Annotated in this window: 214 protein-coding genes, 3 tRNA genes, 1 other RNA gene, 5 pseudogenes and 1 riboswitch (2 of these 224 cut by a window edge); of the genes and pseudogenes, 80 read left to right on the top strand and 143 right to left on the bottom strand. The window is 66.8% G+C overall.

Going from position 1 to position 228,872, the window contains the following annotated elements:
* From AC1DGE_RS07460 to AC1DGE_RS07450, 3 genes are all read right to left on the bottom strand, one after another.
* Window positions 1–992, bottom strand: partial view of an acetolactate synthase large subunit gene (locus tag AC1DGE_RS07460; RefSeq protein WP_441417430.1) — the 5' portion only. The gene continues 907 nt to the left of window position 1, outside the view; only the first 992 of its 1,899 coding nucleotides appear in the window; it begins with the start codon at window positions 990–992; its stop codon lies off the left edge, out of view.
* 352 nt (window positions 993–1,344) lie between these two features.
* Window positions 1,345–3,066, bottom strand: a complete 1,722-nt coding sequence (gene ilvD, locus AC1DGE_RS07455) for a dihydroxy-acid dehydratase (RefSeq protein WP_441417429.1) — start codon at window positions 3,064–3,066, stop codon at window positions 1,345–1,347.
* A 128-nt stretch (window positions 3,067–3,194) separates the two neighbouring features.
* Window positions 3,195–4,133 carry a LysR family transcriptional regulator gene (locus tag AC1DGE_RS07450; protein WP_441417428.1) on the bottom strand — a complete coding sequence of 313 codons (939 nt, stop codon included), beginning with the start codon at window positions 4,131–4,133 and terminating at the stop codon, window positions 3,195–3,197.
* A gap of 105 nt (window positions 4,134–4,238) precedes the next feature.
* On the opposite strand from AC1DGE_RS07450, the gene AC1DGE_RS07445 reads away from it, so the two are divergent.
* The 3 genes from AC1DGE_RS07445 to AC1DGE_RS07435 all read left to right on the top strand — a co-directional run bounded on the left by AC1DGE_RS07445 (window position 4,239) and on the right by AC1DGE_RS07435 (window position 6,504).
* Complete coding sequence (locus AC1DGE_RS07445; RefSeq protein WP_476917197.1) at window positions 4,239–5,156, top strand: sunset domain-containing protein; 918 nt, start codon at window positions 4,239–4,241, stop codon at window positions 5,154–5,156.
* 2 nt (window positions 5,157–5,158) lie between these two features.
* On the top strand, window positions 5,159–6,313 hold the full coding sequence (locus tag AC1DGE_RS07440; RefSeq protein WP_441417426.1) for a PQQ-dependent sugar dehydrogenase: 1,155 nt from the start codon (window positions 5,159–5,161) through the stop codon (window positions 6,311–6,313).
* A 118-nt stretch (window positions 6,314–6,431) separates the two neighbouring features.
* Window positions 6,432–6,504, top strand: a tRNA-Lys gene (locus AC1DGE_RS07435).
* A 150-nt stretch (window positions 6,505–6,654) separates the two neighbouring features.
* Here the strand turns inward: AC1DGE_RS07435 and AC1DGE_RS07430 are convergent.
* The 6 genes from AC1DGE_RS07430 to AC1DGE_RS07405 all read right to left on the bottom strand — a co-directional run bounded on the left by AC1DGE_RS07430 (window position 6,655) and on the right by AC1DGE_RS07405 (window position 12,956).
* Entirely contained in the window at window positions 6,655–7,536 is an 882-nt protein-coding gene (locus tag AC1DGE_RS07430) for an ABC transporter permease (RefSeq protein WP_441417425.1), read from the bottom strand.
* The gene (locus AC1DGE_RS07425) at window positions 7,533–8,462 is read right to left on the bottom strand and encodes an ABC transporter ATP-binding protein (RefSeq protein WP_441417424.1); all 930 of its coding nucleotides are present in this window, start codon (window positions 8,460–8,462) and stop codon (window positions 7,533–7,535) included. Before AC1DGE_RS07425 ends, AC1DGE_RS07430 begins: the two co-directional genes overlap by 4 nt.
* 166 nt (window positions 8,463–8,628) lie before the next feature.
* A complete protein-coding gene (locus AC1DGE_RS07420) occupies window positions 8,629–11,094 on the bottom strand; it encodes a S8 family serine peptidase (RefSeq protein WP_476917196.1) in 2,466 nt (821 codons plus the stop codon).
* 317 nt (window positions 11,095–11,411) lie between these two features.
* Window positions 11,412–11,744 carry a hypothetical protein gene (locus AC1DGE_RS07415; RefSeq protein ID WP_476908623.1) on the bottom strand — a complete coding sequence of 111 codons (333 nt, stop codon included), beginning with the start codon at window positions 11,742–11,744 and terminating at the stop codon, window positions 11,412–11,414.
* A 214-nt stretch (window positions 11,745–11,958) separates the two neighbouring features.
* Complete coding sequence (locus tag AC1DGE_RS07410) at window positions 11,959–12,093, bottom strand: hypothetical protein (RefSeq protein WP_441417421.1); 135 nt, start codon at window positions 12,091–12,093, stop codon at window positions 11,959–11,961.
* Window positions 12,094–12,482: 389 nt separating this feature from the next.
* The gene (locus AC1DGE_RS07405; protein WP_476917221.1) at window positions 12,483–12,956 is read right to left on the bottom strand and encodes a MarR family winged helix-turn-helix transcriptional regulator; all 474 of its coding nucleotides are present in this window, start codon (window positions 12,954–12,956) and stop codon (window positions 12,483–12,485) included.
* Window positions 12,957–13,051: 95 nt separating this feature from the next.
* Here AC1DGE_RS07405 and bcp point away from each other — a divergent pair, with 95 nt between their 5' ends.
* From bcp to AC1DGE_RS07370, 7 genes are all read left to right on the top strand, one after another.
* Complete coding sequence (gene bcp / locus AC1DGE_RS07400) at window positions 13,052–13,525, top strand: thioredoxin-dependent thiol peroxidase (RefSeq protein WP_441417420.1); 474 nt, start codon at window positions 13,052–13,054, stop codon at window positions 13,523–13,525.
* A gap of 110 nt (window positions 13,526–13,635) precedes the next feature.
* Window positions 13,636–13,717 (top strand) — tRNA-Leu (locus AC1DGE_RS07395).
* Between the two features lie 298 nt (window positions 13,718–14,015).
* Entirely contained in the window at window positions 14,016–14,702 is a 687-nt protein-coding gene (locus AC1DGE_RS07390) for a fasciclin domain-containing protein (RefSeq protein ID WP_441417419.1), read from the top strand.
* 217 nt (window positions 14,703–14,919) lie between these two features.
* Window positions 14,920–16,572, top strand: a complete 1,653-nt coding sequence (locus AC1DGE_RS07385) for an ABC transporter substrate-binding protein (protein WP_476893374.1) — start codon at window positions 14,920–14,922, stop codon at window positions 16,570–16,572.
* Window positions 16,573–16,651: 79 nt separating this feature from the next.
* The gene (locus AC1DGE_RS07380) at window positions 16,652–18,154 is read left to right on the top strand and encodes a malate:quinone oxidoreductase (protein WP_476893353.1); all 1,503 of its coding nucleotides are present in this window, start codon (window positions 16,652–16,654) and stop codon (window positions 18,152–18,154) included.
* An 82-nt stretch (window positions 18,155–18,236) separates the two neighbouring features.
* Window positions 18,237–21,482, top strand: a complete 3,246-nt coding sequence (locus tag AC1DGE_RS07375) for an efflux RND transporter permease subunit (RefSeq protein ID WP_476917195.1) — start codon at window positions 18,237–18,239, stop codon at window positions 21,480–21,482.
* Window positions 21,483–21,634: 152 nt separating this feature from the next.
* Entirely contained in the window at window positions 21,635–22,573 is a 939-nt protein-coding gene (locus AC1DGE_RS07370) for a hypothetical protein (RefSeq protein WP_476917194.1), read from the top strand.
* A 61-nt stretch (window positions 22,574–22,634) separates the two neighbouring features.
* Here the strand turns inward: AC1DGE_RS07370 and AC1DGE_RS07365 are convergent, their stop codons facing one another.
* Window positions 22,635–24,092: an MFS transporter gene (locus AC1DGE_RS07365; RefSeq protein WP_476917193.1), complete on the bottom strand. Its 1,458-nt coding sequence runs from the start codon at window positions 24,090–24,092 to the stop codon at window positions 22,635–22,637.
* Window positions 24,093–24,290: 198 nt separating this feature from the next.
* On the opposite strand from AC1DGE_RS07365, the gene AC1DGE_RS07360 reads away from it, so the two are divergent.
* Window positions 24,291–25,394, top strand: coding sequence for an LLM class flavin-dependent oxidoreductase (locus AC1DGE_RS07360; protein ID WP_175322930.1), 1,104 nt, complete (start codon window positions 24,291–24,293; stop codon window positions 25,392–25,394).
* Window positions 25,394–25,906, top strand: coding sequence for a MarR family winged helix-turn-helix transcriptional regulator (locus AC1DGE_RS07355; RefSeq protein ID WP_476917192.1), 513 nt, complete (start codon window positions 25,394–25,396; stop codon window positions 25,904–25,906). The genes AC1DGE_RS07360 and AC1DGE_RS07355 overlap by 1 nt, the downstream gene beginning before the upstream one ends.
* Window positions 25,907–25,954: 48 nt before the next feature.
* Here AC1DGE_RS07355 and AC1DGE_RS07350 read toward each other — a convergent pair whose 3' ends face one another.
* From AC1DGE_RS07350 to AC1DGE_RS07340, 3 genes are all read right to left on the bottom strand, one after another.
* The gene (locus AC1DGE_RS07350) at window positions 25,955–26,761 is read right to left on the bottom strand and encodes a transglutaminase-like domain-containing protein (protein WP_476917191.1); all 807 of its coding nucleotides are present in this window, start codon (window positions 26,759–26,761) and stop codon (window positions 25,955–25,957) included.
* 84 nt (window positions 26,762–26,845) lie between these two features.
* Window positions 26,846–27,664 (bottom strand): hypothetical protein, encoded by an 819-nt coding sequence (locus tag AC1DGE_RS07345; RefSeq protein ID WP_441417411.1) that lies wholly within the window; start codon window positions 27,662–27,664, stop codon window positions 26,846–26,848.
* A 30-nt stretch (window positions 27,665–27,694) separates the two neighbouring features.
* Window positions 27,695–29,047 carry a M20/M25/M40 family metallo-hydrolase gene (locus AC1DGE_RS07340; RefSeq protein ID WP_476917190.1) on the bottom strand — a complete coding sequence of 451 codons (1,353 nt, stop codon included), beginning with the start codon at window positions 29,045–29,047 and terminating at the stop codon, window positions 27,695–27,697.
* Between the two features lie 84 nt (window positions 29,048–29,131).
* Here AC1DGE_RS07340 and AC1DGE_RS07335 point away from each other — a divergent pair, with 84 nt between their 5' ends.
* Window positions 29,132–29,806: a DUF1684 domain-containing protein gene (locus tag AC1DGE_RS07335; protein WP_441417409.1), complete on the top strand. Its 675-nt coding sequence runs from the start codon at window positions 29,132–29,134 to the stop codon at window positions 29,804–29,806.
* A gap of 4 nt (window positions 29,807–29,810) precedes the next feature.
* Window positions 29,811–30,332, top strand: coding sequence for a GtrA family protein (locus AC1DGE_RS07330; protein WP_476917189.1), 522 nt, complete (start codon window positions 29,811–29,813; stop codon window positions 30,330–30,332).
* Between the two features lie 15 nt (window positions 30,333–30,347).
* Here the strand turns inward: AC1DGE_RS07330 and AC1DGE_RS07325 are convergent, their stop codons facing one another.
* The 6 genes from AC1DGE_RS07325 to AC1DGE_RS07300 all read right to left on the bottom strand — a co-directional run bounded on the left by AC1DGE_RS07325 (window position 30,348) and on the right by AC1DGE_RS07300 (window position 36,863).
* A complete protein-coding gene (locus tag AC1DGE_RS07325) occupies window positions 30,348–31,499 on the bottom strand; it encodes a cysteine desulfurase family protein (protein ID WP_476917188.1) in 1,152 nt (383 codons plus the stop codon).
* Between the two features lie 8 nt (window positions 31,500–31,507).
* Window positions 31,508–32,464, bottom strand: coding sequence for a carboxylating nicotinate-nucleotide diphosphorylase (gene nadC / locus AC1DGE_RS07320; RefSeq protein ID WP_476917187.1), 957 nt, complete (start codon window positions 32,462–32,464; stop codon window positions 31,508–31,510).
* Window positions 32,461–34,224, bottom strand: a complete 1,764-nt coding sequence (locus AC1DGE_RS07315) for an L-aspartate oxidase (protein WP_476917186.1) — start codon at window positions 34,222–34,224, stop codon at window positions 32,461–32,463. Before AC1DGE_RS07315 ends, nadC begins: the two co-directional genes overlap by 4 nt.
* Window positions 34,221–35,519, bottom strand: a complete 1,299-nt coding sequence (gene nadA, locus AC1DGE_RS07310; RefSeq protein ID WP_476917185.1) for a quinolinate synthase NadA — start codon at window positions 35,517–35,519, stop codon at window positions 34,221–34,223. The genes AC1DGE_RS07315 and nadA overlap by 4 nt, the downstream gene beginning before the upstream one ends.
* Window positions 35,516–36,244, bottom strand: a complete 729-nt coding sequence (locus tag AC1DGE_RS07305) for an NUDIX hydrolase (RefSeq protein WP_441417403.1) — start codon at window positions 36,242–36,244, stop codon at window positions 35,516–35,518. The genes nadA and AC1DGE_RS07305 overlap by 4 nt, the downstream gene beginning before the upstream one ends.
* Before the next feature lie 145 nt (window positions 36,245–36,389).
* Window positions 36,390–36,863 (bottom strand): Lrp/AsnC family transcriptional regulator, encoded by a 474-nt coding sequence (locus AC1DGE_RS07300; protein WP_441417402.1) that lies wholly within the window; start codon window positions 36,861–36,863, stop codon window positions 36,390–36,392.
* 173 nt (window positions 36,864–37,036) lie between these two features.
* On the opposite strand from AC1DGE_RS07300, the gene AC1DGE_RS07295 reads away from it, so the two are divergent.
* The 7 genes from AC1DGE_RS07295 to AC1DGE_RS07265 all read left to right on the top strand — a co-directional run bounded on the left by AC1DGE_RS07295 (window position 37,037) and on the right by AC1DGE_RS07265 (window position 43,494).
* Window positions 37,037–38,413, top strand: coding sequence for an amino acid permease (locus tag AC1DGE_RS07295; protein ID WP_476917184.1), 1,377 nt, complete (start codon window positions 37,037–37,039; stop codon window positions 38,411–38,413).
* 118 nt (window positions 38,414–38,531) lie between these two features.
* Window positions 38,532–38,942 (top strand): YciI family protein, encoded by a 411-nt coding sequence (locus AC1DGE_RS07290; protein WP_476917183.1) that lies wholly within the window; start codon window positions 38,532–38,534, stop codon window positions 38,940–38,942.
* Window positions 38,943–38,948: 6 nt separating this feature from the next.
* A complete protein-coding gene (locus tag AC1DGE_RS07285; protein WP_476917182.1) occupies window positions 38,949–40,139 on the top strand; it encodes an RNA polymerase sigma factor in 1,191 nt (396 codons plus the stop codon).
* A gap of 115 nt (window positions 40,140–40,254) precedes the next feature.
* Entirely contained in the window at window positions 40,255–41,292 is a 1,038-nt protein-coding gene (locus AC1DGE_RS07280) for a thiamine pyrophosphate-dependent enzyme (protein ID WP_476917181.1), read from the top strand.
* Entirely contained in the window at window positions 41,285–42,340 is a 1,056-nt protein-coding gene (locus AC1DGE_RS07275; RefSeq protein WP_476917180.1) for an alpha-ketoacid dehydrogenase subunit beta, read from the top strand. The genes AC1DGE_RS07280 and AC1DGE_RS07275 overlap by 8 nt, the downstream gene beginning before the upstream one ends.
* Complete coding sequence (locus tag AC1DGE_RS07270) at window positions 42,333–42,662, top strand: biotin/lipoyl-containing protein (protein ID WP_018775751.1); 330 nt, start codon at window positions 42,333–42,335, stop codon at window positions 42,660–42,662. Before AC1DGE_RS07275 ends, AC1DGE_RS07270 begins: the two co-directional genes overlap by 8 nt.
* Before the next feature lie 4 nt (window positions 42,663–42,666).
* A complete protein-coding gene (locus tag AC1DGE_RS07265) occupies window positions 42,667–43,494 on the top strand; it encodes an alpha/beta fold hydrolase (protein ID WP_441417396.1) in 828 nt (275 codons plus the stop codon).
* Between the two features lie 90 nt (window positions 43,495–43,584).
* On the opposite strand, the gene AC1DGE_RS07260 is transcribed toward AC1DGE_RS07265, so the two are convergent.
* A complete protein-coding gene (locus AC1DGE_RS07260) occupies window positions 43,585–44,919 on the bottom strand; it encodes an MFS transporter (protein WP_441417395.1) in 1,335 nt (444 codons plus the stop codon).
* A 352-nt stretch (window positions 44,920–45,271) separates the two neighbouring features.
* On the opposite strand from AC1DGE_RS07260, the gene AC1DGE_RS07255 reads away from it, so the two are divergent.
* The 6 genes from AC1DGE_RS07255 (at window position 45,272) to hpaD (ending at window position 51,931) form a co-directional block, all read left to right on the top strand.
* Entirely contained in the window at window positions 45,272–45,988 is a 717-nt protein-coding gene (locus tag AC1DGE_RS07255) for an IclR family transcriptional regulator (RefSeq protein ID WP_441417394.1), read from the top strand.
* A gap of 88 nt (window positions 45,989–46,076) precedes the next feature.
* Window positions 46,077–47,573, top strand: a complete 1,497-nt coding sequence (locus AC1DGE_RS07250) for a fumarylacetoacetate hydrolase family protein (RefSeq protein WP_476917179.1) — start codon at window positions 46,077–46,079, stop codon at window positions 47,571–47,573.
* On the top strand, window positions 47,570–48,256 hold the full coding sequence (locus AC1DGE_RS07245; protein WP_476917178.1) for a GntR family transcriptional regulator: 687 nt from the start codon (window positions 47,570–47,572) through the stop codon (window positions 48,254–48,256). The genes AC1DGE_RS07250 and AC1DGE_RS07245 overlap by 4 nt, the downstream gene beginning before the upstream one ends.
* Before the next feature lie 52 nt (window positions 48,257–48,308).
* Complete coding sequence (gene dapA, locus AC1DGE_RS07240; protein ID WP_476917177.1) at window positions 48,309–49,253, top strand: 4-hydroxy-tetrahydrodipicolinate synthase; 945 nt, start codon at window positions 48,309–48,311, stop codon at window positions 49,251–49,253.
* A gap of 41 nt (window positions 49,254–49,294) precedes the next feature.
* The gene (gene hpaE / locus AC1DGE_RS07235; protein WP_476917176.1) at window positions 49,295–50,797 is read left to right on the top strand and encodes a 5-carboxymethyl-2-hydroxymuconate semialdehyde dehydrogenase; all 1,503 of its coding nucleotides are present in this window, start codon (window positions 49,295–49,297) and stop codon (window positions 50,795–50,797) included.
* A gap of 60 nt (window positions 50,798–50,857) precedes the next feature.
* Window positions 50,858–51,931, top strand: coding sequence for a 3,4-dihydroxyphenylacetate 2,3-dioxygenase (gene hpaD / locus AC1DGE_RS07230; protein ID WP_476893330.1), 1,074 nt, complete (start codon window positions 50,858–50,860; stop codon window positions 51,929–51,931).
* A gap of 70 nt (window positions 51,932–52,001) precedes the next feature.
* On the opposite strand, the gene AC1DGE_RS07225 is transcribed toward hpaD, so the two are convergent.
* The 6 genes from AC1DGE_RS07225 to AC1DGE_RS07200 all read right to left on the bottom strand — a co-directional run bounded on the left by AC1DGE_RS07225 (window position 52,002) and on the right by AC1DGE_RS07200 (window position 59,490).
* A complete protein-coding gene (locus tag AC1DGE_RS07225) occupies window positions 52,002–53,327 on the bottom strand; it encodes an MFS transporter (protein ID WP_476917175.1) in 1,326 nt (441 codons plus the stop codon).
* A gap of 90 nt (window positions 53,328–53,417) precedes the next feature.
* A complete protein-coding gene (locus AC1DGE_RS07220; RefSeq protein ID WP_476917174.1) occupies window positions 53,418–56,486 on the bottom strand; it encodes an AAA family ATPase in 3,069 nt (1,022 codons plus the stop codon).
* Window positions 56,483–57,685 carry an exonuclease SbcCD subunit D gene (locus tag AC1DGE_RS07215; RefSeq protein WP_476917173.1) on the bottom strand — a complete coding sequence of 401 codons (1,203 nt, stop codon included), beginning with the start codon at window positions 57,683–57,685 and terminating at the stop codon, window positions 56,483–56,485. Before AC1DGE_RS07215 ends, AC1DGE_RS07220 begins: the two co-directional genes overlap by 4 nt.
* A 65-nt stretch (window positions 57,686–57,750) precedes the next feature.
* Entirely contained in the window at window positions 57,751–58,704 is a 954-nt protein-coding gene (locus tag AC1DGE_RS07210) for an MIP/aquaporin family protein (protein ID WP_476917172.1), read from the bottom strand.
* Between the two features lie 94 nt (window positions 58,705–58,798).
* On the bottom strand, window positions 58,799–59,137 hold the full coding sequence (locus tag AC1DGE_RS07205; RefSeq protein WP_476893325.1) for a DUF202 domain-containing protein: 339 nt from the start codon (window positions 59,135–59,137) through the stop codon (window positions 58,799–58,801).
* On the bottom strand, window positions 59,134–59,490 hold the full coding sequence (locus AC1DGE_RS07200; protein WP_441417383.1) for a YidH family protein: 357 nt from the start codon (window positions 59,488–59,490) through the stop codon (window positions 59,134–59,136). The genes AC1DGE_RS07205 and AC1DGE_RS07200 overlap by 4 nt, the downstream gene beginning before the upstream one ends.
* 127 nt (window positions 59,491–59,617) lie before the next feature.
* Between AC1DGE_RS07200 and AC1DGE_RS07195 the strand changes: the two genes are divergently transcribed.
* Window positions 59,618–60,763, top strand: a complete 1,146-nt coding sequence (locus AC1DGE_RS07195; RefSeq protein ID WP_476917171.1) for an ADP-ribosylglycohydrolase family protein — start codon at window positions 59,618–59,620, stop codon at window positions 60,761–60,763.
* On the opposite strand, the gene AC1DGE_RS07190 is transcribed toward AC1DGE_RS07195, so the two are convergent.
* Both AC1DGE_RS07190 and AC1DGE_RS07185 read right to left on the bottom strand, forming a co-directional pair.
* Window positions 60,750–61,301: a DUF4395 domain-containing protein gene (locus tag AC1DGE_RS07190; protein WP_476908595.1), complete on the bottom strand. Its 552-nt coding sequence runs from the start codon at window positions 61,299–61,301 to the stop codon at window positions 60,750–60,752. The genes AC1DGE_RS07195 and AC1DGE_RS07190 overlap by 14 nt on opposite strands.
* A gap of 63 nt (window positions 61,302–61,364) precedes the next feature.
* Window positions 61,365–62,378, bottom strand: a complete 1,014-nt coding sequence (locus AC1DGE_RS07185; protein ID WP_441417380.1) for a 3'-5' exonuclease — start codon at window positions 62,376–62,378, stop codon at window positions 61,365–61,367.
* A gap of 67 nt (window positions 62,379–62,445) precedes the next feature.
* On the opposite strand from AC1DGE_RS07185, the gene AC1DGE_RS07180 reads away from it, so the two are divergent.
* Window positions 62,446–63,213 (top strand): VTT domain-containing protein, encoded by a 768-nt coding sequence (locus AC1DGE_RS07180; RefSeq protein ID WP_476908841.1) that lies wholly within the window; start codon window positions 62,446–62,448, stop codon window positions 63,211–63,213.
* A gap of 117 nt (window positions 63,214–63,330) precedes the next feature.
* On the opposite strand, the gene rdgB is transcribed toward AC1DGE_RS07180, so the two are convergent.
* The 6 genes from rdgB to clpS are packed head-to-tail and all read right to left on the bottom strand — an operon-like array spanning window position 63,331 to window position 67,643.
* Complete coding sequence (rdgB, locus tag AC1DGE_RS07175; RefSeq protein ID WP_441417379.1) at window positions 63,331–63,996, bottom strand: RdgB/HAM1 family non-canonical purine NTP pyrophosphatase; 666 nt, start codon at window positions 63,994–63,996, stop codon at window positions 63,331–63,333.
* Window positions 63,993–64,751 (bottom strand): ribonuclease PH, encoded by a 759-nt coding sequence (gene rph, locus AC1DGE_RS07170; protein WP_138768925.1) that lies wholly within the window; start codon window positions 64,749–64,751, stop codon window positions 63,993–63,995. The genes rdgB and rph overlap by 4 nt, the downstream gene beginning before the upstream one ends.
* Before the next feature lie 48 nt (window positions 64,752–64,799).
* Window positions 64,800–65,597, bottom strand: a complete 798-nt coding sequence (locus tag AC1DGE_RS07165) for an MBL fold metallo-hydrolase (protein ID WP_441417378.1) — start codon at window positions 65,595–65,597, stop codon at window positions 64,800–64,802.
* Complete coding sequence (murI, locus tag AC1DGE_RS07160; RefSeq protein WP_441417377.1) at window positions 65,594–66,679, bottom strand: glutamate racemase; 1,086 nt, start codon at window positions 66,677–66,679, stop codon at window positions 65,594–65,596. The genes AC1DGE_RS07165 and murI overlap by 4 nt, the downstream gene beginning before the upstream one ends.
* Before the next feature lie 42 nt (window positions 66,680–66,721).
* Window positions 66,722–67,282: a DUF2017 domain-containing protein gene (locus tag AC1DGE_RS07155; protein WP_476917170.1), complete on the bottom strand. Its 561-nt coding sequence runs from the start codon at window positions 67,280–67,282 to the stop codon at window positions 66,722–66,724.
* Window positions 67,275–67,643 (bottom strand): ATP-dependent Clp protease adapter ClpS, encoded by a 369-nt coding sequence (gene clpS, locus AC1DGE_RS07150; RefSeq protein ID WP_175322893.1) that lies wholly within the window; start codon window positions 67,641–67,643, stop codon window positions 67,275–67,277. Before clpS ends, AC1DGE_RS07155 begins: the two co-directional genes overlap by 8 nt.
* 95 nt (window positions 67,644–67,738) lie before the next feature.
* Between clpS and AC1DGE_RS07145 the strand changes: the two genes are divergently transcribed.
* From AC1DGE_RS07145 to AC1DGE_RS07135, 3 genes are all read left to right on the top strand, one after another.
* The gene (locus AC1DGE_RS07145) at window positions 67,739–69,067 is read left to right on the top strand and encodes a nicotinate phosphoribosyltransferase (protein WP_441417375.1); all 1,329 of its coding nucleotides are present in this window, start codon (window positions 67,739–67,741) and stop codon (window positions 69,065–69,067) included.
* Window positions 69,068–69,727, top strand: coding sequence for an isochorismatase family protein (locus AC1DGE_RS07140; RefSeq protein ID WP_476893321.1), 660 nt, complete (start codon window positions 69,068–69,070; stop codon window positions 69,725–69,727).
* An 80-nt stretch (window positions 69,728–69,807) separates the two neighbouring features.
* On the top strand, window positions 69,808–70,155 hold the full coding sequence (locus AC1DGE_RS07135) for a hypothetical protein (RefSeq protein WP_441417373.1): 348 nt from the start codon (window positions 69,808–69,810) through the stop codon (window positions 70,153–70,155).
* A gap of 96 nt (window positions 70,156–70,251) precedes the next feature.
* Here the strand turns inward: AC1DGE_RS07135 and AC1DGE_RS07130 are convergent, their stop codons facing one another.
* From AC1DGE_RS07130 to AC1DGE_RS07095, 8 genes are all read right to left on the bottom strand, one after another.
* Window positions 70,252–72,033, bottom strand: a complete 1,782-nt coding sequence (locus AC1DGE_RS07130) for a DEAD/DEAH box helicase (RefSeq protein ID WP_476893320.1) — start codon at window positions 72,031–72,033, stop codon at window positions 70,252–70,254.
* A 191-nt stretch (window positions 72,034–72,224) separates the two neighbouring features.
* Complete coding sequence (locus AC1DGE_RS07125) at window positions 72,225–72,548, bottom strand: DUF3039 domain-containing protein (protein ID WP_476893319.1); 324 nt, start codon at window positions 72,546–72,548, stop codon at window positions 72,225–72,227.
* A 71-nt stretch (window positions 72,549–72,619) separates the two neighbouring features.
* Entirely contained in the window at window positions 72,620–73,402 is a 783-nt protein-coding gene (gene nagB / locus AC1DGE_RS07120; RefSeq protein WP_476893318.1) for a glucosamine-6-phosphate deaminase, read from the bottom strand.
* Window positions 73,403–73,454: 52 nt separating this feature from the next.
* On the bottom strand, window positions 73,455–75,026 hold the full coding sequence (locus tag AC1DGE_RS07115) for a transporter (protein ID WP_476893317.1): 1,572 nt from the start codon (window positions 75,024–75,026) through the stop codon (window positions 73,455–73,457).
* Window positions 75,008–75,781: an ABC transporter ATP-binding protein gene (locus tag AC1DGE_RS07110; protein ID WP_441417368.1), complete on the bottom strand. Its 774-nt coding sequence runs from the start codon at window positions 75,779–75,781 to the stop codon at window positions 75,008–75,010. Before AC1DGE_RS07110 ends, AC1DGE_RS07115 begins: the two co-directional genes overlap by 19 nt.
* A gap of 26 nt (window positions 75,782–75,807) precedes the next feature.
* Entirely contained in the window at window positions 75,808–76,908 is a 1,101-nt protein-coding gene (locus tag AC1DGE_RS07105; protein ID WP_476917169.1) for an NADH:flavin oxidoreductase/NADH oxidase, read from the bottom strand.
* Entirely contained in the window at window positions 76,908–77,918 is a 1,011-nt protein-coding gene (locus tag AC1DGE_RS07100; RefSeq protein ID WP_441417366.1) for a co-chaperone YbbN, read from the bottom strand. Before AC1DGE_RS07100 ends, AC1DGE_RS07105 begins: the two co-directional genes overlap by 1 nt.
* A 113-nt stretch (window positions 77,919–78,031) precedes the next feature.
* Window positions 78,032–79,855, bottom strand: a complete 1,824-nt coding sequence (locus tag AC1DGE_RS07095; protein ID WP_476917168.1) for a DUF8094 domain-containing protein — start codon at window positions 79,853–79,855, stop codon at window positions 78,032–78,034.
* A gap of 337 nt (window positions 79,856–80,192) precedes the next feature.
* On the opposite strand from AC1DGE_RS07095, the gene AC1DGE_RS07090 reads away from it, so the two are divergent.
* On the top strand, window positions 80,193–81,368 hold the full coding sequence (locus AC1DGE_RS07090; protein WP_476917220.1) for an AI-2E family transporter: 1,176 nt from the start codon (window positions 80,193–80,195) through the stop codon (window positions 81,366–81,368).
* Window positions 81,369–81,379: 11 nt separating this feature from the next.
* Here the strand turns inward: AC1DGE_RS07090 and AC1DGE_RS07085 are convergent, their stop codons facing one another.
* Together AC1DGE_RS07085 and AC1DGE_RS07080 are read right to left on the bottom strand one after the other, a co-directional pair.
* Window positions 81,380–82,174: an alpha/beta hydrolase gene (locus AC1DGE_RS07085; protein WP_476917167.1), complete on the bottom strand. Its 795-nt coding sequence runs from the start codon at window positions 82,172–82,174 to the stop codon at window positions 81,380–81,382.
* 62 nt (window positions 82,175–82,236) lie between these two features.
* A complete protein-coding gene (locus tag AC1DGE_RS07080; protein ID WP_476917166.1) occupies window positions 82,237–82,635 on the bottom strand; it encodes an ATP/GTP-binding protein in 399 nt (132 codons plus the stop codon).
* Between the two features lie 92 nt (window positions 82,636–82,727).
* Between AC1DGE_RS07080 and nucS the strand changes: the two genes are divergently transcribed.
* The 3 genes from nucS to AC1DGE_RS07065 all read left to right on the top strand — a co-directional run bounded on the left by nucS (window position 82,728) and on the right by AC1DGE_RS07065 (window position 85,194).
* Window positions 82,728–83,423, top strand: coding sequence for an endonuclease NucS (gene nucS / locus AC1DGE_RS07075; protein ID WP_175322880.1), 696 nt, complete (start codon window positions 82,728–82,730; stop codon window positions 83,421–83,423).
* 34 nt (window positions 83,424–83,457) lie between these two features.
* On the top strand, window positions 83,458–84,687 hold the full coding sequence (locus AC1DGE_RS07070) for an N-acetylglucosamine-6-phosphate deacetylase (protein ID WP_476917165.1): 1,230 nt from the start codon (window positions 83,458–83,460) through the stop codon (window positions 84,685–84,687).
* Between the two features lie 303 nt (window positions 84,688–84,990).
* A complete protein-coding gene (locus AC1DGE_RS07065; protein ID WP_011692441.1) occupies window positions 84,991–85,194 on the top strand; it encodes a cold-shock protein in 204 nt (67 codons plus the stop codon).
* Window positions 85,195–85,348: 154 nt separating this feature from the next.
* Here AC1DGE_RS07065 and AC1DGE_RS07060 read toward each other — a convergent pair whose 3' ends face one another.
* The 26 genes from AC1DGE_RS07060 to argS all read right to left on the bottom strand — a co-directional run bounded on the left by AC1DGE_RS07060 (window position 85,349) and on the right by argS (window position 114,459).
* Window positions 85,349–87,856 carry a bifunctional lysylphosphatidylglycerol flippase/synthetase MprF gene (locus AC1DGE_RS07060; RefSeq protein ID WP_476917164.1) on the bottom strand — a complete coding sequence of 836 codons (2,508 nt, stop codon included), beginning with the start codon at window positions 87,854–87,856 and terminating at the stop codon, window positions 85,349–85,351.
* The gene (locus AC1DGE_RS07055; RefSeq protein ID WP_476917163.1) at window positions 87,838–89,187 is read right to left on the bottom strand and encodes an alpha/beta hydrolase; all 1,350 of its coding nucleotides are present in this window, start codon (window positions 89,185–89,187) and stop codon (window positions 87,838–87,840) included. The genes AC1DGE_RS07060 and AC1DGE_RS07055 overlap by 19 nt, the downstream gene beginning before the upstream one ends.
* Window positions 89,188–89,192: 5 nt before the next feature.
* Window positions 89,193–89,624, bottom strand: a complete 432-nt coding sequence (locus AC1DGE_RS07050) for a DUF2550 domain-containing protein (protein ID WP_441417359.1) — start codon at window positions 89,622–89,624, stop codon at window positions 89,193–89,195.
* Window positions 89,625–89,634: 10 nt separating this feature from the next.
* Entirely contained in the window at window positions 89,635–89,919 is a 285-nt protein-coding gene (locus tag AC1DGE_RS07045; protein ID WP_104172348.1) for a F0F1 ATP synthase subunit epsilon, read from the bottom strand.
* Between the two features lies 1 nt (window position 89,920).
* Window positions 89,921–91,375, bottom strand: coding sequence for a F0F1 ATP synthase subunit beta (atpD, locus tag AC1DGE_RS07040; RefSeq protein ID WP_476917162.1), 1,455 nt, complete (start codon window positions 91,373–91,375; stop codon window positions 89,921–89,923).
* An 82-nt stretch (window positions 91,376–91,457) separates the two neighbouring features.
* Window positions 91,458–92,351 carry a F0F1 ATP synthase subunit gamma gene (locus tag AC1DGE_RS07035; RefSeq protein ID WP_441417358.1) on the bottom strand — a complete coding sequence of 298 codons (894 nt, stop codon included), beginning with the start codon at window positions 92,349–92,351 and terminating at the stop codon, window positions 91,458–91,460.
* A 76-nt stretch (window positions 92,352–92,427) separates the two neighbouring features.
* A complete protein-coding gene (atpA, locus tag AC1DGE_RS07030; protein ID WP_441417357.1) occupies window positions 92,428–94,065 on the bottom strand; it encodes a F0F1 ATP synthase subunit alpha in 1,638 nt (545 codons plus the stop codon).
* A gap of 87 nt (window positions 94,066–94,152) precedes the next feature.
* Window positions 94,153–94,977, bottom strand: a complete 825-nt coding sequence (locus tag AC1DGE_RS07025; RefSeq protein WP_441417356.1) for a F0F1 ATP synthase subunit delta — start codon at window positions 94,975–94,977, stop codon at window positions 94,153–94,155.
* A complete protein-coding gene (locus AC1DGE_RS07020) occupies window positions 94,977–95,528 on the bottom strand; it encodes a F0F1 ATP synthase subunit B (protein ID WP_175322873.1) in 552 nt (183 codons plus the stop codon). Before AC1DGE_RS07020 ends, AC1DGE_RS07025 begins: the two co-directional genes overlap by 1 nt.
* A gap of 53 nt (window positions 95,529–95,581) precedes the next feature.
* Window positions 95,582–95,800, bottom strand: a complete 219-nt coding sequence (atpE, locus tag AC1DGE_RS07015) for an ATP synthase F0 subunit C (protein ID WP_003804776.1) — start codon at window positions 95,798–95,800, stop codon at window positions 95,582–95,584.
* Between the two features lie 80 nt (window positions 95,801–95,880).
* Entirely contained in the window at window positions 95,881–96,681 is an 801-nt protein-coding gene (gene atpB / locus AC1DGE_RS07010; protein WP_175322872.1) for a F0F1 ATP synthase subunit A, read from the bottom strand.
* A 91-nt stretch (window positions 96,682–96,772) separates the two neighbouring features.
* The gene (locus AC1DGE_RS07005; RefSeq protein ID WP_476908585.1) at window positions 96,773–97,126 is read right to left on the bottom strand and encodes a hypothetical protein; all 354 of its coding nucleotides are present in this window, start codon (window positions 97,124–97,126) and stop codon (window positions 96,773–96,775) included.
* Window positions 97,110–97,604 carry a Cg1360 family ATP-synthase-associated protein gene (locus AC1DGE_RS07000; RefSeq protein ID WP_441417354.1) on the bottom strand — a complete coding sequence of 165 codons (495 nt, stop codon included), beginning with the start codon at window positions 97,602–97,604 and terminating at the stop codon, window positions 97,110–97,112. The genes AC1DGE_RS07005 and AC1DGE_RS07000 overlap by 17 nt, the downstream gene beginning before the upstream one ends.
* 80 nt (window positions 97,605–97,684) lie before the next feature.
* Window positions 97,685–98,710, bottom strand: a complete 1,026-nt coding sequence (locus AC1DGE_RS06995) for an MraY family glycosyltransferase (protein WP_441417353.1) — start codon at window positions 98,708–98,710, stop codon at window positions 97,685–97,687.
* A complete protein-coding gene (locus tag AC1DGE_RS06990) occupies window positions 98,707–100,575 on the bottom strand; it encodes a polysaccharide biosynthesis protein (protein ID WP_476917161.1) in 1,869 nt (622 codons plus the stop codon). The genes AC1DGE_RS06995 and AC1DGE_RS06990 overlap by 4 nt, the downstream gene beginning before the upstream one ends.
* 101 nt (window positions 100,576–100,676) lie before the next feature.
* Entirely contained in the window at window positions 100,677–101,651 is a 975-nt protein-coding gene (locus tag AC1DGE_RS06985; RefSeq protein WP_476908583.1) for a glycosyltransferase, read from the bottom strand.
* Between the two features lie 6 nt (window positions 101,652–101,657).
* Window positions 101,658–102,566 (bottom strand): glycosyltransferase, encoded by a 909-nt coding sequence (locus AC1DGE_RS06980; RefSeq protein ID WP_441417350.1) that lies wholly within the window; start codon window positions 102,564–102,566, stop codon window positions 101,658–101,660.
* 1 nt (window position 102,567) lies between these two features.
* The gene (locus AC1DGE_RS06975) at window positions 102,568–103,353 is read right to left on the bottom strand and encodes an L-threonylcarbamoyladenylate synthase (RefSeq protein WP_476908582.1); all 786 of its coding nucleotides are present in this window, start codon (window positions 103,351–103,353) and stop codon (window positions 102,568–102,570) included.
* Complete coding sequence (gene prmC / locus AC1DGE_RS06970; RefSeq protein ID WP_476908581.1) at window positions 103,350–104,261, bottom strand: peptide chain release factor N(5)-glutamine methyltransferase; 912 nt, start codon at window positions 104,259–104,261, stop codon at window positions 103,350–103,352. Before prmC ends, AC1DGE_RS06975 begins: the two co-directional genes overlap by 4 nt.
* Window positions 104,262–104,295: 34 nt before the next feature.
* Window positions 104,296–105,369 carry a peptide chain release factor 1 gene (prfA, locus tag AC1DGE_RS06965; RefSeq protein ID WP_441417347.1) on the bottom strand — a complete coding sequence of 358 codons (1,074 nt, stop codon included), beginning with the start codon at window positions 105,367–105,369 and terminating at the stop codon, window positions 104,296–104,298.
* A gap of 119 nt (window positions 105,370–105,488) precedes the next feature.
* Window positions 105,489–107,600, bottom strand: coding sequence for a transcription termination factor Rho (gene rho / locus AC1DGE_RS06960; protein ID WP_476917160.1), 2,112 nt, complete (start codon window positions 107,598–107,600; stop codon window positions 105,489–105,491).
* Between the two features lie 309 nt (window positions 107,601–107,909).
* On the bottom strand, window positions 107,910–108,896 hold the full coding sequence (gene thrB / locus AC1DGE_RS06955; RefSeq protein ID WP_476917159.1) for a homoserine kinase: 987 nt from the start codon (window positions 108,894–108,896) through the stop codon (window positions 107,910–107,912).
* Window positions 108,897–108,898: 2 nt separating this feature from the next.
* Window positions 108,899–110,005: a threonine synthase gene (thrC, locus tag AC1DGE_RS06950; protein WP_441417344.1), complete on the bottom strand. Its 1,107-nt coding sequence runs from the start codon at window positions 110,003–110,005 to the stop codon at window positions 108,899–108,901.
* Window positions 110,006–111,322 (bottom strand): homoserine dehydrogenase, encoded by a 1,317-nt coding sequence (locus tag AC1DGE_RS06945; RefSeq protein WP_476908578.1) that lies wholly within the window; start codon window positions 111,320–111,322, stop codon window positions 110,006–110,008. It abuts the gene before it with no gap.
* Window positions 111,323–112,789: a diaminopimelate decarboxylase gene (gene lysA, locus AC1DGE_RS06940; RefSeq protein WP_476893301.1), complete on the bottom strand. Its 1,467-nt coding sequence runs from the start codon at window positions 112,787–112,789 to the stop codon at window positions 111,323–111,325.
* Window positions 112,790–112,794: 5 nt separating this feature from the next.
* Window positions 112,795–114,459, bottom strand: coding sequence for an arginine--tRNA ligase (gene argS, locus AC1DGE_RS06935; protein ID WP_476893300.1), 1,665 nt, complete (start codon window positions 114,457–114,459; stop codon window positions 112,795–112,797).
* Between the two features lie 170 nt (window positions 114,460–114,629).
* Between argS and AC1DGE_RS06930 the strand changes: the two genes are divergently transcribed.
* Window positions 114,630–114,702, top strand: a tRNA-Arg gene (locus AC1DGE_RS06930).
* A gap of 58 nt (window positions 114,703–114,760) precedes the next feature.
* Here the strand turns inward: AC1DGE_RS06930 and AC1DGE_RS06925 are convergent.
* Window positions 114,761–115,366, bottom strand: coding sequence for a cysteine hydrolase family protein (locus tag AC1DGE_RS06925; RefSeq protein WP_476893299.1), 606 nt, complete (start codon window positions 115,364–115,366; stop codon window positions 114,761–114,763).
* Between the two features lie 111 nt (window positions 115,367–115,477).
* On the bottom strand, window positions 115,478–116,455 hold the full coding sequence (locus AC1DGE_RS06920) for a cation diffusion facilitator family transporter (protein ID WP_441417339.1): 978 nt from the start codon (window positions 116,453–116,455) through the stop codon (window positions 115,478–115,480).
* A gap of 138 nt (window positions 116,456–116,593) precedes the next feature.
* Here AC1DGE_RS06920 and AC1DGE_RS06915 point away from each other — a divergent pair, with 138 nt between their 5' ends.
* Together AC1DGE_RS06915 and AC1DGE_RS06910 are read left to right on the top strand one after the other, a co-directional pair.
* Window positions 116,594–117,640, top strand: a complete 1,047-nt coding sequence (locus AC1DGE_RS06915) for a M4 family metallopeptidase (RefSeq protein WP_441417338.1) — start codon at window positions 116,594–116,596, stop codon at window positions 117,638–117,640.
* A gap of 39 nt (window positions 117,641–117,679) precedes the next feature.
* Window positions 117,680–118,033: a protealysin inhibitor emfourin gene (locus AC1DGE_RS06910; RefSeq protein ID WP_441417337.1), complete on the top strand. Its 354-nt coding sequence runs from the start codon at window positions 117,680–117,682 to the stop codon at window positions 118,031–118,033.
* Here AC1DGE_RS06910 and AC1DGE_RS06905 read toward each other — a convergent pair.
* A complete protein-coding gene (locus AC1DGE_RS06905) occupies window positions 118,030–118,995 on the bottom strand; it encodes a GlxA family transcriptional regulator (protein WP_441417336.1) in 966 nt (321 codons plus the stop codon). The two genes, AC1DGE_RS06910 and AC1DGE_RS06905, sit on opposite strands and share 4 nt — an antisense overlap.
* 81 nt (window positions 118,996–119,076) lie before the next feature.
* Here AC1DGE_RS06905 and AC1DGE_RS06900 point away from each other — a divergent pair, with 81 nt between their 5' ends.
* A complete protein-coding gene (locus AC1DGE_RS06900) occupies window positions 119,077–119,244 on the top strand; it encodes a hypothetical protein (protein WP_175322851.1) in 168 nt (55 codons plus the stop codon).
* 88 nt (window positions 119,245–119,332) lie between these two features.
* Window positions 119,333–123,337 carry an ATP-dependent RNA helicase HrpA gene (hrpA, locus tag AC1DGE_RS06895; RefSeq protein ID WP_476917158.1) on the top strand — a complete coding sequence of 1,335 codons (4,005 nt, stop codon included), beginning with the start codon at window positions 119,333–119,335 and terminating at the stop codon, window positions 123,335–123,337.
* A 40-nt stretch (window positions 123,338–123,377) separates the two neighbouring features.
* Here hrpA and AC1DGE_RS06890 read toward each other — a convergent pair whose 3' ends face one another.
* The 3 genes from AC1DGE_RS06890 to AC1DGE_RS06880 all read right to left on the bottom strand — a co-directional run bounded on the left by AC1DGE_RS06890 (window position 123,378) and on the right by AC1DGE_RS06880 (window position 125,366).
* Window positions 123,378–123,806, bottom strand: coding sequence for an HIT family protein (locus AC1DGE_RS06890; protein WP_441417334.1), 429 nt, complete (start codon window positions 123,804–123,806; stop codon window positions 123,378–123,380).
* Window positions 123,803–124,963 carry an NAD(P)-dependent alcohol dehydrogenase gene (locus tag AC1DGE_RS06885; RefSeq protein ID WP_476917157.1) on the bottom strand — a complete coding sequence of 387 codons (1,161 nt, stop codon included), beginning with the start codon at window positions 124,961–124,963 and terminating at the stop codon, window positions 123,803–123,805. The genes AC1DGE_RS06890 and AC1DGE_RS06885 overlap by 4 nt, the downstream gene beginning before the upstream one ends.
* A gap of 70 nt (window positions 124,964–125,033) precedes the next feature.
* A complete protein-coding gene (locus tag AC1DGE_RS06880) occupies window positions 125,034–125,366 on the bottom strand; it encodes a hypothetical protein (protein WP_476893296.1) in 333 nt (110 codons plus the stop codon).
* A gap of 189 nt (window positions 125,367–125,555) precedes the next feature.
* On the opposite strand from AC1DGE_RS06880, the pseudogene AC1DGE_RS06875 reads away from it, so the two are divergent.
* Window positions 125,556–127,020, top strand: a pseudogene (locus tag AC1DGE_RS06875) (HNH endonuclease).
* Between the two features lie 5 nt (window positions 127,021–127,025).
* Here the strand turns inward: AC1DGE_RS06875 and AC1DGE_RS06870 are convergent.
* Window positions 127,026–127,901 carry a sulfurtransferase gene (locus AC1DGE_RS06870; protein WP_476892278.1) on the bottom strand — a complete coding sequence of 292 codons (876 nt, stop codon included), beginning with the start codon at window positions 127,899–127,901 and terminating at the stop codon, window positions 127,026–127,028.
* Window positions 127,902–127,949: 48 nt separating this feature from the next.
* Here AC1DGE_RS06870 and cds1 point away from each other — a divergent pair, with 48 nt between their 5' ends.
* Window positions 127,950–129,044: an L-cysteine desulfhydrase Cds1 gene (cds1, locus tag AC1DGE_RS06865; RefSeq protein ID WP_476892277.1), complete on the top strand. Its 1,095-nt coding sequence runs from the start codon at window positions 127,950–127,952 to the stop codon at window positions 129,042–129,044.
* A 13-nt stretch (window positions 129,045–129,057) separates the two neighbouring features.
* Here the strand turns inward: cds1 and AC1DGE_RS06860 are convergent, their stop codons facing one another.
* Entirely contained in the window at window positions 129,058–129,714 is a 657-nt protein-coding gene (locus tag AC1DGE_RS06860) for an MBL fold metallo-hydrolase (protein WP_476892276.1), read from the bottom strand.
* A 106-nt stretch (window positions 129,715–129,820) separates the two neighbouring features.
* Between AC1DGE_RS06860 and AC1DGE_RS06855 the strand changes: the two genes are divergently transcribed.
* Window positions 129,821–130,318 (top strand): Fur family transcriptional regulator, encoded by a 498-nt coding sequence (locus AC1DGE_RS06855; RefSeq protein ID WP_441417858.1) that lies wholly within the window; start codon window positions 129,821–129,823, stop codon window positions 130,316–130,318.
* Between the two features lie 70 nt (window positions 130,319–130,388).
* Here AC1DGE_RS06855 and AC1DGE_RS06850 read toward each other — a convergent pair whose 3' ends face one another.
* From AC1DGE_RS06850 to AC1DGE_RS06825, 6 genes are all read right to left on the bottom strand, one after another.
* Window positions 130,389–131,267 carry a metal ABC transporter permease gene (locus tag AC1DGE_RS06850; protein WP_441417322.1) on the bottom strand — a complete coding sequence of 293 codons (879 nt, stop codon included), beginning with the start codon at window positions 131,265–131,267 and terminating at the stop codon, window positions 130,389–130,391.
* Window positions 131,268–132,083: a metal ABC transporter ATP-binding protein gene (locus tag AC1DGE_RS06845; RefSeq protein WP_441417321.1), complete on the bottom strand. Its 816-nt coding sequence runs from the start codon at window positions 132,081–132,083 to the stop codon at window positions 131,268–131,270.
* Window positions 132,084–132,147: 64 nt separating this feature from the next.
* Window positions 132,148–133,065, bottom strand: a complete 918-nt coding sequence (locus tag AC1DGE_RS06840) for a metal ABC transporter solute-binding protein, Zn/Mn family (protein ID WP_476917156.1) — start codon at window positions 133,063–133,065, stop codon at window positions 132,148–132,150.
* 105 nt (window positions 133,066–133,170) lie between these two features.
* Window positions 133,171–134,232, bottom strand: coding sequence for a hemolysin family protein (locus tag AC1DGE_RS06835; RefSeq protein ID WP_441417319.1), 1,062 nt, complete (start codon window positions 134,230–134,232; stop codon window positions 133,171–133,173).
* A complete protein-coding gene (locus tag AC1DGE_RS06830; RefSeq protein ID WP_441417318.1) occupies window positions 134,229–135,590 on the bottom strand; it encodes a hemolysin family protein in 1,362 nt (453 codons plus the stop codon). Before AC1DGE_RS06830 ends, AC1DGE_RS06835 begins: the two co-directional genes overlap by 4 nt.
* Window positions 135,591–135,856: 266 nt before the next feature.
* Entirely contained in the window at window positions 135,857–137,329 is a 1,473-nt protein-coding gene (locus AC1DGE_RS06825) for a GuaB1 family IMP dehydrogenase-related protein (protein WP_476908573.1), read from the bottom strand.
* Between the two features lie 268 nt (window positions 137,330–137,597).
* Between AC1DGE_RS06825 and AC1DGE_RS06820 the strand changes: the two genes are divergently transcribed.
* The 5 genes from AC1DGE_RS06820 (at window position 137,598) to AC1DGE_RS06800 (ending at window position 143,867) form a co-directional block, all read left to right on the top strand.
* Window positions 137,598–141,407 (top strand): multifunctional oxoglutarate decarboxylase/oxoglutarate dehydrogenase thiamine pyrophosphate-binding subunit/dihydrolipoyllysine-residue succinyltransferase subunit, encoded by a 3,810-nt coding sequence (locus AC1DGE_RS06820; RefSeq protein ID WP_476917155.1) that lies wholly within the window; start codon window positions 137,598–137,600, stop codon window positions 141,405–141,407.
* 94 nt (window positions 141,408–141,501) lie between these two features.
* Window positions 141,502–142,101 carry a GDSL-type esterase/lipase family protein gene (locus tag AC1DGE_RS06815; RefSeq protein WP_441417315.1) on the top strand — a complete coding sequence of 200 codons (600 nt, stop codon included), beginning with the start codon at window positions 141,502–141,504 and terminating at the stop codon, window positions 142,099–142,101.
* Window positions 142,102–142,258: 157 nt separating this feature from the next.
* On the top strand, window positions 142,259–143,086 hold the full coding sequence (locus AC1DGE_RS06810; protein ID WP_441417314.1) for a DUF4097 family beta strand repeat-containing protein: 828 nt from the start codon (window positions 142,259–142,261) through the stop codon (window positions 143,084–143,086).
* Window positions 143,086–143,697: a PadR family transcriptional regulator gene (locus tag AC1DGE_RS06805; RefSeq protein WP_441417857.1), complete on the top strand. Its 612-nt coding sequence runs from the start codon at window positions 143,086–143,088 to the stop codon at window positions 143,695–143,697. Before AC1DGE_RS06810 ends, AC1DGE_RS06805 begins: the two co-directional genes overlap by 1 nt.
* Before the next feature lie 95 nt (window positions 143,698–143,792).
* Window positions 143,793–143,867, top strand: coding sequence for a 50S ribosomal protein bL37 (locus AC1DGE_RS06800; protein WP_104061284.1), 75 nt, complete (start codon window positions 143,793–143,795; stop codon window positions 143,865–143,867).
* 101 nt (window positions 143,868–143,968) lie between these two features.
* Here AC1DGE_RS06800 and rsrA read toward each other — a convergent pair whose 3' ends face one another.
* Both rsrA and AC1DGE_RS06790 read right to left on the bottom strand, forming a co-directional pair.
* The gene (rsrA, locus tag AC1DGE_RS06795; protein WP_441417313.1) at window positions 143,969–144,241 is read right to left on the bottom strand and encodes a mycothiol system anti-sigma-R factor; all 273 of its coding nucleotides are present in this window, start codon (window positions 144,239–144,241) and stop codon (window positions 143,969–143,971) included.
* Window positions 144,238–145,155 carry a sigma-70 family RNA polymerase sigma factor gene (locus tag AC1DGE_RS06790; protein WP_441417312.1) on the bottom strand — a complete coding sequence of 306 codons (918 nt, stop codon included), beginning with the start codon at window positions 145,153–145,155 and terminating at the stop codon, window positions 144,238–144,240. Before AC1DGE_RS06790 ends, rsrA begins: the two co-directional genes overlap by 4 nt.
* A gap of 190 nt (window positions 145,156–145,345) precedes the next feature.
* On the opposite strand from AC1DGE_RS06790, the gene AC1DGE_RS06785 reads away from it, so the two are divergent.
* From AC1DGE_RS06785 to AC1DGE_RS06740, 10 genes are all read left to right on the top strand, one after another.
* Window positions 145,346–145,894 carry a DoxX family protein gene (locus AC1DGE_RS06785; RefSeq protein ID WP_441417311.1) on the top strand — a complete coding sequence of 183 codons (549 nt, stop codon included), beginning with the start codon at window positions 145,346–145,348 and terminating at the stop codon, window positions 145,892–145,894.
* 7 nt (window positions 145,895–145,901) lie between these two features.
* Window positions 145,902–147,290: a 3-phosphoshikimate 1-carboxyvinyltransferase gene (aroA, locus tag AC1DGE_RS06780; RefSeq protein ID WP_441417310.1), complete on the top strand. Its 1,389-nt coding sequence runs from the start codon at window positions 145,902–145,904 to the stop codon at window positions 147,288–147,290.
* Window positions 147,274–148,389, top strand: a complete 1,116-nt coding sequence (gene rsgA, locus AC1DGE_RS06775) for a ribosome small subunit-dependent GTPase A (RefSeq protein ID WP_441417309.1) — start codon at window positions 147,274–147,276, stop codon at window positions 148,387–148,389. The genes aroA and rsgA overlap by 17 nt, the downstream gene beginning before the upstream one ends.
* Window positions 148,390–148,457: 68 nt before the next feature.
* Window positions 148,458–149,270, top strand: coding sequence for a histidinol-phosphatase (hisN, locus tag AC1DGE_RS06770; protein WP_175321887.1), 813 nt, complete (start codon window positions 148,458–148,460; stop codon window positions 149,268–149,270).
* Window positions 149,271–149,359: 89 nt separating this feature from the next.
* Window positions 149,360–149,473: riboswitch (SAM riboswitch) on the top strand.
* 34 nt (window positions 149,474–149,507) lie between these two features.
* Window positions 149,508–150,935 carry an aminotransferase class V-fold PLP-dependent enzyme gene (locus tag AC1DGE_RS06765; protein ID WP_441417308.1) on the top strand — a complete coding sequence of 476 codons (1,428 nt, stop codon included), beginning with the start codon at window positions 149,508–149,510 and terminating at the stop codon, window positions 150,933–150,935.
* A 72-nt stretch (window positions 150,936–151,007) separates the two neighbouring features.
* Window positions 151,008–151,799, top strand: a complete 792-nt coding sequence (locus AC1DGE_RS06760) for a class I SAM-dependent methyltransferase (RefSeq protein WP_441417307.1) — start codon at window positions 151,008–151,010, stop codon at window positions 151,797–151,799.
* A 95-nt stretch (window positions 151,800–151,894) separates the two neighbouring features.
* The gene (locus AC1DGE_RS06755) at window positions 151,895–153,190 is read left to right on the top strand and encodes an Nramp family divalent metal transporter (protein WP_441417306.1); all 1,296 of its coding nucleotides are present in this window, start codon (window positions 151,895–151,897) and stop codon (window positions 153,188–153,190) included.
* A 10-nt stretch (window positions 153,191–153,200) separates the two neighbouring features.
* Window positions 153,201–153,914, top strand: coding sequence for a metal-dependent transcriptional regulator (locus AC1DGE_RS06750; RefSeq protein ID WP_476892272.1), 714 nt, complete (start codon window positions 153,201–153,203; stop codon window positions 153,912–153,914).
* Window positions 153,915–154,364 (top strand): fluoride efflux transporter FluC, encoded by a 450-nt coding sequence (locus AC1DGE_RS06745; protein ID WP_441417305.1) that lies wholly within the window; start codon window positions 153,915–153,917, stop codon window positions 154,362–154,364.
* Entirely contained in the window at window positions 154,361–154,732 is a 372-nt protein-coding gene (locus AC1DGE_RS06740) for a fluoride efflux transporter FluC (RefSeq protein WP_476892271.1), read from the top strand. The genes AC1DGE_RS06745 and AC1DGE_RS06740 overlap by 4 nt, the downstream gene beginning before the upstream one ends.
* Here AC1DGE_RS06740 and AC1DGE_RS06735 read toward each other — a convergent pair.
* Entirely contained in the window at window positions 154,729–156,147 is a 1,419-nt protein-coding gene (locus AC1DGE_RS06735; RefSeq protein WP_476892270.1) for an MFS transporter, read from the bottom strand. The two genes, AC1DGE_RS06740 and AC1DGE_RS06735, sit on opposite strands and share 4 nt — an antisense overlap.
* Before the next feature lie 110 nt (window positions 156,148–156,257).
* Here AC1DGE_RS06735 and AC1DGE_RS06730 point away from each other — a divergent pair, with 110 nt between their 5' ends.
* Window positions 156,258–156,629, top strand: coding sequence for a hypothetical protein (locus AC1DGE_RS06730; protein ID WP_476892269.1), 372 nt, complete (start codon window positions 156,258–156,260; stop codon window positions 156,627–156,629).
* Window positions 156,630–156,680: 51 nt separating this feature from the next.
* Window positions 156,681–156,815: a hypothetical protein gene (locus AC1DGE_RS06725; RefSeq protein ID WP_261375082.1), complete on the top strand. Its 135-nt coding sequence runs from the start codon at window positions 156,681–156,683 to the stop codon at window positions 156,813–156,815.
* 100 nt (window positions 156,816–156,915) lie between these two features.
* Here AC1DGE_RS06725 and ssrA read toward each other — a convergent pair.
* The 13 genes and pseudogenes from ssrA to AC1DGE_RS06660 form a co-directional block, all read right to left on the bottom strand.
* Window positions 156,916–157,284: a transfer-messenger RNA gene (gene ssrA / locus AC1DGE_RS06720) on the bottom strand.
* A 128-nt stretch (window positions 157,285–157,412) separates the two neighbouring features.
* Complete coding sequence (smpB, locus tag AC1DGE_RS06715; protein WP_441417300.1) at window positions 157,413–157,883, bottom strand: SsrA-binding protein SmpB; 471 nt, start codon at window positions 157,881–157,883, stop codon at window positions 157,413–157,415.
* A gap of 39 nt (window positions 157,884–157,922) precedes the next feature.
* On the bottom strand, window positions 157,923–159,329 hold the full coding sequence (locus tag AC1DGE_RS06710; RefSeq protein WP_476908569.1) for a peptidoglycan DD-metalloendopeptidase family protein: 1,407 nt from the start codon (window positions 159,327–159,329) through the stop codon (window positions 157,923–157,925).
* A gap of 25 nt (window positions 159,330–159,354) precedes the next feature.
* Window positions 159,355–160,269 (bottom strand): permease-like cell division protein FtsX, encoded by a 915-nt coding sequence (gene ftsX, locus AC1DGE_RS06705; protein WP_441417298.1) that lies wholly within the window; start codon window positions 160,267–160,269, stop codon window positions 159,355–159,357.
* Window positions 160,266–161,060 (bottom strand): cell division ATP-binding protein FtsE, encoded by a 795-nt coding sequence (gene ftsE / locus AC1DGE_RS06700; protein WP_476917154.1) that lies wholly within the window; start codon window positions 161,058–161,060, stop codon window positions 160,266–160,268. Before ftsE ends, ftsX begins: the two co-directional genes overlap by 4 nt.
* 197 nt (window positions 161,061–161,257) lie before the next feature.
* Window positions 161,258–162,373, bottom strand: a complete 1,116-nt coding sequence (gene prfB, locus AC1DGE_RS06695; protein ID WP_441417296.1) for a peptide chain release factor 2 — start codon at window positions 162,371–162,373, stop codon at window positions 161,258–161,260.
* An 89-nt stretch (window positions 162,374–162,462) separates the two neighbouring features.
* Window positions 162,463–162,873 (bottom strand): pilus assembly protein TadG-related protein, encoded by a 411-nt coding sequence (locus AC1DGE_RS06690; protein ID WP_476917219.1) that lies wholly within the window; start codon window positions 162,871–162,873, stop codon window positions 162,463–162,465.
* 56 nt (window positions 162,874–162,929) lie between these two features.
* Window positions 162,930–163,367, bottom strand: a complete 438-nt coding sequence (locus AC1DGE_RS06685) for a hypothetical protein (protein ID WP_441417295.1) — start codon at window positions 163,365–163,367, stop codon at window positions 162,930–162,932.
* Window positions 163,348–163,740 carry a TadE family protein gene (locus AC1DGE_RS06680; protein ID WP_441417855.1) on the bottom strand — a complete coding sequence of 131 codons (393 nt, stop codon included), beginning with the start codon at window positions 163,738–163,740 and terminating at the stop codon, window positions 163,348–163,350. Before AC1DGE_RS06680 ends, AC1DGE_RS06685 begins: the two co-directional genes overlap by 20 nt.
* Before the next feature lie 124 nt (window positions 163,741–163,864).
* A complete protein-coding gene (locus AC1DGE_RS06675) occupies window positions 163,865–164,113 on the bottom strand; it encodes a hypothetical protein (RefSeq protein WP_441417854.1) in 249 nt (82 codons plus the stop codon).
* A gap of 169 nt (window positions 164,114–164,282) precedes the next feature.
* Window positions 164,283–165,215, bottom strand: a complete 933-nt coding sequence (locus AC1DGE_RS06670) for a type II secretion system F family protein (protein WP_441417853.1) — start codon at window positions 165,213–165,215, stop codon at window positions 164,283–164,285.
* A 5-nt stretch (window positions 165,216–165,220) separates the two neighbouring features.
* Complete coding sequence (locus AC1DGE_RS06665; RefSeq protein WP_441417294.1) at window positions 165,221–166,075, bottom strand: type II secretion system F family protein; 855 nt, start codon at window positions 166,073–166,075, stop codon at window positions 165,221–165,223.
* Window positions 166,075–166,380 (bottom strand): annotated as a pseudogene (locus AC1DGE_RS06660) (CpaF family protein); the annotation flags it as partial. The pseudogene AC1DGE_RS06660 and the gene AC1DGE_RS06665, both read right to left, overlap by 1 nt.
* 332 nt (window positions 166,381–166,712) lie before the next feature.
* On the opposite strand from AC1DGE_RS06660, the gene AC1DGE_RS06655 reads away from it, so the two are divergent.
* On the top strand, window positions 166,713–168,083 hold the full coding sequence (locus AC1DGE_RS06655) for a recombinase family protein (RefSeq protein WP_476917153.1): 1,371 nt from the start codon (window positions 166,713–166,715) through the stop codon (window positions 168,081–168,083).
* Between the two features lie 430 nt (window positions 168,084–168,513).
* Here the strand turns inward: AC1DGE_RS06655 and AC1DGE_RS06650 are convergent, their stop codons facing one another.
* Both AC1DGE_RS06650 and AC1DGE_RS06645 read right to left on the bottom strand, forming a co-directional pair.
* Window positions 168,514–170,337, bottom strand: coding sequence for a DNA polymerase (locus tag AC1DGE_RS06650; protein WP_476917152.1), 1,824 nt, complete (start codon window positions 170,335–170,337; stop codon window positions 168,514–168,516).
* Entirely contained in the window at window positions 170,334–173,819 is a 3,486-nt protein-coding gene (locus tag AC1DGE_RS06645; RefSeq protein ID WP_476917151.1) for a DNA primase family protein, read from the bottom strand. The genes AC1DGE_RS06650 and AC1DGE_RS06645 overlap by 4 nt, the downstream gene beginning before the upstream one ends.
* Window positions 173,820–174,040: 221 nt before the next feature.
* Between AC1DGE_RS06645 and AC1DGE_RS06640 the strand changes: the two genes are divergently transcribed.
* Window positions 174,041–175,093: a DNA methyltransferase gene (locus AC1DGE_RS06640; protein WP_476917150.1), complete on the top strand. Its 1,053-nt coding sequence runs from the start codon at window positions 174,041–174,043 to the stop codon at window positions 175,091–175,093.
* 1,429 nt (window positions 175,094–176,522) lie between these two features.
* On the opposite strand, the gene AC1DGE_RS06635 is transcribed toward AC1DGE_RS06640, so the two are convergent.
* Window positions 176,523–176,999, bottom strand: coding sequence for a hypothetical protein (locus AC1DGE_RS06635; protein WP_476917149.1), 477 nt, complete (start codon window positions 176,997–176,999; stop codon window positions 176,523–176,525).
* Between the two features lie 157 nt (window positions 177,000–177,156).
* On the opposite strand from AC1DGE_RS06635, the gene AC1DGE_RS06630 reads away from it, so the two are divergent.
* From AC1DGE_RS06630 to AC1DGE_RS06615, 4 genes are all read left to right on the top strand, one after another.
* Window positions 177,157–177,651, top strand: a complete 495-nt coding sequence (locus AC1DGE_RS06630) for a hypothetical protein (RefSeq protein ID WP_476917148.1) — start codon at window positions 177,157–177,159, stop codon at window positions 177,649–177,651.
* 88 nt (window positions 177,652–177,739) lie between these two features.
* Window positions 177,740–177,925 carry a YegP family protein gene (locus AC1DGE_RS06625; protein WP_476917147.1) on the top strand — a complete coding sequence of 62 codons (186 nt, stop codon included), beginning with the start codon at window positions 177,740–177,742 and terminating at the stop codon, window positions 177,923–177,925.
* Between the two features lie 458 nt (window positions 177,926–178,383).
* Window positions 178,384–179,166 (top strand): metallophosphoesterase family protein, encoded by a 783-nt coding sequence (locus AC1DGE_RS06620; RefSeq protein WP_476917146.1) that lies wholly within the window; start codon window positions 178,384–178,386, stop codon window positions 179,164–179,166.
* A 116-nt stretch (window positions 179,167–179,282) separates the two neighbouring features.
* Window positions 179,283–180,428, top strand: coding sequence for a hypothetical protein (locus AC1DGE_RS06615; RefSeq protein ID WP_476917145.1), 1,146 nt, complete (start codon window positions 179,283–179,285; stop codon window positions 180,426–180,428).
* Between the two features lie 105 nt (window positions 180,429–180,533).
* Here the strand turns inward: AC1DGE_RS06615 and AC1DGE_RS06610 are convergent, their stop codons facing one another.
* The 10 genes and pseudogenes from AC1DGE_RS06610 to AC1DGE_RS06565 all read right to left on the bottom strand — a co-directional run bounded on the left by AC1DGE_RS06610 (window position 180,534) and on the right by AC1DGE_RS06565 (window position 189,459).
* Window positions 180,534–181,727 carry a GIY-YIG nuclease family protein gene (locus AC1DGE_RS06610; RefSeq protein WP_476917144.1) on the bottom strand — a complete coding sequence of 398 codons (1,194 nt, stop codon included), beginning with the start codon at window positions 181,725–181,727 and terminating at the stop codon, window positions 180,534–180,536.
* A complete protein-coding gene (locus tag AC1DGE_RS06605) occupies window positions 181,724–183,709 on the bottom strand; it encodes a DEAD/DEAH box helicase (protein WP_476917143.1) in 1,986 nt (661 codons plus the stop codon). The genes AC1DGE_RS06610 and AC1DGE_RS06605 overlap by 4 nt, the downstream gene beginning before the upstream one ends.
* Complete coding sequence (locus AC1DGE_RS06600; protein WP_476917142.1) at window positions 183,706–186,423, bottom strand: DNA methyltransferase; 2,718 nt, start codon at window positions 186,421–186,423, stop codon at window positions 183,706–183,708. Before AC1DGE_RS06600 ends, AC1DGE_RS06605 begins: the two co-directional genes overlap by 4 nt.
* 302 nt (window positions 186,424–186,725) lie before the next feature.
* Window positions 186,726–186,857: pseudogene (locus tag AC1DGE_RS06595) on the bottom strand (IS481 family transposase); the annotation flags it as partial.
* Window positions 186,858–186,947: 90 nt separating this feature from the next.
* Entirely contained in the window at window positions 186,948–187,616 is a 669-nt protein-coding gene (locus AC1DGE_RS06590) for a recombinase family protein (protein WP_476917141.1), read from the bottom strand.
* 174 nt (window positions 187,617–187,790) lie between these two features.
* On the bottom strand, window positions 187,791–188,594 hold the full coding sequence (locus AC1DGE_RS06585) for a tetratricopeptide repeat protein (protein ID WP_476917140.1): 804 nt from the start codon (window positions 188,592–188,594) through the stop codon (window positions 187,791–187,793).
* Window positions 188,595–188,877: 283 nt separating this feature from the next.
* Complete coding sequence (locus AC1DGE_RS06580) at window positions 188,878–189,003, bottom strand: hypothetical protein (RefSeq protein ID WP_476917139.1); 126 nt, start codon at window positions 189,001–189,003, stop codon at window positions 188,878–188,880.
* 28 nt (window positions 189,004–189,031) lie between these two features.
* Window positions 189,032–189,154 (bottom strand): hypothetical protein, encoded by a 123-nt coding sequence (locus tag AC1DGE_RS06575; RefSeq protein WP_476917138.1) that lies wholly within the window; start codon window positions 189,152–189,154, stop codon window positions 189,032–189,034.
* A 27-nt stretch (window positions 189,155–189,181) separates the two neighbouring features.
* The gene (locus AC1DGE_RS06570) at window positions 189,182–189,307 is read right to left on the bottom strand and encodes a hypothetical protein (protein WP_476917137.1); all 126 of its coding nucleotides are present in this window, start codon (window positions 189,305–189,307) and stop codon (window positions 189,182–189,184) included.
* Between the two features lie 26 nt (window positions 189,308–189,333).
* A complete protein-coding gene (locus AC1DGE_RS06565) occupies window positions 189,334–189,459 on the bottom strand; it encodes a hypothetical protein (protein WP_476917136.1) in 126 nt (41 codons plus the stop codon).
* A gap of 681 nt (window positions 189,460–190,140) precedes the next feature.
* Here AC1DGE_RS06565 and AC1DGE_RS06560 point away from each other — a divergent pair.
* Window positions 190,141–191,028 carry a response regulator transcription factor gene (locus tag AC1DGE_RS06560; RefSeq protein WP_476917135.1) on the top strand — a complete coding sequence of 296 codons (888 nt, stop codon included), beginning with the start codon at window positions 190,141–190,143 and terminating at the stop codon, window positions 191,026–191,028.
* Here AC1DGE_RS06560 and AC1DGE_RS06555 read toward each other — a convergent pair.
* The 3 genes from AC1DGE_RS06555 to AC1DGE_RS06545 all read right to left on the bottom strand — a co-directional run bounded on the left by AC1DGE_RS06555 (window position 191,025) and on the right by AC1DGE_RS06545 (window position 192,836).
* Window positions 191,025–191,672 carry a PIN domain-containing protein gene (locus tag AC1DGE_RS06555; RefSeq protein ID WP_476917134.1) on the bottom strand — a complete coding sequence of 216 codons (648 nt, stop codon included), beginning with the start codon at window positions 191,670–191,672 and terminating at the stop codon, window positions 191,025–191,027. The two genes, AC1DGE_RS06560 and AC1DGE_RS06555, sit on opposite strands and share 4 nt — an antisense overlap.
* Window positions 191,673–191,676: 4 nt before the next feature.
* Entirely contained in the window at window positions 191,677–192,438 is a 762-nt protein-coding gene (locus tag AC1DGE_RS06550; protein ID WP_476917133.1) for an ImmA/IrrE family metallo-endopeptidase, read from the bottom strand.
* Between the two features lie 65 nt (window positions 192,439–192,503).
* Entirely contained in the window at window positions 192,504–192,836 is a 333-nt protein-coding gene (locus AC1DGE_RS06545; protein WP_476917132.1) for a helix-turn-helix transcriptional regulator, read from the bottom strand.
* Between the two features lie 119 nt (window positions 192,837–192,955).
* On the opposite strand from AC1DGE_RS06545, the gene AC1DGE_RS06540 reads away from it, so the two are divergent.
* Window positions 192,956–193,264, top strand: coding sequence for a hypothetical protein (locus AC1DGE_RS06540; protein WP_476917131.1), 309 nt, complete (start codon window positions 192,956–192,958; stop codon window positions 193,262–193,264).
* On the opposite strand, the gene AC1DGE_RS06535 is transcribed toward AC1DGE_RS06540, so the two are convergent.
* The 7 genes from AC1DGE_RS06535 to AC1DGE_RS06505 form a co-directional block, all read right to left on the bottom strand.
* A complete protein-coding gene (locus tag AC1DGE_RS06535; RefSeq protein WP_476917130.1) occupies window positions 193,261–193,743 on the bottom strand; it encodes a hypothetical protein in 483 nt (160 codons plus the stop codon). The genes AC1DGE_RS06540 and AC1DGE_RS06535 overlap by 4 nt on opposite strands.
* Window positions 193,744–193,912: 169 nt before the next feature.
* Window positions 193,913–194,356, bottom strand: a complete 444-nt coding sequence (locus AC1DGE_RS06530) for a hypothetical protein (protein WP_476917129.1) — start codon at window positions 194,354–194,356, stop codon at window positions 193,913–193,915.
* A complete protein-coding gene (locus AC1DGE_RS06525) occupies window positions 194,329–194,865 on the bottom strand; it encodes a DUF6884 domain-containing protein (RefSeq protein WP_476917128.1) in 537 nt (178 codons plus the stop codon). Before AC1DGE_RS06525 ends, AC1DGE_RS06530 begins: the two co-directional genes overlap by 28 nt.
* Before the next feature lie 122 nt (window positions 194,866–194,987).
* On the bottom strand, window positions 194,988–195,401 hold the full coding sequence (locus tag AC1DGE_RS06520; RefSeq protein ID WP_476917127.1) for a hypothetical protein: 414 nt from the start codon (window positions 195,399–195,401) through the stop codon (window positions 194,988–194,990).
* Window positions 195,402–195,590: 189 nt separating this feature from the next.
* On the bottom strand, window positions 195,591–196,319 hold the full coding sequence (locus tag AC1DGE_RS06515) for a hypothetical protein (RefSeq protein WP_476917126.1): 729 nt from the start codon (window positions 196,317–196,319) through the stop codon (window positions 195,591–195,593).
* A gap of 75 nt (window positions 196,320–196,394) precedes the next feature.
* Window positions 196,395–196,793, bottom strand: coding sequence for an RNase H family protein (locus AC1DGE_RS06510; RefSeq protein ID WP_476917218.1), 399 nt, complete (start codon window positions 196,791–196,793; stop codon window positions 196,395–196,397).
* 624 nt (window positions 196,794–197,417) lie between these two features.
* Window positions 197,418–197,615 (bottom strand): hypothetical protein, encoded by a 198-nt coding sequence (locus tag AC1DGE_RS06505; protein WP_476917125.1) that lies wholly within the window; start codon window positions 197,613–197,615, stop codon window positions 197,418–197,420.
* 21 nt (window positions 197,616–197,636) lie between these two features.
* Here AC1DGE_RS06505 and AC1DGE_RS06500 point away from each other — a divergent pair, with 21 nt between their 5' ends.
* Both AC1DGE_RS06500 and AC1DGE_RS06495 read left to right on the top strand, forming a co-directional pair.
* A complete protein-coding gene (locus tag AC1DGE_RS06500; protein ID WP_476917124.1) occupies window positions 197,637–198,233 on the top strand; it encodes a hypothetical protein in 597 nt (198 codons plus the stop codon).
* Between the two features lie 1,017 nt (window positions 198,234–199,250).
* A complete protein-coding gene (locus AC1DGE_RS06495; RefSeq protein WP_476917123.1) occupies window positions 199,251–199,673 on the top strand; it encodes a hypothetical protein in 423 nt (140 codons plus the stop codon).
* Between the two features lie 106 nt (window positions 199,674–199,779).
* On the opposite strand, the gene AC1DGE_RS06490 is transcribed toward AC1DGE_RS06495, so the two are convergent.
* Together AC1DGE_RS06490 and AC1DGE_RS06485 are read right to left on the bottom strand one after the other, a co-directional pair.
* Window positions 199,780–200,253: a hypothetical protein gene (locus AC1DGE_RS06490; RefSeq protein ID WP_476917122.1), complete on the bottom strand. Its 474-nt coding sequence runs from the start codon at window positions 200,251–200,253 to the stop codon at window positions 199,780–199,782.
* Window positions 200,254–200,269: 16 nt separating this feature from the next.
* Window positions 200,270–201,259, bottom strand: a complete 990-nt coding sequence (locus AC1DGE_RS06485; protein ID WP_476917121.1) for a DUF2971 domain-containing protein — start codon at window positions 201,257–201,259, stop codon at window positions 200,270–200,272.
* Window positions 201,260–201,985: 726 nt separating this feature from the next.
* Between AC1DGE_RS06485 and AC1DGE_RS06480 the strand changes: the two genes are divergently transcribed.
* From AC1DGE_RS06480 to AC1DGE_RS06455, 6 genes are all read left to right on the top strand, one after another.
* The gene (locus AC1DGE_RS06480; protein ID WP_476917120.1) at window positions 201,986–202,315 is read left to right on the top strand and encodes a hypothetical protein; all 330 of its coding nucleotides are present in this window, start codon (window positions 201,986–201,988) and stop codon (window positions 202,313–202,315) included.
* A gap of 7 nt (window positions 202,316–202,322) precedes the next feature.
* Entirely contained in the window at window positions 202,323–202,838 is a 516-nt protein-coding gene (locus AC1DGE_RS06475) for an HNH endonuclease signature motif containing protein (protein WP_476917119.1), read from the top strand.
* 347 nt (window positions 202,839–203,185) lie between these two features.
* Window positions 203,186–203,413, top strand: coding sequence for a hypothetical protein (locus AC1DGE_RS06470; protein ID WP_476917118.1), 228 nt, complete (start codon window positions 203,186–203,188; stop codon window positions 203,411–203,413).
* A gap of 18 nt (window positions 203,414–203,431) precedes the next feature.
* A complete protein-coding gene (locus AC1DGE_RS06465) occupies window positions 203,432–203,593 on the top strand; it encodes a hypothetical protein (protein WP_476917117.1) in 162 nt (53 codons plus the stop codon).
* A 1,315-nt stretch (window positions 203,594–204,908) separates the two neighbouring features.
* On the top strand, window positions 204,909–206,306 hold the full coding sequence (locus AC1DGE_RS06460) for a hypothetical protein (RefSeq protein WP_476917116.1): 1,398 nt from the start codon (window positions 204,909–204,911) through the stop codon (window positions 206,304–206,306).
* 61 nt (window positions 206,307–206,367) lie between these two features.
* Window positions 206,368–207,249, top strand: a complete 882-nt coding sequence (locus AC1DGE_RS06455) for a hypothetical protein (protein WP_476917115.1) — start codon at window positions 206,368–206,370, stop codon at window positions 207,247–207,249.
* 79 nt (window positions 207,250–207,328) lie between these two features.
* On the opposite strand, the gene AC1DGE_RS06450 is transcribed toward AC1DGE_RS06455, so the two are convergent.
* Window positions 207,329–208,180 (bottom strand): S1 family peptidase, encoded by an 852-nt coding sequence (locus AC1DGE_RS06450; protein WP_476917114.1) that lies wholly within the window; start codon window positions 208,178–208,180, stop codon window positions 207,329–207,331.
* A gap of 203 nt (window positions 208,181–208,383) precedes the next feature.
* Window positions 208,384–208,548 (bottom strand): hypothetical protein, encoded by a 165-nt coding sequence (locus AC1DGE_RS06445; protein ID WP_476917113.1) that lies wholly within the window; start codon window positions 208,546–208,548, stop codon window positions 208,384–208,386.
* A 162-nt stretch (window positions 208,549–208,710) separates the two neighbouring features.
* Here AC1DGE_RS06445 and AC1DGE_RS06440 point away from each other — a divergent pair, with 162 nt between their 5' ends.
* Both AC1DGE_RS06440 and AC1DGE_RS06435 read left to right on the top strand, forming a co-directional pair.
* The gene (locus AC1DGE_RS06440) at window positions 208,711–209,199 is read left to right on the top strand and encodes a hypothetical protein (RefSeq protein WP_476917112.1); all 489 of its coding nucleotides are present in this window, start codon (window positions 208,711–208,713) and stop codon (window positions 209,197–209,199) included.
* 1,088 nt (window positions 209,200–210,287) lie between these two features.
* Window positions 210,288–210,596 (top strand): SHOCT domain-containing protein, encoded by a 309-nt coding sequence (locus tag AC1DGE_RS06435; RefSeq protein ID WP_476917111.1) that lies wholly within the window; start codon window positions 210,288–210,290, stop codon window positions 210,594–210,596.
* Between the two features lie 154 nt (window positions 210,597–210,750).
* Here the strand turns inward: AC1DGE_RS06435 and AC1DGE_RS06430 are convergent, their stop codons facing one another.
* From AC1DGE_RS06430 to AC1DGE_RS06400, 7 genes and pseudogenes are all read right to left on the bottom strand, one after another.
* Window positions 210,751–211,569 carry a hypothetical protein gene (locus AC1DGE_RS06430; protein ID WP_476917110.1) on the bottom strand — a complete coding sequence of 273 codons (819 nt, stop codon included), beginning with the start codon at window positions 211,567–211,569 and terminating at the stop codon, window positions 210,751–210,753.
* A 552-nt stretch (window positions 211,570–212,121) separates the two neighbouring features.
* Window positions 212,122–212,607, bottom strand: coding sequence for a hypothetical protein (locus AC1DGE_RS06425; RefSeq protein ID WP_476917109.1), 486 nt, complete (start codon window positions 212,605–212,607; stop codon window positions 212,122–212,124).
* Between the two features lie 171 nt (window positions 212,608–212,778).
* A pseudogene (locus AC1DGE_RS06420) lies at window positions 212,779–213,047 on the bottom strand (PspA/IM30 family protein); the annotation flags it as partial.
* A gap of 109 nt (window positions 213,048–213,156) precedes the next feature.
* A complete protein-coding gene (locus AC1DGE_RS06415) occupies window positions 213,157–213,537 on the bottom strand; it encodes a hypothetical protein (protein WP_476917108.1) in 381 nt (126 codons plus the stop codon).
* Window positions 213,538–213,619: 82 nt separating this feature from the next.
* Window positions 213,620–213,946: pseudogene (locus AC1DGE_RS06410) on the bottom strand (HNH endonuclease family protein); the annotation flags it as partial.
* A gap of 258 nt (window positions 213,947–214,204) precedes the next feature.
* The gene (locus tag AC1DGE_RS06405) at window positions 214,205–215,023 is read right to left on the bottom strand and encodes a PH domain-containing protein (protein ID WP_476917107.1); all 819 of its coding nucleotides are present in this window, start codon (window positions 215,021–215,023) and stop codon (window positions 214,205–214,207) included.
* Window positions 215,024–215,059: 36 nt separating this feature from the next.
* Entirely contained in the window at window positions 215,060–216,085 is a 1,026-nt protein-coding gene (locus AC1DGE_RS06400; RefSeq protein WP_476917106.1) for a CpaF family protein, read from the bottom strand.
* 544 nt (window positions 216,086–216,629) lie between these two features.
* Between AC1DGE_RS06400 and AC1DGE_RS06395 the strand changes: the two genes are divergently transcribed.
* Window positions 216,630–218,768 carry a GH25 family lysozyme gene (locus tag AC1DGE_RS06395; protein ID WP_476917105.1) on the top strand — a complete coding sequence of 713 codons (2,139 nt, stop codon included), beginning with the start codon at window positions 216,630–216,632 and terminating at the stop codon, window positions 218,766–218,768.
* 89 nt (window positions 218,769–218,857) lie between these two features.
* On the opposite strand, the gene AC1DGE_RS06390 is transcribed toward AC1DGE_RS06395, so the two are convergent.
* The 9 genes from AC1DGE_RS06390 to AC1DGE_RS06350 form a co-directional block, all read right to left on the bottom strand.
* Window positions 218,858–220,099: a hypothetical protein gene (locus AC1DGE_RS06390; protein WP_476917104.1), complete on the bottom strand. Its 1,242-nt coding sequence runs from the start codon at window positions 220,097–220,099 to the stop codon at window positions 218,858–218,860.
* A gap of 133 nt (window positions 220,100–220,232) precedes the next feature.
* Window positions 220,233–221,414 carry an acyltransferase family protein gene (locus AC1DGE_RS06385; RefSeq protein WP_476917103.1) on the bottom strand — a complete coding sequence of 394 codons (1,182 nt, stop codon included), beginning with the start codon at window positions 221,412–221,414 and terminating at the stop codon, window positions 220,233–220,235.
* Window positions 221,407–222,858, bottom strand: a complete 1,452-nt coding sequence (locus AC1DGE_RS06380) for a polysaccharide biosynthesis protein (protein WP_476917102.1) — start codon at window positions 222,856–222,858, stop codon at window positions 221,407–221,409. Before AC1DGE_RS06380 ends, AC1DGE_RS06385 begins: the two co-directional genes overlap by 8 nt.
* Window positions 222,851–224,002, bottom strand: a complete 1,152-nt coding sequence (locus AC1DGE_RS06375; RefSeq protein ID WP_441417288.1) for an aminotransferase class I/II-fold pyridoxal phosphate-dependent enzyme — start codon at window positions 224,000–224,002, stop codon at window positions 222,851–222,853. The genes AC1DGE_RS06380 and AC1DGE_RS06375 overlap by 8 nt, the downstream gene beginning before the upstream one ends.
* A gap of 22 nt (window positions 224,003–224,024) precedes the next feature.
* On the bottom strand, window positions 224,025–225,032 hold the full coding sequence (locus tag AC1DGE_RS06370) for an SDR family NAD(P)-dependent oxidoreductase (protein WP_441417287.1): 1,008 nt from the start codon (window positions 225,030–225,032) through the stop codon (window positions 224,025–224,027).
* Between the two features lie 5 nt (window positions 225,033–225,037).
* Window positions 225,038–226,093, bottom strand: coding sequence for a sugar phosphate nucleotidyltransferase (locus AC1DGE_RS06365; RefSeq protein WP_476917101.1), 1,056 nt, complete (start codon window positions 226,091–226,093; stop codon window positions 225,038–225,040).
* A gap of 4 nt (window positions 226,094–226,097) precedes the next feature.
* Window positions 226,098–227,258 (bottom strand): UDP-N-acetylglucosamine 2-epimerase, encoded by a 1,161-nt coding sequence (neuC, locus tag AC1DGE_RS06360; protein WP_476892257.1) that lies wholly within the window; start codon window positions 227,256–227,258, stop codon window positions 226,098–226,100.
* 1 nt (window position 227,259) lies between these two features.
* Complete coding sequence (locus tag AC1DGE_RS06355) at window positions 227,260–228,312, bottom strand: N-acetylneuraminate synthase family protein (protein WP_441417284.1); 1,053 nt, start codon at window positions 228,310–228,312, stop codon at window positions 227,260–227,262.
* Window positions 228,309–228,872, bottom strand: partial view of an LbetaH domain-containing protein gene (locus AC1DGE_RS06350; protein ID WP_476917100.1) — the 3' portion only. Its footprint extends 159 nt past the window's final position; only the last 564 of its 723 coding nucleotides appear in the window; its start codon lies beyond the right edge, outside the window; it ends in the stop codon at window positions 228,309–228,311. The genes AC1DGE_RS06355 and AC1DGE_RS06350 overlap by 4 nt, the downstream gene beginning before the upstream one ends.

Genomic DNA, 228,872 nt, shown 5'->3' with positions numbered 1-228,872 from the left:
TCGAAGCGCGCACCGAGCGTGATCAGCAGATCGGATTGCTGCAGCGCGGTCACGGCGGACACCGTGCCGTGCATGCCTGGCATGCCGACGTGCTGCGGGTGTGAGTCCGGGAAGACGCCTCTGGCCATCAGCGTCGTAACCACGGGGGCGCCGGAGAGTTCGGCGAGTTCCCGCAGTTCCGCGGACGCGTGGGCCTTGACCACGCCGCCGCCAACGTACAGCACCGGCTTTTTGGCGGCCGCGATCAGCCTGGCCGCTTCACGGACCTGCTTGCTGTGGCCGCGGACCACCGGCCGGTAGCCGGGCAGGTCGATCTTGGGCGGCCAGGAGAAGGTCATCTGGCCCTGCTGGGCGTCCTTGGCCACGTCCACGAGGACGGGGCCGGGACGGCCGGTCGAGGCGAGGTGGAACGCCTCGGCCATCACGTGCGGGATGTCGTTGGGGTCGGTCACCAGGAAGGAGTGCTTGGTGATCGGCATGGTGATGCCGACGATGTCCGCCTCCTGGAAGGCATCGGTGCCGATGACTCCGCTGGAGACCTGCCCGGTGATGGCCACCATCGGCACGGAGTCCATGTGGGCGTCCATGATGGCGGTAACGAGGTTGGTGGCACCGGGGCCCGAGGTGGCGATGCAGACGCCAACCCGCCCGGTGACCATGGCATAGCCTTGCGCGGCGTGGCCGGCTCCCTGTTCGTGACGGACCAGAATGTGGTTCATTTTGGAGGCCATCAAGGGGTCATAGGTGGGCAGGATCGCGCCACCGGGCAAACCGAAAATGTCCTGGACGCCGAGTTCTTCGAGCGAGCGGACGATAGCTTGCGAGCCGGTCATCACCGTCGGGGGTACGACGTTGTTCGGCCCAAGGACGGGAGAGGCAGCAGCATGCTCGACGCCGGCGTCTGCCGGGCGTTCGATGCGTTCCGGAGCCTTGTGGGCTCCAGCGGACTTTGTGGCCATCAGCGAGGGGCTGATCGGCGATCCTTTGCTCATCGGACTCTTCCTTTGGTGGATCTACTGTGATCGTGGAACTACGGGTAATAAAAAAACCCCTCAGCCTTGGCGGCTCTTCGAGGGGTTTGCGCGTGACGGTTCGTTACCAGTCGGGCTATGGAGCCACGCGCTTGGTAAGTACGACGGAGACACCTGAAGTGACGCCCGCGGTAACGATCTCGATCATGAGTTCAGTTTTCCCTCTGAGCAAGACAGGTGTCAACGAGCCAAGCCCCTGTCTCACGATGTGGACTCCATTGTCCACTTTTTGAACGCCTCTCCCAAGTAGCTCGCATTAGTTGTCGTTATGGGGCCCCATAACGACAACTAATGCGAGCCAGTTGGGCAGGTATTACCCGCAGTAGGCGCCCGTGGAGGCGCTGTGGACGAGCTTGGCGTACTTGGCAAGCACGCCCTTGGTGAACTTGGCCGGCAGCGGCTCCCAGCCCACCTTGCGCGCTTCGAGCTCGGCGTCGTCCACCAGGAGGTCGAACGTCCGGGCCCCGATGTCCACCCGGATCCGGTCGCCGTCCTTGACGAAGGCGATGGGGCCGCCGTCGACCGCTTCCGGTGCGACGTGGCCGATGCACAGGCCCGTGGTTCCGCCGGAGAAGCGGCCGTCCGTGAGCAGCAGGACATCCTTGCCGAGGCCTGCGCCCTTGATCGCGCCCGTGATGGCGAGCATCTCGCGCATGCCCGGGCCGCCCTTGGGGCCCTCGTAGCGGATCACGACGACGTCGCCGGCCTTGATCTGGCCCTTGTCCAGTGCGTCCAGGGCGCCCTGTTCGCGCTCGAAAACGCGGGCGGTGCCTTCGAAGACGTCGGCGTCGAAGCCGGCGCTCTTCACGACGGCGCCTTCCGGAGCCATCGAACCGTGCAGGATGGTGATGCCGCCGGTCTTGTGGATCGGGTTGTCCATGGCGCGGAGCACCTTGCCGTCCGGGTCCGGCGGGTTGATCGAGGCGAGGTTCTCGGCGACGGTCTTGCCGGTCACGGTGAGGCAGTCGCCGTGCAGCAGGCCGGCGTCGAGCAGGGCCTTCATGATGACCGGGACGCCGCCGATCTTGTCGACGTCGGTCATCACGTAGCGGCCAAAGGGCTTGAGGTCGCCCAGGTGCGGGATCCTGTCGCCGATCCGGTTGAAGTCCTCAAGGCTCAGCTCGACCTCGGCCTCGCGGGCGATGGCCAGCAGGTGCAGCACCGCGTTTGTGGAGCCGCCGAAGGCCATGGTCACGGCGATCGCGTTCTCGAACGCCTTCTTGGTCATGATGTCGCGGGCGGTGATGCCAAGGCGCAACAGGTTGACGACGGCCTCGCCGGACTTGTGCGCGAAGACGTCGCGGCGGCGGTCGGCCGAGGGCGGGGCGGCGGAACCCGGAAGAGACATGCCCAGGGCCTCGCCGATGCAGGCCATGGTGTTGGCGGTGTACATGCCGCCACAGGCGCCTTCGCCCGGGCAGATGGCCCTTTCGATGCGGTCGAGGTCCTCGCGGCTCATCTTGCCCGCGGCGCAGGCGCCCACAGCCTCGAAGGCGTCAATCAGCGTGACTTCCTTCTCGGAGCCGTCTTCGAGCTTGACCCAGCCGGGCATGATCGAGCCTGCGTACAGGAAGACGCTGGACAGGTCCAGGCGGGCGGCCGCCATCAGCATGCCCGGCAGGGACTTGTCGCAGCCGGCCAGCAGTACCGAGCCGTCGATCCGTTCGGCCTGCATGACGGTCTCGACCGAGTCCGCAATGACTTCGCGGGACACCAAGGAGAAGTGCATGCCCTCATGGCCCATGGAGATGCCGTCGGAGACGGAGATGGTGCCGAACTGCATCGGGAACCCGCCGCCAGCGAAGACGCCTTCCTTGGCGCCCTGGGCGAGCCGGTTCAGAGAAAGGTTGCAGGGAGTGATTTCGTTCCACGAACTCGCCACGCCCACCTGGGGCTTTGCGAAGTCGTCGTCGCCCATGCCGACCGCCCGGAACATGCCGCGCGCGGGCGCGGCGTGGATTCCGTCGGTAACGACCCGGCTGCGGGGCTTGATGTCCGGCTTGGTCTCTGTCGCTGTTTGGCTGTCCTCACTCATGGCTCAAAGTCTAGGGCTCCGCCGTCGGCAGCAACGAGCCGGACTGGCTCATTAAGCGTAAAACCGGGAATATTTCGCCCAAATAGTGGACGGTTGTCTCACCCCTTGGACTCCGCGGCTCGTTCGGCTCAGATGCTGTGAGCCGCGTCACGCAGCTCGGGGGCTTCGGCGACCGCCTGGGCCTCCGCCTTCAGCAGCATAAGTACCTGCTGGATGGTGGTCCGGGCGGCGGCCTCGGGACGAGCCAGGGCCACGATGCTTCGGCTGGCCTTGACGCCGCGGAGCGGGCGGAGCACAAAGCCTCGCCCCTGGTTCTTCAGGGCGGTGTAGCGCGGCAGGAGGCTCAGCCCGTGCCCGGCACTGACCAGCGCCTCCAGCACCCGCAGGTCCGGGAAGAGCTGCGCCCGCAGGGCCGGGGAATCGGCCTGCATCTCGATTTGCCGCAGGACGGTATCAAAGGGGAAACCGTCGGGCACGCCCATCCAGGGGAACCCGACGACGTCCTCGGCGCTGAGCGTCGCCTTGCCGGCCAGTTCGTGGTCCGCCGGCACCGCCACGTCCAGCGGTTCCTCTATCAGGGGGATCACCTGGAGGCCCTGGCGGGCGAAGACCTCGGGTCCGTCCACGCTGTGGGCCAGGACAATGTCGTAGTCCGCGGCCAGCGCGGCGAAGCCGGCGACGCCGGGGTCCTCGAAATGCGCCTCGAAGCGCAGTCCGTCGATCTCCTTCACGCGGTGCAACAGTCCCGGCAGGAACATTTCCGCGGCACTCGGAAAGAACGCCGCCTTGATGTGCGTCTGCCAGCCGAGGCGGTAGGTGTCTATGGTTGCCTCGGCGCGGGCCATGGCCGTGGAGACCTCCGCAGCGGCGCCGGCCATGGCCAGCCCTGCCTCAGTCAGCCGCACTCCCCTGCCGGACTTCTCCACAAGCACTACACCGAGTTCGTCCTGCAGGGTCTTGAGCTGTTGTGAGACTGCGGAAGGCGTTACCCGCATGGCCTCGGCGGTGGCCCCCACGGTGCCGCGGTCCGCCAGCTCGCGAAGAATCCGCAGTCGCTTGAAGTCCATGATGCGAGGCTACACGGGGCCGGTCCGGAACGCTGGACAGCCGCGTCGGGCCGGACGTAACGTCAAACAGCGGCAACCTTGCCGCCTGGACAGAAGGATTCGGCTATGGATTGGATTATCTGGCTCATCGTCATCGTGGTGATTGTCGGCGTCGTGTGGTGGCAGCTGAACCGCAACAATGCCCGCAGTGGCGCTGGAACCCCGACGCCCACCGGGTCCGGAGCCTCGTCGAGGGCTGCCGGGGACCGGGCAAGCCACGACGGCGCCCTGTCCGGCGKGACCGCCGCCGCGTCGGCCGCCGCGGCCGCGACCACGGGGATGCCTTCCTCCGCCGGATTTGGCAACGCCGAGCCGCAGCCGCCAACCACCGCCGACGACGACGCGGCGGGTGCACAGGCGGGGAGCACCACAGCCGAGGGAGCTCCCAAGGAGGACGCGCCCGCCGAGGGCGGCACCGCAGCGGGCGTCGCTGCAACGGCCAGCACCGCAACGGGCGGCACCGCAGCGGGCGGCTCCGAGTGGGAGACCCAGTGGTCGGAGACGCCGCCGGCCGAGGCACATGCCGCCACGCACCACGACCTTCCGCACGGGGGCCACGGCGAACACCTGGCCCACGGCGCCCACGCCGAAGCGCCGGAAGCACACACCCCCGTGCACCACGCCGAATACACCGAGCCACACGCCCCCACCCTCCCCGGCGCGGAGTCCGCCGCGGCCGAGGCTGCGGAACTGGAGACGGCGCAGGCAGCATCATCGGCCGCACTCACCGAAGGCTCAGCCAGCCACACCGCGGCGCCCTCCGGGCATCTGGCCGTTGAGCAGCCGTACGGCGAGGGATCTGCCGCGCCGGCCGCGGATGGAAGCGGCCCGGAGGGCTTCACCGTCAAGGGCAACGCCTCCTCGATGATCTACCACGACGAGACCAGCCCCTCCTACGAGGAGACCCGGGCAGAAGTCTGGTTCCTTTCCGCCGCCCATGCGGAAGCAGCGGGCTTCCGGCCGCCCCGCCGCTCCCGGCTGTAGCAATGCAGCGGCGGTCGCCGCGGCGAGCGGCGCGGGCAGCGGCGCGGGCAGCGGCGGTGGCGGTACTGGCTGCGTCCCTGGCCGCGGCCGGCTGCACCGGCAGTCCACCCGCTCCCCCGCCGCCCGCCAGCAGCCCGCCCGCCAGCAGCGAGCCGGCTGCCAGCAGCCCACCCGCCAGCAGCGAGCCGGCTGCGGGCGTCCTGAGAGTTGCCGGCCGCATCGACGCCGGGCTGACGCTGCCCTGGTCTGTGGTCTTCCTGCCGGACGGCACTGCCCTTATCTCGGAACGGGACAGCGCGCTGCTAAAGTCCGTGCCGCCAGGCGGCGGTCCCGCAGCGACGGTCGGCAAAGTGCCCGGCGTCATCCCCGGCGGCGAGGGCGGACTGCTGGGGCTGGCCCTTTCTCCTCAGCTTGCGGCCGGCCGGTATCTATACGCGTATTTCACGGCCGGGCCGGACAACCGGATCGCCCGCTTCCGGCTCGCTGGGAACGGCCTCCCGGATCTGGGCGCCCCCGAAACCATCTTCACTGGAATTCCCAAGGCCTCCACACACAACGGAGGCCGCATCCGGTTCGGCCCCGACGGGTACCTCTACGTCGGAACCGGCGACTCCCAGCGCCGCGACCAACCCCAGGACCGCAACGCCCTCGGCGGCAAGATCCTGCGCCTCACCCCGGACGGGAGACCCGCTCCCGGCAACCCCTTCGGCTCGAACCCCGTCTACAGCCTCGGGCACCGGAACGTCCAAGGGCTCGACTGGGACAGCGCGGGCCGGCTGTGGGCGAGCGAATTCGGTCCGGACAGAGACGACGAACTGAACCTGATCGTCCCCGGCGGCAACTACGGCTGGCCCGAGGTGACGGGAGCCCCGCACCGCGAAGGGTTCCTTGACGCCAAAGTGGTGTGGCCCTCGACGGCGGATTCCTCGCCCAGCGGGCTCGAAATCGTTGGCGACACGGCCTACCTCGGCGCCCTGCGTGGCCAGCGGCTTTGGGCGGTACCGCTGCGCGGTGAATTTGCCGGCGATCCTGTGGCCTATTTCACAGGCAAATATGGTCGGATCCGCGACGTTTCGCTCGCCCCGGACGGACGCCTCTGGGCGCTCAGCAACGGCCAAAACCCTGATTTTGTGCTGGTTTTGGGGCTATCCAACTAGCCGGGGAGCCCCGTCGGCCGCTCGATTTCACACTGCACTAAAACTCGTGTAGAGTTTCATGTCGTTGCGGAGAACACCGCGGGAAATAAAAAGCCCGGGGCGAACGAAAACAACAGCTGCACCTCTAGCTCAACTGGCAGAGCAATTGACTCTTAATCAATGGGTTCCGGGTTCGAGTCCCGGGGGGTGCACAAGCCAAAACCCCGTCTTTTCGGTCTGACCGGAAAGACGGGGTTTTTTGTTTTGCATGGATCGGCGGCCCTGGATCCAGGGCCGCCGGGAGCGTACACACATGCGACGCCGGCGGCGACCCGGTCAGGCGTTGCTGTCAGACGTTGCTGTCAGGCATCGCGGTACTTCACCGACGCGAGTCCGCCGCCCACTGCGGCTGCCGTCCAGGCAAGCACAACAAGGCCGCCCTGGACCGGGGTTAGCCGCTCGGGCGAGGTCCGGATGGCGACCATGTCGCCCCCGGCGGACGCGGGCAGGAACAAGCCGACGTCCTGGAAGGCGTCCCCCAGGCCCGACAAGATGGCAACGATGACCGGAAGAATCATGAGGATGCCCAGCGTGGCGACAAGGCCGCCGGCGCTGTTGCGCAGCATGGCACCAATGCCAAGGCCCAGGACGGCGATCAGAGCCAGGAAGACGGCGGCGTTGAGAATGCTCCGGACCACACCGTCGGCGGTAAGTGCGTAGCCCAGACCCTGCGGCTGCAGTATCGGCTGGGCCACAGCGTACGAGATGAGAGCTCCGAGGATGCCGGTGGCGAAGGCGGTTGCGGCGATGACGAGCGTTTTCGACAGCACGGCGGTCATCCGGCGTGGCACGGCGGTGAGCGTCGTGGTGATCATGCCGGTGCTGTATTCGGAGCCGATCTGGATGACGGCCAAGGAGGCGATCAGGAACTGGGCGACCATGATCCCGGTTGCGGGGACCTCGCGGGCAAATATGCTGAATTCCTTCAGGATGCCCTCCCGCTCAGCTCCAGCGGGCCCGCCGTAGACGGCGAACGAGGCAGCCATGTCTGCCACCGAGAACGCTTTGAGCATGCCGACCCCGACCATGCCGAGCAGCGCGACGGCGAGGATGACGTAGCTGGAACGCAGCGAGGTCAGCTTGATCCACTCGGCGTGCACGGCCCGGAGGAAGGTGAGCCTGGTCCCGCTGTCCCGGCGAGGGACGGCAGTGGCACCGTTGCTCGAGGTTACTGTGGTGCTCATCGGTTTCCCTCTCCGGCCCCGGCCAATGCGGCGGAGCGGTATTCGACGTCGTCGCGGGTCAGTTCCATGAAGGCCTCTTCGAGCGTCGCCCGGACCGGGGTCAACTCGTGAATCAGTGCATCGCATTCCCGCGCTATCCAGGCGATCTTCCGCGGTTCGGCACCGGAGACTTCCAGGAGGCCCGGTTCAAGTTCGCGAAAGAGGATCCCGCTGGCTGCCAGCCCCGCCTGCAACCGGGTTGATTGGTCGCTGCGCACCAGCGCCCTGTCCTGCCCCTGGGCAAGGATCTCGGCTACGGGCGCGTCCGCGATGATCCGGCCCCGTCCGATGACGATCAGGTGGTCGGCAGTCTGCGCCATCTCGCTCATCAGGTGCGAGGAAAGGAAGACCGTCCGGCCCTCGGCGGCGAGGCCTTTGGCCAGGTTGCGGACCCACTGGACGCCTTCCGGATCGAGTCCGTTGACAGGCTCGTCGAAGATGACCGTCCGGGGATCCCCCAGCAGTGCGGCAGCAATGCCGAGGCGCTGGCCCATGCCGAGCGAGAACCCTTTGACGCGCTTGCGGGCCGTCTCCGAGATCCCGGTCATCGCCATGATTTCCTCGACGCGGCTGCGGCTTATGCCGTGTGTGGCTGCCAGAACGGACAGGTGTTTGAAAGCGCTGCGGGCCGGGTGAACAGACTTGGCATCCAGGAGGGCACCGACTTCGTGCAGCGGCGCCGCGTGCCCGGCATACGGCCGTCCGTTCACCAGCACCCGCCCCGCGGTGGGCCGGTCCAGTCCCAGGATCATGCGCATGGTGGTGGTCTTGCCGGCCCCGTTCGGGCCCAGGAAGCCGGTCACCTGCCCTGGCCGGACGGTGAACGTGACGCCGTCAACGGCGGTGCGCTTCCCGTAGGTCTTGGTAAGGCCGAATGCCTCGATCATGGTCCAGCTTTCTTCTCGGCGAGTCTGGCGGCTGACGTTCCGTTCGGAGCCAGCACACAACTCACCGCCCCCGCTACCAGTAAACATGCGGGGGTGCCGCCTGCGCGGGATTCAGGCGCCGTTTTCTGCATTTCTTCTGCCGCGGGTTCTTGCGGCACGCGGGGGTTTACGGGACGCGGGCGCTGTACCCCGAGTACCGGGCCAGGCTGGTGTAGCCGGCCTTCGAGCCCACAACGCGCACACTCATGACGTCGTAGCGGTCGGCCCAGATGATCCGGTAGTAGCGGCCGGTGGCACCGGAGATTGCCGCGCCGGACCGGTACCACTGGTAGCGGAAAGCAGTGCCGGCGGTCCAAGTGCCGGTGTTGGCGGTCAGCGTGTACCCGTAGCGGGCGGAACCGGAGATCCATGGCCGCGTGGAAACAAGTGTTCCCGCCGCGATGGCACTGGTCGTGGCGGAATCCTTCACGATGGTGGTGTACCCCGCCTTGATCCCGCCGACCCGCAGCCGCATGATTTTCCCCTGATCGGCGCCCCCGAGGGTGTACTTGGGCCCGGTGGCCCGGCTGATGGGAAGACCGGAGCGGTACCACTGGTACTTCAGGAACGTGCCGGCAGTCCAGGTGCCCGGTACCGCTGTGAGCGTGTAGCCCACCTTGCGGGTGCCGCTGATCATTGGTGTCGGGCCGGTAAGGGTACCGCGCGCCACGGCAGCCGACGAAGGCGAGTCAAGGGTAGCCGATCTCTGGTCGGGCCACGATGCCGTCACCCGGACCTTCAGGGTCTGGCCAAGGTCGCCGGCTCCGAGGGTGTAATGGGTCCCGGTAGCCCCGCTGACCGCTACGCCGGACCGGACCCATTGGTACTGGCGTGCCACGTCGGCCGGCCAGTCCTGGGGGCCGGCCGCCAGCGTCGAGCCGACCCTGGCCGTCCCCGAGAGGGAGGGCTGCGGGACCACTGCGACGGGACTGGTGGTGGCCGCACTCGGGTTGTAGCCGTCGGCGGAGCCGGTCACCGTGACGCTCAACAGGGCGCCTGCGTCCGTGGTCGCGGCCGGGTAGGTCACGGCCGTGGCGCCGGGGATCGCGACGCCGTCGCGCCTCCACTGGTAGCTCAGTGAGGCTCCTTCGGGCGACCACGTTCCCGCCGAAACCGTAAGCGCGTGTCCGACGACGGCGTCCCCGTCGATCCGCGGCACGCCGGCCGTGATGTAGGGGACGGCACTTGGCAGTACGGAGCCGACGGCGGCGGCCGCGTCCACTAGACCGTTGCCGCAGCCTCCTGTGCTGCAGGTGCCCGGCAGCGGCCTGGCCGTCTCCTTGAGGATTGTCTCGACCTGGGCCGGGGTGAGGGCCGGGTCCGCGGACAGCATGAGGGCCGCGACGCCGGCAACGTGTGGGGCGGCCATCGACGTGCCCTGCATGTAGCCGTACGTTTCGGAGCCCTGCACGGTGGTGCCATTGTTCCAGGTCGAGAGGATGGTGTTGGCCCGGCCGGTGGAGCTGTCGCCGCCGGGGGCGCTGACGTCGACCTCGGGACCGTAGTTGGAGTAGTAGGCCTTGTTGCCTTCACGTCCGGTCGCGCCGACGGTGATGATGTTGTTGCAGTTGGCCGGGGTGGAGCCGGAGGCGGGTGAATTCTCGTTGCCGGCGGCGGCGACGACGGTGACGCCCTGCGCGGCGGCGTAGTCGAGTGCGGACTGGAAGTAGCTGCCGCACTGGCCGGATCCGCCCAGGGACATGTTGATGACCCTGGCGGGGTTCGCGTTGGCCGGGACTCCCGTAACGGTTCCCCCGGCGGCCCAGACGACGGCGTCGGCGATGTCGCTAAGGTAGCCGCCACAAGTGCCGAGGGCCCGGACCGGGAGGATCTTGGCGGAGTAGGCGACGCCGGCGATGCCGATGCCGTTGTTGGCCGCCGCGCCGATCGTCCCGGCGACGTGGGTTCCGTGCCAGGACGACGATGAGCCGTTGCAGGAGTCCCCTGCGTCGCTGGCATCGCCGTCGCGGCCGTCCCCGTCGTTCGACTTAGTGCTGTCGGAGATGAAGTCGTAGCCCGGGAGGACGCTCGTCAGGTCGCTGTGGGGCGTGATGCCGGTATCGATGACGGCCACAACGGCGCCCAGGCCGGAAGTGGTGTCCCAGGCCGCGGGCACGCGCATCCCTGCAGTGTCTTCGGACAGGTCCCATTGCTGCGGGTACAGCGGATCGTTCGGGGTTGATGCCGGGCGGACGAAGGTGTCTGGCTCGGCGTATTCGACGTTGGACTGGACGCGCAGGGAGGCAAGGACTTTGTCGCTCCCCCGAGGGGTCAGCGCGCCGTCGGCCTGGACGACGGCCGCCCCGCGTGCCGTGGCGTGCAGCTCCTTGACGGAGACGCCCGAGCTCCTGGCCGCCTGGCCGTAAGCCTTGGCCCGGGCGTGGGCCGTACCGGCGGTTCCGGTCTTGAACTTCACGACGAAGCGGCCGCTGGCCCCCGCGGGGGGCGCCGAGGCAGTCGAGGGGGAAGCGACCGGGCGTGAATCGATGGCTGGATCCGTAGCCGCTGCGGCCGGGAAGGCGAAGAGGGTGCCAAGCAGGACAGCGCCCGTGCCCAGTGATGCGACGGCCGTGGAAAGACGCCTTGTGGTCATGCGGGTCCTCAGGGCATGGCCGGCGTCGGCCGGCGGACGGGCGAGAGCGGGAAACGTACGCGCTCAACCAGCCCCGGGTCTCCGAAAGAACTTTAACCCAGAAGCATCGGGTCTCGCCGCAAATTGCGGGAGCCCTTGGTCTTTCCTGCGCGTTTCCTGCCGGTGCAGACAGCAACGTCCTAACCTGTGAGCGGGGCGCGCGACGCTGTCCGGGGCCTTCTTAGGGAGCCCGGTCCCCGCGGCGCCTGAGCCCCAAAACTGCCCAGGCTGACAGGAGCAGGCCTCCGGCCGCCAGCAGGAACGCCCCCGCGCGCAGTTCAGGACCGCGGCCCTGTGAAACCTGCGCAACGACCGCGGGGGCCTCCGAAACGGCGGATTGCGGCGACGACGGCGTTCCCTCCGCCGCAGAGGGCGTAGCAGTGGCCCCGGCCGGGACCGAGGCCGCGCCCGATCCCTGGACCGGGGCCTTGGAGGGCGCCGCCCGGACGGCGGTTTTCGCGGAGGGGGCCGGTGCCGGGCTGGAGGGTGCGGCGGACGATGGTGCCGGAGCGGCCGGAGCGGCCGGCGGTGCCGACGGTGCTGCCGGAGCCGTAGCCGGGGGCTTGACGGTGCTCGACGGCGTCGGGGTGGGGGTGGCCGAGGGCTCGCATCGGCCCAGGGGGATCAACACGACCGGACCGCAGGGTTCGGCGTCGGCCGGGGCGGCGATAGCGAGGGTAGTGGAGGCAACCAAGGCAAGGACGGCCAGGGCCGTGACAGCCCAAGAGGCACTCTTACGCGTTCGCATCCTAGACATCCTACGTTCCACGGATCGGCGCCTCGGGATTTCCGGACAGCTCGCGCCCTTACGGCGCTGGCCCGGGCCTAGCGCCGACCGGCTGCCGCCAGCTGGAAATGGATGGGCAACGCGAGCTGGATCGGTTCAGTGCCCAGCGGCTCGTCGAGCAGCTCGTTGATCGAGGTCTGCCCTTCCAGCTCAGGCGGTGGCACCGTTTCCATAGGAAAACCTTATGCGAGCCTCCACCCGGGGAGGGGTCAGGACACGGGGTGGGCTGGATCAGGGAACAGCCCTATGCAGCCCCGCGTCAAACGCGGGACTCACGTTGCGACGGGACCGGCTGCCGGCGAACAGCGGCTAGGATTTCGCCGGCGCCTCTTCGTGAGGGTCGCAGCCCTCACAGAAAACAGTTGTGGCGTATTCGCCGCAGCACTGGCAGTGATGTTCCAGGGACCTGGCTTCGAGGACGTACCTTGTCATGACCTCATGCTCGCCCAGCAGGGCTGGCTTGAACCCAGTAGTAGCTACTTGTTTCCCGCGCCGGGCTATCGGGGTCCGGAGCAAGCGCCGGCAGTGCCCTAACTTGTCGGCGCCAGTGGGCGACCGCGGCCTAGTTGGCTTCGGCGGACACAGTAGGCTCCACCGCTGTGACGATCGCCTTCGCTTCCGTCGTGGACATGCGGTTGGCCAGTTCCCGGACCACGGACTGCAGCTCGTGCCGCAGGGAGTCGGGATCGATCGAAGCGGCGGCGAGCACCGAGCGCTCCATGTCCGCGGCCGCAACGACGGCTTCGCGGCMGCGGTCCGTCAGGGTGACGACGTGGCTGCGGCGGTCCGAGGCGCTGCGCTCCCTGGAGATGTGACCGTGGGCTTCAAGCCGGCTCAGGGTTTTGCCCATGGTCTGGGCTTGGACGCGGACCAATTGCGCCAATTGCGCTTGGGTCATGGGTCCTTGAGCGGAGAGCACTTCCATCGCAATGACCCCGGCATGGGTCAGGCCAATGGCCCCCAGCTTCTCGTTCCAGGAGTGTTCTACAAGGCGTGCTGCCGTGGACAATAGGCGGCCCGTGGGCCAGCGATCCATATCAGGCATACCAAAGAGTATAGCGATTGTGCGATTCGTGGGCCGCGCCCGGGCTCACTAGGCTGGAATTCCCTAAAATTGTCAAGGAGATAAACATGCCTGAACGACTCGTTCCCGGAGACGACGCGCCGGACTTCCAGCTGTTGGACTCGGCCGGACGCGAGGTCGGCCTGCAGGACTTCCGCGGCCGGAACACGGTGGTCTACTTCTATCCGGCGGCTGCCACGCCGGGCTGCACCAAGCAGGCCTGCGACTTCCGAGACTCACTGGCGGCCCTGCAGGGTGCGGGCTATGACGTCGTCGGCATCTCCCCCGATCCGGTCGCGAAGCTCGCGGGCTTCGCGGCGGCCGAAGGACTCAGCTTCCCGCTGCTCTCCGATCCGGACCACGCGGTGGCCGAGGCGTACGCGGCATGGGGTGAGAAGAAAAACTACGGCCGCACCTATGAGGGCCTGATCCGTTCCACCGTGGTGGTCGGTCCGGACGGCAAAGTCACCCTGGCGCAGTACAACGTGCGCGCTACCGGCCACGTCGCCAAGCTGCTCCGCGACCTGAAGCTGGACGCCTAGCTGCCCTGCCCCGCAGTTCGGCCCCGGCGCCGGGCTGCGGGGCAAAACTGTAGACTGGTGCCTGGCATCCGCCGTCGAGGGTCTTTCGGGCCCGCGAACGAAGGCGCCGCGCGCGAGTGGTGAAATTGGCAGACACGCAGGATTTAGGTTCCTGTGCCTTCGGGCGTGGGGGTTCAAGTCCCCCCTTGCGCACAATGCAAAACCCCGGTCTTCGGACCGGGGTTTTGCTGTTTAACTCTGGAACTAAACCGGGGACCGCCCCTCCCGCACCCGCCAAAAAGCCCGGAATCCCGGCGAAGCCGCCCGCCCGCCCCGCCGCCCTGAACCGGTTCCGAAAAAGAATTTCGATTCCCACCCATCTCTTTCCGCCAAGCCCGCGAATACCCATTGAGACACCAACCAAGGGTCGGTGCCCGACAGTCGGAGAAAGGCCACAGCGGCAAAAACGTCGCTGCAGGCAATGAAATCGGCACAACAAAGGAGAATCGAAATGCAGACCATCAAGCGCACGACTTTCGCCGTTGCAGGTATCGCTGCTGCAGCCATGCTCAGCCTCACTGCCTGCGGCGGTTCCAGCACGGGATCCAGCTCCTCGGCTCCCGCTTCCACGCCGTCGGAGTCCGCCATGTCTTCCAGCATGGCCCCGTCACCGTCCATGAGCTCCTCCGCCGCAGCGATGGACCCGGCAGCGGACCTCGTCGGCTCCGGTTGCGCCGCCTACGCCTCGCAGGTTCCCGACGGTAAGGGTTCCGTCGCCGGCATGGCGCTGGACCCGGTGGCCGTAGCCGCCTCCAACAACCCGATTCTGACCACCCTGACGGCCGCCGTCTCGGGCAAGCTCAACCCCAAGGTCAACCTGGTGGACACCCTGAACGGCAGCGAATTCACTGTCTTCGCTCCGACGGATGACGCGTTCAAGAAGATCGACGCCGCCACCATCAACAAGCTCAAGACGGACGATGCCCTGCTGAGCAAGATCCTCACCTACCACGTAGTTCCCGGCAAGATCAGCCCGTCTGAAATCGTGGGCACCCACAAGACCGTCCAGGGCGGTTCCGTGACCGTCACCGGCAGCAAGGACGCTCTCAAGGTCGACGGCGCCAACGTGGTCTGCGGTGGCGTCAAGACCGCCAACGCCACGGTCTACATGGTCGACTCGGTCCTGATGCCCAAGTAGGCATCACCAAGACCTCCTGACCCGGATCCAGCCTGACTCCCTGGATCCACCTGGAGAAACGAAGGCCCGCACCGGACGGTGCGGGCCTTCGCCTGTTCCCTCCGGGCGGGTCAACTAGACTGGGGCTGTTCCGCAGCCGGCGGCCAACAAGTTCCCAGAGGTGATTCCTTCAGTGCCCAGCAGTACCGCGCCCATCAGTACCGGCCCCCGCAGGGCGTTGCGCCGCATCGCGGCCGGCTTCGGCGCGGTCCTGCTCCTGCTGCCGCTGGCCTCGTGCACCGGAGCGCCCGGCCCCGCACCCTCGCCCACCTCCGCCAGCGCGTCCGACGCCGGGCCCACCGCCACTTTCACCTTTGGCACCGCCTCGCGCCCGCTCGGCCTGGATCCGGCCCTGGTGTCCGACGTCGACTCCTACCGCATCACCCGCCAGATCCTCGAGGGCCTGATCGGCGTCGACCAGACCAGCGGCAAGCCAACACCCCTGCTGGCTACCGAATGGACGACCAGCGACGACGGCCGCGCCTACACCTTCAAGCTCCGCGAGAACGTGAAGTTCCAGGACGGCACGGCCTTTAATGCGGCGGCCGTGTGCACAAATTTCAAGCGCTGGTTCAACTTCCCCGCCGCCCTCCGCAAGCAGGCACCCGGCAGCACCTTCAAGGGTGTGTTTATGGCGCACGCGGACCAGGCGTCGCTGTCCATCTACAAGGGCTGCACCGCGCTGGCGGCAAACAGCGTCCGGATCGATCTCACCCAGCCCTTCACCGGGTTCCTCCAGGCGCTCACCCTGCCCGCCTTCGCGATCTCCTCGCCGCACGCCCTGGCCGCACAGTCGGCCGACGTGCTGAACCAAAAGCGCGAAGGCCAGCCGGTGTCCGCCTACGCCCTGCACCCTGTAGGCACCGGCCCCTACGTCTTCGACTCCTGGGACAACAACACCGTCACCCTGAACAGCAACAGGCGCTACTGGGGCGACAAGGGCCAGATCGGGACCATCAACTTCGTCACCTACGACCACCCGCAGGCCCGGCTTCAGGCCCTGCTTGACGGGAAAATCGATGCCTACGATTCCGTGACCGTGGGCAACTTCGACCAGCTGGTCAAGCGCGGCAAACAGATCATCCAGCGCGATCCCTTCTCCGTCATGTACCTGGGCATGAACCAGGAAGTCCCGGTGCTGCGGAAGCTCAAGGTCCGCCAGGCGATCGAGATGGCCCTGGACAAGGACACCTTGATCCGGAAGTTCTTCATTGACAACACCGCCGCGGCCTCGCAATTCGTCCCGCCGAAGCTGAGCGGCTTCAACAACAACGCACCCTCCCTGGGCTACGACCAGAACAAGGCCAAGGAGCTCCTCGCCGAGTCCGGCTACAAGGGTGAGGAACTGAAGTTCTACTACCCGCTCAACGTCACCCGGCCCTACCTGCCGACCCCGGAAAAGGTCTACGCGGAGATCAGCCGCCAGCTCACCGCCGTCGGGCTCAACATCAAACCCGTTCCGGTCGAATGGTCCGACGGCTACCTCCAGAAGGTGACCTCCCCCGGCGACCACGCACTGCATCTGCTCGGCTGGAACGGGTCCTACGCGGATCCCGATAACTTCGTGGGCCCGCTTTTTGGTGAAAATACCGGTGAGTTCGGCTACCAGGACCCCCAGGTGTTCTCGAAAATCTCCCGCGCCCGGGGCCTGCCGGACGGCAAGGACCGGACAGAGCAGTACCAGACCATCAATGCGCAGATTGCCGCGACCGTGCCCGCCGTGCCGATTGCGTTCCCAATCTCGGCACTGGCTCTGTCAGACCGGGTGCTGAAGTACCCAGCGTCGCCGGTCCTGAACGAAGTTTTCACGAACGTCGAACTAAAGCCTTGACGGGACGGCCCAATTTCAGTTAGTGGGCCGTGCGGGGATATTCTGTGACAGCCAGAGCCGCTGCTATCGGAGACTGATTGTGACTTTCATTTCCAAGACCCAACATGCCGACGTCGTCCTGATTGGCGGCGGCATCATGAGCGCCACGCTGGGCGCCTTCCTGAAGCAGCTTGAGCCGAACTGGACCATTTCGCTCTTCGAGCGCCTGGACCAGCCGGGGCTTGAAAGCTCCGATCCGTGGAACAACGCCGGCACCGGCCACGCCGCCCTGTGTGAGCTTAACTACTCCCCCGCAGCCAAAGACGGCTCGGTGGACCCAGCGAAGGCCCTGCACATCAACGAGCAGTTCCAGCTTTCCCGCCAGTTCTGGTCCCACCTGGTCACCAACAACCTGATCGGTTCCCCCAAGGGCTTCATCAACACCGTGCCGCACATGAGCTTCGTGGTCGGCGACGCCAACGTCAAGTTCCTGCGCACCCGCTACGAGGCGCTCAAGCCGAACCCCCTGTTCCGCTCGATGGAGTACTCCGAGGACCACGCCCAGATCGCCAAGTGGGCACCGTTGATCGTCAAGGGCCGCGATCCGAAGCAGCACATCGCCGCCACCCGCGCCGCCGAAGGCACCGACGTCGACTTCGGCGCCCTGACCCGCGAACTGACCGGCTACCTCGCCAACAACGGTGTGGAAACCAACTACGGCCACGACGTCACCGGCATCAAGCGTGCCTCCGACGGCGGCTGGGACCTTGCACTCAAGCACCCGCGCTCCGGCGAGCACGGCTCGATCCACGCGAAGTTCGTCTTTGTCGGCGCCGGCGGCGGTGCGCTGCACCTGTTGCAGGCCTCCGGCATCCCGGAAAGCAAGGGCTTCGGCGGCTTCCCGGTCTCGGGCCAGTTCTTCCGCTGCACGGACGAGACCCTCGCCGGCCAGCACAGCGCCAAGGTTTACGGCCAGGCCTCCGTCGGCGCCCCGCCCATGTCCGTCCCGCACTTGGACACCCGGTTCGTCAACGGCAAGCGCTCACTGCTGTTCGGCCCGTACGCCGGTTTCTCCACGAACTTCCTGAAGAACGGCTCCTACATGGACCTGCCGCTGTCCATCCGGCCCTCCAACATCATTCCGATGCTTGCCGTGGCCAAGGACAACATGGATCTCACCGCATACCTGGTTAAGGAAGTCGCCAAGCGGCACGGAGCCAAGGTCGAGGCCCTGCGGGAGTACTACCCGGAGGCCAAGGACGGCGACTGGGAGCTCATCACCGCCGGCCAGCGGGTGCAGATCATCAAGAAGGATCCGAAGAAGGGCGGCGTGCTGCAGTTCGGCACCGAGGTCATCGCCGGCCGCGACGGCACCATCGGCGCCCTGCTTGGCGCCTCCCCGGGTGCCTCCACGGCCGTGCCGATCATGATCGAGCTGCTCCAGAAGTCCTTCCCCAAGAACTTCAAGGGCTGGCAGTCCAAGCTCAAGGAGATGATGCCGGGCTACGGCATCAAGCTCAACGAGAACCCGGACCTCGCCGCCAAGCTCGAGGCCGAGACGGCCGCGGCACTCCAGCTGGAGCCGATCAGCGCCACCCGCTGAAACTCTTCCGGGTTGCGGCACGTTCAATCCCTGTGACGTCACGCTGTGACGTACCTCCGTCGACCCATCAGGAGACCATGAGATGTTCCGGCTGGCCAAGCTTTCGCTAGGAAACCGGGCGCTGATCGCGCTGATCACCGTCTTCGCGTCGGTCTTCGGCGTAATCACGATGACCTCGCTCAAGCAGGAGCTCATCCCGTCCATCGAGTTCCCGCAGATCACGGTCATCACCTCGATGCCCGGGGTCTCTCCGGAAGTCGTAGACAAGCAGGTCAGCGGGCCGCTGGAGACGGCGCTCAACGGCGTCGAGGGGCTGGAGTCGACGTCGTCGACGTCGCGCAACGGCGTTTCGCAGATCACCCTGGCGTTCACCTACGGCTCCAACCTGGACCGTGCCCGGAACCAGATCGACCGCGCCATCTCCAACGCGAAGCAGGCGCTGCCGAAGGACGTCCAGCCGCAGGCGATCGCCGGCAGCATCAGCGACTTCCCGATCGTCTATCTTGCGGTCTCCTCGGACAAGCCGTTGAGCGAACTCAACGCGGACCTGGCCCGCCTGAGTGTGCCGCGGCTGCAGAAGCTCGACGGCGTGCGCGGCGCCGAAGTAACCGGCGGGGCCACCCAGCACATCAAGATCCTGCCGCGGCCGGCGGCCATGGCCGCCTCCGGCACCACCATCGCGTCCATCTCCGAGGCGCTGAAGAACAACGGCAGCCTGGTTCCGGCCGGCAGTATCGAGGAGCAGGGCAAGACGCTCTCGCTGCAGATCGGCAGCCCGGTGGATTCCCTTGACGCGATCAAGGCCCTGCCGCTGGGGGGCGCCCGCGACGCCGCGACAATCGGCAGCGTGGCGGACGTCAGCATCACCGAGGACGCCCGCACCTCGATCACCCGCACCAACGGCAAGGAAACGCTGGCCGTCTCGGTCACCAAGAAGCCCGAGGGCGACACGGTGGGCATCTCCCACGCGGTCAAGGACGCCATCCCGCAGCTTGAGGCCGAACTGGGGTCCAACGCCAAGTTCACCCCGGTGTTCGACCAGGCGCCGTTCATCGAGAAGTCCATCAAGGACCTCACCACGGAGGGCCTGCTGGGTCTGGGCTTCGCCGTCGCCGTCATCTTGCTGTTCCTGCTCTCGGTGCGCTCCACGCTGGTCACGGCCGTGTCCATCCCGCTGTCCCTCCTGATCACCTTCATCGGGCTCTCCGCGACCGGCTACTCGCTGAACATCCTGACCCTCGGCGCGCTGACGATCGCGATTGGCCGCGTGGTGGACGACTCGATCGTGGTGATCGAGAACATCAAGCGCCACCTCAGTTACGGCGAGCAGAAAATCACCGCCATCCTGACCTCCATCCGCGAGGTCGCCGGCGCAATCACCGCGTCCACGCTTACCACGGTGGCGGTCTTCCTGCCGATCGCGTTCGTCGCCGGACTCGCCGGTGAGCTGTTCCGGCCCTTCGCCCTCACCGTCACGATTGCTTTGGTCTCCTCGCTGCTGGTCTCGCTGACCATCGTTCCGGTGCTGGCGTACTGGTTCCTGCGGACCCCGGCGGACAAGGCCGGCGCCTACGTTTCCGAAGCCTCAGCCCGCGAGACCGCCGCGAAGGCCCACGAGGCCGAGCAGCGCAGCTTCCTGCAGCGCGGCTACCTCCCGATCCTGACCAAGACCCAGCGGCACCCCGTCATCACCCTGGTAGCGGCCGTTTTGGTCCTCGGCGGCACCGCAGCGATGTCGCCGCTGCTCGCAACCGACCTGCTGGGCCGTTCCGGCGAAAACAGCATGAGCGTGCGGCAGGCCCTTCCGGCCGGCACCAGCCTGGCGGAGGGCAGCGCCGCGGCCGTCAAGGTCGAGAAGGCCCTGCGCGGCATCGACGGAATCAAGGACGTCCAGGTCACCACCGGCAACGCCCAGTCCGGCTTCTCAGCCCTGCAGTCCACCGGGGCGGCGAATTCCAGCTTCACCGTCGTGACCGAGGAGAAAGCCAACCAGGGCAAGCTGCAGGACACTGTCCGCAAGGAGCTCGCCAAGATCTCCGACGCCGGCAAGATCACGGTGGGTTCGCAGCAGGGCGGATTCGGCACGACGTCGACTGTCGACATCACGCTCAAGGCCGCCAGTTCCGCCGACCTCAAGACCGCCAGCGACGCCATGGTCAAGGCCATGGACGGGGTTCCCGGCTCGTCCGAGGTCAGCACCAACCTGGCCGCGAGCCAGCCCGTGGTCCAGGTCAAGGTGGACCGCGCCAAGGCCGTTGCGGCGGGCCTGAACGAACAGCAGGTCGCCGGCGTCCTGGCCGCCACGATCAGTCCGGTCCCGGCCGGCACCGTCCGCATCGGCACAAACGACTTCCCGGTCCGGATCGGCGAAGGCACCCGTTTCACCAGCATCGGCGCCGTGCGCGACCTCCCGCTGCCGACGGCGCGGGGCCCGGTCCCGCTGTCCTCGATCGCTTCCGTGGAACAGGTGGAGGTTCCGGTCTCGATTACGGCCAGCAACGGCCAGCGGACCGCTCGCGTCTCCGTCACGCCGTCGGGCGGAAACCTGGGTGCGGTAAGCACCGAGGTGCAGGACCGGCTCAAGTCGGTCCAGCTGCCGCCGGGCGTCACGGCAGAGATCGGCGGCGCCACCACGCAGCAGGCCGAGTCCTTCGGCCAACTGGGGCTGGCACTGCTGGCCGCCATCGCGATCGTTTACGTGATCATGGTCGCCGCGTTCAAATCCCTCGTGCAGCCGCTGATCCTGCTGGTCTCCATCCCGTTCGCAGCCACCGGCGCCATCGCGCTGCTGCTGGTGACGGGCGTCCCGCTGGGGCTGCCTTCGCTGATCGGCATGCTGATGCTGGTGGGAATTGTGGTGACCAACGCGATTGTGCTGATCGACCTGATCAACCAGTACCGCCAGCCGCGCAACGGCGAGCCCGGCATGAGCGTGGCGGACGCGATCACGCACGGCGCACGCCAGCGCCTCCGGCCGATCCTGATGACCGCGCTGGCCACCGTGTTCGCGCTGACCCCGATGGCTCTGGGACTGACCGGCGGCGGGGGCTTCATCTCGCAGCCGCTGGCCATCGTGGTGATCGGCGGCCTCATTTCCTCCACCGCCCTGACGCTGGTCCTGGTGCCCGTGCTGTACCGCTTGGTGGAGGGCCGGCGCGAACGGAAGGCGCTGCAGAAGGCCAACGGCGGCAAGGCCACCCACGGGCGCCGGGCCCAGCCCGCGCCGTCGGACGCCGCGGACGCCGTCGACCGGCTCGATGAGCAGGACGAGGCGGACGAGCCGAACGAGGCCGACGAACCGGACGAGGCACCGGCGCTCCGCAACTAAACTCCGCCCCCGCCCCTCCCCTCCCCAACTAGCTCGCAATAGTTGTCGTTTTGCCCGCTCAAAACGACAACTACTGCGAGCTAGTTGGGTTCGTGCGGCCCGGGCCTGTGGATAACCGCCTGGGCGCCGCCGGAATTTGCCCGCATGGGGCCATGAAGACGCCGCAGCCCCTGCCGGACCCGGTTGCCCGTGCGCCCTTCACCTTCCAGGAGGCGCTCGACGCCGGGGTCAGCTACCGCCGGCTCCGGCACCGCGGGCTAGCATCGCCGAGCCGTGGCATCCGGATTCCTTGCGCCGCGGAAACGCCGCCCGACCTGGAGCCGCTGGTACGGCCCTTCACCCGGATTACGGAATTCACGGCCGCCTCGCACGCCACGGCATTCCGGCTCTGGGAGATGCCTGGATTCCTACCGGGGGCGGATGAACCGGGCATCCACCTGTCGCGGCCTGACTCCATGGCCATCCCCCGGCGGACTGGCGTAATCGGCCACGTCGGTCAGTTCTTCCCCGATGAGATCGTGAGTATCGGCGGCCTCCTCGTGACGACGCGGGTCCGTACCTGGCTCGATGTGTCCCGGTTGATGGGGGTGGACGAACTCACCGTGGTGGCCGACCATCTGATCCGTGTGCCGCGGGCTGACCTGGAGGGCCGCAGTGATCCCCACGCCAGCATCGCGGACCTGGCCGAGATGCTGGACCGGCACAAGGGCACTCCCGGAATCCGGAAGGCCCGGCTCGCCTTGGAGCAGGCCCGGGTCGGCGCGGACTCGGCTCCAGAGACTCGGCTGCGGCTTGCACTGACGCGGGCCGGTCTGCCCGAACCCGAGGTGAACCTGCGCACGGAGTTGCTCAACGGCGTCGTGCGTCAACCCGATCTGGCGTATCCGGAATTTCTGGTGGCGGTGGAATACGAAGGCGACGGGCACTCCGAGGCCGGGCAGGTGATCCGGGACATCACCCGCGAGGAAGACTTCAGCCGGGGCGGCTGGACGCTGGTCCGGTTGTCCAAACGCCACATGGCCAACGACGCCCGCTCTGCGGTGTCGAAGGTCCGCGCCGCGCTCCTGGACCGGGGCTGGAGGCCGCGTTGACCTTCCCAACTGGCTGGCAGTTGTTGTCGTTTTGGGCCCTCAAAACGACAACAACTGCGAGCTAGTTGGGGGCGGAAGCCGATTCGGCGGTGTGTGCGGGGGCGGGGTCCGGGTCGGAGAATGCCAGCTTGGGTACCAGCATCAGGGCTGCGGCCGCAGCCAGTCCGGTGACCCCGCAGATGGTCCACACCGTGAGGTAGCCCGCCAGCGGCGCTGCGGTCTGCCCGGCGGCGGCAGAACCAGCGTCGGCCAGGACGTGGTTGAGCAGGGCAATGCCGAACACCGCCGACGCGAAGGCCCCGCCGATGGTCTTGGTCGTGTTGGTCAGGCCCGTGGCCATCGCCGTCCGGTTCAGCGGCGCCGCAGCGGCCGCCGCCGAGGGCAGCGCCGCCACGAGCGCCCCGGAGCCGACGCCGGCCACCGCCATGTTGACCAGGGCCTCGGCCAGGCTGCCGTGGAAGGGCAGGAAGAGCAGGTAGCCCAGCCCCACCAAGGTCGCCGCGCCCACCAGGGTCCAGCGCGGAGTCAGCCGGCGCGTCACCACGGGGTACAGCAAAGCCCCCACCAGCAACGCCAGCACGTACACGCCGATGATGATCGAGACCTGGCCGGCGCGCAGCCCCAGCCCGTAGCCGTGTAGTGCAGGATCGGTCCGGGCGAAGGTGGAAAGCGGGGCCTGGGCGCCCAGCACGGATACCCCGAACAGCCCCGCGGTCAGCTGCACCGGCCACATGGACTTGGACCGCAGCATCCGGATGTCCACCAGCGGATCCCCGCGGCCCAGCTCGACGCGGGTGAACGGAACGAAGACCAGCAGGCCGGCCGCGACCAGCGCCCAGGCCCACCAGGCCCCGGGGCCGCCCAGCCGCATGAAGGTCAGTCCGGACGTGATCAGCAGGAGCCCGACGGCGAGCAACGCGAAGCCGCGGGTATCCACCCGGCCGCCGCTGCGCTCGGTGGATTCCGGCACCCCGAAGCGGATCGCGAACCAGCACGCCGTCACTGCCAGGGCAGGAAGCATCAGCACCAACTGCAGTTGCCCTGCGAAGGCTTCCACGAGGGCACCGGCCGCGAGGGCACCGGCGATGACGCCGAATTCCAGCGCGCCGACAAGGGCCCCGGCCGCGCGGCGGGTGCGGGCGGCGCCGTCGGGCAGCCCGTGCACCCGGCTGAAGACGAGGGCGATTTCCAGCGGCAGCCAGACCACATAGAAGCCCTGCAGCGACCACGCCGCGAGGAACGTCCAGGAATCCGGCGCCAGCGCAACGCCCCAAGAAGCGGCGGCGGTGAGCACGGTGGAGACGAGCAGGATCCTGCGATGTCCGTACAGGTCTCCCAGTTTCGCGAGCACCGGCACGGCCAGGGCACTGACCGTCAGCTGGGCGGCCTCGAACCAGTTGACGTCGGCGTCGTGGATCCCCAGGTGCCGGGCGATGTCGGTGAGGATGGGGGTGTAGTAGCCCTGCAGGATCCCGCTGGTGAGTTCCACCAGGCACAGAAAAGCGACAACGCGGCGCATGGCGCGACCTTCCGGGCGGGCTGGGCATCTGGCGGCCAGCCGATTGATTGCATCCTAGGGCCGGGCCCCGCGCGCTCCCCGCAGGACGTGGAATATCCCGGCGTGGCGGACGTTATAAAGGGTGATAGATGCAAATGCATGTAAATCGGTTATAGTAGAAACAGCTCCCGGAAGTCTCCGGTCACGGAAAGGCACATCATGCAGATCGGCGTATTCAGCGTCAGCGATATCACCACCGACCCCACCACGGGGCGCACCCCCACGGAACACGAGCGCATCAAGGCCTCGGTTGCGATCGCCAAGAAGGTCGAAGAAATCGGCATGGATGTCTACGCCATCGGCGAGCACCACAACCGGCCGTTCTTCTCCTCCTCCCCCACCACCACGCTCGCCTACATCGCGGCGCAGACCGAGCGGATCATCCTCTCCACGGCCACCACGCTGATCACCACCAATGACCCGGTGAAGATCGCCGAGGACTTCGCGATGCTCCAGCACCTCGCCGACGGCCGGGTGGACCTGGTCCTGGGCCGCGGCAACACCGCCCCGGTCTACCCCTGGTTCGGCAAGAACATCCAGGACGGGATCGAACTCGCGATCGAGAACTACTCGCTGCTGCGCCGGCTCTGGGACGAGGACACGGTCAACTGGTCCGGCAAGCACCGCACCCCGCTGCAGAACTTCACGTCCACGCCGCGCCCGCTCGACGGCGTTGCCCCCTTCGTCTGGCACGGCTCCATCCGCACGCCGCAGATCGCTGAGGTGGCGGCGTACTACGGCGACGGCTTCTTCGCCAACAACATCTTCTGGCCCAAGGAGCACTACCAGCAGCTGATCGGCCTCTACCGCGAACGCTACGAGCACTACGGCCACGGCAAGGCGGACCAGGCGATTGTGGGCCTCGGCGGACAGTTCTTCATGCGGAAGAACTCGCAGGACGCCGTGAAGGAGTTCCGCCCGTACTTCGACAACGCCCCCGTCTACGGCCACGGCCCCTCGCTCGAAGACTTCACCTCGCAGACCCCGCTGACGGTCGGCAGCCCGCAGGAAGTCATCGAGAAGACCCTGACCTTCCGCGAGTACTTCGGCGACTACCAGCGCCAGCTGTTCCTGATCGACCACGCCGGCCTGCCGCTGAAGACCGTCCTGGAGCAACTGGACCTGTTCGGCGAGGAAGTCCTGCCGGTGCTCCGCAAGGAATACGCCGAGAAGACTCCGGCCCACGTTCCCGAGCCGCCCACCCACGCCGGTCGCGTGGCCGCCTCGCTGGCGGCCCGTGAGGCCGCCCCGCAGGACGCCTGATGTCCGCCAAGGCTGCGCCGGCGGAAGCTGGCCGGGCGGGGGTACCGGCGGAACCGGGCACCAGCCCGGCCTCCCCGGTGCGGCTCGCCGCGCAGACCTGGGAGTCCCTGTTCCGGGCCCAGGTCGCGGTGATGCGCCGGCTGCAGGCAGGACCTGCCTTCAAGTCCCTGGCCCTCAACGAGTACGACGTGCTGTTCACGCTCTCACGCTGCCCGTCCGGCTGGCTCCGCCAGAATGAGCTCAACGACCATGTGCTGCTGAGCCAGTCGAGCCTGAGCCGGCTGGTGGAGCGGCTGGAAAAGCGCGGCCTCGTGGAGCGCAGGCCCGCCCCCGACGACGGCCGCGGCGTCCTTATCCGGCTCACCGAAGCCGGGCGGGAACTGCAAAAGACGATCGGGCGGGAGCATGTCCGCGACATCGCTTCCCTGGTGGGCCCGGCGCTCACCACCGAGGAACAGCGCGAGCTGCTGCGCCTGACGGAGAAGCTGCGGGCCTCGGTGGCGTCGCGCTAGCTGTCCTGCTCCGCCGTCGGCCCCTGGGCGAGCCCAGCGGAACGGCTGCTAGCGGATGGCGAGCAGCGCCGCCGGGTCCTCAACCGGCAGCTCGCCGGTGACGGTGGCGGTGACCTTCAGTTCCTTCAGCAGGAGGCTGCCGCCCACCGTGGACAGGAAGGCCGTGTCCGAGGAGTCCCGGCCGGCCGTAATCCGGAGCATGCTCTCGCGCGGCGCCAGGCCGGTCGGATCGATGACGTGCCAGGCGCCGTTGACGTGGGCTTCGGCCACGGCATGGAAATCCATCGGGCTCAGCCCCGGAGCATAGACCGCGGCCAGCCGCGCCGGGACGTTCTTGGACCGCAGCAGCGAGATGGCCAGGTGGGCGAAGTCCCGGCAAACACCGCGCCGGTGCAGCAGGGTCTCGACGGCGCCGTCCGTCCCGCGCGAGGACCCGCTGACATAGCGCAGTTCGCTGAAGACCCAGTTCCGCACGGCGTGCAGGAGCTCCCCGCCGTCGAGGCCGCCAAACTCGGCGTACGCCGTCGGGAGGAGCCGGTCGGATTCGGCGTAGCGGCTGGGCCGGACGTAGCGGATGAGCTCCATCAGTCCGGGTTCCTCCGGAACGGCGGATCCGGTGACGGTGGCGCCGTACTCCACCAGCACCTCGGTGGGTTCGGCGAACTCCATGTAGTGGAAGCGACCGCCGTGGTGGTCCGAGAGCTCGGTCAGGGGCACGTCTTCGCCTCCGGCCGTCACGGACAGCGACTCCTCGAATCCGCTGTAGCCGGGGTTGCGGGCTACAGCGACCGCCAGCGCGACCTTGGTATCGGCCACGGTCTTGAAGGCCAGGCGTGCGGACACGATGCGTTCCATGAATCTCCGGAGGGTGCGAGCGAAGCCGCTGGATTGTCAGCGGGAGGGCAATGTCCCCGGGCCGCCATGGTGCCGGCGGGGGGACTAGTTTTTGATCTTCAGCGACATTAGCATCCGCTGGACATTGGCGAATTCCGAGCCCTCGTTGACGTATTTGTCCGCCTCGCCCAGAGTGTCAAAGGACTGGGCCGGGGCGACTTTCTGGTCCGGAGCGAACGCCTTGAGCTCAAGCAGGTCGCCGAAGGAGTAATCGCCCTTGCCTTCGGGGCCGCGCACGACGTTCCGCAGGGCGCAGGCTTTGCCGCCCGCCCCGCCGACCACGTTGGTGATGCCGTACGAGCCGAAGTACTTGTAGCCCTGGATCACGCGGAACACCACATGCGGGTCGATGGTTCCTTCCCCGCCGAGGTGCGGCAGTTCCACCGGAACGCTGCTGACCACCACGTACGGCTTGGCCGTGCCCGGCTTGCAGACGGCCGCCGCCTGCGGCCGGAGTCCGGTCTGCAGCGTGGCCAGGTACCGGCCGTCCGCGTCCTTGACCTCGATCTTGAGCGCCCCCGGCAGTGAGCCCTGCGCCGGGGTGACGGACTGGGCAATCCACTCCTGCGGCAGGTCGAAACTCACGTTCTTGCCGGGATCGGAGTACGTTTTCCAGGCCGCCGCCGTGGCACCAGCCGTCGCGGAGGCGGTTGCGGAACCAGAGGCGCCCGCGGAGGCCGAGCCGCCTGACGCGGCGGCCGGGGACGACGCACCGGTGGAGGAAGCCGTCGAGCCGGCACCCGGACTCCCTGCCGTCCAGGCCGGCGTGCCCTTGCCTTCGCTGCTGCAGCCGGCGAGCGCCCCGGCGGTGAGCGCCAGCGCGGCGGCAATCCGGAGTCCGCGGGTAAGAACCGTGCCAGTCATGCTGCCAGCGTAGCCGGGCACCCGCGCGGTTCAGAGCCTCCGGAGCAGCGTTTCGTAGAAGCGGACGCCGTGGCCCAGGGTCGCGAGCGAGATTTTTTCGTCGACGGCGTGGATCGAGCCGCGGTCCGCGGCGTCCATGGCGAAGGGCGCGAACCGGTACACGGAGTCGCAGATCCGGGTGAAGCGGCGCGAGTCCGTGCCACCCATCATGATGTACGGCGTGATGATCGCCTCCGGGAAGGTCTCTGAGATGCAGTCCTCCAGCAGCTGCCACTGCGGACCGGTGGAGGCGGACACCGGCGTGGGCTCGTTGCCCTCCACCACCCGCAGTTCCACCTTTGGATCCCGGATGACTTTCCGCAGCCGCTCCACGGTTCCGGCCACGGTATCTCCCACGGCCACCCGGATGTTGGCGTTCGCCTTGGCCGTGGCGGCGAGCACGTTGGCGCCCGCGCTACCTTCCAGGGTGGTGATGGCCACGGTGGTCCGGGTCATCGCGTTGGCTTCGTTCCCCAGCCGGCCGAAGAGCCACGTCATCGGGACCCTGAGCAGGGACAGGTTCGCGAAAGCTACCCGCAGCGGGGCCGGGGCGTGCGGTCCGAAGCGCCGGAGCATCTCCGAGGTCACCTCCGGGAGTCGCTGCGGGAAGGGATTTTGCTCGATCCGGGTGATCGCCCGCGCCAGCCGCGCCGTCGCTCCCATCCGGGGCGGCGTCGAGGCGTGTCCCCCCGGATCCCGGGTCAGCAGCTCCACGTCCAGGATCCCCTTTTCGGCCACGCCGACGACGGCGGCCGGCCGGCTCACGCCGGGGAACGCCCCGCCCGCCACGGCTCCGCCCTCGTCCAGCACCAGCCAGGGCCGCACCCCACGGCCGGCCAGCAGCTCCACGGCCGCTGCGGCACTGTCTCCGGCAGTCTCCTCGTTGTTGCCGAAGGAGAAGTAGACGTCGTGCGCCGGGGCAAAACCCTCGCCCAGCATGGCCTCCGCGGCCTCCAGGATGGCGACCAGCTGGCCCTTGTCGTCCAGCGTGCCGCGGCCCCAGAGATGGGTTGCGTCGCTGTGGCCGGAGAACGGCGGATGGGTCCACGCCTGTTCGTCCCCCGCCGGCACGACGTCGTAGTGGGCCATCAGCACCGTAGGGCGGCTGCCGGGATCCTCCGAGGTACCTGGCCAGCGGAACAGCAGGGCCGCCCCGTTGACGCGTTCCACCTCGAGGGCTGCGTGGACCGAGGGGTAGAGCCGGGGCAGGGCCGCCAGGAAGGCCTCGAACTCTTCGGCGTCCACCTCGGCCGGAACCCGGGAGGAGACGGTGCGGAACCGGACGAGTTCGGCCAGCGAGGCGGCGGCGCGGTTGGCGGACCCGGCGGGGGCGGAGTTGTGCATGCGCGAAGTCTACGGGCCCCCAGCGGCGCTCCGAGGGCACGGCCCGCCGCGTTTCCGGCGGCGAAACAAGGCTAGGCTGGGGGGATGGCTGAACAGCATTTTGATGGAGCGGACGTTGACGGCCCGGACGGCGTCTCGCGAATGTCCGCCGTCGACATCGCGGACTGGCGGCTTCGGACCTTTGCGCTCTACGCCGCCGTGCGTAAGATCGCCGCGGATAACCCGGCCGAAGCCCACTCCTACTGGCGGCAGGAGCGCGACCGGATGTTCGGCACGCACCCCGCCTCGCCGCTGACCGACGACGCCAAGGCGAACTTCGGCGGCCTGAAGACCGCGGACTACGATCCGATCTATCGCTTCCACGTACCCATCACGAAAGAAGGCGCCGGACGGGAGATGAACGTCGAAACCGGTACCGACGGCCTCGTTCGTTTTGTCCGGCTGGGTACCTTCGACCTGCCGGAGATGGGCCAGCTCGCCGTCTGGAAGCTCAACGGCTACGGCGGCGGCATCTTCGTGCCGTTCCGCGACGCCACCGCCGGCCAGCCCGGCGGCAGCTACGGCGCGGGCCGCTACCTGCTGGACACCATCAAGGGCGCCTTCCACGGCGTGACGGGCTCGGGGCCGGACGCCGAGTTCGTGCTGGACTTCAACTTCGCTTACAACCCGTCCTGCGCCTACAACGAGGCGTGGGCCTGCCCGCTGGCCGGGCCGTCGAACCGCCTCGCCGTGGACATCCCGGTCGGCGAGCTGTACTAGACGGATGGAGTCGCAGCTACAACAAGCGCAGCCCTCCCGGCAGTACCCGCCGGACACCACCGCGGCCTCCCCAACTTCTTCCCCCTCTGCTTCACCGCGCCGCCGCCACCGGGGCGTGCTCCGCTATCCGTTGGTCCGCCAGCTGCTGCGCTTCACGGGCGTCGGCGTCGTTTGCACCGTGTCTTCGCTGGCACTGTATGCCTTCCTGCGGCCGTGGATCGGACCCCAGCCGGCCAACGCGGCCGCGTTGATCCTCACGTCACTGATGAACACCGCGCTGAACCGGCGGCTGACGTTCAAGATCACCGAGCGCCACCGGATGAAGCGCGACCATCTCAACGGGCTGATCGTAATCGCCGTCGCCCTGCTGATCACGGGCGGCAGCCTCGGCATCCTGCACTGGATCAACCCGGACGCCACCGTGGCCGATGAGCTCTGGACCACCACCCTGTCCGGCTTCCTGGCCACGGCCGTAAGGTTCACGATGCTGCGGCACTGGATCTTCCGCCGCGCCCGGCACCGCTAGCATCCAGCGGGCCGCCTAGCCGAGGGCGCGGATGCTGCCGACGGCGGTGCGCACCGCGGCTGCTGCTTCCCGCAGCCCGGGGGCGGTAATGGACGAATCGAAGCTGAAGCGCACGGCGGTCTGGGCCACTTCGGCGCTGATTCCCATCGCCAGCAACACGGGCGACGGCTCGTCGGAGCCCGCGGCGCAGGCCGAACCGCTGGAGCAGACCACACCCTGCCGCTCGAGCTCCAGCAGCACAGACTCGCCGCTGGTTCCCGGGAAGCAGAACGAGGCCACCGAGGGCAGCCGCTCGACCGGATGGCCGGTCAGCACGGCGCCGGGCACTCCGGCCAGGACGGCGCCGATGAAGTCATCACGCAGGGCAGCAACCCGCGGGGAGGCGTCCTGCTGCGAGGTCCCGGCCAGGCTCAGCGCCGTTGCGAGGGCCACCGCGCCGGCAACGTTCTCGGTGCCCGAGCGGCGGCCGCGTTCCTGGCCGCCACCGTGGACCAGCGGTTCCAGCCGGGTCCGGCCGCGCACGAACAAGGCTCCGCAGCCCTTCGGGGCGCCCAGCTTGTGGCCGGAAAGGCTCAGGGCATCGACGCCCAGGCCACGAGTGTCGAGCGGCAGCCAGCCCGCGGCCTGCACGGCGTCGCTGTGGAACGGGATGCCGCGACCGCGGGCCAGTGCCGCCAGCCGGGCTACGGGCTGGATGGTCCCGACCTCGTTGTTGGCGTACATGACGCTGGCGAGCGCGGTTTCCGGCCGGAGCACGGCCGCGAACGCTTCCTCGGTCACCTGCCCGTAGCGGTCCACCGGGACCACGTCGACCGCGAAGCCGTGGACACGTTCGAGGTACCTGGCGGATTCCTCCACCGCGGGATGTTCGACGGCGCTGATCGCCACCCGGTCCAGGTGCGGGTCCGCAGCGCGGCGGGCCAGGGCGATGCCCTTGACGGCGAGGTTGTCCGCTTCCGTGCCGCCGGAGGTGAAGACGACCTCGCCGGTCCGGCAGCCCAGGGCCTTGGCCGTCGTTTCCCGGGCTCCCGCGAGCGCCGCGGCGGCGGCGTCGCCGAGCGAATGGTGGCTTGAGGGGTTGCCGAACTCGCCGCTGAGGTACGGCCACATGGCCTCGAGCACCTCGCGGCGGACCGGCGTGGTGGCCGCGGCATCCAGGAAGATCACGGCATTCCTCAGTCGAGCGCCGGCCCGGCGGCCTGGGCCATAGCCCCGGCGGCAGGTTCCAATTCGATGTCCAGGCCCAGGTCCAGGGCGCTGACACTGTGGGTGAGCGCACCGATCGAGATGACGTCCACCCCGGTGGCGGCGATGCCGGCCACGGTCGCGAGGCTGACGTTGCCGCTGGCCTCGACCCGTGCCCGCCCCGCGACGAGTTCAACGCCGTCGGCGAGTTCGATCAGTGAGAAGTTGTCCAGCATGATGGTGTCCACGCCGGCGGCCAGCACGGGCTCGATCTGCTCCATGCTGTCCACCTCCACCTCGAAATGCGTGGTGTGCCCCAGCCGCGCCTTGGCGTCGCGCAGCACCGCGGTGAGCTTTGCCGGGTCACCACCGGTGAGCACCGCCAGGTGGTTGTCCTTGGCCAGGACCGCGTCCGAGAGGCTGAAGCGGTGGTTTGCTCCGCCGCCGCAGCGCACCGCGTAGCGCTCCAGCACGCGAAGCCCCGGCGTCGTCTTCCGGGTGTCGGTGATCCGAGCGCGGGTGCCGGCAACCAACGCGACGAACTCCGCGGTCCGGGTGGCGATCGCKCTCATCCGCTGCACCAGGTTCAGCGCCACCCGTTCGGCCAGCAGCACGCCGCGGGCGTTGCCGGTCACCCTGGCCAGCGCCGCGCCGGCCTCGAAGGCATCGCCGTCGGCCACGAGCAGTTCGACGACGGCGGCCGGGTCCGCCAGCTTCATCGCCGCGGCGAACACCTCCCCGCCGCTGAGCACCCCCGGCACCCGGGCTGCCAGCACCGCAGTGGCGCGGGCGTCGGCGGGGATGAGGGTCTGCGAGGTGATGTCGCCGTACGGGGAGTCCTCCTGCAGGGCGGCGCGCAGCACGGCCTCCACGGCGGCCGCGGGGAGGGTGCCGGCGAGGGCAGTCACCGGGATGGCGCCCGGTCGGGCTGTGGCGGGTGCTGTCATGACGAAATCCTTTGTTTCGGGCGGGATGCGGCGGCATACCGGTGGCCGTGGGTTAGGGCGGCCGGGGCGGAACGGGCCGGGGCTGCGAGCATTGCGGGGACGACGGCGTCGCCGTCACGGGAGGCGGGATCTGCGTCCGCCCGGAAGTGGGCGCCCACCGAGCCGGTCCTGGCCCGCGCGGCTTCCACCAGCAGGCGTGCGGCCAGCAGCAGATTCCGATCCTCGTGCCCGGACTGATCCAGGCCCGCGTCCGTCACCCTCTCGGGCCGGACCACGCCAGCCCAGGCGGCAAGCTGCGCAGCCGCAGCATCGAGGTCGGCCCCCGTACGCAGCACCCCGGCAGCCCCAGTCATCAACCGCCCCAAAGCCTGCCGCGAAAACAACCCCGGACCAGGCCCAGACCCGGTTTTCACAACACCCTCGTGCAAGCCGGCCAGTGGTGTCACTTCCCCAGTCGTGTCGCGCGAGGGTACTGCGGAAGCGTGCGTCAAGGCGAGGCCGCCCGCGGCCGAGCTAGCACGCGGAGCAGTGCCGTCGTGCGACGGCCCCGCACCAAGGAAGTCCTCCACGGCCCGTCGCCCGAACACCAGCCCTTCGAGCAGCGAATTGCTGGCAAGCCGGTTGGCGCCCTGGGCCCCCGTGCACGCGACCTCCCCTGCAGCGTAGAGCCCCGGTACCGAGGTGCGCCCGCGCAGGTCGGGTTCGGCGGTCCAGTCGTACCCGGCGGCGCGCGTCGCTGCCGTGATGGAGGGGAACCGCCGGGCCAGGAAGCCCGGCCCGCGGCTGGCTTCAATTCCCCGGGCATCCAGGTAGACCGGGCTGTCCGCCGGGAGCCCGGCGGCCGCAAGGTGCAGCGCGATACTGCGGGAGACAACGTCGCGCGGGGCCAGCTCCGCGTCCGGGTGGTAGTCGGGCATGAAGCGGTAGCCGGCGGCATCCAGCAGCACGGCACCCTCGCCGCGCACCGCCTCCGAGATCAGCAGCGCGGGCGGCCCGCCCGGCACCTCGGCTGCGGCCAGCGTGGTCGGGTGGAACTGGAAGAACTCCAGATCGCGGACCGCGGCCCCCGCGCGCCAGGCCAGGGCGAGGCCGTCGGCGGTGGCGACGGATGGGTTGCTGGTGCGGGCGAACAGCCGCCCGGCGCCGCCGGTGGCGAGCAGCACGGCGTCGGCGTCGAGTCGCTTCGGCTCCGCGCCGGCCAGGTAGGCGACACCGGTGACGGCGCCCGGATTTGCTCCTGACGGACCGCCGCCCTCGGTGAGGAGCTCGGTCACCAAGGCGCCGGTTTCGACCCGGACTCCACCCTGGACGGCGCGCTCGAGCACAGCGGCCACGAGCGCACGCGCGATGCGGGCCCCGGTCGCATCGCCGCCGGCGTGAAGGATGCGGGCTGCCGAATGCGCAGCCTCGAGCCCCAGCGCCGGGCCGCCGTCGGCACGGACGTCGAAGTCCACACCGAAGCGGCGCAGCCCGGCGATGTCCCGGACGGCCTCCGTGCACAGGATCCGCACCGCCTCGGGATTGTTCAGCCCGGCCCCGGCGGCGAGGGTATCGGCGATATGCGCCGCCACGGAGTCACCCGGTGCGGCCTCCCCCGGCGCCAGCACGGCGGACACGCCGCCCTGGGCGTAAAAGGTGTTGCTCTCCTCGAGCGCGCCCTTGGTCAGGAGCACCACCTCAGAGGCGGACGCTTCCGAGGCGAGCAGCGCCGCGTACAGCCCGGCGATCCCGCTGCCGACGACGATGAGCCGCCTGGTCACGGCCGGGCCGCCAGCATGCGTTCGAGCGCCACGCGGGCCGGAGCCGCGACGTCGTCCGCAACCGTGATGCGGTTGACCACCTCGCCGCGGACCAGGGACTCCAGCACCCAGGCCAGGTAGCCCGGGTGGATGCGGTACATGGTGGAGCAGGGGCAGATCACCGGGTCCAGGCAGAAAATGGTGTGCTGCGGGTTTTCGGCGGCCAGCCGGTTGACCAGGTTGATCTCGGTGCCGACCGCGAAGACGGTGGGCTCGGTGGCGGCGGCAATGGCCTTGCGGATGAAGTCGGTGGATCCGGCAGCATCGGCAGCGTCGACCACCTCCATGGGGCACTCCGGGTGCACAATGACCTGCACGCCCGGGAACTCGGCGCGCGCCTTCTCGATCTGGGCCACGTTGAAGCGCTTGTGGACKGAGCAGAAGCCGTGCCAGAGGATCACGCGGGAATCCTGCAGGGACTGTTCGTCGTTGCCGCCGAGCTCCTTGCGCGGATTCCACATCGGCATCTGCTCCAGCGGCACACCCATGGCCTTGGCGGTGTTGCGGCCCAGGTGCTGGTCCGGGAAGAACAGCACGCGCTGGCCCCGCTCGAACGCCCACTCCAGCACGGTGGCGGCGTTCGAGGAAGTGCAGACAATGCCGCCGTGCTCGCCGCAGAAGCCCTTGAGCGCTGCCGAGGAGTTCATGTAGGTGACCGGGATGACGGGCACCCGGCCGTCGGCGTCGGGGTCGGTGCCGAACAGCTCCTCCAGCTGTTCCCAGCACTCGGTGACCGAGTCGATGTCCGCCATGTCCGCCATCGAGCAGCCCGCGGCGAGGTTGGGCAGGATCACGGCCTGCTCCGGCCGGGACAGGATGTCCGCGGTTTCGGCCATGAAGTGCACACCGCAGAAAATGATCGCCTCGGCGTCGGGCCGGGTCAGGGCCGCATTGGCGAGCTGGAAGGAGTCGCCCACGAAGTCGGCGTATTCCACCACCTCGTCGCGCTGGTAGAAGTGCCCCAGGATGACGGCCCRGCCCCCCAGCGCTGCCTTGGCGGCCCTGATGCGGGCGTCCAGTTCGGCGTCGCCGGCCAGGCGGTACTCCTCCGGGAGCTGGCCCTGGCGGGGGGTGGACGGCGGGGCCACGTCGGCCACAGAAGCTCCGGGGCCGTAGGCGGGCACACCGGCAAGGGCCTCGGCGAGGTCGTAGTCCCAGGGACCCCGGGCGAGCGCGGGGCTGCAGGTGGACCCCGCGGTGCTGCCTTCAGCCTGTTCGCGCGTGATCAGCTGGATCGCCGTGTTGACGCTGCTCATGGTGTGCTCCTGTTGTCTGGATCGAGGCCTGGGCGGCCGGTAAAGCGGTAGAGGCGGGGCGGGCGGTGCTTGCCGCCTTGGAGGTATTCGTCGGTTTCTTCGATTTCGGGGGCGGCTTTGATCTGGCGGCGGAAGTTGGCCGGATCCAGCTCGCGGTCCAGGACTGCCTCGTAGACTTCCCGGACCTGGGCGAGGGTGAAGTACTCGCCCAGCAGGTGGTAGGCGATGGAGCCGTAGGCCATCTTGTTCCGCAGCCGCCAGAGCGCGTACTCGATGATGGTGTTGTGGTCGAACGCCAGTTCGCCGAGCCGGTCGGCCCGGAACCAGCGGACGTTTTCGGATTCGTCCGCGAGCGCGGCCTCGGTGGGCTGGACCAGGGCCCAGTAGACGATCGAGACCACCCGCTGGGTGGGCGAGCGGTGCAGGCCGCCAAAGGCGTAGAGCTGCTCGAGGTAGCTTGGCGCCAGTCCGGTGGTTTCGCGCAGGTTCCGGGAGGCGGCGTCCTGCAGCGACTCAGCATGCGTCAGCGGCCCGCCCGGCAGCGCCCACAGCCCCTTGAATGGCTCCCTGATCCGGCGCACCAGCGGGATCCACAGCGTGGGGCGGCCCGAGCGCTCACTCGGGCGCAAGGCGAAGATTACCGTGGAGATGGCCAGCGACGGCGGCGCGAGCTGGCGCTCCGAGACGTTGGCTGGAGAGGTGTAGACGGTGATCAACCCCCGCATTCCGGGGTCCGGACCGGTCCCGTGGAGACTGCCCGGACGGTTCCGGYCCTACCGCCGGAATAGTTATAGTCAAAGTGACTAGAACTAATTCTACGACGACGCCGGTCCGGCGCAAAATGTTGCGGTCCCCGGGCTGGCCGCGCGGCTACTCCCGCTGCGCGGCGGCTTCCAGCAGCGGCAGGGTCCGGCCCTCGAAGTGGGTGTTGAGCACGATCACCGAGGAGGAACGGAGCACAGTCCGGGTAGCGATCATCGCATCCAGCACCCGCTGCAGGTCCGGGTTGGAGCGGGCCGCAATCCGGGCCATCAGGTCCGAGCTGCCGGACACGGTGTGGATCTCGATCAGCTCCGGAATGCGCGCCAGGGCCTCCACGACGGCGTCATGGCCCAGGTCCTGGTTGATGGTCAGGGAGCAGAAGGCGACCACCGGGTAGCCGAAGCGGGCGGGATCCGGTTGCGGCACCCAGGAGCCGATGACGCCGCTGTCCTGCATCCGGTCCAGCCGCGACTGCACGGTGGCCCGGGCGACCTTCAGCACCCGGGACGCCTCCAGCACGGAGGCCCGAGGGGCGTCCGTGAAGAATCGGACAATCTTGGCGTCCAGCGGGTCCACGTTCACGTCAGTTTCCTTGCCTGCAGGGATTCAACCGCACAAATCGTCGTGATTCGGGCCGGCTATTCAACAAACTGCAACCATGCTCTCACGCCGCCCGCGCGCGAGGGCACCCCGGGGACGGTAAATTCGAATGGTCCCAAAAGGACGCATCCACCACCGTAAGAAGGTTCGCCAGCATGACAACGAAGTCCACCGCGGAGCGCCCGGCCGTGAAGCTCGGCCACAGCATGAAGCCCCGCCAGCTCACCATGATGGGACTCGGCAGCGCCATCGGCGCCGGCTTGTTCCTCGGATCGGGGGCCGGAATCCAGGCCGCCGGCCCGGCCGTCCTGATCTCCTACCTGGTCGCGGGCACCCTGATCATCATCGTGATGTGGGCCCTCGGCGAGATGGCCGCCGCAAACCCGAACAGCGGCGCGTTCTCCGTCTACGCCGAGAAAGCCATGGGAAAGACCGCCGGCGCCACCGTGGGCTGGCTCTGGTGGCTGCAGCTCGTCGTCGTCATCGCGGCCGAGGCGCTCGGTGCGGCCGGGCTGCTCTTCACGATCTGGCCTGTTGTTCCGGTGTGGGGACTCGCCCTGATTTTCATGGCCGTCTTCACGGCCATCAACCTCGCCGGGGTGAAGAACTTCGGGGAGTTCGAATTCTGGTTCGCGATCCTCAAGGTCGCCGCCATCCTGCTGTTCCTAGCCATCGGCGCCGCCCTGCTGTTCGGCTGGCTGCCGGAGGTTCCCAGCCCGGGACTGAGCAACATCACCTCCAACTTCGCGCCGGCGGGCCTGGGCGGAATCGCGGCGGCCTTGTTCGTGGTCATATTCGCCTTCGGCGGCACGGAAATCGTCAGTGTCGCCGCGGCAGAGACGGAGAACCCCGAACGCAGCGTGGGCCACGCGATCCGCACCGTCGTCTGGCGCATCCTGGTGTTCTACATCGGCTCCGTGTTCGTCATCGCCGCCGTGCTGCCTTCGACGTCGGCAGCACTGAAGTCGCCGTTCGCGGGCGTCCTGGACCTGGCCCGCATCCCCGGCGCCGGCGCGGCAATCACCCTGGTCGCCGTCGTCGCCCTGCTCTCGGCCCTCAACGCGAACCTTTACGGCGCCTCCCGGATGGCCTACTCGCTGTCCGTGCGCGGCGAAGCTCCCGCCTTCCTTTCGCGGCTCAACACGGCCCGCGTCCCGGTCATCGCCGTCAGCATCTCGGTGGCCTTCGGCTTCCTGGCCGCCGTGCTCGAACTGCTGTTCCCGGAAAAGATCCTCCCGGCGCTCTTCCAGCTGGTGGGCTCGACCTGCCTCGTGGTGTGGGGCTCGGCCCTGGTATCCCAGCTGATCCTGCGGCGCCGGGCGGACCGTGCGGGCACCGCCCTTCCGCTGCGCATGAAGGGCTTCCCGGGGCTCACGGTGTTCGGTCTGGTTCTCCTGGCCCTGATCTTCGCCGTCGGCTTCAGCAGCCCGGAGAGCAGCAGACAGCTCTTCAGCACCATGGCGCTGATCGCCGGCATCGCCGCCGCCTGCTGGATCGGCGCCCGGCTCGGCCGTGCACGCCGCGCCGACTGAGGCTCCCCGTTGCAGCCTTTCGGGACTAAATTTGGGGATGCATGTCGAGAAGTCTTTACCGGCTCCGCTCACTAAGTGGAAGACCACGACAGGCGTGGCCCCAAAATAGGAGATCATCATGCCGAAGTATCTGCTCCTCAAGCATTACCGCAGCGGCCCCGTGCCGCACCGTCCAGTGCCCCCGATGGACCAGTGGGCCCCGGCGGACGTAGAGGCACATATGGCTTTCCTCAGGCGGGTCAGCGAGGTGCTTGAGGAGAACGGCGAGTACGTCGATGCGCAGGCGCTCACCCCTGAGCGCACCTGGGTTCGCTACGGAGGCCCGGGCGCCGCACCCGTCACCACAGATGGCCCGCTTCCTGAGACCAGCGATCTGGTTGCCGGGTGGTACATGATCGACGTCGATTCACGCGAACGGGCAGTCGAACTCGCGGCCTTCGTCTCCTCCGAACCGGGCCCGGGCGGCGAGCCGCTCTACGAGTGGATCGACATCCGTGAAGTCATGTCCGGGGCACCCTCGCACGACTAACCGGGCGTGATCATCGATCCGATGCGAACACTGGACGAGGGCACCCTGCGTGCCCTCGTCCGGCGGGTGCTCGCAGGTCTGGTCCGGCGGGGCGAGGACTTCGACGAAGCTGAGGATGCGGTCCAGGAGGCGCTGCTCGAAGCGCTGCGCGTCTGGCCGGAACACCCACCGCGCGAACCGCATGCCTGGCTGACCACTGTCGCCATCCGCCGGCTTGTCGACGCCCGACGCAGCCAGGCAGCCCGTCAYAGACGAGAAGAGGCCACTCGCGACGAGCCGCAGTCCCCTCTGACAGACGAGGGCGATGACACGCTCTTTCTACTTTTCTGCTGCTGCCACCGTAGCCTTGCACCTGCCTCCCAAGTGGCTCTGACCCTCCGCGCTGTCTGCGGCCTCACTACCCGCGAGATCGCCGACGCCTTCTTCGTTCCGGAAGCGACAATGGCGCAACGGATCAGCCGCGCCAAGCGCTCCCTGCAGGGGCGCCGCCTGGACCAGCCCGGCGACCTCAGCGTCGTACTGCATGTGCTCTACCTGGTCTACACGCGCGGCCACGCTGGTCGCCTCGACCTGGCACAGGAAGCCATCCGACTCGCTCGCCAGCTCACCCTCGTGACTGAAGAACCGGAGGCGCGCGGGTTGCTGGCCCTCATGCTCCTCAACCACGCTCGGCTCCCGGCACGGTGCGATCCCGAGGGCCGGATTGTCACCCTCGACCGGCAGGACCGCGGCCTGTGGGACGGACGAGAGATCGCGGAGGGCGTTCGCGTCCTGCAATCAGCGCTGGCCGCTCAGCGCTTCGGCAGATACCAGATCGAGGCTGCGATCGCAGCGCTTCATGACGATGCCGCGACCGCCGAAGAGACCGATTGGCCGCAAATCCTTGCCTGGTACGACGACCTCGTCGCGCTCACCGACGACCCGGTGCGTTATAACCCGGCCGCAGCACTCGGGCGCGCGGTCGCAGTCGGCCACGTTCACGGCGCCTCTGCAGGGCTGCAAGAGACCTACCTGCTACGGGACGTGATCGGCGACCGGCACCGCTGGCATGCAGTCCTGGGCTATCTGCACGAGTTGGGCGGCTGTTTCTCCGCCGCTGCTGCCGCCTACGCCGAAGCTGCCCGCCGGGCGACGAACGTCGCCGAACGCGACCACCTTGTCCGGCAGGCCTCCCGCGCACGGACCAAGACTGAGTAAATACTCTGCACAAACTGCCAAGCGCGATGAGGCCGGGAACGGCAGCTTTTGACAGAATGGTCAGTGTTACCTGAGCTGATTGCCTAGAGCTTGGCCCGTGACTAGGGTCACAGGCATGGACACACTCCCCCTCGCGGTTACCGGCGACGACGCCGGTCCGCTCACCCCCGCCCAGCTGCGCGAGCTCTACTCGCTGATGGTCGCGGTCCGGCACCTCGACACCTCCGCGATCGCCTGGCAGCGGCAGGGCATCATCCCCGGCTACGCCCCGGAGCTCGGCCAGGAGGCCGCCCAGGTGGGCAGCGGCTACGCCGTCGACACCACCCGCGACTTCGTCTTCCCCACCTACCGCGAGATGGGCGTCGCCCGGACCATGGGCGTGGACATGGTGGGCTACATGTCCACCCACAAGGCCACCTGGCACGGCGGCCTGTACGACCCGATGGCGTCCCGGCTCGCCCCGATCCAGGCCGTCGTCGCCGGATCCGTGCTGCACGCGGTCGGCTGGGCCCACGGCCAGACCCTGGACCAAAAAGACGGCGTGGCGCTGACGTACTTCGGCGACGGAGCCTCCTCGCAGGGCGACGTCCACGAGGCGATGAACTTCGCCGCCGTGATGAAGGCGCCCGTGGTCTTTTTCGTGCAGAACAACGGCTGGGCCATCTCGGTCCCGACCGACCGCCAGGTGGCCGGCGGCTCCGTCGCCGCCCGCGCGGCCGGCTACGGCATGCCGGCGCTGCAGATCGACGGCAACGACGTCGTCGCCGTCGTCGAGGCGACCCGCCGCGCCTTCGCGCACGCCCGCTCCGGCAACGGCCCCGTGCTGATCGAGGCGATGACCTACCGTCGCGGGCCGCACTCGACCTCCGATGACCCGGGCCGCTACCGCTCCCTTGACGAGGAGCGCGACGGCGCCGGCGAGGATCCGCTGGAGCGGCTCAAGCAGCGGCTGCTGGCGGACGGATCCGCCGACGCGGCGTTCTTCGCCGAGGCGCTGGCCGCCGCCAAGGCCGAAGAGGAGCAGATCCGGACCGGCATCCAGGCCCTTGGCCCGCGCCCCGGAAACGAAATGTTTGACCTGGTCTTCCAGGAAACCACCCCTGCCCTGCAGGCCCAGGCCGCCAACTGGCGCGAGGAGTCCGAACATGTCTAACTCGATTCTCGAAAGCAGTGCCGCTGCAAGCACGAGCGCAGATGCCCCCGCCTCCACCACGGTGATGTCCATGCAGCAGGCGCTCAACCGCGCCCTCGACGAGGTGCTCGCGGAAAACCCCAAGGCTGTGATCTTCGGCGAGGACTGCGGCCGGCTTGGCGGCGTCTTCCGGATCACCGACGGACTGCAGGCCAAGCACGGCGCGCAGCGGGTCTTCGACACCCCGCTGGCGGAGTCCGGCATCCTCGGCATGTCCGTGGGCCTGGCGATGGCCGGTTTCCACCCCATCCCCGAGGTCCAGTTCGACGGCTTCGCCTACCCGGCCATCAACCAGATCGTCTGCCAGATCGCCCGGATGAACTACCGCAGCCGCGGCACCATGCCGATGCCGATCACCCTGCGGGTGCCCAGCTTCGGCGGCATCCGGGCCCCCGAACACCACGGCGAAAGCCTCGAGGCGCTCTTCGCCCACGTGCCCGGGCTCAAGGTGGTTTCGCCGTCGAACCCGCACGAGGCCTACCACCTGCTCAAATACGCCGCCACGCGGCCGGATCCGGTGATCTTCATGGAGCCGAAGTCCCGCTACTGGCAGAAGGGCGAGGTCGATCCCGGCAAGGCCGATCCCTCCGGCGGCGCGCCCGAAGGCGCCAAGGTCATGCGCGAGGGCAGGCACCTGACGCTCGTGGCCTGGGGCGCCATGGTGGCCCGCTGCCTGCAGGTGGCCGAACTCGCCGCCGAGGACGGAATCGACGTCGAGGTCCTGGATCTACGCTGGCTCAAGCCGATCGACGCCGCGGCGCTGGCCGCCTCCGTGCGCAAGACGCGCCGCGCCGTCGTCGTCCACGAAGCGCCGCTGACCTCCGGGCTGGGCGCCGAGGTGGCGCAGCTGATTACGCAAAGCTGCTTCGACACCCTCAAGGCACCGGTGGAGCGCGTGACCGGCTTCGACGTCCCGTACCCCTCCGGCGACCTCGAAGATGAATACATCCCGAACATTGACCGGATCCTCTTCGGCATCCAGCGAGTATTGGAGTACAAACGTGGCTGAAATTTCCTTCCCGCTGCCGGATCTTGGCGAGGGCCTGATCGAGGCGACCGTGCTGGAATGGCTGGTCTCGCCGGGCGAGCAGGTGGAGCGGAACCAGCCGCTGGTGGAGGTCGAAACCACCAAGTCGGCCGTCGAATTGCCCAGCCCGCAGGCAGGTAAGGTAGTGCGTATCTACGGCGGGCCCGGCGACAAGATCAATGTCGGCGAGCCCCTGATCGTGTTCGAGGTGCCGGACAACACCGCCGGCATCGTGGGCACGGTCCCGAAGGAAGAGGCACCGAAGCGCCGGGTTCGCCTGAGCGCCGTACTTGATGAGGACTGACACCATGAGCGGCAGGCACACCGGCGAGCAGCATTCCCACACGGTCGAAGGCACCGACCCCCAGCTTTACGTCGGGGTGCACGATCCGAAGGACGACGCCGGGCTGCGTCCGGTCCTGCTGCTGCACGGCTTCTCCTCCTCCTCCAAGCTCAACTGGGAGGACACCGGCTGGATCACCGCCCTCACCGACGCCGGCCGCCGCGTCATCACCGTGGACCTGCCCGGCCACGGCCGCAGCGGCGCCCCGGAGGACCGGGATTCCTACTCCCCCAGCAAGATCCGCGCGGATCTGCTCCAGATTGCGTTCGACGCCGGCGCACGTCCGCTGCGCGACGGCGATCCGGCCAGCGGCCTGGACGTGATCGGCTACTCGCTGGGGTCCCGGCTGGCCTGGGAATTCGGCGCCACCCAGCACGAACTCGTCCACCGGCTGGTGCTCGGCGGGCCCAACGTGGCGGATCCGCTGGCGGAGTTCGACCTGGTCGCCGCGCAGCGCTACCTGGCGGACGGAACGCCGATCGCGGACGCGTCCACCGCCGGGCTGCTGAAGATGGCGCAACTGCTGCCCAGCAACAACATCTTTGCCCTGCTGTCCCTGATCGAGGCGATCAAGGACGAGCCGTTCGACCCCGCCGAGGCGGTTCCGCAGATGCCGGTGCTGCTGGTGGCCGGGGAGAAGGACGAACGGGCCGCGTCCATGCCAGAACTTGCCGCTCTCGGCGCCAAGGCCGGGGCGATGGTGGAACAGCTCATCCTGCCGGCGCGGAACCACACGAACGCCGTGACCAGCCGGGCCTTCAAGCAGGGTGCCATCAGCTTCCTGGGCGTCTAAGCACTCGCTTAAACAGCAACGCGGGGTCACCTTCGGCCCATCCGGGGGTTCCGGATGGGCCGTAAGTGACCCCGCGTTGTTTTTGGCTGCCTAGTGGTGGCGGCTGACGCCCAGCGGACGGCCGCGGGTTTCCTTGGCCAGGATGACGCCGACGGCGGAGATGACGCAGAGGATCATGATGTAGATGCCGATGGAGCCGGTCCAGTGCGTGCCCTGCAGCAGGGCCTCGGCGATGGTCGCCGCGAAGGCGCCGCCCAGGATGGCGCCGAAGGCGTAGCCGATGGAGATGCCCGAGTAGCGTACGTTCGCCGGGAACATCTCGGCGTACATCGCGGACATCGGGCCGTAGGACAAGCCCAGGCCGATGGTCAGGACGAACAGCGCCGTGCCGTAGAGAACGATGTCCTTGGTGTCGATCAGGGCGAACATCGGGATCATCCAGGCAAAGACGATGCCGTAGCCGATCAGGAAGGTCTTGACGCGGCCAATCTTGTCCGAGAGCCAGCCGCCGACCAGGGTGAAGATGAGCCAGCCGAAGGACGCCAGTGTGGTGGCCAGCAGGATCTGCGGGGTGGGCATCTTCAGCGTCTTGGTGGCGTAGGAGATGAAGAAGGCGATCAGCAGGTAGCCGGCAGCGTTGTTGCCAATGAAGATCATCGTCGAGTAGAGGACAGCCTTCTTGTGCTTGCGGATCAGCTCGCCCAGGGGCGCCCTGCTTTCTTCCTTGCGCTCCTGCATTTCCTTGAAGACCGGGCTCTCAGCCACGGCGCGCCGGATGAGGTAACCGACCACGATCAGGACGATCGAGAGCAGGAACGGCACCCGCCAGCCCCAGCTGCCGAAGTCTTCCTTGGACATCGACGTGTTGAGGAAGTAGAGCAGGCCGGTGGCGAGGATCATGCCCACCGGGACGCCGATCTGCGGGTAGGCGCCGAACAGGCCGCGCTTGCTCATCGGTGCGTGCTCGACGGCCATCAGGGCAGCGCCGCCCCATTCACCGCCGGCGGAGAAGCCCTGGATGATGCGGAGCAGGATCAGGAGGATCGGGGCCCAGACGCCGATCTGCGCGTAGGTCGGCAGCATGCCGATCAGTGCCGTCGCGGCGCCCATCATGACCAGGGTGAAGACAAGCATGGCCTTGCGGCCCAGGCGGTCGCCGAGGTGGCCGGCAACGATGGCGCCCAGCGGGCGGAACAAGAAGCTGATGCCGATCAGGGCGAAGGACAGGATCTGCGCCAGGCCCGGGTTGGAGGCATTCAGCGGCGCGAGGAAGAGCGGGGACAGCAGCGTTGCTGTCAGTTGGGCGAAGATGAAGAAGTCGTACCACTCGATCGTGGTACCGACCAGCGTCCCGGCGAGGACCTTGCGTTCCTCATGCTTGCTGCTGGGGCCCGTCTCTGAATCGACGGTTGAAGTTGCGGTCATTGGAACTCCGTTGCTGGGGGCAGAGGTGCTGCCCGGGTGGGTGCAAGTGAAAAACTAAATGCCTACAGAATTACTGATCGAACGGTCAGTTAGTAACTGTGATATTACTATGAAATGTGTGATCAGGCACACATTTCCGCCAAAAAGCTTCGCCGCCCCGGAAAGTGACGGGGAAACCCGCTGGCAGAACTCCCGGTCGGCGTCGGCCGGCGACTCCCGGCCGCGGACCCGGGAAGGCGCTTGTTAGCCCTCACCGCGTGTTCTATAATCGAACAAGCAGTTCACATATAKAACGCTACTTCACTGTGAGCCGGAACACAAGACTCCCCCGCCCGCCTCTAGGATGGACTCCATGACCCCGAACGCCGGCAGCACCCAGGCCCCGCCGTCCCAGACGCTGTCCCGGGGCATCCGGGCCCTGGAGATCCTGGCCGACGCCCCGGAGCCGCTCACCATCGCCGAGCTCGCCGACGCCATGGGTGTCCACCGTTCGGTCGCCTACCGCATCCTGCGCACCCTCGAGGACCACTCGCTGCTGGTCCGGGACGACGCGGGCAGGGTCCAGCCCGGCCCCGGCCTGGCCGTCCTCGCCCGCGGCGTCGCCCGCAATCTCCAGACCGCCGCGCTGCCTGAGCTGACCCAACTGGCCAACGCCCTGACCATGAGCGCCTTCGTGGCCGTCTGGGACCGCGAGGACTGCGTCACCCTCGTCACCGTCGATCCGCGCCACACGGGGGCGGCCGTGGTCCAGCACCCGGGATCCCGGCACCCGGTCAGTGCCGGAGCGCCCGGCATCGCAATCCAGTCGGCGCTTTCGGAGCAGGAATGGCACCGCCTCGCCCCGGGCATCCCCTACCGGTCGGAGGCGGCCGAGGCGCGCCGCCGCGGCTTCGCGGCCAGCCATGACGAGGTCATCCCCGGCGTCTCCTCGCTGGCCGTGCCGGTCAGGGTTCCCGGCGGGCGCCCGGCCGCCCTGGCGGTGGTCTACATCCGCGCCGCACAGGACCCGGATGAGGTTGCGGCCGCCCTGTCGGCGAGCGCCGCGCGGATCGAGGCGCAGCTGGCCTGAGGCCCCGGCCCGGGTTCTCTCTTGACAAGGCGGGCCAGTTCGGGCAGTTTTGTATCGTATACGATTTCATACTCAATGAGGAGATGCGATGGAGCAGCTTTCGCAGGACGCCCTGGCCGCCACCGGCAAGGTCATCGCGGTGCACATCAACTACCCGAGCCGCGCCGACCAGCGCGGCCGCACCCCGGAGCAGCCCTCCTACTTCCTGAAGCCGTCCTCCTCGCTGAGCCTCTCCGGCGGCACCGTCGAACGCCCCGCCGGCTGCGAACTCCTGGCCTTTGAGGGCGAGGTGGCGCTGGTGATCGGCAGCCGGGCCCGCCGCGTTTCCCCGGACGAGGCCTGGCGCCACGTCGGCTTCGTCACGGCCTCCAACGACCTCGGCGTCTACGACCTGCGCTATGCGGACAAGGGCTCCAACCTGCGTTCCAAGGGCGGGGACGGTTTCACCCCCGTGGGCCCGGGCCTCCTCCCGGCCGCCGAGGTCGACCCGGCAGGCCTCCGCATCCGCACCTGGCTCAACGGCGAACTGGTGCAGGAGGACACCACCGGCACGCTGCTGTTCCCCTTCGCCCGGCTCGTCGCGGACCTCTCCCAGCTCCTCACCCTGGAGCCGGGCGACATCATCCTGACCGGGACGCCCGCCGGCGCCTCCGTGGCCCAACCGGGCGACGTGATGGAGGTCGAGGTGGACGCCCCGGCGTCGGGGCTCACCACCGGCCGGCTGACGACGACGGCGGTCCAGGGCACCGTGCCGCTCGCCGACTACGGCGCGCAGCCGCGCAGCGACGAGGCCCAGCGCGCCGAGGCGTACGGCACGCCGGCAGCCGCCGCCGCCGAACCTACGGCAGCGGCGGAACCGGCCGCGCCGAAGAATGCTCTGACCCCCGAGCTGAAGGCGAAGCTCGAGTCCGTCGCCACCGCCACCTTGAGCTCCCAGCTGCGCAAGCGCGGCCTGAACAACGTCAGCATCGACGGCCTGCATTCGACCCGGCCGGACCGCACCGTAGTCGGGGTGGCCCGGACCCTGCGCTACGTGCCCAACCGCGAGGACCTCTTCAAGACCCACGGCGGCGGCTTCAACGCCCAGAAACGCGCCATCGACTCGCTCCGGGAAGGCGAGATCCTCGTTATGGAGGCCCGCGGCGAAAAGGGCACCGGGACGGTCGGGGACATCCTGGCCCTGCGCGCCCAGGTCAACGGTGCCGTGGCCGTCATCACCGACGGCGGCGTCCGCGACGTCACCGCCGTCGGCGCCCTGGAGATGCCCACGTTCTTCGCGAACGCGCACCCCGCAGTCCTGGGCCGGCGCCATATCCCGTGGGACATGGACCTCACCATTTCCTGCGGCGGCGCCACGGTTCAGCCCGGGGACATCATCGTGGGCGACGCGGACGGCATCCTTGTGATCCCGCCGGCACTCGCCGAGGAAGTGGCTGACGACGCCCTGGTCCAGGAGTCTGAAGAGACGTTCATCGCCGAGATGGTCGCCGCCGGGCACAGCGTGGACGGCCTGTACCCGATGAACGCCCAGTGGCAGGAAAAGTACAAGGCGTGGGCCGCGGACCGCGGGCAGTCCCGGCCATGACCAGCACCGTGAGCACGGCCGGCCCGGCTGGCGCCACCTCGAGCAAGTCGGAGCAGGCGTACGCGGCGGTCAAGGCCAGCATCCTCAGCGGCGAATACTCCCCCGGCTACCGGCTGGTGCTGGCCAAGATCGCCGAGGAGCTGGGCTTCAGCGTCGTCCCGGTCCGCGAAGCCATCCGCCGGCTCGAGGCGGAAAACCTCGTGGTGTTCGAACGCAACGTCGGCGCCACCGTGGCCGGCATCGATCCCACCGAATACCTCTACACAATGCAGACCCTGGGGATCGTCGAAGGCGCCGCGACGGCGTTGTCCGCGCCGCTGATCTCCACCGCGGACATCGCCCGGGCCCGCGCGGTGAACGAACTTATGCGCGAGTGCCTGGAAAACTTCGACCCGGTCCGTTTCACCAGCCTGAACCGCGACTTCCACAGCGTCCTGTTCGAGCACTGCCCCAACCCGCACATCCTCGACCTGGTGCACCGCGGCTGGAACCGGCTGCAGGCGCTGCGTTCCTCCACCTTCAGCTACGTGCCCGGCCGGGCCCGGCAGTCGGTCGAGGAACACGAGGCGCTGCTAGGGCTGCTGGAGGCGGGCGCCCCGGCGGACGACGTCGAACGCGCGGCCCGCGCGCACCGCGCCGCCACCCTCGATGCCTACCTCGCCCACCGGGCTCCGTCCCCCTGACCCCAGCGGGCCGGCCCCGGCTGCCCCTCCCCCGAACGATAAGGAAAAAACAATGAAGTTCCGTTCCGATCCCCAGCAGCACCTCAAAGGCTCCCTCGCCGCGATGTTCACCCCGTTCACGGCGTCCGGCGACGTCGACCACGACAGCCTGCGGAACATGGTCCAGTGGCAGATCGCCAGCGGATCCTCCGGCATCACGATCGGCGGGTCCACCGGCGAGCCCAGCGCCCAGTCCGTCGAGGAACGCGCCGCCGCCATCCGCGCCACCGCCGAGGCGATCGGCGACCGCGTGCCGTTCATGGCCGGCACCGGCACCGCAAAACTGCAGGAGACGCTGGAGCTGACCCAGGCCGCAGTCGACGCCGGCGCGGACGCGTCGATGATCATCACGCCCTACTACTCCCGGCCCACGCAGGAGGCGCTCTACCGCTGGTACGCCACGATCGCCACCGAGTTCCCGCAGATGCCGTTCGTGATCTACAACGTGCCGTCCCGCACCGCGGTGGACATGGCCCCCGAAACCGTGGCCCGGCTGTTCCGTGACTTCGACAACATCGTTGGGATCAAGGAGACCACGAAGGACTTCGAGCACTTCTCCCGTGTCATGCACCTGGCCGGCAAGGACCTGCTGGTCTGGTCCGGCATCGAACTGCTGTGCCTGCCGCTGATGGCGATCGGCGGCGTCGGCTTCATCTCGGCGCTGGCAAACATCGCCCCGAAGGCCTCCGCGGACATGTACAACGCCTGGGTCGAGGGTGACTTCGAGACCGCCCGGAAGATCCACTACGGCGTCCACCCGCTCGTGGACCTGTTGTTCGTCGAGACCAACCCGGCGCCCAGCAAGTGGCTGATGGCCGAGGCGGGGCTGATCTCCTCCGACTACGTCCGCCCGCCGCTGATCACGCCCACCGACGCCGGGCTGAAGAAAATCACCGAACTGATGGAGGCCGGCCGGGACTACCTCACCCCGGTGGACGGCTTCCGGATCGCCAAATAACACCTCCCCGCCACTTCAACGCCGAAGCAAAGGATTGACCCATGGCTGAGCACTACATCCCGGACGATTTGCCCACCCGCATCCAGCACTACATCAACGGCGAGTTCGTCGACTCCGTCAGCGGCAAGACCTTCGATGTCCTGGACCCGGTGTCGAACGAAACCTACGCCACCGCGGCCGCCGGGCAGAAGGAGGACGTCGACCTCGCCGTCGCCGCCGCCCGCACGGCCTTCACCCAGGGTCCCTGGCCCCGGATGAAGCCGCGCGAACGCGCCCGCGTCCTGAACAAGATCGCCGACGCCGTCGAAGCCCAGGAGACCCGGCTGGCGCAGCTGGAGACCTTCGACACCGGCCTGCCGATCACCCAGGCCAAGGGCCAGGCGCTGCGGGCCGCGGAGAACTTCCGCTTCTTCGCCGACCTGATCGTGGCCCAGTTCGACGACGCCATGAAGGTCCCAGGCGCGCAGATCAACTACGTCAACCGCAAGCCGATCGGCGTCGCCGGCCTGATCACGCCGTGGAACACGCCGTTCATGCTCGAGTCCTGGAAGCTCGCACCGGCGCTGGCCACCGGCAACTGCGTGGTGCTCAAGCCGGCCGAATTCACACCGCTCTCCGCCTCGCTCTGGGCAAAGATCTTCAAGGACGCAGGCCTGCCCGACGGCGTCTTCAACCTGGTCAACGGCCTCGGCGAGGAAGCCGGCGACGCCCTGGTCAAGCACCCGGACGTGCCGCTGATTTCCTTTACCGGCGAAACCACCACCGGCAAGACGATCTTCCGCAACGCCGCGGAGAACCTCAAGGGCCTGTCGATGGAACTCGGCGGCAAGAGCCCGGCGATCATCTTCGACGACGCCGACCTCGACGCCGCGATCGACTCCACCCTCTTCGGCGTCTTCTCGCTCAACGGCGAGCGCTGCACGGCCGGCTCCCGGATCCTGGTCCAGCGCGGCATCTACGAGGAGTTCTGCGAGAAGTACGCCGCCCGCGCGAAGAACATCGTGGTCGGTGACCCGCACGACCCGAAAACCGAGGTCGGCGCGCTGGTGCACCCGGAGCACTACGAGAAGGTCGCCCGGTACGTGGAAATCGGCAAGTCCGAGGGCCGGCTGCTGGCCGGCGGCGGGCGTCCGGAGGGACTTCCGACCGGCAACTACATTGCCCCGACGGTGTTCGCCGACGTCGCCGCGGACGCCAGGATCTTCCAGGAGGAGATCTTCGGCCCGGTCGTGGCAATCACCCCGTTCGAGGACGACGCCGAGGCGCTGGCCCTGGCGAACAACACGAAGTACGGGCTGGCCGGCTACGTCTGGACCAACGACCTGACCCGGGCGCACAACTTCTCGCAGAACCTGGAGGCCGGCATGGTCTGGCTCAACAGCCACAACGTCCGGGACCTGCGCACCCCCTTCGGCGGCGTCAAGGCCTCCGGGCTGGGCCACGAGGGCGGCTACCGCTCCATCGATTTCTACACCGACCAGCAGGCCGTCCACATCACCCTGGGCAGCGTCCACACCCCGAAGTTTGGTGCCACGGCCCGCTGACGGCCCACCGCCTGTCTGCCACCCGCCACCGCACCCGCCAGCTCAAAGAGGAGTCACATCATGGCCAACGACATCATCACCCCCACGGTCCCCGCGCCGGACATTGTCCGCTGCGCCTACATGGACCTCGTGGTCACCGACCTGGAAAAATCCCGGGCGTTCTACGTGGACCTGCTGGGCCTGCACGTCACCTATGAGGACGAGGACGCGATCTACCTGCGTTCCTTCGAGGAGTTCATCCACCACAACCTGGTGCTGCGCAAGGGCCCCGTGGCCGCAGCCGCCGCATTCGCCTACCGGGTCCGCTCCCCCGAGGATGTGGACAAGGCCGAGGCCTACTTTGCCGAAATGGGCTGCCGCACGGAACGCCGCAAGGACGGCTTCGCCCGCGGGATCGGCGACGCGGTCCGGGTGGAGGACCCGCTGGGCTTCCCCTATGAGTTCTTCTACGAGGTGGAGCACGTGGAACGCCTCACCCAGCGCTACGACCTCTACAGCGCCGGCGAACTGGTCCGGCTGGACCACTTCAACCAGGTCACCCCCGACGTCCCGCGCGGCCGGAAGTACCTGGAGGACCTGGGCTTCCGGGTCTCCGAGGACATCAAGGACTCCGACGGCGTCACCTACGCGGCCTGGATGCACCGCAAGCAGACCGTGCACGACACCGCCCTCACCGGCGGCGACGGGCCGCGGATGCACCACATCGCCTTCTCCACCCACGAGAAGCACAACATCATCCAGATCTGCGACAAGATGGGCGCGCTGCGGATCTCGGACCGGATCGAGCGCGGACCCGGGCGGCACGGCGTGTCCAACGCCTTCTACCTCTACATCCTGGACCCCGACGGCCACCGCGTGGAGATCTACACCCAGGACTACTACACCGGCGATCCGGACAACCCCACGGTGACCTGGGACGTGCACGACAACCAGCGCCGCGACTGGTGGGGCAACCCCGTGGTCCCGAGCTGGTACACCGAGGCCTCCCTGGTCCTGGACCTCGACGGCAAGCCGCAGCCGCTCGTGATCCGCACCGACAGCAGCGAGATGGCCGTCACCGTCGGCGCCGACGGTTTCGCCTACACCCGTGAACCAGGCGAGGAGCGCGGCTTCAAACTCGGCTCCCAGCTCTAGATCACCTAACTGACTCGCAGTCGTTGTCGTTTCAGCCCGCAAAACGACAACAACTGCGAGTCAGTTGGGGTCATGCGGCCGCCCGGTTTCGGCGCTGGAGGACGACGGCGGCTGCCGCGCCGAGCAGGAACAGCGCCGCCGCGGCGCAGACCGGAACCAGGAACGCGGCCGAATAGCCGGAGTTCTGTGCCAGCTGGCCGGCGATGGACGAGCCCAGCGCTGTGCCGGCGACAATGCCGCTGGCCAGCGCCGTCATCACCGTGCCAAGTTTCCCCTCCGGGGCCACGACGCCGCCGATCGCGAACACGGTGACCATCAGCGGACCCACCGGCAGGCCCAGGACCAGCAGCACCAGGATCATCGGCAGCGCCGTCGAGGGCAGGAGCAACAGGGCCGCGAGCCCGGTCATCAGCGCCGCGCAGGCCAGCCAGCGGGCGTTGACGCTGAACCGCCGCGGCCAGTACGCCACGGAGAGCGCCGCGGCGGCGGAGCTCAGGCCCATCACCGCGTAGAGCAGTCCGGCCAGCTCGGACGTGGCGAAGCTCGCCGCGAAGGAACTGAGCGAGGTCTGGGTCGAGCCGAAGAAGGTGCCCATGCAGACCATGGCCAGGACCGGCAGCCCGACGGCGGCGAAGGTTGCCGCGCGCTGCCCGGTGGTGAGGGCTCTCCGTTGCTGCCGGGCGGCGGCCGAGACCGCGCGGCTCCGTGCCGGGGTGCGCGGCACCGCACAGTGCGTCGGGTGCACGGCGAACGCGGGAACCAGGGTGAGGGTGAGCGCGGCGGCCAGCGCGAGCGGCAACCAGGGGCTGAGGAGGCTGGCGAGGATGCCCACCAGCGCCGGGCCCAGCACAAAGGTCAGCTCGTCGGCCGTGCTCTCATAGGACAGGGCCGTGTCCAGGTCTTCCGCGTGTCCGCCGCCGCGGGAGCTCAGCGCCATCCAGCGGACCCGTGCCAGCGGGCCGACCTGCGGGCAGCTGGCGCCCGCCACGAAAGCCGCAGCAAGCACCGGCACGGCGGCGGCCAGCTCCCGGCCGCCCGGGACCAGGTATGCGGCGAGGATCAGGGCGGTCACGGCGACCGCGTTGAAGACGGCGGAGAAGAGCAGGACGGGGCGCTGGCCCAGCCGGTCGGCGAGGGCGCCCAGCACCGGGGCCCCGAGTGCCGAGCCGATGCCGACGGCGCCGGCCGCGGCGCCGCCCACGGCATAGGAGTCGGTGACTGCAGTGACGAGGGTGAGGGCGCCGACGGTCAGCATGGCCAGCGGGAGACGGGCGAAAAGCCCCAGCGGGATGAAACTCCGGCCGGCGAGCAGGGGCAGCCGGGCAAAGCGGCCGCCGCTGCGGGCTGCCGCGGGCGCACCGGAAAGGGACGTCGTGGAAGACGGTGAAGGGTTCATGATTTCCGGGTTCGTTCGATAGTGCGCATCGTCCCTCCTCCCGATGCGCGCGACCCGGTAACCCTCCGATTATACCCGAGCCGGCGGGCCTCAGGCCGGAGTGTCGTCGGAGATGTGCAGGGTGGATCCGTTCCGGCCCTTGACCACCTGGAGCTGGGTGGTGATCCGCTGCTTCATTTCCGCGACGTGGCTCACGAGGCCCACGACCCGGCCGCCGTCGCGGAGCCCTTCGAGCGCGTCCATGACCTGTTCGAGGGACTGTTCGTCGAGGCTGCCGAAGCCCTCGTCCACGAAGAGGGTCTCAATGTCCACCCCGCCGGATTCCATTTGCACCACGTCCGCGAGGCCGAGGGCCAGGGCGAGCGACGCCATAAAGGACTCGCCGCCGGAGAGCGTGGCGGTGTCGCGGCGCTGGCCGGTCCACTGGTCCACGACTTCGAGGCCCAAGCCGGATTTTTGCCCGCGGGCTGCCTTGGCGTCGGTGTGTTGCAGGGTGTAGCGGCCGTCGCTCATGCCGATCAGCCGCTCCGAGGCCGCAGCCGCCACCTGTTCCAACCTGGCCGCGAGCACGTAGCTGTTCAGGCTCATCCGGTAGTTGTTGTCTCCGCCGCCGCGGGCCGCCTCGGCCACGGCGGTCCACAGCGCTGCCCGATCCCGGGGCTCCCGGCCGGCAGCCGCGTGCTCTGCATACTCGGCGGAGATCCGGCCCAGGGTCTGCACCGACTTCCCGGCGAGCCCGGAGGCCAGTACAGCCTCCCGGGCCTTGCGTTCCGCCGACGCACACTCGGCCCGGAGCTGATCGAGAACGGCGCCGTCCACAGGGCCGTCCGCGGCCAGCTCCCGGGCGGCCAAGGCGAGTTCCTCACCGGCAAAGAGTTCCGTAAGCCGGGCGGCTTCGTCCTGCCCGGCACGGACGGCGGCCTCCAACCCGGCCGCATCCGGTGCCGGCAGGAGCACCGAACGGGCCGCGTCCGCCGACTCGAAGCCGGCGTCCGGGAGGGCCCGCTCAAGCTGGGCACGCGCATCGGTAGTCCGCGCGCGGGCCTGTTCAAGGCTGCCGGCGGCCGCGTCGGCGCTTTCGAGCAGGGCCGTCGTTTCGCGAACGGAGACGAGGCGCTTGCCGAGGCTCGCGTGCCCGGCGCGCAGGCCCGCCAAGGCGGCCTCAAGGCCCTCGACCTGTCCGAGGACCTCGCTGATGGTGGATTCGGTCTGGGCGATCCCGGAAGCGGCCGCCGTCCGGGCCTGTTCCGCGGCCAGGATCTCCTCGTCCAGCTCCGAACGCCGGGCCCGGTTGGCCGCCAGCTCTGCGGCGGCGCGGGTGGCTTCGGCCGACCGCTCTTTCGCCAGTGTGGCCTCTCTGCGGGCCACGTCAGGCTCGGTGTCGCCGCCCTGGGCTGCCAGCACGGCGAGGTCCTGCTGGGCTTCGCCGAGTTCACGCTCCAGCGCCGACAGCACAGCCTCGGCCGCCTCGGCGTCCTCCTGCGCAGTCTTTTCAGCCTCGGCGATGGCCAGCGCGGACGCCGCGGCCGGAGCGGGGGCGGGGTGCTCGGCGCTGCCGCAGACCGGGCACGGCTGGTCCGGGAGCAGCTGGGCCGCGAGTTCCGCGGCGGCATTGGCGAGCCGCTCCTCCCGGAGGTCCAGCCAGCGCTGCCGGCGGTCCTGGTGGCTGTCGCGGGCCACGCGGTGGCGGTCGGTGATCCGTGCGCAGTTCTCCGCGGCGGAAGCGTGGCGGGCCACGATGGCGACCAGCTCTTCCGCGGCGGCGGCTTCCTTGGTGCGCAACTGGACTTCGGCGGCAAGTTCTTCGAGCGGAGCCAGAGCGGCAAGGAGTTCGGCGGTTTCGGCGCGCAGGGCGTCGAGGGTTGCGGCGCCGGATCGGCTGGCCGTGTGCAGTCCGTCCAGGGTGAGCTGCAGTTCGGCGCTGCGGCCGATCAGGACGGCAAGACGGTCCTCGTCCGGCAGCCGTTCCTCCAGGACGGCACGGAGGGAGCGCAGCCGGCCGAGCTCGCTCCGCAGCACTGATCCTTCGAGAAGCGACTCGCCGGCCGGTCCGTCGGAACCCGGAGGCGCGGCAGGCAGCGCGGCCAGCTCCGGGTCGGTGAGCGCCGCGGCCCGCAGTTCCGCAGCCGCGCCGGCGGCGGCCGCGGCCGCGCGTTCCTCGGCCGCCTCGGCACTGTCTACCGCCTGCAGCTGGCCGCCAAGCACTTCGGCTTTCCGGTGCTGTTCCAGTAATGCGGTCTTCTTCCGCAGCTCCGGGGCTGCCGCTTCGGCGGCGGCGCGGCGGCGCTCGGCCGCCGCAAGTCTTGCCTGCCGCGCGGCGCGCGCCGCCGTGCCCTCGAGAAGGGCGGCCAACTCGGCGCCGACCCGCTCGGACTCGACCGCGGCGGCCTGGCGTTCCCCGGCGGCCGAGCCGGCGCTGGCCTCAAGCCAGGCCAGCAGCTGGTCGGCGTCGTCGCGGCCGGGTGCCCCGTCCAGCTCGACGCCCAGGCCCGCGGTTTCCGCTTCGGCTTGGGCCAGCAGCAGTTCGAGCTTGTTGTTGAGGCTTTCCACCTCGGTGCGGGCCGCGGCGGCGCGCCGGCCCAATTCCTGTTCCACCGCTTCGAAGCGCTGGGTGCCGAAGAGGCTTTGGAGCAGCACCAGCCGGTCGGAGGCCTTGGAGCGCAGGAAGGCAGCGAAGTCGCCCTGGGGCAGCATCACCACCCGGGTGAACTGCTCCCGGTCCATGCCCAGCAGGGCGGTGATTTCCGCACCTGCCTCGTCGTTGCGGCCGGACTTTTCCAGCCACTCGCCGTCGATCCGTTCCCGCAGCAGGGTGTTGGCCTTCTGCTCGGTGAACCCGTTCTTGCCCCGGGCGCTGGGCTTGTTCCAGGCGGGCGTCCGGGAAACTTCGAAGTGCCTGCCCTGGGCCGAGAACTCGCAGGTGACTCGCGGCTCGGCGGCGGGGTCCGCGTGGTCGCTGCGCAGCCGCTTGCCCTCCTGCCGGGCGCCGGGCACGGAGCCGTAGAGGGCAAAGCAGATGGCGTCCAGGACGCTGGTCTTTCCCGCGCCGGTGGCGCCGTTGAGCAGGAAGAGACCGTGCCTGCTGAGCCGGTCGAAGTCGATGTGCTCCGTGCCGGCGAAGGGGCCGAACGCGGAAATTTCCAGGCGGTGGATCCTCACCGGGAAACCCCTTCCAGTCGGACGGCTTCGAGGGCTTCGGCCAGGACTCCGGACTCGGCCTCGTCGGCGGCGCGGCCGCGGACATGTTCCAGGAACCCGCAGCAGATCGAGAGGTCGTCCCCGGCCTGGGCCAGCCGGCTGCTGTAGCTGGTCTTGGCCGAGGCTTCGGCGCCCTCGGGGTCGAAGCCCAGGACGAGGGTGTCGGGAAAACGCGCCCGCAGCCGTTCCATGGCCTGGTTCGGGCGCTGCGCGTCGGTCAGCGTGATCTGGCAGTAGGCGCCTTCGGCCCAGGCGAACGCCTCGTCGGTGAGCAGCTCGTCCAGTTTGCCGCGCAACGTGGCGAGGCGGCGGGGCGCTTCCCACAGGACTTCCGTGACGGCGGTGACGCCGGTGGCGTCGACGTCGATCAGCCAGCCGCCCTTCTGGTGCTTCGCTTCGGAGAACGAGTAGGCCAGCGGTGAGCCCGAATAGCGGACGGCGGACGAGAGTGACTGCCGGCCGTGCAGGTGGCCCAGCGCGGTGTAGCTGAAGCCGTCGAAGAGGTCCAGCGGCACCGCGCCGACCCCGCCGATGCTCAGGTCCCGTTCACTGTCGGAGCTGATGCCGCCGCTGGCGAAGGTGTGGTCGAGCACCACCGAATGGACGGTCCGGGTCTTGGACCGGGCCGCGATGTCGGCGCGGACCAGCCCGGTGGCGGCGCGGGTCACCTCGAAGTGGCTGGCGGTCTCGACGCCCAGCTGCGCGGCGACCAGCCGCGGCTCCAGCCAGGGGATGCCGTAGATCGCCAGCACCGGTCCGTTGTCCTCGTCCGCGCCGGCGCCATTCGCCCCGGCGTCGTTCGAGAGCGGGAGCAGCAGCGGGGTATCCAGCTCGGCAAGCCGGGTGCGCAGGTGCACTCCCCCGCGTTCGAGCAGGCGGGAGGCAAAGCCGAGCCGGATGGCCGAGTCGTGGTTGCCGCTGGTCAAAACCACCTTCGCCCCGGCGCCGCTGAGCCGCACCAGTGCGTCGTCGAGCAGGCCCACGACGTCGACGCCGGGCAGCGCACGGTCGTACACATCACCCGCGATGAGGACGACGTCGACCGACTCTTCGCGGACGACGCCGACGAGTTGGTCGATAAAGGCGCGCTGGGCGTCAAGCATCCCGACGCCGTGGAACGACCGGCCCAGGTGCCAGTCCGAGGTGTGCAATAACCGCATGCCACTACGCTATCGGCTGCCACCGACACTATTGCGCACCGGCCCGGCGCCAGGGGTGACAGACGTTACAGGGTGCGCTTGTCGAAGAAGTCGCGGGCCTCATCCGCGGGCGTCGCGGAAGTCGCCGGCGCTGCGGGTACGGCGTCCCCCGCGTCGGCCGCGTTGTTGGGCTCGCCGGGCTCGTCAAGACTGTCGTCGTCGACGTCGGCATACCCGCTGGTCCCCTCCGGGCCGCMGGATACCGCGCCGGCCCGCACCGAGGTGCTCGCGAACCCCCGGAACACCAGCCCGGCAACCGCGGCGCCGACCAGCGGGGCCACCCAGAAGAGCCACAGCTGGCCCAGGGCGTCCGGGCTGCTGAAGAGCGCGGAAGCCGTGGCACGCGCCGGGTTGAACGGGGCGTTCCCGATGCTCTGGCCCAGCTGCAGCAGCACGGCCATGCTCAGGCCGACGGCGAAAGGCGCAGCGGCCTTTGCCGGGTTGCGTCCCGCGGTGGTGCCGAGATAGACCGCCACCAGCAGGGCGGCACCGAGCACCTCGACCAGCAGTACACCGGCCATCGGAGCCTGGATGACCGAGCGGCTGTCAAAACCCGCCGCGACCGTGTCGAAGGCCGTCTGCGTGCCGTTGAGTTTGGGAACCGTGCGCAGCACGCCGAACAGCGTCAGCGCCCCGAGCACGGCGCCCACCAGCTGCGCGCCAAGGTAGGCCGCGGCGTCGAGCGGCCTGATCCGGCCGGCGATCGCGTTGCCCACCGTGACCGCGGGGTTGAAATGGCCGCCGGACAGGTAGCCGAAGGCCAGCATGGCCGCCGTGAGGGCCAGGCCCGCCGCCAGCGAGGCGGACATCGGGTTGTACTGCGGAACGGCGAACAGCGGCACGCCCAGGCCCACCACCACGACGAACAGGGTCCCCAGAGCCTCGGCGGACAGCCGGGCGATGAGGCCCGGCTGTCGGTCATCGGGTACGAGGGCCGGCTGGGCGACGTCCGGCTCGGAGGCGTGCACTGGCTTGGTCATGGCGCGGAAATCCTTTGGCTGGGGGTCATGGTCTGCTTGGAGTCTGCCAGCGGGGGCTGGGTGTTCGCTGGAGCCCCGCCGTGCCGGGCGGCGGCTACGTCCCGAGCGCAATCGCCGCCACCGTACTCGCGGCGAGCGCCAGGACAGCCGCCGTCGCGCTGATCATCAGCGCCGCCGGGGCCGCGTCGGTGGAGCTGCGCAGCTGCCGGGAGCGCACCCGGACGCAGACAAAGAGGACCACCGTGGACCCGAGCGCCGCTGCGGCACACAGGCCGAGGGAGTCGAAGCGGCCGGCGGCCTGGTCCCCCGGGCCGGACAGCGCCCAGGTGCGCCAGATGAACAAATCCGCGACGACGAGGGCCAGCAGCGTCCGGCCCCAGGCCAAAGTCGTGCGTTCCGGCTGCAGCCCGGGGCCCTGCGGCGGTACGGTCACCGTGCGATCAAGATCAGGATGGCGATAGTGAGCGCGGCGATGGCGACGCCGACGGTCATGACCAGCATCAGCCCGGAGTAGGGCAACTCCCGGTTGTTGCGCATCGCGGCTTCCATTCGGCCCCAGCGGTGGTAGGCCAGCGCGGCCAGTCCGGCGCCGAGGACCGCCAGCACGACGCAGATGGCGATGCGCACCGGCCCCGGGGCGATGTTGGGCGCCAGCTGATCGATGGCGAGCGCGCCGGCGATCAGGGCCAGAGAGGTCCGTACCCAGGCCAGGAAGGTCCGCTCGTTGGCCAGCGTAAACCTGTAGTCGGGCGTGCTGCCGGTCTTCCGCCACGCTGGTTCGCGCATCACTCTCCCTTGTCCGTCCTTTGTCCGGGGCCGCGGCCATGACGAACCTGGCACCACCAGCACCCTACCCGTCTCAGCCGGGCGCCGCGTTCCCGTGCGGGCCGGGCACCGGGGTAAATTTGGAGGTATGAGCATTGAGCCCGGCAGCACCCCGGCGGCGGCCCCGGCGCCGTCCCATGAGTCCCGCATCCACGGCTGCCTGCTGGGCGGCGCGCTCGGGGATTCGCTGGGCTACGCCGTCGAATTCGCGAAAATCGACGAGATCCGCGCCACCTACGGCCCGGAAGGACTGCGGGACTTCACCGGGCTCGCCGGCGTCAGCCACTTCTCCGACGACACCCAGATGACTCTGTACACGGTGGACGGTCTGCTGGAGGCACTCGAGTGGGCCAACTCGGGCGTGGCGGCGGACACGAATGCCTGCCTCTGGCTTGCCTACCTGCGCTGGCTCGGCAGCCAGGGCGAGGCACTCCCTGACTCCGCCCCCTTCCAGCCGCCGCGCTGGATAGACAGCCACGCTGTGCTCCGGCACCGCCGCGCCCCGGGCAATGCCTGCCTCAGCGGCCTCGCCACCGGGGAAATGGGAACCGTGTACCGGCCGGTCAACCCGGAGTCCAAGGGTTGCGGCACGGTGATGCGTTCGGCGCCGTTCGGCCTCATCCCCTACGTCCCGGCGGACGCGGTCTACAAGATGAGTGCGGACGCGGCGTCGCTGACCCACGGGCACCCCGCGGCCCGGCAGAGCGCCGGCGTGTTCAGCCTGCTGATCCATGCGCTGGTCAGCGGCAAGGACCTGCATGAGGCGGCTGGCGCCGCGCTCTCGCAGCTCCAGGACGGCGCGCTGCCGAAGGGTGAGGAGCCCGATCCGGCCCTGGTCGACCGCTTGACGGCGTCCCTGCGCCTGGCCGCGGCGGCAGCGCCCGGGGCCGGAAGCGGAGGTTCCGGGGGCCTGCTCGGCGCGGAGGAACTGGTGCGGGAACTGGGCGAAGGCTGGGTTGCCGAGGAGGCACTCGCCGTCGGCGTGTATGCCGTGCTGGCCACCGCACCGGCGACGACGGCGGCGGCCGCCAGCCCCGAGGAGCACTTCCGGGCAGCGATCGCTGTGGCGGTGAACCACAGCGGCGACAGCGATTCGACCGCCTCGATCGCCGGGAACATCCTGGGCGCGCACTACGGCGAGGAATGCCTGCCGGCGGACTGGCTGGCGGCCCTCGAGGCCCCCGACGTCATTCGGGGCATGGCCGCACGGCTGGCGGCGGTTACGGGCGCCTGAGCGAAATGTTGTTGCAGGCTTCGCAGACATCCTCGGGGATGAGTCCGCGGCGCTGCAGCAGCCCGAAGATCGCACAGCCGAGGCAGAAGCCGGCGAAGGCCTCCAGCGAGGCGGCGGCGATCAGGGCCACGAGCAGGACCCAGGCCACCGGCGCCAGGCCCGCGGCGAAAAGGATGGCAGCCGCCGTGGACAGGGCCGCTCCGATGCCCTGGGCGAAGCGCTTCGGTGGCCCGGGAACCAGCCGCTTCTTGCCCAGCAGCGGAGTCAGGACCTTGACCGAGAGCACGCCGAAGGGCGAAATCCGCGGCCCGAACAGCACCCGCAGCCAGAATCCGGCGGCGATGACCGCCAGCCCCCAGCCGGAGCCGGTCAGGAGGGTCACGAGGGACAGCAGCACCACGAGAGCTGCGGTAATCCGCGCGGAGTACTCGTTCACCGGATTGGGAAAGGCAAAGACCTTGGCCCAGTCGATTCCGCCGTGCCGGTCAGCGGCGGGAGCCTCTGCTGCGCGGGCGGGTGAAGAGATCAGTTTGCTCATCGTTCAAGGCTAGGAGCGGACCGATCCCGGGCGAAATGATTGTTGCGCCGTATGACCTAGCGCCTACGTCAGGGAGTGAACGTGGCCGCCCACCATCTGCAGGAACTCCCCCTCCGAGAGGACCTCGATCCGCTGGCCGCGGTCATGCAGTTCCAGGACCCGGCGCGCCTTGCCGGTCAGCCGGCCCGAACGCAGGTCGGCCGCGACGAAGCCGTCCCCCACCACCAGCACCGTGGTGCGGGCGGTGACGCGGCTCTCGGGCCGGGCCCCCAGTTCGGCGGAGCGCAGTTTTGCCTCAGGCCGCGGAATCGCGAGTTCTCCGGTGAACACCACGGTCTGTCCGAACAGGGGGTGGTCCGGTTCGGCCCCGGCGTTGGGCACGGGGTTGGCGCCCTCGTCCGGCCAGCCGGGACGGAACGGCCGGGTGGCCGGAGCCGCGCCCTGTCCGGCGGCGAGCGCCTCGAGGGCGGACCTGGTGGCCTTGGAGAGCGGGTCGCGCCGCGGATCGAAGGCAGGCTGGCGGGACACGGCCAGCCCCAGCGAGAGGTACAGTTCCGCGATGCTGGCGGCGCCGTTGCGGGCCGCGATGTCGATCAGGATGCCGGCGCAGGCCCGGGCGTCCTCGGCGGCGTCGTGGTGGTTGAGCAACGGCACGCCGGCCTCCTCGGCGGCGTACGGCAGCGAGTTGGACACCAGCGAGTAGCAGCGCCGGGACAGCATCACGGTGCAGACGTAGTCGTAGGCGGGGCCGGGCAGCCCGGAGACCTCCAGGCCGGAACGGATCACGCCCAGGTCGAAGGCGGCGTTGTGGGCGGCCAGCACGTCGTCGCCAATGAAGGCACCGATCTCGGGAAACAGTTCACCGAAGCGCGGCAGGCCGGCGACCTGCTCGGGCCGGATGCCGTGGATGCGGACGTTGTGGTGGTCGAAGGCGTCGTGGTTCGCGGGCGGCCGCATCAGCCAGGAGGCCTCCTCGACGACGACGCCGCCGCGCACCTTGCTCAGGCCGACGGCGCACGGCGAACCGCGGAAGCCGTTCGCAGTCTCGAAGTCGATCGCTGTAAAGTCCAAACCCACGCTCCAACTTTAGCGCCGGAACCGGCTGCACCCGGTCAAGTACCCTAGATAGGTGAACCCTTACACCCTGCACGACTTCGCCGTGACCACCTTCGGAGGCGCCGGACCGGTCCAGCCGCACCTGGCCTCGTTCCTGCCCGACTGGCTTAACCCCCAGGTTTTCCTGGCCGACCCTGCCCTCGCGCCGTGGGTCGTGGTCCTGGTCTGCGGCATCATCTTCGCCGAAACCGGGCTGCTGATCGGCTTCTTCCTGCCCGGTGACTCGATGTTGTTCACCGCCGGGCTGCTCGTCGCGACGGACACCATCAAGTTCAACATCTGGGCGTTTGCCGCGCTGATCGTCGTTGCCGCGATCATCGGCAACCAGGCCGGCTACCTGATCGGTTCCAAGGCCGGTCCGGCCATCTTCAACAAGCCAGATTCCAAGCTGTTCAAGCGCGAGAACGTCGAGAGCGCCCACGCATTCTTCGAGAAGCACGGCGGCAAGGCGCTCATCCTGGCCCGTTTCGTCCCCATCATCCGGACCTTTGTCCCGGTGATCGTCGGCGTGGCCCAGATGAGCAAGCGCAAGTTCTTCATCTACAACGTGATCGGCGCCGTGCTGTGGGGCGGCGGCGTGACCCTGCTGGGCTACCTGCTGGGCGACAAGGTGCCGTGGGTCCGGGACAACCTGGACATCATCTTCATCGCGATCGTGCTGCTCTCGGTCATCCCGATCGGCATTGAAGTGATCCGTGGCCTCATCGCCAAGCGCCAGGCCGAAAAGTACGGCACCGGGCTGGTCGAGGAATTCATCGAGGAGCACGAGCCCGAGGAAGAGCGCAAGACCCCGTAGCCCCCGGTTCTCCCCGGCCGCTGCGCTCCCCGCCTTTGCCCAAAAGGATGACGCCCCACACTGTGGGGCGCCATCCTTTTACGTTGTCCAGCGCAGACGCTATCCAGCGCAGAGACGCTACCGGCCGGCCAGGGCCTCCACGATCGCCGGCAGCAGCGCCCGGAACGCATGGCCGCGGTGGCTGATCGCGTTTTTCTCCGCCGGGCTGAGTTCAGCGCAGCTGCGGTCCAGGCCGCTTGGCTGGAGCACCGGATCGTAGCCGAAGCCGCCCGCCCCGCGCGGTTCCCGCAGCAGCGTGCCTTCCAGCTGGCCGTACTCCACCACTTCGCGCGCTTCCTCGCCGGCCAGGCCAGGCACGGCGAGTGCCGCCGCGCAGACAAAGGCCGCGCCGCGGTATTCGTCAGGCACGTCGGAAAGCTGGTCCAGCAGCAGCTGCAGGTTCGCGGCGTCGTCCCCGTGCCGGCCTGCCCAGCGGGCGGAGAAGATGCCCGGGGCGCCGCCCAGGACGTCGACCGCCAGGCCTGAGTCATCGGCGATCGCGACGAGGCCCGTGGCCTCCGCCACCGCCCGGGCCTTGAGCAGCGAATTCTCCGCGAAGGTCACGCCGGTCTCGACGACGTCGGGGGCACCGACGGCGCCCGCGTCCACCACCTGCGTGTCGACGTCGAGTCCGGGCAGCTGGCCGCGCAGCAGTTCGCGCAGTTCCCGCAGTTTGCCCTGGTTGTGGGTCGCGAGTACCAGGACCGGCGGGTTCGGCTGGTTGCCTGACGGGGCGCCGCTCACGGGGCCTCGGCCAGGGTTTCGCGCTGGATGGCGGCGAGCTGCTCCGTGCCGAGCAGGGCCAGGTCCAGCAGCTTGTTGAGCTCGTCGCGGTCGAATGGCGCGCCCTCGGCGGTGCCTTGGACCTCGACGAACTTGCCCGATCCCGTGACCACGACGTTCATGTCGGTCTCGGCGCGGACATCCTCCACGTACGGCAGGTCCAGCATCGGCACGCCGTCAATGATGCCCACCGAGACGGCCGCGATGGTGTCCACCAGCGGCTGGGCGTTGCGGGCGATCAGCTTGTTCTCGCGTGCGTAGCGGATGGCTTCGGCGAGGGCGACGTATGCGCCGGTGATGGCGGCCGTGCGGGTGCCGCCGTCCGCCTGCAGGACATCGCAGTCCAGCACGATGGTGTTTTCGCCGAGGGCCTTGGTATCGATGATGGAGCGCAGCGAGCGGCCGATCAGGCGGGAAATCTCGTGCGTGCGGCCGCCGATCTTGCCCTTGACGGACTCGCGGGCGGAGCGGGTGTTGGTGGCCCGCGGCAGCATGGCGTATTCGGCGGTGACCCAGCCGCGGCCCTCGCCCTTGAGCCAGCGCGGCACGCCCTCGGTCAGCGACGCCGTGCAGAGCACCCGGGTGTTGCCGAACTCGATCAGGGCGGAACCTTCGGCCTGCTTGGACCAGCCACGGGTGATGCTGATCGGGCGGAGCTGGTCGGGCGTGCGGCCATCGGCGCGGATGACGGGGGCAGTAAGGGCTTCGGAAGTCATGCCTTCCAGCATATCGACTTGGCGGTGCGCGCCGCCCACGGCGTCAGTTCAGACGGTGTAGTGCACGCCCGCGACGGCGACGGCCACGTGCTGGCCGAAGACCTCCTTGGCCTCCGCCATCACCTTTGTCGGGGAGGTCCAGACCGGGATGTGGGTCAGCAGTAGCCTGCGCGCCCCGGCAGCCACGGCCGCTTCGCCGGCTCGCTTGCCGGTCAGGTGCACATCCTTGATGCCGTCGTCGCGGCCTTCCTCGAACGCTGCCTCACAGAGGAACAGGTCCGCGTCCCGGGCCGCGTCCTCGAGGCCGCCGCAGGAGTCGGTGTCCCCCGAGTAGCCCAGCACCCGGGTAACCGGGGTGCCGTCCTTGTCCGGTTCGGTGACCTCCACCCGCAGGGCGTAGGCCTCCTCGACCGGGTGGTTCACCGCGAACGGGGTCACGGTGAACGGGCCCATGGTCACGGGCTTGCGCTCGGACCAGTTGCTGAAGTCGAACTCCTCGTGCATGCCCGGGTCCAGATCCAGGCCGTAGGCCGTGGCCATCCGGTCCGCAGTGGCGGCGGGCCCCCAGACGGGGATCCGGCCGCGTCCCCAGCCGCCCGGCTTCCAGCGAACCGCGACGTGCAGCCCGCACAGGTCCATGCAGTGGTCCGGGTGCAGGTGCGTCAGGAAGATCCCGTCGATGTCCTCAAGGTCGGTGTACCGCTGGATGGCGCCAAGTGCTCCGCTGCCCAGGTCCAGCACAATCTTCCAGCTCCGCTCGCCGTCGTGCGCGGTCAGCAGGTAGCACGACGCCGGCGAGCCGGGTCCGGGAAAGGACCCGGTGCAGCCCACGATGGTCAGCTTCACAGGCCGGACCTCCGGAGGCCGGTCAGCGGCGGCGCGTCGGAGGCGACAAAATCGGTGGAGACGAAGTTGGAGATCCGCGGCCGGCCGGCGCCGGCCTGCGCGGCGGCGATCATTTCCGGGGTGATCCGGGCGAGGCTGCCGGTGGGGTACTGCGCGGCCACGTGGTCCACGTGGCGGACGCTGAGGACCTCGGGGCCGAGGAAACGGCGGGCGAGGTGCTCGAACTGCGCGGCGTCGCCGGTGGCGATGAAGTTGTACTCCGGGGCGGTCGTGCCGGTGCGCTCGAGGCCGCGCGAAGCGAGCGCACGGTACACGTCTTTGGCGGTTTCTTCCGCGCTGGAGACGAGCGTGACGTCCTCACCGAGGACGAAGGAGATCACACCGGTAAGCAGCGGGTAGTGGGTGCAGCCCAGCACCACGGTGTCCACGCCTGCCGCCGTGAGCGGGGCCAGGTATTCGCGGGCGACGGCGAGCAGTTCCGGCCCGGTGGTGATGCCGGCCTCCACGTAGGAGACGAAGGCCGGGCAGGCCACCGAGGTGATGTCCAGGTCCGGTGCTGCCGCAAAGGTGTCCTCGTAGGCGCGGGAGCCCACCGTGGCCGAGGTGCCGATCACGCCGATCCGGCCGTTGCGGGTGGCCGCGACCGCACGACGGACGGCCGGCTGGATCACTTCGATCACCGGGATCCCGTAGCGGGCGGTGTACCGTTCTCGCGCGTCGCGGAGCACGGCGGCGGACGCCGAGTTGCAGGCGATGGTGAGCAGCTTGACGCCGGAATCGACCAGTTCGTCCATCACGCCGAGCGCATTGGCGCGGACCTCGGCGATGGGCAGCGGACCGTACGGCCCGTGGGCGGTGTCACCGACGTACAGGATGGATTCGTTGGGCAGCTGGTCGATGATGGACCGTGCCACCGTGAGGCCGCCGACGCCGGAATCGAAGACGCCGATCGGGCGCTCCCCCGGCCGGGCATCCCCGGTGCTGCCCGCTGCGGTCTCCGCCGCAGCTTCCGCTGCCGGATCCGTGCTCGATGCTGAAGTCATGATTATTCGAGGATAGGGCTTTGCCATAGGCGCGGCCATCAGATTGTGTCGAGCGACTCGTGTCTAATGGGTCACACGGGCCTAGGCTTCGAGCGAGGCCAGCATCGCCTGGACCAGGGACTCCTGCAGCCAGGTAGTGAAGTTGTAGACCAGGGCCAGGTAGCTTTCGACGTCCTCAGCCTGCGACCAGTCCTGCATCCGGTGGACGTGCTCGGCGTCAGCGTCGTCCCGGATGTCGAGCCGCTCGGCGAGCACCAGCCGGACGTCGTTGAGCGCGGTGGACCAGTGCCGGGCGCCCGCGGGCGTCAGCACCAGCTCGTCCTTGTCCAGGCCAAGGGCTGCAGCCTTCAACGCGCCGATCTTGCTCTCCCGCAGCGAACGCTCGGTGTACCGGCGGAACTCCAGGGAGGCCTTGTCATCGTCCTTCATGACATTGGGCAGCAGCCGGCGCAGGGCGCGGTCCGACGGCTCGCGGGCTTCTGTGTCCAGCCCGACGAGCGCCGCCAGCGGATCCTGGTTGGCCCGTTCCTCCGGCTCCAGCATGGAAACGACGTCGTCGAAAAGACTGCGCAGCAGGTCCCGCTCGGCCGGCTCCAGGTAGCCCGTGATGCCCTTGAGTCCGTACTTGAACGCCTTAGCCACGTTTTCCCTTGCCCTTGCCTGATCCGTTGCCGCCGTGGCCGCTGCTGGCCTTCTCCACGGTGGCCCACAGGCCGTAGCCGTGCATCGCCACCGCGTGCTGCTCGACCTGCTCCTTGCTGCCGTGCGCCACGATGGAGCGGCCCTTTTTATGGACCTCCAGCATGAGTTTGTTGGCCTTCGCCTCGGAATAGCCGAAGTAGCTGCGGAAGACGTAGCTCACGTAGCTCATCAGGTTTACCGGATCATTCCAGATCACGAGGTTCCAAGGGATGTCCGGGGCGGTCAGGACGTCGGTCGACGACGCCGTTCCGGTCTGGGTGCTCTCCTGGGTGTCAGGGCCGAGCGCAACACTGAGGGTCATCTGTCCATTCTATGGGGAGGCTGGGCCCACACCGGCGAGGGCCCCGCGGCGAAGCGAAGCGAGACGTGGGAGCCGGTGGGGACTAGAGTGAATTTGTGAGCACCTCAGCTGGCTGGGACCATCCCCGCACGTCCCTGTACACCGACCACTACGAGCTGACCATGCTGCAGGCCGCCCTGCATTCCGGCGCCGCCCACCGCAAGTCGGTGTTCGAAGCCTTTGCGCGGCGACTGCCGGACGGCCGGCGCTACGGGATCGTGGCGGGCACCGGCCGGCTGCTGGAGGGGATCGCGGACTTCCGCTTCGGCGACGCCGAGATCGACTTCCTGCGCCGGACCAAGGTGGTCAACGAGGAAACCCTGGAGTACCTGGCCAATTTCTCCTTCTCGGGCGACATCTGGGGCTACGCCGAGGGCGAAGCATATTTCCCCAACTCCCCCATCCTGATCGTCGAATCCACCTTCGCCGAGGCCTGCATCCTCGAAACGTACATCCTCTCGATCCTCAACCACGACAGCGCCATCGCGTCCGCGGCCTCCCGCATGATCACGGCCGCTGGCACCCGCCCCTGCGTCGAAATGGGCTCCCGCCGGACGCAGGAGGAATCCGCCGTCGCGGCCGCACGCGCTGCCGTGATCGCCGGCTTCGACAGCACCTCAAACCTCGAGGCCGGCCGGCGCTACGGGATCAAGACGGTGGGCACCGCCGCCCACTCCTTCACCCTGCTGCACGACACCGAGCGCGAGGCTTTTGAGGCGCAGATCGCCTCGATGGGTGCCGGCACCGCGCTGCTCGTGGATACCTACGACGTCGAAGCGGCCGTCCGGACCGCCGTCGAACTGGCCGGCGACAAGCTGGGCGCGGTCCGGCTGGATTCCGGCGACCTCGTGGCGCAGGCGCAGTGGGTCCGGCAGCTCCTCGACCAGCTGGGCAACGAGAACACCCGGATCATCGTCACCTCGGACCTCGACGAATTCGCCATTGCCGCACTCCAGTCCGCCCCGGTGGACTCCTACGGCGTCGGCACCTCGCTGGTGACCGGCTCCGGCGCGCCGACGGCGAGCATGGTCTACAAGCTGGTCAGCCGCACCGACGACTCCGGCGCGTTCGTTCCGGTAGCCAAGGCGGCCAAGAACAAGACCAGCAAGGGCGGCCGCAAATACGCGCTGCGCAGGCTCAACGAGCGCGGCACCGCCAGCCAGGAAATCGTCGGCATCGGGCACCACCCGGACGACGACGGCAACGACCGGCAGCTGTTGCAGCAGTTCATCAAGAACGGCGAGCTGCTGCCCGGCTGGACCGGGCCCGAAGGCGTCGTTCGGGCGCGGCAGCGTCACGCCGACAGCATGAAGGAGCTCCCGGCCGTGGTCAACCGGCTCCAGCGCGGCGAAGCAGCCATCCCCACCATCTACGAGGAGGACTGAATGTCACGTGCCTTGATCATCGTTGACGTGCAGAACGATTTCTGCGAGGGCGGGGCGCTCCCGGTCGAGGGCGGAGCGGCCCTGGCGGCCGAGATCAGCGAATACGTCGACGCCCACCACGGGCAGTTCGACCACGTCGTGGCCACCCAGGACTGGCACATCGAGCCGGGCGCGCACTTCTCGGAGCAGCCCGACTTTGTCGACAGCTGGCCGCCGCACTGTGTCGCGGGCACCCGCGGCGCGGAGCTGCACCCGGACCTGGACACCGAATACATCCAGGCCTACTTCCGCAAGGGACAGTTCACCGCGGCCTACTCGGGCTTCGAGGGGCTGCTGGCCCCGGACGACGCCGTCCCCACCGGCGACCGTGCGCCCGGTTCGCTGCCGATGGGCGGCACCGTCGACGCCGGTGCCGCAGCCGGCAGTGATCTCGCCGCTGGCGAGGATGCCATCGGACTGGACGACTGGCTGCAGAGCCACGACGTCGAGGAAGTGGTGGTCGTGGGCATCGCCACCGACCACTGTGTGAAGGCCACCGCCCTGGACGCCGTCCAGGCCGGCTATTCCGTCACCGTGCCGCGCGGGCTCACGGTGGGGATCGCCGAGGATCTCGACGACGCCTTCGCCGAGATGGAGTTCGGCGGCGTCGACATCGCCTGAGCTCGTCGCCGCCTCGAGCCGCACAGTAGACTCGAAATCCTTGCCAGTAACGTCGGACCCGTAAATTCCCGGAGTACACCATGAAGAAGACCCTGACCGTCCTGATCGCTGCCGGTACCCTGCTCGGTGCAGCCGCCTGCACTGCCACCCCGCAGATGACCAGTGAGGAAACCTGCGCCCGCATCAAGACCATCACCTCGTCGCCGACGTCCAGCTCGGACAAGTTCGGCATGACGCGGCTGGCCAACCAGATCCGGCCCATCGAGGCGAAGGCCTCCGAGGAGTTGCAGGCCCCGCTGCAGTCGATCCTGGACTACCTGGATGAGGCCGCGAAGAAGGACACCGACTCGGCCAAGCTTGAGGAGCTGAAGGCCGAGTACACCGCGGCCGGCCAGAAATTCTCCCAGACCTGCGGCGCCGCCCAGTAAGGCAGGGGCAGCGGCATTAAAAGGGACCGGTTACCCCGGTCCCTTTTTTGTGGCGTGTTTTGCCCTGCGGGCCGGCGCGGCCGCAGCTTCCGGCGGCTACTTCCGGCCGATGAACCAGTCCTGAAGCTTCCGCAGCCGCGTCTGCAGCTGCTCTTCGTTGGCCTGGGCGACGGCCGGGCCGCCGCACACGGTCCGGAGCTTGGTGTGGATGACGCCGTGCGGGGTTCCGGTCCGGGCGGACCAGGCCGCGACGTTCTTGGCCAGCTCGGTGCGCAGGTCCATCAGCATTCGGTGGTCCGGCACGGCCGGCACGGCCTCGGCGGCGGCTTGGGGGGCCCGCTTGTTCTTGCGGTTGAGCTGTTCGTGCTGGCGCTGGCGCAGCAGGGTGCCGACCTGTTCGGCGTCGAGCAGGCCGGGAATCCCGAGGAAGTCCAGCTCGTCCTCCGAGCCCACCTCGCCGCCGGTCCCGAACTCGCCGCCGTCGAACAGCACGCGGTCGAAGGAGGCCTGCGAGTCGAGCGCCTCGAACTTGCCCTTCATCAGGGTGTCGGAGGCTTTCTCCTCGCGGTTCGCCTCGTCCATCAGCGAGTCCTCGGGATTGAACAGCCCGTCGGCGTCTTCCTTCTCCGGCCGGTCCAGGGCGTGGTCGCGCTCGGCTTCCATGGAGTTCGCCAGCGCCATCAGCTGCGGCACGGAGGGCAGGAACACCGAGGCCGTCTCGCCGCGCTTGCGGGCACGCACGAAGCGGCCCACGGCCTGGGCGAAGAACAATGGGGTCGACGTAGAGGTCGCGTAGACGCCGACGGAAAGCCGCGGGACGTCCACGCCTTCGGAGACCATACGGACCGCAACCATCCAACGCTTGTCGCCGGCGGAGAACTCCTCGATCTTGCTGGAGGCCTTCGCGTCGTCGGAGAGGATGACGGTGGGTGATTCGCCGGTGATTTTCTTCAACTGGCCGGCGTAGGCCCGCGCGTCGTCGTGGTCGGTGGCAATCACCAGGCCGCCGGCGTCGGGCACGGTGCGCCGCACCTCGCTGAGGCGCTTGTCCGCCCCGGCCAGCACGGCCGGGATCCATTCGCCGGCCGGGTTCAATGCCGTCCGCCAGGCCTGGGACGTGATGTCCTTGGTGACCGCGGCTTCGCCCAGGGAGGCGGCCATCTCGTCCCCGGCGCTGGTCCGCCAGCGCATCTGGCCGGAGTAGGCCATGAACATCACCGGGCGGACCACATGGTCGCGGAGGGCCTTGCCGTAGCCGTAGGTGTAGTCGGCCTTGGAGCGGCGGATGCCGTCGCGGTCCTCGGCGTACTCGACAAACGGGATCGGCGAGGTGTCCGAACGGAACGGGGTACCCGTCAGGGACAGGCGCCGGGCCGCGGGATCGAAGGCCTCGCGCAGGCCGTCACCCCAGGACAGCGCTTCGCCGCCGTGGTGGATTTCGTCGAGGATCACCAGCGTGCGCGCCGCCTCGGTCTTGGCCCGGTGCAGCATCGGCTTGCTGGCCACCTGGGCGTAGGTGACCGCGACGCCGATGAAGCCGCGGCCGTGCTGGCCGTCAGCGTTCTTGAAGTTCGGGTCGATCGCGATGCCGACCTTCGCGGCAGCGTCGGCCCACTGGCGCTTGAGGTGGTCTGTCGGGGCCACAATCGTCACCCGGTTCACCACGCCGGCCTCGATCAGCATCGAGGCCACGCGCAAAGCGAACGTGGTCTTGCCGGCTCCGGGGGTGGCGACCGCCAGGAAGTCCTTGGGGTGGCTGCCGAAGTAGCTGTCCAGCGCTTCCTGCTGCCAGGCGCGCAGCTTCGGGGCGGTACCCCACGCGGCCCGCTCGGGATACGCGGGCGGCAGCACGGGTCCGCCAAAGAGTGTCTCTGTCACTTAGGAGTCCTCCCCTCCGCGCACGTCAGCCGGTTCCGGAGAAACCCAATTAAGCACAAAAACACCAATCTTTTTCGGATGAACCGGACAGCAGGAACGCGGCGGATCCCGCAGCGCGGGGCGGCAGCGCCGGCACGGCGCCGGCAGCCCCAACGGACCCAGCCCGCTGCGGGTGGCCTAATTCGATGGTTCTATTTCCCGGAGTCTCCGCCGTCGCCGCCCGGGCGGAGGCCCTCGTAGACCTCTTTGCACTCCGGGCAGACCGGGAACTTCTTCGGATCCCGGCCCGGCGTCCACACCTTGCCGCAAAGGGCAATGACGGGTTCGCCCGACAGCGCGGATTCCATGATCTTTTCCTTGCGCACGTAGTGCGAGAAGCGCTCCCGGTCGCCCGGCTCCACTTCCTGGCGCAGTTCCTCGCGCTCAATCGTAGCCGTCGACGTCCCGGCTCCGGAGAGCTCACGCATCGGGTCGTTTTCCAAAGGACTCGTCATGGGATCCGTCATGCTGGTCATGACATCCATCTTAGCCGCTGGTGCGGACGGAATCTCGACGGCGGATTCCGGCGTGGGACGGATTGCCGTCGTTACAGGCCCTGCCAGCGCGGCTTGCCGTCGAAGCTGTGCCGGTAGTAATCGGCGAGTCGGAGCGAGGAGGCCGCCGCCTCGTCCAGGAGGACGGTGACGTGGGGATGCAACTGCAGGACCGACGCCGGGCAGATGGCGGCCACCGGTCCCTCGGCGAAGTCGCGGACGGCCTGTGCCTTCTGCGCGCCGGTGGCGAGGAGGATCACATGCCGGGCGTCCAGGATGGTCCCGAGGCCCTGGGTGAGGACGTGGTGCGGCACCTCAGCCAGGCTCCCGAAAAAGCGGGCGTTGTCCCGCCGCGTCTGCTCGACCAGGGTTTTGATCCGGGTCCGGGACGCGAGCGAGGACCCCGGTTCGTTAAAGCCGATGTGGCCGTCCGTGCCTACCCCGAGGAGCTGGAGGTCGACTCCCCCGGCGGCCCGGATCGCGTCCTCGTACGTCCGGCAGGCCGCGGGAATGTCGCCGGCCTCCCCCTCGGGTCCGCGGACGTTGTCCGGGCTGATGTTCACGCGGCCGGCGAATTCGCGCCGGATGACTTCGCGGTAGGACTCGGGGTGCCCCGCCGGGAGCCCGACGTACTCGTCCAGGATGAAGGCCCGGGCACGGCTGAAGTCGAGGCCGCCGCGCTCATGCCGCTGTGCGAGCTCCTCGTACACCGGCAGCGGCGACGATCCGGTGGCCAGGCCCAGGACGGCGTCGGGCTTGCGCCGCAGCAGGGCCTCGATCGCGTCGGCGGCGAGCGCGGCAATCGGCCTGCTGCCGGCAAGGATCACGACTTCCATGACGGCAGGCTATCCCACTCCGGCCCGCATGGGCCCGGGCCGTCAGACCCGGTCAGCGGTTGACGGCCAGCTGCGCCAGCAGTTCCGGGGTGCGCGAATCAAACCATTTGCCGCCCAGCCGCACCCCGGCGATGAACAGCGCGAAGCCCAGCACCGGGCCGAGGAGCAGGCAGATCCAGCCCGGCACGGCGCTGCCGCCCGCGAGCTGCAGCGCCACCAGCGCCAGCTCCGGGCTCACCAGCAGCAGCAGCACCGCCATGCCGCCGAACTGCACGGCAAGGGTCTGTGCCACGTTGCCCGGCGGCTTCTTGAACGGGCTGTCGCCGGGCAGCGGCACGGGCACGGTGTAGCGCGCCGAGACCACGGAGGACAGACCCAGCCCGGTGAACAGCACCCCCAGGGCCAGGCCCAGGATGCCGGGCAACAGCGACCAGTCGCCGGTGAAGAACATCGGCAGGACGCTGAAGGCCAACACGACGGGCAAAGCGAAGACCAGGCACGCCACGGCCCTTCCGAGCCTGTCGTGCAGGCCGCGCACGCCGGCCGAGACGTGCAGGGCAAAGGCCGTGCTGTCGTAGGAGACGTCCGAGGCGATGGACCAGGCGAGCAGGAAGGCGGTCAGCGGACCGACGAACAGCAGGATCCCGTAGAACCCTGTCTGGCTGGCCTGGAAGAAAAGCAGCACCGGCAGCAGCGGCACCACCACCAGGGCGCCGGCGTAGCGTGGATCGCGCAGCCAGTAGCTCAGCGAGCGCGCAACAATGGCCCCCGTGGGGGTGGCCGGAACCAGGGCGAACAGCCCCAGCCCTGATGCTTTCTTTTTGGCGGTCCCGGCGTAGGGCGGTGTGACGAGCGCGCGCTGCAGCAGGAACTTCCAGCACAAGGCAAGGGCCGCCAGGGTGGCGGCGGCGATGAGCAGCTTGAGCGCGGCCGGACCAAAGTGGCCGGCGGCAAGCTCTCCACCGAGGGCCCAGGCTGCCCCGGCGGGCGTCCATTCGAGGACCCGCGCCAGCTCAGTCACAAACCCGGCGTTGCCGGCGATTCCGCGGGCGACGCCGGCCACAATTGGCCCCATCAACACCAGCGGGATCAGGAACGCCACCGCGCTGACGTCCTTGAAGCGCCGGGAACTGGCCAGGCTCACCGTGCCGGCAGTGACCACCTTGGAGAGCACGACGCACGTGAGCACGCCGAGGACCGCGCCGGCCAGGGCACCGGCCGCGGCCAGGAAGCCACGGGACCAGGTGCCCACGGTGGCCAGCGCCACGAGCGTCGTCGCCGCCCCCGGAATGCCGATCAGCCCGGCCAGCGCCAGTCCTGCCAGCAGTTGCGGCATCGGCACGGCAAAGGTCGTGAACCTGGCCGGGTCCAGCGTCATGTCCGCGGCGGACGCCACAATCGGAATGACCGCCCAGCCCAGGACCGCGGCGGCGCCGCCCAGCACCACCACCGTCTGCGCCGTCGCGACGTCGGCCTGGCGCAGGAGCAACAGCCCGGCGACGCCGAGCCCCACAATGCCCAGGGCGTACAGCGCCCCGATGCCCAGGCCCACCAACTGCCAGGGGCTGCGCCGGAGGCTGTTGCGCAGCAGGGTGAGCTTGAGCCTCAGAAGGTGCGCAACCATTCCAGCCCTTCCGTATGGCTGCGGCCGCCCACCAGCTGGACAAAGCGGTCCTCAAGCGACTCGCCCGCGCGCACCTCGTCCACGCTGCCGGCGGCCAGCACCCGTCCGGCGGCCACGACGGCGACGTGGTCGCACATCCGCTGCACGAGGTCCATGACGTGGCTGGAAACGATCACCGTGCCCCCGGACGCGACGTAGCGGTCCAGGATGTCACGGATGTTGGCGGCGGAGACCGGGTCCACCGATTCGAACGGCTCGTCCAGCACCAGCAGCCGGGGCGCGTGGATCAGCGCCGAGGCGAGAGCGATCTTCTTGGTCATGCCGGCGGAGTAGTCCACCACCAGCGTGCCGGCGTCCTGGCTGAGGTCCAGTGCGGCGAGCAGCTCCGCCACCCGCGACGCCACCACCTCCCGGTCCATGCCGCGCAACAGGCCCGCGTAGGTCACCAGCTGCTCGCCGGTCAGCCGGTCGAAGAGCCGGACCCCGTCCGGCAGCACCCCCATCAGCTTCTTGGCCTCCAGCGGGTGCTGCCAGACATCTACCCCGTGGACCAGTGCGGTGCCGAAATCCGGCCGCAGCAGCCCGGTGGCCATCGACAGCGTTGTGGTCTTGCCGGCGCCGTTGGGGCCGACGATCCCGTAAAAGGAGCCGGCCGGGACGTCGAGGCTGATGCCGTCGACGGCGATCTTGGTGCCGAAGCGTTTGGCCAGCCCGCGCAGGGCCAGCGCCGGGACGTGCGGTTGTTCGAAAGTCATGACGTTAGACTAACCGCCGCGGCCGCCTAAAACGTGTGCCGCGGGATGGCCCGTTCGTACTGCGGCGGCCAAGCCAGCTCGTAGCCCAGTTCGAAGGCGGCACGCAGCCACCAGTGCGGGTCCCGCAGCGCGGCACGGGCGATGAACACGCCATCGGCCTGCCCCGTGGCGACGGCGTGCTCGGCCTGTCCCGCCGAGGTCAGCAGCCCCACAGTCCCGGTCCGTACACCGGCTTCGCGCCGGATCCGGGCGCTGAATCCGGTCTGGTAGCCGGGGCCGACCGGGATCGACTGGTGCGCCACGGCCCCTCCGCTGGAGACGTCCACGAGGTCCACCCCGTGTTCGCCGGCTGCGCGGGCCAACCGCACCGAGGCTTCGGCGTCGATGCCGCCGTCGGCCCAGTCGGAGGCGGAGATCCGCAGCAGCAGCGGCATCGAGTCCGGGATGACGTCCCGGACGGCGTCGATCACTGCCAGGGTCAACCGGTTGCGCCCGGTCTCGTCCCCGCCCCAGCTGTCGGTCCGGTCGTTGACCAGCGGGCTCTGGAACTGGTGCAGCAGGTAGCCGTGGGCGCCGTGGATCTCGATCGTGTCGAAGCCGGCGCCGACAGCCCGGACGGCGGCGGCGGTGAAGTCGGCGATCACGCCGTCGATCTCTTGCTCTGTCATGGCCGACGGCGGGGCGTAGCCGTCGAAGGCGCCGGTGCCCGGGCCCAGGGTGTTCCAGCCGCCTTCGGAGGCGGGCACGGTGCCGGATTTGCCGGAGAACGGCCAGTAGGAGGAGGCCTTGCGCCCGGCGTGCGCCAGCTGGGTCCCGATCTTGGCGTTCGCGGACCCGTGGCGGTGCACGAAGGAGACGATCCGCTCCCATGCCTCGGCCTGGGCGTCGTTGTAGAGCCCGGCGTCCCGGGGGCTGATCCGCCCGGCCGCGTTAACGGCGGCCGCCTCGGTCAGGATGAGGGCGGCTCCGCCGGTGGCGAAGGAGCCGAGGTGCATCAGGTGCCAGTCGTTGGGCACGCCCTCACCGGTGTCGGGTTCGCAGCTGTACTGGCACATCGGCGAGACCCAGCCGCGGTGCTCCAGCCGCAGCGAGCGCAGCTCCAGCGGGGTAAACAGCGCGGAGCCCACTAGAACAGCACCCGCGCGAGGTTCTGCCGGGCCTTGGCGACGCGGTCATCGGAAGTTCCCACCACGTCGAAAAGCTCCAGCAGGCGCACCCGGGCGGTTTCCCGTTCAGGGCCGAAGTTCCGGCCGATGAACGTCACGATCCGGCCCAGGCCGTCCTCGACGTGGCCGCCGGCAATGTCCAGGTCGGCGACGGCGAGCTGGGCCTCCAGGCTGTCCGGCTCCTGGGCGGCACGGCCGCGGAGTGCGTCCGTTTCCGCGGCGGACAGTGCCTGCAGGCGGCCCATGAGCTCGACCTGCGCCAGGCCGGCCTTGGCCTCGGCGTCGGCGGGCATCTCGGTCAGCGCCTGCCGGTAAGCCGCGGCAGCGCCGGCGTAGTCGCCGGCCTCGATGGCGTCGAACGCCTTCTGGTGCAGCGGCGGCAGCGGCGGAGCCTCGGGCTCGGCGGCCCCGGGTCCGCCGGCTCCGATCCGGCCGGTCACGCCGTTGGCCCCCGCAACCTTGAGGAGTTCGTCAAAGAGGCTGCGCACCTGCTGCTCCTCGGCGCCGCCCTGGAACAGCGGCACGGGCTGGCCCTTGACCAGCGCGACGGCGGTCGGAACAGCCTGCACCTGGAACGCCTGCGCGAGCTGCGGGAAGGCTTCAATGTCGGCGGCGCCGAGGACCAGCCGGCCCTCGTAGCTTTCGACGATCTGCTCCAGCACATCCACGAGCTGCGCGGACCCGGGCGAGTAGCTGGCCCACAGCGCAATCACCACCGGAACCTGGGCGGAAAGGTCCACGAGCTCCTGGAAGTTGGCCTCGGTGACGTCCACGCGCAGCGGCGTACCGGTGGAACCGCCCCCGGGTTCACCGGGGGCCGTGCCGGCAGCCCCCGGGGCCGGCGGCCGGCCCGCCCCGGCGCCCGCCGGCGGCGCGGGGCGCTGCTTCAGCGAGGAGAGGTCGACGGCGCCCCGCAGATTGAGCGGGTTGGCTGCAGCTGGAGGGACCGGGCGGGAAGCTGGCGAAGTCATAGCTCCACTCTATCCACTACGCCCCACGCAGCAACGACCGGGCCGCGATTGCGGCCCGGTCGTTGCGGTGTGGCTCCGGCCGGGGTGCCGACCGGACAGTGTCCTGCTGGAGGCTACTTGATTTTTGCCCCGACCAGGCCGCGGGTGGCGGCAACCAGTTTCATCGGATCCTTGGAGCCGGTCGGCGGGACGTAGACGGCCACGGCTTCGGCGAAGCTCAGGACCATACCCGTGCTCGTCTCCTTGCCTCCGGCCAGGGCCGCGGCGTCGTTACCGATCGTCAGCTTGTCGCCGGAGTTCTTCGGCGTCCCGTCGAAGGCGAAGTCCAGCCGGCCCAGGACCAGGGCGCCGCCGTCGGCAGTGCGGAACACCACGGTGTCCTCAGGAACAACCTTGTGGCTGAAGCTGAACTTGCCGTTCGTGCCCGACTTCACCACGTCCTTCTGGTACGCCAGGGTGTCAGCAATGTACGGCGAGGACTGCCCCTCGGTGAGCTTGTCCTTGAAGCTGGAGTCAGCCTTGGTCAGCCGGTCGGCCAGCCCGGACAGCGCCTCCTGGCCGCTGTACAGCAGCCCGGACTTGTCCGAGGCCGCCAGGGTTTCGGTGCCCCCGCGGTTGATACCCGGGAAGGTGGTGCCCGGCTGCAGCGGGGTAGCCCCGACCAGCTTGTAGTTCTCCCGCGGGGAGGCCTGCACGAGGGTCAGCAGCTGCGGGACCACGTTGCCGTCGCCCTGCGTCACCGCCATGACGGACCTCGGCCAGTCGCGCTTGTTGCTGACCACTGTGGTGAGGAGCTTCGTGGCGCGCACCGGCATCCGGGGCTCGTAGCTCCCCACCTTGGAACGGATCTTGTAGTTCTGCTTGCGCACCTCAAGCTCGGTCGCCCCTACCCGGGGCGTGAGCTTGGCGGCGTCCTTGGCCGCGTCGCCGGCGTCGACGGCGCTGGCGACCTGCTCAAGGATGCGCCGGAACTGCKCGTCCAGCAGGACCGGAGCATCGGCATCCTGGCCTGCAGCCGAGGGCGAGGAACTGCTCGGCGAGGGCGAGGGAGCCTGGCTGGCCTGCGCCGCGACGCCCGTGCCCGCTACCGCGGCGGCGGTCAGCAACGCTACCGCAACGCCGGAGCGGCGGCGGAAGGCTGACGGGGCAACAACGCGTTCAACACTGCTGTCGCGGGCCGGGGCGGCGCCCGTGGCACCGCCGGCGTCCGTGGCAGCGACGTTTGCCTTGGCCTTGGCCCGCGCGCGCTGTGCAAACAAGCTGCCCTTCGGAGTGCCCCCGCCGGAGCCGCCGGCTGCACCGCCGTCGCCGGCGTTGCCCTTGTTGTCCCGCGCCGGCTTGATCAGCAGCAAGGCAGCGCCGGCCAGGATCAGCAGGCCGCCCAGGACCATGAACGGAGCGGCCCAGGGAGTGGACGTGTCGTTCGGGAACGTCATCGAAATCGACGAGGGGGCGGGCTTGGAGCCGTCCGAGGCGAGCAGCAGCGCCCAGTCCCCGTCCGCCGGCGCCGTCCAGGAGTAGTCCAGCTCGCCATTGGCGTTCTCCGTCGTGACCCACAGGTCGGAGCCTGCCGGGGACGGCGCCTTGGCGTCGCCGTCGGCGTGGTCAAGCTTCAGCGACTTGCCGTCGTCCGAGACACCGGAAACGGTGTTGTGGGCGGTCTTCCCAACCCACGCATCGACGTCGTCCGGCCGGCCGGCGGCGAGGATGAAGTTGCCCTCCCCCTTGACGTGGATCTTCACCGTGCCGCCGTGCAGGGTTCGCAGTTTCTCGTCGAAGACGGTCAATGGAGCGGCGGTGCCGCCGGTGGGTGCGGTGGCGGTGACGGTCTCGGCCGGAGCCCAAACCGTCTTCTGGCCGATTCCGGCCAGCAGTGTCAGGAGGCCGAGCAGCACAAGTGCGACTGCAGTCTTGAAACGCAAAATATTACCTATCATCAGCGGACACGTAGCTTTAAGAGTAACCGTTTTGTTACCTGAGAGTCAGATCGGGGTCTTTGTCAAGCCCCTCAGCGGCCTCATCAGGCGCTGCTGGCCCGCCAGTTCGCAAGGCTGCTGATAGTGTTTGCGGTGATCATCACACCCGGCCCGCAACCGCGGTTTTGCAGGGAATTTTCGGAGAAAAAGGGCCTTCAACGCAGTGACTGAACCCACGGATGTGTCCCCCGCAGGACACCCCGCAAGCCAGGAATCCGCCAGCCAGCCACACGGCCCGCACGAGCCGGCCCCGCAGCCCTCGACGCCGCGCGCGGCCGCGGCGGGCTTCCTGATTTCGATGGCGCGCCGCCTGCGGCAGCCGCTGCCCGGTGCCCAGCCGCGCCTGCGTTTCGAGATGCCGCCCGAACACGACGAGGAAGCCGCACCCGCCCCGGACAGCGAGAGCACCGCAAAGTTCGGCGCTCCCGGTCCGCGGATGTCGTCCCAGCACCCGCTGTACGTCGGCTTCATGGGGACGGTCGGCGTGGGCGCGGCCCTGCTGGTTTACTGGATCGGCTCCAACACCACCCAGCTGCTGCTCTGGATCGTCACCGCTCTGTTCATTGCGCTCGGCCTGGATCCCGTGGTGCGCTGGCTGGAAGGCAAAAAGGTGCCTCGGCCGGCCGGAATCCTGGTCTCCGTCGCCGTGCTGGCGCTGGCCGTCACCGGTTTCTTCGCCACGTTGATCCCCACCATCGTCCAGCAGGTGACGCAGGTCGTCCAGGAAGCGCCGCACTGGATCCAGGACTTCATCGACTCCGACTTCTTCCGCACGGTGGACAGCCAGTTCGGCGTGCGCGACCGGATCAGCCAGGAACTCGAGAAGTTCGTCAACAACCCGGAGGCCATGAGCGGCATCTTCGGCGGCGTCGTCGGGTTCGGCTCCACCGTGGCGAACGGCCTGTTCGGCGCCCTGATCGTCCTGGTCCTCAGCCTCTACTTCCTCTCGGCCATGCCGGCCATGAAGAAGTGGGGCTACCGGCTCGCCCCGCGGTCCCGCCGCGCGCGCGTCGAGGCGCTGTCCGAGGAGATCACCGGATCGGTCGGCAACTACGTGATCGGCCAGGTCTGCGTGGCGCTGCTGAACGCCACCTTCGCCTTCATTGTGATGTCGATTGTGGGGGTGCCGTTCGCCCTGCTGCTCGCGTTCGTTGTGGCCCTGCTCGCCTTCATCCCCCTGGTCGGCGGCATGATCGCCGGCGTCCTGGTCACCCTGATCGCCCTCACCGCGGGCTGGCAGACGGCCGTCGTCTTCGCGATCTGCTACTTCGCCTACCTGCAGTTCGAGGCGTACTTCATCTCGCCGCGCATCATGCAGAAGGCAGTCGCAGTCCCCGGCGCGGTCGCCGTGATCTCGGTGATCGCCGGCGGCAGCGTCCTAGGCGTGCTTGGCGCCCTGATCGCCATCCCCACGGCCGCGGCGATCATGCTGCTGGTTAAGGAAATCTTCATCGTCCGCCAGGACAAGCACTAGCGTTTACCGGCTCAGGCGTGGGCGGTGGCCACCGGCCCTGCCCACTCCTCGGGCAGGGCACTGCTGCCGCCCGGGAGCACCTCGGCCACGATCTCGTTGAGCACCCGGCCGGCGTACTTCTCCCCCACCCACAGGTGCTTCGCGCCGTCGACGCCCACGACGTCGGCGTGCGGCACCAGGCTGAAACGCTCGGCGGCGGCCACCGGCTGCAGGTAGTCGTCGTGCTCCGGAACCAGGACCTTCAGTGGCTTGCCGGCGGCGGCCCACTCCTTGAGATGGACGTCCGTGGCGCGGTGCAGCGGGGGCGAGAGCAGGATGGCGCCCTCGATTTCGGAGGCCACAGGTTCGGTGGCGCCGTACATCAGTGCGAGTTCGGTGCCAAAGGACCAGCCGACCAGCCAGCGGTTGGGCAGCCCGCGCTCGACGGCGAAGCGCACCGCCGCCTCCACGTCGAGCCGTTCGCCGATGCCTTCCTCAAAGGAACCCTGGCTGGTTCCGCGCGGTGAAGAGGTCCCGCGGGTGTTGAACCGCAGCACCGCGATGCCGGCGAGGGCCGGAAGGCGGTAGGACGCCTTCCGGTAGACGTGCGAGTCCATGAAGCCGCCGTGGGTCGGCAGCGGGTGCAGCGTAATCAGGGTTGCCTTGATCTCCCCCGACTCGGGAAGCGCCAGTTCGCCAACCAGCCGGTGTCCGTCCGCGGTGCGAAGTTCCACGTTTTCGCGGTGCGCCGGCAGCACGGTCGATGCACGGATTGCGGTGGGCGCGGTGGGCTGGCTGAACACATAGGACGCCGGGTCGAAAGTCATGCCCTCCAGCTTAGCGAAACCGGGCACGGTTGGCCGTTTCAGTTGGCCCCCTGCGAAGCTGCTCAGCGGTACCGGTAGCTACGCGAGGTCCAGCAGTTCGAGTGCCAGTGCCGGCGCTCGGCCAGGCCGGCGGCCGCGCCAAAGATGTGGTCCTCGGACCAGACGACGAGGTGCGCGGTGCCCGGCGGCACGGCGGTGAAGCATCCGGGGCAGATGTAGGTCTTTCCGGCCCGACTGGCGGAGATCGAGCGGACTATCCATTCGCCGTCGGGGGCGCTCTCCCGCCGCGCGATCCCGGTCCGGGCGCGCTCCAGGTCCAGTTCCGGCGCGGGTCCGGCGGCGTGCTTGCCGGCGCCCTTCCCTCCGCCCTTCCCTGCGCTCTTCCCTCCGCCCTTCCCTGCGCCCTTCCCTCCGGGGGTGTGGCCCGAAGCGGCTCGGCGGGGTCGGTTGGAACGGGGCATGACTCCATTCTGCCCCAGCCCGGCCGCTCCCCCGCCACCAGGCGGCCGCCACGGCGCCCGGGAGCACCGCATCAGGCGGTAGTGTTGACCGGGTGCGTTTAGTCATAGCCCGTTGCTCCGTTGATTATGTCGGCCGGCTCAAAGCCCATCTTCCGCTCGCCACCCGGCTTCTGTTGGTCAAAGCCGACGGTTCGGTCCTGGTCCACTCGGACGGGGGATCCTACAAGCCGCTGAACTGGATGAGTCCTCCGGCCAGCCTGCGCGTCTCCACGCCGGACGAGGTCGACGTCGAAGTCGGCGTCATCGAGCAGTGGACCGTGCAGTCCGCGAAGACCGATGACCGGCTCATCATCAACATCCACGAACAGCTGCATGACACCTCCCATGAGCTGGGCCAGGACCCCGGACTGATCAAGGACGGGGTCGAGGCGGACCTGCAGCGGCTGCTCGCGGAGCAGATCGAGACCCTCGGCGCCGGCTTCTCACTGATCCGCCGCGAATACTTCACCGCGATCGGCCCGGTGGATATCCTGGCCCGCGACGCCAACGGCGCCACTGTGGCGATCGAACTCAAGCGCCGCGGCGACATCGACGGGGTCGAGCAGCTCACCCGCTACCTTGAGCTGCTGAACCGCGATCCGCTGCTGGCGCCGGTGCGCGGCATCTTTGCCGCCCAGCAGATCAAGCCGCAGGCCAAGGTGCTGGCGAACGACCGCGGCATCGACTGCGTCACCCTGGACTACGACGCCATGCGCGGCGTCGACGACAGCGAGTCCCGCCTCTTCTAGGGCCCTCCCGGCTGACCCGCCCTAGACTCTGAGCATGAACCTCACCCCGGCCGGCCGCCACCTGCTCTACGGCACGCTGGTCAGCGATGGTGCCGTGCAGCACGACGCCGTCCTGGCCGTGGCGGGCGGGCGGATCGCGTACGCCGGGCCCGCCGCCGGATTCAGCCCCGGGACCGCCAGGTTCGGTGACGCGCCGGCCCCGGAGCTGCCGCCCGGCGCCCTCATCCTTCCGGGACTGGTGGACCTGCACTGCCACGGCGCGTACGGCGGCGACTTCCCCGGCGGCGCGGAGGCCCCGGCGCGGCGTGCCATCGACTTCCTGCACCGTTCCGGGACCACCACCCTGCTCGCCAGCCTCGTGACCGCCTCCCGGGAGTCGCTGCTGCACGGAATCGCCCTCCTCGCCGGACTGAGCGAGGAGGGCCTGCTGGCCGGAATCCATCTGGAGGGCCCCTTCCTCGCCGCGGCACGGTGCGGTGCGCAGGACCCGGACTTCCTGCGCGATCCCGATCCGGGACTCGTCGCCGAGCTGGTAGCCGCCGCACGCGGCACCCTCGCCACGATGACCTTCGCCCCCGAGCTTTCCGGAGCGGACGGACTCGTCCCGATGCTGGCCGGGCACGGGGTGGTCCCCTCGCTGGGCCATACCGACTGCGACGACGCCACCGCCGCGGCGGCGCTGCGCACGGCCGCGGCGGCACTGCGCACGTCGTCGTCCGTGCGCGGCACGCGGCCCACGGTGACCCACCTGTTCAACGGCATGCCGCCACTGCATCACCGGGCACCGGGCCCTGTCGCCGCGGGCCTGCGCAGCGCCGCATCCGGCGAGGCCGTGCTTGAACTGATCGCCGACGGCACGCACCTGGACCCGGCCATGGTCGCCACGGTGTTCCAACTGGCCGGCGCCGCGAACATCGCGCTGGTGACCGATTCGATGGCCGCCGCCGGCCTGCCCGACGGCGCGTACAGCCTGGGCCGCTCCGCCGTCACCGTCTCGGCCGGCGTCGCCCGCCTCGACGCCGGCGGCGCCCTCGCCGGCGGCACCGCCACGCTGCTCGACGTCGTCCGCCGCACCGTCGCCGGCGGTGTGCCGCTGCCCGACGCCGTCCGCTCGGCCACGGCGGTCCCCGCCGCGGTTCTCGGGCTCGGCGCCGAACTGGGCTCCCTGCGCGGCGGGCTTCGGGCCGACGCCGTCGTCCTCAATTCCGGACTCGGCCTTTACCGCGTAATGCGCTGCGGGGAATGGCTGGCACCGCTTTCCTAATGTGCCTTTCGGCGCAGCGGCGGTTCCGAACGCTTTCTGCGGCCGGGATCTCGTTCATGAACTCTTTACATAAAATTTCTGGAATTATGCGCCGGGCCCGTTGACCTGACGCAGGCGGCATGAAATTCTTGTACCAGTCTTTGTGTAGGTGTTTTTCATGCTCGCAAGACATGTTGCGAGCGTGAAGCTCCTGCCGCCAAGGCCCGGTCAATCCGGGCCGAAGCCAAGGTTCTTCTCGCAGAGTGACCAAGCCCGGTGCAACGTGCGCCGGACTTCTTCAAGATCCACAATGAGGAGAATTAAATGGCACAGGGAACCGTCAAGTGGTTTAACGCTGAAAAGGGCTTCGGCTTCATCACCCCGGATGACTCCGATGGCGATGTCTTCGTTCACTACTCCGAGATCCAGACCGGCGGATTCAAGACCCTCGACGAGAACCAGCGCGTTCAGTTCGAGATCGGCCAGGGCGCCAAGGGCCCCCAGGCTACCGGCGTCACGCTGGTCTAATCTCTCCGGCAATACTGCTTCCGGCAGTACCGCTGCACGAATGATCCCCGGCATTATTGCCGGGGATCATTTCTTTGCGTTTGACCCCTCCGGCGGCAGCATTGTTTGCGGGGATTCCCCTAAACGGCAGGCGGATAATGGCACCGGCTCCGAATTAGCGCACCAGCGTGCGGAGCAGACGCGCACTCTGGCGGACTGAAAGGTCGGGAAGGTAAGCGCGGCTCAAAGCGCGCCCCATCGCCGGCAGCTGCAACGGATCCTGGTAGTACAGGTAGAGCGTGCGGTAATCCGGTTTGAACCGCGATTTGAACGTGGCCAGGGAACGGAATCCGTAAGCCGGTTCCAGCGCACGGCCCACCACGTCCAGAATTCCGGCGAGCCCCTCGCTGTCGCGCGGCCCTCCGTCGCCGTCTCCCCGCGCCTCCTCCCTGGCGAGCGGGGAGCCGGAGAGCGAGATCACTTCCACCGAGTCCCGCAGCTCCAGCACGGCAGAGGCGATCAGGAACTCCATCACGCCGGGGAAGGCGTCACCGCGGCGGCGCATGACGTCCAGCGTCCAGCTCACCACCCGTCCGCCGTCGTAAACCGGCAGCCAGCTGGTGACCCCGTGCACGCGGTCCTCGGCGTCCACGGCAACGCAGCACAGCACTTCTTCGTCTTCGAGCTCGTCGAGGCTGCCCAGCGTGAATCCCATCTCCGGGACCGACTTGCCGGCCGCCCACTCTTCTGAGACCTCGCTCAACTGGGCACGCAGCGAAGGGGAGAATTCCCGATAACGGCCCCAGACCGCACGGACGCCGGTCTTGGCCGCCCGGTTCAGCGCCGTCCGGACGTTTTGCCATTCCTTGCCTTTGAACTCCAGTTCGCGGACCGCCAGTCGGGTCTCCAGCGCCACCGCAACCCTGCGGAAGCCGCGGCCCTGAAGCAGGGGCCACAGCTCGTCCGTGCAGGAATAGAAGCACGGGATCAGCGCTTGTTCGGTGCAGTAGGACAGGAACAGCGCGGCAGTTTCCTCGCGGTGCGATGCCGGGCCGAAAGGTCCCGCCACCGTCAGCGCGACGTTGCCGTGCTGCTGGTAGGCCACTCCCCCGCGGCGCTCGGGTGCAAACCAGTACGTGTTGGGTGCCCAGAGCGCCATCCAGGACAGCGAATCGCCGCCTTGCCGGATGAGGCCGCGGGCCCGTTCCCGGTCCTCGGCCCCCGCATCCGTGCCGTGGTGGCGGCGCAGCAGCACCAGCCAGACCCCGGCAAGCGCCACGACCCAGAAGATGATGCCGGAGGAGGCGAACAGGAAAGCCTCGGTCGCGTTGCGGTTCTGGAACACGCGGTTGTAGATGCCGGGAATGGGCAGCGGCAGGTACTGCCGGGCGAGCTCCGCGGCGAGTCCCAGCCAGCCGCCGTCGCGCTCCAACCCGCCCGAGGCAAACCATGCGGCGCCATAGCCCCCGGCGAGCACCAGGAAGGTCCCCGCCACCGTCAGCGCGAGGATGCGGCGGGCCCGCCGCGTGGTTTCCACCCGGAACAGGCGCCGGTTGGCGAACAGCAGCAGCACCAGGCCCAGCGGCACTGCCACGAGTGGCAGGACGTGGACAAAGCCGGAACCCATTATGGCCGTGTGCGGCCGGCCGGGATAGTGCGGAATCCGGGCAAACAGGGCCAGGTAAACGGCTGCCAGGGCGGTAACACCCAGCTGCACCAGGATCGCGATCCGCAGTGCGAGCCGGCGCCCGTGCCGCATGCCGTCGGCGCAAATCAGCAGCAGCACCACCGGCACCACGGCCAGGGCCAGGCCGAGGGGTCCGGCGTACCCCTCCCGCCCGGCGCTGAGGCAGGTGATGTCGACGCCGCCTCCGCAGTTCTGTTCCAGCTGGTTCAGCGTGGGCAGCGGATTCAGCACCACGTCCCGCAGCAGGGCCAGCGGCCCGGTGGGACTTCGCACCGCGGCCGTGATGATGGGGCCCACGGCGAAGATCGCCACCGTCAGCGCCAGGAGGTTGCGGGTCTCCCGGCCGGTGGAGCGGTGGCGGTGGAGCGTCCCCTTGTCTCCCTGGATCCACCAGCCGGCCATGAGTCCGGACAGGGCGCCGGACAGGCCCACCACCGTTTCCGCGTGCCCCACATACAGCACGAGCAACAGCGACCCGGAGACGACGGCGGTCCGCAGCCGCCGCTGCCACAGCGCCGGCAGGAGGGCGCCGGCCGCGAGGGCGACGGCAAGGATAGCCGCGTACGGGCCGATCAGCCGGTCCCCGGCCATCGGGCCGAGCCAGCCGTCGCCCGCAAAGAGAGCGAGCTGGGTGACGAGCAGGAACAGCGTCACCGCGGCGAACTGCCCGGCAAAGAAGAAGACGGCTGTGCGCAGGGTTCCGAGCTGCCGTTCGGCGAGGCCCAGCAGCCCCAGAACCATCAGCGATGCCGCGAGGTAGGCCAGGGGGTTGGTCGCGAAGAACAGCGAGCTGAACATGGTCCACCACAGTCCGCCCTGCAACCCGGGGGCACTTACCGAGGCCGCCTCAAGCAGTGCTTCCGGCGGGCCGGTGAGGAAACTGCCGGTAGCTGCGCCGACTCCCAGGAACGCCGCCAGAAAGGCCAGCGAGAAGGGAATCCCCTGCAGGTAACGCCCGATCCGGCGAATGGCGTTCCTCACTTCTTGATCCCCCATCGCGGGGCCAGGAAGTCGAGGCCGGCGGACAGTCCCTTGGCAGCGACCGTCCAGGAATGGCCCGTGCGTGGAATCACCTTCTCGTCGACGGAGAACCCGGCCGAGCGGGCGGCACTAGCCAGCACGCCCATGTACTCGATGAACTCGGGATCCCGCTCGCCGGCTCCGAAGTAGAGGGCGTTGCCGTCGAAGCGGCGCTGCTGCATGAGGTGCAGCGGCGTCTGCCGTTCGAAGGCCGCGGTGTCGCCGCCGAACGACGCCTCGATGGTCTTATGCCGCTCCTTGGCGAGGGCGGGCTCCTGCTCGCTCGAAAACGCCAGTGCCGCGCTGTAAACGTCAGGGTGCCGGGTCGCCATTTGGACGGCGCAGGTGGCGCCGAAGGAGAACCCTCCGGCCGCCCACTTCCGCGGATCCGGGTCCACATCGAACGTCGCGCGGATCCAGCCGGGCACATCCTCGGCAAGGAAGGTGTCCGCCTGCGCGATTTGGCTGTCCATGCAGAGGACGTTGCCGTTGGGGGTGCCGTTGGGATCGACCACGATGACCACGGGGGCCACTCCGTGGTGGGCTGACGCGAAGCGGTCCATCCGGCTCCGCAGGGCGCCGCCGGTGACCCAGTCGGCAGGGCTTCCGGGCTGGCCGGAGAAGAGTACCAGCACAGGAAGTGCCGGGCGCGGTGAGGCCTGGTAGGCGGGCGGCAGATAAACGTAGGCATCCCGGCTGCGGAAGCCGGACACGGTGCCCGGGATAGAGGCCTTGCGGACAAGGCCGCCCGCGGGAAGGGTTGCCCGCGGTGTCCACCCGGCCAGGCCGACGGTGGCGGGCTCCCCGGCCTGGCGCTGGAGACCGGCTTCCAGAGCCGGGATCCGTGCGACGGCGGTCCCGGTGAGGTCGCTCACGGTGTGGTTCAGCCCGAAGTAGGCGTTGATCTGGATCGCCGAAAGCGCGAGCACACCGGCAAAGGCGACCGCGGCTGCCGTCACGGCCACCCTGCGGCGGCGGGCCGGACGTGGACGGGACCGCCACACGGTCCGGCCACGGTGGAGCGCCAGCAGCAGCGCGGTGACGGCCGGGACGGACCAGGCGAGGACCTCGGAAGGGAGCACGTCCGGAAAGAGAGCGAAGGGGTAAACGAGGAGCCAGTGAACGCCGAGCACCAGCGCGAGGGAAAGTAGGAGGGCAGCAGGCGGCACGGCCCAAGCCTGGCGACCGGGCGCGCGCTTCCAGCCGCTGTGCGGCCGGATCAGGTACAGCATCCCAACAACCCCGGCGGCGCACGCGGCCCATAGGACCGGGCCGTCGTCGATCCGGATGCCCTCGGCGAAACCCACCGGGACTAGCGCCAGGTGCCGACGCCGATGACCGGACCGGCCTCAAGCCACGAGGAGAGGCCGGTGTAGGCATCGAATCTCATCGCGAGCAGCACGTCGCGGCCCTCGTAGCGCAGTTCGACGATCACGGTTTCCGGCTGCACCTTGACGAGTTCGACTTCGGTGGGCTCGCGGCGCCCCAGCAGCTCAAGGGAGCTGCGGCGGAAGGTATGTTTCGGCCGCACGCTCAGCGAGGCAAGCCGGAACCATTCCAGGTCGTTGTCCTGATAACGACAAACCCCCATCTGCCAGCTGTTTCCAGCAATGCAGATAGAGGCGTCCACCGTGCCCAGGGCGCGCCGCAGATTGAAGCGGCGCACCCCGGAAAGGCACAGTGCAAAGACCAGCAACGCAAACACGGTTGCCAGGACGATGAACGGAAAACCAGTAACGTTCATCAAGGTCGGGCTAGCGGATCCCCGCAGTAGCCGCGTCGCCCATTTGGGCGTTGTCAGCAACAATGACGACCCTGTTGTTGTCGACGGAGAAGAACCCGCCGTCGACAACTACAGCAATGCGGTCACCGGACACCGGCTCAATCGCCAGTTCACCTTCGGCCAGAATCGCCAGCAGGGGCGAGTGGCCGGGCAGGATTCCGATTTCACCATCGCTGGTGCGGGCCTTGACCATCTTGGCCGCTCCGGACCACACGAAGTGGTCCGCTGCGACAATCTCAACCTCAAGCTCAGCCATATTACTTGGTCTGTTCCTGGATCTTAGCCCACTGGCGCTCGACGTCGTCCAGGYCGCCGACGTTGAAGAACGCCTGCTCTGCGATGTGGTCGAGGTCGCCGTCGCAGATCGCCGTGAAGCCTTCAACGGTGTCCTTGATGGACACGGTGGAGCCTTCGACGCCGGTGAACTGCTTCGCCGTGTAGGTGTTCTGCGAGAGGAACTGCTGGATACGGCGTGCACGCGACACGACGATCTTGTCCTCTTCGGAGAGCTCATCGACGCCGAGGATGGCGATGATGTCCTGGAGTTCCTTGTTCTTCTGCAGGATCTGCTTGACCCGGACGGCCGTGTTGTAGTGGTCGTGTCCGATGTACTGCGGATCCAGGATGCGCGAGGTCGACGTCAGCGGGTCAACGGCCGGGTACAGACCACGGGAAGCGATTTCACGGGAAAGTTCCGTGGTCGCGTCGAGGTGTGCGAAGGTCGTGGCCGGGGCCGGGTCGGTGTAGTCATCTGCGGGAACGTAGATGGCCTGCATCGAGGTGATGGAGTGGCCCTTGGTGGACGTGATGCGCTCTTGGAGCAGGCCCATCTCGTCAGCCAGGTTGGGCTGGTAGCCCACGGCMGAAGGCATGCGGCCGAGGAGGGTGGAAACCTCGGAACCTGCCTGGGTGAAGCGGAAGATGTTGTCGATGAAGAGCAGCACGTCCTGGTTCTGCACATCGCGGAAGTACTCCGCCATGGTCAGCGCGGACAGGGCAACGCGCAGACGCGTTCCCGGCGGCTCATCCATCTGGCCGAAGACAAGCGCGGTGTCCTTGAGGACGCCGGCCTCTTCCATTTCGACCCAGAGGTCGTTGCCTTCACGGGTACGCTCGCCAACACCGGCGAACACCGAGGTGCCACCGAAGTTGCGGGCAACACGGGTGATCATTTCCTGGATCAGCACGGTCTTGCCGACGCCGGCACCGCCGAACAGGCCAATCTTGCCACCCTTGATGTACGGGGTGAGAAGGTCGATCACCTTGATGCCGGTTTCCAGCATCTCGGTGGAGCCCTCGAGGGTCGCGAAGGCGGGTGCCTTGCGGTGGATCGGCCAGCGTTCGCTGATCTGCAGCTCGGACTCGGTCACGTCCAGGGGCTGGCCCAGCACGTTGAAGATGTGGCCCTTGACGCCGTCGCCGACGGGGACGGAGATCGGGGCACCGGTGTCAACCACGTTGGTGCCGCGGACCAGGCCGTCGGTTGCCTGCAGGGAGATGGCGCGGATGAGGTTGTCGCCGAGGTGCAGCGCAACTTCGAAGGTGATGGTCTTGGTCTCACCGTTGAGAGTAATCTCCGTGGTGAGTGCGTTGTAAATCGAGGGGATTGCGTCAGCCGGGAATTCGACGTCGACAACCGGGCCAATAACACGTGCAATACGGCCGGTGGCACCGGACGTTGCGGCTACGTGTTCGGTAGCAGTGGCAGTCATCTCTCTCACTTCACTCAGTAGATGGCGTGGGCGGTTAAGTTTGTTCTTTGGTGCAGGTAAAGCTGGGTCCGGACCGGGCGGGCTAGGACGCGTTCAACGCGTCGGCGCCTGCCACGATTTCGGAAAGCTCCTGCGTAATCTCAGCCTGGCGGGCAGTGTTGCGCAGACGCGTGTACTTCTTGATGAGGTCCGTGGCGTTGTCGCCGGCGGATTTCATCGCCCGCTGGCGGGCTGCGAGCTCGGAAGCTGCTGCCTGCAACATTGCGGCGAAGATACGAGACTCGATGTAGCGCGGCAGCAGGGCATCGAGAACCTGCTCAGCTTCCGGCTCGAATTCGTAAAGCGGCAGGAGCTCCGACTCGGAGGCGGCCTGCTCTTCGACGACCTCGAGCGGGAGCAGGCGGATAACCGTCGGCTCCTGCGTCACCATGGACTTGAAGCGGGTGTAAACGACGTGGATCTCGTCCACGCCGCCCTCTTCGTAGGCCGTTGCGAAGTCTGCCAGCAATGCTTCGCCGACTTCCCGCGCCGTCTCGAACTGCGGTGCGTCCGTGTTGCCGGTCCACACCCGCTCGTAGGGGCGGTTACGGAAGTCGAAGTATGCCTGTGCCTTGCGGCCCATGACGTACGTCTTGACTTCCTTGCCTTCCTCGTGGAGCAACTCGGTGAGGCCTTCGGCCTGCTTGAGCACGGTTGCCGAGTAGGACCCTGCAAGGCCGCGGTCGGAGGTGATGACCAGGACGGCGGCGCGGCGGATCTGCTCCGGCTCGGTAACCAGCGGGTGGTCGATTTCGCTCTGGCTTGCGACAGCAGAAACGGCACGCGTGATCGCGTTTGCGTAAGGCAGTGAAGCCGCTACGCGTGCGCGGGCCTTGCCGATGCGCGAGGTAGCGATCAGTTCCATCGCCTTGAAGATCTTGCGCATCGACGTCGTCGAGCTGATCTTCTGGCGGTAGACCCGGATCTGGGCTCCCATACTTATCCTTTCCTAAGATCCCGGTGGCCGGGACTGCCGGAACCCGCTGGGGTTCCGGCAGTCCCTGCCAGCGAAACTAGCGCTTCTGCTTGACGATTTTTTCCTGGTCGACCTTGTCCTCGTCGATCGGGGCGTACTCCTCGTGCCCTGCACCGACCAGGAGGCTGTCGCCCTCGCCGAAGAAGCCCTTCTTGAAGTCCACGATCGCGGTCTTCAGCGCCTCTGCCGTGTCATCGTCCATGACGTTGGTCTGGGCCAGCGTCGTCAGGATGGAGGACTTGTGCTTGAGGTGCTCCAGGAACTCGGTCTCGAAGCGGTTGATGTCTTCAACCGGAACGTCGTCGAGGTAGCCGTTGGTGCCGGCCCAGATGGAGACAACCTGGTCCTCGACCGGGAACGGCGAGTACTGGCCCTGCTTGAGCAGTTCCATCAGGCGGGCGCCGCGGGTCAGCTGCTGGCGGGAAGCCGCGTCGAGGTCCGACGCGAACATCGCAAATGCCTGCATGTCGCGGTACTGGGCGAGTTCCAGCTTCAAGGTACCGGAGACCTTCTTCATGGACTTCACCTGTGCGGCGCCACCCACGCGGGACACGGAGACACCCACGTCGACGGCGGGACGCTGGTTGGCGTTGAAGAGGTCCGACTGCAGGAAGATCTGGCCGTCGGTGATGGAGATGACGTTGGTCGGGATGTAGGCGGACACGTCGTTCGCCTTCGTCTCGATCAGCGGCAGCCCGGTCATCGAACCTGCGCCCAGCTCGTCGGAGAGCTTGGCACAACGCTCAAGCAGACGGGAGTGCAAGTAGAAGACGTCGCCCGGGTAGGCTTCGCGTCCCGGCGGGCGGCGCAGCAGCAGCGACACCGCACGGTAGGCCTCAGCCTGCTTGGAGAGGTCGTCGAACACGATGAGGACGTGCTTGCCACCGTACATCCAGTGCTGGCCGATGGCCGAGCCGGCGTACGGTGCCAGGTACTTGAAGCCGGCGGGGTCGGACGCGGGGGAAGCCACGATGGTCGTGTACTCCAGTGCGCCGTTGTCCTCGAGCGTCTGGCGGACAGCCGCGATCGTGGACGCCTTCTGGCCGATGGCCACGTAGATGCAGCGCACCTGCTTGGTGACATCGCCGGAAGCCCAGTTGGCCTTCTGGTTGATGATCGTATCGATGGCGATGGCCGACTTGCCGGTCTGGCGGTCGCCAATGATCAGCTGACGCTGGCCGCGGCCGATCGGGATCATGGCGTCGATAGCCTTCAGACCGGTCTGCATCGGCTCGTGGACCGACTTGCGCTGGGTCACGCCGGGCGCCTGGAGTTCCAGGGCACGGGTGGTTTCGGCCTTGATCTCGCCAAGGTCGTCGATGGGCTGGCCCAGGGGGTCAACCACGCGGCCGAGGAAGGCGTCGCCAACCGGAACGGACAAAACCTGTCCGGTGCGGTGGACTTCCTGGCCCTCTTCGATGCCGGTGAAGTCACCGAGGACGATGACACCGATCTCGCGGACGTCGAGGTTCTGGGCCAGGCCCAGCGTGCCGTCTTCGAAGCGAAGCAGCTCGTTCGCCATGACCGAGGGAAGGCCCTCAACACGGGCGATGCCGTCACCTGCGGTCGTTACACGGCCAACCTCTACGCGCTCTGCGTTTCCGGGTTCGTAGGACGCCGCGAACTCGTTCAACGCAATACGGACGTCGTCGGCGTTGATGGTCAATTCGGCCATCTGCAGTCCCTGCTCTCCTGTTTTCGTGATCATCGTTGCTCACGATGACCGGGGTTTCTTGTCGGTAAGTTGTGCTTGTCCGGCTAACTAAGCAATCTGACGCTGGAGCTGGCCCAGACGGGCGAGAACCGAAGCGTCAACCACTTCGTCGCCGATCTGGATCCGCAGGCCACCAATCAGTGCCGGGTCAACGTTCATGTTGATCTTGAGCTCACGGCCGTACAGGGCGTTGAGCCCTGCCTGCAGACGGCTGGTCTGGGTCTCCGTCAGCGGACGGGTGACGCTGACGGTAGCAATCCAGCGCTGCTGGCGCTTGGCCGCAAGCTCGGCAAAACGGCTGACGAGCTTGGTGACCTTGAGGCCGCGGGGCTGCGAAACTGCCTGTCCGATGAGGACTTTCGCTTCCACGCTGGCGCGGGGCACGAGCTTTTCGGCGAGGGCAACCTTGGCAGCCTGGCTCGCCTGCGGCTCGGACAGAGCACGCTGCACCTCGTGGCTGGAATCGACGGCCTGGTTGAAGGAGAACAGATCGTTCTCCAGCGCTTCCAGTCCGCCAATGCCCGAGGCAGAGACGGCCGACTTGTTTTCAGCAACGGCAATTACCACCGAAGCGGCAAGAGTCTCGAGTGCATCGCCGATGTCACGAGCCGACGCCCAGCGTGAGCTGGCCAGCCCGCTTGCGATCTCCACAGCATCAGCGGAGACTTTGCCGCTGAAGAGCTGCTTGACCAGCGCCGACTTTTCGTCACCGCTGCGGGACGGGTCAGTCAGGGCACGGCGCAAGCCAGCCGAGCTGTCCACCGTTCCCAGGATTCCGAAGAGTTCCGTAGCCAACTGCAGCGACGCGTTGGGAAGCTTGGCTTCCAACGCGACGAGTGCCGCGGTCAGCGATTCGCTCGATACACCTGCCATTACTTAGCTGCACCTGCGTTCTGGTTCTCCAGATCTGCCAGGAAACGGTCAACCACACGGGCCGAACGCGCGTCATCGCTGAGCGCCTCGCCGACGATGCGGCCTGCCAACGTGGTAGCCAGCGTGCCGACCTCGGCGCGGAGCGACACAACGGCCGCCTGGCGCTCGGACTCGATCTGCGCGTGTGCCTGGGCGGTGATGCGGGCAGACTCAGCAGCTGCCTTCTCCTTCAGATCCGCCAGGATCTGGGCGCCTTCGGCGCGGGCTTCCTCGCGGATGCGGTTGGCCTCGGTGCGGGCGTCGGTGAGCTGCTGCTTGTACTCTTCGAGTGCTGCAGAAGCCTCTGCCTGCGCCTTTTCGGCCTTGGCGATGCCGCCTTCAATGGCCTCGGCGCGCTCTGCGAAATTCTTCTCGAACATCGGGACGACGTACTTAGTCACGATGAACAGGAGGACAGCAAAGCCCACGAGGACGACAAACATTTCCCAGATATTGGGAACGAGGGGGTTCGTTTCGCCCTCGGTGGCGGCTGAGATGATCAGCTGCTTCATATTTCACCCGTCCTTATCTACTCGGTTCTGGATGTTCGCTGGGTTCTGAAGGTTTACTTGAGAACGAATGCGAAGACCAGGCCGAGGATGGCGAGGGCTTCAGTCAGCGCAAGGCCGAGGAATGCGATCGGCTGCAGGACGCGCTGTGCTTCCGGCTGACGTGCCACACCGTTGATGTAAGCAGCGAACACGAGACCCACACCGATACCACCGCCGATGGCGGAGAGGCCGTAGCCGATGAGGTTGAGGGAGCCGTTGATGGAGCCTTCCATTTTTCTTCCTTTCAAGATGCCACCCGTGTGGCAGGTTGTTTGGGTTGCTTCATCCCCGCGAGGGGAAGTTTGTGGGTGCCTTAGTGGCTGTCGGCGTGCAGTGCGCCTTCGATGTAGATCGCGGTCAGCAGCGTGAAGACGTACGCCTGCAGCGCCATGATCAGCGCCTCCAGCATGTACATCGCAATCGAGCCGGCCAGGACAAGCACGGAGGCGCCCTTCAGCAGGACGTTCTCCTGCATGACGAGGAACTCGATGCCGGAACCGGCGATCATCACGATCAGGTGGCCGGCCAGCATGGTGGCGAACAGACGGAGGCTGTGCGTGACAGGCCGGACCAGGAAGTTGGAGATGATCTCGATCGGGATAACGATCGGAAGGATGTAGATGGGTACGCCGCTCGGCACGGTGGCCAGCTTGAAGTACTTCAGGCCGTTCTTCTTGACGCCGATGGCGATCCAGGTGATGTACACGATCGCTGCCAGCACGTAGGCGCCGCCGACGTGCGAGAAGCTCGGCAGCTGGATCACGGGGATCGCGCCGTAGATGTTGTTCACGAGGATGAAGAAGAAGAGGCTGAAGAGCAGCGGGACGTACTTCATGAAGTCTTTGCCGCCGATGATGTCCTTGGCGATGCCGTTGCGGACGAAGCCGTAGGCTGCCTCGCCTGCGAACTGCAGCTTGCCGGGAACGAGCTGCTGCTTACGCGCAGCAATCACGAAGAATGTGGCGATAATGACGACCGAGAGGATCACCAGCAGCATCTGCTTGGAGAATCCTTCGGCTTGACCCCAGGGCAGGATAGCCGGCAGGTGCAATTGTTCAATTCCAGGAGGAGTGAACTCTCCTGAATCTTGGGCCGGGAGCGCAAGCGCGATCAACGCGTTTCCTCTCTGCAGTGTCCATCATTGGGCGTTGGGCGGGGAGCGGCCGCATTTCTGTCAGCCATTCCCCCTGTGAAATTTTTTGGCATTACTGTTCCGCGTCCTTCGACGGGCCACCTGCAGCGCCGTCTCCGCCAGCCGAATTCCGGTGACTGGTGAGACCGTGCATATGAGAAAGATAGAACCCTCCCGCAGCTCCAAGCAGGGCGCCTGCGAGCACAATCCAGCGGGTTCCCCACAGATTATCCAGACCCCACCCTATCAAACTCCAGACGATGATTCCGCCAACAATGTAGCTAAAGACGGCTATTCCGGCGTTGTATCCGCCGTCGTTGCCGTCCTGCGAGACACCGGGGGCGCCACCTGTGGTTTTGGGGGTCCGGGCCGGGTTTTTGGGAAGGTTCTTACCTTCGTTGTTGCCTGCATCATCGCGGCTGGGCATGGGTGCCGCCTTCCTGCGGGTCAGGGTCGTTGTAGATTTGCAGCCGTGCCTTGCCGAACCCGATGATCTCCGCCGCCTGCCAGGCGACCACGCAGACGACGGCGCCGATCAGGAACCAGCGTTCGTGCAGCCAGGCCGGCGCTCCGAGGACAAAGAGCACCACGGCGAAGCCGACCACTTTCACGAAGTAGGTGGCAACGAACATGCCGATGGCTCCGGACGGGTTGTTGCGGCCGACAAAATGTCCGATCGCCAGGCTGATCGCGAAGAACGCCATCACCAGCGCGCCGCCGAAGAGGCTGGACAAGGCACCGTAGCCGCCGTTGAAGGCGAAGGCCAGGACCGCGGTCAGCAGCAGGGCCGCCCCCGCCGCCGCCGAACTGAGGGCCAGCAGCTTCAGCCACAGCGACCTGGTGGGACCGGAGCCGCCAACGGAGCCGCTGCCGGACGTGCGTCCGGACTCGGCGTTGGAGCTCATGGGATCCCAATCGTCGCAGGGGGTAAGGGCAGGAACGCGGCGACAAGCCGCCCCTGAATTCTACACGAGATAGAACAGGGCTAGGCCACCGGGATGCGGGTGACCTTGGGACGGTGCCGGAACCGACGGATCAGGTCCGGCGAGACCAGATACAGTCCGAGCACCAGCAGGCTGCCGGCCACGCAGAGGGCGACGACGGGCAGCGGGGCCGTGGCGGCGACGAAACCGAGGACGATGACGGCGATGGTGCAGACCGTTACCACGGCTGCCGCCTGCAGGTGGGAGAAGCCGACGTCGGTGAGCCGCTGGTAAACGTGTTCGCGGTGGGACGCGTACCAGCGCTCCCCCGCCTTGATCCGGCGCAGCAGGGTATAGCCGGTGTCCGCGGCATAGACCAGGATCGGCGAGAGGACGTATTCGACGTAGACGCCGCTCAGGAAGCCCGCCACGGCGAGGGCCGCGATCGAGGCGCCGAGGAGATAGCTGCCGACGTCGCCCAGGAACACCGAACCACGGCCGAGGTTCCAGGGCAGGAAGCCAAGGAAGGCCATCGCGAGCACCGTGCCCCCGGCGGTTAGCCAGGGCTGTCCGGCCAGCATGCCGGCCAGCGCGTAGGCGCCGCCAGCGGTGACGCCGTGCAGGCCGGAGATCCCGTTGATCCCGTCCATGAAGTTCGCGATGTTGACGTAGGCCGCGATTGCCACGGCAGCCAGCGGCAGCCACCAGAACGACTGCGACGTCAGGACGATCAGCGCAGCGGAGCCGGCGGCACCGATTCCCAGCTGGGCGGCGGCGCGTGCCCCGATGGACAGACCGCGCAGATCCTCGATCCAGCCCACGGCGGCACTGGCCGCAATGATCCCCAGCACCACCGCGAAAACCGAACGGTCCACGGTGACGAGGTTTAGGAGCACCGCGGCGAGGTAGCCGACGGCGGTGGCCAGGGCGGCAGCCATCCCCATCCCCCGGATGGTCGCTTTATGGTGGGAGGAGCGGGCGGAGGGAATGTCGACGACGCCCATCCGGACCAGCCACGGTTTCACCGCGAAGGGAAGCAGCAGGCTGGCCAGCAGGGTGATTCCGGCCAGGATGGCGAGCGGCATCATGACGCGACCCGGATCGAGCCCGCTTCATCGGCCTCGTCGTCCGGGATGTCGGCGATGTTAATGCCCTGTTCGGCCTCGCAGCGGGCCAGCCAGACGTTCAGGTCCAGCTTGGCCGGATCCTGCTCGGTGGCCTTGGTGTGCGAAATCTTCGGGTGCAGGGGACGCTGGTCCAGTTCGCCGGTGCCGACGAGCTCTTCATGCAGCTTTTCTCCCGGCCGCAGGCCGGTGTAGATGATATCGACCTTTTTGCCGGACATGGCGATCATCCGCTGGGCGACGTCGAGGATCTTTACGGGCTCGCCCATGTCCAGGATCATCACGTCGCCGCCCGAGCCGATCGCACCGGCCTGGATCACCAGCTGGCAGGCTTCGGGAATCGTCATGAAGAACCGCGTGACCTCGGGATCGGTGACGGTGACCGGGCCCCCGACGCGGATCTGCTCGGTGAAGAGCGGGAGCATTGAGCCGCGGCTGCCCATCACATTGCCGAAGCGGACGGATACGAACTTGCTGCCGGTCTGGCCGGCCATCCAGGCGGTCAGCTTCTCCGCGACGCGCTTGGAGTGGCCCAGGGCGGTGGTGGGGTTGGCTGCCTTGTCGGTGGAGATATTCACAAAGTGTGAGACACCGGCGTGCCGGGCGGCGCGCAGCACGTTCAGGGTACCGCAGACGTTCGTCTTCCAGGCCTCGACGGGGTACTGCTGCAGCAGCGGTGCGTGCTTCAGGGCGGCGGCGTGGAACACGACCTCGGGCCGGCGGTCTTCGAAGATGTCCCGCAGGGCTTCGCCGTCGCGGATGTTGGCCAGCACCGTGTCGCGGCCGGCCAGCAGCCCCCGGCCGGTGATGGAGATCTGTGTCTGCTGCAGCCCGGTCTCGTCGTGGTCGAGCATGATGAGTTCCGCGGGGGCGAACTGGACAATCTGGCGGCAGAGTTCCGAGCCGATTGAGCCGCCCGCGCCGGTCACCAGCACCCGCTTGCCCTTGATATACCCGGCGATTTCGTCGACTTTGATGTCCACCGGCCGGCGGCCGATCAGGTCTTCGACCGCCACGTCGCGGAAGTCCGAGAACCCGTCGGGCGCCCCGCCGCCGAGCATGTCGCGCAGCGGAGGCAACACCAGCACACGGATATTCATGCCGGCCACAGCGTCCGAGATACGGCGCACGACGGCGGCCTCGACATTGGCGAACGCCAGGACCAGCACCCTTGCGCGGGTCCTGCGGATGATCGCCGGGAGGTCCTCTCCCCTGCCAAGGACCTGGACTCCGGAGAGCCGCAGGTGCTTCTTGGCCGGGTCGTCATCGATCAGGCCGACCGGGAAGTACGGGGAATCCGGGTCCTGCAGCATCCGGGTCAGCAGCGAGTTGCCCAGGAACCCCGCGCCGTAGATCAGGGTGTTCTGCGCCTCGTCGCCGGGCCGGGTCTTGCCCTCGACGTAGAGCCGCTTGGCGTAGCGTGCCGCGCCCATGAAGAGGCAGGCGAAGGGGAAGGCGATCAGGCCTACGCTGCGGCCGATGTTGATGGCCCCGTACAGCACCAGCAGCGTCACGGTGATCGAGGCGGCCACAATCACGGTGACGAAGACCAGTGCCCGCGCCTCCTGGAAACTGCCGAAGGGGTACCGGCCCCGGTAGAGGGCCAGCGCGTAGCCAGCGACGATCTGCGCGATGACGGCGAGGGCAGCGATGAAGAAGGCGCCCAGGAACTGTTCCGCCCGGATACCCATCTCGTAGCGCAGCAGCAGCGCCAGGACGACCGCCACGATCCAGGACATGGAGTCGAGGAACAGCTGGATCCAGATCCAGAGGGCGGGCTTCTCTTCCCGTGCTGCGGCAGATCCGCGCGCTTCAGATTTCGTACTCAACAGAGATTGCAACCGACTTCCACTACCACGGCGGCCATGCGCCTGTTTCAAAAAATACCCCGCCGCAAAACTGTCGGACAGCGGCGGAGCCTAAAACGATACTAATCTCTTTCGGCTCCGCTACCTGAGTCAGCGGCCCCGGCCGGCAAAAGCGGCGGCATCGGTTTCCAGCTGCGGTCCGCGAGGATGGCGCGCGATTCGCGCCATCCTCGCCAGAGCGCGCCGGTCCCCTTCAGGGTCCGCTCGACGAGCACCAGGCGGGCAATTTCCTTCAGGAAGGTCAGTGCCGTGCCGGCCCCAAAACCGAGCCGGCTGAACTTCCCGTAGGCCCGGAGGTACTGCGCGACGTGCCCGCGGTTGCGCATCACGTAGCGTCGGCTGAGGTCACTGGAGTCATTGAGGTGGCGCAGGCCCAGGTCCACCTGGCGCTGCGCGCGGACCTTCTTGATGACGAAGGCGTTGACGTAGACCACCGGTGTCTGCTGCGCGGCGAGCCAGCCGTAGACCAGGTCATCCCAGGTGATGAAGAAGCGTGGATCGGGCAGCCCGATGGTCCGCGCCACCGAGGCCTTGATCAGCATGCCTTCGAAGTTTCCGACGTTGGTGCGGAAGACCTCGGAATGCTTGAAGACGTCGCGCGAGACGGGGAGGAAGACGCCGAGCGCCTCGACGAAGTGGTGCTGCCAGAAGAAGGGTTTGCCGTTGGCGTCGTAGCGGCGGCCGATCAGGCAGGAATACTCCGGGGTGAACTTCTCCAGCGCCTCCACCGCTCCGGGGAGGACCTCGACGTCGTCGTCCATCAGCCAGAGCCACCCGGCACCGGCTTCCAGCGCCAGCTCGACGCCGCGGGAGAAGCCGCCCGCGCCGCCGACGTTTTCCGGCAGCCGTTCGTACTCAATCCGCGGACCGCCGGCGGCCCTGGCCCGGGAGACGACCTCGGCTGTGTGGTCGCTGCTGGCATTGTCCACCACGATGATCCGCGCCGGCGGGGTGCTGAGGCGGGCGAAGGAATCGAGCAGGTTCTGCAGGAAGTCGGCACGGTTGTAAGTGACGACGACGGCGTACAGGTTCTCCACGGCAGCCTAGCTGTTGGTGGACATCAGTTGCGCGGGAGAGCCGAAGCCCTTGCCGCGGAACCCGGTGGAATAGGCGCCGAACCAGTGCGCCAGGCCCTTCAGGTCCCCGGTCTTCAGGAAGTAGTACGGGAAGCCGACCATGTCAGCTCCGAACCAGCGCAGGTTCCGGTACTTGCGGGTCAGGTAGCCCCGGTTGCGGAAATAGCAGTAGCGCTTGAACTCGCCTTCCGGGATGACGGGGGTGATGAACCCGCCGAAGACGGGCTTCATCTCGGTCCAGGTGGCGGGGTGCTGCACGGCAACGGTGGCCAGCGTGCCGTACTTCAAGCCGGCCTTCTTCACCCGGGAGAGGAAGTCGACCTCGTCGCCGCGGATGAAGAACTTCACGTCCGGAATGCCGATCTTGTAGAAGACCTCGGTGCGGATCAGGGCCCCGTTGAAGAAGTGCACCATGTCCGGCAGGTAGCCCATCGGCGCCAGTTTGGCGCGGTCATTGGTCAGCAGGCCGTTGATCCGGAAGTTGAAGGACAGCCGGTTCGGGTCTGCGGTGGCGGCGACGAGCGGGCTGACGATGTCGAGCTGGTGTTCCTCGGCCGTCTTCAGCAGCCCGGCGAGGCAGTTGCCGTCCTCGGGGTGGCCGTCGTCATCCATCATCCAGATCCACTCGGCGCCGCTGGCCATGGCGGCCAGGATCGCGTAGGCAAAGCCGCCGGCTCCGCCGAGGTTTGCCTCGGAGCGCAGGTAGTTGATGTTCGCTCCCCCGGCGGCGACGACCTCGGTGGCCGGAACGGTGCCGGAGTCCACGAGCGCGATCGAGTGGATCGGCGCAGTCTGCGCGGCAAGGCCTTTGAGTAGGAGGGCAAGTTCCTCGTGCCGGTCGAAGGTTACGGCCGCGACGGCGACTTTGGGCTGCATGTCAGTTCCTCGGAGGGTCGTCGGAGGCGGTGGGGACAGTGTGGCCGGGTGTCTCCCCGGTCGCGGCGTCAGCCGGCACGGCGGCCGGCCCCGCTTCGGCATCCGGCTCCGCTTCGGCGGCCGGCTGTTCGCCGGCCCCGAGCACGCCCGGGACAACTTCACGCAGGCGCTCAAGGCTGATGGCGCCCTGGCGGACCACGCGCAGCGGCAGGGCCGTGGCGTCAATGATCGTGGACGGCTCGGCCCCGTTGCCTTCGACCGGCCGGTGCCCGCCTTCGAGGTAGACCTCCACCGACTCCGCGAGCTGCGCCTCGGCGTCGGCGGCGCTCTGTGCGGCGGCCTGGCCGGTGCGGTTGGCGGAGGAGACCGCCAGCGGTCCGGTGAGGGTAAGCAGGTCCTGGGCGACGTCGTCGTCCGGGAGGCGGAGGGCCACTGTGCCCTTGGTTTCGCCAAGGTCCCAGTCGAGCGAGGGCTGTGCGTGCAGGATCAGGGTCAGCCCCCCGGGCCAGAACGCCTCGGCCAGGCGGCGGGCCTCGGCCGGCACATCGGTGGCCAGGCCGTCCAGGGCGTTCAGCCTGGGGATCAGTACGGGCGGCGGCATTTGCCGGCTCCGGCCTTTGGCCGCGAGCAACAGCGTCACGGCCTGCGGCGAGAACGCGTCGGCGCCGATGCCGTACACGGTGTCGGTGGGGAGGACCACGCACTTGTGTTCCCGGATGGCCCGCTGGGCGTGTTCAAGTCCTGCGGCGCGTTGCTCCGCGTCCGCGCAATCGTAGCTAGTCGTCACTGGCCTATCCTTTCATCACTGACGGCCTCGGGTTTGCGGACGGCGCTGGTGGCGCGTTCGCGTCCGTTGAGGTCCAGGTGCGTCGTCACTCCGGACCAGTGTCCGGAACGCTCCAGCATCGCGGCGATCCAGCCGGCCTGGACCTCGGCGTGCTCCATGACGAAGTAGCCACCTGGCACGAGAAGCCGGGCCGCGGAGGCCGCCGCCGCCGTCGGGACTTCCATGCCGTCCGCTCCCCCGCCATAGAGCGCCTCGGGCGGGTCATGCAGCGCCACCTCGGGCTCGTTGGGGACCGCTTCGGCCGGGATGTAGGGCGGGTTGGACACGACGACGTCGAAGCTGCCGTTGTGTTCGGGCAACGCGTCCCGCAGGTCGCCGCGCACCAGGTGGACGCCCAGCGGCAGCAGGTTCTTGGCCGCCCAGGCGTGCGCAAACTCGCTGAACTCCACGGCGTGGACCTCGGCGTCGGGAACCTCATGCGCGATCGAGCCGGCAATCGCCCCCGACCCGGTTCCGAGGTCGACGACCTTGGGCCGCCCGTGCAGCCGTTCCGTGTCTTCGGACCGGGCCGCCAGCCAGTCGATTACCAGCTGAACGACGGATTCCGTTTCCGGACGCGGGATGAATACGCCGGGCCCGACGGCCAGTTCGAGGTAGCGGAAGTGCGCCACGCCGGTGATGTGCTGCAACGGGATACGCTGCGCGCGCTCGGCCACCAGCTCGGCGTAGCCTGCCGGCGCCGGCGTGTCACCGAGGACCATGGCGCGGAGCCGGCCCGGGCCGACGCCAAGCAGGTGGCCGGCAAGGAGTTCGGCGTCGACCTTCGGGCTCGGCACGCCGGCGGCGGCCAGCACGGCCGTGGCCTCGCGGACGGCGTCGGCGAGGCTCAGCGCAGCATCAGAAGTCATCAGGCTCAGGTGTCATCGGGGCGGACGATCCGTACTAATCGCCGATGGCGTCGAGGCGGGCCTGTTCGTCCATCTCGATGGCGGACTGGATCACCGGCTCCAGGTCGCCGTTCATGACCTGGTCCAGGTTGTACGCCTTGTAGCCGGTGCGGTGGTCGGCGATCCGGTTTTCCGGGTAGTTGTAGGTCCGGATGCGCTCGGAGCGGTCCATGGTGCGGATCTGCGACTTGCGCTGGGCCGAGTTCTCGGCGTCGATCTGCTCCTGCTGGTGGGCCAGGATGCGGGCGCGCAGCACGCGCATGCCGGCTTCACGGTTCTGCAGCTGGGACTTCTCGTTCTGCATCGCCACCACGATCCCGGTGGGAAGGTGGGTGATGCGCACGGCCGAGTCGGTGGTGTTGACCGACTGGCCGCCGGGGCCGGAGGAACGGTAGACGTCGATCTTGAGATCGTTCTGGTTGATTTCGAGCTCTTCGGGCTCGTCCACTTCGGGGAGCACCAGGACGCCGGCGGCAGAAGTGTGGATACGCCCCTGCGACTCGGTCACCGGCACGCGCTGCACCCGGTGCACGCCGCCTTCGAACTTCAGCCGCGCGAACACGCCCTCGGCAGGATCGTTGGAGTTGCCCTTGACGGCCATCTGGACGTCCTTGTAGCCGCCCAGGTCCGATTCGGTGGCGGAGATAATCTCGGTTTTCCAGCCACGGGATTCCGCGTAACGGCTGTACATGCGCAGCAGGTCCGCGGCGAACAGGGCAGCCTCGTCGCCGCCTTCGCCGCCCTTGACCTCAAGGATCACGTTGCGGGCGTCGTCCGGGTCGCGCGGGATGAGCAGGCGGCGCAGCTTGGCCGCGGCCGTCTCCAGGGCAGCCTCAAGCTCGGGCACCTCAGCGGCGAACTCCGGATCCTCGCCGGCCATTTCCTTCGCGGCCGACAGGTCATCGCTGATGCTTTCCCAGCGGTGGTAGGCCTCCACAATGCCGTTCAACTGCGCCGACCGCCGCCCCAGCTTCCGGGCCAGCTTCTGGTCAGCATAAACAGCAGGATCCCCAAGCTGGGCCTGGATAGCAGCATGCTCATCCAACAGCCCCTGTACGGACTCAAACATTTCAAAACCTCTTTCGAGGCGGGCGATCGTAGATCGAACGCCACCCGGCGGAGGGGCGGGGGCGGAAAATCCGTGCGGCGTTAGCGCGCGGGACCGCCAGAATCTAGCGGTTAATGCAGCTACTTGTCGTTATCGGACTTCGCACCAAGCGTCGTCTTCTGCACCTGCATGAGGAACTCGACGTTGCTCTGGGTCTCCCGGATCTTGTTGGTCAGCAGCTCAAGGCTCTGCTGCGTTTCGAGTCCGGAGAGGACACGGCGCAGCTTCCACATGATCTTGACTTCCTCGGGGGACAGCAGGTTCTCTTCGCGGCGGGTACCGGACGCGTTGACGTCCACGGCCGGGAAGATGCGCTTGTCCGCGAGCTGGCGGGACAGGCGCAGTTCCATGTTGCCCGTGCCCTTGAACTCTTCGAAGATGACCTCGTCCATCTTGGACCCGGTCTCGACGAGCGCGGTGGCCAGGATGGTGAGCGAGCCGCCGTTTTCGATGTTGCGGGCTGCACCGAAGAAACGCTTCGGCGGGTACAGCGCGGCGGAGTCGACACCGCCGGACAGGATGCGGCCGGAGGCGGGCGCGGCCAGGTTGTAGGCGCGGCCCAGTCGGGTCATCGAGTCCAGCAGGACCACAACGTCCATGCCCATTTCCACGAGGCGCTTGGCACGCTCGATGGAAAGTTCGGCCACGGTCGTGTGGTCATCGGCGGGGCGGTCGAAGGTGGAGGCAATGACCTCACCCTTGACCGTGCGCTGCATGTCGGTGACTTCTTCGGGGCGTTCGTCAACGAGCACCATCATGAGGTGGACCTCAGGATTGTTGGTGGTGATGGCGTTGGCGATGGACTGCAGGATGAGCGTCTTGCCGGCCTTCGGCGGCGAGACGATCAGGCCACGCTGGCCCTTGCCGATCGGGGCGACCAGGTCGATGACGCGGGGGCCGATCTTCTTGGGGTCCGTCTCGAGGCGCAGGCGCTCGGAGGGGTACAGCGGGACGAGCTTGGCGAATTCGACGCGGTCCTTGAGTTCCTCGGGGGTCTTGCCGTTGACCGAGGTGACGCGGACCAGCGCGTTGAACTTCTGGCGGGCCGACTGCTGGTTGCTGCGGTCTTCGCCTTCACGCGGGGCGCGGATGGCGCCGACGACGGCGTCGCCCTTGTGCAGGTTGTACTTCTTGACCTGGGCGAGCGAGACGTAGACGTCGTTCGGACCCGGCAAGTAGCCGGAGGTGCGGATGAACGCGTAGTTCTCCAGCACGTCCAGGATGCCGGCGACGGGCAGCAGGACGTCGTCCTCGGTGACCTCGACGTCGTCGACGTCGGGTCCCTGGGAACGGCCGCGGCGGCGTTCGTTGCGGTCGCGGAAACGGTCGTTGCGCGGGTTGTTGTCGCGGTTGTCCTGGCCGCCGGAGCGGTCGTTGCGATCGTTGCGGTCACGACGGTTACGGCGGTTGCGGCGGCTGCCGCCGTCGGAATCGTCGTTGTCGCGGGTGTTGTCGCGGGTGTTTTCGCGGGTGCCGGACGTGTTGTCGCGGGTGTTGTCCTCACGGTTGCCACGGCCGCGGGTGTTGTCGCGGCGCTGGCCGTCGTCGCTGCCCTGTTCGGCCTGGCGTTCCTGGCGCTGTTCGACCGAGGCCTGCTCGGCCGGGGCTTCCACGGCTGCTGCCGGCTGGGCTTCGCCCTGGCCGGTGGCCTGGGCTGCTGCCTCGCCGCGGCGGCGGTTGCGGGTCCGCGGCTGGCGGGTGCGGTCGCTGCCTTCAGTGCCCTGCTCTGCCGGGGCGGACGGTGCCTGCGCCGGGGCAGCGGCGGACTGCGCCTCTACCGCGGCGGCGGGTGCCTCAGCAGCAGGGGTGGTGATGACGCCGTCGCTGCCTGCGCGGCGGCTGCGGCCCCGGGTCCGGGCCCGCGGGTTTTCCTGGGCCGGAGCCTCGGCTCCGTCAGTTGCGGGAGCCACGGCCGGGGCCGAGGCGTGGGCAACAGAGCCATTGTCGCTCGCCTTTTCGGCGGCGCGTTCGGGTGCCTTGCTGACCGGGGTACCGGCACGGTGGGCGGAAATGGCGGTCACCAGATCACCCTTGCGCATCCGGGAGCCGCCGGAGATCCCCAGCTGGCTGGCCAGGGCCTGGAGCTGGGCGAGCTTCAGGCCGGCGAGGCCGCTGCTCTTGGCGGGTGCTGCCGTTGCGGCAGCAGAAGATGATGTTTCCACAGCTGAAGACAGCTCAGTGGTTTCGGTCACGAAGGATCCTTCCCCCTCGACGGCGTCCAGGCTAGGAGCTGGACGCGGTGATTTGATCTGGGCTGCAGTTCAGATCTGCAGCCGGGATTTCGGCCTTGCCGGTTGGATTTCGGCCGGCAGGGCCGGTTACTGCTACACCAAGACACGCCCCGAAATTGAGGAACGGCCGGCTGACACTTCAGGGGTACAGAGGAATTCTGCAGCTTCCTGCGTCAGACCGAAAGCAGGTGGCACCGGAAAATATTGCGCAGTGAAAGATGAGAGAGGGCAACTTGGCCAACATCGCGGTCTTATAAAAAGCTTGCGTGATTACCGCCGGTGCACTTCCACTTTAGCACCCTCAGTGTCTACAGCCAGCTTCATCACACGCCAGGCGACCTCCGGCGTGTTGTCCGCGGTGAAAGCTCCGATGAACTCGACGACGTCGGCCGCTTCCTCTTCCCCCGCGGCCAGGACCAGCACGGTGGGTCCCGCGCCGGAGACGACGGCGGCATGGCCGGCGCGCCGCAGCGCAGCGATCAGCTCCGCGCTGGGCCGCATGGCCTGCGCCCGGTAGCTCTGGTGCAGGTAGTCCTCGGTGCCGGGCAGCAGGAATTCAGGCTTCTGCGTCAGCGCGTGGATCAGGAGGGCGGCGCGGCCCGAGTTCATCGCGGCGGCGTGGTGCCCCACGGAGGCCGGAAGCAACGCCCGGGCGGCCTCGGTGGAGAGCTCGAAGTCCGGCACCGCGACGACCGGGACAATGCCGGCGTCGACCGTCGCGCAGGTGCTGCTGTACTGGTCACTGTCCTGCCAGGACAGCGCCAGTCCGCCGAAAATGGCGGGTGCGACGTTGTCCGGATGGCCCTCCAGCCGGCTGGTGAATTGCAGGATCCAATCCTTGCCGCGCCGCGATGCCGCCGGGATGAGGGCGTTCGCGGCGCTGGCGGCGGCAACCACGGCGGCGGCCGAGGATCCGAGGCCGCGGCCGTGCGGGTTGACGTTGTCCGCGGTGATCCGCAACCCCTCGTGGCGGAAGCCCAGCAGGTGCAGCGCTTCCGTGAGGGCCTTGGCCACCAGATGGCTCGCATCGCGGGGCAGGGTATCCGCGCCCTCGCCGCTGAGCTCGAATTCAAGCTCGCCGCTCTCGAGGGTCTCCACCGTCAGCGTGTCGTGCAGCGACAGGGCCAGGCCCAGGCTGTCGTAGCCCGGGCCGAGATTGGCGCTGGTGGCCGGGACCCGGACGGTGACTACTTGCCCGGCCGGAACCGCCGGAATGTCGGCGGGAGATTCGGCCGGGACAGTGAGGGTGGTTTCCAAGGCTATTTTTCTTCCAGTCCCAGTTCGGCGGCCACCGTAACGACGTCGTTGGCGACCTTGACCGGCTGCACGTCGCTGCCGTCCTCGGTGCGCAAGGCCCACTGCGGGTCCTTGAGGCCGTGGCCGGTGACCGTGATGACGATGGTCTTGCCCTCCGGAACCTCGCCCGCGGCGTGCTTCTTGATCAGGCCGGCGACGCCGGCGGCGGAGCCGGGTTCGACGAACACGCCCTCGCGGGCGGAGAGCCAGCGGTGCGCGGAGAGGATTTCCTCGTCGGTGACGGCCTCGATCACACCGCCGGATTCGTCCCGGGCGGCGACGGCGGTGTCCCAGGACGCGGGGTTGCCGATCCGGATGGCGGTGGCGATGGTGTCCGGCTCCGTGATGGGGTGGCCGGCGACGAATGGGGCGGCACCGGCGGCCTGGAAGCCCCACATCACCGGCGTCTTCGTGGCGACTGCGGTTAGGGTGCCGGCGGTGGCGGAGTCGTAGGGCGCTGCGTACTCCTTGTAGCCCTTCCAGTAGGCGCTGATGTTGCCGGCGTTGCCGACCGGGAGCACGTGGATGTCCGGGGCGTCGCCGAGCGCGTCGACGACCTCGAAGGCGCCGGTCTTCTGGCCCTCGATCCGGGCCGGGTTGACCGAGTTGACCAGGAACACGGGGTAGGACTCCCCCAGCTTGCGGGCGATGTCCAGGCAGTCGTCAAAGTTGCCGTCCACCTGCAGCAGGGTGGCGCCGTGCGCGATCGCCTGGCTGAGCTTGCCCATCGAGATCTTGCCCTCGGGCACCAGCACGGCGCACTGCAGTCCGGCCGACGTCGCGTAGGCCGCGGCCGAGGCGGAGGTGTTGCCGGTGGAGGCGCAGACTACGGCCTTGGCACCGGAGGCGACCGCCGCCGTCATGGCCATGGTCATCCCGCGGTCCTTGAAGGATCCGGTCGGGTTCATGCCCTCGACCTTGAGGTAGACGGTGCAGCCGGTGAGCTCGGAGAGCTTCTGCGCGTGCACCAGCGGGGTGCCGCCCTCACCCAGGGTGATGACCTTGGTGGCCTCGGTGACGGGCAGGCGTTCGGCGTATTCGCGGATGACTCCGCGCCATTGGTGAGCCACTTAGACCCCTTCTACCCGCAGTACGGATGTGACGGAATTGATGACGTCCAGGCCCTTGACGGCCTCGACGGTTGCTGCCAGTGCGGCTTCGCTCGCACGGTGCGTGACGATCCGCAGCTCCGCCGACTCCGATTTGGAGGCCGAGTCGCGGTGGATGGTCTGACGCATGATTTCGATGGACACGCCGTGTTCGGCGAAGAGCTGCGCGATCCGGGCCAGGACACCGGGCTGGTCCGCCACGTCGAGGCCGATGTAGTAGCTGGTGATGGCCGCGTCGATCGGCAGCGCGGGGACGTGGCCGGTGGTGGTTTCGGTGCGTCCCGGACCGCCCAGGACGATCCGGCGGGCCGCCGAGACGAGGTCTCCCAGCACGGCCGACGCCGTCGGGGTGCCGCCGGCGCCCTGGCCGTAGAACATCAGCTCGCCGGCGTTCTCCGCCTCGATGAAGACGGCGTTGAACGCGCCGTGCACGGCCGCCAGCGGGTGCTCGCGCGGCAGCAGCGTGGGGTGGACCCGGACGGACACGCCCTCCTTGCCCTCGGGATCGGTGAGCTTCTCTGCGATCGCCAGCAGCTTGATCACGAAGCCGGCGTCCTTGGCCGCGGCGATGTCCGCGGCCGTGACGGAGCTGATGCCCTCGCAGTAGACGTCCTCGAGCGCGAACCGCGTGTGGAAGGAGAGCGAGGCGAGGATCGCGGCCTTCGAGGCGGCGTCAAGGCCCTCGACGTCGGCGGTGGGGTCCGCTTCGGCGTACCCCAGCCGCTGGGCCTCGGCGAGGGCGTCGGCGAACTGCGCGCCCGTGGTGTCCATCTGGTCCAGAATGAAGTTGGTGGTGCCGTTGACGATGCCCAGCACCCGGGTGATCCGGTCGCCGGAGAGGCTGTCCCGGATCGGGCGCAGGATCGGGATGGCCCCGGCGACGGCGGCCTCGTAGGAGAGCTGAACGCCGGCCTTGTCCGCCTCCTCGTAGAGGGTCGGGCCATCCTGGGCGAGCAGGGCCTTGTTGCCGGTCACGACGGACGCGCCGTGCCGGATCGCGGTAAGGATCAGGCTCCGTGCCGGCTCGATCCCGCCCATCAGTTCGATTACCAGGTCGGCGTCCTTGACCAGCGCGTCGGCGTCGGTGGTGAAGAGCTGGTGGGGCAGTTCGACGTCGCGCCGGGCGTCGAGGTTGCGCACGGCGATGCCGCTCAGTTCGAGGCGGGCCCCGGTGCGGGACGCCAGCGTGTCGGCGTCGTCAATGAGAATCCGCGCAACCTGGGCCCCGACGTTGCCACAGCCCAGCAGGGCCACTTTCAGGGTTCGCAATTCCGTCATTCAGACTCCCATGTCGCGGTTCAGCAGATCTTGTTCGGTTTCGCCGCGGACAATGAGCCGGACTGATCCATCGCGTACCGCGACAACGCCCGGCCGGGCCAGATAGTTGTAGTTGCTTGACAGGGCCCAGCAGTAGGCGCCGGTCCCCGGTACAGCGAGCAGATCACCGGCTGCCACGTCCTCGGGCAGATATACATCTCTAACAACTATGTCGCCGCTCTCGCAATGTTTGCCCACCACTCGGGACAGCTGCGGGGCCGCGTCGGAGCTGCGGGACGCCAGAACCGCCGAATAATCCGCATCGTAGAGCACCGGGCGGGCGTTGTCGCTCATGCCGCCGTCCACCGACACATAGCGGCGCGGGTACGTAACGTTTTCTGCGCCGTTTTCCGGCGCATCCACCCGGACGGTCTTCAGGGTGCCCACCTCGTAGAGCGTGAAGGTGCTGGTGCCCACGATCGCCCGTCCGGGCTCGATCGAGATCCGCGGTGCGGCGATGCCGAGCTCGGCCACCTTGGCGCGGACGACGGCGGCCATCGCCCGGGCGATTTCCGCCGGCGGACGAGGCGTGTCCACCGGGGTGTAGGCAATGCCGTAGCCGCCGCCCAGGTCCAGCTCCGGCAGCACGATCGAATACTTGGACTGCATCGCGGCGAGGAAGTCGAGCAGCTTTTCCGCGGCCAGGGCGAAGCCGTCTGGTTCGAAGATCTGCGAGCCGATGTGGCAGTGCAGGCCCAGCAGTTCGATGCTGTCGTGCCCGGCGGCGGCCGCAACTGCTTCCTCCGCGGCGGACAGCCCGGCCTGGTCGGTCGAGTCCCCGGCCATCGAGAGGCCGAACTTCTGGTCTTCATGCGCGGTGGCGATGAATTCGTGGGTGTGCGCGTGCACGCCCGGCGTCAGCCGCAGCATGACTTTCGCCGTTTCGCCGCGGTTCGCCGCGATCGCCGCGACCCGTTCCAGTTCGGCGAGGCTGTCGATGACGATCCGGCCCAGCTTCATGTCGAGGGCGCGGTGGATCTCGCCGTCGGACTTGTTGTTGCCGTGCAGCGCGACGGCGGCGCCGGGGATGCCGGCGCGGGCCGCCACGGCGAGCTCACCGCCGGAGGCGGTGTCCAGCCGGAGCCCTTCCTCCTCGACCCAGCGGACGACGGCGGTGCACAGGAACGACTTGCCGGCATAGTAGACGTCCACTCCCCCGCAGATGTCCGCGAAGGCCTCGTTGAAGGCATCCTGGAAAGCCCGGGCGCGGGCCCGGAAGTCAGTCTCGCTCATCACGAACAGCGGCGTGCCGAACTGCCGCTGGAGTTCGCTTACGGTGACGCCGTCAATGGCCAGTTCGCCACCCTCGTTGCGCTCAACACCGGCGGCCCACATCGGCTTGTGCAAGGCGTTGAGGTTCTCCGGGACGGCCAGCCAGTCCGGGGCCAGCGGGGAAGCTGAAACGCTGTTGTTCTGGTTCGCGGTCATGGCGTTCACATCCGTTCCGGCGCCGAGACGCCCAGCAGTTCCAGTCCGTTGGCGAGCACCTGGCTGGTGGCATCGTTGAGCCACAGCCGGGTGCGGTTCAAATCGGTGATGGCTTCCTCGCCCAGCGGCGCGATACGGCAGGCGTCGTACCAGCGGTGGTAGGCCCCGGCGATGACTTCGAGGTGGCGGGCGACGCGGTGCGGTTCGCGCAGCTCGGCCGCCTTGGCCACGATCGAGGGGTAGGTGCCGAGGTGCGAGAGCAGCTCGTTTTCCGTCGCATGGTCCAGCAGGGACGCGTCGAAGGCGTCTTCGCCCTCCACCCGGCGCTCGACACCGGCGGCTACGGCGTTGCGCGCGGCGCCACGGGAGCGGGCGTGGGCGTACTGGACGTAGAAGACCGGGTTCTCGTTGCTGTGCTTCTTGAGCAGTTCCGGGTCCAGGGTCAGCGGAGAATCGGCCGGGAAGCGCGCCAGGGAGTATCGGACGGCGTCCTTGCCCAGCCAGGAGATCAGGTCCTTGAGCTCGATGATGTTGCCGGCCCGCTTGGACAGCTTGGCGCCGTTGACGGAGACGAGCTGGCCGATCAGCACCTCGATGTTGACCTCGGGATCGTCGCCGGCCGCGGCCGCGATCGCCTTGAGCCGGTTGATGTAGCCGTGGTGGTCAGCGCCGAGCAGGTAGATCTTCTCGGTGAAGCCGCGGTCCTTCTTGGACAGGTAGTACGCCGCGTCGGCGGCGAAGTACGTCGGTTCGCCGTTCGCGCGGATCATCACCCGGTCCTTGTCGTCGCCGAAGTCCGTAGTGCGCAGCCAGACCGCGCCGCCGTCGTCGTAGACGTGGCCTTGTTCCCGCAGGCGGGCGACGGCGTCCGCGATGGCGCCGGCGTCGTGCAGCTCCTGCTCGGAGAAGAAGACGTCGAACTCGACGCCGAACTCCGCGAGGGTCTGCTGGATGTCGTGCAGCTGCGCCTTGTAGGCGGCGCCGCGGATCACCGGCAGCGCGGCGACGTCGGTGAGTTCGCGGATGTCCGGGTGCTGCGTCAGGACCTCGTGGCCGAGGTCGGCGATGTACTCGCCCGGGTAGCCGCCCTCCGGAACGCCGCGCCCGTGCAGCCGGGACAGCACCGAGTGCGCGAAAACGTCCATCTGCGAGCCGGCGTCGTTGATGTAGTACTCCGCGGTGACATCCGCTCCGGAGGCCCGCAGGACGCGGGCGATCGAGTCGCCCAGGGCGGCCCAGCGGGTGTGGCCGATGTGCAGCGGGCCGGTGGGGTTGGCCGAGACGAACTCCATGTTGACCGTGCGGCCCGCGAGCGCCGTATTCGTGCCGTACGCGGGGCCCGCCTCGACAATGGCCTTGGCGAGGGCACCGGCGGCGGCGGCGGCGACGGTGATGTTCAGGAACCCCGGTCCGGCGATGTCGACGGCGGAGACTCCCTCGATCGACGCCAGCCGGGCGCTCAGCAGCCCGGCGAGCTGGCGCGGGTTGGTGCCGGCCGGCTTTGCCAGCTGAAGGGCGATGTTGGTGGCCCAGTCGCCGTGGTCCCTGTTCTTGGGCCGCTCCACGCGCACCGAGTCCGGAATGTCGGCGGCGGCAAGGGCGATTTCACCGGCGGTGACGGCGTCCTTCAGGCAGGCGGATATGGCGAGGGAGAGTTCTTCTGGGGTCACAGTTCCAGCCTACCGGTGGCCCGCGGTCCCGCGGAATTTTGCGGCCGTCATCTTGGCCTGCCGCGTTCCCGGGCAGGTTGCCGGCTTTCCCGGCCCGGCGATTTTCCATTGGAGCCCACCTTCCTGCTAAGCTCTAGGACGTCCCGCCGGTAACGGCAGGATCCCTGATTGCCCTCGTAGCTCAGGGGATAGAGCGTCTGCCTCCGGAGCAGAAGGTCGTTGGTTCGATTCCAATCGAGGGCACAGACAAAACCCCGCCGTTTCAGCGAAACGGCGGGGTTTTTGCGTTCATCGGCAAAGCTCAGGACAGCCCGCTGGAAAATTCCTCGGCCGTCATCGGGGTGGAGAACATCGGGTAGTCGTATGCGATCGCGTTGTCGTGTTCCTCAACGGATGTTGCAGCGACGCAGTCGCTCAGCGTCACGACCTGGTACCCGTTCTCGTAGCCGCTGCGCATGGTTGATTCGACGCAGCAGTTAGTCAGGAAGCCGCCCAGGGCGATGGTGGTGATGCCCTTGCTGCGCAGGATGAAGTCCAGGTTGGTGCTGGCAAAGGTGTCCAGGCCCCGCTTGCCTTCAATCACGATGTCGCCCTCTGCCGGCGCCAACTCGTCGATGATGGCCGCGCCCCAGGTTCCCTTCACGAAGACGCCGCCGTCCACGACCCCCTTGAGGATCCCGTACGGATGCTTGCCGAGTTCGTTATAGCCCTCGGCAAACGTGATGGGAGCATGCATGACCGTGACGCCGGCCGAGCGGGCTGCCCCTACAGCCCGGGCCGTGTTGGCGAGCATGTCCGTCCTTTCCATGACCGGCCGGACGGCGTCATGCAGGCCGCCGCCGTCGGAGGTGAAGTCGTTCTGGTACTCGATGAGCACAAGGGCGGTGGTGTTCGGATCAAACTTCAAGGCATCCTCCTGATCGGCGGTGGAACGCCGGCGGCGCTGCCGGCGGTCGAGGTCACAGTATCCGCCGGCCCCGCGCAGGACAAGGGCAGTTGGTCCGGCTTTAGCCGCGGGTCAGGCGCCGGCTCGGCTTTGTCCGGCGTCGAAGTCCAGGGCGGCTTCGTCCGGAGTGGACAAGGTGAGCACGGCTTCCTCCACCGTTTCGTGGTCCTCCAGTTCGCGCTCTATCCGGCGCAGCGCCACCGCCACTTCGTGTTCCGGGTGGTCGCCCTGCAGGTCCACGGCCGCGACCAGGTAGAGCCGGCGCGGGCCGACAAATTCCAGGTGCAGGTACGTGAGCCGGGCGATGTCCCGGTGCTCCAGCACCCGGCGGGCCATGGACTGTTCGATGTCCGGGGTAACGCCCTGGCCCACCAGGAAACGACGGTTGCGGTCGATCAGCACGACGGCGACGACGGCCAGCAGCACACCGACGATGATCGAACCGATCGCGTCCGGCAGCGGCGAGCCCGTGACCTGGTGCAAGAACACGCCGGCAAAGGCCACGACCAGGCCGACGAGTGCTGCGGCGTCCTCGGCGAAGACGGCCCGCAGGGTGGGATCGGAGCTGATCAGGACCTGCTCGAGGGTGTGCCGTTCCAGTTCGTGCGCCGCCTTCCGGGTCTGCCGGAACGCCTGGATGAAGGAGATTCCCTCGAAGACGAAAGCGACGGCCAGGACCACGTAGGCCACTGCGAAGTCGGCTGCCGGCTCCGGCGCAATGATCTGCTGGATGCCGTGCATGATGGACACCACGGCACCCGCAGTGAACAGCCCGAACGCCGCAAACATCGACCAGACGTAGGCTTCCCGTCCGTAACCCATGGGGTGGCTCTTGTCCCGCGGCCTGGCCGAGCGCCGTTCCGCGAAGAACAGGAACACCTGGTTTCCGGTATCCGCCCAGGAGTGGGCCGCCTCGGCGGTCATGGAGGCCGATCCGGTGAGTACGGCGGCTACCGACTTCGCCGCAGCCACAAGGATATTGGCCACGAAGGCGATGATGACCGTCAGCAGGGTCGAGCCGGGTTTCTTTTTCTTCTCCGTTTGCGCCATTGGCCTACCGTATCCAACGGGCAGCCGGACGCGGACCATCCAGCGGACCCCGGAGGGGAAGATCGCCGCGTCCGGCCCTGCCAAATGTCGGTGGCCCCTCGTAGGCTGTTCGCATCGGCAGAAGCAAAGGGGTCTCACATGTACTGCTCCATCATCCCTCCCTACATGTTGCGTCGGCTGGCAGCGCAGCATCATGAACCACGGCTGCTGATCGCAGCCCGTGCCGCCAAAGAAGCCCTGCAGCACGTCAAGAGCTTCCAGGCATCCCGCGCGGCGCCGGTGCCCGCGGCACCCCCGGGACTGCGGCAGCTCACGCCCGGGCCGCCGCAGCGGACCGTATACGACGCGAAAGCCTCGGAGAACCTGCCCGGTGTTCTGGTGCGCAAGGAAGGCGAACCCGTCACCGGCGACCCGGCGGCGGACGAGGCATATGACGGCCTGGGCCACACGCACCGGCTCTACGCCGAGGCATTCGGCCGCAACTCGATTGACGGCAACGGCCTGCCGCTGGATGCCACGGTGCACTTCGGCCAGCGCTACGACAACGCGTTCTGGGACGGCAAGCAGATGGTCTTCGGCGACGGCGACGGCCAGGTCTTCAACCGCTTCACGGCCTCCCTGAGCGTAATCGGCCACGAGCTGGCGCACGGCGTCACCCAGTACACCGCCGGGCTCGCCTACCGGAACCAGGCGGGAGCCCTCAACGAATCGCTCTCGGACGTCTTCGGCGCCCTCGTGGAGCAGTACGTGAAGCAGCAGTCCGCAACCGAGGCGAGCTGGCTGATCGGCGAAGGCCTCTTCACCGACCAGGTGCAGGGAACGGCGCTGCGCTCCATGAAGGCCCCGGGCACCGCCTACGACGACGATGTGCTGGGCAAGGATCCGCAACCGGACTCGATGGACTCCTATGTCCACACCAGCGCGGACAACGGCGGAGTGCACCTGAACTCGGGCATCCCCAACCGGGCCTTCTACCTGGTCGCGACGGCCCTGGGCGGTAATGCGTGGGAGACTCCCGGACGCATCTGGTACGACACCCTGACCGGAGGCTCCCTGCCCGCGGCCGCGACCTTCGGGGCTTTCGCGAAGGCCACCGCGGCATCCGCGAAGGAGCTGTACGGTGCCGAGTCGGCGGAGCATGACGCCGTCCGGCGGGCATGGGAAACTGTCAAAGTGAGGCTGTAACCAGCGCCTGCCTAAGGATCACCCAGTGGAGTCAAGCCAGTGAAGATAACCGTCCAGCGCAGCGGTGGCGTTGCCGGGATGGAGCGCGTCTGGAGCGTGCAGGCGGTGACGCCGGATGACCGGGACCAGTGGCAGCCCTTGATCGAGGCCTGCCCCTGGGACGACCTGCCCGGCCCGGCAGCAGCCGAGTCCGGCGGAATTCCCCAGCCGGACCGCTTCGTCTACCGGATCCGGGCCGGCCAGCGCCGCGCCACCCTGCCGGAGCGGGACCTCGTCGGACCCTGGCGGACCCTGGTGGACAGCATGCGCGCCGCCGCGGAGTCGCTGGCTCAGCCGGAACCGGCGTCGGGCGGTGCCGAGACCCGGGACCGCCCGGACGGGCAGCCCGGTTAGACCGCCGCCAGGTGCCCGCGGAACGTCCGCCGGTAGGACTGCGGGCTGGTGTCCAGCACCTTGGCGAAGTGGTGCCGCAGCAGCACCGAGTGGCCGAACCCGGCCTCCCGGGCGATCTCGTCGATGTTCAGATCCGTGGTCTCGAGCAGCTCCTGCGCCCGCAGCACCCGCTGCGAATTCAGCCAAGCCGCGGGGGTCGCACCGGTCTCGGCCCGGAACCGCCGCGCAAAGGTCCGCGGCGACATGTGCACGCGGGCGGCCAGCTCGTTGACGGAGTGCTCCTCGTCCAGGTTCCGGACCATCCACCGCAGCAACTCCTCCATCGGCTGCGAGCCGCACCTGGGCATGGGCCGGTCGATGAACTGGGCCTGGCCGCCGTCGCGGTGGGGCGGAACCACCATGTCCCGGGCGATACTCGCGGCCACGTTGGCGCCCAGCTCCACCCGGACCAGGTGCAGGCTGGCATCGATGCCGGCGGCCGTGCCGGCGCTCGTGATGATCCGCCCGTCCTCTACATAGAGCACGTTTTCATCAACCAGCGCGGCTGGGTAACGGCTGGCGAGCTCCTGCGAGTAGTGCCAGTGCGTGGTGCAGCGGCGCCCGTCCAGCAGCCCTGCCCGGGCCAGGGCGAAGGCGCCGGAGCAGATCGACATGACCCAGGCTCCCCGCGCGTGCGCCGCCCGCAGCGCCTCCAGCACGGACTCGGGGACATCGGAGTCCTTGCCGAACGGGGTCATGATGACCAGGTCCGCGTCCGCGGCGGCCTCCAGCCCGAGCGGCACGTGCATCGACAGGCCTGACTTCATGGGAACGTCGCCGGGCTCCGGAGTGCAGACCCGGAAGTCGAAGGCCGGCACGCCGGTGCCGCGGTCCGATCTGTCGACGCCGAACACCTCGAATGCGGTGCCGAACTCGAAGACCGAGAAGTTGGGAACCACGATCATCGCCACTGAATTGATCATGTCTCCAGTGTGGCAGAAATTATAGCCTTTTGGGCATTTCTGCCACTTTTTTTGCATCCCCCACCGGAGAACCATGGAGGTATGGAACTCATCGGAATCGCCCTCATCGTCCTGATCCTCGCCGCCGTCGCAGCCACCCTCCGGGCTCTCCGCAAAGACGGTCTGGGCCACAACCCGCCCGTCCGTTCGGAAGAGTACTGGATGGCCCACGACCTCCCCAGCACCAGCTACACGCTGCGGTTCTTCTAGCCCGCTCCCCCGCCAACCGCTGCCCGGCCCCGCCCAGGGACCGGGCAAACCTATGTCCGGCTGCTGGGCCAGTAGACTGTTTTCAGCCATGACACTGCATATTTCCTACCCCGCCGAGCTGCCGGTCTCCGAGCGCCGCGAGGACCTGATGGCCGCCATCGCCGCAAACCAGGTGACCATCATCGCCGGCGAGACCGGTTCCGGTAAGACCACCCAGATCCCCAAGATGTGCCTCGAGCTTGGCCTGGGCGAAAACGGCCTGATCGGCCACACCCAGCCGCGCCGGCTCGCCGCCCGCACGGTCGCGGAGCGCATCGCCGAGGAACTCGGCGTCGAGATCGGCCAGGAAGTCGGCTTCCAGGTCCGTTTCACCGGCGAGGTCAGCCGCTCCACCAAGGTGAAGCTGATGACCGACGGCATCCTGCTGGCCGAGATCCAGCGCGACAAACTGCTGCGCAAGTACAACGCGATCATCATCGACGAGGCGCATGAACGCAGCCTCAACATCGACTTCATCCTCGGCTACCTCAAGCGGATCCTCCCCCAGCGCCCGGACCTGAAGATCATCATCACCTCGGCCACCATCGATCCGGAGCGCTTCGCCAAGCACTTCGGCAGCGAGGAGGAGCCCTCCCCCATCATCGAGGTGTCCGGCCGCACCTTCCCGGTGGAAATCCGCTACCGGCCGCTCTCCCAGCCCGCCGGCGGCCCCGGCGCAGCTGGCGATGATGCGGACAATTCCTCCGACGACGAGCTCGAAGAGGACCGCGACCCGCTGGACGCGGTGTGCGACGCCGTCGACGAACTCGCCCTCGAGGCCCCGGGCGACATCCTGATCTTCTTCTCCGGGGAACGCGAAATCCGCGACGCCGCCGAGGCGCTCAACGCGCGCATCCAGGCGAACCGGCGGCTGGCCGGCACCGAGGTCCTTCCCCTCTTCGCCCGGTTGAGCCTGCAGGAGCAGCACAAGGTGTTCCACCCCGGCAGCAAGCGCCGGATCGTGCTGGCCACCAACGTTGCCGAAACCTCGCTCACAGTGCCCGGCATCAAGTACGTCATCGACACCGGCACCGCACGCATCTCGCGCTACTCGCACCGCACCAAGGTCCAGCGCCTGCCGATCGAGCGGGTCTCGCAGGCCTCTGCCAACCAGCGCTCCGGCCGCTGCGGCCGTGTCTCCGACGGCATCGCCATCCGGCTGTACTCGGAGGAGGACTTCGAATCCCGGCCGCTGTTCACCGACCCGGAGATCCTGCGCACCAACCTTGCCGCCGTCATCCTGCAGATGACGGCCATGGGTGTGGCCCGCGGGCCGAAGGATGTGGAGAACTTCCCGTTTGTGGAGCCGCCGGACTCCCGAGCCATCAACGACGGCGTCACCCTGCTCCGCGAGCTCGGCGCCCTGAGCGCCGCACGGCAGCCGGAAGCAGCGGACGACGCCGGGACCCGGGCCGGTCGCCGGCCCGCCGGCGGCCGCGGCGGCGGTCTCACCGCCGTCGGGCAGCAGCTTGCCCAGCTGCCGGTGGACCCACGGCTGGGGCGGATGATCGTCGAGTCCGGCAAGCGCGGCTGCGTCCGCGAGGTCATGATCCTGGCCGCGGCGCTGACCATCCAGGATCCGCGCGAGCGCCCAACGGACAAGCAGCAGCTTGCCGCGGAGAAGCACGCGCGGTTCCGGGACGAAAACTCGGACTTCACCGGCTTCCTGAACCTCTGGAACTACCTCCAGGAGAAGCAGCAGGAACTCTCTTCGACCGCGTTCCGCCGGCTGTGCCGCAACGAGTTCATCAACTATTTGCGCGTCCGCGAATGGCAGGATCTTTTCGCCCAGCTGCGCCAGCTCGCCCGGCCGCTGGGCATCAGCCTGGACAACAAGCGGCTTACCGACCCGGTGGGCAACCACGAGGGCATCCACATCAGCCTGCTGTCCGGGCTGCTGAGCCACATCGGCATCCTCGACGAACGCAAGCGCGAGTACGCGGGCGCCCGCGGCAGCCGCTTTGCGATCTTCCCCGGCTCGGCGCTGTTCAAGAAGTCCCCCACGTTTGTGATGGCCGCCGAGCTGGTCGAAACCAGCAGGCTCTGGGCGCGGGTGGCCGCAAAGTTCGATCCGCTCTGGGCCGAACAGGTGGCGCCGGACCTGGTGAAGCGCAGCTACAGCGAACCGCACTGGTCCAAGAAGATGGGCTCGGTGATGGCGCACGAGAAAGTCACCCTCTATGGTGTGCCGATCATCCCCAACCGGCGGGTCAACTACGGGCGGGTGGATCCGGAGCTCTCCCGCGAGCTGTTCATCCGCCACGCCCTGGTGGAGGGCGACTGGCAGACGCACCACAAGTTCTTCCACCGCAACCGTGCCCTGCTCCAGGAAGTCGAAGAGCTCGAGGCACGGATGCGGCGCCGCGACATCCTGGTCGACGACGAGACCCTGTTCGAGTTCTACGACGCGCGGATCGGTAAGGGCGTGGTTTCCGAGCGCCATTTCGACAAGTGGTGGAAGGAAGCCCGCCAGCAGGACCCCACGCTGCTGGACTTCGACCAGTCGCTGCTGATCAGCGAGGACGCCGACGCGCTCGACGATTCGGCGTACCCGAAGACCTGGCTGCACAAGGGCTTCGAACTGCCGCTGAGCTACGAGTTCCATCCGGTGGCGCCCGGCTCCCCGCCGAACCCGTCCGACGGCGTCACCGCCGAGGTCCCCGTATTGTTCCTGAACCAGCTGGACGACGCCGCGTTCCGCTGGCTGATTCCCGGCCAGCGGGTGGAACTGGTTACGGCCCTGATCAAGTCCCTGCCCAAGCAGGTGCGGAAGAACTTCGTTCCCGCACCGGACGTCGCCCGCCAGGCCGTGGCGGCGCTAGAGGCCGATTTCGATCCCGCGGCGGATGAGCTGGAGCCCTCACTCGAACTCGTACTGCGCCGGCTCCGCGGCCAGGTCATCCCGCCGGGGTCGTGGAACTGGGACGCCGTCCCGGCGCACCTGCGGGTCAGCTTCCGCGTGGTCGACTCCCGCGGCAAGGTCCTCGACGAGGGCAAAGACCTCGCGGTGCTCCAGGAAAAGCTGGCACCGGCCACCCGGCGCGCGATCGCCGAGTCCCTCGGGGCCACGCCGGCCACGACGGCGCCCAAGGCGACAACGGCAGGCACCGCCGGCGGGGCGAACGGCAAATCCTCCGGGGCTCCCGCCGCACAGGCGCCGCTCGCCCCGGCTCCGGCCGGCTTCACCGAGCTGTCAGGCCTGAAGGATTGGACCTTCGGCACCGTGCAGCGCCAGGTCCAGGGCACCGTGAAGGGCCACACCGTCACCGGCTACCCCGCACTGGTCGACGAGGGCGCCTCCGTGGCCCTGCGGCTCTTCCAGACCTCCGGCGAGCAGGAACAGGCCATGCGCGGCGGGATCATCCGGCTGCTCGCCCTGAAAGTCCCGCCGCCGGACCGCTATGTCCTGGAGCACCTGAACAACACCGAGAAGCTGACGTTCAGCCAAAACCCGCACGGCTCCGTTTCGGCCCTGATCGCGGATTGCGCCCTGGCCGCGATCGACAAGCTCACCCCGGCCGCGCTGCCGTGGGATGAGGCGGCGTTCAAGGCGTTGTATGAGCAGGTCCGGGCGGAACTGATCGACACGGTCTTCACGGTGACCGCCGTCGTCGAGCGGATCCTCGCCAGCACACGGCGCATCGAGAAGCAGCTCAAGGGAACCACCAGCCTGGCCCTGATCAGCGCCCTCAACGACGTCAAGGCCCAGTTGGAGCAGCTTGTCTTCCCCGGTTTTGTGGCACGCACGGGCTACGCCCAGCTGAGCCAGCTGCCCCGCTACCTCGCGGCCATCGAGAAGCGCCTCGAAAAGCTTCCCGGGAACGTCCAGCGCGACGCGCAGCACATGGCGGTCATCCAGGCCCTCGAGGACGACTACGACGACGCCGTCTCCGCGTTGCTGCCCGGCCGGCGGATCGGCACGGAGTTAACCCAGGTCCGCTGGATGATCGAGGAACTGCGGGTGAGCCTTTTCGCCGTCGAACTCGGCACCGCCTATTCGGTGTCCGAAAAGCGGATCCGGACAGTGCTGAACAAAGCGCTGGCGCCGGCGTAGAGCCCCTGGGGAGTGCTGCGCCGGCGCCAGTTCCTGGAAGTTAGGCCTCCGGGACGTGCTCCGCGTGGCCGGCCTTCCGCAGGCCCTCGCGCAGCGTCTCCGCGTTGGCGTCCAGCCGGGCCGGGTCCGGGTGCTGGTCGACCGAACCGAAATCAAAGTCCGCCATCGAGTTGGACGGCCAGACGTGCACGTGCAGGTGGTTGATTTCGTAGCCGGCCACGATCAGGCCCGCCCGGGCGGCGTCGAACACGTCCACCTGGACCGCACCGATCTTGCGGGCAACTTCCATGACGCGGCCCAGCACCTCCGGTGAGGCGTCCGTCCAGCGGTCCACCTCTTCAGTGGGAACCACGAGCGTGTGCCCGTCGGCCAGCGGGCCCACGGTCAGGAATGCGACAACGTCGGGCTCGCGCCAGACGAAGCGGCCCGGGATCTCGCCGTTGATGATCTTGGTGAACAGGGTGCTCATACGTCAGCCTTTTCCGCCGGGGACCCCAGGGTGCTGGTGTCCAGAACAAATCGGTACTTTACGTCGCCGGCCACCATGCGGTCATAGGCCTCGTTCAGCTGGTCCGCACGGACCACCTCGACGTCGGACACCACGCCGTGCTCGGCGCAGAAATCCAGCATCTCCTGGGTCTCGGCGATCCCACCGATCAGCGAGCCGGCATAGGCGATCCGGCGCCGGATCAGCGCACCGGGGTTGACCGGCGGCATAGCTTCCGAGGGCAGGCCCAGCTGGAAGAGCGCCCCGTCCACGCGAAGGGTGCGGAAGTACGGGTTGAGGTCGTGCGGCGCGGCGACGGTGTCGATGATGACGTCGATGCTGCGGTCCGCTGACTCCATGGCCTCCAGGTCCGTGGACAGGACGACGTGGTCGGCACCCAGCTCGCGGGCCGCCGTGAACTTCTGCTCCGACGTCGTGAAAACCGTCACCTCCGCGCCCATGGCCTTGGCGATCTTGACCGCCATGTGGCCGAGGCCGCCGAGCCCGACAACGCCGACGACGTCGCCCTCCTCCACCTCGAAGTGGTTCAGTGGGGAGTAGGTGGTGATGCCGGCGCAGAGCAGGGGCGCCGCGGCGGCCGGATCCATGCCCTTCGGGACCCGCAGGACATAGTTGCGGTCCACGACGATCGCGGTGGAGTAGCCGCCCTGGGTGATGGCGTTGCCGTTGCGGGCATCCTTGGCGCCGTAGGTTCCGGTCATGCCGTTTTCACAGTACTGTTCGAGGCCGTCGAGGCAGCTGTCGCATTCGCGGCAGGAATCGACCATGCAACCGACGCCCACGCGCTCACCAACGGTGAAATCGTCGACGGCGGAGCCCACCCGGGTGACCCGGCCGACGATTTCGTGTCCCGGAATCAGGGGGTAGGTCTGGGTTCCCCATTCGCCGCGGGTGGCGTGCACGTCCGAGTGGCAGAGGCCGCAGAACTCGATGGCGATCTCGACGTCGTCCTCCTTGGGGGCGCGCCGGGCCACGGTCAGCGGAACGAGTCCGCTGTCGCTGGCCGTGGCGCCGTAGGCGGCGGCGAGCGTGGGACGGTCGGTGCCGGCGTCGCTGGCATCGTTGAGGTCGGGAAGCGGTTTGGCGAGGGGCGGCGGTACGGGGCGTCCTGGAGTCATGGTCCGACGCTACCCCCGGGAGTGGATGCGGTGCCACTTTGGGGGTGGAGCGGGACCTGCTGGGGCGCGGCTATTCCGCGTGGAAGTCGATCGTTTTCGTGGTGGTGTTGCCGTCTCCCGGCGTCCCAAAGACGCGCGTCATGCGCGGCACGGTCTCCAGGCCGCCGTGGCGTGGCACGGCATGCTCAGACCACTTCACGAAGACTTCGATAGGGCGCCCGGCTGCCTCCGCTTCGGCCCAGTCAATGGCTGACAGGACGTTTGGAGCATCGCGGACATCCCAGTCGTCGACCATCCACGAGTAGCCTTCGACCGCCGGCCGGGTCCAAATGCGCACCCGGTACTCCGCGGGTCGGTCGTATTCGCCGATGGCCGCGTCCGGGCCGATTGGTTGAATGTCCATCGGCAGATCCTATGCCTGCGGGGGTAAGTCGGCTGGTTCTGGCTTTCAGCACCGGGTTCCGCCGACGGGCCTGACTTCCTTTCGGCGCCGGGGCGGAGGACTGGTTCATGACCCTTCTGGCCCGGCGGCCCTGCCCTGGGCTTTGCTGCGGCCGCCTTAATTGTCATAGCTGCGCGATAGCGTGTTTTTATGGACGGCAAGCAAGGGCCCGACGTGGCTCCGACGGACAGCGTAACGGTCGCGGACCTTGCGCGGATCCTGGCCGGGATCCCCGCCCCGGCCAGCGCCGCGGCCCTCATCGACGAAACACGCGAGCTGGAGGACCTGAAGTCAGCCCTGGCCGCCCGGCAGGCCCGGGACGCCGTCGCCTTCGACCTGTCCCAGCGCCGCGAACAATCCCTGGCCGGCGTTCCCGCCGACCAACTCGGCACCGGCGTCGGCGCGCAGCTCGCCCTCGCCCGCCGCGAATCCCCCGCCAAAGGCGGGAGACTCCTCGGCCTGGCCAAAGCCCTCGTCACCGAAATGCCGCACACCCTCGCCGCCCTGGAAACCGGCCAGCTCAACGAATGGCGCGCCACCCTGCTGGCCCGCGAAACCGCCGTCCTGTCCCCCGCCGACCGGGCCGCCGTCGACGAGGAACTCGCCCCCGACGCCGGGACCTTCACCGGCGCGGGCGACCGCGCCATCATCGCCGCGGCCAGGGCCGCCGCGTACCGGCGGGACCCGCGCTCCATCACCCAGCGCCGGCCACGCCGAAACCGAACGCCACGTCAGCCTCCGCCCGGCCCCCGACACCATGTGCTACCTCACCGCTCTGCTGCCCGTCGGCCAAGGCGTGGCCGTGCACGCCGCCCTCACCCGGCACGCAGACGCTGCCCGCGCCGCCGGGGATCCCCGTTCCCGGGGCCAGCTGATGGCCGACGCCCTGGTCGAACGCACCACCGGGAAAGCCGGCGGGATCAGCGGCATCGACATCCAGCTCATCATGACCGACCGCACCCTCTTCCAGGCCGACAGCGAACCCGCCCGCCTCCCCGGCTACGGCATCGTCCCCGCCGGGTGGGCCCGACGTCTACTCAAAGACTTCGGTGGCGCAGCCGCGGGCGGCTCTAGCGACGAACGCGCCTTCGCCCTCTGGCTCCGCAGGCTCTACACCGCGCCGACCACCGGCGAACTCGTGGCCATGGACTCCCGCGCGAGGCTCTTCCCGCCCGGGCTGCGCCGCTTAATCCAGGCCCGGGACGACACCTGCCGGACCCCCTACTGCGACGCCCCCATCCGACACCTGGACCACATCATCCCCTGGCACACCGGCGGCGCCACCACAGCAGCCAACGGCGCCGGGCTCTGCGAGGCCTGCAACCACACCAAAGAAACCCCCGGCTGGAACGCACAACCCCGCCCCGGACCCCGGCACACCCTCCAACTCACCACACCCACCGGCCACAGCTACCACTCCACCGCCCCGCCGCTGCCGGGAACCGGCGTCCCCTGCCGGCCGCAACCGCGCTCCGGAGAGGACAGAGAAACCAACGACCCTCCAAAGCCTCCGCTCCAGAACAGAAAGCTCAGGCACCGGGCCAAACTGGGGCGCCGGGCGAAGGTCATGGTGGGCGCGCGCCCGGCAGCGCAGCCGGCGGAGTCAGCCGCCTAGCTGAGTCAGCCGCCGTGCGCCGGGCTGGCTTGAGACACATCGCCCTCAGGAGCAGCGCCGGTCACTACGTCGTTTGATGGATTGGTCGACCACTCCGAGAACGATCCCGGGTACAGGGCCGCGCGGAAGCCCGCGATCTCCAGCGCCGCGATCTCGTGGGCCGCGGTCACCCCGGAGCCGCAGTACACGGCGGTCGGCAGACCCGCCTGCACGCCCAAGCCGGTGAAACGTTCGCGAAGCGTGGCTGCCGGGAGGAACCTGCCGTCCGCCGCCAGGTTCCGGGTGGTGGGTGCACTCACGGCGCCGGGAATGTGTCCGGCGCGGGGGTCCACGGGTTCTATCTCGCCCCGGTACCGCTCCCCGGCCCGGGCATCCAGCAAGAGGCCGCTGCCGGACCATGCGGCTGCCTCAGCCGCGCCGATCACCGGCATGGCCCCGTCGGAGAGCACGACGTCACCCGCCTCCACATCGGGTTCGCCGTTCTCGACGTCGAATCCCTCCGCGCGCCAGGCGGCCAGGCCGCCGTCGAGCAGGCAGACCGTCGGGAAGCCTGCGTTGCGCAGCATCCACCAGAGCCTGGCCGCCGCAAGGTTGCCGGTGTCGTCATAGGCCACCACCAAGTCACCGTCCCGGACGCCCCAGCCGCGCGCGGACTCCTGGAACTGCTCCAGCGGCGGCAAGGGATGGCGTCCCCGGCTGGGATCGGCCGGGCCGGCAAGCTCGGCGGCGAGGTCCACGAAGACCGCGCCGGGCAGGTGCGCCTGCAGATAATGCTCCCGGCCGTGCGGGTCGCCAAGCGCCCAGCGGACGTCCAGCAGCACCGTCCGCGCGTCGGAGTCCATCCGTTCCTTGAGTTGGGCCACAGTCATCAAGGTGTCCATCCGCCCACTCTAACGCTGGACCGGCACCGCCGCGGGTAGGCTGGTGCGGTGACAAGAGTGCGCCAGCAGGACCGGGTTTGGGCCGACGAAGCCATCCGCCGGATCAATGCCGAGAACAACAGATCAGCCGACACCCACCTCTATTCGGTACCCCTGCCGGAGCACTGGGGCGTCCAGCTGTACCTGAAAGACGAATCCACCCACCGCACAGGAAGCCTCAAGCACAGGCTCGCCCGTTCGCTGTTCCTCTTCGGCCTGGTCAACGGCTGGATCCGCCAAGGGACCACCATCGTGGAAGCCTCCAGCGGCAGCACGGCCGTCTCAGAGGCCTACTTTGCGCAGCTGCTGGGGTTGCCGTTCATCGCCGTCATGACCCGGACCACCAGCCGCGAGAAGATCGCGCTGATCGAACAGTTCGGCGGCTCGTGCCACTTGGTGGACCACGCCTCCGAGGTCTACGCGGCGGCCGAGGACCTGGCCCGCAGCACCGGCGGCCACTACATGGACCAGTTCACTTACGCAGAGCGCGCCACCGACTGGCGGGGCAACAACAACATCGCCGAGTCGATCTTCGGCCAGCTGGCGCTCGAAGAGCACCCGGTCCCCCGCTGGATCGTCGTGGGCGCCGGCACCGGCGGGACCAGCGCGACGATCGGCCGCTACCTGCGCTACCAACGGCACGATACCGGCCTCGCCGTCGTCGACCCGGAGAATTCCGCGTTCTTCCCCGGCTGGATTGCCAGCCGGGACGACGGCGCTACAGCTGGTGCGACCGGCCTGCCGTCCCGGATCGAGGGCATCGGCCGGCCCCGGCTGGAGCCGAGCTTCGTGCCGGCCGTGATCGACCACATGATCCAAGTGCCGGATGCCGCCTCGGTGGCGGCCATGCGCCACCTGCGCGATTACGCCGGGCTGCACGCAGGCCCCTCCACCGGCACGAACCTCTGGGGCGTGTGGCAGCTCATCGCCGAGATGATCGCCGAGGGGCGCCGCGGCAGCGTGGTGTCATTGATGTGCGACGCCGGCGACCGCTACTCCGGCAACTACTACAGCCCGGAGTGGCTGCAGGAACAGGGCCTGGATCCGGCACCGCACGAGGCCACCCTCCGCGAGTTCTTCGCCAGCGGAACCTGGCCCGCCTAACCGGTAGCGGAACCTACACCTCCACCGAATCGCCGCTGGAGAGATGCCGGTATTCGGTGCCGTACCTGGCGCCGATCCTCGTGACGTGCCCTTCCACCAGACCGCGTCCCGTGTCGTTCAGCAGGGCGTCGTGGATCGGGAAAGCCCGCGGCGCGCGCACGCCGATCACGAAGTCCACCACTTCACCCACCTTGTTCCACGGGGCGTGGATCGGCACCAGCAGGGTCTGCACGTCGACGCCGTCCGGGATCGCGAAGGAATCGCCCGGGTGGTAGACGTTGGAGTCGACCAAATAACCGACATTGGCGACCACCGGGATCTGCGGATGGATGAGGGCATGCTGGCCACCGAAGCTCCGGATGGCAAAACCGGCCGTCTCGAAGTCTTCCCCCGCTGCAACAGTGTTGATTCGTTCCGCAGCCGCGGGCGCTTTGCCGCGCAATTGGGACGCAACGCCGTCGGGAGCGAAGAGCTGCAGCTCCGTGTCCTCCAGCAGGGCGTCGGTGACTGCGTCGACGTCGACGTGGTCCGCGTGCTCATGGGTGATCAGGACCGCGTCCGCGCCGGCGAGGGCCTGCTCAGCCTCGGAAAAAGTCCCCGGATCCAGCACCAGCACGCGGCCTTCCTTTTCGAGACGGACGCAGGCGTGGGTGAATTTCGTCAGCTTCATCCGGCCAGCCTATGGTGCCTTGCGAAGCGGTGTCCACGTGGCCCGGCTGGTAATCTGGGAGCCTGCCACTACCCGCAGCAAGACCCCCAGCGAAGCGAGTTCCCCCATGTCCCAGGGCGCCACAACCAGCGGCAGCCAGGCACCGGCCGAGGCCGCAGCCGCCGCCGGCAGCAAGGAACAGCCGGCGGGCAAGGAACCGGGCAAAGAGCAACGCGTCACTAAGCAGCGGCTGGCCGTCAGCGCCGCGCTGGACGAGCTGGCCGACTTCGTCAGCACGCAGGAGCTGCACCGCATCCTGCAGGAGCGGGGCACCTCGGTGTCGCTCGCCACCTCTTATCGGATCCTGCAGTCCCTCGCCGACGACGGCCTGGTAGACGTGCTGCGGAACGCCGACGGCGAGGCTGTCTACCGGCGCTGCGCGGTCACCGGACACCACCACCACCTGCTGTGCCGCAATTGCGGCAAGGCCGTCGAAGTGGAAGCACCCGCCGTCGAGGCCTGGGCGGCGCGGATCGCGAGCGAGCACGGCTTCACCGCCGTCGAGCACACTGTGGAGATCTTCGGGCTGTGCCCCGACTGCACGGCCCTGCAGGCCGGCCGCTAGAAAAAGCCGGTTGGCCCTGTCACCCGGGTTCCCAGCCGAGGGTCAGCCTCCCGGACGGCAATCCCATTACTCATGTTGTCTCCGGCACCATCCGGCCGCTGTCACCGCGCCGGTCCCGGATGCCGCCGATCACCCGGCACACCACGTAGATCAGGAAGGACAGCGTGGTGACGTAGGGGCTGATCGGGAGCCGCCCGCCGAGCGCCAGCAGTATCCCGCCCACCGTTGCCGTCACCGCGAAGACCACGCTGAGGAGCACCACGAGCCGCGGCGACGAGGTCACCCGCAGTGCGGCGGCGGCCGGAGTGATCAGCAGCGCCAGTACCAGCAGCGCGCCGACGATCTGGATGGACAGGGCCACGCTCACGCCCAGCAGCAGCATGAAGCCCAGCGCCAGCCCGCGCACCGGGACACCCCGTGCGGCGGCCACCCGGGGGTCCACGCTCGCGAAGGTCAGCGGCCGCCAGATGGCGATCAGCGCCAGCATAACGACGACGGCGGCAACCGCCAGGACCTGCAGCTGCACGGTGCCTACGGACACGATCTGGCCGGTGAGCAGGCCGAACTTGTTCGCGGCCCGGCCCTCGTAGAGCGAGAGGAAAAGAATGCCCAGGCCCAGGCCGAACGGCATGAGCACCCCGATGGTGGAGTTCTTGTCCCTGGCCCGGACCCCCATCAGGCCCAGCAGCAGCGCCGCCACCACCGATCCGGCGAGCGAGCCGAACACCACGTCGGCGCCGACCAGCAGGGCGAAGGCCGCGCCGGCGAAGGAGAGCTCGGAGATGCCGTGCACCGCGAAGGCGAGGTCACGCTTCATCACAAAGGTGCCCACCAGGCCGCCGAGCAGGCCCAGCACCGCGCCGGCCCAGATGGAGTTCTGCACCAGCACCAGTAGTTCGCCGTAGTTCTCGAAGTTGAAGATCGCATGGAGCACGCTGTCCAGATCCATCTAGCCCACCTCCCCTGCGATCGAGTGGGCGTCCTCGTGGTGGTGCGTCGTCGCGTCCGGCAGGCCCACCACGATCAGCCGGCCGTTGGCGCGGATCACTTCCACATGGCTGCCGTACAGATCCGACAGCACCTCCGTGGTCATGACTTCCTCGGGCGTGCCCACCCGGAAACGGCCGCCGGCCAGGTAGAGCACACGGTCCACGTAGTCCATGATCGGGTTGATCTCGTGGGTCACAAAGATCACCGCACTGTCCTGCTCGTGGCACTGCTTATTGATCAGCGCGCTGACCGCCTGCTGATGGTGCAGGTCCAGCGAAAGCAGCGGTTCATCGCACAGCAGCACCCTGGGCTCCGTGGCGAGGGCCTGGGCCACGCGCAGCCGCTGCTGCTCACCGCCGGAGAGCTTTCCCACCGGGACCTTGGCGTAATCCTGCGCACCCACCTCGGCAAGCAGCCCGTCGATCCTGCGGTTCACCTTGGCCCCGCCGAGGCGGATCCCCCAGCGGTGACCGTCGACGCCGAGCCCCACCAGGTCCCGGGCACGCAGCGGGGTGTCCGGGTCGAACGATTCCTGCTGCGGGACGTAGCCGATCCGCCGGCTGCCCCGGGCAATGGGCCGGCCGTCCAGCACGGCGGTCCCGGAGCTCAGTTCCTGCAGGCCGAGCAGGACCTTGAGGAAGGTCGTCTTGCCGCTGCCGTTGGGGCCAAGGACGGCAAAGAATTCCCCGGGGCTGATATCCAGGTCCAGGTTCTCCCACAAGGTCCGGTTGCCGAACGTGAGGGAGGCTCCGCGCAGGCTCACTACGGGTGTCAACTGGGTATTCCTCGATTTCTGCTTAGGCCAGGTGCCCACGCCGTTGCGATTATCTTAGGCCGGGCTAGCCCCGGGCAAGGGCCTTGGCCAGGTTGTCCACGTTGCCGGACATCCACTGCATGTACCCTTTGCCCTCGGGCAGGGTCTCGCTGAAGTCCACCACGGGAACACCCGCGGCGACGGCGGCGTCCTTGAGCGCGCGGGTCTGCGGTCCCTCCGTCTGCGGGTTGTAGGCCAGCAGCCGGATCCCGCCGGACTTCACGACGTCGATGGCGGAGCGGAGCACGGCGGGTGGAACATCCGAGCCGGCTTCGATGGCGGCGCTGTATTCGGCCGGCGTCCGGTTCTGCAGACCCGCGGCTTCCAACAGGTAGAGCGGCACGGGTTCCGTGACGGCGACGCCGCCGCGGGCCGCCGAGGCCTTGAGCGCCGACAGCCGGGTTTCCAGTCCGCCGAGATCCTTCTTCAGGGCCGCGGCGTTGTTCCGGAAGTCTCCGGCCGAGGAAGGCTCGAGGGCGCCCAGCTTCTCCGCCAGCGCGTCGGCCAGCCGGCTCATCGCGGCGGGGCTGTACCAGACGTGTTCGTTGAACGCGGCCGAGCTCCCGGAGTCCAGCCCCGAGACCTTGACGGCGTTGAGCAGGTCCTTCCCGTCCAGCCCGGTGTCCCCGGCCAGCTTGTCCAGGAAATCGTCGTAGCCGCCGCCGTTCTCCACCACCAGTTCGGCCTTGGAGACGGCCAGTTTGTCCTGCGTGGTGGCCTCGTAGGAGTGCGGATCCTGGCTGGTCCGGCTGATGATCGAGGTGACCCGCACCTTGTCGCCGCCAACGCTGCGGACGATGTCGCCGTACACGCTGGTGGAGGCCACCACCTCAACGACGCCATCGCCCGCACCGGGCCGGTCGCCGGCCGAGGTCGGACCGCAGGCCGTCAGCAGGAGGGTGCTGAGGCCGGCAAGGAGAAGAGCGGCGGCAGAACGGCGCACGGAAATACCTCGGATCTGTTATTGAGAAGCATTAGCAATACAACGAGTCTAACCCTAAATGGGAATCATTCCTATTTAGGGTGAGACCCGTGTTGCCTGCCTCCGCTAGTCCTGTCCGAGCCTGCGGTAGCCGGTTGCCTGCGTGGCATCCCGGATCTCCCCCACCAGCTGCTCGATCACGTCCTCCAGGAACAGCACGCCCTGGGTGTGCCCATCAGGACCAATCACACGGGCAAGGTGTGAACCGGTGCGCTGCATGACGGACATCGCCTTCTCAATCTCGTCTTCCATAGCCAGGTTGGCCAGGGAGCGGATGCGGCTTTCCGCGATCGGGTGCTGGTAGCCGGCCTCCGGGATCGACAGCACGTCCTTGATGTGGAGGTAGCCGGAGAGCATGCCCTCGTCGTCGAGCATCGGGAAGCGGGAAAAACCGGTGCGGCTGACCGCCTTCTCGAACTCCTCCGGCGTCGTGGCGGCCTTGAGCATCACTAGTTTGTCCAACGGAACCATGACTTGGGACGCAGTATGTTCGGAGAACTCCAGCGCACCCGTGATCAGTCCCGCGTCGTCGTCCACCAGGCCGTGCCGGGTGGACTCCTGCACGATCGACTGGACTTCCTCAAGCGTGAAGGAGGAGGTCACCTCGTCCTTCGGCTCGATCCGCATCAGCTTCAGGATGTGGTTCGCGGACCAGTTGAGGGCCACAATCGCCGGCTTGACCGCCCGGGCAATGAAGATCAGCGGCGGGGCCAGCAGCAGGGCCGCCTTGTCCGCCACCGAGACGGAGATGTTCTTCGGCACCATCTCGCCGAAAGTCACGTGCAGGAAGGTGACCGCCAGCAGCGCGATGGCGAAGGCCACGACGTCGGCCATCTCCATCGGGACACCGAGCGCCTCCAGCGGAACGGCCATGAGGTGGTGGATGGCCGGCTCGGCCACCTGCAGGATCAGTAGCGAGCAGACCGTGATCCCGAGCTGGGCGCAGGCCAGCATGAGCGAGACGTTTTCCATGGCCCGCAGCGTGGTCTGGGCCCGCTTGGACCCGGACTCGGCGAGGGGCTCGATTTGGCTGCGGCGGGCGGACATGACGGCGAATTCCGCCGCGACGAAGAACGCGTTGCCCAGCAGCAGTATCGCGAGCCAGAGTATTCCCAGCCAGTCGCTCATGCGGCACCGGCCTTTCCGGCAGCGTCAATGCGCCCGTTGTTGCCGCTGTGCGGCTCGTGCTCCGGCGGCGCGGGCTTGAAGCAGATGCGGTCGATCCGGCGTCCGTCCATACGGGTGACGCTGAGCTTTCCGCCGCCGACGTCGACAGTGTCGCCCACGGCCGCGATGCGTCCGAGCTGGCTCATGACGTAGCCGCCGACCGTCTCGTAGGCCGCCTCATCCGGCACGGTGAGGCCCGGGATCTGTTCGGAGAGTTCGTCCGGGCGCAACAGGCCCGGGAAGTACCAGTCCCCCGAGGCGCTCTGCAGCAGCCCGGGGCGGACCTTGTCATGTTCGTCGGCCACTTCCCCGACGATTTCTTCCACGAGGTCTTCCAGGGTGGCGATCCCGGCGGTTCCGCCGTACTCGTCCAGCACCACGGCGAGCTGCAAATTGCCTTCGCGCAGTTCGGCAAGCAGTCCGTCCAGGTGGATAGTTTCCGGCACGCGGAGCACCTCGGTCATGATGGCTCCGGCTTCAAGGTTGGCGCGCCGGTCCACCGGAACGGCGATGGCCTTCTTGACGTGCACCACACCGCGGATGTCGTCCGAGGACTCGCCGATCACGGGAAAGCGGGAGTAGCCGGTGCGTTTGGCTGCCTCCACAATGTCCGAGACCGGCTGATGGCCGTCAATGGTCTCCACCCGGATCCGGGGCGTCATCACGTCCGCGGCCGTCCGCCCGGAGAACTTCAGGGTGCGGGAGATGAAGTTGGCGGTCCGTTCGTCCAGGGTTCCCATCGCGGCCGAGCGTCGCACCAGCGAGGCGAGCTCGGCCGGGGTGCGGGCGCCAGAGATTTCCTCTTTGGCCTCGAGGCCGAAAACATTCAGTACCTTGTTGGAGAAGCCGTTAAGCACGACGATGGCGGGCTTGAAGATTGCGGTGAAGACCAGCTGCGGCCGGGCGAGGGCCTTGCCCACCGGGAACGAGAGTGCGATCGCCATATTCTTCGGGACCAGTTCGCCGATCAGCATCGACAGCAGGGTCGCCAGAGCCATTGCGAGGACCAGCGAGACCGAGGTGGCGGCCGCTTCGGGCAGCCCGAGCGCGGCCAGCGGGCCCTCCAGCAACTTGCCCACCGAGGGTTCCATCACGTAGCCGGTGAGCAGGGTGGTCAGGGTGATGCCGAGCTGGCAGCTGGAGAGCTGCGTGGACAGGGATTTCAGGCACTTCAGCAGCGGCGCGGCGGCGGCGTCGCCGTTGTCCACGGCGCGCTGCACGGTGGCCTGGTCGAGAGCAACCAGGGAGAATTCAACGGCGACGAAAAAGCCGGTGCCGAGGATGAGGAGCAGTCCAGCTCCGAGCAGTAGCCACTCCATTTAGCGGCCCGCTTCGGAGCGGAGAAGAGCTGGCCGGGGGAAACGTCCCGGCGGAGGATGGTCAGCCGCGGCCGACCCTGTTTCCTGTAGGGCACTCTGTCCGTGGAACGATGCGTTCCGTGCAGCGGAAGAGTGATGGGCGCGTGAACGGGGTTTGCCGGCTCTGCGGGTGGACTGGGCGGGAACGGATTCCGTTCCGCGCTGACAGCCCCCAGGCCGGCACCTAGATTTACTGTCCATAAGAATTTCAGTCTACAGGTTTCGGTTCACCAGCTCTGCGGCACCGGGCGGCCTTCCTCGTAGCCCGCCGCGGACTGGATGCCGGCTACGGCCCGCTCCCGGAACGCCGCGAGATCGGCGGCACCGGCGTAGCTCATCGAACTGCGCAGCCCCGCGGTGATCATGTCGAGCAGGTCCTCCACCCCGGGGCGGGCGGAGTCGAGGTACATCCGGGAGGTGGAGATGCCTTCCTCGAACAGGGCTTTCCGGTCCTTTTCGAAGGCACCCTCGCGCTGGTTGCGGTTCTGCACCGCCCGCGCCGAGGCCATCCCGAAGCTCTCCTTGAACTGGCGGCCGTTGGCGTCCAGTTGCAGGTCCCCCGGGCTCTCGTGCGTCCCGGCGAACCAGGAGCCGATCATGACCTGGCTCGCGCCGGCCGCGAGGGCCAGCGCCACGTCGCGGGGGTAACGGACTCCGCCGTCGGCCCAGACCCTGCCGCCGGCGTCGCGTGCCGCGGCCGAGCACTCCAGCACGGCGGAGAACTGCGGACGGCCGACCGCCGTCATCATCCGGGTGGTGCACATGGCGCCCGGTCCCACACCGACCTTGACGATGTCCGCGCCGGCCTGGATCAGCTCGCGGGTGGCCCCGGCGGTGACCACATTGCCGGCCACGACCGGCACTCCGGGGTCCAGGCTGCGGACCGCGGCCAGGGCGTCGAACATCTTCTGCTGGTGGCCGTGGGCGGTGTCCAGCACCAGCACGTTAACTCCGGCCGCGAGCAGTTCTGACGCCCGGCCGGCGACGTCGCCGTTAATGCCGACGGCGGCGGCCACCTTGAGCGCACCCCCGTCGTCGAGGGAGGGCCGGTACAGGGTGGAGCGCAGGGCGCCCTTGCGGGTCAGGACGCCGGCCAGCACACCGTCCTGCTGGACGGGCGCGAAGTCGGTACCGGCGGCGTCCATGGCGTCGAAGGCGCGGCGCAGGGAGAGCGCCATGGCGCCGGAATCAGCTGCGCCGTCGGCGTCGAACTCCGCGGCGTCGAGCACGAGCGGCTGGTGGCGCATCACGGAGGCAAGGGAAGCGAAACGGTCCTGGCCCTCGAAGTCCGCGGCCCGGACGACGCCGGCGACGGCGCCGGCGTCGTCCACAACCACCACCGCGCCGTGCGGACGCTTGCCCATCAGGTGCAGGGCATCGATCACGGTGTTCGAGGCGCGCAGGCTGACCGGCGTCTCAAAGACCGCGTGCCGGGCCTTGACCCAGGCCGTGACGCTCCGAAGCACGTCCAGCGGCACGTCCTGCGGAAGGACCGCCAGGCCACCGCGGCGTGCCATCGTCTCGGCCATCCGTTTCCCGGTCACGGCGGTCATGTTCGCGACGACCAGCGGGATGGTGGAACCGGTCCCGTCGTCCGCCGACAGATCCACGTCCAGCCGCGAGGTGACGTCGGAGCGGGATGGCACCAGGAAGATGTCCGAATAGGTCAGGTCGGTGGTCGGCTCACTCAAAAAACGCACGGCTGCTCCTTCATAGAGGGTCTCGGTTGTGATTCTAGAGGCACTCGGGCGGCGGGGCAGTTCCGGCCCGGGGGCGGTCCGCCGGGCCGGATCGGACGGCGTTGCGGCTCGTGGATGATTTGAGTCACCCTTATTGGCGGTTTGGCCGGAATCGTCACTAGACTGGCAAAGGTCTGGGTTCACTGGACGCGGAGAACTGGTTCGATTGACGTGCTGCGGCACCGTGGAAACCAGCGGGAATCAAACTCATGGAAGAGGCGTATTTCAAGTGCCAGAGCAGCCTAGCCACCGTCTACCCGAGGAATTTGGCGGAAACGAGTGGCTCGTTGACGAACTGTACGAGCGGTACCAGCAGGACAAGAACACGGTAGACGCCAAGTGGTGGCCGCTTTTCGAGTCCTTCGATGCCAGCGACGGTTCTTCGACCAACGGCGCCTCGGCAACGGCCGCCGCGCACCCTTCCACCCGTGAGCTTCCGGTCGTAGCACCGTCCGCTGCGTCTGCTCCCGCAGCCTCGGCACCGGCAGCCCCTGCTGCCCCGGCCGCCGCCCCGGCCCCTGCCGCTGCGCCCGCTCCCGCCGCAGCCCAGAAGGCGCCGGCCACCGTCGCCCGCGACGGTTCGAAGACCGCCGAGCCCGGCGCCGGCACCCCCATCCCGGCCCAGCTGCCCAAGAACGTCAAGGCCCCCACCGCGCCGGAAGAAGACGTCGTCTCCGTGCTGCGCGGCCCGGCGAAAGCCATCGCGGCCAACATGGTCACCAGCCTGGAGGTCCCCACCGCGACGAGCGTCCGGGCCATCCCCGCCAAGCTGCTGATCGACAACCGCGTGGTCATCAACTCCAACCTCGCCCGCGCCCGAGGCGGCAAGGTCTCCTTCACGCACCTGATCGGCTACGCCGTCATCCGGGCACTGGCCCAGTTCCCCTCCATGAACGTCTACTACGACGTCGTCGACGGCAAGCCCGTGGCCGTGCAGCCCGCGCACGTGAACTTCGGCATCGCCATCGACATGCCCAAGCCGGACGGCACCCGCCTGCTCATGGTGCCGAACATCAAGAAGGCTGAGACCCTCAACTTCTCCGAGTTCTGGCACACCTACGAGGACCTGATCAAGCGCGCCCGCAACGGCAAGCTGACCGCGGACGACCACTCGGGCACCACGGTCTCGCTGACCAACCCCGGCGGCATCGGCACCGTGCACTCGGTCCCCCGCCTCTCCAAGGGCCAGGCCGCCATCATCGGCGTCGGCGCCCTCGACTACCCGGCCGAGTTCCAGGGCGCCAGCGAGAAGATCATCGCGCACAACGCCATCAGCAAGGTCCTCACCCTGACCTCCACCTATGACCACCGCGTCATCCAGGGTGCCGGCAGCGGCGAGTTCCTCAAGCTCGTGCATCAGCTCCTGCTCGGCGCGCAGAACTTCTACGACGAGATTTTCGAATCCCTGCGCATCCCGTACGAGCCCGTGCGCTGGAGCCCGGACCTGCAGGTGGACCCGGCGGACGAGATCAACAAGGTCGCCCGGATCCAGCAGCTCATCCACTCCTACCGCGTCCGCGGCCACCTCATGGCGGACACCGATCCGCTCGAGTACGTGCAGCGCAAGCACCCGGACCTCGACGTCCTGACTTACGGCCTGACGCTGTGGGACCTGGACCGTGAATGGCCCACCGGCGGCTTCGGCGGCAAGCCGATGCTGAAGTTCCGCGACATCCTCGGTGTGCTCCGCGACGCGTACTGCCGCACCACGGGCATCGAGTACATGCACATCCAGGATCCCGAAGAGCGCAAGTGGTTCCAGGACCAGCTGGAGCACCCCTACTCCAAGYCGAGCCGTGACGAACAGCTCCGGATCGTCTCCAAGCTCAACGCGGCGGAGGCTTTCGAGACCTTCCTTCAGACGAAGTTCGTCGGCCAGAAGCGCTTCTCGCTCGAGGGCGGCGAGTCGCTGATCCCGCTGCTGGACGCCATCATCTCTGACGCCGCCGACGACGAACTCGACGAAGTAGCCATCGGCATGGCCCACCGCGGCCGCCTCAACGTGCTCACCAACATCGCCGGCAAGACCTACGCCCAGGTCTTCCGCGAATTCGAGGGCACCCAGGATCCGCGCTCCGTGCAGGGCTCGGGCGATGTGAAGTACCACCTCGGCACCGAGGGCACCTTCACCTCGGACAACGGCAAGGAGACCAAGGTCTACCTCGCCGCCAACCCCTCGCACCTCGAGGCCGTGGACTCCGTCCTCGAAGGCATCGTCCGCGCCAAGCAGGACCGCCTGGACGCGGGCGAGGCCTTCCCCGTGCTGCCGATCATGGTCCACGGTGACGCCGCCTTCGCCGGCCAGGGCGTTGTGGCGGAAACGCTCAACCTCTCCCAGCTGCGCGGCTACCGCACCGGCGGCACCATCCACGTAGTGGTCAACAACCAGGTCGGCTTCACCACGGCGCCGTCCTCGTCGCGTTCCTCCACCTACTCCACGGACGTCGCCAAGATGATCCAGGCGCCGGTGTTCCACGTGAACGGCGACGACCCGGAGGCAGTAGTCCGCATCGGCCAGCTCGCCTACGAGTTCCGCCAGCGGTTCCACAAGGACGTTGTCATCGACATGGTCTGCTACCGCCGCCGCGGCCACAACGAGGGCGACGACCCCTCGATGACGCAGCCGCTGATGTACAACCTGATCGAGGCCAAGCGTTCGGTCCGCAAGCTCTACACCGAGTCGCTGATCGGCCGCGGCGACATCACCGAGGAAGAAGCAGAGCAGCTGCTCCGCGACTACCAGGAACGCCTCGAGCGCGTCTTCGCCGAGACCCACGCCGCGCAGACGTCCCCGATCCCGATCATCACCGCAGATTCCGCCGCGGTGTCCGATCTGGAACGGCCCTCCGCCCAGCAGTCCGACTCGGGCATCAGCGCCCCGGAATCCACCGCGATCTCCACCGAGATGCTGGCCCGGATCGGCAAGGCGCACGTCCAATTCCCCGAGGGCTTCACGGTGCACGCCAAGCTCAAGCAGCTGCTCGAGAAGCGTGAGCAGATGTCCCGCGAAGGCGGCATCGACTGGGGCTTCGGCGAACTCGCGGCCTTCGGCTCGCTCAGCATGGAGGGCGTCCCGGTCCGGCTCGCCGGCCAGGACTCGCGCCGCGGCACCTTCGTGCAGCGCCACGCCGTCTTCCACGACCGCGCCAACGGCGACGAGTGGATGCCGCTGGCCCACCTCTCCGACGACCAGGCCAAGCTCTGGATCTACGACTCGCTCCTGTCCGAATACGCGGCCATGGGCTTCGAATACGGCTACTCCGTCGAGCGCCCGGACGCGCTGGTGCTCTGGGAAGCGCAGTTCGGTGACTTCGTCAACGGCGCGCAGACCATCATCGATGAGTTCATCTCCTCGGCCGAGCAGAAGTGGGGCCAGCGCTCGTCGCTGGTGCTCATGCTGCCGCACGGCTACGAGGGCCAGGGCCCGGACCACTCCTCGGCACGGATCGAACGCTTCCTGCAGCTCTGCGCTGAGGAGAACATGATCGTGGCCAACCCCACGACGCCGGCCTCGCACTTCCACCTGCTCCGCCGCCAGGCGTACAGCAGGCCGCGCAAGCCGCTGATCATTTTCACCCCGAAGCAGCTCCTGCGCCTCAAGGCTGCCGCGTCCTCGGTGGAAGACTTCACCACGGGCACCTTCCGCCCGGTCATCCCCGAGCACGAGCAGCTGCAGGCCGACGCCGTCGAACGCGTCCTGCTGGTCTCCGGCCGCCTGTACTACGACCTGCTGTCCACCCGGCAGAAGACCGGCGACACGACGACTGCGATCATCCGGGTCGAACAGCTCTACCCGCTGCCCGCAGCGGAAATCGCCGCCGAGCTGGCCAAGTACCCGAACGCCGACGTTGTCTGGGCCCAGGACGAGCCCGCCAACCAGGGACCGTGGCCGTTCATCGGCCTGAACCTGCCGGATGCGCTGGACCGGCGCGTGCGCCTCGTCTCCCGGCCGGCCTCGGCTTCGACCGCGGCAGGTTCGATGAAGCGCCACGCAGCCGAGCAGGATGCCCTGCTCAAGCAGGCATTCGCACGTAAGTAAGACCAGGCTGCCCGGCCGGAGGTGGAACACCACGACTCCGGCCGGGCAGCTTCGTTTAAGGCTTTGAACCGGCATTGGGAATGAAGAGGTAGTCGTGGAAGATCGGAAGCTGCGGATCGCAGCCGTTGGAGATGAGTTGCTGGCCGGCCTGGGTGACCCCCGGGCACTGGGCTGGCTGGGACGGGTGCTCGCCCGCACTCCCCACGACGGGCTCAGCCTGGAAAGCTACTCGCTGCCGTGCCCGCAGGAAGGCACCGAAGGGTTGGCTGAGCGCTGGCTCGAGGAAGCCGGCCGCCGGTTCGGCCCGCAGCACGAGAACCGCCTGGTGATCGGCTTGTCCGGGCGGGACATCGAGTTCGGCCTCTCCACGGCCCGCAGCCGGCTCAACCTCGCCAATATCCTTGACTCCGCTTCGCAGAACAAGATCGAGGTCTTCGTCGTCGGGCCGCCGCCGACCCTGGACCCCGCCCAGAACCGCCGACTGGGCGAGCTCAACACCGCCTTCGCCGATGTCACCACGCGCCGCAAGCACCTGTACGTGGACACCTTCTCGCCGCTGCTGAACCACGAGCAGTGGCGCCAGGACCTCGCGGCCAACGGCGGAACGCCGGGCCAGGCCGGTTACGGACTGATGGCCTGGCTCGTGCTGCACCGCGGCTGGTTCCAGTGGCTGGGGATCGACGCGCCGGAGTAGGCCGCCGCCCGTCCGGTCCCGCCCGGCGGACCACGGAAGATTCTGTCGCGATATATCTTGACCGCTCAGGGGGCGCGATATATCGTGTTTCCATAGTCGCGATATATCGCAAGCACCGAGGCTCGCCTGATCGCACCCGCCCGCATCCGGAGGAAGCATGGAACAGAATTCGTGGACCGTTACGGGTCCCCAGACGATCGACGTCGACGGCGTCCGCTCGCTCAAGCTCGGCATTGTCCGCGGCCGCTTCGACGTTGTCACCCACGACGAGGACGTGGCCCGGATCGAGGTCTCCGAGGTCGACGGCGATCCGCTGGCGATCAGCCTCACCGAGGGCCGCCTGGAGGTGCGCCACCAGCTCCACGGCCCGCAGGGCTGGTTCAAGAACCTGATGGGCACGGTCAACAACAACTCCAGCAACAGCGTGGTCATCAGCATTGCCCTGCCGGCCGGCGTGGACGTCGAGGCCGGCACTGTCAGCGGCGACGGCATGGTCTCCGGCCTCACCGGGCACACCCGGCTGAACACCGTCTCCGGCTCGGTGCTGGCCGACGGCACCGCGGGCGAACTGGCCGTCAGCACCGTCAGCGGCGAGGTGATCGCCCGCAACCACCACGGCGTCCTGACCGCCAAGAGCGTCTCCGGCGAAGTCACCGCCTCTGGCGAATTCAGCAACATCCGCGCCAACACCGTCAGCGGGGACCTGAGCTTCGACCTGCACGGCTTCACCCAGGACTTCGGCGCCAACTCGGTCTCCGGCGATGTCACCATCCGGCTGCCGCACGACGTCGGCGTGGACATCATCGCGAAGTCGGCCAGCGGCGCGGTGGTGATCGACGACCAGCGGTACGCCCAGCCCGGCGGATCCGTGCAGACCATCGCCGGTCCCGATGCCAAGCTCATGCTGGTCCGGACCAACTCGGTATCGGGGAAGACCTCGATCTTCCACCGCCAGCCCAGCACGGACACCGAAGCGGGGCTGTGATGCCGCCCGTCTTCGCCCACGGCGCGCTGCGGCTGTACCTGCTGGCCCTGCTGGAGTCCGGCCCCAAGCACGGCTACGAGCTGATCAAGGCACTCAGCGACCGCTTCGGCGGCACGTACTCCCCCAGCGCCGGGACCATCTATCCGCGGCTCGCCAAGCTGGAGGAGGAGGGGCTCGTCGCCACGCACACCGAGGGCCGGCGCACCAACTACAGCATCACCCCGGCCGGCTTGGTGGAACTCAACAGGCGGCGGGAGGAGCTGGCCGACGTGGAGGACGACATTTCCGCCTCCGTCCGGCGACTGGCCGACAAGCTGCGGCAGGACATCCGGGTGAACATGCAGGGGCTGCGCGCGGACCTTGCCGCCACGGCCGAGGCGGCCCGCTCCACGGCCCGCAGTGCCGCCTCCCCAGCCGGGGCGCGCTACTCCAAGGAAAGCGACCGCAGGCTGCGGGAGGCCGAAATGCTGGTGCAGTCCTTCCGGGACGATATGCGGGTCGAGCTGCGCCGCCACGCCGGAGCCCGGCCGGTCACCCCAGTCACCCTTGAAACCGTCAAGACGGTCCTGGACCAGGCCCGGATCTCCATCCGGAACTCACTGGAGGGCTGAGCCGCACGACGGCGGCCGCCCGGTTCGCGGCGGGTCCGCCAATGTGGGAGACTTGAGGGCAGCTCTTTTGAGTACCAAGATTAAGGAGGCCAGCTATGAGCAAACGTGCACGTAAACGTCGTGACCGTAAGCGTGGCGGCGCGAACCACGGTAAGCGCCCCAACGCCTAAGCCAAGGCTTGGATATCAAGCTTTAAGCGAAAGACCCCGGAAACCTCACGGTTCCCGGGGTCTTTCGCTGTTTCTTGGTCCTTCGCGGGGCCCGGCGGCGCTCAGGCCTCCGCGTCGGCCTCAACCGCGCGGATCGAGTGGATCCGGTCGAGGATGGAATTCTTGAGATTCTCGGGCGCGGCCTCCGTGCAGGAGCGCTTTACCATCACGCGGATGACGCACTCGAGGTCATACTGCTCGTGGCACTCGGGGCACTCGTCGAGGTGGTCCTTGATCTCGGCGATGTCGTCGTGTGTCAGGGCCCCGTCGAGGTACTCGTAGATGCGCTGCATCCGGGTGTCATCGCAGTCGCCCAGTCCCTGGCAGTCGCTCATTTCCTGTTCTCCTGATTGTTGCTTTCGGCCGCTGCGGCGGGATCGCCCGCGGCTTTGAATCCCCGCTCGGCCGCGTAGTCGGCCAGCATGTCCCGCAGCATTCTCCGGCCGCGGTGCAGCCGGGACATGACGGTCCCGATCGGGGTGTTCATGATGTCTGAAATTTCCTTGTACGCGAAGCCCTCGACGTCGGCGAAGTAGACGGCGAGCCGGAACTCCTCCGGGATCGACTGCAGGGCCCGTTTTACGTCCGAGTCCGGCAGATGGTCCAGCGCTTCAGCCTCCGCCGAGCGCAGGCCGGTCGAGGTGTGCGACTCGGCGCGGGCCAACTGCCAGTCCTCGATGGTGTCCGAGTTCGACTGCAGCGGTTCACGCTGGCGCTTGCGGTACAGGTTGATGTACGTGTTGGTGAGGATCCGGTACAGCCATGCCTTGAGGTTCGTTCCGGGCTTGTACTGGTGGAAGGCGGAAAACGCCTTCGTGTACGCCTCCTGGACGAGGTCCTCGGCGTCGGCGGGATTCCGCGCCATCCGCATGGCCGCGGAGTAAAGCTGGTCGACGTACTGCATCGCGTCGCGCTCGAAGCGGATGCGGCGCTCGTCGGTGGTCTCGGCAGTCGTGTCCAGCGGCTGGCCGGTGCCGTCCGCCGCTACGGTTTCCACGGCTGTTCGTTCCGCGATGGCCTCGTCCGCGGCTGTCGCCTGCGCCGTACTACTGGCGGCGGCTGCCTTGGTGGGCTTGGCGTCGTCGTTTCCGGCAACCTCGTGCATGGCCGCAACGGCCGGATCCATGGTGCTCATTGCGTTCAAGTCTACTGTCACCTTCCGGCGGGTGCTCAAAGCCCCCGTCAGGGCCGCGGCCCACGGGTCCGCGGCGGCTTCATCCAGCAGCCCGGATTCTTTAACCAGAACCAAACCTCCGCCTTCCTGCACTGGCCGGATGACCGGCCGTGCCCATAGTTATTGCGCTGGTTTTCCCGCCCCCATTTCGGCTGGAATCTGTCATGCACAACCCCGCACAACGGGCAAATATTCCGCAAAAGTGCAAGACTAGAACCGGTTCTCCCGCACAGCGTCCGCGGTTCGTCCATCCAGGAGGAAATTCATGTCCTTTGTCCGCTTTCTCGCCCGCCCCATGCTCGCCTCCAGTTTCGTGCTCGCAGGCATGGACAAGCTAAAGAATGCGGATGACACTGCGACACAGCTGTCTCCCCTGCTGCGCCGCGCGGCTGAGTCCCTCCCCTTCCAGGCCGACGAGAAAGTCCTGGCCCGCGTGATCGGCGGCACCCAGGTGGGTGCCGGCGTGTGCCTGGCCCTCGGCAAGGCCTCCCGCCTGGCCGCCACCGTGCTCGCTGTGATCTCGGCGCTCAATGGCTACGTTGAATGGCGCAGCGCGGACATCTCGTCCAAGGAAGGCCGCGACGCCCGGCGCAAGCAGCTGCTGAAGAACGTCTCACTGACCGGCGGGGTGCTGCTGGCTTCCGTGGACACCGCGGGCAAGCCGAGCCTGGCCTGGCGTGCAGAGCACCTCGCCGCCGACGCCCGGAAGACCACCGCACACCTCGCCGCGGACGCCCGGAAGACCACCGGCAAGAAGCTGAAGAAGGCTGACAAGGCGGTCCGCAAGGCCGTCGACCACGCTGTCGGGGCCTAAGACGGCAATGACTGGCACCACCCCCACCGCTGCAGCCCCTTCCCTTCCGGCCGGCGGCGGTCCGCATTGGCGTGCGCCCTTCGCCGAGCGTCCCGTCGACGCCACCGTCACCGTTCCCGGCTCCAAGTCCCTGACTAACCGGTACCTGATCTTGGCCGCCCTCGCGGACGGGCCGTCCAAGCTCCGTGCTCCGCTGCACTCCCGGGACTCGGCCCTGATGATCGAGGCCCTCCGGCAGCTGGGGGCCACCATCACCGAAGTGCCCGGCGACGGCGCCTACGGCCCGGACCTGGACATCACCCCCATCGCCCCGGATGCCGCTGCCGCGGACACCTCAATCGACTGCGGCCTGGCCGGCACGGTGATGCGCTTCGTGCCTCCGGTCGCCGCGCTGCACCGCGGCCGCTCAGCATTCGACGGCGATCCCCACGCCCGAAACCGGCCGATGGGCACCATCATCGAGGCACTGACCGGTCTCGGCGTCGCCGTTAGCGCCCCCGACGGCGGACCGGCGTCGTCGTTGCCGTTTTCCGTCCAGGGAACGGGAGAAGTCCGCGGCGGCCACCTCGTCATCGACGCCAGCGCCTCGTCGCAGTTCGTTTCCGCCCTGCTGCTCGCGGGAGCCCGCTTTACCGAGGGACTCCACCTCGAACACGTGGGAAAGCCCGTACCGAGCCTGGACCACATCAACATGACGGTCGCCGTGCTGCGCGGCGTGGGCGTGGCGGTCGATGACTCGGTGCCGAACCACTGGGTTATTTCCCCCGGCCCGATCCGCGCCTTCGACCAGCGGATCGAACAGGACCTCTCCAATGCCGGGCCGTTTCTCGCCGCGGCCCTCGCCACCCGCGGAACCGTGCGGATCCCCAACTGGCCGGCCGGGACCACCCAGGTCGGCGATCTCTGGCGCGGCATCCTGGCCACCATGGGCGCCACCGTGACGCTGGAGCACGGCACCCTGACCGTGAGCGGCGGCCCGGAGATCAAGGGCGGCGACTTTGACGAAACCAGCGAACTCGCCCCGACCGTGGCAGCCCTCTGTGCCCTGGCCACCGGCCCCTCCCGGCTGAGCGGCATCGCCCACCTCCGGGGCCACGAAACCGACCGGCTTGCCGCCCTCGTCGCGGAAATCAACCGCCTTGGCGGGGACGCCGAAGAGACCCCCGACGGACTCATCATTAGGCCGGCGAAGCTGCACGGCGGCGTCGTGCACAGCTACGCGGACCACCGCATGGCCACCGCGGGCGCAATCCTCGGTCTCGCCGTCCCGGACGTGGAGGTCGAGGACATCGCCACCACGGCCAAGACCATGCCCGGCTTCCCGCAGCTGTGGGGGGCCATGCTCAGCCAGGCAAGCACCGCAGACAAGGACGCCGCCGGTGGCACGCAGCACTGACTCCTGGGACGAATCCGACGTCCGGATCCGCCCCAACAAAAAGGGCTCCCGCCCCCGCACCAAGGACCGGCCCAGCTACGACGACGCCGTCACCGGCCGGATCGTCACCGTGGACCGCGGACGCTACACCGCCGTCGTCGGCGAGGGCACCGCCGACGAACGCAAGATCATCGCGGCGCGGGCCAGGGAGCTGCGCCGCAACCCCGTAGTTGCCGGGGACTTCGTCTCGCTCGTCGGGGACGTCAGCGGCGAACCCGACACCCTGGCCCGGCTGGTCAAGATCCAGGACCGCAGGACGCTGTTGCGCCGCAGCGCGGACGACACGGACCCGATCGAACGCGCCGTCGTCGCCAACGCCGACCAGCTCGTCGTTGTCGTGGCCGCAGCCAACCCGGAACCCCGCACCGGCTTCATCGACCGCGCTCTGGTGGCCGCCTACGACGCCGGCATCGAACCGCTGCTGCTCGTCACCAAGGCCGACGTCAAGGACCCCGCCGAGCTGCTGGCCAACTACCAGCACCTGGATTTCCCGGTGATCATCTCCAAAACCGCGGATTCGGCCGCCTCCGGCATCGACGCCCGCTCCGATGACGGCCTGTCCGCCCGGCTGGACAAGGCCGCCGTGTCGCAGCTGCGGGACTACCTCGACGGGAAGGTCACCGTCATGCTGGGCCACTCCGGCGTCGGCAAATCCACCATGGTGAACGCACTCACCGGCGCCGAACGGGCCACCGGCGGCGTCAACGCGGTCACCGGCCGCGGCCGCCACACCTCCTCCTCCGCGCTGGCGCTGAAGGTCAGCGATGCGCCTGCGGGCAGCTGGATCATCGACACCCCGGGCATCCGCTCCTTCGGCCTGGCCCATGTGGACCCGGACAGGATCCTGCGTTCCTTCCCGGACCTGGCGCCCGGCACCGATGACTGCGAGCGGGGCTGCAAGCACGACGCCACCGCCGTCAATTGCGGCGTGGACGCCTGGGTGCAGGGCGGCCACGCGGGCCCGTCCGGCCCGGCCCGGCTCGCGTCGCTGCGCCGGCTGCTGGGCACCGATCCGCGGCTGGAAGCGCAGGACACCAAGGAACTCGGCAGCGTCTCATAGCCGCGTCTACTTGGCGGCAGCGACGTGGCCTCCCGGTCCGCGGCGCGTTTTGACGGTAGTTTGGAAGCATGAGCCAACCAGCTTCGAGCTACAACGATGACCTGCGCCTTGCCCATGTACTGGCAGATTCCGTAGATTCCCAGACCATGAGCCGCTTCAAGGCGCTCGACCTTCGGATCGAGACGAAGCCGGACCTGACCCCCGTCACCGACGCGGACAAGTCCGCCGAGGAAGCCATCCGCGGGCAGCTGTCCCGCTCCCGCCCGCGCGACGCCGTCCTGGGCGAGGAGTTCGGCAGCTCCGGCCACGGTTCGCGCCGCTGGATCATCGACCCGATCGACGGCACCAAGAATTTCGTCCGCGGCGTCCCGGTCTGGGCCACCCTGATCGCCCTCGTCGACGAAGGCGAACCCGTGGTGGGCGTCGTCAGCGCCCCCGCACTGGGCAAGCGCTGGTGGGCCGCAAAGGGCGCCGGCGCCTACATGGGCCGCTCACTGGCCGCCGCGACCCGGCTGCGGGTCTCCAACGTCTCCCGGCTCGCCGATGCGTCACTGTCCTATTCGAGCCTCGGCGGCTGGAAGCAGCGCGGCAACCTCGACGAGTTCCTCGGACTCACCGAGGAGGTCTGGCGTACCCGCGCCTACGGCGATTTCTGGTCCTACTGCCTCGTGGCCGAAGGCGCCGTCGACATCGCCTGCGAGCCCGAACTCAACCTCTACGACATGGCGGCGCTGGTCCCGATCGTGACGGAGGCCGGCGGCCGCTTCACCTCGCTCGAGGGAGAGGACGGCCCCTTCGGCGGCAACGCGCTGGCGACCAACTCGATCCTGCACTCCGAAGTCCTCAAGCGCCTCAACCCGGGCCTCGACGACCTGCTCTAGCCGGCCACGCCCGAGGCAGCCCGTAACACTACGCTTCATATTCCGCCCTCCCTTTTCCGTGCGACCGGCCATGTCCTAGGCTCGAAGCAGGTCACGAGTGCCAGCGCAAAACCCCGGTTTGCTGGCCGGCAACCCTCCATTCGCGGCGGGGTGCCCCGGGTGACGACCTGGCCGGTCCGGAGCGGACCCGGCAAGCGCGGATCCCCTGTGTGCGGGGTCCTTTTCGAGCGAGGTCCCATGACGACTGCCACCATCCCCACCCACACCACCAGCGCCGGCGGCCCGGAGTTCACCGACGCACGCTTCGACGCCGCCCGCCGGCCACTGTCCGCGGTTTCCGGCGCCGAAATCCTGGCCCCCCTGATCCAGGGCGGCCAGGTCCGGTACGCCAACCTGGACTACGGAGCCTCCGCCCCGGCGCTGTCCGTGGTGTCCGCCTACCTGAACGAGATCCTGCCGTACTACGCCAGCGTGCACCGCGGCGCCGGCTACGCCTCCCAACTGAGTACCTCGGTGTACGAAAACGCCCGGAACATCGTCCGCGGGTTCGTCGGCGGCCGTCCGGATGACTCCGTGATCTTCACCCGGAACACCACCGACGCACTGAACCTGCTGGCCGGCTGCCTGCCCGTCGACGACGGCCGACACACCGGCGAGGTGCTTTACCTCGACATCGAGCACCACGCCAACCTGCTGCCCTGGCAAAACGTCCCGCACCGCAGCGTCGTCGCGGCGCCCACCCTGGCCGGCACCGTGGAGCGGCTCCGGGCGGAACTCGCCCTCGGCGGAGTAAGCCTGCTCGCCGTGACCGGCGCGTCCAACGTCACCGGCGAAATCCTGCCGATCCGTGAGCTGGCCGCGCTGGCGCACGAATTCGGCGCCCGGATCGCCGTCGATGCGGCCCAGTTGGCCCCGCACCGCCGCATCAACATCGCCGCGGACGACGTCGACTACCTCGCCTTCTCCGGCCACAAGCTCTACGCCCCGTTCGGCGCCGGCGTGCTGGTGGGCCGGCCGGACTGGCTGGACGCCGGCACCCCGCACTTGGCTGGCGGCGGCGCAGTACGGGACGCACGACTCGACGCCGTCAGCTGGACCACCGGGCCGGCCCGCCACGAGGGCGGCTCCCCCAATGTCCTGGGCGCGGCCGCGCTGGCCCGCGCCAGCCAGGTTATCGAGGCGCTGGACGAGCAGCAGTGGCACGCCCACGAGGACGCCATCCGTTCCTTCCTGGTCGAGGGGCTGGAGCGGATCGACGGCGTAACGGTCCACCACATCTTCGAGGACACCGGCCGGGAAGGCGGCCCCGGGACGATCGGCGTGGTCAACTTCTCGGTCGCCGGTTACGACGCAGGCCTGGTCGCCGCATACCTGTCCGCGGAGCACGGCATAGGCCTGCGCGACGGCCGGTTCTGCGCCCACCCGCTGCTAAAACGGCTCGGCCTGCCCGCCGGTTCGCTCCGGGCCAGCTTCGGCCTCGGCTCACGGCTCAACGACGCGCAGCGGCTGCTCGCCGGGCTCCAGGAGCTGCGGCGGAACGGCCTGGGCTGGGACTACGTCGTGGACGCCGGACGCTGGGTGCCGGCCAACGACACGCGCAGCTATCCGCACTGGGCGCCGAACACGCCTGGCACCGCTGGCGCAGCCCCCTGCTCCGTCGACTGACCGGCAGCGCAGCCCGGGCCGCGTGCGGTAAATTCGACAGGTACGCACCAGAGCTGCCGAAGGAGATCGCACGTGGCACGCGGCGGCCCCAAACTGCACCACCCCGGACTGCAGGGTGGCCCAAAACTGCAGCACCAGCGGCGGCGGGAGCTCGGGCAGAGCTTCCAGGACGGCGGCGAGCACTACGACCGGGTCCGGCCCGGCTATCCGGCGGATTCGGCCGATTGGCTGATCCCGGCCGGGGCCCACGACGCCGCCGACCTGGGCGCCGGGACCGGTAAGTTCACGGCGCTCCTGGTCCAACGGGGGCTCAGGACCGTGGCCGTCGATCCGTCCCCGGACATGCTCGACCAGCTGCGCCGCGCCCTCCCGGAAGTCGCCGCCGTCGAGGGTACCGCCGAACACACCGGGCTGGCTTCGGGGGCCTTCGACCTGGTCACGGTGGCCCAGGCCTGGCACTGGTGCGATCCCCTGCTGGCCAGTACCGAGGCGGCTCGGATCCTGCGGCCGCACGGCGTTCTCGGCCTGATCTGGAACCAGCTCGACACCTCGGTCCCCTGGGTGCACAGGCTGTCCCGGATCATGCATGCGGGGGACGTCCACAAGCCCCACTTCACGCCGCCGCTGGGACCGGAATTCATCGGGCTGGAGAGTCATCTCACCCGCTGGGAGGATCCAGTAACCACGCAGGACGTCATGGAACTGACCAAATCCCGCAGCTACTACCTGCGGGCAGGCGAGAGCACCAGGGCCAAGGTGCTCGCTAACCTCGACTGGTACCTGCACGAGCACCTAGGACACACTGCCGGGCAGCTCCTGCCGCTTCCCTACCTGACGCAAAGCTGGCGTGCCGTCAAAGCCTGAGGTTCCCGCATTGCACTGACCACGCCGCGGCGCCTATTATTTCGGTGTGCCTAACTTATATTTGTAGGCACTCAGGAACTTCTTGGGAGCCCGCAGTGCTGGACGTAGCCGGACACGAACCCCTGCCCGCGGGGAAACCGCCTGCCCGCAGGATCAGGGGTAGCCGCCGGGCTTTGCTGGGCCTGCTCGGCCCGGCGTTCGTGGCTGCCATCGCCTATGTGGACCCCGGCAACGTCGCCGCCAACCTGACGGCCGGGGCACAGTACGGTTATCTGCTCGTCTGGGTCCTCGTCGCCGCCAACGTCATGGCGGTGCTGGTCCAGTACCAGTCCGCCAAGCTCGGCATCGTCACCGGCAAGAGCCTCCCGGAGATCCTCGGCGAGCGGCTCCGGCCGGCCTGGCGCCGCGCCTTCTGGGTCCAGGCCGAGATTGTGGCCGCAGCCACCGACCTCGCCGAGGTGGTGGGCGGCGCGGTGGCCTTGTACCTGCTCTTCGGCCTTCCGCTCCCCCTCGGCGCCGTCATTGTGGGCGGCATTTCGATGGCCCTGCTCGCCGTGCAGAGCCGCAACCAGCAGCGCCCCTTCGAGTTCGTCATCATGTTCCTGCTGGGCATCATCACCGTCGGGTTCCTGGCCGGACTGTTCATCAGCCCGCCGGATCCGGGCGGGTTCGTGGCCGGGCTTGTGCCTGGCTTCCAGGGCCCGGACACGGTGCTGCTGGCCGCGAGCATGCTCGGTGCCACGGTGATGCCGCACGCCATCTACGTCCACTCGGCGCTCTCCCGGGACCGGCACCGCCCGGATCCGCATCTGCATGTCCCGCCGCACGCCATTGCCCGGCTGATCAAAGCCACGCGCTGGGACGTCGTCGCGGCGCTGGCCGTCGCCGGCATCGTCAACATCGGAATGCTGCTGCTGGCCGCGTCCACGCTGGGCGGTGAAGACGGCACGGACACGATCGAGGGTGCCCACGCCGCCATCACAGCCAACCTCGGCCCGGTGGTCGGCGTGGTCTTCGCCGTCGGCCTGCTTGCCTCCGGCCTGGCCTCCACCTCGGTGGGCTGCTACGCCGGCGGAACCATCATGCAGGGCCTGCTCAAGATCCGCATTCCGCTGATGACGCGACGGGTGCTGACCCTGGTCCCCGCCGTCGTCCTGCTGGCCGTCGGCTTCGACCCCACCTGGGGGCTGGTGCTCAGCCAGGTTGTGCTCAGCTTCGGGATTCCGTTCGTGCTGGTCCCGCTCGTGGTGCTGACCAGCAGCAAGCCGCTGATGGGCCGGTTCGCGGACGGCATGACCCTGCGGGTGGCCGCCGTCGTCAGCGTGATCCTGGTAGTGGCGCTGAACCTGGTCCTGCTGTGGCTCACCTTCACCGGTGCCGCCGGACGGTAGGCTTGGGGCTGTGAAGACCAGTCCGCCCTCCTCCTCCATTGAGGACTACGTCAAGGTCATCTACTCCTTCACGGAGTGGCAGGACAAACCCATCACCTCCACCCAGCTGGCCCAGCGGCTGGGCGTCGCGAATTCCTCGGTCTCCGAGATGGTCCGCAAGCTCAAGGACCAGGGCCTGGTGGACCACAAGCCCTACAGCGCCGTAACCCTGACCGAGGACGGCGTGCGGCTGGCCCTCTCCATGGTCCGGCGGCACCGGCTGATCGAGACCTTCCTGGTCCAGGAGCTCGGCTACCGCTGGGACGAGGTCCACGACGAGGCCGAGCTGCTTGAACACGCCGTCTCGGACACCTTCATCGAGCGGATGTCCGCCAAGCTCGGCAACCCGGTCCGCGACCCGCACGGCGACCCCATTCCGGCCGAGGACGGCTCGGTCCTGATGCCGCCGGCCTACCGGATGAGCGAGCTCGACGACGGCCACACCGGCCGGATCACCCGGATCAGCGACGAAAACCCCGAGCTGCTGCGCTACCTCGCCGCCGAACAGATCGACCTGGACTCCGACGTCGAAGTCCTGGGCCGGAAGCCCTTCGGCGGCCCGCTCGTGGTCCGCATCGGCGCCCGCGGCGAGCTGCGCGAAATCGACCTCGCCGACGAGGTGGCCTCCGCGCTCTGGGTGCACAGCGACGCGGCCCATTCCGGCTGCAGCGTCGAGGGGCGCTGAATGGAAGCGTTGGATGCGGAGCGCCGCCCGGCAACGGTCGCGACGGTTCCCGGCTGGCGGGCATGGGCGGCAGTCGCCGTCGGCGGCCTGATCGGAACCGAGCTGCGCTACGGCGCGGGGCTGGTCTTCCCCGAGGCGGCAGGCGCCGTGCCGTGGACCACGCTTGCGATCAACGTCCTGGGGAGCTTTGTCCTGGCCGCCCTGACCACCATCTGGATTGCCCGGCCGCGGACAGCTTTCTGGCTCCGGGCGGGCCTCGGCCCGGGGCTCCTTGGCTCCTTCACCACCTTTTCCGCGCTGGCCCTCGCCGTCGACCAGCAGATTCGCGGCGGCTTCCACGCCGTGTGGCTCGCCTACCTCGGCTTGTCGCTGGTCCTGGGGCTCGGCGCGGCGGCGGTCGGCTGGAAATCGGGCAAAGCGCTGGCCGACCTGAGCGGCAGGGCACAGTGACCGCCGCCCTGCTGGTGGGGGTCTTCGGAGTGGCCGGCGCCCTGGCCAGGTTCGCCGTCGACTCCTGGTTCGCCCACCGGCCTGGACCCCACCCGCACTGGCCCTGGGCCACCCTGGCCGTCAACGTGGCCGGATCCTTCATCATCGGGCTGTCCCTCGGGATGACGCCGCACCTTGGGCTCGGCCCCGAGTGGCAGACGGCGGTCGCCAGCGGCCTGGCCGGAGGCCTGACCACGTTCAGTTCCTGGACCACGGCCACCATCCGGCTGGTCAGCGAAGCGCGCTACCGGGCCGCCGCCCTGAACGTGGCCGCGAACCTGGCGGCGGGGCTGGCGGCGGCCGCCGTCGGCATCGCGCTGGCCGGCTAAGCCGGCTGGGTAGGGGCGTCCCCTCCCCCACTGTCCGCGGGTTCCCTCGGCGGGTTCCTGATCCCGACGGCGGACGCCGCAGCGCCCGCGACGAATAGCGCGGCGGTGACCGCCGCCGTGCCGTGCAGGCCCGACGTCGTGATCACCGGTCCGGTGATGAGCCCGGCAAAGGCGATGGTCACCAGGCCCGCGATGCGGGCGACGGCGTTGTTGACGGCCGAGCCGATCCCTGCTTCTTCAGGATCCACGGCACCCAGGATCGCGGAGGTCAGCGGCGCCACTGTCACGGCCAAACCGAGTCCGAAGACCACCAGCCCGGGAAAGACCTGTCCGAAGTAATCCAGCGGCAGGCCGATCCCCAGCATCATCAAAAAGCCCGCCGCGCACAGCAGCGGCCCGGCCGTCATGAACCAGCGCGGACCGAAGCGGCCGGAGAGAGCCCCGATCTTTGCGGAGAGCAGGAGCAGGATCAAGGTGGAGGGCAGCAGGGCGATGCCGGCTGCGGTGGCCCCCAGAGCGGCGACCTGCTGCAGGAAAAGCCCCAGGACGAAGAACCCAAGGTTCAACGCCCCGTAGATCACCGTGGTGGCGACGTTGCCCCAGCCGAAGTTGCGGATGGCGAAAAGCCGCAGCGGCATCATCGGCGCCGGGGTCCGCCGCTCGTGGAGCAGGAACCCGGCCAGGCCGGCAATCCCAAGGACCAGCGGCAGCCAGACCTGCGGGGCGCCCCAGCCGAGGCTCCCGCGTTCGATAAAGGCGTACACGACGCCGCCCAGGCCGATGATCGCCAGGACGGTACCCGTGACGTCGATCGTGCTGCCGGGCGCGCGTCCCAGATCCAGTTCGCGCAGCTTGCGCAGGGCCGGCCACACGGCAACCGCCGGGACGATGTTGAGGAAGAAAATGACCCGCCAGGTGAACACATCCACGGAGATGCCGCCAAGCACCGGGGCCGCCACGATGGCCCCGGAGGTCCACGCGGACCACTTGCCGATCGCGGCGGACTGGGCCGGGCCACTGAACACCGTCACGATCAGGGCCAGCGAGCTGGGCACCAGCAGTGCTCCGGCGACGCCCTGCAGGCCGCGCGCCACAATCAGCGACTCCCCGCTCCAGGCGAGGCCGCAAAGCACGGAGGTGGCGGTGAAGCCGGCGAGGCCCCATTGCAGCACCCGGACCCGGCCGAACTGGTCCGAGAGGGAGCCGGCGACCAGGATCAGCGCCCCCAGCGTTAGCAGGTAGGCGTCCACCACCCATTGCTGGACCACCAGGCCGCCGCCGAGTTCACGGCTGATCGCCGGGAGTGCAAGGTTGACCACCGAACCGTCGAGGAAGGCGATGAAGGACGCGACGATCGCCACGTACAGCACGCGCCTCTCAAGGCTGGACAGGGCTGTGGCGGGGGTGCCGGACATGGCTGCTGCCTTCCTCACTGCCTGCCGGACGGCGGGCACCGGGTTTGGGATGAGCCTAGCACCGGCGGCCGGCTGACTGCCGGTGTGCCCGGATCCCGTAAAGTTAAAGGATGGTTACGAGACGCGAAGCTGCCCAGGCCCTTGATATTCCGCTGGAAATGGCACACCGTCACGGCATTCCGTCCCGCCTGTCCGAGGCCGAACTCGGCGCCCTGCTGGACAGCCCGCCGGCCTGGCTCCTCCAGTCGAGGGCCAACCGGACGGGCAAACGCCCGGTCTGGGTCCAGCTGACCTGTGCCGTGTGCGGCTTCTCCGAAACGGCCCGGCCCAAAAAGTGGTGGCCGGAGTTCAGCTTTGTCTGCTGCGCCCACCATGCCCCGCACGAGCGGCCCGCCCTGGAGGCCGGGCTGGTCCGCAGCGAATATGAGGGCGTCGGCAGCCGCTTCATCGGCATCGTGGACGTCGCGGTGCCCGAGGCGTAGCCTTAAAAGCACGGGCTCATCCCGGGCCCCCCGCCTTTAGGGAGCGCGCAAATGCCTGACAAGTCGCCGCACCGGCACCTTACGAAGAAGCCGGTCAAAACCATCAAGGAAAAACGGGCCGAGAAGAAGGCCAAGCACATCGTGGACGAGCACACCGATCCGGTGGCGCACATCAAGAAGCGCTAACCCGCCGTCCAGCACAACAAAGTCGAGCACAACAAAAAGGCCGGAAGCTGATGCTTCCGGCCTTTTGCTACGGGGTGGAGCTCCGTTGCCGGCGCTCCCTATGTGGAGATGGGGGGAATTGAACCCCCGTCCGATGTCGTGTTGTCAGGGCTTCTCCGGGCGCAGTTTGCGTCGGATTTTCTCGGCCCCAGCCATGCTGCAAACAGCTGGCTGATCCGGGCCCAGTCATCAAAGAGTCCCGTTCACCCCGATGACGGAGGTAAACAGCAGTGGCTATCTAAATGACGCCAGGATCCGGGGCAATAGCAACCTCGGGCTGACGGACTGTCTTACTGCTTAGGCAGCGAGAGCGAAGTCAGTGCGTTTTGATTCGGCACTTATTGGTTTGCAGACAGCGTTTACGAGATAATTCTGCATCCTCGGCCCGCTTCACCTGTCGCGACTAACATCGTCGAAACCGATCATCCCCGTATTTTTTTATCAAACCGGTCAGGTGCCCGCCGATCCGCCTTCGCGGGTTCAGCCGGTTCCTTCCCGGACTACCAATCATAACGCAAGGCCCGCCGGATTCATTCCCGCGGGTTTGGTGCACCTTGCCTAGCGCCTGTTCCGCTCGCGCATCACGCGCAGGGCCTCACGCTTGTCCTGCTGCTCGCGCAGCGTCTGGCGCTTGTCGTATTCCTTCTTGCCCCGGGCGACGCCGATCTCCACCTTCGCGCGGCCGTCCACGAAGTACAGCTGCAGCGGCACGATTGTGAAGCCGGATTCGCGGATCTTGTGCGAGATCTTGGTCAGCTCGTCGCGGTGCAGCAGCAGTTTGCGACGCCGGCGCGCGGCATGATTGGTCCAGCTCCCCTGGTGGTACTCGGGGATGTGGATGCCCTCCATCCACAACTCGTCGTTGTAGAAGGTGCAGAAGCCGTCAACCATGGAGGCATGGCCCTCGCGGAGGGACTTCACTTCGGTGCCCATGAGCGCGATACCGGCCTCATAGGTATCCATGATGTGGTAGTCGTGCCGGGCCTTGCGGTTGGTGGCCACTACCTTCCGGCCACTTTCTTTAGGCACGGTAAAACTCCTTAGTCGATGGATCGGGTCAGTTCCAGTTTAGAGCAGGCCCATCGGGTCGACTGCCTGGCCGTTGACCCAGGTCTCGAAGTGCGAGTGGCAGCCGGTGGAGTTGCCGGTGGTCCCGGAGTATGCGATCAGCTGACCCTGGCTCACCTGCTGGCCGTCAGAGACCACCACAGAGGTGTTGTGGTAGAAGATCGTGGTCAGCGAGTTGCCCTGCACAACGCCGTGCGAGATTTTCACGTGGTTGCCGCCGCCGTCGTTCCCCCACCCCGCCGAGAAGACCGTGCCGGCCGCCGGGGCGTAGACCGGGGTGCCGCAAGCGGCGCCGAAGTCGATGCCTGTGTGCATGTAGCCGCCCTGGCCGTAGAAGTCGATGGTGCCCGGCGGCGTCGCGCGCCAGCCGAAACCCGAGGTGATCGGGACGCCGTTGAACGGGCTGCGCAGGCCGAAGGCCGACACCGGTCCCGGCGGGGCCGGGACGTAAGGCGCCGGCCGCGGCGCAACCTGGCCCTGGGCCCGGGCCGCCGCGGCGGCCGCAGCGGCGCGGGCCGCCGCGATCCGGCGCTGTTCAGCTTCCCAAGCCTCGCGCAGCTTCCGGTCGCGTTCGACGATTTCGGCCGCGACGGCGTCCTGCCGGGCTTTGACCTGCGCGAGCTGGCCCTGGATGGCGGGCTTGGCTGCCTGCAGCTGTTTGTTCAGCCGGGTGGTGTCGGAGATCAGCTTGTCCACCGTGGCCTTTTTGGCCGCCGCCTCGTCGCGTGCCGCCTGCTCCCGGACCAGCGCCGCGTCAGCCTTGGCCTTGAGGTCCGCGATTTCGGCTTCCACCGCCTGCAGTCGCGCCTGGGAGTTGACGTTCGTGGCGTTCTGCTGGGTCAACTTGTCCATCGCGGTGTTCTGGCTGCGCAGCGCCTGGTCCGCCAGGTCGATGGTGTCGGTCAGGCTGCCGTTGTTCGAGCCAAAGAAGAGCGAGAGGTTGGACGGCACGCCGCCGGACTTGTAAGCCTGGGTGGCAATCTGCCCGATCAGCTTGCGGGTGTCGGTGATCTTCTTCTGGTCATTCGCCAGCTGCTGGGTGATTTTGGCTTTGTTCTGCTGGGCCAGGTCCACGCGGGCTGCGAGGGCTTCAACCTCCTTGACCGCACCGGCCACACGGCCCTGGGCGTCAAGCAACGCCTGCTGGGCACCGGGAAGCTGGCCCTGGTAGAGCACCAGGTCGCCTGCCGCTTTGGCGATGCGTGCGTCCACGAACTCCAACGAATGCTGGACCCGCTCGGCCTCAGCCCTGAGCGCAGCCTGCTGGTCTTCGAGGGTGTCGGCGAACGCCACCGGGGTCGAAGCGCCCAGGTTGGCCGCGAGGACGAGCACCACGGCGGCGCTGATCAGGCGGCCGCGGCGGAGGGTACGGCGGGCCGGATCGGTGCGTCGGACCATCGGTTTCATGAGCATTCCTCTTCGTTGCGCAAAGCTAGACCCTCAGGTAGCGGCGGAGGGTCAGGAGAGATGAGGTGCCGGCCAGCAGCACACCAAGGCCGATCAGGGCCGGCGCCAGGAGCAGCGTCTGGGCCGGGGAAATGAAGGCAGTGTCCGGATACTGTTTGGACAGGACCCCGCCGAGGAAGAAGTGGGCGACGGCCCACAGCGTGCCGGAGGCGAGGGCCGCGCCAATCACGGCCGCGATCACGCCCTCCAGGATGAAGGGCAGCTGGATCACCATCTTCGACGCGCCCACGAGGCGCATGATCCCGGTTTCCCGGCGGCGGCTGAAGGCGGAGAGCCGGATGGTGGTGGCTATCAGCAGGATGGCGCAGACAATCATCACACCGGCCACGCTGACCGCCACCAGGGAGGCGGCGTTCATCGCGGAGAAGAGCCGTTCCAGCAGCTGCCGCTGGTCGATGACGGACTCCACACCGGCCTGCGAGGAGAAGTTCTCGCTGATGACCTCATACTTTTCCGGATCCTTCAGGTTGATCCGGAAGGAGGCCGGGAGCTGGTCCGGGGTGACCGAGTCAACGATCGGCGAGTTGGAGAACTGCTCCTTGAAGTGCTTGTAGGCCTCGTCCTTCGATTCAAACTGGAAATCGTTAACGTACTGGGCCACGGACGGGGACTGCAGCAGCTTGCGCAGGTTGGCCTGCTGCTCCGGCGTCGCCGGGCCGGAGGCGCAGCCTGGCGCCGTCGAACCGTCGCTGCAGAGGAAGACGGCGACCTGGACCTTGTCGTACCAGTAGCCCTTCATCTGGTTGATCTGAAGCTGCAGCATGCCGGCGGCACCCACGAAAGTCAGGGATACGAAGGTCACCAGGATGACGGAGACCACCATGGACAGGTTCCGGCGCAGGCCGCTGCCGATCTCGGCCAGGATAAAAGCGAGTCTCACAGCTTGCCCTCCCCTGCGGGCTGGGCCGCGCCGTTGACGGCGCCGACGTCGGACGGCTCGCGGCCGCTCGCGTCCCGCAGCCGGCGGGATTGTCCCACTACCGGGATCATCGAGGTGTACAGGGCCCGGGCCTCGTCACGGATCACGACCCCGTTGCGCAGTTCCACTACGCGTTTGCGCATCTCGTTGACGATGTCGTCGTCGTGGGTGGCCATCACCACGGTGGTGCCGTTCTGGTTGATCTTGTCGAGGACGCCCATGATGCCCATGGAGGTCGTCGGGTCGAGGTTGCCGGTGGGCTCGTCCGCCAGCAGGATGCCGGGACGGTTGACGACGGCACGGGCGATCGCCACGCGCTGCTGCTCACCGCCGGACAGTTCGTGGGGCAGCCGGTTTTCCTTGCCTTCGAGGCCGACGGTCTTGAGGACTTCGGGGACGGTTTCGCGGATGACGCTGCGGCTCCGGCCGATGACCTGCATGGCGAAGGCAACGTTGGCGAACACGGTTTTTTGGGGCAGCAGGCGGAAGTCCTGGAAGACGACGCCGATCCCCCGGCGCAGCCGCGGCACCCGCCAGCTGGAAATCTTCGCCACGTTCTGGCCTGCGACGTAGACGGCCCCTGAGGAGGCGCGGTCCTCTTTCAGCACCAGGCGCAGGAAGGTCGATTTGCCGGAGCCGGAGGCACCCACGAGGAAGGCGAACTCGCCACGGTCGATCTCAAGGTTGATCGAATCCAGCGCCGGTCGCGCGTTCTGGTCGTAGACCTTGGTGACATTTTCGAAACGGATCATGGCCCTAATACCCTGCAGGAGCCGGGCATCTTTCAGACCAGTTCTGCTGCCGGGGCGCGGGCTTTCTTTTGGGGGAAGTAGGGCACCGGCCCCTCGACTATACGCACGGGTAACAGCACAGGGGCCGGAGCACGGGGGCGTGTCGCGGGATTTGGGCCCGGCGGGCCGGTTATGGCACGGGCCGCCGGGGCGCCTTGCTAGTCTTCGGCGTTGCGGTTGTCGGTCCGCCAGCGGATGCCGGCGTCGATGAAGTCGTCGATCTCGCCGTCGAACACCGCCGAGGTGTTGCCCACCTCGTGCTCGGTGCGGAGGTCCTTGACCATCTGGTACGGGTTGAGCACGTAGGAGCGCATCTGGTCGCCCCAGGAGGCCTTTACGTCGCCGGCGAATGCCTTCTTCTCGGCGTTTTCCTGTTCCTTTTTGAGCAGCAGCAGGCGGGACTGCAGCACCCGCAGCGCCGCCGCGCGGTTCTGCAGCTGCGACTTCTCGTTTTGCATGGACACCACGGTGCCGGTGGGGATGTGGGTCAGGCGGACGGCGGAGTCCGTGGTGTTGACCGACTGGCCGCCCGGGCCGGAGGAGCGGAAGACGTCGACGCGGATCTCGTTGTCCGGGATGTCGATGGAGTCGGTCTGCTCGATCAGCGGGATGACTTCGACGGCGGCAAAGGACGTCTGGCGCCGGCCCTGGTTGTCGAAGGGGCTGATCCGGACCAGCCGGTGGGTGCCCGCCTCGACGCTCAGCGTGCCGTAGGCGTAGGGCGCCTTGACCTCGAAGGTGGCGGACTTCAGCCCGGCTTCTTCGGCGTAGGAGGTGTCCATGATGGTGGTCGGGTAGCCGTGGCGTTCGGCCCAGCGCAGGTACATCCGCAGCAGCATCTCGGCGAAGTCCGCGGCGTCCACGCCGCCGGCACCGGCGCGGATGGTGACCACGGCTTCGCGTTCGTCGAACTCGCCGGAGAGCAGCGTGACCACCTCAAGGTCCTTGAGGGCCTTGCGGATCGATTCGAGTTCCGCGGCGGCCTCCCCCATCGAGGCGGCGTCGTCCTCGTCCTGGCCCAGTTCCACGAGGACTTCCAGGTCGTCGATCCGGGCGGCCAGCTTGTTCAGCCGCTCCAGTTCGGACTGCTTGTGCGAGAGCTTGGAGGTGATGACCTGCGCGGCCGCGGGGTCGTCCCAAAGGTTCGGCTCGCCGGCGCGCTCGCTCAGTTCGGCGATGTCTTCCTTCAGCGCATCGACGTTCGAAACGTTCTCGATCGAGGCGTAGGTGGCGCGCAGCGCGCGGATTTCTGCGGGAAAATCAATGTTTGCCATGGTTTTTCAAGCCTACGCTATCCGCCGCGGACGCCCCGGCCCGGTGGTCCCGCCCGAGAGCCTCGCCCGGGCCCGGGGCTTGCGTGCGGTCAGCGCGTCAGCCGGGACCGCGCCGTCGACGTCGCCTCGATCCGGATGCCGTCCGGGACCAGGAAGTTCACGATGGGCGGGTGGACGGCGGCGCTGAGGACCACGACGGCGGTGGACCCGTCGGGACTGCCCGTCGCGGGGCCGACGGCCAGGCCGCTGAACCTGGCGAAGGCGCCGTTGCGGTTCAGGTAGTCGGCGGCGGTGCTGCGCACCCGGCTGCCGCTGAGGACTGCGGTGGGGCTTCCGGAGGAGCTTTGCAGCTGCCCCAGGGTGAAGCTGTCCGCGGCCGCCACGGAGGCCCCGTCCGCCAGCGACAGCAGTTTCTTGTGTTCGATGTAAACGCTGGACGCAGCCGCGACCACAGTGGTGACCAGCAGGGCAAGCAGTACATAGCCGATGATCAACACCATCAACTGGCCGTCCTCACCGTCCTGGCGTCCCGCCGGCCCGACGGCGGGGCGGGTGGTCACCGGAACCGCCCAACGATCTGCGTGGCGGAGGCACTGAGCCGGCCGGCGTCGAGCCTCAGGGTGTCGCTGAACGGCACGAACGGCAGCGGCACCGTGAGTCGCACGGTGACGGTGACGGCGGATCCGGCAGCGGTGCAGTCGGCGGGAACGCAGCTGGTTTCCAGGCTCGCGTTTTCCGCCGGCTGGCCGTAGTCGGCGAGCGCCAGCTGCACGGCTTGTTCCGCGGCGGCCCGGCCGCTCGCGGCGTCGGGCTGAGCAACGTAGACCTTGGCCGCCTGGTCCGCTGCGCCGACCACCGCGAAGGAGCCGCCCTGGAGCTGGCCGATCGTGATGATGAAGTAGACCACCGGCACCATCAACAAGAGGGACAGGAAGGTGAATTCGATGACGGCGCTCCCCCGCTCTGCATCGTCGCTAGGGCTGGATGGCGGCATGGCCTTTCACCTCCAGTAGTTCGCGGGGGCCGATCAAGCCGATGACAGGAAGCGGTGCCCGGACGGTTACCTCCAGCGTGCGGATGCCGGCGTAGGTGGTCTCGGCGGTGCTGACGTCCCGGGCGAACTCCGGCGTGAGCGCCACCCCGATCAGCTGCGTGGTGCGTTCCTTGGCGTCGGCGGCGCCGCGGTCCGCCAGGGTGCCGTACCGGGCGCCCGAAGCCGCGGCGTCGATCAGGGTATTCCGGACGTGCAGGACGAGGGCTAGCTGGATGATGCCCAAGAAGAACAGCGTGAGCAGTCCGCCGACCAGGACGAAGTCGACTACGGCTGAGCCGCGTTCCCGGCCGGCGGGACCGGCGGCGTCCTGGATGGCGGGGCCGGCACACTGGAGGGCGGGACCGGCACACTGGTCGGCGGGGCCGACATACTGGTCGGCGGGACCGGCACACTGGTCGGCGGGACCGCGGCTGCCGGCTGCCGGCTGCGTACACTGCCTACTGCCCGACTTTTTGCATGGCCTGGTTGAAGAGCCCCTCCAGCGCGGGGCCTGCGAGCGCCAGCAGTGCGGCGACCAGCACGGCCGACATCAGGGTGATCATTACCCAGCCTGGGACATCCCCGCGCTCCCCGAGATCCCGGCTACCGTGCGCCCGCCCGCTCTGCCGGCCGGGGTGTTTGCCTGGCTGTTTGCTCGGCTGGATTCCTGGCTGTCTTCCTGCGGCCGCGGAAAGCCACAGCAGTATGGCCGCCGTGTGAGCCAGTAACAACGTGCGGATACCAATACTCTTCACCGTTTCCCCTTTGTGTTTTGAATGTCGCAGTCGAGCTGCGCTGCTTGCCCCTGTTCCGATGCGGTTACTGCCCTACTGCTTACTGCGTACGACCTCTCCATGTCTTGCTCAGAGGTCTTGCTCAGAGCCCCAGGCTGATGGCCGCCAGCCCCGGGAAGACGGCGAACACCACGGTCAGTGGCAACACGCCGAAGACGAGCGGAACCATCATGCCGATCTCCTTCCGGCCGGCGGACTCCATCAGTTCGCGTTTGGCGGTGTCGCGCACGTCCTGGGCCTGGGCGCGCAGGACTTCCGCCAGGGGTGTCCCGCGTTCCACCGCGACGATCAGGCCGTCCACGAACCGGACCAGCGGGCCCAGCTCGGTTCGTGACGAGAACTCCTGCAGGGCATCCGCCAATGGCTTCCCGGCCCGGGTATCGGCCAGGACCCGGGAGAACTCCTTTGACAGCTCGCCCTGCGTTCGGCGGCCTACCCGGTCCAGGGCGCCGGTGGCGCTCTCGCCAGCACTGACCGCCAGGGCCATAAGTTCGGCCACGCTGGGGAACTCCGCCATCATCCGGGCCTCGCGCTTCTTGACCTGCGCCCCCAGCACATAGTCGCGGAAGAGGAACCCGGCCAGGCCGGCGCCGACGACGATCAGCACGGCGAAGAGCGGATTGAAACGACCCATTGCTCCTCCCAGCAGCACGATTCCCGCCGCCCCCACGAAGCCGCCGGCGGCCCAGAGCAACTGCTCCGCGCGGAAATCCACCGACGATTTGCTGCTGCCGGCCCGGGCGAGCCTACGGTTGAGCGCCGATGAACCCGGGTTCAGCCTGCCCAGCGCTCGGACCCCGTCCCGGATCACCGGGCGCAGGATCCGTTCGAGCGGGCCAAACGGCGTGACGTTGCCGGCAGCCGTGCGCAGCAGCCGGGATTCCAGGTTGTGGGATCTCAGCTGCGGCCCGATGCGCTCCGCGAAGGTCATGGGCCGCATGAACGGAAGCCGCACCAGGAACAGCCAGAGGCCTGCACCCAGTACTGCGCCGCAGACCACCGCGCTCGCCATCATCCCGTTCACCGGAGTACCCGCTCGTCCTGCGGGAGGGCACCGATTCGCAGCATGACGGTGTAGGAGAACAACGAGACCAGCAGGCCGCCGACCAGAACCACTGTGCCGACGGGCGAGTTGTAGGCCGCCACGGCCTCGGGCCGGCCCGCCATCAGCACGAGGACAATCCATGGAGCGGCCACGGCGAGGCGGGCGGCGTTCACCGTCCAGGATTGCCGGGCTTCCAGCTCGCTGCGGGTCCGGGCGGTTTCCCGCAGGAATTCGGCGAGCGTGCCCAGCAGGCGTCCGAGGTCCGATCCGCCTACCTCGCGCGTCAGTCGCAGTGCCTCAACGATCCGGTCAGCAACGGGATCAGCAAGTCTCTCCTTCAGCCGGTCCAGGGCGGGGTCGAACTGGCCGCCGGACCGGTAATCCGCGCCGAAGTCGCGGAACAACTGCCGCAGCTCGGACGGCCCCTTCTCGCCCAGTTGAATAAGTGCCTCCGGCAACGACAAGCCCGCCCGGATGGCCGAGCGCAGATGGTCGACGACGTCGGGCCACAGCTCGCGGAGTACGGCCGTGCGTTTGCGGGCGCGCCATTTGACGATGCCCAGCGGGAGCCAGCCCCCGAACAGCCCGAAGCAGCCGGAAATCGGCCATGACCTGGTGCCCGCGAAGAACACGAGGGTCACGAAAGCACCGACGCCGAGACACGTCGCGAGTAGGCCCAGCCGGCTGACCTTTTCGATGCCGGCGGATCGCAGGAGGTCCTCCAGCCGGCTGACCCGGGGCCGGCGCCTGGCTCGGTGGGGTTGTTCCCAGGCTGACCACCAGACCAGCAGCAGTCCGGCTCCCCCGAGCACCCCCAGCAGCGGCGCCATCAGCGCGGCTCCAGCAGCGCCGCGACGTCGAACCCGGAGCGGGCGAACTTCTCGGCAGCGGGCATGGAATTCGCCTGCGGTTGCAGCTTGCCGTCGAGCATGTCGAACACCATGGACGACTCGATGATGCCGTTCTCCACCCTGCGCCCCAGCGAAAGGATTTCCGTGACTTGCCGCCGGCCACCCGGTTGCCGGCTGCAGTGGACCACCAGGTCGATGCAGGACGCCACGGTCGGGACGACGAAGGCACTTGAGATGTTGTCCCCGGCCAGCAACGGCAGCGTGCAGATCTTTGTCACCGCATCAGTCATACGTACAGAAAAGCGTGCACTTTTGTTTGTGTGTCTAGGGGATCAGGTCAGGCGTGATGCATCTGTCGACGGGTGCTTTCATGCGAGCCCGGAAGATCCCGAGAGGAGCCTGCCTCTCAGGCCTGCCCTGACGAGCCACGCGGCCGTGCCCTTCCCCTCGATCTACCGAAAGACGCGGGGCAATACGCACTTGACTTGGCGGTACCGGAACCTCTCGAGGCTGAGATCCCTGAGAACCAAATGAGCGAAGGTAATGCGACGGTCAGGGCTCCCGCGGATCGGCGTGGAGCGGCGGCGATTTGAGGACGCACACCTAGGCTTTCAGTATGAAGATTCGCGCCGCCATCTACACCAGAATATCGAAAGACCTGCAGCACCTGGGTTTAAACGTAGCGACGCAGCTGGCGGACTGCCGGGCCTACGCCAAAGATCGTGGATATGAAATTGTGGCTGAGCTGGAAGACAACGACATCTCGGCGAGCGGGCTCAAGAAGAGACCCTCTTACATACAGCTGAGGCAGCTCATGGAGGATCAAGCTGTCGATTTGGTCCTCGTCTACTCGATGGACCGTCTACATCGCAATATGGCGGAACTTCAGGAATACATTGCCATCTCCCTAGCAACGAACGTCCTGATTGCCTCAATCACAGACGGCGGAGAGGTAGATCTGGCCACCTCTTCGGGACGGTTCAAAGCAAACATCGTAGGCGCCGTGGCAGCCCACGAAAGGGAGAAGGGGCAGGAGAGAATTAAGCGCAAGCACCTGGAGCTCGCACAGAAGGGTGCTTGGCCTGGGAGGAGGGTGTACGGCTTCCTAGCTGACGGCACTGTGGTCGAAGCCGAATCGCTCATCGTGAAGGAAATGTGTCAGCGGATCCTGGATGGCGAGGGATTCAACGACATCGCCAGGGATCTCAACAATCGGGGCATCCCGACTCTCCAAGGAGGGCAGTGGCGTGCCAGCTCCATCATTGGGATAGCGCGGTCGGCACGGATTGCAGGGCACCGGGAGCACCACGGCGTCATCTCAGCGCGCGACGCCTGGGCAGCGATTATTGATGATGAAACCAGCATGCTACTTCGCTCCAAACTGGCCCCTGGAAGATCGGCCAGTGTCCGCGGGGGCCCCCGGAAGCATCTACTGACTGGCCTGCTGCGGTGCGGCAAATGCGGGTCGGGGCTCGTGCGAGGGCTTGCAGGAAAGACCAAAGTCCCAAACTACCGCTGCCCGAAGAACGAAGGGGCAGCTGCCTGCGGGAGCATCAGCATCAACTTCAAATCCACTGAGGAATTCGTAGCTGAGGCGCTCTTCGTGGCCCACGATCGGCCCGCCGAGCAGGTCGATGCAGGCGACGACGCCATGGCCGGCTGGGCACAGAAGCGTGCAGAGCTAGAAGCCCGGAAAGACAAGCTGGCCGAACTTGTCGGCGCCGGCGCGATGGACGTAGAGGAATGGATCGTGGCTTCGGGCGCCGTGAAGAAAGACCTAGCCGATTTGCCCGAACCGCGCATAAGGCCTCAGCACACCCGAGTTACGGGCGACGAATTGCGGGCCACATGGCCGCAGCTTTCCCCAGCGGCCAAACGAGCTTTGCTGGAGGACGCCTTCGTAAAGATAACGGTCCTCCCCCGCCGGATCGTGTCCGGCGCTAAGGTCTTCGACCCGGGGCGGCTTGCGCCGGAATGGCGGCATTAGGCAGCACAGCTGTCCCGGGCTTGATCAACAGCGGCGAGAACCCGCGCTGCGGACCGTCGTTCTTCAATGCTCAATGACAGGCCTTGGGCGGTCCTTGTGGAGCGGACCCATTCGATTACTTGTACGTTCTGGCTCATGGTCATCCATGTGTGCGGCGAGCCTGATTACGCTCTCCGTAGGCGTGGGGAGCCCGAGTAGGAACACCTCAAAAGTTCAGCTCTAACGAAGAAACCGAACTGTGATTGGGGCCCGAGCCCGATACGGGCTCGGGCCTCCGGACGCCCCGCCGGCATTGCGACTGGCGGAACGCGGGTGATCGGACTTCAGATAGGCCCAAGCAGTGACGTGTGAGCCGTGGGGTGACCGCAGCGGCCTCTGGCGTTGCCCCGGCGAAGACACTGGAGGCAGCTGACGGAGGGCGCTTGATTCGTCAGGCCTTTCCCCAGTGCTCGCCGAGCAGCGCCGGTTCACCCCAGATTTCGACCCCGTCCACTTCTACGTACATTTCTTCAGCAAGGATCGTCATAACCGCGTCCGCCTGGCCGGGAAGACACTCGATCACGATTTCGTCGTGGACGGGCAGGAACGGGCGGGCTCCCTCGGGCAGACGGTCTCCGACAGCAATGCAAAAGTCTTTGAACACATCCGAAGCGGTCCCCTGAATGATGTAGTTGACGGCCGTGTACGGTTTTCCGGTGTCCCCGAAAAGGCGACGGCCCGACAGCGTCTGGGGCGTACCGCCCCACTCGACCAGCTTTTTCTGACGCTCGATCCACTTCTTCATGGTCGGGTAGGAATCCAAGATCTGGCGTTTGAGCTTGGCTGCGTCTTTGAGCGGCAAACGCAGGTCATTGGCCAGCATCTTGTCACCCTTCCCGTACATAAGACTCAGGAGGACCACCTTGGCGGCGGAACGGTGCTTGTCTGCGGCCGGAGTGCGTTTGCCCTGTTCGTCAACGTCGCGTGCCGTCCCGCCCCATACTTTGGCCGCGATTTCAACATAGATGTCCTTGTCCCGACCGACGGCGCGTATCAGGCCCGGATCGCCCGTCGCGACCGCGAGCAGCGACGGCTCTACGTGTGAGAGGTCGCAGCCGACCAGGATGTTGCCCGGTTCGGACATCAGGACGTGGCGCTGGGAGCGCACGAGGCCGGGATTGAGCGCGTACGCTGCCGGATGATTCTTGGGGTCCTTCGCCGACCTCAGGTTCTGCATCGCGGGTTCGGTGACGGAGCTCCGACCCGTGACGGCCTTCGCGGTGTTGATTTTCGGGTGCACGCGTCCGTTGATGTCCAAGTGGTTGTAAATTTCTCGGAGCTTCGCCCCGGATGCCTGTATCTCGAGAATGTCGCAGAAGTAATGCCAGTCATGCAGAGATTCTTCAGGCACGACGGCCACTCGTCGTGCGGGTTGCGCCAGTGACGGCGCCCCGCTGGGTGTGAGTGGGAGCTCCACGCCGAGGCGTGCTACGAAGGCGTGGATGGCATTTCCCGCGGGGGCTGGAACGAACCCCAGGCGCACTTCGGCGGCGGCCAGTGCACCCTCGATGTCTCCGATTTGCCGTTGCAGATCGGGGACGTCGACCCGGATACCGTCGTAGCCTGTCCAGCGCCACATTTGATCCACCTTGACCTCACGCAGGATGTGGGGCCGCGCCCAATCCAGAGCAGCCAGGTCATCAGCCAAGCGCGCACACTCGATGGCGTCAACTGTGGCGTAGGCGAGCAGCGCCGGCGTTGCCAGCGGGAGCTCCGACACGGCCCGGGCCAGCCAATCCTTGCCTGCACCTCGGACCGACGAGCCGGCGTGCAGCTCCCATGCCGCTTGCAGGGCGTCCAGGGTGGTCTGGGTTTCGGGCCTCAGCTCTTTCAGACCGTGGCTCTTCAGCCCAGGCTGGGCCACACGGGCCCCGAGCAGGGTGCACCGCAGGCTCTCCAACTTGAGGCCCAGCGTCTTGCGGACGACCCATGCGTCGTAGTTGGCGTTGTGAGCCCAAACTCGGCGCCGCGCGCCTTGAAAAGTTTCCGTGATGACTCTCCGGGCCAGCCGTCGGTCTGCGCCGCTGACCGACCACCCCGAGCCATCCGATGCGCCCACCGAAACGATATGACAGCGGAACCCGGGATTGAAGACGTGTTTGGCGTTGTCAGTCTCAGTGTCCAGAGCCAGGCGCCCGGGGTGCTGGACCAGCCAGTCAAGGAAGGCGGGAATGTCGGACTCGCTCCGGACCAGCCGGATGTCGTAGCCGCTCACAGTGAGCGCTCCGAATCGTCGTCGGCCTGCACCGCAAGTGGAACGGGCGTGTCAGTTCCTGTCGAGGCCAGAGCCGGCGCGGCAGCCGTAGCCGAGTCCACCGAGGCGTCCTCGCCGGGAGAGCGAAGCTGACGCACGTTGCCAAAGTTTGCTGCCGGCGGGGCTACCTCTGAGCGGAGGTTCATGCCGACCCAATGGACTTCGCCATTGACCTTCTGCAGCGTTACCTTGAGAGCATCCTTACGTTGGGTCAGCTCTGCCGTGACCTTAGGGGTAGTCCAGCGGTACGTCATGCCCTGTTCGGCTCTCAGCCATTCATTGACTGCGTCGGTCAGCACGGAACGCTTGATCATGAGGCCGGAACCGAACTTCATCTCCTGTTCGAGGAAGCCCCCCAAGAGGTCCTGGCTCTCGCGATATTCGGCGGTTCCTGTAACCACGGCCGACACTTCGGGCAGGACGTGGTTACGTGCGTAGCTCCGACGGGCACCTTCTGCCATCCAGCTGAAAATCATGTCCCCCTCGTTTTGCAGACGCGCCTGCAAGGTGCGGTCGCGATTCTCCTCGGCCACGTAGTTGTTGAAGGGAATCAGCTTGATACGGTCCCACGTACCTACGTCCGAGACCCGGATAATTGGCTTGAAGTTGGTCATCAGCACGGTGAGGTAGCGGGGCATTACGGTGAAGGGATGGCCGTACTTCTTCGCTGCGGCAAGCGGATCGGTCTTAGTGAGGTCCTTGACAGCCGCGGAGCCAAGTGGCGCGCCTTCGTTTGTCTCCGAGGCAACGAGCAGCCGGAGGCCCTCCAACGCAGCTACCTGGTGCTCCTTGGCGCCGCCCATAAGCAGGGAAGCAGGTGCCGCACCGGCGTAAGTGCCGAAAAAGGCGGTCACCGCACCCCAGTAGACAGACTTGCCGTTGCGCCCGGACCCGAGACAGAGGGCCAGGATCTCTGGGTTGAATCCGAACATCGCCATACCCGTCAGTTGCTGCATGTAGGCGATCAGCTCCTGGTCACCGCAGAACGTCTCGTGCATGAACTTTTCGAAGGCGCTGCCGGTAATTCCGGTATAGCCCGGCAGGACGCTTGCCCCGGTCACCTGCGAGTAGGCTTCTCCGACGTTTCGAGGTCGTGTATTGCCTGTTTGAAGGTCGAGGACACCGGCTGGCGTGTTGAGGAGATTTTCCGGGGTTTCCATCTGTTTGATGGAACGTGCCAAGCGGTGGTCCTCCTGGATTGCGCCGAGGGCATCCTTGATGAAGTGGGCCTTGGAGACGTCAAGATAGTCTCGCTCCAGGATCTCGAGCACCGTTGAGCGGGGGGTGCTGGACTCGTCTGCTGCGAAGTACGCGCCCTTGTTCGTGAGCCAGACCTTACTCGTTGCGTCGTAAAGGTACTTTCCCTCACGGGCGAGGCCATCTGCGGCATGGCGGTAGCGGGAAGTGTCGTCGGATGTCAGTGAATGAGAACGGAACTTCGCCTCGTCCACGGAAAGGGCTTCAGTCAGCAGGCTCGCCAGCGGGCTACGCTTGCGGGAGTTGAGGGCAAGGTAATCACCGATCGACCGGACAGAGGAGTCGTAGCCGCCTGTTGCGGCAGCCTGGTTGTCCGACCGTGGGATAGAGACGACCCGGACGTCAGCGCCGGCTTCGACGAGAAGCTGGGCCAGGGTGATGAGATCGTAGGCTTTTTGCCAGTGTTCCCGGCCGGCCAGGTAGATCCGACGGCCCTTTACCGAGAGTCTTCTCCAGTACCCTGCGAGGTGGGCATGCGGGGTGGGGTTCTCTTCGGTGCCAGGCTGCAGAATCGCGTCCGACCAGGAATACGGGGAGCATACGGCTACTGACAAGTTTTCGCGACGGATGGCAGAGAGAACGGCGTCGGCGTGCACGCTGCCATAGTGAGCTTCGGAAGGGCGCACGTTCGGCAGCTCGAGGCCCGCAAATTTGGCCTCGGCTACCAGGACGATGAGGTCAGTGGCTGGATCCTGCACGGCAGCCATCTGGTCCGGATGAATATCCAGCAGTCGGCGGGTGTGACTTTCGGACCGCTGGGTTTGCGTATTGGCCGTTGACTTTCCCTTGGAATCCACCGCGGTGGTGACCGGAACGTCCAGTCGCAGCTCAGCGGTGGCCTTGCCGGACAATGGATGGATGGGTACAAGAAGGGCGTCAGCCTCAGCAGTCAGCTTGTAGCGTTTGACCTGCTCGCCACCGGTGACGGACCTGTATCCGCGGACCTTGGCAACGTCGGCCGAGACTCCCCGGAGCGCAAGGTAGGCCGCGTGCTTTTTGGACAGGCTACCGGGCCATGCCGCGGAGGCAGACCGGGCAAGGTCGCCGAGTTCCTTAATGGTGGGCGGGGCGTCGTTGCTGAATCGAGCAAAGAGCTGGAGCAGGCCTTCCGGGTCTTCCAGGAAGCGTTCGGCGAGACGAGTCGCCAAGCTCACGTCGTCGTTGCAAAGCAGTTTCACCAGAAGGCCGAACGTCGTGTAACCGACCTTGCAGGTCAGTCCGAAGTGAGACGCGGTCGTCGTGGACCAGATGTAGATTTTTGCCAGTTCGTCGTCAGTCTTGTAGAACTGGCCGTTGACGTGAGATGCGGCGGCAGAAAGATTGGCCGTCCACTCCTCCTTTTGGTCGTCGGAGGCGACTTGGCTCCAACCCAACACGCGCAGAACCCTCCTTACATCCAACGCGAGGGAGAGGAGCGTGCCGGGACGGTCATCGTCTGCAAGGGGCACCCTGATGCCGGTGCGCGTGACGTCGACCATGGGCAGGAGAGCGTCCAACTGGCTCAGCGGCACGGGGGCGGCCTGATTCGTGGAGATGATGTAGACCGGTTTGGGGTTGGCGTGGTCCTTCTTATGGATAGAGCCAGCGGGCCGAAGAATGCGGGCCGCATCGGAAGTGACCTGATAGTCAACGTCGTGACCGCGGGCGGCGAATTCGACCCGGATCCACTCAGCAGCACGCGCGAGCAATTCCTTCTGATTCGGAAGGTGCAGAGCGGTGGCGAGGTGGACGTAGACATGCAGGCCCTCCCCTGACCCGACTGCCATGTGAATCGGGATGTTGGCACGCTCGAAGACGTCGAGGGTGACGGCGAGCAATGCCGTCTGGGATGCGGGTGTGCCTACTTTTCCCGCGTCGAGGTCGAAATGAAGGACCTGCGTTGCACACAACGTCGTTTTCGTGCCCTGTGAGCCAAACCGCTCAGAAACTGCTGTGTGCGGTGTCACGCTCGTGTAGACGTCGTCGTAACTGTCTGAGGCGAGCACGGCGTCGGCATAGGCGGCAGGGCCGCAGTCCAGAGGCAGCCAGAGCGTCTCGGCTGGTCTGGTGTTCTTCGGATCACCGCCGATATGGTGAGCACGTTTGATGGCGATGAACGCTGGCTCAAGGCGCGGCGTACGCGTGAACAGCTCACGGTAGAACCGTTCGGCGTCGGCACGCCTCTCGTCGATCGTAGGGAGGTCCAAGTGTGGCCTTTCGTAAGCACAGTGAATGGTGCGGGTTCGTCTTTTTTGCTGACGCTGTGCCCGGAATTTCGATCGCAGAACAGGTTCCCCCAGTTCGGGTTCGATGTTCCGTGGATCTCAAGAGAAGGCCCTTATTGGCATCCTGTCTCACCGATATTTCAGCGTCGGGATCCATGTGTGCGGCAATTCGGAGAAGTCTCCCCAGGGGGAAATAATGGGACGTGCTTACCGACCGGATCATCCATGGGGACGCCCGCCTGCTACTCCCCGAACTGACAGCAGCTGGCCTCAATGGAACCTTCAAGCTGGCCTACGCTGACCCGCCCTTCAACACACGCCGCTCGGACCGGGGGCCCTTCCTAGACGAACGGTCCGATCCGGAATGGGCGTCGCTGATCGCCGATGTGGCAGCGGGGATCCTGCCGCTGCTGAGCGATGATGGAAGCTTTTGGTTGCATGTCAATGACAGACAACTGGGGGCGGCGCAGGCCGCCTGCGATGCGTCCCTAGGCAGGCAGCGATTTGTAGGCACCATCGTTTGGGAGCGAACGCGGCGGCCCAGTTATCTCCCCGGTCGGCCTCTTGCCAGCACAACAGACTTCCTTCTCATCTATGCGAAGGATCCAAAGAAGCTGCGGCCGTTCATCGACGGAGTCACCGAGGCAGGCAAAAGGGTGCCGGTCACGCACCGCGGGAATGCACTCACGCAGCTGGAGTTCCCGGCGCACTCAGTGCAATTCAACTGCCCCGACGGTGTGTATCTCGCCGGAGACCACTCTTCGGCGGGGATACAAGCTGAGTTGCTCGAGAATGTGGTCGTTCGCGAAGGCATAAACGCGTCGCCCCTCAGACTGCGGCTCCCCAGCCGATACAGCCAGGCGACACTCCAACAGATGGCTGAGGACGGCGCGCGGTTCCTGGTTCCTCGCCGCCCCTTTCGCCCGTCATATCTGGCCCCCGGCGGAAAGCCCAAGGCCGCATCCAATCTGTGGTCCTGGCGCATGGACGACAGCATCCCGACTAACGAGGACGCGTACAAGGAACAACGACAGGCCGGACTGCAACCGTTCGTCTATGCGAAGCCGGTCGGCCTCATCAAACGAATCGTGGAGCTCACGACGAAGGAGGGCGACCGCGTGCTCGATCCTTTTGGAGGGTCGGGGACGACCGCGATCGCGGCCCGTCAGACCGGCCGGCGCTACGTCTTAATCGAGGAACAGCTCGGCGTCATTGACAGTTACATCGAGCCTAGACTTAGCCGAGCGGGCCACTGAGCACGGGTTCCGCAGGACGACCGCCGGGGAAGAGCGAGGTCTCCGCCGTCTTTCTCAGCCGGCCACCTGCTCCCTTCGCTCCTCAACGCTTTCCTCAGTGGCGGCAGCCTCTTGGGGTCAAGGTCCGGGGAATTGCAAGGGCAATGTCGGCAATCTTGGCTCCACAATCACCAAGTCCAGCTTACGGATGGGGCCAACACTCAAAACCTCACAAAACCCAAAACTTTAGTTTGAAGAGTGCTAATTCTGCCCAAATTGCCCTAAAAGACATGCCATCGCCGCAGGAAGCGTCGATTTTGGCCGGGGCGGCCGCTTTCTGCCGTTTTCGTCCCTTCAAGCAAGGTCGCCGTGCCGCATGCTCCAAGATGTTGTAGCTCCAGTACACCCCAGCGTCCCGCCAGGATCTCCTGGCGGGACGCTCTAAAACGGCATGACTCTCGGCGGTTTCACCCGCTTTTGCCGCACCGCTGGCCCACATTCGACGCCACAGCCGCAGGAATCACCTAATCCAAGGTTCCGATGAGCGCCGGCGGCGCCGCTAGGCACTGCCAAATAGTTGCCAGCCGGTTCTTGCGGGGTGCGGACAGAGACGCACTGCCAGGCGGTGCCCCTCGTGCGGGAGACAGTCCGGACGTGTCTGACACGGGCTGACGAATGGCTGGCCTTACCCGGGGCCTGGACTAAGGCGTCGCCGGCGTTGAACCGGTAGTGTCATGCTGCTTGATGCCGTTCTCGGGCCGGTCCGGGACCCGTTCGCTTACGGTGGTGTTGGTCTTCGGGCCCCGCTGACTGAGCCGATGCACTCTTCGCAGGCAGATGTCGGTAGCAGGGCCGCTCGTGTGAGCGGCAATGACCCATGCTGCGCCCAGATGAGGGGCGCAGACGCACGGTGTCTCCGCCACCAGGCGGGGCCCTCCATGCCGACGTCACCCCACCGGCTACCGGGTCTGCGCCCAGGCGCCTCCTGTGTGCTCAGGCCAGCCCCAGCTCCAGCCGCACCATGCCACGGAGGGCCGAGAGTAAGACATGCTCATCCATGGCCCGTAGACAGTCCGGCTCGACGCTCCCGTCCAGCTGACGCAGAGAACCGCTACGCGGTATTCTCCGGCTCCTTGGTAGCAAAGAGTCGAAGCGCTGGTGTTGTTCCTCGTCGTCGGGCAATTCCAGGGCGATGCATTCGCCGCCGGAGCGGCAGCTAATGCGGCTCCCCCGGCAACAAACAGCCCTGTCACTGCAGCTGCCACTTTTCGGCCTGGCCGGGAATTCAGAAAATGCATCGCTGTCTCCTCATCGGTGGTGGTGCGCGGTGAGCAGAGCCTACATTCGGGGTCCGTACGAGGCTATGGGCCTTTCAGTACTTGCGACCCCGCCCAGGGGCGCCACTGGTACCGTCCCAGCACCACACTGATGTGGTAACGGGCGGGCCGCACTAGTCGATCCGGTCCCACCGCCCCCGGTTAGTCACAAGGCACCGGCCGACGCCGTTCTCACCGGAGACCGTCAGGACGGGCCTGGTTTTCAGGGCCTCGGATGTGATCGAGATTGCCGCCGTGGGACACGTCATTGTCGGACCACGAGGATGGTCGGGCCTTGGCCGCAGCGGCGGGCCGAGGCGTTCCCGAGCGGCGTCGGCGATGAAGTCTAGCCGGTCCTCGGCAAGGACCTGCAGGGTGCCGGCGTCCAGTGACKGGTTCCTGGCCGCGTTGAACCGGGCCATCGGGTCGTCCTGGTCGCCGGCGAGCTCCCGGAGGGTGTCCGGGCCGGCGTTCGGGTTGGCGGCGACGTCTTCGCGGCACCAGCCGGCGTCTTCGTCGCAGTGGCCGCGGTCACCTGAGAGGTGGATGAGGTCGTGGAGGCGTTCGGGCGCGGTGGCCGGGTCCTGGGCTTCCTGGCGAAAGGTCGTCATGGACCTGATGTGTGCGGCCATCCCCGCCGGGCTCACCAGCGAGTATGGCCCACTCTTGTAGGCCCGGCACCCCGGGCCTATGATGCGCGGACGATTCGTCAGGGATTTTCCCGTGCCTGTTGGGGGACTTGTTCGCAAGCTATCAAGGAGCAACCCCATGAAGCGCGCCCTTATACCCATCGCCCTCCTGCTAGGACTTTTCACCGGGCCCGGCTCTGCGGCTGCCGCCCCGCCAACCCCAATTGACCCGCCGACGGTGGAGTCGCTGGACTGCGCCGGCTTCCAGGTAACGGCGGTGACCACCGGCAAGGTAAAGGTGATCGAACAGTTTCCCCATCATTTGAACAACTCGAAGGTGCTGCGGTTCTATACCAATGTGGGTGCGGCGATCACCATCACACTGACGGGCCCAACCTCAAAGGTGGTCAGCTACCCCTTGAACGGGACGATACAAGTGGGTCTTGGCCCCACCGACTTTGTCTATAAGGCGACCGGCAAGAACCTGATCTCGCTTCCAGTTGGTTCCGGCGCCCCTGGCATCTTCTACACCTCTGGCCAGGTGAACTGGACCTTGAATGGACCCGTGTCCCCGAACGGAGGACTTACCGGGCCCGGCAAGGTTACGGATGTCTGTGCACTGTTGGCGCCATAGGCCCGATATTCAGGGCTCCGGCCATGTCCGCATGTAGTGTGTGGCGCAGCGGCCCGCGGCGGCCGGCAGATCAAGCGAAGGAGCACCCATGGCAGGCAAGTTCGAGGTCTACAAGGACAAGTCCGGCGGCTACCGCTTCCGGCTCAAGGCCGGCAACGGCGAAACGATCGCGTCCTCGGAAAGCTACAAGACCAAGGCCAGCGCCTTGAACGGGATTGAGTCCGTGAAGAAGAACGCCGGCGGTCCCATCATGGACCTCACCGAGGAGTCCTGACCGGCAGCGCCACGCGAGACGGAGCCCGGCAGCCCATATGAGGCCGCCGGGCTTTCTCTTTGCCGGGCGGGCCACCGGCGGTTAGGGGCGGGAGTGCCGTGCCTGCTGCGCCGCAGAGTGATTCCACCTAGAGACGTCGGAGGGTGCGGTTAAGCTCGCGTCATGAGACGCAAGCCCAATTGCATCGATGACGGTCGGTCTCTGGAGACCTCCGCTACGGGGAGCCAGTACGAGCCCGACCGGACCAGCAGAACCGTCAAACGGCACGTCACCCTCCAAGACCGATCGCGCGCTCCCCTGGCCACCGGCTTCTCGGAGCTGAGCCTAGCCGGCGAAACCGTGAAGCCGTCCGCACGCGAGTCTTGGGCCGCCGGCGCCTGCTGTCCGCAAAGCGGCGACGACGCCTTACAGACCCTCAGAGTGGAGTCCGCCGTCGTGCAACCGGCAGGGCCTGCAGCATGACCCACGAAACAGGCTCAGCGTCCTGGGCAATCTTCGGTGATTGGCACGGCCATCTCGGCTTCGGCCTGGCTGCAATTCGATCCGCCGCCGACAAGGGCGCCACCCTACTCATTCACTTGGGAGACTTCGCGCTCGATTGGCCTGGGGCGGGGCGCGGACGCTTTGAGAAGAAGCTGAACGCCCTTCTTCTGGAACGCGGAATAACGCTGGTGGTTTCCCCCGGGAATCACGACAATCTCTCCGCAATAAATCTACTCAAAGTTCAGGACGACGGTCTCATTACCTGGCGTAGCAACATCAAAGTGCTGCCCAAGGGCGGTCGGACAGTCATTGATGGGCTTCGGGTCGGTGGTTTGGGCGGTGCGTTCTCAGTGGACAAGTCTCGTCGCCGGGAAGGTAAAGATTGGTGGGCCGATGAGGAACCCACCCCCGAGGAAGCCGCGCGACTGATAGCCGGCGGGGAGCTTGACGTGCTCATCACGCACGATGTCCCAGCAGGAGTGCCGGTGAGGTCCGGCCTGGAGCTGCCTCCGGGAATCATCGCCCAGGCCGATCGCACTCGGATCCTGCTCCGCGAAACTGTGAACCGCCTCGTTCCGCACCATGTCTTCAGCGGGCACTGGCATCAACGTGTCGTAGCAGAAATCGATCATCCTGATGGGGCCGTGACGCGTGTGGACGTCCTGGCAAGCGAACAGTCCAAAATGGGCAACGGGATACTCGTGCATCCGGGCGAACCGCCGCTGCGCATTGAGCCCCTCACCATTCGCGGTATATAGCTCGCTGATCCCCGCCAACTGCCGCCGGTCCCACGCGCATTGGACGGGTAATGCGGAGCGTGCCAGGGGAGGTGTCGTGCCAGCAAATCGTGCTATGCCTGGGTCATGCTAACCCTATGGGGAAATCTGTAGCGCCATGGGTCCGGAACCGAGGCTTAGGCCGTCTTCTGACCCAAGAGACAAACGTCTCCGACATTATTCAATTTCTGAGCGATCGTGACGCATCGCCTTGGGCTGAACTCGTTGGTTTCGTCCCGGAGGAGGTCTCCCGCGAGGTGCGGAAGGCCAACAACGCTGACCTGTTGCTGACTTCCGGCTCCCGATCAGCGGTGGTCGAGGTGAAGCTTGGACACCTGATGAGCGGTCAGCAGCAGGAGAAGTACGAGGCGCTCACTTCCCGCCCAGACCTCTACTTGACCGCTTTGGCTTCGGATTACCTTAGGCTGAGAAACAGCTCCGGGCGATGGAGCTTCCTGGGCCTGAGCGACCTCGTCCGCCGATGGGTGTTGGTTGACGACGAACTTGCCCGCGGCTTCGCGAGTGAGGCCGCTAGCGTCTTGAGCACCTGGGACCAGATGATCTCGGCGGTATTCGAAGCGAGATCCAGCGAAAGCTGGCTGCCTCTGAGCGCTCTGAACCAGAAGTTCCTGGCGCGTGTGGTGACCCGCCGGATAGCGCACGAGTTGCTTGAGCGCGGCCGATTGGCCCGGGCCGGAGTTGCCAGCGGCGGCGGACTGCCGATCATCCAAGGACGGACCCCGATTCGTGGCGAAGGAGATGACCGCTGCTTCATGGCTGAGGTCCGCTGGTGGGAAACAAAGCCCGGCGGCGAACTACGGTTCGGCGTGGATTTTAACGCTCGGCCAAACAACGTCGAGGATGAAGAAGTGCGCCGGGCCGCCTACGACCTTGCGATGAGCATGAGTACCGACATCGATTTCGCGAGCCTCCATTCCCATCTGGAGATAGTGCGGCCAGACCTCGCGGAGCTCCTGAGCCGAGACAAGCGGAGCCGTCCTGAGACCAAGGGCGACTGGGAGCAGGTCATGGTTCACGGGATGAAAGGCGCCCCTCTCGGCGGCAGGAAGACGAACAACCGCAAGACAGTCACCCCGGGCTTCTTCGGTGACGGAGCACTCCGCTTTCAGGCGATTGTCGACATCGACTTCGAACGGACTTCAGCAAGGGATCTGACTGAATTAATCGACGCGACTCTGACGTATCTGAGCGATCGCGAACCCGAGGCGGCACGGTCCTGTTGATGCCGAGGCAAACGTGGTCATTACTTCGCCTGCGTGACGTTCAGGAACCAGTAGCATCGGAGGCGGAGTCATGGCAAGGGAGACGTGGCCCCTCCCGAACTCAGCTCATAAGCGTTTAACGAGCTTCTTGAGCTGAGCATCGTAGACGTAGTCGGTGATCTCGCCGGACATGATCATTGCGACGGCCTTGTTGATGGTCTCCAGCGGCACCACGAACCACTCCGAGGGGTCGTAGTCGCGGCCCTTCCGGTCGACCTGCGTCAGGTCCAGACGCACCCCGGCGAACACGCGGTGCAAGAGGTGCTCCAGCCACGACGCACGCACGTTGTAGAGCCGGTAGTCCGCCAGCACCTTCACAGGCGCCATCAGGTAGGTCGGCGAACTCCCCGCGTTTTTGATGCGGGTCTCGACGTTGGTGGTGGAGAAGCCGATCTTGTGCAGGTCCTTCATCCCCGCGACAACGGGATCCTCGCTGAGCGACCGCAGTACGTAGATATGACCACTCTCTACGTCTGCGTCTAGAACTTCGCTGACATCGTGACCTGCTCGCGCCAGGACCTGACCCTGCGCCTCGTACATACGGGTCATGAGGCTCTGCTTGTACATCGCCGACTCAGTGCCGTTCTCGAAGACGACACGCAGGCGCTGCTTCTGCCTGGGCTTGCCACCCACGACTAGGTCCACGTCCTCACCGACCTCGGCCACGAAGCACATGACGCCGCTCAGGACGAAGAACACGCCTTCGCGGATGAGATCCATGCCCGTGAAGGGCATCAGCTTGTACGTGCCATCGGCCAGTTCGGAGTGCTTCGTCTTGAACAGCGGCTCGAACAGGTCGAAGTCTTCGGCCTTCACCCGTTGAGCCACTGAGTCAGGCGATTCCGGGCGTTTGATTACCGGCAGGTCTGAGACATCGAGGATGCCGGAGTCGTCGCCGAGCAGATCGTCCAGGTCATCGCTCTTGAGAAGGTCGTCCAGCGACTCGGGCGCTGCCTCTACGGCCAGAAGTTCATATTCTGTGTCGAGGTGTTTGAGCACCGCAATCTTCTCCTCGTTGGCGAGGATGCCGTCGAGGCGGGCCCCAAGCTTTCGCTCGGCGATCTCTCGGGTCGACGAGCTAGGCATGCGCCCATGCGTCCGGCGGAACTCCACGATTTCAAGAAAGGCCCGCTCGAGCCGGTCGGACGAGGTGACCTTCTTAGGCTTCTCGGGCGCATCGAGCAGTCCGTCGAGGTCGTTGTCGATGAGGTCCTGCAGGGAGGACGGTACCGCCTCGAGGATGTCGTCGAAATCGCTCATTCGCTCTCCACCATCTCATTAGCGCGCTTCTGCGCTTCGAGCTTCTGCTTGGCTCGCTGGAGCCACAGCAGTGCGTCCGCATACCGCTTTTCAGTCGGGTCTTCGGCTTGCGAGTCCGGACGGCGGCTGTTGACTTTGATCCAGTTCTTGATCCTGGGTACGAGTGCGAGGGCCTCCTCCTCGGTGAACTCGATTCGCGTCGCGGCGATCTGCTCCTGGATGATGCGCAGCACCGAGGGGGTGACCGACTTCGACATGACCTCAAACGCTCGCTGGAACGGGTTCACCGAGTCGATGAGGTTGATGTTGAGGTCGTCGATGTTGACGAACTTTTCCGCCATCTTGATGAACCGCTTGTCCCCTACAGTGCGCACTTCGCCGTTCTTGATCACCGAGTCCACGACAACCTGCTGGCGGACTTCCTCCACCTGCGCCTCGGTGAGGTCCGGGTACTTCTCGCGGATGATTTTCGGAATCAGCACCTTGTTGGTCGTCTCCGCGTCCACTGAACCGGCGGCGGCCCGCGCGAAGGTGTCGTCCTGGAGGATCGTCGCCTTCAGGTCGTTCAGATCGGTCTCCACGATCTGCTTCACGCGCGCGCTCGAAGGCTCCTTGAAGCCCTTGATCTTCAGCTGCCCCGGCACCGCGGAGTCGTCGCCGTCGAACTTCTTCGTCTTGAAGGTGAAGTTCTGCGCGAGAACCTGCTCCATGAGGAGCGATGCGGTGATGGCCTTGAGCATGTTGTTGACCGAGACCTTAACTTCGCCCTGCGAGGCGTCGGGCTCGGCGATGAGGTTCGTGAACTGGGCGTGGGATTTGCCGGGGCTGTCGCGGGTGACCCGGCCGATGATCTGGATGACCTCGGTCAGAGAGGCCCGGTACCCGACGGTGAGGGCGTGCTCGGCAAACGGCCAGTCAAAGCCTTCTTTGGCCATACCCAGCGCAACGATGATGTCGACCGCGTCGCGGTTTTTGGAGGCTGTGTGAGCCAGGTAGTGGAGGGTGTCGCCGCGTTTCTTTTGGTCAGTGTCGTCGACGAGGTCCGCGACGCGGACGATGGTTCCAGTGTCCTGCCGGCGCACGCTGATGATGCCCGTGTCGGGGTTGGTCTCCTCGACGTGCCCGATGACATCGATGATGCGGCCGATCTCTTCGAGCTTGTCCTTCGTGGATTCACCCGAGTTGACATTCGGGATGTGCACGATGGTTTTCTTGTCGAGGTCCAGCACTTCGCCGATCGCGTCGGTGTAGCGGCCCTGGTAGAAGTGGTGGCCGATGCCGAGCGAGTGCAGGTGCTCGTATCCGTTGAGCTGGTCGTAGTAGTTGAAGGTGACCGGCGTGAACTTGGCCTCGTCCTCTGGCGAGAGCACCGGGACGGAGTCCCCGCGGAAGTAGGAGCCCGTCATCGCGATGATGTGGACGTCGCTCCCGTTCATCACGTCGCGCAGGAGCGCGCCGAGGCGGCTCGACTCAATGTCCGCGGAGACGTGGTGGAACTCGTCGATAGCCAATACCGTGCCGTTGAACGACTCCGGTGCGAGCTTCTCGAACGCGAACCGAAGAGTCGCGTGGGTGCACACGATCGTCGCATCGGGCCCTTCGAGGAACTGGATGAACGCGTCGACCTTGCCTGCCGAGGATCCGGCATCGCACAGATTGTACTCCGGCTTGATGTCCCAGTCCGCGAAGAAGCCGAACTTCGATAGGGCCGTCGAGGCGAATGACGCGCCGATCGAGCGTTCCGGGACGGCCACGATGACTTTCTTGCGCCCCTGGTTGTAGAGCTTGTCGAGGGCCACGAACATCAGGGCACGCGACTTGCCGGACGCTGGCGGGGCCTTTACGAGGAGGTGTTGCGCGTCGCGCTTCGCGAAGACCCTCTGCTGCATGTCGCGCATACCCAGAGCATCCGTGTTCACCGACGCCTTCGTCTGGGCATAGGTGACGTCGACGATGTTGATGGGCTTCTTGATCGCGTTCACTTCGCGGTCCTCCGGGTCTTCTTTGCTGGGACCTTCGCGGCTTCGGCGTTGGTCATCTCCTCATACATAGCAAAGAGGTCAGATAATCTTTGCTCATCAGTCTCGTACGGCTTCTTGGAGTAGATCGAGTCGGCAAGCGCATCGACTTCGGCGTGTGCCTCGCGCAGGTCATCCGGCATCGTGTCGGGGTCGTAGAGATCTGCAAGTGTCTGCTCGCAGTGGTACTCACGCACGTCGAGAATGCGGAGAGCAGCGATCGTTAGCTTCTCTTTCATGGCGTCCGACAGGGACGGGACCGGAAAATTGTTGTAGACGATTGTGTTCGAGTACTGATAGCGCATCTCCATGCGACCGGAGACAGCGTTCGTCCATGCCATGTGCATGCGAGAGGTGAGCAGCGCGAAGTTCCATGGTTCAGCGTCGTAGACAGCAAAACCCTTGTTCGAAATCACGATGTCCGGGCCAAGGAACCCCATTGGAATGTACTCTCGTCGCTCAGAGGAGATACTTGGCACGATGATCGAGTCGGTAGGCTTGTAGGCACGCTGAAGAAAACGGTGAGGCTCTGCTGCAAATTTCTTGGAGATGCTGCTCGCTTTTTCAGCCATTCGCGCCTTCTGAACCTGGGCCATGCGCTGCTGGATAAATTGAACGTTGCGCGCCTCTTCGACCTCATCGTCGCCGATCCAGAGGCAGTACCGTTCACCACCGTTGATGAATTCMGAAGCACCGATGTACTGCTTGACAAATGCCGCGGATTCGGGGGCCATCGAGAGCAATCTGTCACGGTCCGCCTGGTCCAGAATGAGATGGCCCCCATCAGTTGGCTTCGAGCCGAACGCCATTGGAGGTAGTCCTGAGATCGGCTTCGTCCGGCGTCCCACGATGATGCTCCGCGCGTCAGCGAGGTAGCCGTTGATGTTGGTGGCTGAGATCTGGAGATCATCCGTATAGATGTACTTGGGAGCTGACGACTCGTTTCGCAGGCTGATCACCGCGACGGTCACACCGGCATTACGCCTGGCGTTGTTTTCCCACTTGAACGATGTGTACGCAAATCCGATCTCGACTCCCATACTAAAGATCGTGGGGAACATGAGGCTGACGTGCTCCCCCTGTGCGACTGAGTTAGTAGTGACGAAAGCCAGCTCTGATCGCGTGCCCTTGATGTAGTCAGCACCCTTGACGAACCACAAGGCGATGTAGTCAAGATTCTTCGAGAACGGGCGAATGCCGAACACCTGCTTGAACTCGGCCTTTTGCTCCGGAGCTTGCATGCTCGACCCGACGTACGGAGGGTTGCTGATCAGGTAGATCTCGCTGCCGTCGTTCGGGCAGACGTCGTTCCAGTCAACGCGGGTTGCGTTACCTTGCTTGATCTGGCCGGTCTCTTTCAGCGGGATCAGCGGGATCGAGATGTTGAACTTCTCCTTGAACTCGGTGTTCATCTGGTGCTTGGCGATCCAGAGCGAAAGGATCGCGACCTCGACGGCAAAATCGTCGATCTCGATCCCATAGAAGTTCTCGATGTTGATCCTCGACTCGGCAAACAGGACGAGGTGTTTATCGTCCAGCTCGGCCAGGCGCTCGAGAATCGCGTGTTCGAGCTTGCGCAGCTCTTTGTAGGCGATGACCAGGAAGTTGCCCGAGCCGCAGGCGGGGTCGAATACCTTGATCTCGCTGATCCGGTCGAGAAGTGCTTCGAGCTTCTTCACGGAGTCGAAGCTTTCATCGAGCTCGTCCTTTAACGCATTGAGGAAGAGCGGCTCGATCGTCTTGAGGATGTTCGGCACCGAGGTGTAGTGCTGGCCGAGGTCGCTGCGCTTTCCTGGGGTGACAATCGCCTGGAACATCGAGCCGAAAATGTCAGGGTTGATTTCGCGCCAGATGAGCTTGCCGGCATTGATGAGCTCGTCTCGCGCCTTCTTGGTGAAGACGGGCACCACGTGAGCCTCGGACAGCGTGAATAGGCGGCCGTTGACGTAGGGGAATGCCGCGAGGTGTTTGGGCTTGTTGGACGCGTCTGCGGTGTCCAGCGCCGTGAACATGTCTGTGAGGAAGTCGGCGGTGTCTGAGCCGTCATCCAGGGTGTGGGACCCGACGGCGTTGGTGAACTGGTTCTCAGCGAAGATCCCCGTGTCTTCGGCGAAGTAGCAGAACAGCAGACGGGTGAAGAACAGGTTAAGCGCGTGGCGTCCACGTGGTTGCTGGAGAAGATCAGGGTTCGCCTGGAGCAGCTCATCGAACAGCTTGCCCATGCGCTCGGCAGCCTTGACGTCCGCATGCGTTTCGGCGACGTACTGCGCCTTCTCCATCCCGGCCCAGGGCAGGAAGAAGGTGAAGTGCTGGTCGATGTCCCGGATCGGGAATCCGATGGTCTCGCCCGTCTGGGTGTCCGTGGCTACAAGCTCGTCATAGTCGGTGACGATGACGAAGCGCGTGCTGAAGCGCACGACGCCCGGGGAAGTCTTCAGTTCCTCCAGCACTTCCAGGGGGTCGCCCGATGTCTCCTTGAAGTAGACAACCTTCTTCTGCGCGACCTCGGTTGCCGGGTCGGCCGCGACGTTCAGATCGCCGTTGCGCAGTCGAGTGACACTGCTCTGGGGCTTTCCGTAGGCGAGCAGGAGATCGAAGATGAACTCGCGGTCGTACGCCCGACGGCCGGCGAGCGGCGCGACGCGCTCTTCGATGGCTTTCAGATTTAGCTTCGCCACGTACGAGTTCCTTGTGCGTAGGCGACACCGTCAATGGTCGCCGGGCGTTTGGTACTCATGCGCCCGTCCTCGAGTCCGGCTGAATTGCCGTTTGCGTACGACCATGGTTCACACACGTTGCTACTCCTTACATGGCAGGGCGGGACACACTGCCCTTCGTGATCTTATCCGGGACCTGGCCGCTGCTAATTTTCCCTCACCGCGTCACGCGACGGCAGTCTTCATCCATGGCCTGATAGGCGCACTTATCAGGCCCCGACGGCGGAAGACACCGAAGCTTCTCAAAGCCAAGCTGCGGCGTCTCCGACGCGCGGGATCCGTCCGAGCTCCGTGAGGTCCACGTGGACCAGTTCTCCGGGCCTTTGGTGCTCGTAACGGCGAATCACCCGGCCCGTGGCACGGCCCACCCTGGCCAGCCCGAATCTGGACAGGACTAGTGCACCGTGGTCGTATACCGGCAAGGCGACCTGTCGGGCACAGCTGCGGTAGGGCTGCCGGTCCCTAGGCGGCCGTGAGTTCGGCGCCTACCGGCGGACTGGGACGGCCTTCTTGGTGGAGTACCTCGACTTCCCGGGCCCGACCGCCAGCTGGGTTTCGTCCTTGGGCGGCGCTTCGTGGCCGTACATCTTCAGGTAGCGGTACAGGGTGGCCCTGGACCACCCGACCGTCTTGGCGACGCGCGTGGCGGTCTTTCCCTCGGCAAGCAGCTGCCGGGCCGTCTCGACCTTGTCCTCCACGATGGTCTCGTCCACGGGCTTCTGGCCGAACTTCACTCCGCGGGCCTTGGCCGCCACGACCCCGGCCCGCACCCGCTCCTTGATGAGCTCCCGCTCGTATTCGGCCAGGGTCGCGAACAGGCCCAACTGGAGCCGACCGGCAGCCGTCGAGGGATCGATCCCGTCGACCAGGGAACGGAGCCCGATGCCCCGCTCCTGCATCTCGGAGACAGTATTAAGGACATCGATCAGGGACCGGCCCAGCCGGTCGATCCGGTAGACGATGACCGTGTCGCCTTTACGGGCGAACGAGAGCAGCGCGGACAGGCCCGGCCGCTCCTTGGCTGCCTTTGCTCCAGAGAGCTGGTCGAAGTAGATGTATTTCTCTTCGACGCCGGCTTCGAGAAGCGCCGCCCGCTGCGCGGCCCCGTGCTGGTCGGTGGTCGATACCCTTACATATCCCAGAAGCGGTCCCATGCGCACATGCTAATGCGAGGGTGTGTCATAAAGCCTCGAGACTTTGCGAGACTCTACGGTGAGACTGGTTTGGTGAGACACTTCCGGCACCCTAAATGCCCGGTTTACCGGGGTTGGGTTCACGTCTTATCAAGCTAGAGTCTGTGAGACTGCGGCAAGCTGTCGGTGTCCGGACTATCTGCCTGGGCCGGTGACGTGCAGGCGATTCGCTTCGCAGACCATGGTGTCCGGGTGATCCGGGCCTAAAGTCGACCCGAAGATGGCCAGCGCCTTGTCATACAGCTCCAATGCTTCCGTGGCTCTTCCCTCGTCGCACCTGAGAGAAGCCAGGTTGTTCAGCAGGGCTGCTATTTCAGGATGGTCCCCGCCCAAGACTCGTTCCTTGATCCGAAGGGCCCCCAGGTATCCGGCCTCCGCGGCAGCGAAGGCCTTTTGCTGTTGCCGTACGGCGGCGAGGTTATGCAGTTGGACCGCGACTTCGTAGTGGTCCGGGCCGAAGCGTGCTTCCCACAATTGAAGGGCGGTCTGCAGTGCAGCCTCGGCTTCCGGGAGACGCCCCCGCCCTGCGAGAACGGCTCCGAGTACCGATGTATCGGCAGCTACCCCGATCGGGTCCGGGGGGTCGGCACGCACGCGACGCGCCAACGCCGTCCGAATTGGCGGCTCCGCTTCAGCAAAGCGGCCCTGGACGTGTAACAGGCCGGCGACGTTGTGATAGAGGCCCGCCGCTTCCGGGGCGTCCGGCCCCAGAGCATCCGTCGTCAGTCGCTGCGCTTGTGCGTAGTGGCCCTCGGCTTCAGCGAAATGCCCGGTGTCTTTCGCCAGGATGCCCTGGGCATTGCAGATGGCGGCCATGCGGAGGGGTTCTTCCGGGTTCTGCTCCGCCAACTGATGGGCGGCGGCCAGCGTCTCGGATGCCTGCCCGTACCGCCCGGCGAGACGCAGAGTGTCAGCGAGCCGTGTGAAAACTTCGCTCAACCAGAGATCCCTCATCTTTGATCGGGGGACGGCCTGAAGAACCTCTGCTGCCTCCCGGAGACGTCCAATGGCGTCATCATGGTTCCTTACCTCCTCTGCGGCCATGGCAAGGGTCATCAGGACGTCCGCGCGTGCGGTGGCATCTTGAAGCCGATGCCGGCATCCGCGCAATCCCGTCAGGGCACCACTCACCAGCTCGGTGGCACGGTTTCGATCGCCAGCCGCCAAGGAAGCAAGGGCCAGACGATTCAGTCGTCTGGCCCCGATTCGTCCAGCGAACATGTCACCTTCCAGTGAGCGGTTCGGAGTGGTTGAACATCAGGCCCGCAGAGGCGGGGGCGGCTATTGCGGCGGCCAGGCCCAAGGCAGCGGCTGCGGCCCAGAACAGGCGCTTCGTGGTCTTCTTCATGATGATTCCTTCCCAGGTGCGGGCGGCACTACCGTCCAGTGAGCGGTTCGGAATGGTTGAACATCACCCCCGCCAGTGCGGGTGGCGACGTTGCAGCGGCCAGGCCCAAGACAGCGGCTGCGGCCCAGAACAGGCGCTTCGTGGTCTTCATGATGATTTCTCCTCAGGTGCGGGCGGTCTAACGGCCGCTAAGCGGTTCGGAGTGGTTGGTCTGCAGACCCGCCAGGGCGGGTGCGGCCGTCGCGGCGGCCAGGCCCAGGGCGCAGGCTGCGGCCCAGAACAGGCGCTTCGTGGTCTTCTTCAAGATGCTTCCTCCTCAGGTGCGGGCGGCTACCGCCCAGTGAGCGGTTCGGAGTGGTTGAAGGCCACACCCGCCAGGGCGGGTGCGGCGGTCGTGGCGGCCATGCCCAGGGCGCAGGCTGCGGCCCAGAACAGGCGTTTCGTGGTCTTCTTCATGATGGTTCCTCGTCAGGTGCGGGCGGCTTACCGCCCGGTTAGCGGTTCAGAATGGTTTGCGCCCAAGCCTGCCAAGGGACGAAAACAATGCCTAGTGATGTCAGGGCAGTCCAAAGGATGTATTTGGTGGTCTTCACGGTGAATCCCTCTTATCGGATCTGTCTGTTGCGTGGTGGCTCTGAATGGCTGATCTTGATGCCTACCGGAGGCGGGCGCGACGCGCGACTCCGGTAAGGACGAACAGGGCTACCGGCCAACGAGCGGCTCTGAATGGTTGAGCCTCGTACCGGCCAGGGCCGGAGCTGCGGCGACGACAGCAGTGCTTAGTGCTGCCAGGGCAGCCCAAAGGATGCGTTTGGTGGTCTTCATGGCGGTGCCTCGATTGGTGCGTTTGGCGCCTGATGAGCGGCGCTGAATGGTTGATCAGCCCGTCGACGAGGGCCGGCGAGGCTACGGCCGCGCGGCCATGCACGTGCCGCGGCGGCGAGTCGGTTCCTATGGAACATGTATGCAGGATCCGTTCGACCTTTTCGCGGTCCATCCCTGCTAAATCAAGCGTATAGAAGAAGGTCGCCTGCCCCCATAAGCAGTTATGCGTACGTCCGGATGCGTCACAGCAGCCGCGCCGCTGGAAAGCATGTTCTTGTATCCCCCGGGCGCGTCCAGATCTAGAATGCAGGCGTGGCCCGTAATGAGGAGCAGTACAGGACGTGGCTGGAGTTTTTGGGAGAAATCCTTCACCAACCGCTCGGGGTGTCCTCGCGATACGAGGAGCAACTCCTGGATTTGCTTCGTCAGTCTTTCAACGGTGCATGCTGCACGCGAAACCGTGTGAGCCCGGCATGGGAGAACCATATCCTCGGCTGCTGGCCCCGGGATTACATACCCAATGAACCGCCTGGGGGCAGCTATGACTTTAGACAGCAACCGCTGCTGCGTTGGTACGCGTTTTCCGGACAGGCGGGCCCCCAGTCCTTCGGGCGGGTTCCTGACGCTCTGGCCAGCAGCAGCCAAAAACGCGCTTGGGAGGAATTGGCCCGGCCGTGGGGAATCGTCCATCACTTGTCTATACCGTTGCACATAGGCGGAGGCGACCATAACACCTACCTGATCCACCGACCTGACCGTGACTTCACCGAGCAGGAACTTGCTTTGGCCAGGCTGCTGCAACCAATTCTGACCGGGATTGCCCTCCACTTTGGGATCGCCCAGTCGAATAGCGGGGCAATCCTGGATGGCTCCGCACACGATTTGACGTCTCGAGAAATGACGATCCTGACACTCCTGAGCCAGGGGCTAACCGCGGAGGGTCTGGCCAGGCGGCTCAGTATTTCGCCCCGCACCGTGGGAAAGCATTTGGAGCACATTTACCGCAAGCTGGATGTATGCGACCGCCTGATGGCAGTCCAAACGGCACACGAACTGGGCCTCTTGACACCGACACCTGTCAATTTCCATTTCGATCATCCCGAACACGACATTTCCGGGTTAGGGCAGAATCCCAGTTCAATCATTTGGGCGATTCCCGTCCGAGGTTCTTGCCCTAGAGTCTGTGAGACTGGGCGCTAGCCGCCTACGGGCGCGTCCTCGGCAACCTCTTGCTTCGGCTTCTGTGCCCACAATGCCTTCTTCAATAGAGCCGTCTGGTCGATGCGGACCAGGCCTGCGTCGTACAGCCTGAGAGTGTCGTAGGTCTTCCGCATCTCGCCGCGATCAGCGATCAGGCCTCGCTTGACGGCGCTGCTGAGAATCCACGCCGTGTCGATGACTTTGATGCCGAATTTGGACGCCAGTTTCTGGCCCCGGTGCTCGTCGATGACGACGTAGACGTCCTCGCCCCGGTCTTTGCGGACCATGGCATGGGCGATGACCATGATTTCGCCGAGATCCTTGCTCTCCGTGAGGCGCTGTGCGAGGGGCGTCCCGGTGAGCTTTTTCACCGCATTGGAGAGCGCATCAGCGTCTTCCGTCGTGACCGACGAGTCGAGGACCCCGATGTAGGCGTGTTCGGTCAGCAGCCGCCAGTTGTTGACCGTGGAGGCTGGAAAATCCCGGCGGTTCGAGCCGCGCTTGCCAACTTCGTCGTCCACAACATCCGGAACATGGAGCCGGTTGGAACCGCGCTGCAGGACTTCGACGAGAAGGGCCTGCTTGGCAGCCGCGCAGAAGGTGATGCACGGTCCCGCATCCAGGATCGTTATCTGTGCAGCCACAGCGTCAGGCCGGACCGAACGCGTCCAGGTCAGCCCWGGCCACTTCGATGGTCTCGGGGCGTATGCCGGCCGCTTCAAGATCGCTGAGCTGTCGCTCCGCGTCCACGCCGCTAAGCGCTGCGAGGCCCTGGACGGAAACGAGGTTGCGAATGTACCCCTCGGTAGTGTTTTCGATGAGCCGCTGCGGGGGCCGTGGTGTGCTGCTCTCGGCGGCCATGGCCCGGTAGTCTCCGATCCACCCGTAGCGCAGGGCGAGGCTTTGGGCGGATTCACGCCACTCCGCCTTTTGTTCCGCGGTGACCCAGCCGTCGGAATGCATCTGGATGACTGCGATCGCCGGTGAAACCTGGAAGTGGCGCACGACGGACGAGACGTGCCTCGGGCTCACTTGGCCACGAACAGCACCCAGGTCTTCAAGAAAATCTGACGCACCCTCCACGGGAGCCAGAAGGTGCCGGGCGAATGTGTCCGCCCGGATTTCTTCCGGCGTCCGTGCTGACGGGTCGTGCCGCAGACCTGCCTCGTAGTCAGCAAAGACGATGTGGCCCAGCTCGTGTCCCAGCGACGAACGCTGCCGTTCCGGAACGTCTGTGGTCGCCACACCGATGATGGACTTCCCGCGCACCGGGTCAGTCAGCACCATGCCGTCCATGCCCGCTGGCATGTCCAAAATGGCAACGTCGACGCCAGGCGAAACGAGCCCGATGAGCTCATGCAGATCCGCGATGGGGCCTGTGCCAAGTCCGTGGTCCCGCCGTATCTTCATGGCAGCAAGACAGGCGGGTCGCTCGCTGGGGCCGACGGCAGCAGGAATTTTCGGATCCTCGGGCATTATGCTCCGATGCCGTGCAGCGCCAGGTAGGCGTCCATTTCGAGGAACTGAGTCAGCTTCCTCTTGACTGCGGCAGCATCGGCCGTGGACGCATTAGCTCGGCTGGCGACGAGGACGCGGTCCCGAACCGGGTTCTCGTCCAGGATGGCTTCTACAGGGCAGCCCAAAGCCCAAGCGATGGAGATAACGTCGTCCATCCGGGCCGTGCGGCTTCCGCTCTCTATGCGATACAGGGTGGACTGCGAGATTCCGGTGAGGTTCTCAAGGTCCCGCTGGCTAAGGCCCGCTTCAATGCGGCGCTCGGCGATCCGGTGCCCAATATCTACAGCCATGGCAGATCCCCTCGTTGAATCAATTATTTGAAACTTGATTCAATCATAGCGGACGAGTGTCAAAGTGTCTTCCCAATCTCTCACCGCTCAGGGCTCCGATTGCTCCTAGAATGACGCCCATGGACACCATCACCCCGGAATACGCCCGCCTGCGCAGCGCCATTACCGAGCGCCTGAACGCCCACGACCTGCTCGGCGTTCTGCCGCACGGGGCGCCCGAAGACGAGTATGACTCCGAGATGGAAGACTTCGCCGCACTCATTGCCGCCGGCACACCTATCACCCCGGAGGTAGTGGCGACCGTCTGGCACAAATGGTTCGGCGACAGCCAGGGTGAAACCGCTGGTGAGCCGGAGCCGCCCACCCCGGCGATGGCGGTACTAGCCGCCGACCTGCAGGTCATCCAAAACGGATTCCTGCAGTACTAGCCACCTCGCTCTTCAATAGCTTCGAGATAGCGAGTCAAGAACTCGGAGAGCGTGGACGCCACCTGTGGCCAGTCAGTGCGGGGATCCAAGGGCAGCGCGACCAGTACGCTTCCGTTGGCGTCAAGCACCAGGAGGTCGGTGTCGCCGAGGAACTCGCCGACCACGGCGTCGGTCGGCTCAAAGTCGCCCGGTCGTCTGGCCCGCTCGTCGCGGGTGAGCGCCGCCGCGGCGGCAGGGTCGAGGATGTGAAGACCCCATTGGCCGTAGTCGATGTCCTGAAACAGCCACGCCTCGCGACTTGATAGCCAGAGTGCCTCCAGCTCGGGCAAGAGTGCGTGAGCTGGCCAGGCGCCCGAAACTTCGTCGATGGAGGCCCGTGGCTCCACCTTGCTGGCGAGGCGGAATGGGTTCGACCCGACTCCGTCGCGGTGCTCGGTCCAGTTTCGACAAGCATCGAGGGCGGCGTTCACAGTGGGCATCAGAAGTCCAGGCCCCAGGCGAGAGCATAGGCGCTGATTTCGTGGCCCCACGCGTGGCTGAGAGCATGAACTAGGGCTCCGGCCGCGCCCAAGACGGCACCGAGGCAGACCAGCCTGGACGATACGTTCCCGCTGCGCCACCACCCCGGCCGGGTGCCGCTTTCCGCCGTCATTCAGCACCGCCTGCCGAGTGTCCGCTTGAGGAGCCGGCAGGCTGCCGCAGTCTTTCCACTTCCTCTTTGGCGGCCTGAATGATCGCGAGGAAATCCGCCCGCCGCAGATACTCCTGGCCGGGCGCCCGGATGACCCGGCCCAGGTACGGGTCGCGCTGCTCTAGTTCCTTCAGCTTGTTCCGCAGCGTGGTGTAACCGGCCTTCTGCTCCGCCCGGGCTTTGACCGCAACCCCGTGGATCAGCACGATCACAGGAATCAGCACCAGACCCATTGCGGCCACAAGAGAATTGGTGAACCACGACTGCAGAACCCCGAGCACGTTGAGGGCCAAGGTGGTGCATTGAACGCTCAGGGCCACCGCGGTGCACCTGTAGCGCAGCCTCAACAGCCCGAACGCCGTGCGTCCCTTGATCAGGCCGCCGCCGCGGATCTCATCCATCGTGGTTCAACTCCCCCAAGCCGGGCCGCAGCGCGGCGCTTCGGACTGATCCTATGCCCGCTCGCCGGTTCGAGGGCGTTGAGCTGCGCGGTGAGCCAGCCGAGCTGCTGTCCGATCCCGAGCCCCTTCATGGGCACTTCGGACGGCCACGGGCTGACGCTCAGGATGGTCCGGTACTGCTCCCCCGCCAGGACGACCAGGGTGACGCCTTCGAGTCCGGCGAACTCAGCTGCCATCTGCTCCTGGACGCCGGCGGCCCAGGCGTGGATCGGCGGTGACGTCCCGTCGTTCGTGCCGAGGCGCATGTCGTAGGGTTCGACGACGGCGTCCGGGTGCACGAGTCCGTGCTTGGCGGACAGGATGTACCAACGGTCGCACGTCGCCTCGGCGTAGGCGGAAGTCTTCTTGAAAAGCTGGGAGACGTAGAGCTCGCGGGCCGGCGCCGGGCGCTGCAGCTTTTGGGAGGCGCAGCCGACCAGGCCGACGGTGATTCCGGGTGAAGTGGTCATGGGAGCCATGTGTGCGGAGGACCGCCCGGGCGTCAACGAGTGTCCCGCGCAGTCCTCCGCAGCGCTTTCTACTCGCAACTCAGACCGCGGGCTGCGCGGATCTCCCTTTGACGCGTCCAGGGTCAGGCGGCCTTGCAAAACCCGTTGGTCTTGATGATCTGGACGAACTTCTTCACTGCCTCCTCTGAAGCTGCGCCAGGCGCAATCTTCGCGCCCCTGAGGAACCGCTTCGCATTGGCGATCTGAGCTGCTTCGGGGATACCGCGCAGGATCAGACGGCAATCCTGCACGGCGTCCCCGACCATCCGGGGAGAGTCCAGTGCCGGATGGATCTTCTTGAACTCGGCTGTGAGGCTGGCCTGCTGGGCTGCACTGGGGCTGGGCATTGCTGCGGCGGACTTGACGGCCGTGGGACCGGGCGAAGGTGCGCCTGCACAGCCCGAGATGAGCAGGCCGCTGAGCACTGTCAGTGCGGCGGCGGAGATGATCTTCTTCACGGTTTTCCCTTGATGGTGCGGTCGCTCGTCTGACTGCATGGGTGGCGTTCCTTTGCCGTGCTGCGGAGGGGTTCACCGGGAAACATGCGTAGACGCCCGCCGGCCAGGTGTCGAGGGCCGGCTCTAGGCTGGAAGGCAAGGCCGGCGGCGATCAGCGTGTTCCCCCAATCCTCGCTCCCCTCGCCTCCGGCCCTCCCCAGAGGGGATATTTCCGGGCGCCCCTGTGTCCTATTCGAAGTGGAACTTGGCCGCCTGATTGGATACATAGCCGGCTGTCATGACCCAGCTGCTTCCCACCTTCTTCATGGGGAACGAGGTGGCCATCTGGCCCTTGAGGGTTGTGCCTTCCTTGCAGTGAATCGTGAGGGTCACGTTGCCACCGAAGACCGGCACCGGCGCACCGCTCTCGTCGGCCTGCGTAGTCAAAAACGCACCCTCCATGCTCCGGTCGTACGGCTTCTCCGAGTCCGTGCACTTCTGGCCCGACTCAGACGTGTAGGTGTACGTGTGCTTGCCATCCTTGTCCGCCTCAGTGCGATAGCTGGTGATGATGGGCAATTCCTTCTTCGTCTTCCATGAAGACGCCATGAACGTGAAGGCAGAGTCATCGACAAGCGGCTTGAGCTTCGCGGCGGACTCAGTCCAATTCGCCTCCGTCGGGACGAAACCTTCCACCGTGTACTCGGGGTGCTCGTCGAACATGACGGACAGAATCTTGATTCCAGCCGTGGCTATCGGCGTCGAAACTTTGCGGTCTTCCCCGAATGCGGGCGCCCAATCCGGATCCAGGATAGTCATGGACGGATCGAAGTCGGCCACTTTCTTCTGGGGTTCCTGAGACTGGACTGACACCGGCTTGGCCGGGGCCGGCACGATTGAGCAGCCTGATGCGGTCAGGGCCAGTGCGGCCAGGAGTGAAGCGGCAGCGGAGATCCGTTTCGTGCGGTGTGTTTTCATGAATGTCCCCCAGAAGGTGCGTGGTTGAAGATGGATTCCTGAGCGGCCGAGCGCCGCGCCGGATTAGAGCCTAAATCATGCAGGAAGATTGCCCGGCCGCGACTCCCCAACGAGGAGTTTTGCGTCCTGGCGGATCGAGGCGATCATCCGGGCGTTCGTCATTTCGTCGACGCCCATTTCCCGGTTCCGTCGGGCCAGGACTGCCAGACGGTCTGCCAGCTCGTTGAGGGGGTGCCCGTTGTGGCCGCGGACCCACTCGTAGGAGGTATTCACGCCGCGCGCCGAGCCCAGGATGCGCTTGCACTCTGCGACCGAGTCGGTGTCATCGAACGGCTGCAGGTGGCCTGTCGAGACGCGCTCCAGGACCTCCAGTGCGGCTTTGGAATCGGTGAGGACCTTCAGGTCCCCGACGCCTTCGCGCTGGACCGGGTGGTGCCCCAGGGTGGACTGGAGTCCGCGGCGGATCGCGGCCAGCTCGCCGGCACGGATGCCGCCGTGGGTGCTGGACTACAGCTGAAACTTACTCAACAGCCAGGTCGCCAGCTGACCGACGAGGGTGACCATCCACATCGGGATCCCGGAGGAAGACCACGTGGAGATGCGAAACCTGGGCGAATGTATCAGGCACGCAGGCTGCGCTCTCTGACTGCGGGGACGTGGACTCCGGACCAAACCTAGGCGACACTAGACCAACGGAATCGGAAGCGAAGTAGGACGACCAATGAGTGAGCCACCGTCGGAGCCCGAGGCCGCCAGCGCCATTCGTCGCATCAGGGTTAGCATCTACAGCGCGCCGACGTCCTCCCAGCATCGAGTTCAGGTGGCCGCGGCACGGCTGCGCGTAACCCTCGATGAGCGCCTCGGACGGGCGACGCCAGCAAAGACGAAAGCCCTTGCCAAGGAGGCGCTTTAGCGCCCACCATTGCGGGCCGATGAGAGGCCGACCCGGCCAAGATCCTGCTATACCCAGCATTTTTACGCCCGAACGGGCTGCTCGGACACCGGCAACCGGCTCGCTACTATTCAGTATCGTCGCCGGCTGGCTGAAGACACACCGGAATGGGTTGGTCGAGACGGACGCTTCAGTGCTATTGGCAATCAGAGCGCCCCGCGGTCGTATGCGGCGCCGCCGACGTCGTCGTCGCCGTCGACCTGGACCGTCTGCTCCGCACTACGCGGGATCTTATCGCTATCGCGGACACCGGTGCCAAAGTCTCGGTCTTGCGGCGGCTGATCTGGCGCGCCGTACTGCCCGGGCGTGTGAGTGGCCGCCCATTTGATGTTGGGTATGCTCATAATCCCTACGTTGGAGGCTGAGTGAAGAATCCCCCAAGTCCGGAGATGCGGCTCCTGATGTTTGAGACTCTGGCATTCGAATATGAAGAATTCGATGAGATGCTGCCAAGTAGCAACGAGTTTCACATAGGTGCAAAACGTGACCCGGCAGTGCACAAGGGAAATATGGTGCGCGCCATGCTACTTCGCAAGTTCATACTGGAGAGAGAGAATCTGTTTCTTCCGAAGGTTTACGACGCCATCGCCGCCTGCTCAACCCAAGAAAAACGGGAGCTGACCGAACAAAATGTCAGCGTCAGGAAGCAAACCTTTGAGAACGCGCGCATGAGCCGTTCATCGTTCGTAATTGGTTCCGGAGAGGACCAGACGGAGCATGGTGAGCACGACATCTTCTTCGACCTTGAGTACGGACGCTTACTTCACGCTGACTTCGATAAATGGAGCAGACTGGAGCGCATGCCGGATCTTTACCCTGAATGGGGACTCTGGAGCGCCTACCAGGAGTTCGATTATCTGGTCAAAGAGGCACGGGTCACTGTGACCGAAGGGAGATCAATGGGTTGGCTGAAGGTGCCTGAACGGACACGCCCAGCGCAGTTCCCCACGGATGATGGCTGAGCATCGTCCCGACGTGGTCTACGCAGCGCCGACGCCCGACTCGCTGGCACCCTGACTTACCAACGCGAAGAGTCCCCGCCTCCTAATCAAGGAGATGGGGACTCTCTGCTGGTCTAGCTATCGCGCTCCCAGGTGTCCGTCGCCGCACGATACGTTACCCAGTAGCCCTTAGGCGATTCAACCGTGCCCTTGATGAAACTGCGTTCGCCGTCGTTCGGCAAGTCAGCGATACTGCGCTTCTCCGGGGCCACTACTTGCCTCGTCCAGCGCCGTTGCGAGTGGCGTCCACAGGCACGTAGCCCTGTCCCGGCTTCGGCGTAGGGGGCAGCGTGCGTCCCCGAATCGCGGTTCGCTCTTCGCCGGTACGTCCGCCGCGCGGGCCGACAATCTCGTACTGACCGGACAACGGGGCGTCCTGCCCCGGTTTCAAATTAGCCACTATGGGCCTCCTTGTTTTATGAGGTGGCACCAACTCTGGACTGCGGCGAAGGGAAATTGCGTCTCTTCGTCCCTGCCGTTGTAGACTCGTATTCTCTTCCAGGAGATAAAAGCCTCAGTCGGTGCCTGCGTAACTCAGCGCTTGTGCCCTGAGGTTTTTCTATGTCGAATGGACATGTTGAAATACATGTAGTGCAAGAGCCTCACATGGACCCCAAGATGATGTATTACAAGATTGTCATTCAGTGCACAGACAATCCACAGGCGTCGGCACTCAAAAAGACCGGAATCGCGCGGATTATCAAGTAGATAGCCACAGCCTGTGCAGTGATTAGCCACAAATAGTTGCGGGCGTGTCGCGGATCCAGCGGCGTGTCGCGGACCTCCGATCATGCCCGAAGGGATAGTATTCCGCCGTCGTGCGCCACCGGTCGGCCTGGCCGGGCTGTTGCGGTGTCTTRTCAGTTGCGACCAAGGCGTAACTCGGATCCGTGCGCGGTGACGCGCACTTGGGGAACGCTAGTTGTCTCCGTAGCCCGGTATCGTGCTCAACGACACTTCATTAAGTATTGGGGACCCATGAAGAAATTAGCCATGCCCGTTGCCGCGCTCCTGTCCGTCGCGCTACTGACCGGATGCAACGGCGGAGCCGTCAGCGCAAGTTCAGCCGCTCCGACCGCCGCCAGATCCTCGGCCGTGCCGACCGTCACGCAGACTGTTACGGTCGCACCGACGCCCACGCCCTCAACGATCCCGACGACCGGCTCCTACAAAGCCGACCTCGCTGCCCTCGGCGTCGTGCCGGACAGCGTGCCGAGCTTCGCCGACTGGATGAAGAAGCAAATCTGCGACGAGACCGGGACTAGCCTCGGCGTGTCCGTCCGCTCCATCGGCGGCAACCCGACCGGCGGCGGCGTGGATGGGGTCCGCCTCGCCGTGGCGTATTTCTGCCCAGAGAAGTCGCAAGAGGTCGAGTCCTACTTGGAATACTTCAACGAGTAAGCCCTCCTGGCCGCCGGCTGGGCGGTCGCGATATTCCGCCTAAGCCCACGAAAACGCCCTCCCTACTCTTGGCCGGGGAGGGCGTTTTCGCGTCTCAACAAATCCCCTACGACCGCTCCGAGGCCGCCGCCGCTTCGGCATGAATGAGGTCCCGCAATTCCTCCGAGACCGCCATGAGGGCTAGCTGTGCCTCGACCGAGCGCCGGATCCAATCTTTCTTGGTCTCGTCATCGACGAACTGCCGGAGCTCCTCTGGGGTTTTGGCGACCCGGCTGTCCCAGTTCATCGGAAGTCGTTCCGCCCCAATGGCGCCTATCAATGCAGCGGCTTCCGCACCCATGTCCTGAACTATCACTGGGTCGGTATGACCGCCCCGACGAAGGTTCTGCGAAAGCCGCAAAAGCGCCTCCAGCTCGAACATGAGCTTCCCCTGAAGGAGCGCCGCACGTCGGTCCTCGGCGGCAATCTTCCGGGCGTTCTCCCGGTCCTGGCGTGAGATTACGAGGGCAACTATCGCGGCGCCGACGGCGGCCACCACGGCGGCGACCTGGACCCAGAGGGCAATTTCTTCCGTTGTCATGCCGTCACGATAACGCTTAGGGGCGATACGGAATCGTCGACGCTCTGACTACGACGTCGCGGGGGTAGCCCAATTTTGCAAGCAGAAGCCGGACTGCGGAAATCCGAAGGTCCATGCTGTTTCCGGGACCGACGATTATCTCTGCAATTGGCAGACGCCCGTTTTCATCTGTGAAGTCGATGCTGGTGTACGGCGTCAGGCCGAGCGGACCCTCCCGAAAGTTGACGTTGGTTTCAACTGAGGACGTTACGTGAACGGCTCGCACCACTCGCCATTCCCGCTCCTCTTTGAAGGAAGGATTCTTCAAAAGGCAGCACAGCGTTACGCCGGTTAAGAAATGCCTCCTATGGAACCTGCGAAAGTGCCTCGCTACTGCTTCGGTGGGGGTTTCAGCCCCGGCACCCTTGTCGACTACTTCCGCGAGGGTTGCACCGAATCTCTCGGCCACCATACCCGCCCAGGCTTCCGCCATGCCTGCCGTCAAGTCAAGGTCGTACGTGACCCGCGCAAAACCGCCACCCTTACGACGACTCTGTAGGTGGGGTTGCAGGCTAGGGGCAGCGAAGCCGATGGCATATCCGCCGGGACTCGCGTAGCCCCGCCACTGACTCAGCAAGTCGCCGTCCTCGGAGAAGCTCGACACGAAGTGTCTTATATGCTCCCACACCCTAAACGACCCAGCGAGGCGATCGTAATCTTCGGAATCATACTTCGTGCGGATCTGTTCCTTGAAGTTCTTCAAAAACTTGTCAAGCCCAAGGCGTAGCTCCTGTTCATCATTGAGAAACGCAACATCCGTCGCCCAAACACTCCCTGACTCAAGAATTCCCTGCAGACCGGCGGCAGACGTGTAGTGATACAAGATGGGCGGCGGGTTGAGCAGGTCCGGCTCATCCGCCGTCTCGGCTTGCGCCACTACGCCGGCCACTATCTCGGCAGCTTCCTCGGTCACCGCGTCCTGCGTCGCTTCGACTGCGGCGGGGGCTATGTAGATGTCTTGCGTCATGGAATCAGCCTAGTGCGCCTCCTGACCTCGACCCTCGCTGGCCACCCCCGGCAAGATTGGTACGCATACATTCGACATTTATGCTGGCTGTACCGACTCGGCGAACGCCTGGTTGGCGTGAAGTGCCTACAGCAGATCGGGCACAGAAGGACTCCCGGAACCAAGCGGAGGTCATTGCACCGTCGCATCGGCCAGCCTCAGTGAGCCCCGTGGAGCGGAGGGTACAAATTGCCGCCGCCAAGGCACGGGTAACACTCGACCAACTCACCGGTGATCAAACACCTGACTGGATCATCGCCCTTTCAAAAGAAACACCCGAGCGCCCATAACGCATCCGAACGGTAAGCGGGCCACTAATGGAGCCGTCCGGACGAAATGCCCCTAGCCAGAAGTCCGTGCTAATGCATGGAAAGGGCCTCCGACGTCAACGATCGCCACTATGGAAGGTATCGCAGGAACCTAGTCCGTTATCACCTACAAATTCAGCATGTGCAGTGCCTGCCAATTATCCTCTGGACATCGCAAGACGATCACATGTCTCGCCTTGAAAGTCCGGCTAATTACTGGCTTAATCGTCGACCAAAGGAATACCGACCTGCGCGACTTGACCCCTAACGCTGGGATAGCGCCTTTGTGAACTGTCGGGACCGGCGATAGTCCCACAGAGCTTCACTCGGACCACGCTCAAAAAGGTTGAATGTCAGGGCTCTCATCTAGCCTGGCCACATGGTAGACGTTGTTCTTGACTCTCAAGCCGGTTCCTTCCGGATCCGGACAGCAACAGGGTCGCTATATCTCCTCGAGCTCGAAGCTAGGCGGCTCACCCGTTTTGCGGCGGCAGTTGAGCCTAGCGTTGACCATCTGGACGTTGGGACGAGTGTCCTGAGGCGCGATGCCGAGACGCTTCACCTCCACAAGCTCATACGCCTAGCGGTGGGCCTCCCGGCGGCCTTCCTGCTGCAGGTTCGTATCGACGAACCTGCAGTCCCCACATTGCGCTGCACAAGCCGCGTCGTTGAGATCCTCCCACTTGCCCACCCACCGAGAGCGGAGTAGCTACACCGTGACCACAGCGGAAGAATTCTATGCCTACTACACACAGTCAGGGGCCGCAGGCTGGTTCAACCGTCTCGGGCCCTTGAGACAAGCCATAATCCGATGCGATGGCCCCGCCGTCCTGGAGATTCTGAAGTCCCGCTGTGAGATCGACCCAGAAAATCTCGGGGGATGCTGGATCTGGGCAGGGGCTAAACGGTCGGGGTACGGCTTCATCGGCCGGGGACCCACCAACCGGCTCGCCCACAGGGTCGCCTACGAGGCCGCGCGCTCGTTCACTGAGGAGCTAGGCTCTCTCACCGTCCATCACAAATGCGGACGGCGCCTGTGCATTAACCCTCAACACCTGGCACTGGCGACCCATCTGGAAAACACCGCCGAGATGTTTGGTCGGCAGGCCTTCAAAGCGAGAATTTCGGCGCTGGAGGATGCCCTCCGGCTGCTCGATCCAAACCACCCGCTACTTAAAAGGTTGCCAAAACCGCTCCCGCCCGAAGAGACGATTCCCCCAGAGGAGCAGTAGCCTTGCTACTCCCGTCTCCCAAGTGAACGGCCGGGCGATGCTCCAGAGCTCAGGGGACGGGCGAGTTCAGCCGACGCTGGATCGACGGTAGGCATTGACGATGGGAGCTCAGGGCGCAGTTGGCTGGCTGTTTTTCTGGTCATGCCGTTACGTTCCAAAAAGCAGGGCCTGCCATTTTCAAGACTGCCAGGATGCGCGCGGAGCGCGCCGTCGCAGCGGCCCCGGCGGCGAAGAACTCAACGACCGCGCGCCCTGGCGAGCCCTGGGCCTCGCCGTCCAGTCCCTAGACGGTGAGCCCGCACCGAGCGACACTGGATTTGCGACTGAGGTAGTAGGAGAAATGGATCATGAGAATTCAGGATTGTGACCGCGGGCCCGAAAAGGGCACGGCCGAAAATGGAACTGCGAACCCGGCCTTGTCTCCGAAGACGAGGCACCGCGCGGCTTCGTATGACCGCGGAGTACAGATCGCGGCTGCCCGCCTGCGCCTCGTCACCGACCGCCAGCTCGGTATGGAGACGCCCGCATGGGTCAAGGAACTCGCCGCAGAGAAGGAACGCAATCGCGCGTCCTAGGTGGTGCAGCCTCTGATAGTGCTTGGGGCACATTCCGCCCATGATCCCTTGGCTGCCGCCTCGTCGACGGCCCCGCAATCCATCGTCGCCAAACTTGCTCAGCTCGCCAACCTGCTCGCCGCCGACCACCTCACGGATCCGCAGTTTGCCGATCTGAAGTGCCGCCTCACTGGGCGCTGAAAGCATCTCAGGCCGAGGACTTACGGGCTGGCTCAGGCAGCATCTTTCCCTGCGCCGCCTATAGGTGGTTCTCGGTGGTTGGCCGGCGATAGCCGCGGACCGGGTGTGAAAATCGGATTGCCCACCCGGAGAAAGTTTTGGTGGGAGGAGTTGGGTAGGCATATAGAGAGAGGACTCGGGGCTTCCCCCCTCGCCCGCTGTGTTTCCCGATCCGCTGACCATCCTGCTCTTTCGTTTCCCCACGGAGTGGTTCTTCTTCTTGTTTACTGGTCTGCGGCCGCTGCCTGGCGCTGCGCGCAGCCTTGTTCGTGGTGCCTCCGCTGTGCGGAGGCTGCGCCCTCCCCCAGCTTCGCCGTCTGGTGTTTAATCGTCGTTCATCGTCACGATGACGGGCGCTGCGGCCAGCGCTTGTGGGTTCTTCCGGGTGACTTGTTAAGGCGGTGGCGGGCCGAAAGCGGTTCGTCATCCATGGCGCTTCACGGTAAGTTTCTCAGCGGCTGCGCCGTTGACATGTCAACGGCTCGTTCTCGGGTCGCGTGTTGAGTGGACACCGTGCGCTCCGCACTTTTAGTCCCCATGTCGAAGAAGCAGAACAGGGTTGCGTCTCGTCCGAGCAGAAGAACGTTGAGAAGCAGTTGGTATATCGGGGCGGTGCAGCTGAACGGACATTGTGACGGTCCAGATCCTTGCGCCGCAGGCATCCGCCACCAAGGTCGATGACAGACCGAGCCAGCCACCACAGCACCGAGGCGCGGCTCGCACCACGTCACCGTCTTTCGCCAACCATCTACGTGCTCCGCACCACCAGCGGCGGCCGCAGGCCAAACCCAGTCGCACCAGATGGCGTATAACAAACCATTCCCAAGTGGCACCCGCTGGCCGCCGCAGGCGACACAGAAGACGCGGTCCAGGCTGAGGCATCCAAAAGCCCCATCGTTTCGGAGAAGCCGTCGCACGGAGGAAAGCTTGGCATCCCAGAACCACGGGAACGTCCAGGCAGCACCAAGAGCGCAGGCTCGTTGCATTCAGGCATGCCCTAGGCCGCACATCGGGTTTATAGAGGGGAAGCACGCGGACGATTCGGAAGCGGTGTGGGGTGATTCGGGGATTTCTGCAGAATTTTCCGTCGTGCAAAAAGCCCTGAATCCGGTTACCCGATCTGCGGTCCCCAGACCCGAAATCTACGCATGTTTCTGAGTATGGAACGTCAATCAGCTACAGAAGCGGTCTGGAAGTCGGCATTCGAATCGCGAGACCAACACCTCCTCCTGTGCAGTTGCGCAGGGCTACACTCACGAACCAGCAGGAGCTACCCGTGGTAATTGCCACCCCCAAGCGACGGGACATCGCCGCGGCCTTTCACGCAGAAATGATCCCGTCGTCGTGCCCGGACGACGACCTCGCGATGCATAACCGCGTCGACCCCTACTGGGACCCGCTGTGGGCGCCTGGCTCAACGTCACTGTGGGCTACGGGCAACTTGGTCCGGGCACGAAAGGAGCAAGGCTTGGGACGCACACGGGTCCGAAAGGTAATGTCCGATGAAAACGCGATAAGGATCCTCACTTCCAACCGCGGCCGCGCCGACCGCCACGCCGCATGGGGCGTCCTACAGTCCTGGCGGACCACCTCAGCCGAGCAGCTCGCGGCGCTCAGCGGCTCCCGTTACTTCCTGGATCCGTCCTACTCTCAGGTCGATGCATCGTTCGCGCTGGGGCTAGTCGACGTCGGGGTTTTCGCCAACTACGCCGCACGTTCCGCTGGCGCCAACCGATACTCCCTCTACCGGCCCAGCAACACCGACAGCTTCGCGAAGTTGATCGAGCCCACCCTCACCTGCCCGGAGCTTCTGTCCATCACCGCAGGCCAGCCGTGGTCCGGCGGCGGCCAGTACGACCGGCACAACCTGCTCGCCACTGAGCTTGGCCTGCGCGCGGCGGAGTACCTGCCTATTGGAGCCGTGATGGGCGAACAGCTTTCCTCCGTGGACCTGCTCGCCGGATCGGGGCTCGGCAAGAAGCTCCCGAAGGCCGATAACCGTCGCGCCGACGGGACCATCATCCGCGTAGACGGCATGCGCATCGTGCTGGAACTGACAGCGACAGCATCGGCATCATTCGAGTCCAAGGTCCGTCGCTGGGCCGAGCTCCTCGCAGCCCGACCGCTGGAAACCTCCGGGCTCACGGTCCTGTTCATCGCCGCTCCTCACCCGGACCGCCCCCGGCACACCAGCTCCGATCCACGCCACGCGATCTACAAGACGGTCTCCCAGGTCCTAAAGGGATTCCCTGGCCGCGGCCAAGACTCCCCCGCCGCTCGCATCGGCATCGCTCACTGGGAAACGTGGTTTCCGGACCGACACCTACTGAGCGAATCGTTCCTCAACCTGGAAGCCGACTTCGCCATCAACGACGCGACCGGCCCGGACCGTTGGGTGACCCGGGGGATGCTCACCGATTACGAGTTCTCGCCCTGGCACACCTTCGACGCCACCGCTGTCCTGGAAAACTCCAGGCTGCTCGCCGCGACCCCGCACTGGATGCGGAATGGGGACCACACGCACCTGATCGGTTCTCCCGTAGACCGGGCCAGCGTCGAGGTTCCGCACCCGGCCCCGGCCAAGCCGCACCTGGCCAAGGGCCGGCCACTCGGCGCCGCGGTCGGCAGCGGCAGGGACGCGAAACTCCCGGCCCGCCTTCGCATCGAATGGTGAGTCGCCGGGCAATTCATGGCTGACAGGGTCATACTGCTCGCATGTCAGAATGCAGGATGCAGTGACTGATCCGCACAGGGAATACTTGCCCTCTCCAAGCGCGGCCGTATCCACACACCACGAGCGGCCTTGGACTTTCGACGTTGCCTGGATCGGGGCGGCGGGCATCGCCCTTTACGTCCTGTTGAGGTTTCCGTACGCCGTCTTCTACTCGAAGCTCGGTACCAGTCCGGAGGAAGTTGGGCTCGATTACACCCAGATGCTCACCCAGTCCTCCTTTGCGCTAGCCCTCCTCCTCGGAGGCCTAGGAATCACTATGTGGGTTATTGCGCGCCACAGCTGGTGGAGCGGGCGAATGACTGTCCGACCCGACAAGCCGGGTGATCCGGGGACGCCCGTCGTGACGCGCTACGCACTGGCCCGGAAAGATGATGACGCGTTCGAAGCACACATGGACAAACTGGCGGCTTACTGGTCACGCACTCCGGATGATCGCGCGACCTTCGAACACGAAGCTCCTATCAGGCGTCGCCTGCGGGAACTGGACAGGTCCGGGAAGCGACGCTCGGACGAAGCCAAGACACTGGCCCGCTCTTTGATCGCCGCCGTTCCGCTCGCTGAACACCGGAGGCGCAAGCGCATCCTCATCGTGGTCCTGTTCGTCGGCTACGCCTTCTCATTGTTCTCTTGGATCCTGCCCGGTGTGGCCTCCGGCGCCGCGGACCGCGTCAGTCACTGCGAGCAAGGGATTGCTATCCCGGGATTCAAACTCGACGGCGAGAGTGTCCGGCTTCTCGACAGTGCAAGCCTTGCCCCCACATTCGAAAACAGGGAGCTCCTTCTCCTTGGAGGGGACTCGAGCCGGTACGTCCTCTACGACTGCATGCAGCACGACACACTGCGCGTCCCAACATCCAGCTACGTGGTGGTCCACTCAAATTAATGACTGCCCGACCTGACAGCACCCGTGACACAACGGGGCACCGCGAGCGTCCGCATCGTGGACACCCGGGGCGCCGGGCTTACATGTCAGCCACGCCCCTGATCCACGCCAGCTCGTAGGGAACAGACACGGACAAGTTGTAATAGACGCCAACCGTAAGTAAGGGATTTTCAAAGGCGCTGGTGACTCCAACGATTCTCAGGACTCCGCCGCTTAGCGCCATGACCGGCCCTCCGCTGTCGCCGTGGTTCACCGACTTTGCATTGTCAGCGGTGCAGAACTTTGACGCCGCGCCGGCGTTGCCTGCGCACAGTACAGGGAATATGACAGTCGTGGACATGGTGTGCAGCTGTTTCGATGCGGTACACCCCGGGGCGAAGGGATTTGCGCTCTCGATTGGATTGGTGGTGCACCCGTAGCCAGCTGTGTAGACGGTCGAGCTCACTTCAGGGCCGATCGCGCCGAGGGTTGCCAGCTGCTCGTTGAACGACACCCCTTTGACGAGGTAGAGGACAGCTACATCGTTGTTGCCGGTGAGCGCGTTGTAGTTGGGCTTCACGAATATGCGGCTGCCGGCGACGGAGTACTCCCTGGCCGCCAGCCCCGAATGGAAGATCACTTTCGTGGCGGTTGGCGTACCCTGTGTCAGGCAGTGAGCCGCGGTGAGCACCGCATAATGGGTTATGAGTGACCCGCTGCAGATGTACTTATCCTTGCCGTAGGTTATCTCCAGTTTCACGACCCAGGAGAATGCTATCGCGTTGGGGGTCTGGCCGTTGTAGATTGCTTGCGCAGGAGCCGCCGGGCCAACGAGGGCTACGGCAGCAAGCAGCCCCGTCAACCAGGCCGCCAGCCACGCTCTCAGTCTCGGCCGTGTCCTGGTGCTTTCATTTCGTGCGGTGTCATGGGCCCCGGGCTGGGTCTCTGGCATGGAATTCTCCATCAGGTCTGGTGCTGAGCGTGCGGCGCCGGACGGGTCCCAAAGCTCGACCCCCGGATGTAGACAGCCCCAGCCTCAGATGCCAAGGTTGCTCCCACCCCTGTTCCGAAGTCAACACAAAAACGAAGGCCGGCGACCCGGACACAAGAGGGGCGGCAGTGGCAGCTGCCGCCCCTTCCCTTCGCGTGTCCGGCCTAGAGGTCGTCCTCGGTGATCGCGAACTCCTGCTGCGCGACCAGGACTGTGTATTCCTTGATCTTGAGGACGTACGCGCGGGCGGTGGACCGGCCGACGTCCAGGGCGTCGGCGATCTCATCGACCGCCGCGATCCTGGCTCCCCGGCCGAGGCGCCGGTTCAACGCGGCAAAGCCCAGTTATAAAGAGTCCCGTGCCACGAGGGACTCCTCAAGAGCGGTGCTATCGCCGTTGCTCAGCGTTGCATAGAGGCTGACAAGTTCCTGCCCCTTGTACAGGCTGCCGGTTGTCGCTACTGTTTGGGTCCACCAACTTAGGAGTGCGAGATGGGACTTTTCGGCAAAAAATCAGCTCCAGAACCACAACTTTTCTCTCTGCCGTCGAGTTTGCGCTCCGATATTCGAAAAGTGTTTGAAGCTGCGCCAGCTGACGCATGCAACGGTCTGCTGCAGGAAGCGAAGATCTTACCGGTACTTCTCACTCTCAACGAGGGCCTCCCGGCCGATGAGACCGTTTCTGCCTTAACCCGTTGCGTCGAGACATGGAAAGGCGGTGGCTATATGGTTCTTACAGACCGTCGGCTCATCTTCGCCCTGAAGCCTGTGAAGGGAGAACAGATGAATGATGGCCCTCCCGAGATGATTGCTATTCAGCTCGGCCATATCTCACAGTTCGTGTTCGATAGCGGCGTCGCGGCGGCTGCCTACGGAAACGAACACATTACCGTCGGACTCGTCCACGGCGGCCCGCACTCCCAAGAAGTATGTTCCCAGGTAAAAGCTGCGGTTGTGCGCAATGGGCCTCATCGACTCTGAACGACGGTGCTCAGTGCTGTCCTTTGAGAACAACGCTGTCACGGGCATGCGCATGCCACAGAGCCCGAAGTTTCGTGTCGTCAAGCACGGCAGGAAGCTGGCCCGGCAGGAAACTGGGCCTACGCCATCCGAAGCATCCGGGGCGGCGGTGGTGTAACCGCACAGCCGGCGAGCAAGGCGGTCACCAGAACCGGCTGAACCGGCAAGGCGGCCTTGAGTCTCGTGGGCTGATGATGGTACCGGCGGCTGCAGTCCTGCTGGAGCCATCGCGAATGGAACATGAGAAGCCCCGGAACCGGCGGGGAGTGCCGAGCTCCTCCGCTTTCGGACGAGCCTGGCGACTCCAGTCGTGAACCCGTTCCCTGCAGTCCCAGGCAAACGTCAGGACCGCCTGCGTGGCGCGGTCTTGGAGGTAGCCCTGCAGCAAGCCGGCGGCTACGTCGATTTAGTACACGCTTTTTCATACCTGTCCCATCGTCGACGCCTAATTTGTGGTTTTAGCCCGGGTTTACATTTCTCCGGGCGCGGGAGGGCGCGCAACACTCACCTATCGTGCCTGGTCCCGGAGGCCGTTCCGGCCCCCACTGCGGTACCTGCGCGCCGGCCGGCTTGGATCACGCAGTCGTGGAGTTGGCCGAAGATTTAGCCATGGGTCATGACGGCCCACTGCACGACGGGTGGGTAGCCCCGCTGTATTCTGTTGGAGGTCCAGCGGATCCGGCCAATCAGCACCACGCTGGATTTGTGCTTCCGCTCGAAAATGGGGAGACACTATGCAGCCTGGCTGGTACGCGCACGTTCAGAATCCGGCAGCTGTTGCCTACTTTGACGGCACCGCGTGGGGTTCCGTCCGGGATGGCTTTGCTCTGAGCCCGGATGTGCAGAAAACCATCACGCCCCTGCAGCCAGGCCACCCTGGACCAGCGGCCCCCTTTGAGACAATGGCGGTTGCCGCTTCCCCAGTCCGGAAGCCAGGATCCGGCTGGTTTTGGGGCATCGGCGCCGGCGCCGCCCTGATCGTCGCGGGCCTGCTTCGCGGTCTCTCTGCGGCTGGCGCGAATTGTGGCGCCCCGTTCAAACCAGACAGCGTGGCCGCATATATGGACGCGATTGCCCCCGAGTACGGTCTTGGCGTCACAAATTATGCCGCCCAATGCCGTGACAGCATCGCTGGCGCGACAGCCCTGACCTGGACGCTCATCGTCCTCGGAATCATCGTCCTGCTCGCCAGCTTCCTGATCCAGGCAGTGATCCGTTCGGGCCAGATAAACCGAGCCCCTGTTGTCGTGCCGACGGCGGCCTCGCAGATCGAGGAGCTGGCCCGGCTCCGGGACAAAGGCCTCGTATCCCCCGAAGAGTTCGAATGGAAGCGGCAAGAGCTGCTGCGCCGCGCCTGATTTAGCAACTTCCAACGACAGGCGAGCCCCTGGGTGGGAGCACCGGCGTCTGTGGCTGACCTCGCGGGCATGCTTCCAGTAGTTTGGCTGTTGGGAACGGAGATCCAATCTAACATCGGCGTGCCTAGCTGGTGACTTGCCGAAGCAGCTACGGCTAGGCCTTGTCCTTGGCCCACCACAGGAATTCGGCGGCGTGCTGCTGGTGGCGGAAGCCTTGACCGAGCAGCGCCAGCAGCAGGTCGTTGCTCCACAGAATGAGACGTCCTCTGGTCCAGGTGGTCGTCTCAGGGTCGGGAAGCTCGAGACCCCAGAGCGAACGGGCAATCTCGCGCTTCCCGGCCAGCCCCGTGTACATGAGGATCGTCAGGAACCTGTCGGGATAGACGATGCACAGGACCTTGGTAAGCAGCGACTCTTTGAAGCCCTTCGTCGACCAGGGGGTAGCGTCGGTGATGAGGGCAGTGAGGCGCTCCTCCAAAGCCATGGGTGCTGTGCCGCGCAGCAGATACTCGATGGTCTTGCGGACCTGAGCCGCGGCGGCCTCGGCTCCCATTTCCTTCCATGCTTCGTTGAAGACAGACATATTCCCTGGATTCGCACCGACGTTGGAGTTGGCAAAGTCCTTTAGGCCTTGTGGGTCGCATAGGCACAGGCCCGAGGCGCTGAACACCTTCTGGTACCTGGCCCAGTAGGGGGCGACGTTGGGCACCGGCTCAGGCTCGCGGCGGAGAAACTCGGCCTTGAGGTCGTTGGCCCGCACCAGCCTCTCCGGATCCACGTCCCCGGGCTTCGGGAACCGCTTCTTGATCTCCTCCAAGGTCGGCAAGGGCCGCGGCTGCCGGGCAGGCTCCCCGCGGAGCCACTCCTGTCCGCACTTGGAGCACTTGAGCTTCTTCTGTGTGCCTGTCAGCCGTTCGACGAGCTCGACGTGGTCGTCAGTCTGGCAGTTGGAGCAATCGAGATCAAGAGCCATGGAGCGACCTTTCGAAAACGCTGACGACAGTGGGCGAGCCAACGTTAGCAGTCCCGGCGCGTCCCCAGCTCGGTGCAGCCATGATCCGGACGTGGTCAGCCCCCCAAGCGCCTGCGGACAGCATCAGGAGCCTGAACCGAAGTTCTCGGTGTCACGGCAAGTTGTGCCATGAGCTCGGTGCATCGACTGATAACAGGAGCGACCGCTGACACCCCTCGCCATTGTCCTCGGACGCTCCTACCCGGGCGGCGCTTCCTAAGCGACTCCCGTTCCGGAGGCAAAAGGTTTGCCGGCTGGCTCGCTGGGCTTCGGCACTGCAGCTGCCTTCGTTGCAGACCGTGGCTGGGAGGCAATGACGATCCGTCCCTAAAGCCGGTTTTCCAGCACGTCGGCCAGGAGGTCTGCATAAGGTGTTGGCGGGTTTACGATCCAGTTCCAGGGGCGCTTTAGGGCCTTAGGCGGAATTCCACCGGGCGGCGTGCCTCGGGCGGGGGATGACGAAAGCCCCGGCTCCTCCACGGATCCGAGGCTTTCGTCCTTTGCTGGACTGAGTTAGCGACGTGATTTCTCCAGGACAATGACGAGAATCGCCAACGCGGTTGCGGCGAGAGCAAAAGGCAGGGTGATAACGGGCGCGCCGGGAAGGCCCATGGAGCGTGAGCTCATGAATCCCAAGCACGCGATCACGACGAGCGCCGCGAAGGAAGTAACGAGCCAGGGCGTTGCCCCGCCGCGCTTGCGCTGCTTGGCAAGGATGACGATGCCGGTGACCAGGGAGCCGACGGATCCGACGATGAGGAAGAAGTTCATCCACCCGTTGAACGGCGTGCTGGCGCCGTACGCGCTCTTCTGGAAGAGGAATGCGCAGGCGAAGAGGATACCCACGACGGCGAGAACGATAGCGACGACACCGGTGCCGATGCGCATTCCGGAGGCTTTCGGCTTCTGCGGGTAGCCGTACCCCGGGTAAGCGTAGGCGCCGTTTCCGGCATCTGTGCCGGGAATGGCCGGCGGGCTCATGTGGCCTTCAGTGTTCAATGGTTTCTCCTGCGGTGCGAGTGACGGATCCGTGGGCGACCGCGCTGATGCGGACAGGACGGATCGCCGGTGTCAGCTTACGTGGTCCCCCGGTAATCCGGGCCCCTCTGTGACGCCAACGCAGGACAGCCCCGGAACGGGTTGTCCCGGGGCTGCTGGAGGCGGCGGGTCCTAGTAGTCGACGGCCTTCTGCGCGCCGCAGGATTTCAGGGCCGCGAGGCGGGCTTCGATCTCGGTCTGCTCCCCGAGGTCTTCGAGCGAATCGAACTGGGCCTCCAACGATGACGCGGCGAGTTCCTGCTTGCCGCAGACGGTGGCTTCCTCGCGGCGGATGCGCTCCTCGAACCGGCCCAGCGTGGAGGTCGGTCAGCGGCGTTCAGGGACCTGAGCGCATAGTTAACCGGGGTCGGGGTCGCGGCGACCCGGGCACTCCGGACGATTCGCGGCGGGCGTTGTTCATTGGCGGTGATGCGCAGATCAGGGTCGACGACCGACAACGACAAAGCGCCCGGCACCGAACCCGGTGCGGGGCGCTTTGCAGAGGCTGGTCTACTTCTTGGCGATGAGTTCCCCGCCGAGCAACTTGTGGGCGGAGGCTGCATCTACGCCGGACATGACCCAGTTCTTGCCGATTACCGCGCTGATGCCCAGCTTCTTGAATACCCCGGTTGTCGTGTCTAGGTTCTTAGAGTCCTCGTACACGCCGAGGGCGAAGTCGTCGCCACAGGAACCTGACGTTGTCGCCAACGACGTCTTGTTGTGGGCCTCCCAGTTGTCGCATTTGCCGCCGGCCTTCACGAAAGCGTCCTTGAGCTCCGTTGCGGTCTTGTACGAGCCGCCGTCCGCCGGCGCTCCTCCKCCGCAGCCACTGAGCAGGACGGTAGCCAGGGCCGCAGAGGCCAGAATTGTCGTGGCACGGGAAATCTTCATGGATGCTGCTTTCTCTCGGAGTGTTTAGGTCCGACGAGTGCTCGCGGTCCCCCGCGCATGAACTTACACGACACCGGGGCGATTACTTGCAGGTGGTGAGGATGCCGGCGATTGCGTCGTGCTCGGCGGGCGTCATCCAGAGCTTGTACCTGGCCTTCACCGCGGCCTGCCGGGCGACGTATTCGCACCGGAACTCCTTGTTCGACGGGAGGCAGGAAGCAGCATCCTTGGCACCCTTCGCGGAGTTGGCGGGGCCGTCGGCGGCGAGCAGGTTCAGCGAGTCGATGGCGAGCTGCTTGCGGGTCGCGGCGGACAGTTGCTGGGCGCCCTTCTGTCAGGCGTCGCTGAGCGGGAAGACGTGGTCGATCTGGACGGCGGAGCTGGTGTCCTGGCCGTCGTTGAACGCGACCCCGCGAACGATGTCGGGCTCGTCCAGGAAGGACGCGACCAGCTGCAGGATCGGGTTGGCGACGGTCACCTTGGTGGGCGGGGGGCGACGTCTGGGAGGGATGAGAGATTCCGGGTCGACCGAGCCCCCACCTAGGGTGGTTCCGGATCAGGCCGTCACAGTAGTCCTAAAATGCGTTGGCATATTCAGCCATCGTGCAGGGTCAACCGACCACAACGGCCACCTGGTCTTGGGAACCGCCTGTGAGAGCCGGCGCCCTCAGCTCCGAGTCAGAAGGGCTGATTTCTGTTCTTGGAATTCTTCCTCGGTGAGGATCCCGTTAGAACGAAGTGTGGCGAGGCGTTCGAGCTGCCCAATGACATCCGGTTGCGGCGCCTGGGGCGGTGCGGTATCCGCAGGAACAGCGCTCTCAGCTTTGGCTGTCCGGATTGCTAGGGCCAGTGCGTCACCCGAGCCATGGGCGATATTCGTCATGAGGGCGGTCATCCCAGAGTAGGTGACCGTCAATGACTCCCCCGAGGCCGACTTGGCCGTGTGCACTGTCTGAATGGCGCTCAGGTCGAAAGCAGTCAATGATTCGCGTGGAGTCATCATGCCCTTCTCCAAGAAGAGCACCCTGCGGCTTGTCGCAACCCCCAGCGCGGTTTTATCTGCGACCTTGCCGACCGCCATCGCCAGAACCGTTTCGCCCCTGTCCAGAATGTTCGGAAGATAAGTAATCTCGCCTATGGCAAAGGCGAAGCCCAGCGTCTTGGGGATCAGGGACGTCACGCCATGATCATCGAGCATGCCGTCCGGGAGCCCTTTGGAGATTTTGACTAGGTGCGCGTAGTGCTTGTCTCCCAGACCCTCGACCGTCCACTCGATGTGCGTCTTGTCACCCTCGGGAGTAATGGTCCCCTTGATTTTCGCTGCCCATCGGTCGAGGAGAATCGCGCGAGGTACGTCGATACGGATTTCGTCCGGGGTCAGAGACTCAAGTTTGAACTTGGCTTTGAGGACTGCAACGGAGAGAGCCTCCAGAGCTTTCTTGGGGTCGGTGAGCAGAGTCCATTGGACGGTCCGGGAAATAGGCATGCCAAAACTCTAAGCTAGCCCCGGTCCCTGCAGCGGCTATCCACGCCAGCCGAACCTCCGCGCCGCGCTGAGCCGACGCTGTAGTCCTGCAGAAGGCCGGCGGATGCGTCCACGAGGTGCACGCTTTTTCTTACGTGTCCCATCATGGGCCGAATTTGCGTGGATCGTGCACATTCCCGGCAGCCCCGAATTCAAGGCAATGAGCATGTCCAGGCTTTCGGCCTCGCGGACCTCGCCGACCACGAGCCGGTCCGGCCTCATCCGCAGGGCCTCCTTGACGAGCCGGCGCATGGGGATCTCGCCTTCGCCCTCCAGGTTGGGCTGCCGGCACTGCAGCCCGACGACGTCGCGCAGCGGGAACTGGAGTTCAAAGATTTCCTCCACCGTGACCACCCGCTCGCGCGTGCCGATGCTCGCGGCCAGGCAATTGAGCATGGTGGTTTTTCCGGCCTGGGTCGCGCCGGAAACCAGGATGTTGAGCCCGCTTGCCACGGCGGCGCCGAGGAAGCGGGCCGACTGCGGGGTGAGGGTGCCCAGGTCCACGAGGTGTTCGAGCCGGCTGGCTTTGACCACGAATTTGCGGATATTGACCGCCCAGTGCCGCCGGGTCACGTCGGGGATGACGACGTGGAGCCGCGAGCCGTCCGGCAGGGCCGCGTCCACAAACGGGGAGGAAATATCCAGCCGCCGCCCGGAGCTCTTCAGCATCCGCTCCACCAGGTTGCGCACCTGCTGGTCCGTCAGGGCGATGGAGGTCAGCTCGGATTCACCGTTGCGCGCGACGAAAATCTCATCCGGGGCGTTGAGCCAGATCTCTTCGATGGCCGGATCGTCGAGCAACGGCTGCAGCGCCCCGAATCCCGCCACAGCGTCGAAGACAAATCTCCGGGCCTGCTCCAGCGGGCCGATGGGCGGAAGCGGTGCGAGCAGCGCGCGCTCGTCGTAGTCGCTGATCGCCTCCTCCACGAGGCGGCGGACTTCCCCGCTTTGCCGCAGCGGATCAAGGCCGCGGCGACGGATCAACTCACGGACTTCGTCCTCGACGATGCGCACAGCTTCCACGGTGCCCCCAACATGACCGCTACCCATCCCCCTGGGGCAGTGCAACTGGGTTAAAGCTAGAGGCGCCCGGGCCGACGGACAAGGGCGCGGCCGGATCTATGTGGAAAACAGATTCCCCGATTCATAACAATTGCCTCACTAGTAACACGAGGCACTCTGGTTCACGCTTGGCGGCGGTGTTAGGGTGGGCGCGACAAGTCAGACATTCTCACATCCCGGACAGCTGCCTCCTGCATGGCACCCGGGCGTGGGATCACTATGACACTGCCATGAGCGTGTTGTTCCGGAGCGGCAAATGAAACGGACCCAACTTCCACCCCTGAGCCTACTCGGCAGCCGGATCGGAGCCGTGCTTCTGGCCGCCTCCCTTCTTGCCGCCCCGGGACTTGTGACGCCCGCCGCCGCCGTTGAACCCACACCCGCGGCGACCACAACGGCGACGCCGGCGCCCACGGCGAGCACGCCGGCCCCGACCATCTCCCCAACGCCTGCCCCGGCCCCGGCCGCTCCGGCGCCGTCGTCCTCTCCAGCACCGTCGCCGTCCGTGAGCACCGCGCCGGTGACTGTCGACCGGACATCCGAGGCCTACCGCGCCGCCATGGCGGCCGCAACCCGTACCGGCGGAGCGGAAATGGGCGGGGCAGGACTTTCCGCCGCCACGTCCACCGGGGACAAGGCCACCACCCAGGCGCTGGCGACCGAGGGCACCTGGACGCCGACGTTCGGTGTCAAGGGCATGGACGTCAGCGAGCACCAGGCCTCGATTAGCTGGCAGCAGCAATGGAACCTCGGCGCCCGCTTTGCCTACATCAAGGCGACCGAGGGGAACTACTACACGAATCCGCTCTTCGGCTCGCAGTACACCGGTGCCCGCGGCGTCGGCATGATCCGGGGCGCCTACCACTTCGCCAACCCGGCGGCGTCGTCCGGGGCCGACCAGGCAAGGATCTTCGTCAAGAGCGGCGGTGGCTGGTCCAACGACGGTCACACCATGCCGCCGGTGCTCGACTTCGAGGGCAACCCGTACGAGGGCCGGACCATCAACGGGTATTACCAGGGCAACGCCTGCTATGACATGTCCCGGGCGGCCCTGACTGCCTGGGCCAAGGACTTCAGCAACACCATGAAGGCACTCACGGGTCGACTGCCCGTGATCTACACCGGCTACTACTGGTGGAAGGACTGCGTCGGAAATCCCCTCGGCTTCGGCGACAACCCGCTCTGGCTGGCCTCCTACCCGGTCAAGGCCTCCAACGACGCCGGACCGATCCCCACCAGCTGGTCCACCTACAGCATCTGGCAGTTCAGCAGCACCGGCCCCTTCGCCAATAATGGGGACTCGAACGTCTGGAACGGTTCCACAGCCCAGCTGCAGTCATTCGCCCGCGGAACTGTCGGCTCCAACGGTGCAATCGACGCCAAATGGGTGGCCACCGGCGGTGCAACGGGGCCGCTGGGTGCAGCCAAAACGACCTCGGAGATCTGCGGGCTCGTGGGCAACGGCTGCTACCGCGCCTTCACCAACGGCAACATCTACTGGACCTCCGCGACGGGGGCGCATCCGGTCACCGGGGCCTACTGGACTGCCTGGGGCAAAGCCGGATGGCAGACAGGAATCGGCTACGCCACCAGCGACGCCACCTGCCCCACCACCACAACCACGTGCCACCAGACTTTCCAGGGCGGCAACGCCTACAACACCCCCGGCGTGGGGACGTTTGTCGTGAAGAATTCCTACATGGCCGCCTGGAAAGCAGCAGGCTGGCAAGACGGCATCGGGTACCCCAAATCCAACGAGAACTGCGGGCTTTACGGCGGCGGCTGCTACCAGGAATTCACCCGCGGCAACATCTACTGGTCCGCCGCCACCGGCGCCCATGCCGTGACCGGCGACTTCTGGGCGGCGTGGGGGCGGGCCGGCTGGCAGACCAAGATCGGCTACCCCACCAACGACGTCACCTGCGGGCTTTATGGCGGCGGCTGCTACCAGTCCTTCAGCAACGGCAACATTTACCAGTCATCCGCCACGGGAGCCCACGCGGTGACCGGAGCCTTCTGGAATGGCTGGAAAGAGGTCCGCTTCCAAACAACCATCGGCTACCCCACCAACGAGGCCGTTTGCGGGCAGTACGGCGGCGGGTGCTACCAGACGTTTGCCGGCGGCACCATCTACTGGAGCTCCGCGACCGGAGCCCACGCCGTCACCGGCGAGTACTGGAAGGGCTGGCAGCGCGCCGGATTCCAGCCGAAGATCGGCTACCCCACGGGGACCGTCAGCTGCGGACTCTACAACGGCGGCTGCTACCAGCCCTTCACCGGCGGCAACATCTATTGGAGCGCCGCCACCGGAGCCCACGCCGTCACCGGCGCCTACTGGAAGGGGTGGGGTGAAGCAGCCTGGCAGCGCGGAATCGGCTACCCGAAGGGTTCGGTGGTCTGCGGACTTTACGGAAGCGGCTGCTACCAGCCCTTCAGCGGGGGCAACATCTACTGGACGGCGGCGAGCGGCGCCCACGCCGTGAACGAACCATACATGAGCCAGTGGCGCGTGGCCGGCTGGCAGATGGGCAAGCTCGGTTACCCCACGCAGGCCGCAATCTCCTACGCCGGGTACAAGACAGTTCGTTTCCAGGGAGGGACAATGACCTGGACCGCGTCCGGCGTCAAGGTGGCCTACTTCTAGGCGAAGATCCCAGAGTCGACGGGAATGGCCGGGCGAAAGTCATTGGACTTTCACCCGGCCATTTCCATCTTTGCGGCAGGGCGCCCGGGCTAGATCGGGCTTCCGCTCCCCGCCAGGTGCTGAGGTAACCTCTTCCGTTGCCGGACCCGATCAGTCACCGACCTGGCCAGCAAGCCTATGCCAATGGCGACGCCGACCCAGAGGCTGGAGCCCAGGCGCTCTGCCTGCGTGTAAACCGGGTGTCCGACGACGCTGAGGATTCCGTAGAGGGACAGCGCCACTCCAGCCCAGCCGGCCGGCGGCAACAGTTTCTCGCGCATGGCGCGCACGTATCCCCACACACCCGCAACGAAGACAAGGAGATACGCAGCGTTGGCCGGGAGATCCATCAGGAACCTCCACAGGAAGTCCCCCTCCAGCACGATCAGCAGGCTGAACGGATCGTCCACCGGCGGGTGCCGGAAGTGGTCGGTGAAAGTGTCCTGCAGGCTCTCGTTGAGGCCCGGGAAGCCAAACAGTCCGTTGACGGCCAGCGAGGTCACGATCAAGACGGTCGCGATGACGATGCCCAGGCGTATCTGGCTGTAGCGGCGGTAGGTCTTGAAGATCAACAGGCCGACGAAGACCAGCAGGAAACTCAGGCATAGCAGCACGGCGGAGGAGTACTTGAAGAAAAACACCAATCCCAGCCCGAGCACCAGCAGGGCCGTCCCCCGACCCCGGGAGCCCCGCAGTACGTGGGCCATGCCGATGGCCATGACCAGGGCGGAGGCAAGTGTCGGACCCTCCGCCAGCAGGGCGACACCGTGCGGGATGCTGGCGGGCAGGGCGTAGAAGGCGGCCTGGACCAGGAGGGACGGCACCAGGTTGAGCCCRGCCATCCGTGCCAGCCGGGCCATAAGCAGCCCTGCGATGGCTGTTCCGGCGACGGCGACCAGCCACATGCCCTCACGCTCGCCGAGGAGCCGCATGAAGGGAATCGACAGGAGCGGGAAACCCACCCTTGGGGTGAAGATGGCTTGGTACTGGGGGTTCCGGTCCACCCAGCCGATCACCGGGCCGCGGCCGGCAACCGTCTTGGTGATGCAGTTCTCGAGGGTCCCCTTGTAGGGCACGGACGGGTTTTTGCAGAATTCCGTGAAGGCGTGCAGCCACGCCTGGTCCGAGGGGATGCCCTGCAGCTGGTCGGCGATTCTGATGTACTGGACAGTGTCGCCCCAGACGACGCCGGGCCCCATGAGCATGACCGCCAGGATGAACAACAACGCGAGGCCGGCATGCGCCGAGCCGTGTTGCAGCCGGTATTTCCAGACACTAACGTGGTCGGTCACGATCATGATCCCCAAACAACTAGCAAGCCGATATCAGTCTTCAGGGTGATCCTGGAAATCCCCCACACGAATAGTACCTTCGTTGAAGATCCAATCCGGCTCGCCGCCCGGGTTGTTACCGCCGCATCCGTCCCTACCTGAGCAGGCGTGCTTTCAGGAACTTTCCCACCTTGTGGAAGTGCCGTTCCACCAGGAGGAAGTAGCCGTAGGCCAGCACATTGCTGACCACGAGCGCCAGCGGAATCAGCTGCCACGCACTGAGGCGGTCGTGCAGGTAGAACCAGAGGTAGGTGATGACCGAGAAGTGGATCAGGTACAGCGAATAGCTGAAGCTGGACAGGAAGACGCTGGCCTTGTTAAACCACTGGGTCGCCGGAGCCGGCCGCGCACCATCAAAGTTCGGCGCCGCCGCGGCTCGCTCCTTGCGGCCGGACAGCCAAAAGTACAGGTGGCAAAATGCCACGGAGGCGGTGCCGATGGCGCTGGCCGCATGCAGGTTTTGCCCGCCGTAATACAGGGACACCAGGAAGCCTGCCGTCGCCAGGATGGCGAGCATCCCGTGGAACGAGGCCGGCAGCTTGCGCAGCTGCGCGGCAGCCATTGCATAGAGCATTCCGATGATCCAGGCGAGGGACTCGTAGCCGCCCTTCGCCATGTAGCCAACGGGAACGGCAATGGCGAACACCAGCAGGAGGGCGCTGCCGACGCCCAGTTTCATCCGGCGGATGGCCGCGAAGGCCAGGAGGCCGAACGCCACGTAGATCCACCACTCGGCCACCACTGACCAGAGCGGGGCGCCCGAACCGACCGGACCCACGCTGATCCACGGCATCCGCAGCCGGGGCGCCAGTTCCTGGAGGATCGGGTGGTTGAACAGCAGCAGGAAGTTGCCGGCAATCGTCTGCGGGCTGAGGTCGATCTTGATGAAGGGCAACTTGGTCGAGCCGTGGAGGACGAGGAAGTCGAACACGGTGATCAGGAACAGGGCCGGGACGAGCGGATAGACCACCCGCGCGATCCGGTCAATGAGGTACGAGCCGAACGTGAAGCCGGGCTGGGACTTCTTCTTGAGGACGGCGCTGGTGATCAGGAAGCCGGACAGTACAAAAAAGATGATCACGGCGAAGGACTGCATGTAGAACACCCGTTGTCCGGGGACCATGAAAATCCCGGGCACAAAGATGTTGAGCGCGTGGCCCAGGACCACCGCCTGGGCGGAAACCCCGCGGGCGAAGTCGAAAAAGATGATGGGGCCGGGGGCAGGCTTGGCCGACGGCGCTCCGGTCCGTTCCACCACTGGCGGTGCGTCAGTCAAGGATCTGTTCCTTTCGACTCTGGGCTACCGCGGTGGCGCGGCGGGCGCGGGCCCGCCAGATGATGGCGGCCGCGGCCATTACCGCACCCACTACCGCGACGGTTATTACGCCCGTCAGGATATCCCGGGGCAGGAGCAGGAGGACAGCCACGTAGGCCACCGCGGCCAGGCAGCAGGCGCCATAGACCTTGAGCGCCCAGCCACCGGCGGCGCGCCGCCGTGCAACGAGGAAATACGCACAGCCCAGCAGGAAGAACGTTGCCACGGACGCCACGGCCATGCCGACGAGGTCCCCGTGCGTCGCCGGCCACAGCGCGAGCAGCACGCCGACGCCGAGGACGGTCGGGGTGACGATGGAGAGCCACCAGGTGGCATTGTCGGCAAACAAGAGGGTGGAGGCGTTGAGGTACAGGACGTAGCCGAGCCCGATCAGAGGCATGATTTGCGCCACCGGGATCAGGCTTTCCTTGCCGCCGGCCATCACGTGGGTCACGAGGTTCGCTCCGGCGGCAGCGACAACGATGATGGCCAGCCCGGCCAGGCTCGCCGTCGTCATGGTCGAGCGCATCCTGGCGACCCTTGCGTTGCCGCGCACAGACATCAGCGCCGGGACCCAGGCGTTGTTCAGGGCGCCGAGCAGCGTCACCGTGCCGAGTACGAAAATCTGGACCTTGCCGTAGTCACCGGAGACACCATTGGCGGCCGTGAGGGCCAGCAGGAACGCCGCCCCCTGGGTCAGCAGCATCAGCGCGCCGGTATGGGGAAGGACGGGCAGGCCGATCGCGAGAGCCTCTTTGGCGGCGCCCCGGTGGGCAAAGGGCGGCGCGGGCCGGGCGACGGCGACAGAAAGCACTGCACTGAGCAGGACCAGCAGCCCATAGCCGGCCATGAAGATTTCCGGTTCCGCGCCGAAGACCAGCATGGCGGCGAGCCCGCCGACGTAGGCCGCCATCGACGAGCACAGGCTCAAGACGACGAACATGATCGCCCGGCCCTGGGCCCGGAGGATGGCCTGGGCCGCCAGCACGGCGGACTGCAGTCCCATCGCCGCCAGTGCAATGACAAAGCTCGTGGAATGACCGGCGCCCGCCGCAGCCCAGTAGACGGCGGCGGCCAGGGCGCCGACGAGAATTCCGCCCACGGTCAGCAGTCCGCTGATGGATCGGGCCTTCGAGGGCCCGTCCGGGTCGAACCAGGCCTTGGTGATGGCCAGCGGAAGGCCGGCCGCAGCCAGGACCACGCCCACCTGGATCAGCGACACGGACAGGAACAGTTCCTGCCATTTGACGTCGCTGTTGAGCACATGGAGCGCAAAAGGCTGGACGAGGAACACGCCGAGGCCCTGCATCAGGGCCCCGGCGAGGTAAAGCACCGAGTTGCGTCCCGTCCGGGAAGCCGGCTCGGCTGTCCCCGGGCGGTCGGCGCTGCCGGCTACATCATCCACCGTTGAGCTGAAGCCATTCGTGGACCCGGTCGATTACGCGCTTCTGATCGGCTTCCGTAAGCTCGGTCGAGCACGGCAGGGACAGGCCCCGGGCGAAGAGATCTTCGCCGACGGCACCGCCCAGCAAGGGCTCGTTCTTCAGTGGCGGCTGCATGTGCAGGGGCCGCCATAGCGACCTGGACTCGATGTCCACCTCGGCCAGGAAGTCCTGGAGCTCATCGCGGGCACCCGGCCCGCGCTCCGCCGGAACCTGGATCGAGTACAGCCAGTAGGTCGACTCCTGTCCGGGGAGGGTCGGCGGCGTCTGGATGGCCGTTCCGGCGAACGCGTCGTTGTAACGTTTGGCGACGGCCCGCTTGGCGGCAACGAAATCGTCGAGGCGTTCAAGCTGGGCGACGCCGAGCGCGGCTGCGATGTTGGTCAGCCGGTAGTTGAAGCCGATCTCGTCGTGCAGGTAGCCGCGGTCGGGCATACGGGCCTGGGTCGAGAGGTGCTTGGCACGGCGCGCCAGTTCCTCGTCGTCGGTGGTGAACATGCCGCCGCCGCCGGTGGTCATGATCTTGTTGCCGTTGAACGAGAACGCGCCCATGTCGCCGACGGTTCCCACGTGACGGCCGGCCAGCGGGCCGGACGTCCAGGTGGCGCCGAGCGCCTCGGCGGCGTCCTCGATCACAATGATCCCGTATTCGCGGGCAAGTTCCACGACAGCGGCGACGTCGGCAGGCTGGCCGAGGATGTGCACGATTTCGATGGCCTTCGGGAGCTTCTCCCCCGCCGCCTTCCGGCGCTCAAGTTCCTTGCGGAGCAGGTCGACATCCATGCACCAGGACTCGGCGTCGGAGTCGACCAGGAGCAGTTCCGCGAACTGGTACGACGCCGCGTTTGAGCTCGCCATAAAGGTGAAGTCCGAGACGGCCACCATGTCCCCCGGCTGGATGTCGGCCAGTCGCATGGCGATATGCAGCGCGGCCGTGCCCGAGGCGCAGGCCACGGCGTACTTGGCGCCAACGTATTCGGCGAAGCGGGTCTCGAACTCGCTCACGAAGCGCCCCACGGAGGAGACGAAACCGGAACTGATGGCTTCGTTCATCAGCTCCGCCTCGCGGGCGCCGATGTTGGGGATGGCTAGGGGGACTCGCGTCACGGTGTGCCTTTCTGGCGGGTGTTTAGCGGGAGTATTTCGCGGCTGCGGACGCGTCAACGCCGCGGGCCTGGATCCACTCGGCGGTCTGGCGCAGACCGTCTTCGAGGCTGACCTGGGGTGCCCAGCCAAGTTCCGCGAGGGCCTGGGAGGGATCCGAGAGGAGGCGCATGACCTCGCTGGCCTCGGGCCGGACGCGCTCGTCCTGGGTGATGATTTCGGCGGTCGAGCCGGTGACCTTGGCGGACATTTCCACGAGTTCACCGATGGTGACGTCGTGGCCGGTGCCGAGCTGAATGACCTGGCCCTGCAGCGGGATGTCAGCCGTTGCGGCCTTGAAGAAGCCGTCCGCAGTGTCCGAGACAAAGGTGAAGTCGCGGCGCGGGGTCAACGATCCGAGGTGGATCTTTTCGGCGCCGGCCACCATCTGCTGGAGCACGGTGGGGATGACCGCGCGGGCGGACTGCCGGGGGCCGTAGGTGTTGAACGGGCGCAGGACGACCACGGGCGTCTCGAAGGAGCTGGCCCAGGCCTCGCACAGCTTGTCCGCGGCGATCTTCGTTGCGCTGTACGGCGACTGGCCGCGGAGTTCATTGTCGACCGTGATCGGGACAGTCTTGGGGGTGCCRTAGACCTCGGACGTGGAGGTGTTGACCAGGCGGCCGACGCCGTGGCGCCGCACGCCTTCGAGCACGTTCAGGGTTCCGACGACGTTCGTCTCCACATAGGAGCGGGGCGCCTGGTAGGAGTACGGGATGGCGATCAGCGCGGCAAGGTGGAGGACGACGTCGGAGCCCTTGACCAGGTCCGAGACGAATTCCGAGTCGCGGATGTCGCCGAGTTGCAGGTCCACGGCGTCACGCTCTGCCGGGCTCAGCTCGTCCAGCCAGCCGTAGGAGCCGTTGGAGTTGTACACGCAGAGGGCGCGCACGTTGGCGCCCTCGGCGATGAGGCGCTGGGTGACGTGGCTGCCGATGAAGCCATCGGCGCCGGTAACGACCACTGTCTTGCCTTTAATGTCCTGGTAGTTCACGGCTATCACTGGCCTTTCGCTGTTGCTAGGTCTTTGGGAGTTCCGACGTCGATCCAGTCGGACTCAATGGGCCACGCGGCCACGTTTTTGGTGTCGTCGATGCAGGCTTTGACGAGGTCGGGCATGGAGAACGGTTTCATGTAGGGCACCATCGCCAGGGCTTCGGGCGAAACGGCGTAGATCCCGGTGCTGATTTCGAATTCGATGGTCGGTTTCTCCACCACCGAGCTGATGGACCGGCCTTCGCCGATCTCGAGCACACCGAAGGGCACCTGGTGCGTGTAGGGCCGGGCCGCAACTGTTACCGCAGCGTTCCTGGAACTGTGGAAGGCCAGCAAGTCCGCCGCGGAGTACCGCACCATCAGGTCAGCGTTGGTCACGATGACGGGCTCGGAAATGTCTGGCACCTCGTGGTGCAAAAGTCCGAGCGCACCGGCCGTGTTCAGCGGGGTCGCGGGATCCTCGTATAGGTAGCTGATCTTGCAGCCAAGCTGGGAGCCGTCCCCGAGGTGGTCCTTGATCTTCTCCGCCAGGTAGGCGACGGAAACGTAGATGTTGGTAATGCCGGACTCAACCAGGCCGAGGATGATCCACTCGATGATGGTGCGGTCGGCCACGGTCATGAGCGGCTTGGGGGTGTCCTTCGTCAGGGCACCCAGGCGGGTTCCCTTGCCTCCGGCCATGATCACTGCGATGTTGCTCAGCCGCTTGCGTCCGACGATGTCGTTGAGGGTGTGCAGCCCGACGAGCGTGCCGGAGGCGTCCACAACGGGGACCTCGCTGATCCGCAGGCTGCGCATCAGGTCCAGCACCGAGGCGCGGGTGGCCTCCGGCCGGACCACGTGCGGCTCGACGTTGGCGAATTTAAGCGCCGGGGAGTCCAGCTGCGCCCCGCTGAGCAGGCCGCGGCGGATGTCGCCGTCGGTGATGACACCGCGGAGGCGGCCGTCGTCCGTGACCAGCGCAATTGCCGAAGCGCCACGGTCGATTGCTTCCAACGCCTGGCGCACGGTGGCCTCGGGGCCCACGCAGACGTTGCTCAACGGTCCCTCAATGGTCATAGATTCAACTCTCCAGCGGTAAGTCAACAAAAGCCTTGGTCAGGCCCGTGGCAAGGCTACCCACGATCACGCGTTCGATTGGCTCTGCGGAGTGGGAATCCCCGTACGGGTTGACCACGCTACGGCACATCAGGTGGAACTGCGGGCTCAGGGCCTTTTCAATACTAGCGTGAATCTCGTTCCGCTCATCCCGGCACTGCAGCACATTAGCGCCGTACTCGCGGCCCCGCTGCCGGTCACCGACGTTCACCACGGGCACGTGGAAGGACGCTGCTTCCAGGATTCCCGAGGAGGAATTCCCCACCAGTGCACGCACGGTGGCCATGACCCGGGGGTAAAGCGGGCCCAGGCTTTCGCGCACGATGACCCCCGGCAGGTTCCGCTCCCGGATCTCCTCGAGGACGGCGATGATGTCCTCCCGGCCTGCGTCGAAGCCGGGGTAGGTGAGGATGGCCGTGCCGGCCTGGGCGAGGGATTCTTCGAAGACTTGCCGGGCCAGCTCGCCGGCGTTGGTCGCCATCTCGGCGGTCGGCGGATGGTAGGTCACCATGACCAGGGGCTGAACCAGGGGAACGCCGAACTCGGCTTGGAATTCCTCACCGCTCAAGGGCACGGGATGGGCGAAACGGTCCAGCCCCGGGGCGCCCGTCTGGTGGATCCGCTCGGCGGACTCGCCCAGCTGGGCAACCCTGCGCGCGGCCTGTGCCGTACTGACGCAGTGCTGGTCCGCGAGCTTGGTCACCGCGTGGCGGACCCGTTCATCGAGGGCGCCTTCGGTGACCTCGCCGCCATGCAGGTGGATCAGGCGGATGCCGCTGATCACCACCGGCGGCAGCACGTAGAGCAGTTCCCACCGGTCCCCCAGGACGACGACGGCGTCCGGCTTCAGCTCGGGCAGCAGCTTCGCCATCCCGGCGGACAGGGCCGCGCCGGTCAGCGACTGCCGCTCGGCGGACGGTTCTGCCAGGTACAGGCCCAGTTCGTGGTGGACGAACGTGTCGGGCGACAGCCCCGCCTCCAGGAGCCGGGCGTGCGCTGTGCCGTCAGGGAAACCGATGGCGGTCGCGACGTGAAGCTCCACTGCGGCATCGGCGGCCAGGGCGACCAGCACCGGTCCCAGCGGGAAGAGATCCGCCCGTGTGCCGGCGAACGCAAGAACCTTCATCTCAGGCGATATCCCCGCCGGTTACGGGAGAACCGGCGGCGATGGCGCGCTTGGCCTGCTGCCCCACCACGAGGGCGGACGGCGACAGCCCGCCTTCGGGGCGCAGGATGGCAACGTCGTCGGCCGTGATGACGGCACCGGCCGGGATGTCGCGGACGGCATGGAAGGAACGGCGCACCAGCGTGGCGTTGGCTTCCTCGCTGGGCATCCGCCGCTTGTTCCCGTCCCCGAGCGCGAGGTGCGCTTCCCGGACAAAGCGCACGTAGTCTGCGAATTCCGCCCGCTCCAAGGATGCCGAGTGGTCCGGGCCGTTGCGGGTCTTGTCGGTGGTGATGTGCTTCTCGAGCAGCGTGGACCCGAGGGCGGTGGCAGCGATGGCCGTCACTGACCCCGGGGTGTGATCCGACCAGCCGACCTCGACGCCGAATTCCTGGCGGAGCGCGGGGATGGCCCGGAGGTTGGCTTCTTCCAGCGGTGCGGGGTACGCAGAGACGCAGTGCAGCAGCACGGTGGCCGGAGCCTTGGCAGTCGCCTCGAGCGCCGCGGCGATTTCCTCGCGGGTGCCCATGCCGGTCGAGACGATCATCGGGATGCCGAACTCGGCGATCGCGGCGAGGTACGGAGTGTTGGTGAGCTCTCCGGACCCGATCTTGAGCCCCGGGACACCCAGTTCCGCCAGCATCAGGGCGCTGTCGTAGTCGAACGGAGTGGAAAGGAAGGTGATGCCGCGTTCGGTGCTGTGGTCCCGCAACTCGGCCCAGGCGGACTCGGGCAGCGTGAGCCGGGCCAGCATCTCCGACTGGGACTCCGAGAACCCTGCAGCCTTCTGGTACGGCGTGGTGTCGGCCGATCCGGTGACCAGGGCTTCCGGCTTGAAGGTCTGGAACTTGACCGCGTTTGCACCCGTATCGGCGGCCAGGTCGATGAGTTCATGGGCCACGGCCACATCACCATCGTGGTTCACGCCGGCCTCCGCGATGATGAAGATCTCCTCGGAAGGGCCGATGCGGTGGCTGCCAAAAGTTACGGAGCTGGAAATCGGGTCATGAGTCAATTGGCTGGACCTTTCGTAGATACAAGTCGCTGTGCGGGCACTCCCACATATGTTGTCATACCGGCCAACGGCCGCGTCGCCACCGCACCCGCCCCCAGCACCGCGAAGTCCCCCACGGAAACGCCCGGCAGGATGCGGGCACCTGAGCCTAGAAACACCTGGATTCCCGTCACGGCGGCCCCCAGCAGGACGGCCCCCGGGGCGATGTGGGTACCGGCTCCAACCACCGCGTCGTGTTCGACGACGGCGCTGGTGTTGATGACCGCAGCGTCGCCGATCCGGGCCTGCGGACCCACATGCGCGTGCTCGCAGACCTGGCTGAGGGCGCCGAGGACCGCCGTGCTGTCCACGGTCGCGCTGCTGGCAACCAGCGGAGCGGCCAGGGCCGCAAAGCGGGCCTCGGCCAGGATCGCGTCCGCAATCTTGGAGCGAATGGCGTTGTCGCCGATCCCGACGGCGATCGCGAGGGAATGCCGGGCGGCGTAGTCCAAGGCCTCACCGTCGTCCCCGAAGCAGGCGGGAGTCTCGCCGTCGCGGCCCGCGAAAGCGGCGAGGTCGGG

This window comes from Arthrobacter sp. 05N425 (assembly GCF_056397125.1).
This window is presented reverse-complemented; position numbering and strand designations above follow the sequence as displayed.

Bases quoted from the DNA above. Each gene is read 5' to 3' on its own strand.
- AC1DGE_RS07255 (WP_441417394.1), top strand. From the start codon at position 45,272: ATGACCCCGAACGCCGGCAGCACCCAGGCCCCGCCGTCCCAGACGCTG.
- AC1DGE_RS06860 (WP_476892276.1), bottom strand. From the start codon at position 129,714: ATGAAGCTGACGAAATTCACCCACGCCTGCGTCCGTCTCGAAAAGGAA.
- AC1DGE_RS06470 (WP_476917118.1), top strand. From the start codon at position 203,186: ATGAGAATTCAGGATTGTGACCGCGGGCCCGAAAAGGGCACGGCCGAA.
- AC1DGE_RS07140 (WP_476893321.1), top strand. From the start codon at position 69,068: ATGTCACGTGCCTTGATCATCGTTGACGTGCAGAACGATTTCTGCGAG.
- AC1DGE_RS07335 (WP_441417409.1), top strand. From the start codon at position 29,132: ATGGCTGAACAGCATTTTGATGGAGCGGACGTTGACGGCCCGGACGGC.
- AC1DGE_RS06915 (WP_441417338.1), top strand. From the start codon at position 116,594: ATGTACTGCTCCATCATCCCTCCCTACATGTTGCGTCGGCTGGCAGCG.
- lysA (WP_476893301.1), bottom strand. From the start codon at position 112,789: ATGACCGCGAACCAGAACAACAGCGTTTCAGCTTCCCCGCTGGCCCCG.
- AC1DGE_RS07245 (WP_476917178.1), top strand. From the start codon at position 47,570: ATGACCAGCACCGTGAGCACGGCCGGCCCGGCTGGCGCCACCTCGAGC.
- AC1DGE_RS07225 (WP_476917175.1), bottom strand. From the start codon at position 53,327: ATGAACCCTTCACCGTCTTCCACGACGTCCCTTTCCGGTGCGCCCGCG.
- hisN (WP_175321887.1), top strand. From the start codon at position 148,458: ATGAGCCAACCAGCTTCGAGCTACAACGATGACCTGCGCCTTGCCCAT.
- AC1DGE_RS07375 (WP_476917195.1), top strand. From the start codon at position 18,237: ATGTTCCGGCTGGCCAAGCTTTCGCTAGGAAACCGGGCGCTGATCGCG.
- AC1DGE_RS06365 (WP_476917101.1), bottom strand. From the start codon at position 226,093: ATGACCATTGAGGGACCGTTGAGCAACGTCTGCGTGGGCCCCGAGGCC.
- AC1DGE_RS07200 (WP_441417383.1), bottom strand. From the start codon at position 59,490: ATGCGCGAACCAGCGTGGCGGAAGACCGGCAGCACGCCCGACTACAGG.
- AC1DGE_RS06665 (WP_441417294.1), bottom strand. From the start codon at position 166,075: ATGGCGCCGCTGCTGGGGGTGCTCGGGGGAGCCGGACTGCTGCTGGTC.
- AC1DGE_RS07350 (WP_476917191.1), bottom strand. From the start codon at position 26,761: ATGGAACGCATCGTGTCCGCACGCCTGGCCTTCAAGACCGTGGCCGAT.
- AC1DGE_RS07090 (WP_476917220.1), top strand. From the start codon at position 80,193: ATGGCGCGCCGCCTGCGGCAGCCGCTGCCCGGTGCCCAGCCGCGCCTG.
- AC1DGE_RS07280 (WP_476917181.1), top strand. From the start codon at position 40,255: ATGGACACACTCCCCCTCGCGGTTACCGGCGACGACGCCGGTCCGCTC.
- murI (WP_441417377.1), bottom strand. From the start codon at position 66,679: ATGGCCGCGCCTATGGCAAAGCCCTATCCTCGAATAATCATGACTTCA.
- AC1DGE_RS06835 (WP_441417319.1), bottom strand. From the start codon at position 134,232: ATGAGCGACTGGCTGGGAATACTCTGGCTCGCGATACTGCTGCTGGGC.
- aroA (WP_441417310.1), top strand. From the start codon at position 145,902: ATGACTGGCACCACCCCCACCGCTGCAGCCCCTTCCCTTCCGGCCGGC.
- AC1DGE_RS07025 (WP_441417356.1), bottom strand. From the start codon at position 94,977: ATGGCAGGTGTATCGAGCGAATCGCTGACCGCGGCACTCGTCGCGTTG.
- clpS (WP_175322893.1), bottom strand. From the start codon at position 67,643: ATGACCCTCAGTGTTGCGCTCGGCCCTGACACCCAGGAGAGCACCCAG.
- dapA (WP_476917177.1), top strand. From the start codon at position 48,309: ATGAAGTTCCGTTCCGATCCCCAGCAGCACCTCAAAGGCTCCCTCGCC.
- AC1DGE_RS07365 (WP_476917193.1), bottom strand. From the start codon at position 24,092: ATGCGCCGCGTTGTCGCTTTTCTGTGCCTGGTGGAACTCACCAGCGGG.
- AC1DGE_RS06830 (WP_441417318.1), bottom strand. From the start codon at position 135,590: ATGGAGTGGCTACTGCTCGGAGCTGGACTGCTCCTCATCCTCGGCACC.
- AC1DGE_RS07190 (WP_476908595.1), bottom strand. From the start codon at position 61,301: ATGAGCAAACTGATCTCTTCACCCGCCCGCGCAGCAGAGGCTCCCGCC.
- AC1DGE_RS07060 (WP_476917164.1), bottom strand. From the start codon at position 87,856: ATGGGGGATCAAGAAGTGAGGAACGCCATTCGCCGGATCGGGCGTTAC.
- AC1DGE_RS06615 (WP_476917145.1), top strand. From the start codon at position 179,283: ATGGGGAAATCTGTAGCGCCATGGGTCCGGAACCGAGGCTTAGGCCGT.
- atpE (WP_003804776.1), bottom strand. From the start codon at position 95,800: ATGGAAGGCTCCATCAACGGCTCCCTCAACCTCATCGGCTACGGCCTC.
- AC1DGE_RS07430 (WP_441417425.1), bottom strand. From the start codon at position 7,536: ATGAGCACCACAGTAACCTCGAGCAACGGTGCCACTGCCGTCCCTCGC.
- AC1DGE_RS07410 (WP_441417421.1), bottom strand. From the start codon at position 12,093: ATGGAAACGGTGCCACCGCCTGAGCTGGAAGGGCAGACCTCGATCAAC.
- AC1DGE_RS06525 (WP_476917128.1), bottom strand. From the start codon at position 194,865: ATGACCACTTCACCCGGAATCACCGTCGGCCTGGTCGGCTGCGCCTCC.
- AC1DGE_RS06530 (WP_476917129.1), bottom strand. From the start codon at position 194,356: ATGGATGAGATCCGCGGCGGCGGCCTGATCAAGGGACGCACGGCGTTC.
- AC1DGE_RS06545 (WP_476917132.1), bottom strand. From the start codon at position 192,836: ATGGCTGTAGATATTGGGCACCGGATCGCCGAGCGCCGCATTGAAGCG.
- AC1DGE_RS07020 (WP_175322873.1), bottom strand. From the start codon at position 95,528: ATGAAGCAGCTGATCATCTCAGCCGCCACCGAGGGCGAAACGAACCCC.
- hpaD (WP_476893330.1), top strand. From the start codon at position 50,858: ATGGCCAACGACATCATCACCCCCACGGTCCCCGCGCCGGACATTGTC.
- AC1DGE_RS07450 (WP_441417428.1), bottom strand. From the start codon at position 4,133: ATGGACTTCAAGCGACTGCGGATTCTTCGCGAGCTGGCGGACCGCGGC.
- AC1DGE_RS06785 (WP_441417311.1), top strand. From the start codon at position 145,346: ATGTCCTTTGTCCGCTTTCTCGCCCGCCCCATGCTCGCCTCCAGTTTC.
- AC1DGE_RS06575 (WP_476917138.1), bottom strand. From the start codon at position 189,154: ATGAAGACCACGAAGCGCCTGTTCTGGGCCGCAGCCGCTGTCTTGGGC.
- AC1DGE_RS06670 (WP_441417853.1), bottom strand. From the start codon at position 165,215: ATGATGGCGAGCGCGGTGGTCTGCGGCGCAGTACTGGGTGCAGGCCTC.
- AC1DGE_RS07275 (WP_476917180.1), top strand. From the start codon at position 41,285: ATGTCTAACTCGATTCTCGAAAGCAGTGCCGCTGCAAGCACGAGCGCA.
- AC1DGE_RS06485 (WP_476917121.1), bottom strand. From the start codon at position 201,259: ATGACGCAAGACATCTACATAGCCCCCGCCGCAGTCGAAGCGACGCAG.
- AC1DGE_RS07135 (WP_441417373.1), top strand. From the start codon at position 69,808: ATGAAGAAGACCCTGACCGTCCTGATCGCTGCCGGTACCCTGCTCGGT.
- AC1DGE_RS07100 (WP_441417366.1), bottom strand. From the start codon at position 77,918: ATGACTTCGCCAGCTTCCCGCCCGGTCCCTCCAGCTGCAGCCAACCCG.
- AC1DGE_RS06515 (WP_476917126.1), bottom strand. From the start codon at position 196,319: ATGAAAACACACCGCACGAAACGGATCTCCGCTGCCGCTTCACTCCTG.
- AC1DGE_RS06995 (WP_441417353.1), bottom strand. From the start codon at position 98,710: ATGATGCCGCTCGCCATCCTGGCCGGAATCACCCTGCTGGCCAGCCTG.
- nagB (WP_476893318.1), bottom strand. From the start codon at position 73,402: ATGGAAGTCGTGATCCTTGCCGGCAGCAGGCCGATTGCCGCGCTCGCC.
- AC1DGE_RS06765 (WP_441417308.1), top strand. From the start codon at position 149,508: ATGACGACTGCCACCATCCCCACCCACACCACCAGCGCCGGCGGCCCG.
- AC1DGE_RS06590 (WP_476917141.1), bottom strand. From the start codon at position 187,616: ATGGGACCGCTTCTGGGATATGTAAGGGTATCGACCACCGACCAGCAC.
- AC1DGE_RS06580 (WP_476917139.1), bottom strand. From the start codon at position 189,003: ATGAAGAAGACCACGAAGCGCCTGTTCTGGGCCGCAGCCGCTGCCTTG.
- AC1DGE_RS07355 (WP_476917192.1), top strand. From the start codon at position 25,394: ATGTCCGCCAAGGCTGCGCCGGCGGAAGCTGGCCGGGCGGGGGTACCG.
- AC1DGE_RS06535 (WP_476917130.1), bottom strand. From the start codon at position 193,743: ATGCCCACTGTGAACGCCGCCCTCGATGCTTGTCGAAACTGGACCGAG.
- AC1DGE_RS06540 (WP_476917131.1), top strand. From the start codon at position 192,956: ATGGACACCATCACCCCGGAATACGCCCGCCTGCGCAGCGCCATTACC.
- AC1DGE_RS06490 (WP_476917122.1), bottom strand. From the start codon at position 200,253: ATGACAACGGAAGAAATTGCCCTCTGGGTCCAGGTCGCCGCCGTGGTG.
- AC1DGE_RS06885 (WP_476917157.1), bottom strand. From the start codon at position 124,963: ATGACTCCAGGACGCCCCGTACCGCCGCCCCTCGCCAAACCGCTTCCC.
- AC1DGE_RS06690 (WP_476917219.1), bottom strand. From the start codon at position 162,873: ATGGTGTTGATCATCGGCTATGTACTGCTTGCCCTGCTGGTCACCACT.
- AC1DGE_RS07330 (WP_476917189.1), top strand. From the start codon at position 29,811: ATGGAGTCGCAGCTACAACAAGCGCAGCCCTCCCGGCAGTACCCGCCG.
- neuC (WP_476892257.1), bottom strand. From the start codon at position 227,258: ATGAAGGTTCTTGCGTTCGCCGGCACACGGGCGGATCTCTTCCCGCTG.
- AC1DGE_RS07065 (WP_011692441.1), top strand. From the start codon at position 84,991: ATGGCACAGGGAACCGTCAAGTGGTTTAACGCTGAAAAGGGCTTCGGC.
- AC1DGE_RS07345 (WP_441417411.1), bottom strand. From the start codon at position 27,664: ATGACTGGCACGGTTCTTACCCGCGGACTCCGGATTGCCGCCGCGCTG.
- AC1DGE_RS07440 (WP_441417426.1), top strand. From the start codon at position 5,159: ATGCAGCGGCGGTCGCCGCGGCGAGCGGCGCGGGCAGCGGCGCGGGCA.
- AC1DGE_RS07045 (WP_104172348.1), bottom strand. From the start codon at position 89,919: ATGGCTGAGCTTGAGGTTGAGATTGTCGCAGCGGACCACTTCGTGTGG.
- prmC (WP_476908581.1), bottom strand. From the start codon at position 104,261: ATGACTTCTGATGCTGCGCTGAGCCTCGCCGACGCCGTCCGCGAGGCC.
- AC1DGE_RS07290 (WP_476917183.1), top strand. From the start codon at position 38,532: ATGCCGAAGTATCTGCTCCTCAAGCATTACCGCAGCGGCCCCGTGCCG.
- AC1DGE_RS07050 (WP_441417359.1), bottom strand. From the start codon at position 89,624: ATGAACGTTACTGGTTTTCCGTTCATCGTCCTGGCAACCGTGTTTGCG.
- AC1DGE_RS06735 (WP_476892270.1), bottom strand. From the start codon at position 156,147: ATGTCCGGCACCCCCGCCACAGCCCTGTCCAGCCTTGAGAGGCGCGTG.
- AC1DGE_RS07000 (WP_441417354.1), bottom strand. From the start codon at position 97,604: ATGAGCTCCAACGCCGAGTCCGGACGCACGTCCGGCAGCGGCTCCGTT.
- AC1DGE_RS06565 (WP_476917136.1), bottom strand. From the start codon at position 189,459: ATGAAGAAGACCACGAAACGCCTGTTCTGGGCCGCAGCCTGCGCCCTG.
- AC1DGE_RS06405 (WP_476917107.1), bottom strand. From the start codon at position 215,023: ATGCCTATTTCCCGGACCGTCCAATGGACTCTGCTCACCGACCCCAAG.
- AC1DGE_RS06745 (WP_441417305.1), top strand. From the start codon at position 153,915: ATGGAAGCGTTGGATGCGGAGCGCCGCCCGGCAACGGTCGCGACGGTT.
- rsrA (WP_441417313.1), bottom strand. From the start codon at position 144,241: ATGAGCGACTGCCAGGGACTGGGCGACTGCGATGACACCCGGATGCAG.
- AC1DGE_RS07195 (WP_476917171.1), top strand. From the start codon at position 59,618: ATGAGCATTGAGCCCGGCAGCACCCCGGCGGCGGCCCCGGCGCCGTCC.
- AC1DGE_RS06900 (WP_175322851.1), top strand. From the start codon at position 119,077: ATGGAACTCATCGGAATCGCCCTCATCGTCCTGATCCTCGCCGCCGTC.
- AC1DGE_RS07340 (WP_476917190.1), bottom strand. From the start codon at position 29,047: ATGCACAACTCCGCCCCCGCCGGGTCCGCCAACCGCGCCGCCGCCTCG.
- AC1DGE_RS06880 (WP_476893296.1), bottom strand. From the start codon at position 125,366: ATGGACATTCAACCAATCGGCCCGGACGCGGCCATCGGCGAATACGAC.
- AC1DGE_RS07265 (WP_441417396.1), top strand. From the start codon at position 42,667: ATGAGCGGCAGGCACACCGGCGAGCAGCATTCCCACACGGTCGAAGGC.
- rph (WP_138768925.1), bottom strand. From the start codon at position 64,751: ATGACTTCCGAAGCCCTTACTGCCCCCGTCATCCGCGCCGATGGCCGC.
- AC1DGE_RS06810 (WP_441417314.1), top strand. From the start codon at position 142,259: ATGGAACAGAATTCGTGGACCGTTACGGGTCCCCAGACGATCGACGTC.
- AC1DGE_RS07420 (WP_476917196.1), bottom strand. From the start codon at position 11,094: ATGACCACAAGGCGTCTTTCCACGGCCGTCGCATCACTGGGCACGGGC.
- AC1DGE_RS06710 (WP_476908569.1), bottom strand. From the start codon at position 159,329: ATGAAACCGATGGTCCGACGCACCGATCCGGCCCGCCGTACCCTCCGC.
- AC1DGE_RS07370 (WP_476917194.1), top strand. From the start codon at position 21,635: ATGAAGACGCCGCAGCCCCTGCCGGACCCGGTTGCCCGTGCGCCCTTC.
- AC1DGE_RS06430 (WP_476917110.1), bottom strand. From the start codon at position 211,569: ATGGCTCTTGATCTCGATTGCTCCAACTGCCAGACTGACGACCACGTC.
- AC1DGE_RS06945 (WP_476908578.1), bottom strand. From the start codon at position 111,322: ATGACGGAATTGCGAACCCTGAAAGTGGCCCTGCTGGGCTGTGGCAAC.
- AC1DGE_RS07250 (WP_476917179.1), top strand. From the start codon at position 46,077: ATGGAGCAGCTTTCGCAGGACGCCCTGGCCGCCACCGGCAAGGTCATC.
- AC1DGE_RS06505 (WP_476917125.1), bottom strand. From the start codon at position 197,615: ATGAGCATACCCAACATCAAATGGGCGGCCACTCACACGCCCGGGCAG.
- AC1DGE_RS06725 (WP_261375082.1), top strand. From the start codon at position 156,681: ATGCCTGACAAGTCGCCGCACCGGCACCTTACGAAGAAGCCGGTCAAA.
- AC1DGE_RS06685 (WP_441417295.1), bottom strand. From the start codon at position 163,367: ATGCCGCCATCCAGCCCTAGCGACGATGCAGAGCGGGGGAGCGCCGTC.
- AC1DGE_RS07085 (WP_476917167.1), bottom strand. From the start codon at position 82,174: ATGACTTTCGACCCGGCGTCCTATGTGTTCAGCCAGCCCACCGCGCCC.
- AC1DGE_RS06630 (WP_476917148.1), top strand. From the start codon at position 177,157: ATGAAGCGCGCCCTTATACCCATCGCCCTCCTGCTAGGACTTTTCACC.
- AC1DGE_RS06655 (WP_476917153.1), top strand. From the start codon at position 166,713: ATGAAGATTCGCGCCGCCATCTACACCAGAATATCGAAAGACCTGCAG.
- ftsE (WP_476917154.1), bottom strand. From the start codon at position 161,060: ATGATCCGTTTCGAAAATGTCACCAAGGTCTACGACCAGAACGCGCGA.
- AC1DGE_RS06450 (WP_476917114.1), bottom strand. From the start codon at position 208,180: ATGCCAGAGACCCAGCCCGGGGCCCATGACACCGCACGAAATGAAAGC.
- AC1DGE_RS06730 (WP_476892269.1), top strand. From the start codon at position 156,258: ATGGTTACGAGACGCGAAGCTGCCCAGGCCCTTGATATTCCGCTGGAA.
- AC1DGE_RS07215 (WP_476917173.1), bottom strand. From the start codon at position 57,685: ATGCGGTTATTGCACACCTCGGACTGGCACCTGGGCCGGTCGTTCCAC.
- AC1DGE_RS06610 (WP_476917144.1), bottom strand. From the start codon at position 181,727: ATGAGCGATTTCGACGACATCCTCGAGGCGGTACCGTCCTCCCTGCAG.
- AC1DGE_RS07260 (WP_441417395.1), bottom strand. From the start codon at position 44,919: ATGACCGCAACTTCAACCGTCGATTCAGAGACGGGCCCCAGCAGCAAG.
- prfA (WP_441417347.1), bottom strand. From the start codon at position 105,369: ATGTTTGAGTCCGTACAGGGGCTGTTGGATGAGCATGCTGCTATCCAG.
- bcp (WP_441417420.1), top strand. From the start codon at position 13,052: ATGCCTGAACGACTCGTTCCCGGAGACGACGCGCCGGACTTCCAGCTG.
- AC1DGE_RS06980 (WP_441417350.1), bottom strand. From the start codon at position 102,566: ATGCAGCCCAAAGTCGCCGTCGCGGCCGTAACCTTCGACCGGCACGAG.
- AC1DGE_RS06870 (WP_476892278.1), bottom strand. From the start codon at position 127,901: ATGGACACCTTGATGACTGTGGCCCAACTCAAGGAACGGATGGACTCC.
- AC1DGE_RS07415 (WP_476908623.1), bottom strand. From the start codon at position 11,744: ATGCGAGCCCTCGGCCACCCCCACCCCGACGCCGTCGAGCACCGTCAA.
- AC1DGE_RS07005 (WP_476908585.1), bottom strand. From the start codon at position 97,126: ATGCCCAGCCGCGATGATGCAGGCAACAACGAAGGTAAGAACCTTCCC.
- ilvD (WP_441417429.1), bottom strand. From the start codon at position 3,066: ATGAGTGAGGACAGCCAAACAGCGACAGAGACCAAGCCGGACATCAAG.
- AC1DGE_RS07360 (WP_175322930.1), top strand. From the start codon at position 24,291: ATGCAGATCGGCGTATTCAGCGTCAGCGATATCACCACCGACCCCACC.
- AC1DGE_RS06855 (WP_441417858.1), top strand. From the start codon at position 129,821: ATGTCCCAGGGCGCCACAACCAGCGGCAGCCAGGCACCGGCCGAGGCC.
- AC1DGE_RS07125 (WP_476893319.1), bottom strand. From the start codon at position 72,548: ATGACCAGCATGACGGATCCCATGACGAGTCCTTTGGAAAACGACCCG.
- AC1DGE_RS07035 (WP_441417358.1), bottom strand. From the start codon at position 92,351: ATGGGAGCCCAGATCCGGGTCTACCGCCAGAAGATCAGCTCGACGACG.
- hpaE (WP_476917176.1), top strand. From the start codon at position 49,295: ATGGCTGAGCACTACATCCCGGACGATTTGCCCACCCGCATCCAGCAC.
- AC1DGE_RS07115 (WP_476893317.1), bottom strand. From the start codon at position 75,026: ATGGTTGCGCACCTTCTGAGGCTCAAGCTCACCCTGCTGCGCAACAGC.
- AC1DGE_RS06920 (WP_441417339.1), bottom strand. From the start codon at position 116,455: ATGGCGCAAACGGAGAAGAAAAAGAAACCCGGCTCGACCCTGCTGACG.
- AC1DGE_RS06905 (WP_441417336.1), bottom strand. From the start codon at position 118,995: ATGATCAATTCAGTGGCGATGATCGTGGTTCCCAACTTCTCGGTCTTC.
- AC1DGE_RS06440 (WP_476917112.1), top strand. From the start codon at position 208,711: ATGGGACTTTTCGGCAAAAAATCAGCTCCAGAACCACAACTTTTCTCT.
- AC1DGE_RS07070 (WP_476917165.1), top strand. From the start codon at position 83,458: ATGAACCTCACCCCGGCCGGCCGCCACCTGCTCTACGGCACGCTGGTC.
- AC1DGE_RS06480 (WP_476917120.1), top strand. From the start codon at position 201,986: ATGGTAGACGTTGTTCTTGACTCTCAAGCCGGTTCCTTCCGGATCCGG.
- AC1DGE_RS07080 (WP_476917166.1), bottom strand. From the start codon at position 82,635: ATGCCCCGTTCCAACCGACCCCGCCGAGCCGCTTCGGGCCACACCCCC.
- AC1DGE_RS06625 (WP_476917147.1), top strand. From the start codon at position 177,740: ATGGCAGGCAAGTTCGAGGTCTACAAGGACAAGTCCGGCGGCTACCGC.
- AC1DGE_RS07110 (WP_441417368.1), bottom strand. From the start codon at position 75,781: ATGACTTTCGAACAACCGCACGTCCCGGCGCTGGCCCTGCGCGGGCTG.
- AC1DGE_RS06850 (WP_441417322.1), bottom strand. From the start codon at position 131,267: ATGGATCTGGACAGCGTGCTCCATGCGATCTTCAACTTCGAGAACTAC.
- atpA (WP_441417357.1), bottom strand. From the start codon at position 94,065: ATGGCCGAATTGACCATCAACGCCGACGACGTCCGTATTGCGTTGAAC.
- AC1DGE_RS06520 (WP_476917127.1), bottom strand. From the start codon at position 195,401: ATGCAGTCAGACGAGCGACCGCACCATCAAGGGAAAACCGTGAAGAAG.
- AC1DGE_RS07390 (WP_441417419.1), top strand. From the start codon at position 14,016: ATGCAGACCATCAAGCGCACGACTTTCGCCGTTGCAGGTATCGCTGCT.
- hrpA (WP_476917158.1), top strand. From the start codon at position 119,333: ATGACACTGCATATTTCCTACCCCGCCGAGCTGCCGGTCTCCGAGCGC.
- prfB (WP_441417296.1), bottom strand. From the start codon at position 162,373: ATGGCAAACATTGATTTTCCCGCAGAAATCCGCGCGCTGCGCGCCACC.
- AC1DGE_RS07425 (WP_441417424.1), bottom strand. From the start codon at position 8,462: ATGATCGAGGCATTCGGCCTTACCAAGACCTACGGGAAGCGCACCGCC.
- AC1DGE_RS06495 (WP_476917123.1), top strand. From the start codon at position 199,251: ATGAAGAAATTAGCCATGCCCGTTGCCGCGCTCCTGTCCGTCGCGCTA.
- AC1DGE_RS06805 (WP_441417857.1), top strand. From the start codon at position 143,086: ATGCCGCCCGTCTTCGCCCACGGCGCGCTGCGGCTGTACCTGCTGGCC.
- AC1DGE_RS06890 (WP_441417334.1), bottom strand. From the start codon at position 123,806: ATGAGCACCCTGTTCACCAAGATCATCAACGGCGAGATCCCGGGCCGC.
- AC1DGE_RS06620 (WP_476917146.1), top strand. From the start codon at position 178,384: ATGACCCACGAAACAGGCTCAGCGTCCTGGGCAATCTTCGGTGATTGG.
- AC1DGE_RS07295 (WP_476917184.1), top strand. From the start codon at position 37,037: ATGACAACGAAGTCCACCGCGGAGCGCCCGGCCGTGAAGCTCGGCCAC.
- AC1DGE_RS07305 (WP_441417403.1), bottom strand. From the start codon at position 36,244: ATGCGGGGGTTGATCACCGTCTACACCTCTCCAGCCAACGTCTCGGAG.